The 228455-nt window shown below is 67.4% G+C and carries 207 protein-coding genes, 1 tRNA gene, 3 rRNA genes and 2 pseudogenes (1 of these 213 only partly in view); 54 read left to right on the top strand and 159 right to left on the bottom strand.

All coding sequences use genetic code 11. The features are described 5' to 3' along the window. Positions 1-60: 60 nt before the first annotated feature. Together hisD and LDO13_RS06910 are read right to left on the bottom strand one after the other, a co-directional pair. Positions 61-1428 (bottom strand): histidinol dehydrogenase, encoded by a 1368-nt coding sequence (gene hisD / locus LDO13_RS06915; RefSeq protein ID WP_224049710.1) that lies wholly within the window; start codon positions 1426-1428, stop codon positions 61-63. Positions 1429-1522: 94 nt separating this feature from the next. After that, positions 1523-2137 carry a hypothetical protein gene (locus tag LDO13_RS06910; protein WP_224049268.1) on the bottom strand — a complete coding sequence of 205 codons (615 nt, stop codon included), beginning with the start codon at positions 2135-2137 and terminating at the stop codon, positions 1523-1525. A gap of 208 nt (positions 2138-2345) precedes the next feature. Here LDO13_RS06910 and LDO13_RS06905 point away from each other — a divergent pair, with 208 nt between their 5' ends. Next, positions 2346-2804, top strand: a complete 459-nt coding sequence (locus LDO13_RS06905) for a flavin reductase family protein (RefSeq protein ID WP_224049709.1) — start codon at positions 2346-2348, stop codon at positions 2802-2804. A 90-nt stretch (positions 2805-2894) separates the two neighbouring features. Here the strand turns inward: LDO13_RS06905 and dnaE are convergent, their stop codons facing one another. The 23 genes and pseudogenes from dnaE to dinB form a co-directional block, all read right to left on the bottom strand. After that, the gene (dnaE, locus tag LDO13_RS06900) at positions 2895-6452 is read right to left on the bottom strand and encodes a DNA polymerase III subunit alpha (RefSeq protein ID WP_224049267.1); all 3558 of its coding nucleotides are present in this window, start codon (positions 6450-6452) and stop codon (positions 2895-2897) included. 95 nt (positions 6453-6547) lie between these two features. Continuing rightward, the gene (locus tag LDO13_RS06895) at positions 6548-7639 is read right to left on the bottom strand and encodes an RluA family pseudouridine synthase (RefSeq protein ID WP_224049266.1); all 1092 of its coding nucleotides are present in this window, start codon (positions 7637-7639) and stop codon (positions 6548-6550) included. Continuing rightward, entirely contained in the window at positions 7629-8213 is a 585-nt protein-coding gene (gene lspA, locus LDO13_RS06890) for a signal peptidase II (RefSeq protein ID WP_224049265.1), read from the bottom strand. The genes LDO13_RS06895 and lspA overlap by 11 nt, the downstream gene beginning before the upstream one ends. 140 nt (positions 8214-8353) lie before the next feature. Further along, a complete protein-coding gene (locus LDO13_RS06885; protein ID WP_224049264.1) occupies positions 8354-9040 on the bottom strand; it encodes a DivIVA domain-containing protein in 687 nt (228 codons plus the stop codon). A gap of 149 nt (positions 9041-9189) precedes the next feature. Further along, positions 9190-9498, bottom strand: coding sequence for a YggT family protein (locus LDO13_RS06880; protein ID WP_224049263.1), 309 nt, complete (start codon positions 9496-9498; stop codon positions 9190-9192). A 137-nt stretch (positions 9499-9635) separates the two neighbouring features. Next, positions 9636-10166, bottom strand: coding sequence for a cell division protein SepF (gene sepF / locus LDO13_RS06875; RefSeq protein ID WP_224049262.1), 531 nt, complete (start codon positions 10164-10166; stop codon positions 9636-9638). A gap of 87 nt (positions 10167-10253) precedes the next feature. Continuing rightward, positions 10254-10994 carry a YggS family pyridoxal phosphate-dependent enzyme gene (locus LDO13_RS06870; protein ID WP_224049261.1) on the bottom strand — a complete coding sequence of 247 codons (741 nt, stop codon included), beginning with the start codon at positions 10992-10994 and terminating at the stop codon, positions 10254-10256. Between the two features lie 8 nt (positions 10995-11002). Beyond that, the gene (locus LDO13_RS06865) at positions 11003-11746 is read right to left on the bottom strand and encodes a polyphenol oxidase family protein (protein ID WP_224049260.1); all 744 of its coding nucleotides are present in this window, start codon (positions 11744-11746) and stop codon (positions 11003-11005) included. A gap of 99 nt (positions 11747-11845) precedes the next feature. After that, entirely contained in the window at positions 11846-13066 is a 1221-nt protein-coding gene (ftsZ, locus tag LDO13_RS06860; RefSeq protein WP_224049259.1) for a cell division protein FtsZ, read from the bottom strand. Positions 13067-13330: 264 nt separating this feature from the next. Beyond that, the gene (locus LDO13_RS06855; protein ID WP_224049258.1) at positions 13331-14230 is read right to left on the bottom strand and encodes a cell division protein FtsQ/DivIB; all 900 of its coding nucleotides are present in this window, start codon (positions 14228-14230) and stop codon (positions 13331-13333) included. After that, positions 14223-15635, bottom strand: coding sequence for a UDP-N-acetylmuramate--L-alanine ligase (gene murC / locus LDO13_RS06850; RefSeq protein ID WP_224049257.1), 1413 nt, complete (start codon positions 15633-15635; stop codon positions 14223-14225). Before murC ends, LDO13_RS06855 begins: the two co-directional genes overlap by 8 nt. A gap of 4 nt (positions 15636-15639) precedes the next feature. After that, positions 15640-16788, bottom strand: coding sequence for an undecaprenyldiphospho-muramoylpentapeptide beta-N-acetylglucosaminyltransferase (gene murG / locus LDO13_RS06845; protein WP_224049256.1), 1149 nt, complete (start codon positions 16786-16788; stop codon positions 15640-15642). A 303-nt stretch (positions 16789-17091) separates the two neighbouring features. Further along, a pseudogene (gene ftsW / locus LDO13_RS06840) lies at positions 17092-18381 on the bottom strand (putative lipid II flippase FtsW); the annotation flags it as partial. A 2-nt stretch (positions 18382-18383) separates the two neighbouring features. Then, complete coding sequence (gene murD / locus LDO13_RS06835) at positions 18384-19985, bottom strand: UDP-N-acetylmuramoyl-L-alanine--D-glutamate ligase (RefSeq protein WP_224049255.1); 1602 nt, start codon at positions 19983-19985, stop codon at positions 18384-18386. Beyond that, positions 19967-21076 carry a phospho-N-acetylmuramoyl-pentapeptide-transferase gene (mraY, locus tag LDO13_RS06830; RefSeq protein WP_224049254.1) on the bottom strand — a complete coding sequence of 370 codons (1110 nt, stop codon included), beginning with the start codon at positions 21074-21076 and terminating at the stop codon, positions 19967-19969. The genes murD and mraY overlap by 19 nt, the downstream gene beginning before the upstream one ends. Then, positions 21073-22635, bottom strand: coding sequence for a UDP-N-acetylmuramoyl-tripeptide--D-alanyl-D-alanine ligase (gene murF, locus LDO13_RS06825; protein ID WP_224049253.1), 1563 nt, complete (start codon positions 22633-22635; stop codon positions 21073-21075). The genes mraY and murF overlap by 4 nt, the downstream gene beginning before the upstream one ends. 6 nt (positions 22636-22641) lie before the next feature. After that, positions 22642-24294, bottom strand: a complete 1653-nt coding sequence (locus LDO13_RS06820; RefSeq protein WP_224049252.1) for a UDP-N-acetylmuramoyl-L-alanyl-D-glutamate--2,6-diaminopimelate ligase — start codon at positions 24292-24294, stop codon at positions 22642-22644. Between the two features lie 111 nt (positions 24295-24405). Further along, positions 24406-26202 carry a penicillin-binding protein 2 gene (locus tag LDO13_RS06815; protein ID WP_224049251.1) on the bottom strand — a complete coding sequence of 599 codons (1797 nt, stop codon included), beginning with the start codon at positions 26200-26202 and terminating at the stop codon, positions 24406-24408. A gap of 41 nt (positions 26203-26243) precedes the next feature. Then, the gene (locus LDO13_RS06810) at positions 26244-26954 is read right to left on the bottom strand and encodes a hypothetical protein (RefSeq protein WP_224049250.1); all 711 of its coding nucleotides are present in this window, start codon (positions 26952-26954) and stop codon (positions 26244-26246) included. Further along, complete coding sequence (rsmH, locus tag LDO13_RS06805) at positions 26951-27949, bottom strand: 16S rRNA (cytosine(1402)-N(4))-methyltransferase RsmH (protein WP_224049249.1); 999 nt, start codon at positions 27947-27949, stop codon at positions 26951-26953. Before rsmH ends, LDO13_RS06810 begins: the two co-directional genes overlap by 4 nt. A gap of 197 nt (positions 27950-28146) precedes the next feature. Next, complete coding sequence (gene mraZ, locus LDO13_RS06800; RefSeq protein WP_056431195.1) at positions 28147-28575, bottom strand: division/cell wall cluster transcriptional repressor MraZ; 429 nt, start codon at positions 28573-28575, stop codon at positions 28147-28149. A gap of 388 nt (positions 28576-28963) precedes the next feature. Next, entirely contained in the window at positions 28964-29338 is a 375-nt protein-coding gene (locus LDO13_RS06795; RefSeq protein ID WP_224049248.1) for a DUF3040 domain-containing protein, read from the bottom strand. Between the two features lie 276 nt (positions 29339-29614). Further along, positions 29615-30775 carry a DNA polymerase IV gene (gene dinB, locus LDO13_RS06790; RefSeq protein ID WP_224049708.1) on the bottom strand — a complete coding sequence of 387 codons (1161 nt, stop codon included), beginning with the start codon at positions 30773-30775 and terminating at the stop codon, positions 29615-29617. A gap of 236 nt (positions 30776-31011) precedes the next feature. Here dinB and LDO13_RS06785 point away from each other — a divergent pair, with 236 nt between their 5' ends. Next, entirely contained in the window at positions 31012-31485 is a 474-nt protein-coding gene (locus LDO13_RS06785; RefSeq protein ID WP_224049707.1) for a hypothetical protein, read from the top strand. Beyond that, entirely contained in the window at positions 31482-32576 is a 1095-nt protein-coding gene (locus LDO13_RS06780; protein ID WP_224049247.1) for a polyprenyl synthetase family protein, read from the top strand. Before LDO13_RS06785 ends, LDO13_RS06780 begins: the two co-directional genes overlap by 4 nt. Positions 32577-32723: 147 nt before the next feature. Here the strand turns inward: LDO13_RS06780 and LDO13_RS06775 are convergent, their stop codons facing one another. After that, complete coding sequence (locus LDO13_RS06775) at positions 32724-33077, bottom strand: Rv2175c family DNA-binding protein (RefSeq protein ID WP_224049246.1); 354 nt, start codon at positions 33075-33077, stop codon at positions 32724-32726. Between the two features lie 296 nt (positions 33078-33373). Here LDO13_RS06775 and LDO13_RS06770 point away from each other — a divergent pair, with 296 nt between their 5' ends. Together LDO13_RS06770 and LDO13_RS06765 are read left to right on the top strand one after the other, a co-directional pair. Next, a complete protein-coding gene (locus LDO13_RS06770; RefSeq protein ID WP_224049245.1) occupies positions 33374-34777 on the top strand; it encodes a lytic transglycosylase domain-containing protein in 1404 nt (467 codons plus the stop codon). A gap of 118 nt (positions 34778-34895) precedes the next feature. Then, entirely contained in the window at positions 34896-37025 is a 2130-nt protein-coding gene (locus LDO13_RS06765) for a PASTA domain-containing protein (protein ID WP_224049706.1), read from the top strand. 102 nt (positions 37026-37127) lie between these two features. Here LDO13_RS06765 and LDO13_RS06760 read toward each other — a convergent pair whose 3' ends face one another. Both LDO13_RS06760 and LDO13_RS06755 read right to left on the bottom strand, forming a co-directional pair. Next, positions 37128-38501 (bottom strand): 3-deoxy-7-phosphoheptulonate synthase class II, encoded by a 1374-nt coding sequence (locus LDO13_RS06760; protein ID WP_224049705.1) that lies wholly within the window; start codon positions 38499-38501, stop codon positions 37128-37130. 154 nt (positions 38502-38655) lie between these two features. Continuing rightward, positions 38656-39399, bottom strand: a complete 744-nt coding sequence (locus tag LDO13_RS06755; RefSeq protein WP_224049244.1) for a lysophospholipid acyltransferase family protein — start codon at positions 39397-39399, stop codon at positions 38656-38658. A 111-nt stretch (positions 39400-39510) separates the two neighbouring features. Here LDO13_RS06755 and LDO13_RS06750 point away from each other — a divergent pair, with 111 nt between their 5' ends. The 3 genes from LDO13_RS06750 to LDO13_RS06740 are packed head-to-tail and all read left to right on the top strand — an operon-like array spanning position 39511 to position 41784. Next, on the top strand, positions 39511-40323 hold the full coding sequence (locus tag LDO13_RS06750; protein ID WP_224049243.1) for an alpha/beta fold hydrolase: 813 nt from the start codon (positions 39511-39513) through the stop codon (positions 40321-40323). Next, positions 40320-41123, top strand: coding sequence for an alpha/beta fold hydrolase (locus LDO13_RS06745; RefSeq protein WP_224049242.1), 804 nt, complete (start codon positions 40320-40322; stop codon positions 41121-41123). The genes LDO13_RS06750 and LDO13_RS06745 overlap by 4 nt, the downstream gene beginning before the upstream one ends. After that, entirely contained in the window at positions 41116-41784 is a 669-nt protein-coding gene (locus LDO13_RS06740) for a hypothetical protein (RefSeq protein ID WP_224049241.1), read from the top strand. Before LDO13_RS06745 ends, LDO13_RS06740 begins: the two co-directional genes overlap by 8 nt. A gap of 5 nt (positions 41785-41789) precedes the next feature. On the opposite strand, the gene LDO13_RS06735 is transcribed toward LDO13_RS06740, so the two are convergent. Further along, the gene (locus LDO13_RS06735; protein ID WP_224049240.1) at positions 41790-42905 is read right to left on the bottom strand and encodes an ROK family glucokinase; all 1116 of its coding nucleotides are present in this window, start codon (positions 42903-42905) and stop codon (positions 41790-41792) included. 214 nt (positions 42906-43119) lie between these two features. On the opposite strand from LDO13_RS06735, the gene LDO13_RS06730 reads away from it, so the two are divergent. Further along, complete coding sequence (locus LDO13_RS06730; RefSeq protein WP_224049239.1) at positions 43120-44940, top strand: AMP-dependent synthetase/ligase; 1821 nt, start codon at positions 43120-43122, stop codon at positions 44938-44940. A gap of 161 nt (positions 44941-45101) precedes the next feature. Here LDO13_RS06730 and LDO13_RS06725 read toward each other — a convergent pair whose 3' ends face one another. Continuing rightward, positions 45102-48497 carry a pyruvate carboxylase gene (locus LDO13_RS06725; protein WP_224049238.1) on the bottom strand — a complete coding sequence of 1132 codons (3396 nt, stop codon included), beginning with the start codon at positions 48495-48497 and terminating at the stop codon, positions 45102-45104. Between the two features lie 309 nt (positions 48498-48806). On the opposite strand from LDO13_RS06725, the gene LDO13_RS06720 reads away from it, so the two are divergent. Continuing rightward, positions 48807-49658 carry a ParA family protein gene (locus LDO13_RS06720; RefSeq protein WP_224049237.1) on the top strand — a complete coding sequence of 284 codons (852 nt, stop codon included), beginning with the start codon at positions 48807-48809 and terminating at the stop codon, positions 49656-49658. Between the two features lie 132 nt (positions 49659-49790). Here LDO13_RS06720 and LDO13_RS06715 read toward each other — a convergent pair whose 3' ends face one another. The 5 genes from LDO13_RS06715 to gcvH form a co-directional block, all read right to left on the bottom strand. Then, a complete protein-coding gene (locus LDO13_RS06715) occupies positions 49791-50387 on the bottom strand; it encodes a MerR family transcriptional regulator (protein ID WP_224049236.1) in 597 nt (198 codons plus the stop codon). A 271-nt stretch (positions 50388-50658) separates the two neighbouring features. Then, a complete protein-coding gene (locus LDO13_RS06710) occupies positions 50659-51162 on the bottom strand; it encodes a bifunctional nuclease family protein (RefSeq protein WP_224049235.1) in 504 nt (167 codons plus the stop codon). Beyond that, entirely contained in the window at positions 51162-51878 is a 717-nt protein-coding gene (locus tag LDO13_RS06705; RefSeq protein ID WP_224049234.1) for a MerR family transcriptional regulator, read from the bottom strand. The genes LDO13_RS06710 and LDO13_RS06705 overlap by 1 nt, the downstream gene beginning before the upstream one ends. Before the next feature lie 23 nt (positions 51879-51901). After that, positions 51902-52378 (bottom strand): FHA domain-containing protein, encoded by a 477-nt coding sequence (locus LDO13_RS06700; protein ID WP_224049233.1) that lies wholly within the window; start codon positions 52376-52378, stop codon positions 51902-51904. A 154-nt stretch (positions 52379-52532) separates the two neighbouring features. Continuing rightward, positions 52533-52919 (bottom strand): glycine cleavage system protein GcvH, encoded by a 387-nt coding sequence (gene gcvH / locus LDO13_RS06695; protein ID WP_224049232.1) that lies wholly within the window; start codon positions 52917-52919, stop codon positions 52533-52535. Between the two features lie 145 nt (positions 52920-53064). On the opposite strand from gcvH, the gene LDO13_RS06690 reads away from it, so the two are divergent. Together LDO13_RS06690 and LDO13_RS06685 are read left to right on the top strand one after the other, a co-directional pair. Beyond that, entirely contained in the window at positions 53065-53934 is an 870-nt protein-coding gene (locus LDO13_RS06690; RefSeq protein ID WP_224049231.1) for a DNA-formamidopyrimidine glycosylase family protein, read from the top strand. A gap of 170 nt (positions 53935-54104) precedes the next feature. Then, on the top strand, positions 54105-54701 hold the full coding sequence (locus LDO13_RS06685) for an adenylate kinase (RefSeq protein ID WP_224049704.1): 597 nt from the start codon (positions 54105-54107) through the stop codon (positions 54699-54701). Positions 54702-54757: 56 nt separating this feature from the next. On the opposite strand, the gene LDO13_RS06680 is transcribed toward LDO13_RS06685, so the two are convergent. The 10 genes from LDO13_RS06680 to LDO13_RS06635 all read right to left on the bottom strand — a co-directional run bounded on the left by LDO13_RS06680 (position 54758) and on the right by LDO13_RS06635 (position 64650). Further along, positions 54758-54834 (bottom strand) — tRNA-Pro (locus LDO13_RS06680). 149 nt (positions 54835-54983) lie between these two features. Continuing rightward, on the bottom strand, positions 54984-56534 hold the full coding sequence (gene der / locus LDO13_RS06675) for a ribosome biogenesis GTPase Der (RefSeq protein ID WP_224049230.1): 1551 nt from the start codon (positions 56532-56534) through the stop codon (positions 54984-54986). After that, the gene (locus tag LDO13_RS06670; RefSeq protein WP_224049703.1) at positions 56531-57211 is read right to left on the bottom strand and encodes a lysophospholipid acyltransferase family protein; all 681 of its coding nucleotides are present in this window, start codon (positions 57209-57211) and stop codon (positions 56531-56533) included. Before LDO13_RS06670 ends, der begins: the two co-directional genes overlap by 4 nt. Before the next feature lie 85 nt (positions 57212-57296). After that, positions 57297-58025, bottom strand: a complete 729-nt coding sequence (cmk, locus tag LDO13_RS06665) for a (d)CMP kinase (RefSeq protein WP_224049229.1) — start codon at positions 58023-58025, stop codon at positions 57297-57299. Beyond that, on the bottom strand, positions 58025-59134 hold the full coding sequence (locus LDO13_RS06660; protein ID WP_224049228.1) for a prephenate dehydrogenase: 1110 nt from the start codon (positions 59132-59134) through the stop codon (positions 58025-58027). The genes cmk and LDO13_RS06660 overlap by 1 nt, the downstream gene beginning before the upstream one ends. A gap of 2 nt (positions 59135-59136) precedes the next feature. After that, positions 59137-60417, bottom strand: a complete 1281-nt coding sequence (locus LDO13_RS06655) for a pseudouridine synthase (protein WP_224049227.1) — start codon at positions 60415-60417, stop codon at positions 59137-59139. A gap of 109 nt (positions 60418-60526) precedes the next feature. After that, positions 60527-61222: an SMC-Scp complex subunit ScpB gene (locus tag LDO13_RS06650; protein WP_224049226.1), complete on the bottom strand. Its 696-nt coding sequence runs from the start codon at positions 61220-61222 to the stop codon at positions 60527-60529. After that, positions 61219-62073: a ScpA family protein gene (locus LDO13_RS06645; RefSeq protein ID WP_224049225.1), complete on the bottom strand. Its 855-nt coding sequence runs from the start codon at positions 62071-62073 to the stop codon at positions 61219-61221. Before LDO13_RS06645 ends, LDO13_RS06650 begins: the two co-directional genes overlap by 4 nt. A gap of 8 nt (positions 62074-62081) precedes the next feature. Then, positions 62082-62981: an AAA family ATPase gene (locus LDO13_RS06640; protein ID WP_056431118.1), complete on the bottom strand. Its 900-nt coding sequence runs from the start codon at positions 62979-62981 to the stop codon at positions 62082-62084. 301 nt (positions 62982-63282) lie between these two features. Continuing rightward, entirely contained in the window at positions 63283-64650 is a 1368-nt protein-coding gene (locus LDO13_RS06635; protein WP_224049224.1) for a cation:dicarboxylase symporter family transporter, read from the bottom strand. 138 nt (positions 64651-64788) lie between these two features. On the opposite strand from LDO13_RS06635, the gene LDO13_RS06630 reads away from it, so the two are divergent. Both LDO13_RS06630 and LDO13_RS06625 read left to right on the top strand, forming a co-directional pair. After that, positions 64789-66543, top strand: a complete 1755-nt coding sequence (locus LDO13_RS06630; RefSeq protein WP_224049223.1) for a sensor histidine kinase — start codon at positions 64789-64791, stop codon at positions 66541-66543. Beyond that, positions 66540-67250, top strand: coding sequence for a response regulator (locus LDO13_RS06625; RefSeq protein ID WP_224049222.1), 711 nt, complete (start codon positions 66540-66542; stop codon positions 67248-67250). The genes LDO13_RS06630 and LDO13_RS06625 overlap by 4 nt, the downstream gene beginning before the upstream one ends. Before the next feature lie 182 nt (positions 67251-67432). Here the strand turns inward: LDO13_RS06625 and LDO13_RS06620 are convergent, their stop codons facing one another. Together LDO13_RS06620 and LDO13_RS06615 are read right to left on the bottom strand one after the other, a co-directional pair. Beyond that, positions 67433-68032, bottom strand: coding sequence for a recombinase family protein (locus LDO13_RS06620; RefSeq protein ID WP_224049702.1), 600 nt, complete (start codon positions 68030-68032; stop codon positions 67433-67435). Between the two features lie 157 nt (positions 68033-68189). Next, entirely contained in the window at positions 68190-68765 is a 576-nt protein-coding gene (locus LDO13_RS06615) for a GrpB family protein (protein WP_224049221.1), read from the bottom strand. 96 nt (positions 68766-68861) lie between these two features. On the opposite strand from LDO13_RS06615, the gene LDO13_RS06610 reads away from it, so the two are divergent. Continuing rightward, complete coding sequence (locus LDO13_RS06610) at positions 68862-69347, top strand: nucleoside 2-deoxyribosyltransferase (protein WP_224049220.1); 486 nt, start codon at positions 68862-68864, stop codon at positions 69345-69347. Positions 69348-69852: 505 nt separating this feature from the next. Beyond that, positions 69853-70647 (top strand): alpha/beta hydrolase, encoded by a 795-nt coding sequence (locus tag LDO13_RS06605; protein ID WP_224049219.1) that lies wholly within the window; start codon positions 69853-69855, stop codon positions 70645-70647. Positions 70648-71453: 806 nt separating this feature from the next. Here LDO13_RS06605 and LDO13_RS06600 read toward each other — a convergent pair. Next, positions 71454-73355 (bottom strand): AMP-binding protein, encoded by a 1902-nt coding sequence (locus tag LDO13_RS06600; protein WP_224049701.1) that lies wholly within the window; start codon positions 73353-73355, stop codon positions 71454-71456. 174 nt (positions 73356-73529) lie between these two features. Between LDO13_RS06600 and LDO13_RS06595 the strand changes: the two genes are divergently transcribed. The 4 genes from LDO13_RS06595 to LDO13_RS06580 all read left to right on the top strand — a co-directional run bounded on the left by LDO13_RS06595 (position 73530) and on the right by LDO13_RS06580 (position 77812). Then, complete coding sequence (locus tag LDO13_RS06595) at positions 73530-74171, top strand: GntR family transcriptional regulator (protein ID WP_224049218.1); 642 nt, start codon at positions 73530-73532, stop codon at positions 74169-74171. A gap of 12 nt (positions 74172-74183) precedes the next feature. Then, positions 74184-75704 (top strand): MmgE/PrpD family protein, encoded by a 1521-nt coding sequence (locus LDO13_RS06590; RefSeq protein WP_224049217.1) that lies wholly within the window; start codon positions 74184-74186, stop codon positions 75702-75704. Next, positions 75705-76607: a methylisocitrate lyase gene (prpB, locus tag LDO13_RS06585; protein ID WP_224049216.1), complete on the top strand. Its 903-nt coding sequence runs from the start codon at positions 75705-75707 to the stop codon at positions 76605-76607. It begins immediately after the preceding gene. Positions 76608-76672: 65 nt separating this feature from the next. Further along, entirely contained in the window at positions 76673-77812 is a 1140-nt protein-coding gene (locus LDO13_RS06580; RefSeq protein WP_224049215.1) for a bifunctional 2-methylcitrate synthase/citrate synthase, read from the top strand. A gap of 76 nt (positions 77813-77888) precedes the next feature. On the opposite strand, the gene LDO13_RS06575 is transcribed toward LDO13_RS06580, so the two are convergent. The 4 genes from LDO13_RS06575 to LDO13_RS06560 all read right to left on the bottom strand — a co-directional run bounded on the left by LDO13_RS06575 (position 77889) and on the right by LDO13_RS06560 (position 80696). Further along, positions 77889-78782: a hypothetical protein gene (locus tag LDO13_RS06575; RefSeq protein ID WP_224049214.1), complete on the bottom strand. Its 894-nt coding sequence runs from the start codon at positions 78780-78782 to the stop codon at positions 77889-77891. A 158-nt stretch (positions 78783-78940) separates the two neighbouring features. Next, on the bottom strand, positions 78941-79429 hold the full coding sequence (locus tag LDO13_RS06570) for an 8-oxo-dGTP diphosphatase (RefSeq protein ID WP_224049213.1): 489 nt from the start codon (positions 79427-79429) through the stop codon (positions 78941-78943). Between the two features lie 35 nt (positions 79430-79464). Continuing rightward, a complete protein-coding gene (locus tag LDO13_RS06565; protein WP_224049212.1) occupies positions 79465-80190 on the bottom strand; it encodes a hypothetical protein in 726 nt (241 codons plus the stop codon). Between the two features lie 2 nt (positions 80191-80192). Beyond that, positions 80193-80696 carry a sigma-70 family RNA polymerase sigma factor gene (locus LDO13_RS06560; RefSeq protein WP_224049211.1) on the bottom strand — a complete coding sequence of 168 codons (504 nt, stop codon included), beginning with the start codon at positions 80694-80696 and terminating at the stop codon, positions 80193-80195. 121 nt (positions 80697-80817) lie between these two features. On the opposite strand from LDO13_RS06560, the gene LDO13_RS06555 reads away from it, so the two are divergent. Further along, positions 80818-81312 carry a GNAT family N-acetyltransferase gene (locus LDO13_RS06555; protein ID WP_224049210.1) on the top strand — a complete coding sequence of 165 codons (495 nt, stop codon included), beginning with the start codon at positions 80818-80820 and terminating at the stop codon, positions 81310-81312. Between the two features lie 22 nt (positions 81313-81334). Here the strand turns inward: LDO13_RS06555 and LDO13_RS06550 are convergent, their stop codons facing one another. Next, complete coding sequence (locus LDO13_RS06550) at positions 81335-81787, bottom strand: DUF5956 family protein (RefSeq protein WP_224049209.1); 453 nt, start codon at positions 81785-81787, stop codon at positions 81335-81337. Between the two features lie 202 nt (positions 81788-81989). Continuing rightward, the gene (locus LDO13_RS06545; protein ID WP_346347034.1) at positions 81990-83513 is read right to left on the bottom strand and encodes a DUF222 domain-containing protein; all 1524 of its coding nucleotides are present in this window, start codon (positions 83511-83513) and stop codon (positions 81990-81992) included. Between the two features lie 391 nt (positions 83514-83904). Between LDO13_RS06545 and LDO13_RS06540 the strand changes: the two genes are divergently transcribed. After that, positions 83905-84297, top strand: coding sequence for a hypothetical protein (locus LDO13_RS06540; RefSeq protein WP_224049208.1), 393 nt, complete (start codon positions 83905-83907; stop codon positions 84295-84297). A gap of 75 nt (positions 84298-84372) precedes the next feature. Here LDO13_RS06540 and xerD read toward each other — a convergent pair whose 3' ends face one another. The 17 genes from xerD to LDO13_RS06455 form a co-directional block, all read right to left on the bottom strand. After that, entirely contained in the window at positions 84373-85434 is a 1062-nt protein-coding gene (xerD, locus tag LDO13_RS06535; protein ID WP_224049207.1) for a site-specific tyrosine recombinase XerD, read from the bottom strand. A gap of 32 nt (positions 85435-85466) precedes the next feature. After that, positions 85467-86129 carry an NUDIX hydrolase gene (locus LDO13_RS06530; RefSeq protein WP_224049206.1) on the bottom strand — a complete coding sequence of 221 codons (663 nt, stop codon included), beginning with the start codon at positions 86127-86129 and terminating at the stop codon, positions 85467-85469. A gap of 25 nt (positions 86130-86154) precedes the next feature. Further along, positions 86155-87915, bottom strand: a complete 1761-nt coding sequence (locus tag LDO13_RS06525) for a CTP synthase (RefSeq protein ID WP_224049205.1) — start codon at positions 87913-87915, stop codon at positions 86155-86157. 94 nt (positions 87916-88009) lie between these two features. Beyond that, positions 88010-89749 carry a DNA repair protein RecN gene (recN, locus tag LDO13_RS06520; RefSeq protein WP_224049204.1) on the bottom strand — a complete coding sequence of 580 codons (1740 nt, stop codon included), beginning with the start codon at positions 89747-89749 and terminating at the stop codon, positions 88010-88012. Between the two features lie 3 nt (positions 89750-89752). Beyond that, complete coding sequence (locus tag LDO13_RS06515) at positions 89753-90793, bottom strand: NAD kinase (protein WP_224049203.1); 1041 nt, start codon at positions 90791-90793, stop codon at positions 89753-89755. 22 nt (positions 90794-90815) lie between these two features. After that, the gene (locus LDO13_RS06510; RefSeq protein WP_224049202.1) at positions 90816-91628 is read right to left on the bottom strand and encodes a TlyA family RNA methyltransferase; all 813 of its coding nucleotides are present in this window, start codon (positions 91626-91628) and stop codon (positions 90816-90818) included. Beyond that, positions 91615-91902, bottom strand: a complete 288-nt coding sequence (locus tag LDO13_RS06505; protein ID WP_224049201.1) for a hypothetical protein — start codon at positions 91900-91902, stop codon at positions 91615-91617. The genes LDO13_RS06510 and LDO13_RS06505 overlap by 14 nt, the downstream gene beginning before the upstream one ends. Positions 91903-91929: 27 nt before the next feature. Beyond that, positions 91930-92919, bottom strand: a complete 990-nt coding sequence (locus LDO13_RS06500) for an HAD-IIA family hydrolase (RefSeq protein WP_224049200.1) — start codon at positions 92917-92919, stop codon at positions 91930-91932. A gap of 6 nt (positions 92920-92925) precedes the next feature. After that, entirely contained in the window at positions 92926-94920 is a 1995-nt protein-coding gene (locus LDO13_RS06495; protein ID WP_224049199.1) for a hypothetical protein, read from the bottom strand. 419 nt (positions 94921-95339) lie between these two features. Further along, positions 95340-95456, bottom strand: a 5S ribosomal RNA gene (rrf, locus tag LDO13_RS06490). 204 nt (positions 95457-95660) lie between these two features. Continuing rightward, positions 95661-98798 (bottom strand): 23S ribosomal RNA (locus tag LDO13_RS06485). A 491-nt stretch (positions 98799-99289) separates the two neighbouring features. Then, a 16S ribosomal RNA gene (locus tag LDO13_RS06480) occupies positions 99290-100813 on the bottom strand. The 16S, 23S and 5S rRNA genes sit together here, the layout of an rRNA operon. A gap of 525 nt (positions 100814-101338) precedes the next feature. Then, on the bottom strand, positions 101339-102652 hold the full coding sequence (gene tyrS / locus LDO13_RS06475) for a tyrosine--tRNA ligase (RefSeq protein ID WP_224049198.1): 1314 nt from the start codon (positions 102650-102652) through the stop codon (positions 101339-101341). Between the two features lie 156 nt (positions 102653-102808). Continuing rightward, positions 102809-105037 carry an AAA family ATPase gene (locus LDO13_RS06470; RefSeq protein WP_224049197.1) on the bottom strand — a complete coding sequence of 743 codons (2229 nt, stop codon included), beginning with the start codon at positions 105035-105037 and terminating at the stop codon, positions 102809-102811. Positions 105038-105199: 162 nt separating this feature from the next. Continuing rightward, complete coding sequence (locus tag LDO13_RS06465; protein ID WP_224049699.1) at positions 105200-105742, bottom strand: adenine phosphoribosyltransferase; 543 nt, start codon at positions 105740-105742, stop codon at positions 105200-105202. Between the two features lie 59 nt (positions 105743-105801). Continuing rightward, positions 105802-106407 carry a hypothetical protein gene (locus tag LDO13_RS06460; protein ID WP_224049196.1) on the bottom strand — a complete coding sequence of 202 codons (606 nt, stop codon included), beginning with the start codon at positions 106405-106407 and terminating at the stop codon, positions 105802-105804. Between the two features lie 64 nt (positions 106408-106471). Next, the gene (locus LDO13_RS06455; RefSeq protein ID WP_224049195.1) at positions 106472-107113 is read right to left on the bottom strand and encodes a DNA-3-methyladenine glycosylase; all 642 of its coding nucleotides are present in this window, start codon (positions 107111-107113) and stop codon (positions 106472-106474) included. Between the two features lie 89 nt (positions 107114-107202). On the opposite strand from LDO13_RS06455, the gene LDO13_RS06450 reads away from it, so the two are divergent. Both LDO13_RS06450 and LDO13_RS06445 read left to right on the top strand, forming a co-directional pair. Continuing rightward, positions 107203-108756 (top strand): AlkA N-terminal domain-containing protein, encoded by a 1554-nt coding sequence (locus LDO13_RS06450; RefSeq protein WP_224049194.1) that lies wholly within the window; start codon positions 107203-107205, stop codon positions 108754-108756. Continuing rightward, entirely contained in the window at positions 108753-109298 is a 546-nt protein-coding gene (locus LDO13_RS06445; protein WP_224049193.1) for a methylated-DNA--[protein]-cysteine S-methyltransferase, read from the top strand. The genes LDO13_RS06450 and LDO13_RS06445 overlap by 4 nt, the downstream gene beginning before the upstream one ends. A 38-nt stretch (positions 109299-109336) precedes the next feature. Here the strand turns inward: LDO13_RS06445 and LDO13_RS06440 are convergent, their stop codons facing one another. The 10 genes from LDO13_RS06440 to argC all read right to left on the bottom strand — a co-directional run bounded on the left by LDO13_RS06440 (position 109337) and on the right by argC (position 119583). Next, positions 109337-110077, bottom strand: coding sequence for a maleylpyruvate isomerase family mycothiol-dependent enzyme (locus LDO13_RS06440; protein ID WP_224049192.1), 741 nt, complete (start codon positions 110075-110077; stop codon positions 109337-109339). 38 nt (positions 110078-110115) lie between these two features. Continuing rightward, the gene (locus LDO13_RS06435; protein WP_224049191.1) at positions 110116-110646 is read right to left on the bottom strand and encodes a pyridoxamine 5'-phosphate oxidase family protein; all 531 of its coding nucleotides are present in this window, start codon (positions 110644-110646) and stop codon (positions 110116-110118) included. 138 nt (positions 110647-110784) lie between these two features. Then, positions 110785-112212 carry an argininosuccinate lyase gene (gene argH, locus LDO13_RS06430; RefSeq protein WP_224049190.1) on the bottom strand — a complete coding sequence of 476 codons (1428 nt, stop codon included), beginning with the start codon at positions 112210-112212 and terminating at the stop codon, positions 110785-110787. A 5-nt stretch (positions 112213-112217) separates the two neighbouring features. After that, positions 112218-113423 (bottom strand): argininosuccinate synthase, encoded by a 1206-nt coding sequence (locus LDO13_RS06425; RefSeq protein ID WP_224049189.1) that lies wholly within the window; start codon positions 113421-113423, stop codon positions 112218-112220. 101 nt (positions 113424-113524) lie between these two features. Then, a complete protein-coding gene (locus LDO13_RS06420) occupies positions 113525-114058 on the bottom strand; it encodes an arginine repressor (protein ID WP_224049188.1) in 534 nt (177 codons plus the stop codon). Next, positions 114058-115035 (bottom strand): ornithine carbamoyltransferase, encoded by a 978-nt coding sequence (gene argF, locus LDO13_RS06415; RefSeq protein WP_224049187.1) that lies wholly within the window; start codon positions 115033-115035, stop codon positions 114058-114060. The genes LDO13_RS06420 and argF overlap by 1 nt, the downstream gene beginning before the upstream one ends. A gap of 20 nt (positions 115036-115055) precedes the next feature. Beyond that, positions 115056-116312, bottom strand: coding sequence for an acetylornithine transaminase (locus LDO13_RS06410; RefSeq protein WP_224049698.1), 1257 nt, complete (start codon positions 116310-116312; stop codon positions 115056-115058). 89 nt (positions 116313-116401) lie between these two features. Continuing rightward, positions 116402-117364, bottom strand: a complete 963-nt coding sequence (argB, locus tag LDO13_RS06405) for an acetylglutamate kinase (protein ID WP_224049186.1) — start codon at positions 117362-117364, stop codon at positions 116402-116404. A gap of 24 nt (positions 117365-117388) precedes the next feature. Further along, positions 117389-118555, bottom strand: a complete 1167-nt coding sequence (argJ, locus tag LDO13_RS06400) for a bifunctional glutamate N-acetyltransferase/amino-acid acetyltransferase ArgJ (protein ID WP_224049185.1) — start codon at positions 118553-118555, stop codon at positions 117389-117391. Next, complete coding sequence (gene argC / locus LDO13_RS06395) at positions 118552-119583, bottom strand: N-acetyl-gamma-glutamyl-phosphate reductase (RefSeq protein WP_224049184.1); 1032 nt, start codon at positions 119581-119583, stop codon at positions 118552-118554. Before argC ends, argJ begins: the two co-directional genes overlap by 4 nt. Positions 119584-119791: 208 nt before the next feature. Between argC and LDO13_RS06390 the strand changes: the two genes are divergently transcribed. The 4 genes from LDO13_RS06390 to LDO13_RS06375 all read left to right on the top strand — a co-directional run bounded on the left by LDO13_RS06390 (position 119792) and on the right by LDO13_RS06375 (position 127560). Then, positions 119792-120883 carry an acyl-CoA desaturase gene (locus LDO13_RS06390; RefSeq protein WP_224049183.1) on the top strand — a complete coding sequence of 364 codons (1092 nt, stop codon included), beginning with the start codon at positions 119792-119794 and terminating at the stop codon, positions 120881-120883. Between the two features lie 188 nt (positions 120884-121071). Continuing rightward, a complete protein-coding gene (locus LDO13_RS06385) occupies positions 121072-122037 on the top strand; it encodes a quinone oxidoreductase (protein ID WP_224049182.1) in 966 nt (321 codons plus the stop codon). A gap of 228 nt (positions 122038-122265) precedes the next feature. Next, entirely contained in the window at positions 122266-126144 is a 3879-nt protein-coding gene (locus tag LDO13_RS06380) for a Pls/PosA family non-ribosomal peptide synthetase (RefSeq protein WP_224049697.1), read from the top strand. 30 nt (positions 126145-126174) lie between these two features. Then, positions 126175-127560, top strand: coding sequence for a M1 family metallopeptidase (locus tag LDO13_RS06375; protein WP_224049181.1), 1386 nt, complete (start codon positions 126175-126177; stop codon positions 127558-127560). A 60-nt stretch (positions 127561-127620) separates the two neighbouring features. Here the strand turns inward: LDO13_RS06375 and LDO13_RS06370 are convergent, their stop codons facing one another. The 3 genes from LDO13_RS06370 to LDO13_RS06360 form a co-directional block, all read right to left on the bottom strand. Then, positions 127621-128058 (bottom strand): VOC family protein, encoded by a 438-nt coding sequence (locus LDO13_RS06370; RefSeq protein WP_224049180.1) that lies wholly within the window; start codon positions 128056-128058, stop codon positions 127621-127623. A gap of 143 nt (positions 128059-128201) precedes the next feature. Beyond that, on the bottom strand, positions 128202-129257 hold the full coding sequence (locus LDO13_RS06365) for a DNA polymerase IV (protein ID WP_224049696.1): 1056 nt from the start codon (positions 129255-129257) through the stop codon (positions 128202-128204). Positions 129258-129333: 76 nt separating this feature from the next. After that, positions 129334-129657, bottom strand: coding sequence for a 4'-phosphopantetheinyl transferase superfamily protein (locus LDO13_RS06360; RefSeq protein ID WP_224049179.1), 324 nt, complete (start codon positions 129655-129657; stop codon positions 129334-129336). Between LDO13_RS06360 and LDO13_RS06355 the strand changes: the two genes are divergently transcribed. Continuing rightward, positions 129622-130044, top strand: a complete 423-nt coding sequence (locus LDO13_RS06355; RefSeq protein WP_224049178.1) for a hypothetical protein — start codon at positions 129622-129624, stop codon at positions 130042-130044. The two genes, LDO13_RS06360 and LDO13_RS06355, sit on opposite strands and share 36 nt — an antisense overlap. On the opposite strand, the gene pheT is transcribed toward LDO13_RS06355, so the two are convergent. Both pheT and pheS read right to left on the bottom strand, forming a co-directional pair. Then, entirely contained in the window at positions 130041-132584 is a 2544-nt protein-coding gene (pheT, locus tag LDO13_RS06350; RefSeq protein ID WP_224049177.1) for a phenylalanine--tRNA ligase subunit beta, read from the bottom strand. The two genes, LDO13_RS06355 and pheT, sit on opposite strands and share 4 nt — an antisense overlap. 2 nt (positions 132585-132586) lie before the next feature. After that, positions 132587-133648, bottom strand: coding sequence for a phenylalanine--tRNA ligase subunit alpha (gene pheS / locus LDO13_RS06345; RefSeq protein ID WP_224049176.1), 1062 nt, complete (start codon positions 133646-133648; stop codon positions 132587-132589). 280 nt (positions 133649-133928) lie between these two features. Between pheS and LDO13_RS06340 the strand changes: the two genes are divergently transcribed. Continuing rightward, on the top strand, positions 133929-134384 hold the full coding sequence (locus LDO13_RS06340; RefSeq protein ID WP_224049175.1) for a hypothetical protein: 456 nt from the start codon (positions 133929-133931) through the stop codon (positions 134382-134384). Beyond that, positions 134381-135019, top strand: a complete 639-nt coding sequence (locus LDO13_RS06335) for an SIMPL domain-containing protein (RefSeq protein WP_224049174.1) — start codon at positions 134381-134383, stop codon at positions 135017-135019. Before LDO13_RS06340 ends, LDO13_RS06335 begins: the two co-directional genes overlap by 4 nt. A gap of 16 nt (positions 135020-135035) precedes the next feature. Here the strand turns inward: LDO13_RS06335 and pcp are convergent, their stop codons facing one another. Further along, positions 135036-135677 (bottom strand): pyroglutamyl-peptidase I, encoded by a 642-nt coding sequence (gene pcp, locus LDO13_RS06330; protein ID WP_224049173.1) that lies wholly within the window; start codon positions 135675-135677, stop codon positions 135036-135038. Between the two features lie 122 nt (positions 135678-135799). Between pcp and LDO13_RS06325 the strand changes: the two genes are divergently transcribed. Next, positions 135800-137041: an Rv2578c family radical SAM protein gene (locus tag LDO13_RS06325; protein WP_224049172.1), complete on the top strand. Its 1242-nt coding sequence runs from the start codon at positions 135800-135802 to the stop codon at positions 137039-137041. A gap of 54 nt (positions 137042-137095) precedes the next feature. Here the strand turns inward: LDO13_RS06325 and LDO13_RS06320 are convergent, their stop codons facing one another. The 4 genes from LDO13_RS06320 to LDO13_RS06305 form a co-directional block, all read right to left on the bottom strand. Next, a complete protein-coding gene (locus tag LDO13_RS06320) occupies positions 137096-138469 on the bottom strand; it encodes an NAD(P)(+) transhydrogenase (Re/Si-specific) subunit beta (protein ID WP_224049171.1) in 1374 nt (457 codons plus the stop codon). Then, positions 138466-138783: an NAD(P) transhydrogenase subunit alpha gene (locus LDO13_RS06315; RefSeq protein ID WP_224049695.1), complete on the bottom strand. Its 318-nt coding sequence runs from the start codon at positions 138781-138783 to the stop codon at positions 138466-138468. Before LDO13_RS06315 ends, LDO13_RS06320 begins: the two co-directional genes overlap by 4 nt. After that, the gene (locus LDO13_RS06310) at positions 138783-139940 is read right to left on the bottom strand and encodes a Re/Si-specific NAD(P)(+) transhydrogenase subunit alpha (protein ID WP_224049170.1); all 1158 of its coding nucleotides are present in this window, start codon (positions 139938-139940) and stop codon (positions 138783-138785) included. The genes LDO13_RS06315 and LDO13_RS06310 overlap by 1 nt, the downstream gene beginning before the upstream one ends. A gap of 89 nt (positions 139941-140029) precedes the next feature. After that, on the bottom strand, positions 140030-140485 hold the full coding sequence (locus tag LDO13_RS06305) for a (deoxy)nucleoside triphosphate pyrophosphohydrolase (protein ID WP_224049169.1): 456 nt from the start codon (positions 140483-140485) through the stop codon (positions 140030-140032). Positions 140486-140657: 172 nt separating this feature from the next. On the opposite strand from LDO13_RS06305, the gene LDO13_RS06300 reads away from it, so the two are divergent. After that, entirely contained in the window at positions 140658-141866 is a 1209-nt protein-coding gene (locus LDO13_RS06300) for an MFS transporter (RefSeq protein WP_224049168.1), read from the top strand. 72 nt (positions 141867-141938) lie between these two features. Here the strand turns inward: LDO13_RS06300 and LDO13_RS06295 are convergent, their stop codons facing one another. Beyond that, a complete protein-coding gene (locus tag LDO13_RS06295) occupies positions 141939-142859 on the bottom strand; it encodes a cation diffusion facilitator family transporter (RefSeq protein WP_224049167.1) in 921 nt (306 codons plus the stop codon). Positions 142860-143149: 290 nt separating this feature from the next. Here LDO13_RS06295 and LDO13_RS06290 point away from each other — a divergent pair, with 290 nt between their 5' ends. Then, positions 143150-143419, top strand: coding sequence for a GlsB/YeaQ/YmgE family stress response membrane protein (locus LDO13_RS06290; protein WP_223985465.1), 270 nt, complete (start codon positions 143150-143152; stop codon positions 143417-143419). A 111-nt stretch (positions 143420-143530) separates the two neighbouring features. Here LDO13_RS06290 and LDO13_RS06285 read toward each other — a convergent pair whose 3' ends face one another. From LDO13_RS06285 to infC, 4 genes are all read right to left on the bottom strand, one after another. Further along, complete coding sequence (locus tag LDO13_RS06285; RefSeq protein WP_224049166.1) at positions 143531-144442, bottom strand: RNA methyltransferase; 912 nt, start codon at positions 144440-144442, stop codon at positions 143531-143533. Positions 144443-144506: 64 nt separating this feature from the next. Beyond that, positions 144507-144986 carry a 50S ribosomal protein L20 gene (gene rplT, locus LDO13_RS06280; RefSeq protein ID WP_224049165.1) on the bottom strand — a complete coding sequence of 160 codons (480 nt, stop codon included), beginning with the start codon at positions 144984-144986 and terminating at the stop codon, positions 144507-144509. Positions 144987-145105: 119 nt separating this feature from the next. Then, the gene (rpmI, locus tag LDO13_RS06275; protein ID WP_009358635.1) at positions 145106-145300 is read right to left on the bottom strand and encodes a 50S ribosomal protein L35; all 195 of its coding nucleotides are present in this window, start codon (positions 145298-145300) and stop codon (positions 145106-145108) included. Positions 145301-145415: 115 nt separating this feature from the next. Continuing rightward, on the bottom strand, positions 145416-146528 hold the full coding sequence (gene infC / locus LDO13_RS06270; protein WP_263422146.1) for a translation initiation factor IF-3: 1113 nt from the start codon (positions 146526-146528) through the stop codon (positions 145416-145418). A gap of 451 nt (positions 146529-146979) precedes the next feature. On the opposite strand from infC, the gene LDO13_RS06265 reads away from it, so the two are divergent. Further along, positions 146980-147366: a DUF1844 domain-containing protein gene (locus tag LDO13_RS06265; protein WP_224049163.1), complete on the top strand. Its 387-nt coding sequence runs from the start codon at positions 146980-146982 to the stop codon at positions 147364-147366. 110 nt (positions 147367-147476) lie between these two features. Here LDO13_RS06265 and LDO13_RS06260 read toward each other — a convergent pair whose 3' ends face one another. The 8 genes from LDO13_RS06260 to LDO13_RS06225 form a co-directional block, all read right to left on the bottom strand. Continuing rightward, positions 147477-148823: an MFS transporter gene (locus LDO13_RS06260; protein ID WP_224049162.1), complete on the bottom strand. Its 1347-nt coding sequence runs from the start codon at positions 148821-148823 to the stop codon at positions 147477-147479. Between the two features lie 63 nt (positions 148824-148886). Continuing rightward, positions 148887-149783, bottom strand: coding sequence for an SseB family protein (locus tag LDO13_RS06255; protein WP_224049161.1), 897 nt, complete (start codon positions 149781-149783; stop codon positions 148887-148889). A 13-nt stretch (positions 149784-149796) separates the two neighbouring features. Continuing rightward, positions 149797-150543 (bottom strand): bifunctional 1-(5-phosphoribosyl)-5-((5-phosphoribosylamino)methylideneamino)imidazole-4-carboxamide isomerase/phosphoribosylanthranilate isomerase PriA, encoded by a 747-nt coding sequence (priA, locus tag LDO13_RS06250; RefSeq protein WP_224049160.1) that lies wholly within the window; start codon positions 150541-150543, stop codon positions 149797-149799. Between the two features lie 51 nt (positions 150544-150594). After that, complete coding sequence (locus LDO13_RS06245) at positions 150595-150753, bottom strand: hypothetical protein (protein WP_224049159.1); 159 nt, start codon at positions 150751-150753, stop codon at positions 150595-150597. Then, positions 150754-151551 (bottom strand): imidazole glycerol phosphate synthase subunit HisH, encoded by a 798-nt coding sequence (gene hisH, locus LDO13_RS06240; RefSeq protein ID WP_224049158.1) that lies wholly within the window; start codon positions 151549-151551, stop codon positions 150754-150756. Continuing rightward, positions 151548-152174, bottom strand: coding sequence for an imidazoleglycerol-phosphate dehydratase HisB (gene hisB, locus LDO13_RS06235; protein WP_224049157.1), 627 nt, complete (start codon positions 152172-152174; stop codon positions 151548-151550). Before hisB ends, hisH begins: the two co-directional genes overlap by 4 nt. A gap of 65 nt (positions 152175-152239) precedes the next feature. Continuing rightward, a complete protein-coding gene (locus LDO13_RS06230; RefSeq protein WP_224049156.1) occupies positions 152240-153358 on the bottom strand; it encodes a histidinol-phosphate transaminase in 1119 nt (372 codons plus the stop codon). Between the two features lie 122 nt (positions 153359-153480). Then, on the bottom strand, positions 153481-153939 hold the full coding sequence (locus LDO13_RS06225; RefSeq protein WP_346347033.1) for a LysM peptidoglycan-binding domain-containing protein: 459 nt from the start codon (positions 153937-153939) through the stop codon (positions 153481-153483). A 341-nt stretch (positions 153940-154280) separates the two neighbouring features. On the opposite strand from LDO13_RS06225, the gene lexA reads away from it, so the two are divergent. Then, positions 154281-155030, top strand: coding sequence for a transcriptional repressor LexA (lexA, locus tag LDO13_RS06220; RefSeq protein WP_224049155.1), 750 nt, complete (start codon positions 154281-154283; stop codon positions 155028-155030). 125 nt (positions 155031-155155) lie between these two features. Here the strand turns inward: lexA and LDO13_RS06215 are convergent, their stop codons facing one another. Both LDO13_RS06215 and hflX read right to left on the bottom strand, forming a co-directional pair. Then, the gene (locus LDO13_RS06215) at positions 155156-157357 is read right to left on the bottom strand and encodes an ATP-dependent DNA helicase (RefSeq protein WP_275960585.1); all 2202 of its coding nucleotides are present in this window, start codon (positions 157355-157357) and stop codon (positions 155156-155158) included. After that, positions 157350-158918, bottom strand: coding sequence for a GTPase HflX (hflX, locus tag LDO13_RS06210; RefSeq protein WP_224049154.1), 1569 nt, complete (start codon positions 158916-158918; stop codon positions 157350-157352). Before hflX ends, LDO13_RS06215 begins: the two co-directional genes overlap by 8 nt. 486 nt (positions 158919-159404) lie before the next feature. Here hflX and LDO13_RS06205 point away from each other — a divergent pair, with 486 nt between their 5' ends. Further along, positions 159405-160019: a methyltransferase gene (locus LDO13_RS06205; protein ID WP_224049153.1), complete on the top strand. Its 615-nt coding sequence runs from the start codon at positions 159405-159407 to the stop codon at positions 160017-160019. Here the strand turns inward: LDO13_RS06205 and dapF are convergent. The 6 genes from dapF to LDO13_RS06175 form a co-directional block, all read right to left on the bottom strand. Further along, entirely contained in the window at positions 160000-160956 is a 957-nt protein-coding gene (gene dapF / locus LDO13_RS06200) for a diaminopimelate epimerase (RefSeq protein WP_224049152.1), read from the bottom strand. The two genes, LDO13_RS06205 and dapF, sit on opposite strands and share 20 nt — an antisense overlap. 121 nt (positions 160957-161077) lie before the next feature. After that, positions 161078-161980: a tRNA (adenosine(37)-N6)-dimethylallyltransferase MiaA gene (miaA, locus tag LDO13_RS06195; RefSeq protein WP_224049692.1), complete on the bottom strand. Its 903-nt coding sequence runs from the start codon at positions 161978-161980 to the stop codon at positions 161078-161080. A gap of 93 nt (positions 161981-162073) precedes the next feature. Beyond that, positions 162074-163648, bottom strand: coding sequence for a tRNA (N6-isopentenyl adenosine(37)-C2)-methylthiotransferase MiaB (gene miaB, locus LDO13_RS06190; protein ID WP_224049151.1), 1575 nt, complete (start codon positions 163646-163648; stop codon positions 162074-162076). Positions 163649-163686: 38 nt separating this feature from the next. After that, a complete protein-coding gene (locus tag LDO13_RS06185; protein ID WP_224049691.1) occupies positions 163687-164166 on the bottom strand; it encodes a regulatory protein RecX in 480 nt (159 codons plus the stop codon). A gap of 154 nt (positions 164167-164320) precedes the next feature. Further along, positions 164321-165373: a recombinase RecA gene (recA, locus tag LDO13_RS06180; protein ID WP_224049150.1), complete on the bottom strand. Its 1053-nt coding sequence runs from the start codon at positions 165371-165373 to the stop codon at positions 164321-164323. 303 nt (positions 165374-165676) lie between these two features. Continuing rightward, on the bottom strand, positions 165677-165895 hold the full coding sequence (locus LDO13_RS06175) for a DUF3046 domain-containing protein (protein ID WP_224049149.1): 219 nt from the start codon (positions 165893-165895) through the stop codon (positions 165677-165679). 44 nt (positions 165896-165939) lie between these two features. Between LDO13_RS06175 and LDO13_RS06170 the strand changes: the two genes are divergently transcribed. Next, positions 165940-166449 (top strand): MarR family transcriptional regulator, encoded by a 510-nt coding sequence (locus tag LDO13_RS06170; RefSeq protein ID WP_224049148.1) that lies wholly within the window; start codon positions 165940-165942, stop codon positions 166447-166449. An 80-nt stretch (positions 166450-166529) separates the two neighbouring features. On the opposite strand, the gene LDO13_RS06165 is transcribed toward LDO13_RS06170, so the two are convergent. The 8 genes from LDO13_RS06165 to LDO13_RS06130 all read right to left on the bottom strand — a co-directional run bounded on the left by LDO13_RS06165 (position 166530) and on the right by LDO13_RS06130 (position 175250). Then, entirely contained in the window at positions 166530-166982 is a 453-nt protein-coding gene (locus LDO13_RS06165; RefSeq protein WP_056432397.1) for a helix-turn-helix transcriptional regulator, read from the bottom strand. A 140-nt stretch (positions 166983-167122) separates the two neighbouring features. After that, entirely contained in the window at positions 167123-167635 is a 513-nt protein-coding gene (locus LDO13_RS06160) for a CinA family protein (protein ID WP_224049147.1), read from the bottom strand. After that, entirely contained in the window at positions 167632-168273 is a 642-nt protein-coding gene (gene pgsA / locus LDO13_RS06155) for a CDP-diacylglycerol--glycerol-3-phosphate 3-phosphatidyltransferase (protein ID WP_224049146.1), read from the bottom strand. Before pgsA ends, LDO13_RS06160 begins: the two co-directional genes overlap by 4 nt. A 25-nt stretch (positions 168274-168298) precedes the next feature. After that, complete coding sequence (locus LDO13_RS06150; RefSeq protein ID WP_224049145.1) at positions 168299-171244, bottom strand: DNA translocase FtsK; 2946 nt, start codon at positions 171242-171244, stop codon at positions 168299-168301. A gap of 160 nt (positions 171245-171404) precedes the next feature. Continuing rightward, positions 171405-173096, bottom strand: a complete 1692-nt coding sequence (locus LDO13_RS06145) for a ribonuclease J (RefSeq protein WP_224049144.1) — start codon at positions 173094-173096, stop codon at positions 171405-171407. 61 nt (positions 173097-173157) lie between these two features. Next, entirely contained in the window at positions 173158-174066 is a 909-nt protein-coding gene (gene dapA, locus LDO13_RS06140) for a 4-hydroxy-tetrahydrodipicolinate synthase (protein ID WP_224049143.1), read from the bottom strand. A 78-nt stretch (positions 174067-174144) separates the two neighbouring features. Beyond that, positions 174145-174945, bottom strand: coding sequence for a carbon-nitrogen hydrolase family protein (locus LDO13_RS06135; RefSeq protein WP_224049142.1), 801 nt, complete (start codon positions 174943-174945; stop codon positions 174145-174147). Positions 174946-174965: 20 nt separating this feature from the next. After that, positions 174966-175250, bottom strand: coding sequence for a hypothetical protein (locus LDO13_RS06130; RefSeq protein WP_224049141.1), 285 nt, complete (start codon positions 175248-175250; stop codon positions 174966-174968). A 295-nt stretch (positions 175251-175545) separates the two neighbouring features. On the opposite strand from LDO13_RS06130, the gene LDO13_RS06125 reads away from it, so the two are divergent. Continuing rightward, entirely contained in the window at positions 175546-176781 is a 1236-nt protein-coding gene (locus tag LDO13_RS06125; protein WP_224049140.1) for a heparan-alpha-glucosaminide N-acetyltransferase domain-containing protein, read from the top strand. A gap of 33 nt (positions 176782-176814) precedes the next feature. Here the strand turns inward: LDO13_RS06125 and LDO13_RS06120 are convergent, their stop codons facing one another. From LDO13_RS06120 to LDO13_RS06090, 7 genes are all read right to left on the bottom strand, one after another. Next, complete coding sequence (locus LDO13_RS06120) at positions 176815-177297, bottom strand: hypothetical protein (protein WP_224049139.1); 483 nt, start codon at positions 177295-177297, stop codon at positions 176815-176817. A 5-nt stretch (positions 177298-177302) separates the two neighbouring features. Further along, entirely contained in the window at positions 177303-178061 is a 759-nt protein-coding gene (gene dapB / locus LDO13_RS06115; protein ID WP_224049138.1) for a 4-hydroxy-tetrahydrodipicolinate reductase, read from the bottom strand. Between the two features lie 98 nt (positions 178062-178159). Further along, on the bottom strand, positions 178160-178693 hold the full coding sequence (locus LDO13_RS06110; RefSeq protein WP_224049137.1) for a molybdenum cofactor biosynthesis protein MoaE: 534 nt from the start codon (positions 178691-178693) through the stop codon (positions 178160-178162). Next, a complete protein-coding gene (locus LDO13_RS06105) occupies positions 178683-179195 on the bottom strand; it encodes a MogA/MoaB family molybdenum cofactor biosynthesis protein (RefSeq protein WP_224049136.1) in 513 nt (170 codons plus the stop codon). Before LDO13_RS06105 ends, LDO13_RS06110 begins: the two co-directional genes overlap by 11 nt. Further along, positions 179192-179704: a cyclic pyranopterin monophosphate synthase MoaC gene (moaC, locus tag LDO13_RS06100; RefSeq protein ID WP_224049135.1), complete on the bottom strand. Its 513-nt coding sequence runs from the start codon at positions 179702-179704 to the stop codon at positions 179192-179194. Before moaC ends, LDO13_RS06105 begins: the two co-directional genes overlap by 4 nt. Then, complete coding sequence (glp, locus tag LDO13_RS06095) at positions 179692-180915, bottom strand: gephyrin-like molybdotransferase Glp (RefSeq protein WP_224049134.1); 1224 nt, start codon at positions 180913-180915, stop codon at positions 179692-179694. The genes moaC and glp overlap by 13 nt, the downstream gene beginning before the upstream one ends. Before the next feature lie 92 nt (positions 180916-181007). Beyond that, positions 181008-182618, bottom strand: coding sequence for a molybdopterin-dependent oxidoreductase (locus LDO13_RS06090; protein WP_224049133.1), 1611 nt, complete (start codon positions 182616-182618; stop codon positions 181008-181010). A 144-nt stretch (positions 182619-182762) separates the two neighbouring features. On the opposite strand from LDO13_RS06090, the gene moaA reads away from it, so the two are divergent. The 3 genes from moaA (at position 182763) to LDO13_RS06075 (ending at position 184574) form a co-directional block, all read left to right on the top strand. Further along, positions 182763-183899 (top strand): GTP 3',8-cyclase MoaA, encoded by a 1137-nt coding sequence (gene moaA / locus LDO13_RS06085; protein ID WP_224049132.1) that lies wholly within the window; start codon positions 182763-182765, stop codon positions 183897-183899. A gap of 7 nt (positions 183900-183906) precedes the next feature. Continuing rightward, positions 183907-184173: a MoaD/ThiS family protein gene (locus LDO13_RS06080; RefSeq protein ID WP_224049131.1), complete on the top strand. Its 267-nt coding sequence runs from the start codon at positions 183907-183909 to the stop codon at positions 184171-184173. Positions 184174-184292: 119 nt separating this feature from the next. Further along, the gene (locus tag LDO13_RS06075; protein WP_224049130.1) at positions 184293-184574 is read left to right on the top strand and encodes a hypothetical protein; all 282 of its coding nucleotides are present in this window, start codon (positions 184293-184295) and stop codon (positions 184572-184574) included. A gap of 30 nt (positions 184575-184604) precedes the next feature. Here the strand turns inward: LDO13_RS06075 and LDO13_RS06070 are convergent, their stop codons facing one another. The 15 genes from LDO13_RS06070 to LDO13_RS06000 all read right to left on the bottom strand — a co-directional run bounded on the left by LDO13_RS06070 (position 184605) and on the right by LDO13_RS06000 (position 201446). Next, positions 184605-185555, bottom strand: a complete 951-nt coding sequence (locus LDO13_RS06070) for an alpha/beta hydrolase (protein ID WP_224049129.1) — start codon at positions 185553-185555, stop codon at positions 184605-184607. Next, on the bottom strand, positions 185552-186217 hold the full coding sequence (locus LDO13_RS06065) for a TetR/AcrR family transcriptional regulator (protein WP_224049128.1): 666 nt from the start codon (positions 186215-186217) through the stop codon (positions 185552-185554). The genes LDO13_RS06070 and LDO13_RS06065 overlap by 4 nt, the downstream gene beginning before the upstream one ends. Then, positions 186214-187848 carry an AMP-binding protein gene (locus LDO13_RS06060; protein WP_224049127.1) on the bottom strand — a complete coding sequence of 545 codons (1635 nt, stop codon included), beginning with the start codon at positions 187846-187848 and terminating at the stop codon, positions 186214-186216. The genes LDO13_RS06065 and LDO13_RS06060 overlap by 4 nt, the downstream gene beginning before the upstream one ends. Beyond that, positions 187845-188897 (bottom strand): branched-chain amino acid ABC transporter permease, encoded by a 1053-nt coding sequence (locus LDO13_RS06055; RefSeq protein WP_224049690.1) that lies wholly within the window; start codon positions 188895-188897, stop codon positions 187845-187847. Before LDO13_RS06055 ends, LDO13_RS06060 begins: the two co-directional genes overlap by 4 nt. A 209-nt stretch (positions 188898-189106) precedes the next feature. Next, complete coding sequence (locus LDO13_RS06050) at positions 189107-189982, bottom strand: branched-chain amino acid ABC transporter permease (RefSeq protein WP_224049126.1); 876 nt, start codon at positions 189980-189982, stop codon at positions 189107-189109. Beyond that, positions 189979-190761: an ABC transporter ATP-binding protein gene (locus tag LDO13_RS06045; RefSeq protein WP_224049125.1), complete on the bottom strand. Its 783-nt coding sequence runs from the start codon at positions 190759-190761 to the stop codon at positions 189979-189981. Before LDO13_RS06045 ends, LDO13_RS06050 begins: the two co-directional genes overlap by 4 nt. Continuing rightward, the gene (locus LDO13_RS06040) at positions 190758-191522 is read right to left on the bottom strand and encodes an ABC transporter ATP-binding protein (RefSeq protein ID WP_224049124.1); all 765 of its coding nucleotides are present in this window, start codon (positions 191520-191522) and stop codon (positions 190758-190760) included. Before LDO13_RS06040 ends, LDO13_RS06045 begins: the two co-directional genes overlap by 4 nt. 124 nt (positions 191523-191646) lie before the next feature. Then, on the bottom strand, positions 191647-192843 hold the full coding sequence (locus LDO13_RS06035; RefSeq protein WP_224049123.1) for a substrate-binding domain-containing protein: 1197 nt from the start codon (positions 192841-192843) through the stop codon (positions 191647-191649). Between the two features lie 262 nt (positions 192844-193105). Then, the gene (locus LDO13_RS06030; RefSeq protein ID WP_224049122.1) at positions 193106-193630 is read right to left on the bottom strand and encodes a DUF1579 domain-containing protein; all 525 of its coding nucleotides are present in this window, start codon (positions 193628-193630) and stop codon (positions 193106-193108) included. Positions 193631-193748: 118 nt separating this feature from the next. Continuing rightward, entirely contained in the window at positions 193749-195092 is a 1344-nt protein-coding gene (locus LDO13_RS06025) for a pitrilysin family protein (RefSeq protein ID WP_224049121.1), read from the bottom strand. Positions 195093-195215: 123 nt separating this feature from the next. Beyond that, positions 195216-197465, bottom strand: a complete 2250-nt coding sequence (locus LDO13_RS06020) for a polyribonucleotide nucleotidyltransferase (protein ID WP_224049120.1) — start codon at positions 197463-197465, stop codon at positions 195216-195218. 248 nt (positions 197466-197713) lie between these two features. After that, a complete protein-coding gene (rpsO, locus tag LDO13_RS06015) occupies positions 197714-197983 on the bottom strand; it encodes a 30S ribosomal protein S15 (RefSeq protein WP_224049119.1) in 270 nt (89 codons plus the stop codon). A gap of 183 nt (positions 197984-198166) precedes the next feature. Then, entirely contained in the window at positions 198167-199432 is a 1266-nt protein-coding gene (gene kynU / locus LDO13_RS06010; RefSeq protein ID WP_224049118.1) for a kynureninase, read from the bottom strand. Then, on the bottom strand, positions 199429-200283 hold the full coding sequence (kynA, locus tag LDO13_RS06005; RefSeq protein ID WP_224049117.1) for a tryptophan 2,3-dioxygenase: 855 nt from the start codon (positions 200281-200283) through the stop codon (positions 199429-199431). The genes kynU and kynA overlap by 4 nt, the downstream gene beginning before the upstream one ends. Before the next feature lie 167 nt (positions 200284-200450). Beyond that, positions 200451-201446, bottom strand: coding sequence for a bifunctional riboflavin kinase/FAD synthetase (locus LDO13_RS06000; RefSeq protein ID WP_224049116.1), 996 nt, complete (start codon positions 201444-201446; stop codon positions 200451-200453). A 234-nt stretch (positions 201447-201680) separates the two neighbouring features. On the opposite strand from LDO13_RS06000, the gene LDO13_RS05995 reads away from it, so the two are divergent. After that, on the top strand, positions 201681-202469 hold the full coding sequence (locus LDO13_RS05995) for a DUF937 domain-containing protein (protein WP_224049115.1): 789 nt from the start codon (positions 201681-201683) through the stop codon (positions 202467-202469). Between the two features lie 285 nt (positions 202470-202754). Continuing rightward, a complete protein-coding gene (locus LDO13_RS05990; protein WP_224049114.1) occupies positions 202755-203177 on the top strand; it encodes a hypothetical protein in 423 nt (140 codons plus the stop codon). Here the strand turns inward: LDO13_RS05990 and LDO13_RS05985 are convergent. Both LDO13_RS05985 and LDO13_RS05980 read right to left on the bottom strand, forming a co-directional pair. After that, positions 203174-203563 (bottom strand): hypothetical protein, encoded by a 390-nt coding sequence (locus tag LDO13_RS05985; RefSeq protein WP_224049113.1) that lies wholly within the window; start codon positions 203561-203563, stop codon positions 203174-203176. The genes LDO13_RS05990 and LDO13_RS05985 overlap by 4 nt on opposite strands. A gap of 109 nt (positions 203564-203672) precedes the next feature. Next, on the bottom strand, positions 203673-204761 hold the full coding sequence (locus tag LDO13_RS05980; RefSeq protein ID WP_224049112.1) for a GNAT family N-acetyltransferase: 1089 nt from the start codon (positions 204759-204761) through the stop codon (positions 203673-203675). Between the two features lie 114 nt (positions 204762-204875). Between LDO13_RS05980 and LDO13_RS05975 the strand changes: the two genes are divergently transcribed. Next, positions 204876-205301: a GNAT family N-acetyltransferase gene (locus LDO13_RS05975; RefSeq protein WP_224049111.1), complete on the top strand. Its 426-nt coding sequence runs from the start codon at positions 204876-204878 to the stop codon at positions 205299-205301. A 95-nt stretch (positions 205302-205396) separates the two neighbouring features. Next, the gene (locus LDO13_RS05970) at positions 205397-205864 is read left to right on the top strand and encodes a hypothetical protein (protein WP_224049110.1); all 468 of its coding nucleotides are present in this window, start codon (positions 205397-205399) and stop codon (positions 205862-205864) included. Positions 205865-205885: 21 nt separating this feature from the next. On the opposite strand, the gene LDO13_RS05965 is transcribed toward LDO13_RS05970, so the two are convergent. Beyond that, entirely contained in the window at positions 205886-207577 is a 1692-nt protein-coding gene (locus tag LDO13_RS05965) for an HNH endonuclease signature motif containing protein (RefSeq protein ID WP_224049109.1), read from the bottom strand. Between the two features lie 529 nt (positions 207578-208106). Here LDO13_RS05965 and LDO13_RS05960 point away from each other — a divergent pair. Together LDO13_RS05960 and LDO13_RS05955 are read left to right on the top strand one after the other, a co-directional pair. After that, complete coding sequence (locus tag LDO13_RS05960) at positions 208107-208592, top strand: NUDIX hydrolase (RefSeq protein WP_224049689.1); 486 nt, start codon at positions 208107-208109, stop codon at positions 208590-208592. Positions 208593-208664: 72 nt separating this feature from the next. Beyond that, on the top strand, positions 208665-209102 hold the full coding sequence (locus tag LDO13_RS05955; protein ID WP_224049108.1) for a VOC family protein: 438 nt from the start codon (positions 208665-208667) through the stop codon (positions 209100-209102). Here LDO13_RS05955 and LDO13_RS05950 read toward each other — a convergent pair. From LDO13_RS05950 to truB, 3 genes are read right to left on the bottom strand one after another with little or no spacing between them, the layout of a single operon-like run. After that, positions 209099-209653 carry a hypothetical protein gene (locus LDO13_RS05950; RefSeq protein WP_346347032.1) on the bottom strand — a complete coding sequence of 185 codons (555 nt, stop codon included), beginning with the start codon at positions 209651-209653 and terminating at the stop codon, positions 209099-209101. The genes LDO13_RS05955 and LDO13_RS05950 overlap by 4 nt on opposite strands. A gap of 1 nt (position 209654) precedes the next feature. Next, a complete protein-coding gene (locus LDO13_RS05945) occupies positions 209655-210008 on the bottom strand; it encodes a hypothetical protein (RefSeq protein ID WP_224049107.1) in 354 nt (117 codons plus the stop codon). Further along, entirely contained in the window at positions 210008-210976 is a 969-nt protein-coding gene (gene truB / locus LDO13_RS05940; protein ID WP_224049106.1) for a tRNA pseudouridine(55) synthase TruB, read from the bottom strand. Before truB ends, LDO13_RS05945 begins: the two co-directional genes overlap by 1 nt. A 95-nt stretch (positions 210977-211071) precedes the next feature. Between truB and LDO13_RS05935 the strand changes: the two genes are divergently transcribed. Further along, positions 211072-212229, top strand: coding sequence for a pyridoxal phosphate-dependent aminotransferase (locus LDO13_RS05935; protein WP_224049105.1), 1158 nt, complete (start codon positions 211072-211074; stop codon positions 212227-212229). Between the two features lie 157 nt (positions 212230-212386). Next, complete coding sequence (locus LDO13_RS05930; RefSeq protein WP_224049104.1) at positions 212387-212596, top strand: hypothetical protein; 210 nt, start codon at positions 212387-212389, stop codon at positions 212594-212596. Between the two features lie 89 nt (positions 212597-212685). On the opposite strand, the gene LDO13_RS05925 is transcribed toward LDO13_RS05930, so the two are convergent. The 3 genes from LDO13_RS05925 to LDO13_RS05915 all read right to left on the bottom strand — a co-directional run bounded on the left by LDO13_RS05925 (position 212686) and on the right by LDO13_RS05915 (position 214100). Then, positions 212686-213045 (bottom strand): CU044_2847 family protein, encoded by a 360-nt coding sequence (locus LDO13_RS05925; protein ID WP_224049103.1) that lies wholly within the window; start codon positions 213043-213045, stop codon positions 212686-212688. A 28-nt stretch (positions 213046-213073) separates the two neighbouring features. Beyond that, positions 213074-213511 (bottom strand): thioredoxin, encoded by a 438-nt coding sequence (gene trxA / locus LDO13_RS05920; protein ID WP_224049102.1) that lies wholly within the window; start codon positions 213509-213511, stop codon positions 213074-213076. Positions 213512-213614: 103 nt separating this feature from the next. Beyond that, on the bottom strand, positions 213615-214100 hold the full coding sequence (locus LDO13_RS05915; RefSeq protein WP_224049101.1) for a nucleoside deaminase: 486 nt from the start codon (positions 214098-214100) through the stop codon (positions 213615-213617). Between the two features lie 186 nt (positions 214101-214286). On the opposite strand from LDO13_RS05915, the gene LDO13_RS05910 reads away from it, so the two are divergent. Next, positions 214287-215414: a ScyD/ScyE family protein gene (locus LDO13_RS05910; protein WP_224049100.1), complete on the top strand. Its 1128-nt coding sequence runs from the start codon at positions 214287-214289 to the stop codon at positions 215412-215414. A 90-nt stretch (positions 215415-215504) separates the two neighbouring features. Here the strand turns inward: LDO13_RS05910 and rbfA are convergent, their stop codons facing one another. From rbfA to rimP, 5 genes are all read right to left on the bottom strand, one after another. Beyond that, positions 215505-216014 carry a 30S ribosome-binding factor RbfA gene (gene rbfA / locus LDO13_RS05905; RefSeq protein WP_056432514.1) on the bottom strand — a complete coding sequence of 170 codons (510 nt, stop codon included), beginning with the start codon at positions 216012-216014 and terminating at the stop codon, positions 215505-215507. Positions 216015-216289: 275 nt separating this feature from the next. Further along, a complete protein-coding gene (gene infB, locus LDO13_RS05900) occupies positions 216290-219187 on the bottom strand; it encodes a translation initiation factor IF-2 (RefSeq protein WP_224049099.1) in 2898 nt (965 codons plus the stop codon). 152 nt (positions 219188-219339) lie between these two features. Beyond that, positions 219340-219672: a YlxR family protein gene (locus tag LDO13_RS05895; protein WP_224049098.1), complete on the bottom strand. Its 333-nt coding sequence runs from the start codon at positions 219670-219672 to the stop codon at positions 219340-219342. Between the two features lie 276 nt (positions 219673-219948). Beyond that, entirely contained in the window at positions 219949-220929 is a 981-nt protein-coding gene (gene nusA, locus LDO13_RS05890) for a transcription termination factor NusA (RefSeq protein WP_224049097.1), read from the bottom strand. Further along, positions 220929-221546 carry a ribosome maturation factor RimP gene (gene rimP / locus LDO13_RS05885; protein ID WP_224049096.1) on the bottom strand — a complete coding sequence of 206 codons (618 nt, stop codon included), beginning with the start codon at positions 221544-221546 and terminating at the stop codon, positions 220929-220931. The genes nusA and rimP overlap by 1 nt, the downstream gene beginning before the upstream one ends. A gap of 114 nt (positions 221547-221660) precedes the next feature. Here rimP and LDO13_RS05880 point away from each other — a divergent pair, with 114 nt between their 5' ends. The 3 genes and pseudogenes from LDO13_RS05880 to LDO13_RS05870 all read left to right on the top strand — a co-directional run. Beyond that, positions 221661-222779: a DUF4439 domain-containing protein gene (locus LDO13_RS05880; RefSeq protein ID WP_224049095.1), complete on the top strand. Its 1119-nt coding sequence runs from the start codon at positions 221661-221663 to the stop codon at positions 222777-222779. A gap of 246 nt (positions 222780-223025) precedes the next feature. Further along, complete coding sequence (locus tag LDO13_RS05875) at positions 223026-223757, top strand: VIT family protein (RefSeq protein ID WP_224049094.1); 732 nt, start codon at positions 223026-223028, stop codon at positions 223755-223757. A gap of 27 nt (positions 223758-223784) precedes the next feature. Further along, a pseudogene (locus tag LDO13_RS05870) lies at positions 223785-224669 on the top strand (aminoglycoside phosphotransferase family protein); the annotation flags it as partial. Here the strand turns inward: LDO13_RS05870 and LDO13_RS05865 are convergent. The 3 genes in view from LDO13_RS05865 to LDO13_RS05855 are tightly spaced (at most 43 nt apart) and all read right to left on the bottom strand, a layout consistent with a single transcriptional unit that may run on beyond the window. After that, entirely contained in the window at positions 224647-226278 is a 1632-nt protein-coding gene (locus LDO13_RS05865; protein ID WP_346347031.1) for a pyridoxal-dependent decarboxylase, read from the bottom strand. The pseudogene LDO13_RS05870 and the gene LDO13_RS05865 sit on opposite strands and share 23 nt — an antisense overlap. Positions 226279-226321: 43 nt before the next feature. Beyond that, a complete protein-coding gene (locus LDO13_RS05860; RefSeq protein WP_224049092.1) occupies positions 226322-227116 on the bottom strand; it encodes a TSUP family transporter in 795 nt (264 codons plus the stop codon). An 18-nt stretch (positions 227117-227134) separates the two neighbouring features. Beyond that, positions 227135-228455: the 3' portion of a proline--tRNA ligase gene (locus LDO13_RS05855; RefSeq protein ID WP_224049091.1), read on the bottom strand. It continues 491 nt past the right edge of the window; the window shows 1321 of its 1812 coding nt (coding positions 492-1812); the start codon falls outside the window, past its right edge; its stop codon occupies positions 227135-227137.

Below are 228455 nucleotides of genomic sequence, written 5' to 3'. Positions count from 1 at the left end.
ATCTTCAGTTTACGACTAGATATAGCTGAATAACAAGCCTGTAATTACTACATGTTGTGGTTAGGCGCCCGCAGCGAACCGGGCTGTGACCGCCTCGCCGTGGGCCGGCAGGTCCTCCGCCCCCGACAGGCTGACGATGTGAGCGCTGACTTCCGCCAGGGCGGCACGGGTGTAGTTGACCACCTGGATGGCGCGCAGGAAAGTGGTCACGTTCAGCCCCGAGGAGAACGCCGCCGTGCCGCTGGTCGGCAGCACGTGGTTGGAGCCGGCGCAATAGTCGCCGAGGCTGACGGGGCTGTAGTCCCCCACGAAGATTGCTCCGGCACTGCGGATCCGGCCCGCGACGGCAGCCGCGTCCGCCGTCATGATTTCCAGGTGTTCGGCCGCGTAGGCGTTGCACGCCGCGATGCCCTGTTCGAGGTCGTCGACCATCACGACGCCGGACTGCGGACCTGAGAGCGCCTCGCGGACCCGGAGGCCGTGCTTGGTCGCTGACGCCTGGCGGGCCAGTTCCACGCGAACAGAGGCGGCGAGTGCCTCCGAGTCCGTGATCAGCACGGACGCCGCCTTGGGGTCGTGCTCGGCCTGGCTGATCAGGTCCGCGGCGACCAGTCCCGGCTGCGCGGTGTCGTCCGCCAGGATCGCAATCTCGGTGGTGCCAGCCTCGGAGTCGATGCCCACGACGCCCTTGACCAGGCGTTTTGCCGTGGCAACGAAGACGTTGCCCGGGCCGGTGACGACGTCGACCGGGTCCAGCCCGGCATTGTCCCCCTCGGCGGGGATGCCGTAGGCGAAGGCCGCGATGGCCTGGGCGCCGCCAATCGCGTAGACCTCGTCGATCCCGAGCAGGCACGCCGCGGCAAGGATCGTGGGGTGCGGAAGGCCGCCGAAGTCCTTCTGCGGAGGAGAGGCCAGGGCGATGGATTCGACGCCGGCGGCAAGGGCCGGGACGACGTTCATGATCACGGAGGACGGGTAGACCGCCAGGCCGCCGGGGACGTAGAGGCCCACCCGCGCCACGGGGACCCAGTTCTGGCTGACCACCGCGCCTTCGCCGAGTTCGACGTCGGTGTCCGCCGGGCGCTGGGCGTCGGCAAAGACCCGGGCACGCCGGATGGACTCTTCCAGTGCCGCCCGCACGGCGGGATCGAGCCCGGCAAGCGCGCCGGCCAGCGCTTCGGCGGGGACCCTCGGGTGGACCTGCTCGACGCCGTCGAAGGTCCGGGCCAGCTCGCTGAGTGCTTCGAAGCCGCGGTTTCGGACGGCGTCGATGATGTCCAGGACTTTGTGCTCAGCATCAGCCATGGTGCCGGCCTGCGCCCGGGGCACGGCGGCGCGGAGGCCGGCGAGGGTAAGCCGCTGGCCACGGAGATCGACGGTGCGGAAGTCGAGATCGCCGTTGCCCCGCCGCGCGGAAACGGAGGGCACGGTATCGGAGGGCACGGTATCGGAGGGTACGGTGCTGTCAGCTGAAGGGGTCACCCGTTCATTTTACGCACCGGCCGGGCGGGTCCCGTCCCCGTTACTCCGGGCTTTGCGTTGAGGGTTGTTCCGCCGCCCCGTGCCGGGCCCCGGGCGCCGGTGTTGCGAAGACGGTGTTCAGGAAGAGGGTCAGCGCGGCGGCTGCCGGCCAGATCGCCAGGACGGCGAACGACCGCAGGGAGAAGGCGATACTGGCATTGGCCGAGGTGTCCTCCGGCGCCGCCCACCACAGGCCGCACAGCACGCCGGTCCCCCAGGCCGCGAGGGCACCCACGGCCCCGGCACCCACCGCCAAGAGAACGTCCCGCCCCGACGGCCCGGAGTGCTTGGTGCCGGAGGCCACTGCGCCTGAAATGCAGCCGGCGAGCAGGAACAGTCCCGCCAGGACCAGGTCCCGCGGCAGCCAACCCTCGGTGTTGCCGCCGCTCCGCAACTCCGGATTGCCGGACAGCAGGTTCAGCCCCGAGGGGGCAAGGAGCCACCACAGCAGTCCCACCGGGATGCCCGCGGCGGCAATGATGGCCGCCTTCCGCCACGTGACGGCGCTGCCGGCCGCACCCGGCGCCGGAGTCCGGGCGGCGTCGAGCGGTGTTTGCTGCGGGGTTTGGTGTGGAGCGTCCTGCGGGAACCGGCCGTGCACTGCGGGCTGTGTCATGCAACAAACCTTAACAACCTTTACGCCTGCCGGGCACATAACACCGCGCGTCCCCGGACGACGGCCCACATGACGCCGTGGGTACCCCAGTTCCGCGGCCCACACCAGGCGGAATACGCTGGCAGGGTAGGAACACCACACACGTACAGCAGGGAGTTGGATAGCAGTGGCCACAGAGGACCAAGCCTTCGAGGGAACTTTCCGGGAAATGTTCCGCCGGCACGCCGCCGGCGTGGCCATCATCACCGCCAACTACAACGGCGTCCCCTTCGGCTTCACGGCCACGTCCGTGGCCTCCCTCTCGGCAAAGCCGCCCCGGTTTACCTTCAACATGGCCCGGACCTCCAGCTCCTGGCCGGCGGTGGCCAACACGACCTACATCGGGGTCCACATGCTGGGACTGGAGAACCAGGATCTTGCCGACCGCTTTGCGCGCACCAGCAACCGCTTCGAGGGCGACCACTGGGCACTGGGTCCCCACGACGTGCCGATCCTCAATGGCGTTGCCGGCTGGCTGATCGGCAAGGTCCAGATGCGGCTGTCTTTCGAAAACAACGCCGTGGTGGTGGTCGAGGTCGTGGAGGGTGAAGTGGGCGCGGACGGCGCGCCGCTGCTCTACCACTCCGGCGCTTACGGCCAGCCCGCGCCGCTCGATTACGAGATCTGAGCGGCCGTTTCGAGGCAACAGTTGATGCCCGTGTCCTTGAGCGGCAAGGGCATCAACTGCCACCTCGGCTGACGCGCTGCCTCTTGCGGATCAGTTGTCCAGGCACGTGGGGCCGAGGAGAACCTTCAGGTCCCCGAACAGGGACGGGCTGGGGTTGACCCGCAGATGCACAGGCAGGCCCATGACCTCCACCCTCGAGTCGCCCTGCAGGTGCAGCCGGACCTCGGACTTGCCGCGGTGGGTCCGCAGCACGTCCCCGAGCTCGGTCACGACGGCCTCGGTCGCCTTGTGCGTCGCCATGGTGATCACCAGGGGCCCGTTGAGTCCCTCGCTGAGGTCCGGGACGGAGAGTTCCATGCAGTTGAGGGCGACGGCGCCGTCATCGCGGCGCTGCAGCCGCCCCTTGACCACCACAATCAGGTCCTCGGCCAGCACGGACGCGATGGGGCCGTAGACCTGGCCGAAGAACATGACCTCGACGGAACCGCCGAGGTCCTCGATCTCCGCGCGGGCGTAGGCGTTGCCGCTCGCCTTCGCGATCCGCCGGCTGAGTGAGGTGATCATGCCGGCGATGGTGACGATGGCGCCGTCGTGCGGGCCGTCCTCTGCGATGAGCGAGGTGATGGACTGGTCGGCGTGCTGGCTCAGCAGCCCCTCCAGCCCCTGCAGCGGGTGGTCCGAGACATAGAGGCCGAGCATGTCCCGCTCGAAGGAGAGCTTGTCCTTCTTCTCCCATTCGGGAAGGTCGGGGATCTCTATGCTCAGGGACGCCTCGGATTCGGCCTCATCGAAACCGGCAAAGAGGTCGAACTGGCCAATCGCCTCGTTGCGCTTGAGCGTAATGACGGAGTCAATGGCTTCTTCGTGGATCATCGCCAGGGCGCGCCGGTGGTGGTTCAGGGAGTCGAAGGCACCGGCCTTGATCAGGGACTCGATGGTGCGCTTGTTGCAGACCACCGCGGGCACCTTCATGAGGTAGTCCTTGAAGGACGTGTAGGCGCCTTCCTTTTCGCGCGCGACCACCATGGCCTCGACGGCGTTCACGCCGACGTTGCGGATGGCGCCCATGCCAAAGCGGATGTCGTTGCCGACCGGGGTGAAGTTCAGCGCGGATTCATTGACGTCCGGCGGCAGCACCGTGATGCCCATGCGCCGGCATTCGTTGAGGTAGATGGCCGACTTGTCCTTGTCGTCGCCGACCGAAGTCAGCAGGGCCGCCATGTACTCCGGCGCATAGTGGGCTTTGAGGTAGGCGGTCCAGTAGGAGATTACGCCGTAGGCGGCCGAGTGCGCCTTGTTGAATGCGTAGTCGGAGAAGGGCAGCAGGATGTCCCAGAGGGTCTTGACCGCGGCCATCGAGTAGCCGTTGTCCTGCATGCCCTGGGAGAATCCGGCGAATTGCTTGTCCAGTTCGGACTTCTTCTTTTTGCCCATGGCGCGGCGCAGGATGTCGGCCTGGCCCAGGGTGTAGCCGGCGAGCTTCTGCGCCACGGCCATGACCTGCTCCTGGTAGACGATCAGGCCATAGGTGCCGCCCAGGATTTCGGCGAGCGGTTCCTCGAGTTCCGGGTGGATCGGAATGACTTCCTGGATCTTGTTCTTGCGCAGCGCGTAGTCGGTGTGGGCGTTGGCGCCCATGGGGCCGGGCCGGTACAGCGCCAGCACGGCAGAGATGTCTTCGAAGTTGTCAGGCTTCATCAGCTTGAGCAGGGAGCGCATGGGCCCGCCGTCGAGCTGGAACACGCCCAGGGTGTCGCCGCGGGCCAGCAGCTCGTAGGACGCCGCGTCGTCGAGCTCCAGGGACTCCAGGTCCAGGTCCACGCCCCGGTTCATCTTGATGTTCTCGAGGGCGTCGGAAATGATCGTGAGGTTCCGCAGGCCGAGGAAGTCCATCTTGATCAGGCCGAGGCCCTCGGACGTCGGGTAGTCGAACTGGGTGATGACCTGGCCGTCCTGGAAGCGGCGCATGATCGGGATGACGTCGATGATGGGGTCCGAGGACATGATGACACCGGCGGCGTGCACGCCCCATTGCCGCTTCAGGCCCTCGATGCCGAGCGCCGTTTCGAACACCTTGGCGGCTTCAGGGTCGGTGGCGATCAGTTGCCGGAAGTCAGCGGCCTCGCTGTAGCGCTTGGAGTCCTTGTTCTGGATATCCGCCAGCGGGATGTCCTTGGCCATCACGGCCGGCGGCAGCGCCTTGGTGAGCGTCTCGCCCATGCTGAACGGGTAGCCCAGCACGCGCGAGGAGTCTTTGAGGGCCTGCTTGGTCTTGATGGTGCCGTAGGTGACGATCATCGCGACACGCTCGTCGCCGTACTTGCGCGTGACGTAGTCGATTACCTCGGAGCGGCGCCGGTCATCGAAGTCGACGTCGAAGTCGGGCATGGAGACGCGGTCCGGGTTCAGGAACCGCTCGAAGATCAGGCCGTGGTGCAGCGGATCGAGGTCGGTGATGCGCATGGCGTAGGCCACCATGGACCCGGCGCCCGAGCCACGTCCGGGACCCACCCGGATGCCGTTGTTCTTGGCCCAGTTGATAAAGTCCGCCACCACCAGGAAGTAGCCGGGGAACCCCATGGAGTTGATGACGCCGAGTTCGTAGTCGGCCTGCGTGCGGACCTTGTCCGGGATGCCCTTCGGATAGCGGTAACGGAGGCCCTTGTCGACTTCCTTGACCAGCCAGGACGTTTCGTCCTCCCCTTCCGGGCAGGGGAAGCGGGGCATGTAGTTGGCGCCGGTGTTGAACGAGACTTCGCAGCGCTCGGCGATCAGCAGCGTGTTGTCGCAGGCGTCCGGGTGGTCGCGGAACAGCTCCCGCATTTCCTGCGGGGACTTGAGGTAGTAGCCACTGCCCGAGAAGGCGAACCGCGATCCGCCGTTGTCGTATGTCGGTTCCAGCAGGGTGGAACCGGACTGGATGGCCAGCAGGGCCTCATGCGCCTTCGCGTCGTGCTCATGCGTGTAGTGCAGGTCGTTGGTGGCCACCAGCGGCAGGTTCAGTTCCTTGGCCAGCCGCAGCAGGTCACCGGTGACGCGCCGCTCAATGTCCAGGCCGTGGTCCATGAGTTCGCAGAAGTAGTTTTCGGCGCCGAAGATGTCGCGGAACTCGGCGGCCGCCTCTACCGCCTCCCGGTACTGGCCGAGCCGGAGCCGCGTCTGCACCTCTCCCGACGGGCAGCCAGTGGTGGCAATCAAGCCTTCGGAGTAGGTGTTCAGCAGTTCCCGGTCCAGCCGGGGCCACTTGCCGAAGACCGAATCCAGCGAGGCGATCGAGGAAGCCCGGAAGAGGTTCCGCATGCCCACATTGTTGTAGCTGAGCAGCGTCATGTGGGTGTAGGAGCCGCCGCCGGAGATGTCATCCTTGCGCTGGTTTTCCTCGCCCCAGCGGACGCGGGTCTTGTCCCCGCGCGCCGTGCCGGGCGTGACGTAGGCTTCGACGCCGATGATGGGCTTGATGCCCTGGTCCGTGGCCCGCTTCCAGAAATCAAAGGCGCCGAAAAGGTAGCCGTGGTCCGTGGTGGCCAGGGCGGGCATGCCCAGCCGTTCGGTTTCGTCGAACAGCTCCCCGAGCCGGGCGGCACCGTCCAACATCGAGTATTCGGTGTGGTTGTGGAGATGAACGAACGAGTTGTTGCTGGAAGTCACCGAATCATTCTAGTGCCGCGCACGGACGTTGCGGCACGGCACGGCCGGGCCCGGCTGCGCAACGCCCCGAATGGGCAACCGGACCAGGGAGCCGCTCAGGCCCGTCCTGACTCCAGGACTTCGAGCGCGTACCGCAGGTCCTGCGGGTACTCGCTGGTGACGGTGACCTGCTCCCCCGTCCGGGGGTGGGCGAAGGACAGCTGCCGGGCGTGCAGCCACTGCCGGGTGAGCCCCAGCGTCGCGGCGAGCCGCGGGTCCGCACCATAGGTCAGGTCGCCGGCGCAGGGGTGGCGCAGGGCAGAGAAGTGGACGCGGATCTGGTGCGTGCGGCCGGTTTCGAGGTGGACTTCCACGAGCGACGCCTTCCCGAACGCCTCCAGGACCTCGTAGTGCGTGATGGAATCCCGGCCGTCCTCGATCACGGCGAAGCGCCAGTCGTGGCCCGGGTGGCGGCCGATCGGCGCGTCAATGGTGCCGGCCAGCGGGTCCGGAAGTCCCTGGACGACGGCGTGGTAGACCTTGTCTACGGTGCGTTCCTTGAAGGCGCGCTTGAGCGCCGTGTACGCCTCCTCCGTCTTGGCGACCACCATCACACCGGAGGTCCCGACGTCGAGCCGGTGGACGATGCCCGCGCGCTCCGGCGAACCGGAGGTGGAGATGCGGTAGCCGAGGCCGGCCAGTCCACCAACAACGGTGGGCCCCACCCAGCCGGGCGAGGGATGCGCGGCCACACCGACCGGTTTGTCGATGACAACGAACTCGTCATCGTCCAGCAGGATTTTCAGGCCTTCCACTACTTCCTCCACAACTTCCAGGGGGTCCCGGCGTGCCGGGACGACGACGTCGAGCACGGCACCGGGGGCGAGCTTGAGCGATTTTCCGACCGCTTTGTCCTTGCTGCTGACATTGCCCTCGGCAATCAGTACGGCGGCTTGTGAGCGGGAAATGTCCATGAGTTTGGCCAGCCCGGCATCCACCCGGGTGCCCGCAAGTTCATCCGGCACCACAAAGCGGTAGGACGACGCCGGCGACGCGGCCGTCCCGTCCCCGGCGTCGCCGTCGTCCCCGAGGTCGTCCAGGACGTCCTCCGGCAGGAGGTCCTCCGGCAGCGTCCCGGCCGGGGTCAGATCTTCCGGGGTCAGGTCTTCCGGCGCCGTGTGGCCAGGCACCCTGTCCTTAGGAGTCATGCTTCACTGTGTCCTTTGTAGGGTGGGAGCCGTCCAGGGTGATCCCGCGCAGCGTGAGCAGGCAGATGATCACCACTGAGGACACCACGGCCGAGTCGGCGATGTTGAAGATCGCAAAGTTGGGGAGCTGGATGAAGTCCACCACATGACCCATCGCGAAGGACGGTTCGCGGAACAGCCGGTCCGTGAGGTTGCCAAGGGCGCCTCCCAGCAGCAGCCCAAGCGCCAGAGCCCACCAGACCGATCCGAGCTTCCGCAGCTGCAGCAGGATGGCGATCGAGACGGCGGTCATGATGATGGTGAACACCCACGTGACGTTCTCGCCGATCGAGAAGGCGGCACCGGAGTTGCGGATGTAGTACCAGTGCAGCAGCGGCGGCAGCACCGGGATCCTCTCCCCCTCGGTCATGTTGGCGGTGACCCACAGCTTGGTCAGCTGGTCGAACACGTAGGCGAATACGGCCAGGCCAAAGAACACGGAGAGCAGCAGGGCCCGCCGCGGCCTCGGCTTGAGCGGACCTGCCAGGTCGGGCTCAGCGGGCTGCACGGCGTCAGGTGAGGGTGCGTCTGTCATAGGGCTTTCGTTCACGGGCCAGTGCGGGGACTGGGAGCTGGGTGCGGGGGCACGTCCGCCGGCGGAACCTGCGGTTAATGCCGAAAGCCGGCGGCCGAGGAATCCTCAGCCACCGGCTTTCAGAATACTTGCTTAATGCCCTAGCTGTTGGCTTCGACCTCAGGGGCTGCCACGGAGCCGCGGGCATCCAGGTCACGCAGCTGGCCCTCGATGTAGGCCTTCAGGCGTGAACGGTAGTCGCGTTCGAAGCCGCGGAGCTGCTCGACCTTGCGTTCCAGCACGGAGCGCTGCTGTTCGAGGGCGCCGAGGATCTTGCGGGACTTCTCCTGGGCGTCGTTGACAAGGCTGCTGGCTTCGATCTGCGCTTCCGCGATGATCTTGTCGCGCTGCTGCTCGCCGTCGGCGACGTGCTTGTCGTGCATCTGCTGCGCCATGGCGAGCAGTCCGGCGGCGGACTCGGCTGCCGGGGTAGCGCCGCCGCGGGCCGGGGCAGCTGCCTGCTCGGCTTCCTTCTTCTTGGCAAGCTCGGCAGCCTTGGCAACTTCAGCGGCCTTGGCCTCTGCTTCTGCCTTGGCGCGGTCTTCCTTCTCGGCCTTGACGGGCGCCGGGACCTTTTCCACGACAGGAGCCGCGGCGGTGGAGCTGGCAGGCGTGCCGGCGCCGGATTCGGCGAGCTTCTTGCGAAGCTCGTCGTTCTCCTGGTTCAGGCGTCGCAGTTCGACGACGATCTCGTCCAGGAAGTCATCAACTTCATCCTGGTCGTAGCCTTCGCGGAACTTGGTCGGCTGAAAGCGCTTGTTGACAACGTCTTCTGGCGTCAAAGCCATCTGGTCACCTCGTTGGTCTAGTTAGTCAGTAGGCCTTCCGGCCGTCAAAACTACGGTACCTAAATATGGTCTGGTTACTCTAATTCAACACCGCAGTGTCAAACCGGAGTTTTTAACTGTTTCGGCCGCGGACCGTGTCCGCCGCCCGGCTACGCCGCGATTGGCTGGGAGAACACCAGGAACTTGGCTACTGCCATGGCGATCGTGACCGCCACGAACAGGAGCAGGAAGCCCAGGTCCAGGGAGATCCCGCCCAGCCGCAGCGGCGGAATGAGCCGCCGGAGCAGTTTGACGGGCTTGTCTGTGACCGAATACACAGCATGGGCGGTGACGAGCGCCACGCCGCGCGGCCGCCAGCCCCGTGCGAACATCTGCACCCAGTCGAAGACAAGCCGGACGATGAGGGCAACAAAGAACAGCAGCAGGGCGATATAGACAAGTCCGAAAACAATTCCCATGAGCTAACTCATATCTCCATGTTCATTCCGGATACCGCAGTGTCCTCGGGATAGTTACGCCTCTATTGCAACACGGATAATTCAGCAAGGATGCCAGACAGGGCGTCCCTGCCTGGCATCCTTCGAAAAATCCCGGACTAGCTCTGGTTGAAGAAGGTCGCCTGCGTCTCGCTGACCTTCTTGTCATCGCCAATGACTTCAACATACGACGGCGACAGCAGGAAGACCTTGTTCGTCACGCGCTCAATGCTGCCGCGCAGTCCGAAGACCAGCCCGGCAGAGAAGTCGACGAGGCGCTTGGCGTCCGCCTCCCCCATGTCCGTGACGTTCATGATGACGGGGATGCCGTCACGGAAGCTTTCACCAATGAGTTTGGCATCGTTGTAGGACCGCGGGTGGATCGTGGTGATCTGGCGGAGTCCGGTGGGCTCTTCGCGGCTCGATGCCGCTCGCTTGATGGGTGTCACAGGTGCGCGATATTCCTCTTCAGCGGCGTAGGGCTCTTCCCTGGGGGCCTCGCGGACGGGCGCCGGGGCGCGGCGTTCCTCGCGGTCATGCTCCATGGAATCGTCCTCATCCTTGTGCGATGTTTGGTGCTCGGACTCGTAATGTTCGTCGCCATCGGCGAGCCCAAGATAGATCATTGTCTTGCGCAGAGCGCCGGCCATGGTCGACTCCTAATCGTGTCCGTAAGCGGGCCGATCAACGACTTAACAGCCTTGGAATCCCCGCCATTACCTTCCAATACGTTGAACCTACCGCAACGCCGGACGCGGACCGAGAATATCGGAGCCAACGCGAAGGTGTGTCGCCCCGAACCGGACGGCCTGTTCCAGGTCCTGGCTCATGCCCGCGGAAATGCCCGTGGCATGGGGAAATTGTTCGGTCAGCCGCCCGGAAATGCCTGCCAGCTTCTCGAAGGCGGCCGCCGGATCCGCTCCGAGCGGGGCCACGGCCATGACGCCGGCGAGCCTCAGGCCGGCAGCACCGGCCAGCTGTTCGGCCAGTGCAGGGACCTCGGCGGGGGCCGCGCCGCCGCGGTGGGCGCCGGCGTCGTCGTCGAGGCTGACCTGGATGAAGCAGTCCAGCGGCGCCCGCCCGGTGCGATCGCTTTCGGCTGCCATGGCTTTGGCCAGTGCGGACACCAGGGCCTCCCGGTCTACGGCGTGCACGGAAGCGGCGTACTTCACCACGGACTTGGCCTTCTTGCTTTGGAGCTGGCCAATGAAGTGCCAGCTCAGGCCGAGGTCCTGGAGCTGCGCCGCCTTCTGGGCGGCCTCCTGGTCCCGGTTCTCCCCGACGTCGGTGACGCCGAGTGCTGCGAGTCGCCGGACATCCTCGGCGGGGTGGAATTTGGTGACCACGATCAGCCGCGGCGGCCGCGCCGCAGGCCCGGCCGCGGCAACGGCGTTGTCGATCCGTTCCTGCACGGCGGCGAGCCGCCCGCGGAGCTGTTCCAGCCGGGGGTCGGGCGGCCCGGTCAACGGGTTGTTCACGTGCCCGTTCACCGCTGCGCCGTCCCGGTATCCGTCCATACGAGCCCGGCGAAGCGGCCGGTGTTCCGGTCGCGGCGGTACGAGAACAGGTTTTCGTCTTCCAGCGTGCAGTTGCCTGAGTATTCGACGCTGACGCCCGCTTCCTGCAGCTGGCTGCGGACGGCGGCCGGCAGGTCCAGCCCCGGCGTGCCGCGGGTGGTGGTGCACCAGGCGGCGGGCACTCGGGCGGCCACGTCGTCGCGCATGTCCCCCGGGACCTCGTAGCACCCTCCGCAAACGGACGGGCCGATCCAGGCGCTGAGCCCGGCCGTGCCGAGTCCGCGCATACGCGCCACGGCCGCGGGGACGACGCCGGACGCGACGCCGGGGCGCCCGGCATGGACGACGGCGAGGACCGGGGGTTCGCCCTCAGCCCTGTCCCCGACCAGGACGACGGGCACGCAGTCGGCCACCATCACGGCGAGGGGCTCTCCCAGGGAGACCATGGCGTCAGCGGTCGGGACGCCACCGGCCGGGGCGTCAACACCGCGGACGGGGGCGGCCGCGGCGCCGATGCCGGCGACCTCGTTGCCGTGGACCTGGTTCATGTACCGGAAGGGCCGGCTGCCGAGTCCCAGCGCCGCTTCGATGCCGGCCCGCCGGCGCCGGACCTCCAGCGGATCGTCGCCGACATGGAGCGCCAGGTTTCCTGCCTCGGCGTCGGTGAAGGCCACCCAGACGCCGGGCATGACTTCCGCCCGCCACGAGAACACTCAAAACCCCACATCGTTGCCAAACTTGTTTCCAGAACTTCGATCCTACGAGAAAGCACCATGGCACTGCCATCCGGCAGTGCCATGGTGCTTCAGGAGTTACTTGAGGAAGTCCGGGACATCCAGGTCGTCCGAGTGGCGGCCGGAGAGGTCCGGCTCCACAACGGAGGGCAGGTCGACGTCGAAGCCGGAGTCGGCCGGGACTGCGGACGGGCGCTGCTGGCCCCAGCCGCCGTAGCCGGAAGCTCCGACAGTGGCGTGCAGGGGCTGGACCTGGGCCGAGGACGGAGCCTGGACCGGGGCTGCCGCCGGCGTGGCAGGGCGCTGCGGTGCCGACTGCGGAAGGGACTGGTCCATAGACGGCGAGGTGGCTTTGACGTCGTCGAAACCGGCAGCGATGACCGTGACGCGTGCCTCGTCGCCGAGCGCGTCGTCAATGACCGCACCGAAGATGATGTTGGCCTCGGGGTGGGCCACCTCCTGGACCAGTCGGGCAGCCTCGTTGATTTCGAAGAGGCCGAGGTCCGAGCCGCCCTGGATGGACAGCAGGACGCCGTGGGCGCCGTCGATCGATGCTTCCAGCAACGGGGAGGCGATGGCGAGTTCCGCGGCCTTGACGGCGCGGTCTTCGCCGCGTGCCGAGCCAATGCCCATGAGCGCCGAGCCTGCGCCCTGCATCACGGACTTGACGTCGGCGAAGTCAAGGTTGATCAGGCCGGGGGTGGTGATCAGGTCGGTGATGCCCTGGACACCGGAGAGCAGGACCTGGTCGGCGGAACGGAACGCGTCCAGGACAGAGACGTTCCGGTCGCTGATGGACAACAGTCGGTCGTTCGGGATGACGATGAGCGTGTCGACTTCGTCGCGGAGGGCGTCGATGCCGGCCTCGGCGGAGCCGGCGCGGCGGCGGCCCTCGAAGGTGAAAGGTCGGGTGACGACGCCGATGGTCAGCGCGCCGAGCGAGCGGGCGATGCGGGCGACGACGGGCGCGCCGCCGGTGCCGGTGCCGCCGCCTTCGCCGGCGGTCACGAAGACCATGTCAGCGCCACGGATGACCTCTTCGATTTCCTCGGCGTGGTCCTCGGCAGCCTGCCTGCCAACCTCAGGGTTTGCTCCAGCTCCCAGGCCGCGCGTCAGCTCACGCCCGATGTCGAGCTTGACGTCTGCATCGCTCATCAACAATGCCTGCGCATCGGTGTTGACCGCGATGAATTCGACGCCGCGAAGACCGACCTCGATCATGCGGTTGACTGCGTTCACGCCACCGCCGCCGATGCCGACGACCTTGATGACGGCCAAGTAATTCTGCGGAGCTGCCACGTTACGTGTCCCTTGTTCGTGTTCTATTGCGAAAACTGATGGAGTCGGGCTTGAAGCTTTCAACCTTAACCTTCGACTTGAAGGTTATAGTTATGTCAAGTAACTCATGCAGTGACGCTATTTCCTTGCGTGATGACATTCAATAACCGGCGCCGCGTGTCGCGGTAATACCGCCGAAATAGCCTCATTTGATGCCGTCCCCGTGCCTGTGTTGCTCAGTGTGTTGCCGGCGTCCCTGCAGTTCGCGGCACAAGTGGCTGGCAGCTATCGGGTGACCGGGTGCCGCGGGACACTCACATCGTAGATCCGGACCGGGTTCTTCGGGTCAGCGGGTGCCTTCAGCAGGGCCTCGAGGACCTTTGCCTTGAGCTCCTTCTCCCCCGCGTTGCCCCAGACGATGGTCTGGCCGTCGACGAGCTTGAGTTCGACGGCATCCACGGACTTCGCCGAGGCGTTGGAGAGCCGCGCCAGCACGTCGGCGGGCAGTGCCCCCAGTACACCCGTGATGGCATGGAACAGGTCCTTGGGCAACGTGCCGCCGCCGCCGTCGATGACCGGAAGCAGCGTCGAGGCCGGGTCGGCTGAGTTGCTGAGCGTCACGCCGTCGGCGTCGACGAGCTGGTGCGCTTCACCCTGCTTGACGAGAGCCACCGGCACGCGTTCGGTCACCTTGACCTGCAGCGTCGACGGCGGGCGGGCCTGCGTGCTGACGCCCTTGACCTGGACCAGCGGCTGCAGGAGGGCCGTAACGTCGCCGTCGCTGATCTGCGGCAGCGGCTTGCCGTGCAACGGTTCAAGGGCGGCCTGGATCTGGTCCGCGGTCAGCAGTTTGGTGCCCTCCACGGTTACCGTCTGCAGCGCCAGGGCCGGCGAGTAGACGGCCGCTGCGATGATCCCCGCGACGAGGACTGCCACGGCACCGATCGTGCCCAGCAGGATGCGTTTGCGGCGCTTGGCCTTGGGTTCCGGAAAGGACAGCACATTGTCCCGGGCCACCAGGGCAGCCGGGGCGGCCCCGGCGCCGCCTGCGGTGCTGGCTGTGCTGGAGGTGCTGTCTGTGCTGTCCTTGGATGCCGAGATGACATCGGGCGACGCCGGCTCCCCGCGCGGCGACGGGGAGCGGCGCCCGCCTGCCTTATAGCTGGGACGGCGGGTGCTAGGCACCGGGAACACCGTCGTTCAGGGCCGCAACGATCAGCGGCCCGTAGGCCGTGACGTCGCCGGCTCCGACCGTGAGCACGATGTCTCCCGGCGCGGCGGCGGCCACGATGGACTGCACAGCCTCGGCGCCCGGCCCGACAAGCCGGCCGCCGGCGTCAAGGTGGACGGCGATAAGCTGGCTGCTCACGCCCGGAATCGGGTCTTCGCGGGCAGGATAGATGTCCAGGACCAGGGCCGTGTCAGCGGCGTTTAGCGCGGCGGCGAACTCTTCGGCGAATTCCCGGGTCCGGGAAAACAGGTGCGGCTGGAAGAGGACGTGCAGTTTGTGGCCGCCGGCCACCGACCGCGCAGCGGACAGGGCTGCCCGCACTTCGGTGGGGTGGTGGGCGTAGTCGTCATAGACCCGGACGCCGCGGCCCTCGCCCTTGAATTCGAAGCGCCGGGACGCCCCTGTGAAGTGCGCCAGGGCACCCGCGGCAAGTGCGGGGTCGACGCCGAGTTCCAGGGCGACGGCGAACGCCGCCGCCGCGTTGAGCGCGTTGTGCCGCCCGGGAACGTGCAGGTCGAGGGGGAAACGGCCGGCGGGGGTGGTGATCGAGACGTCCCCCGGGCCGCCGTCGTGCAGCACGAGCTGGGCGTCATCGCCGGTGCCGTAGAGCACCACGCGCGTGTTGCCGCGCTCGAGGGTCCGCAGGGCGAGGGCCCTGGCGCCGGGATCGTCGGCGCAGGCGACCAGCACACCGTCGGCCGGGAGCAGCGCGGTGAAGCGGTCGAAGGAGGCGTACACGGCCTCGGCGGTGCCGTAGTAGTCGAGGTGGTCCGGTTCGACGTTCGTAACGACGGCGATCTTCGGGCGGTAGTTCAGGAAGGAGCCGTCGGATTCGTCGGCTTCCGCGACGAAGACCGGCGAGCTGCCGCTGGCGGCGTTGACGCCCAGCGCCGGAACGTTCGCGCCGATGGCGAACGACGGGTCCAGCCCCGCGCCCTGCAGGAGGACGGCAATCATCGAGGTGGTGGTGGACTTGCCATGCGTTCCGGCCACCGTCACGGCCGTGTCCTGCGCCATCGCGGCAGCGAGTGCCTCCGAGCGGTGAAGCACGGGCAGCCCGGCTGCCCGCGCCGCAGCCAGCTCGGGATTGTCCGGGCGGATGGCGGAACCGGCGACCACACTCTGCGCGTCGCCCAGGTTGGCGGCGTCGTAGCCGACACAGATCCGGGCGCCGGCCGCGGCCAGGTCTGCCATGACCGGCAGGTCCTTGGCGTCGGAGCCGCTCACCGGCAGTCCCCTGGCCACCATGATGCGGGCAACGGCAGACATCCCCACGCCGCCGATGCCGATGAAATGCATCCGGCCGAGGGATTCCGCGGTGCGGAGAGCCGTGGTGTGCTCGTGTTCGGGCTGGGTCATTGCTCTACCGCTTCCTGCCGTGTTTTACGGGCTTTACCTGGACGGAGGCCGCCGCCTCAAGGACGAGGTCTGCCATGCTCCGGTCGGCGTCGCGGATGCCGAGCTTTTCGGCGCTGGCCGCCATCCGTGCAAGCTTGCCGGCGTCCTGCAACAGCGGAACGATGTGCTCGCTGACCCAGCCCGGGGAAAACGTGGTGTCCTCCACGAGGAGGGCTCCGCCGGCTTCGACGAGTCCGGCAGCGTTGAGCGCCTGTTCGCCGTTGCCGATCGGCAGCGGAACGAACACGGCGGGCACGCCGACGGCGGCAACCTCGCAGACAGTCGCGGCGCCGGAGCGGGCCAGCAGCAGGTCCGCCGCGGCGTACACCGTTTCCATACCGTCAACGTATTCGCGCTGCTGGTAGCCGGGGGCGGCGAGCGGCTTGCCGTCGGCGTCGTGGACTGCCTTGCCGCGGCCGGTGATGTGCAGGGTCTGGATGCCGGCCTCCGCGAGAAGTCCGACCGACGCTGCCATGGTGCGGTTGATGGTCTGGGCGCCCGAGGAGCCGCCGGTGACAATCAGGACCGGACGGTCAGCGTCCAGGCCGAGGGCCGACCGGGCCGCCGTCCTGGCGGCGGCCCGGTCGAGTCCGGAGATTTCCTTGCGCATCGGCATGCCCACGTGCCGGGAGGCGCCCAGCCTGGTTGCTGCGAAGGCCACGGCCACGTGTCCGCCCAGCAGGGCTCCCACGCGGTTCGCGAGTCCAGGCCGGGTGTTCGCCTCGTGGATGATGATGGGGATCTTCCGGCGCCGGGCGGCCAGGTACATCGGCGTGCAGACGTAGCCCCCGACTCCGACCAGGACGTCGGCCCTGGCCTCGTCGAGGATGACCCCGGCCTGCTTGACCGCGCCCACGAGGCGTCCGGGCAGCCGCAGCAGGTCCAGGGAGGGCCGTCGCGGGAAGGGAACCCGGCTGATCGTGACAAGGTCCACCCCGGCCGCCGGAACCAGGCGCGCTTCCATGCCGCCCGGTGTTCCCACGGCCAGCAGCCGTACATCAGGGCGGGCCTCCCGGACTGCGTCCGCGATGGCCAGGAGCGGGCTGATGTGCCCGGCTGTTCCGCCGCCGGCAAGGACGACGGATAAAGGGGATAAAGGGGACTCGGTGTTCATGGACGCCTATTTACGCTTTCGTGCTGGGTTGCTGGGGGCGGGAGTTCTGGTGGACGGCTTCCGGGGGGCCGGAGTCCTTGGGGAGTCCGTGGTGGCGGACGTCCTTGGCGCGGCGGACGCCCGGGGGGCGGTCCCTTTGGCCGCCAAGGGCATTTTGTCGGCGGTGTTGCCGGCTTTGGTCTTGGCGGTGTTTTTTGCTGCGTTCTTGGCTGGGTTTCCGGCTGCGCTCTTGGTTGCGCCGCGCGCGGCGTTCCGCTTCCGCAGGGACGCCGCCAGCCCGGCCGGGCCGAACCTGAACAACCCCTTGGGCTGGAGCCCCGGCGCCATCTGCGCCCGGGCCAGTGACAAGACTACGCCGATGGCGCACAGGGACATGAGCAGCGCCGAGCCGCCGTAGGAAATGAACGGGAGCGGGATTCCCACCACCGGGGCCAGGCCGGTCACCACGGCCATGTTGACCGTCGCCTGGCCCAGCAGCCAGACCATGATGGTGCCGGCCAGTACGCGGTGGAACATGTCCTTCTGGGCAACAACAACGCGGTAGATCGCGGTGCCGAGGATGGCGAAGAGCACCAGCACCACGAGCGTTCCGACCAGTCCGAGTTCCTCTCCGATGATGGCGAAGATGAAGTCGTTGTGGGCTTCGGGGATCCAACTGTACTTCTGCCGGCTTTGCCCCAGCCCCACCCCGAACCAGCCGCCGGAGGCCAGGCCGTACAGGCCGTTGGTCGACTGATAGTTCAGGTCCGAGCCGTCCGCGCAGGTCTGTCCGGACCAGGAGAGGATGCGGCACATCCGGTTGGGGCTCGTGATGGCCATGACGGCCGTGCCCACGGCGATGGCCACGCCGGCGATCCCGAACAGGTACAGCCGCACGCCGGCGAAGAACAGTGCGGCCGCCGTGATCATCATGACGATCATGGCGGTGCCGAGGTCGTTGCCCACCAGGATGAGGCCGATCACTCCGGCGGCGCCCGGCAGCACCACGGGGACCAGGGCGTGCTTTGCCTGGGACAGCAGCTTGGCTTTACGGTCGAGCACTGTGGCCATCCACAAAGCAAGCGCCAGTTTGGCCGCCTCGGAGGGCTGGAACGTAAAGGGCCCCACGTCGATCCAGTTCTTGTTGCCGAGGGCGCTGCGGCCCACCAGGAGCACCAGCACCAGCAGGACGAAGGCCGCGATAATGGCGAACCAGGCGCCGCGCTTGAGCCAGACGACGTTGACCCGGGAGAGCAGGAACATGCCGAACAGGCCGATCCCGGCGAACAGGCCCTGCTTCAGGGCGGCCGTGTAGGGCGACTCCCCCGCTGCGATGGCCTCCACGCTTGAGGCGGAGAGCACCATCAGGATGCCGATCGCCGTCAGCGCGAGCGTGGAGCCCAGGATCAGGTAGTACGTGGAGCCGTTGCGGGACTTGCCCGTTCCCTCGAGGGCGGACCAGAACCCCCGGTACCACCCCCGGACTTTGCGGCCGGCCGCCTGCAGGCCGGAGGGTGCCTGGCCTGCGGCGGGCCGGGTGGCGGACGACGATAGTGCGGACGGCTGTGATGCGGCCGGAGCGGCCGCGGCGGAACGTGTGGGCGTGCTGACCATAGTTACTCCTTGCTGGTCTGAGCCTGCCCTTCCACGAGCTCTCGGACAGCTTCGATGAAGGCGTCGCCACGGTGAGCGTAGGAAGAGAACTGGTCCATGGATGCAGCCGCCGGGGCCAGGAGCACTGTGTCCCCGGAGGCGGCGAGCTGCGCCGCCGAGGCAACAGCCCGTGCCATCACAGTCTCGCCGAAGATCGGTGAGGGTCCTGCTTCGGCGTCGGCCGTCCCGGCAGTCTGCACCTGTTCAGTTTCGCCCTTCCCCTCACCGATCACGGGGACATCCGGCGCGTGTCGCTGCAGTGCGGAGCGCAGATCGCTGGAGTCCGCCCCGATCAGGACCACGGCCTTCAGCCGGCGGGCGTGCTCCTGGACGAGCGCCTCGTAGTTCACGCCTTTGGAGAGCCCGCCCGCGATCCACACGACGTTCTCGAACGCGGAGAGCGACGCCGCGGCCGCATGCGGGTTGGTGGCTTTGGAGTCGTTGACCCAGAGGATGCCCTCGTGCCGGGCTACGAGCTGGATGCGGTGGTCCCCCGGCAGGTAGTTCAGCAGACCCTTGCGGACAGCGGCCGGCTCGACGCCGTAGGCCCGGACCAGCGCTGCCGCGGCCAGGGCATTGGCAACCATGTGGCGTGGAGCCACGGCGCCAAGGTCGGACATGGACGCAAGTTCGGCGGCGCTGTCCTTGCGCTCGGCGATGAAGGCACGGTCCACCAGCAGGCCCTCGACGACGCCGAGCATGCTGACCGCCGGCGTGAGGGTGGTGAAGGCCACCGCACGGCAGCCTTCCACGACGTCGGCATCCTCGACCATGCGCTCGGTTTCGATCTGCTCAGCGTTGTAGATGCACGCCTTTTGGGTGTTTTCGTAGACCTTGGCCTTGTCCGCCAGGTAGGACGCGTAGGAGCCGTGCCAGTCCACATGGTCCTCGGCGACGTTCAGGCAGACACTGGCCACGGGTGAGACGGAGTCGCTCCAGTGCAGCTGGAAGCTGGAGAGCTCGACGGCGAAGACGTCGTAGTCCACGGGATCGCGCAGTGCGTCAAGGATCGGTGTGCCGACGTTCCCGACGGCGATTGCCTTGAGCCCCGCGGCCTGCAGCATCGATTCGGTCAGCCCGACAGTGGTGGTCTTTCCGTTGGTGCCGGTGATGGTGAGCCAGTCCGCGGTCTTGCGTCCTTTGCGTTCCCGAACCCGCCATGCGAGTTCGACGTCGCCCCAGACGGGGATGTGGGCCCTGGCGGCTGCGGCGAGCAGGGCCTGGTCGGGCCGCCAGCCCGGGGAGGTGACGATCAGGTCCGGCTTTGCACCGTCGACCCTGGGGACGGTCTCCACGGCCTCCTCGCCCAGCAGGACCTCCGCGGCCCCGACGATCCGCAGGGTGTCGGCCTGTGCCTGCGCCGTCGTGCCCGTGGCGGCGTCCACGACGACCACGCGGGCGCCCAGTTCGATCAGCGTGTCCGCGGCTGCGAAGCCGGAGACTCCGATGCCGGTGACGACGACGCGCAGTCCGGCCCAGTTGGAGTCCCAGGTGACCAGGTCCTGGAGCCTGGGTGAGGTGGTCAGGGGGCCGGGAATCGGACCGGTCACAGCAGTACCACCCATTCGGCGTAGAAGATGCCCAGTCCGGCGGCGACAAAGAGACCACACAGGATCCAGAACCGGACGACGACCGTGACCTCCGCCCAGCCCTTGAGTTCAAAGTGGTGCTGCAGTGGGGCCATCTTGAAGAACCGTTTGCCCTTGGTGAGCTTGAAGTAGCCGACCTGGATGATCACCGACAGGGTGATGAGCACGAAGAGGCCGCCGATGAAGGCGAGCAGCAGTTCGGTCCGGGACAGGATCGCGAAGCCCGCGACGGCGCCGCCAATGGCCAGTGATCCGGTGTCGCCCATGAAGATTTTCGCCGGTGAGGTGTTCCACCACAGGAAGCCGACCAGCGCCGCGCTGAGGATGGCGGCGAGCAGGGCCAGGTCCAGCGGGTCGCGGACGATGTAGCAGCCTGAGCCGGCCTGCCGCGGCGAACCGCAGGACTGGTTGCTCTGCCAGATGCCCATCAGGGTGTAGGCGCCGAAGACCATGATGGAGGCGCCGGCGGCCAGGCCGTCCAGGCCGTCCGTCAGGTTCACGCCGTTGGTGGCGGCGGTGATGATCAGGTTGGACCACAGCACGAAGAGGATGGTGCCCAGGATGGTGCCGGCGAAGGCAAGATTCAGCCACGGGATGTCCCGGACCAGGGAGATCTGGTACGACGCGGGCGTCACTCCGTTCTCGTCCGGGAAATAGAGGGCGAGGATCGCGAAGATGATGCCCACGGCGGCCTGCAGGATCAGCTTGGCCTTGGCGTTCAGGCCCAGGCTTCGTTGCTTGGAGATCTTGATGAAGTCATCCAGGAAGCCAACCAGCCCCATGCCGACCATCAGGAACAGCAGCAGCAGGGCCGAGGCGGACGGGCCCGGCGATGCCGGGTTGATCATCCACATAACGAGGTGCGTGATGGCGTAGCTCGCAAGCACCGCCAGTACGACGACGGTGCCTCCCATCGTGGGGGTGCCGCGCTTGGTGTGGTGGGACGTGGGTCCGTCATCCCGGATAAATTGCCCGTAGCTCTTCCGGACCAGGAAACGGATGAAGAGCGGGGTGCCCAGGAAGGCAAACAGCAAGGCCAGTCCAGCGCCCATCAGCAGTGCAATCACAGCAGCGCACTCCCTTCAGTGGCGGTTCCGGCAGCAGGTGTTCCGGCTGCGGGTGTTCCGGCAGTATTGGTTCCGGCGGCGGGTGTTCCGGCAGCGTCTCCCCCAGCGGCCCGGGGGGCCTGTGGGGGTAATGCTATCCGATCGCCCAAATGGCGCAGCCCGATGCTGTTGGAAGACTTGAAGAGCACGAGGTCACCGGGCTCCAGCTCGGCCTGCAGCAGTTCGTAGGCCTCCTCCGGAGTCTCCGCGAAGACGCATTCGTTGCCCCAGGACCCCTCGTTGACGGCGGAGACATAGAGCGAGCGTGCCTCGCGCCCCACGACGACAAGCCGGGAGATATTGAGCCGCACCACCTGGGTGCCGACTGCCATGTGTTCCCGGATGGAGTCGGGGCCCAGCTCGAGCATTGCGCCCAGCACGGCCCACGTCCGCCGGCCCCTTCCGAGGTCGGCGAGCGTCCGCAGGGCGGCGCGCATGGATTCCGGGTTGGCGTTGTACGCATCGTTGATGATGGTGACGCCGTCGGCCCGCTCGGTGCGCTCCATCCGCCAGCGGCTGGCGGCCGTTTGGGCGCTGAGGGACGCTGCGATCCGGGCCGCGGGGACGCCGGCCGCGTGCGCGGCTGCCGCTGCCGCCAGCAGGTTGGCGGTGTGGTGCGCGCCGATCAGCCGGGCCGCGACGTGGTGCCCGGTGCCCTCACCGGGCAGGAAAAGCTCGAATTCGGGGCAGCCGCCGGCATTCAGCTCGACCCGCTCGGCGCGGACCAGCCCGGCACCTGCCGGGCGGGTGGCAGCCTGGGCGGTGTAGCCAAGGACGGTGGCCTGGGTGCGCCCGGCCATGGCGGCGACCCGCGCGTCGTCCAGGTTGAGGACGGCAGTACCGGCGGACGGCAGGGCCTCGACGAGTTCGCCCTTGGCCCGGGCAATGTTCTCCACTCCGCCGAATTCCCCGGCATGGGCGGTGCCGACGCCAAGGACAACTCCGATGTCGGGGCGGACCATCCCGGCGAGGTAGCTGATGTGGCCCACGCCCGTGGCACCCATCTCGATCACGAGGTAACGGGTGTCGGCGCCGGCCTTGAAAACGGTGAGCGGGACGCCGACTTCGCCGTTGTAGGAACCCTGCGGGGCAATCGTTGTGCCCTCCGCGGCGAGAATCCCCGCCAGCAGGTCCTTGGTGGTTGTTTTACCGGCGGAACCGGTAATGCCGATCACGGTCAGCGGCTCGCCGTCGGCGGCGCGGCTGGCCCGGATCCGTCGGACGGCTTCCGCGGCGAGGGCGCCCATCGCGAGGACCGAGTCCTCGACCACGACGGCGGGGTAGGTGGCCCCGGCGTCGTCGGCGACGTCGCGCTCGACGAGCGCCAGTACGGCGCCGCGGTCGAACGCCGCGCCGACGAAGTCGTGGCCGTCGGCCGTCTCCCCCGGCTTGGCCACATAGAGGGATCCCGTTGTGGCTTCCCGGGAGTCGGTGACCACGGAAGCGGGGGTGATCCCCGGTTCGGCAGCCAGCCGGCCATTGGTAATGTCGGCGATTTCCGCCGCGGTAAATGCAATCATGTCGGTTTAGGACTCTATCCGCTGGTCTTCGAGAACGGTGAATCCCCGAGCTGTCAAGGCGGAGCGGAGCTCCACCCTGTCGTCAAGGGCGAGGTTGACGCCCTTGACCTCCTGCCACACTTCGTGGCCCCGTCCCGCGACGAGGATGGTGTCTGCCGGGCCCGCGAGTTCGACGGCCTTCCGGATGGCGGCATCCCGGGGGAAAACCTCGAGGATGCTGCAGGCCAGGCCTTCGTGTTCCTTTGCCCCGACCGCGCCGGCCATCACGTCGGCACGGATCGCCGCCGCGTCCTCGTCGTGCGGGTCGTCGTCGCTGACGATCACGGTGTCGGCAAGCCGTGCGGCGATGGCACCCATGGCCGGGCGCTTGCCCTGGTCGCGTTGTCCGGTGGCGCCAAAGACGATGATCACGCGGGATCCCGGTTCCGGGGAGCGGACGGCCTCGAGTGCCCGGGCCAGGGCGTCCGGGTTGTGGGCGAAGTCGACCACCGCGGCGGGGGCGGTGGAGACGAGCTGCATGCGGCCGGGGACGGCGACGGTGAAGGGGTCGCCCGCGTCGAGGGCCGCCTGGACGGCGGCGGCATCGTGGCCTCCCGCGAGGACCATGGCCGTTGCCAGCGCGGCGTTGGCCACATTGAAGCTTCCGGGCAGCCCGGTGTGGACGCGCAACTCCGTGCCGTCGCGGTGGCGGAGGGTGAAGTCCGTGCCGAGTCCGCGCGGGACCGGGTTGATGACCGTCCAGTCCGCCGCTGCCGGCGTCCCGGAAGCCCCGCCGTGGGTGGCCAAGGTGGTGACCGGGATGCCTGCCGTGGCGGCCAGCGTCACGCCCCAGTCGTCGTCGACCGTCACGACGGCGCGGCGGGCCCGTTCCGGGGTGAAGAGCCGCGCCTTGGTCTGGAAGTACTCGTCCATGCTTCCGTGCAGGTCGAGGTGGTCCTGGGTCAGGTTGGTGAAGCCGGCGACGTCGAACACGACCCCGTCCACGCGGTGGAACGAGACGGCGTGCGAGGAGACCTCCATCGAGGCCGCGTCGAGGCCGCGTTCCCGCATCAGCGCCAGCAGGGCGTGGACGTCGGTGGATTCAGGGGTCGTGAGGAGGCTGGGAATCGGCGCGCCGCCGGCCAGGATCTCGATGGTGCCGATCAGTCCCGTCTTCTGCCCGAGGGCCTGCAGCAGGGCGTTGATGAAGTACGTGGTGGTGGTCTTGCCGTTGGTGCCCGTGACGCCGAAGAGGGCCGGGGCCCGCTCATCCCGGGGCCGGCTCTGGTAGATCAGGGCCGACAGTCCGCCCACGAGGCTGCGGGGTTCCTCGGCCAGGAGCACCGGCACGGCAATATCGTGCGAGAACGCCAGCAGCCGCGCCCCGGCGTCGTCCGTCAGCACCGCCGCCGCTCCGGCCTCCACCGCCTGGGAGACAAAGTCGGCCCCGTGCCGGCTCGCGCCGGGCAGTGCGACGTACAGGTCGCCGGGCAGCACAGCGCGGGAATTCAGGGAGATCCCGGTGACCGGGACGGAGCCGGAGGCCCCGGGGACAACGACGCCGATCGCCTCGCCGATGGTGGCCAGCGGCACGGCAGCCACCGCGGTGGGCCGGAAGCCCGAGGTGGATCCGGGACCGGACGGCGCGGCGGAAGCGCCGGGGGCATTCTGATCTGACAAGTGGATCTCCGTTGGTGTGCTGGCGGATCTGGCCCTGCGCGCGAAGGATTGCTCCGGCCCGCAGGCTCATTTTCCCGGTACTGGTTCGTGGTGGACGGGCTGGTGCTGGTGCTACTTGGCGTACTGCGGCAACCGGACGGGCTCTCCGGTGGACGGCGGGACGTTGTACGTCCGCAGCGCCTGGCTCAACACGGACCGGAAAACCGGTCCGTTCGAGATTCCGTAGATATCGCCCTTGGGCCGTTGCAGGACCACTTCAACAATAAACCGCGGATCGTCCATCGGCGCCATCCCCACCATCGACGCCGTGAAGCCGCAGAACCCGGCGGTGCCGTCGTCGCAGGGCGACTGCGATGTGCCGGTCTTGGCCCCGACCCGGTAGCCGTCCAGCCCGGCTTCCTTAATCTGGCCTTCTGTGACGGCGCTCTCGAGGATGTCCCGGACCTGCCGGGCGGTGTCCGGGGAGACGATTTGCCGCGGATCCTGCGCCGGCACTTTCTCTACTGTGCCGTCGGGGGCGATGTAGCTGTCAATCAGCCGCGGCTGGAGCATCACACCGTTGTTGCCGATGCTTTGGAAGGCCCGGACGGTCTGGAGCGTGGACTGCGAGACGCCCTGGCCGAACAGCACGGTGTACTCCTGGCGGCCATCCCATTGCTCGTGGGGCGTCAGGATGCCCTTGGCTTCGGCGGGAAGGCCAACGTCCGGCGCTTCCCCGATGCCGAACTTCTTCAGCCAGTTGTAGCGTTGCTCCTTGCTGAGCCGCTGGCCGGCCATGACGGTGCCGGTGTTCATGGACCAGCCAAGGATGCCGGCCAGGGTCCGGTCCTCAGTGCCGTGGGCGAAGGAGTCGTTGAACGTCTGCCCGTCCACCGTGTACGACGGCGGGATGGTGAACTTCTCCAGCGGGCTCGACTTGCCTTCCTCGATCAAGGCCGCGGCCGTGATCATTTTCTCGACCGAGCCGGGCTCGTAGGCGGCAGTGACGGCACGGATACCGCGGTCTTGCGCGTCGACCTTGCCCGGGTCGTTGGGGTCCGGGGAGTTGGTGTCCGCCATGGCGACGATGTCGCCGGTCTTGATGTCCTGGACGATGACGACGCCCCACTCGGCGCTGAGTTTGTCCCGCTGGCTTTGGATGGCCTGCTGGGCGAAGTACTGGAGGTCCGAATTCAGGGTGAGCTTGATGTCTTTGCCGTTAACGGCGGGGGTCAGCTGGTCCACTCCGACCGGGATGCGGAGCCCGTCGGCGCCGATTTCGAAGAGCCGCTTGCCGGGGACGCCTTTCAGGACCTCGTCCTGCGTCTGCTCGAGGCCGGCCTGGCCGGTGGTGCCGTCCCTGAGGAAGCCGACGATTCCGCCGGCCACCGAGCCGTTGGGGTACACCCGCTTGCTGGTGCCAACGGTGACGATACCCGGGATCTGCAGTTTGGAGATGCGGTCCTCGACGTCCGGCTTTATGTCCTTGGCCACGATGTAGTACGGCTGGGTTCCGGTGACGGCATCCTTGAGCGTTTTCTGGTCCATGCCCAGCAGTACGGCCAGTTCGGAGATGCCCTGGTCCCGGGACACCTTGACGTGTTTTTCAGTGACCTCGTCGAAGCGGCGGAAGGTCTCGGTCTTGGTGTTTACTCTCTGGTCCACCACCACGTTGTAACGGATCACGCTGCTGGCCAGCACCGTGCCGTTGGCATCCAGGATGCTGCCCCGCTCGGCCGGGAGCTCGACCGGTGTGAGCCTGTTCTGGAGGGCGGCCTCGGCCATGCCCCCGACGTCGATGCCCTGCACCAGGAAGAGCTTCCCTCCGACGACCAGCAGCAGCGTCAGCATAACGCCAAGGCCCAGGCGCAGCCGCCGGGTCGCGCTCGGCGCTTTCGCCTTGCGGGCCTTGCCGGTGTTTTGCGCCACGATGTTTCCTTGCTGCTTGCCTGGCTGGGGGTCCGTCCTGCTTACTGTCCGGGGACCTTCTGCGCGGGGGCGGGAACGGAGCCACCGTGGAGTTCGACTGCCGGCGCGGCGGGGGCGGGTGCGGCCGGGACCGGCACGGCGTCGGCCGCGGGTTCGGCGGCTGCCGGCGCCGCAGCCGCCGGCGCGGCGGCTGTGCCGGCGGCCGCGTCGGCATCTGCCGGTTTGCGGTTCGCGAGCGGCTCGTTGACGGTGGCGGGCGGAACAACGGTGAGCTGGCCGGCAACGGCCGGGGCGGCGATGACGGCCCCGGGGGCGTCGCCCTTCACCGCCGGTTTGGCCTTGCCCGTGACGGTCAGGGTGGAAAGGTCGATCTGGCCCTTGCCGGTGGAGGTGACCATGCCCAGCTCGGTGGCCTTGGCCGCCAGGTTCTGCGGGGCATCGAAGTTCTGCACCTGCTGCGTCAGGTCCTGGTTCTGTTTGGTCAGGGTGGACTGCTTGCCCCGCAGCTGCACCAACTCGTACTGCGCAGTCGAAACGGAGATGTTCAAGACCAGCACTGCCATGAGGGCGACCGCGAGGATGCCGAAGCAGAGCACAACAAACGGGGCACGCCGTTTCCGCGGGGCCGACTGGACCAGGGAGAGCGGCGTGCGTGCCTTCCGGGAGGGACCGGTACCGGGCGTGATCCCGGGGAGGGCGCGGGCCGTCGCGCCTGTGGCAACGGGAAATCTGCTGACAGCTGCGGTGCTCATACGGCCCTCCTGGCTTTGATGCGTTCCACGGCGCGGAGCCTGGCGGAGGCAGCGCGTGGATTCTCGGCGATTTCGGCGGCGGTGGGCACCTCGGTGCCCTTCGTCAGGGTTTTCAGCTCTGCCTTGTGCTCCTCCAGTTCCACGGGGAAGCCGAGGGGCGCGGAGGATTTGGACCCGGCCTGGAAGAAGCCCTTGACGATCTTGTCTTCCAGCGAGTGGTAGGACATAACGACGACGCGGCCGCCGACGGCGATTGCGTCGATGGCTGCGGGGATTGCGCGCTCCAGGACGTCGAGTTCCTCGTTGACCTCAATCCGGAGTGCCTGGAAGGTCCGCTTGGCGGGATGCCCGCCGGATTTTGCGGCACCGGCGGGAACCACACCACGGATCTGCTCGACGAGTTCCCCCGTCGTGGCGAAGGGCTTCGCGGCGCGTGCGGTGACAATCCGGTTGGCGATGCGGCCGGCGAACTTCTCTTCGCCCCACTTCCGGATGATCCGGACCAGGTCTTCTTCGCTGTAGTTGTTGACGACGTCGGCGGCGGTCTGGCCGCGGCTCGTGTCCATGCGCATGTCCAGCGGGGCGTCGAAGGAGTAAGCGAAGCCTCGTTCGCGTTCGTCCAACTGGAGCGAGGAGACCCCGAGATCCATCAGGACTCCGTGGACCTCCGCGAAGCCGAGATCCGCCAGGACTTCCGGGATCTCGTCGTATACGGCGTGCACCAGGTCGATCCGGTTGGCGAAGGGCTTAAGCCGCTCCCCCGCCAGCGCCAGTGCTTCCTCGTCACGGTCGATGCCGATCAGGTGCAGATCCGGGAAGCGCTGGAGCATTGCCTCGGAGTGGCCGCCCATACCCAGGGTTGCGTCGATGACCACGGGGGTCTCGCCCCGGCTGCGGGCCGCTTCGAATCCGGGCGCCAACAAATTGATGCACCGGTCCTTGAGGACCGGTACATGGCGTTCGGACGTAGGCTTCGCCTGGTCAGGGTCAGTCATGCCTGCGTCCTTTCGTTGTCCGGCCGGGTGGTTGGAGTGCTGTTGCGGGTTGTAGTGGCCGCTTCTTGGTCCAGATCCCCATCCGCGCCTATCCTGCGTCCGCCTGGCTCCGGGGAAGTGAGCCAGGAAATCAGCTGGATGGGCGGCTGGAGATCTCGATCAAGAATCGTGCGGTGCTGCTTGGTTGCTGTGGGGTTTCAGAGAATCCCCGGTATGGCGTCGTCCGTCTCCGAGAAGGCCGTTTCCTTTTCGGCGAGGTACTCGTTCCAGGCCTGGGCGTCCCAGATCTCCGCGCGGGTTCCTGCACCGATGACGGCGAGTTCCCGGCCGAGTCCTGCGTACTCCCGGAGCGCCGGCGGAATCGTCACGCGCCCCTGCTTGTCAGGCACCTCGTCGGAGGCTCCAGAGAGGAAAACCCGGATGTAGTCGCGAGCCTGCTTGTTGGAGATTGGAGCCTCCCGCATTTGCTCGTGAACCCGGCCGAATTCCGCCTCACTGAAGACGTAGATGCAGCGTTCCTGGCCCCTTGTGAGAACCAGTCCGCCGGCAAGCTCCTCGCGGAACTTCGCGGGAAGGATGATTCGACCTTTTTCGTCCAGACGCGGCGAATGTGTGCCGAGAAACACGGCCCACCGCCTGTCTGTTCGTAGGAAGCCCAACGTCCCCTGTGCTGCCACTACCCTCTTACGTCCTCCACATTACTCCACATCCCTCCACAGTCAACGACACGCCGAAGGTTTCTGCGCCATTTTGTGGGACTTCGTGCCTTCACGCGCCCTCTAATGGCAGGGATCTGGGCCTGTGGTGCGCAGTGGAGGGAATGTGGAGGGCTGTCGCAGCCCGTCGCCCGGCATGGCCCCGGAGGAAGGGCCGCGGGGGTCTTTGTGGGACTCCTGAGGCGCTGTACGGGGCAGGAACTCTCCGCTTAACGGCAAAAGACCCGCCGAAGCGGGTCTTTTAGGCCACCTGCGGTGTCCCGGTGGTGGGGAATGGAGGGACGCGCCGCTCCGGGGGTCAGGATTCCCCGCGGTGCCTCTCGTCCCAGCGTTCCTCAAGATTGCTCATGAACGAACTCCTGGGTTTTCCGGACTTCCGGGCCGTTCCCCCGGCTTTGGCCTTGCCGGCGGCCGAACCGCGCATGGTGGCGTAATAGACGCCTGCGCCCATTACCACAAAGCCCAGGACACCAACGAAGATGTTCTGGATTGTCACGCCGAAGAGCAGGAGCACGACTCCGGCCAAAGTGGCCAGGACGCCGATCACCAGATGGCGGGTTGACCATGAACGTCCCGCGTCCGACCCCATCGAACTGGCGAACTTGGGATCGTCTTCATGCAGCTGCTTCTCAAGTTGCTCCAGCAACTTCTGTTCGTGCTCCGAGAGCGGCATCACGACCTCCTTAAGTCGGCCAACGTCCAGACTGACGCGGCCAGTGTCCCTAAACCCACAACGTGCGGGATTCGCGCGTGGTTCCCATTCGCCGCCGTTGGTTGAACGGGGTTTTCCACGGCCCCTTTCGGGGTGTTCAGCTGGTCCTGCATTAGTCCGAACGCTCGATCCAGTCGTTCCAAACGTACGTATAAATAAGGATAGTTTGTTGCGCCCTGTTCTGAAAGATGCCAAACGTCCCCTTGACTTCGCCAGGTGTTCATTTGGCCGCCAAGGTCAGCCCGAATTGCTTCCGGGGTCCAGGAGCCGGGCCGGAAGCACCGACTTGGTGCCGAATTTCCGGGTCACCTGGTCCAGGACTTGCTCGGCCGCCCGCCAGTTGTCGTCCCTGCGGTCAAGGCTCAACTGCAAGGGCGCCTGCGCGGCCTCCTCGAGCTGTTCTGCCCGGATACCTACCAGCCGCACCGTCATGGGCCGGTCCCCGACCGATTCCAGCAGCTGGACGGCGACGGCGTACAGCAGCTGGGCGCTGTCGATCGGAGTGCCGACGGTGCGGCTGCGGGTGATAGTGGAGAAGTCCGCGTAGCGGAGCTTGAGGGCCACCGTCCGGGCGTGCATGCCGGCGCTGCGGAGCCGCTCGGCCGTCCGGTGCGAGAGCCGGAGCAGTTCCCGGTGCAGCAGTGCCTCATCGGCAGTGTCCACGGCGAAGGTCTCTTCGGCGCCGATGCTCTTCTCCAGCCGGACAGGGGTTACCGGGCGCGCATCGATCCCCCATGACAGGCGGTAGACGTGCTCGCCTGAAACGCCGAGGACCTTCCGCAGGGACGGCAGCGGGGACGCCGCGACGTCTGCGACGGTACGGATGCCCATCCGGGCCAGCACATCGACGGTTTTGGCTCCGACGCCCCAGAGGGCGCTGACCGGAAGGCTGTGCAGGTAGGGGACCGTCTCCTCGGGGCCAATGAGCAGCAGTCCGTTCGGCTTGCACCGCGTGGAAGCGATCTTCGCCACGAACTTGCTGGCGGCTATTCCCACGGACGCGGTGATGCCCAGCTCGCTGCGGACCTGGGTGCGGATAAGCTCACCGATCTCGCGGGGCGGGCCAAGGCGCCGGATCGCTCCCCCGACGTCGAGGAAAGCCTCGTCCACGCTGAGGGGCTCCACGAGCTCCGTGATCGAGCCGAAGATGTCCATGATCTGGCCGGAGACCTCGTAATACAGCTTGTGCCGGGGCTCAAAGACGACTGCTGAGGGACACATCCGCATGGCAACCACCATCGGCATGGCCGACCTGACGCCGAAGCTCCGGGCTTCGTACGAGGCGGACAGCACGACGGAACGGTCAGCGGGGTAGCCCACGATAACGGGTTTCCCGACGAGTTCCGGACGGCTGCGCAGCTCCACGGAGACGAAGAACGCATCCATGTCCACGTGCATGATGCTGCTCCGCCGGAACTCGCGCAGTTGCGCTTCGCTGAGCCGCCTGGCTGCGCCGTGGGGAGGCGTCTCCCGCTGCTGTTTATCCTGGTCCGGCCCCACAACTTCAATCCTATGCCCCGGGACTGACTAAACTGGAGGCTGAATCCGGCGTCAACACCAGGAGGAAAGTCCCTGTGAAGGTATTTGGACCGCGCAGCCGTGCTGCGGCAGCCGTTGTGGCGGCGGGCACGCTGATGGCTTTGGCCGCATGCACGCCCACCAACCCCGGGACGGCCTCCTCGGGTTCCTCGTCGGCCTCGCCTGCTCCCTCCTCGGCCCAGCCCTCGACCACGGCCCCGGCGAGCCCCTCGGCCGAACCCGGCACCTCGGCCACGGTCGGCGCCATGGTCCCCGGCTTCCCGGAGAAGCTCCTGCCGGTGATGCCCGGAGCGAAGGTCGTCTCCAGCAGCTTTGACAAGACCACCGTGCCCGCCACCGTGGCGCTCGTCGGCAGCATTTCCGCGCCGTCCGCCGACGTGCTCGCCTTCTACACGAAGGAACTTGAGGCACAAGGCTTCAAGGCTGTTCCGGGGGAAGCGGTCGGCGCCGTACCCTCCAAGGACTTCCTCCGCGGCGACAACGAAACGGTCAACATCTCGGTGATGGAAACCGCCGGGGTTTCCACCTTCACTATCGGCGCGAACGTCGCCGCCGAGTCCGTCAAGTGACCCTCGCGGAGCAGTTGCGCCTGGAGCAGGCCTCGTACGTTGCCGCCGTCGCCGGAAAGCTCACCGATTTCCTGACCACTCGCCAGGCGGTGATGTCCTCCATCTCCCCGGACATTGATCCGCTGATGGGGTCCATCTCGAATCTTGTCACCGGCGGAAAACGCCTGCGGGCGCTGATGTGCTACTGGGGCTGGCGCGGCGCCGGCGGTGAGGCCGGGGCCGGCGAAGTGGTGACAGCAGGCTCCGCACTCGAACTCTTCCAGGCCGCGGCCCTGATCCACGACGACATCATCGACCGCTCCGACACCCGCCGGGGCGGTCCCAGCGTGCACCGGCGCTTCAGTGAACTGCACGAGACGCAGGGGTGGGCGCTGGACAGCGAACGGTTCGGCCACGCGGCCGCCATCCTGACCGGCGACCTGTGCCTGTCCTTCAGCGAGGAGTCGTTTACCGAAATCGGGCAGAGCGCAGCGTCCGGAAGCCGGGCGCGGCTGATCTTCAACCTGATGCGGGCCGAGGTGATGGCGGGCCAGTACCTCGACATCCTCGAGGAAGTCGCGGGTCCCCGGCGCGACCGCGCGGGTGCCGTCAGCCGGGCCCAGTCCATCATCCGGTTCAAGTCGGCCAAGTACTCCACCGAACATCCGCTGGCTTTGGGGGGCGCCCTGGCCGGTGCCAACGACGAGCTGCTGCGGGGCTACTCGGCGTTTGCCCTCCCCCTCGGCGAGGCTTTCCAGCTCCGCGACGACGTCCTGGGAGTCTTCGGCGACCCTGTCGCCACGGGCAAGCCGGCCGGAGACGATCTCCGCGAAGGCAAGCGGACGGTCCTGATTGCCTTTGCACTGGACCTGGCCACCCCGGCCGACTCCGCGTTCATCGACGCGAAGCTTGGCAGCCCCGGGCTGGACGACGCCGACGTCGACGAAATCCGCCGCATCATCCTGGACTGCGGCGCACTCCAGGCCACGGAAACACTGATCGAGGAATTCGGGCACGCGGCTTTCTCTGCCTTGGACCTCCTGCCCTTGGATGATCTGCCCAAGACTGCGCTCCGGAAACTGGCCGAGGCCACGGTCAGCCGCGCGGCCTGAACCGTCCGCTTGTCGGCTGCACGCGCAAACGCAGCTTCCGGCACAACGCAGTTACAGGCAGAACGCGGCGGCACCGACAAATGGGGCCCTGCACCTCATATTCGAGGCAGGGCCCGCATTGGTTTAAACCGGGAAATTCAGTTTCGGCTACCAGGCCAGGGACTGGGCCCTGCGCCGGATTTCCGTTTTGCGTCCCTCGCGCAGGGCATCGATCGGCCGGCCGCGCAGGGAGTCATCCGGCGTAAACAGCCAGGTAATGAGTTCCTCGTCGGAATAGCCGGCGTCCGCGAGGACAACGATCGTTCCCTTAAGGCTCTCTACGGCGTGACCGTCCTGGATGAATTCGGCAGGAACGCAACGGATCCGGCGTTCACCGACCCGCAATGCAGCCAACGCACGTTCGTCAAGAAGCGCGTGGACCTTTGTAATCGAAACGTCCAGGAGCTGTGCGACATCGGGAAGGGGCAGCCATTCGCCCACGAGGCTTTCTACATTACTCACGGATCAAGATTGCCATGCCGGCGGGCTCTGCGCCTAGTCGACGCCCGGCTATTAAATGGCAGTTCTCCGGACGCGACACCGGCCGGAGTGCCGCCTGACCGGCCGACACTCCACATCCACGCATTTTCGGAATGTCAAACAGTTCTTGTGCTAATTGCCAATTCGTGAGACATTCACATGGATCACATTTGTAACAGTGATAACTTGAGTCACATCAGTAACACCAGTAACACCGGTAATTACGAGCAAGCCAGGCCAGACCCGCAGCGTTCGGCGCTGAGAAGAGGATCTTTCCCATGACGACGTCACGTTCGCCAAAGCCCAACCCGAGGCCCAGCCTGCCGATGATTGCGGCCACGACGGCGGCACTTCCCGCCGTCGTCCTTTCTTCTTTGGCGATCGCACAGCCGGCCGCGGCGGAATCCCGCCCCCGCGCCATCCCGGCGACACTGGCCGCGGCAATGCAGGCACAGGCCCAGGGCCAGTCCGTCAGGTCGCTGGCGTCGGCCCTCATTCCTGCCGGTTCCGTCCCCGCCACCGTTCCGTCCTCGTTCCGCCCTGCCCAGGTTTCCGCCCCGGCTGAGTACACGATCGCCCGCGGCGACACGATCAGCGGAATTGCCGGCCGGTTCGGCCTGGACACGTACGCGGTCCTGAAGCTGAACGGGCTGCAGGCCAACACCGTCATCCACCCGGGGCAGAAGATCAAGCTCGACGGTTCGGCTGCACCGGCCGCTCCGGCGCCGGCAGCTCCGGCACCGTCGGCCCCTGCTGGTGGCGGCGTCTACACCGTGAAGTCCGGCGACACACTCAGTGCGATCGCCGCCCGCCACGGCGTCAAGCTCTCCGAGGTCTTCGGCTGGAACGGGCTCAACATGCGCTCGATGATCCGCCCCGGCCAGCAGATCAAGATCGGCGGCGGAACGTCGGCACCTGCCCCCGCGGCCCCCGCCCCGGCGGCTCCGGCCCCGGCAGCGCCGGCGCCGAGCGCCCCTGCCCCGGCAGCTCCCGCATCGGGCTCCTACACCATCAAGTCCGGCGACACGCTCTCCGGCATTGCAGCCAGGAACGGCGTCAAGCTCGCCGATATCCTCTCCGCAAACCGCCTGACGATGAGCAGCATCATCTACCCCGGCCAGAAGCTCGCGCTGCCGGGGTCTTCCATCGCCCCGGCGTCGACCCCGTCAGCCCCGCCGGCCGCCACGGTGACGCCGCTGGTCCCGAACACCTTCCTCGGCTTCAGCTACCCGGCCGCCGTCGTCAGCTCCGCCAATGAGAACAAGGCCCTGCTGAACGCCTCGCCGGTGCCCAGCCGCGAACAGATGAAGACGATCGTGGCGGATACCGCCCGCCGCATGGGCGTTGATCCCTCGCTGGCTTTGGCCTTCGCCTTCCAGGAATCCAGCTTCGACCACCGCTCGGTCTCCCCCGCCAACGCGATCGGCACCATGCAGGTCATCCCGTCCTCGGGCCAGTGGGCATCGGACCTTGTGGGCCGCGGGCTGAACCTGCTGGACCCCTACGACAACGCCACGGCCGGCGTCGCCATCATCCGCCAGCTGACCCGCACCAGCCCGGACCTGGACACCGCCATCGCGGGCTACTACCAGGGCCAGTACTCGGTCAGCAAGTACGGCATGTACGACGACACCAAGCAGTACGTGGCCTCCATCAAGGCCCACCAGAAGAACTTCGCCTAGGAGTTCCGGCCAGCCACGCGGCGGCGCCCAGCCGCCCTGGCCAAGCCCCGACGGATAACGAAACGGGTCCGAATCGCAGGTGGATTCGGACCCGTTTCCGTGCAGCGATTAGGATCGTATAGTGCAGGATTACTCGTCGGACCCTCTTGTTGGCACCCTGGTGGATGGCCGGTACCTGATTCATTCCAGGCTCGCCAGCGGCGGAATGTCCACCGTCTACGTGGCAACCGACCGCCGGCTGGAGCGTGATGTGGCGCTGAAGGTGCTGCACCCCCACATGACCGGCGACCCCCAGTTCCTCGACCGGCTGGGCCGCGAGGCCAAGGCCGCCGCCCGGCTGTCGCACCCGCACGTCGTGGGAGTGCTGGACCAGGGCGAGGACGACCGGGTGGCCTACCTGGTGATGGAGTACATCAAAGGGCACACGCTGCGCGACGTCCTCAGGGACAAAGGCGCCCTGCCCCCGCGCCTCGCCCTTGCGCTGATCGACCCCGTCGTCGAGGGGCTGGGGGCGGCGCACGACGCCGGCCTCATCCACCGGGACATCAAGCCCGAGAACGTGCTGATTGCCGACGACGGGCGGATCAAGCTCGGCGACTTCGGGCTGGCCCGCGCCATTTCGACGTCCACCAGCACCGGTGCCCTGATCGGCACCGTGGCGTACCTTTCCCCTGAACTCGTGCTGGGCCGCCAGGCGGACGCCCGCAGTGACATCTACTCGGTCGGAATCATGCTTTACGAGATGATCACCGGCCGCCAGCCGTTCGACGGCGAAGTTCCCATCCAGGTCGCCTACCAGCACGTCAACTCGTCCGTCGGCGCCCCTTCGGAGCACGTTCCGGGCCTCGCCGACGAAATCGATGAACTCGTGCAGTGGTGCACCGCCAACGACCCGGACAAACGCCCCGTCGACGGCAACGCGCTTCTCTCCGAACTCCGTCACATCCGCCGGAACCTGAGCGACGCCGAACTGGACCTCCAGCCCCCGGCTGCGCGCCCTGCCCTCCCGCCGGTGCCGCCCCTCCCGCTTCCGCCGGCCGGACCCCCCGGCGGCGCCCGGGATCCGCTCGCCGCCAACGGCGCCACCGAGGTCATCGGCGGCAGGCAGCAGCCCACGGAATTCATCGCGCGCGGCAGCAACCCGACCACCGTCATGTCCGCGGCCCCCCGCCACCCCGGCTACGGCCCGCTGTCGGCCCCGGACGAGGCTCCGGACGCGGGCGGCTACTACGACGACGATGATGGAGCGGCTTCCCCCGGTCCGGCCAGCAAACGGGCGCAGCGCAAATTCGACCGAGACGAGGAGAAGGCCCGCCAGCGCGCCGCGGCCACGCCGGTCCGGAGCCTGCGCGAGGGCAACCCCCGGCGCCGCGGGCTGCTCTGGATCCTCGTACTGGTCATCGCTGCCCTGCTGGCCGGCGGTGCCGGGTGGTTCTTCGGGATGGGGCCGGGCTCCCCCGGCACGATCCCGGAACTCGCGAACAAGACCGTGGCCGAGGCGCAGGACCTGCTCCGCACGGCCGGGTTCCAGTCCACCACCAAAGACGTTTTCGACGACGACGTCGCCCCCGGACTAGTGGTGGTCTCTGAGCCAGCGGCCGGGGAGGTCATCCGCAAATTCCAGCCTGTGTCCCTCGCCGTCTCCAAGGGACCCGAACTGTTCCCCCTGCCGGAGCTGACCGGAAAGTCCCTGGACGAGGCCAAGACCGCCCTCAACGGCGCAGGCATGGCGCTGGGGAACATCTCCGAGACTTTTGATGAATCCGCGCCTGCCGGCACGGTCCTGGCGCAGGCGCCCCGCAGCGGCAATCCGGTCCGGCACGGCACCCCCGTGGACCTCACCGTGTCCAAGGGCCCGCAGCCGATTCCCGTGCCGGACGTGCGCGGCCAGGAACAAGGCGCGGCGGTCAAGGCCCTTGAAGCCGCAGGGCTGAAAGCCGTGGTTTCACCCGAGACGGTCAATGACCGGCGGGTGCCCAAGGGCGCCGTGGTGGCGCAGGATCCGGCCACCGGCAACCTGACCAAGGGCGGGTCGGTGACGCTCACCATTTCCAAGGGACCAAAGCTCGTTGAAGTGCCGAGCTTCATCGGGAAACAGGTCACCGAGGCCCGCAAGGCACTTGAGGACCTGGGGTTTGAAGTTCAGGTGGAGGAATTCCTGGGCGGGTTCTTCGGCACGGTCCGGGACCAGAACCCGGTGAATAAGCAGGTCCCGGAGGGCTCCGTCATCACTCTGACCGTAGTGTGACCACAGCGGCCGCTGCCTGACCCGCTTAGACAACTCCGCCCCGGCCTTGATCGGCCGGGGCGGAGTTGTAAGGATGCAGCGCAGCTACTGCGTCCGCGTGTATTAGCGCTTGGACAGGGCCCCGGCCACGAGGAAGGCCATCTCGAGGGACTGCATGTGGTTCAGGCGGGGATCGCAGACGGATTCGTAGCGGTCCAGGAAGGATTCCTGGTCCACCGGGTCGGCCCCGCCGAGGCACTCGGCCACATCGTCGCCGGTCATCTCGACGTGCAGGCCACCGGGGACTGTGCCGAGCGCATGATGGACCTCGAAGAACCCGCGCACCTCGTCAATGACGTCGTCGAAGTTCCTGGTCTTGTAGCCGTTCGGCGAGGTGACGGTGTTGCCGTGCATCGGGTCGGTGACCCAGAGGACCTGGGCGCCGGATGCCGTGACCCGTTCCACGATCGGGGGCAGCTTCTCGCGGATGTTGCCCGCGCCCATCCGGGTGATAAAGGTCAGGCGGCCGGGCTCGCGGTCCGGATCCAGTTTGTCGATAAGGCGCAGCGCGTCGTCGCCGCTGGTGCCCGGCCCCAGCTTCACACCGATCGGGTTGCGCACCCGCGAGAGGAAGTCGACGTGTGCATGGTCCAGTTCGCGGGTGCGCTCACCGATCCAGAGGAAGTGCGCGGAGGTGTCGTAGGGGAAGCCGGTGCGCGAGTCGATCCGGGTCAGCGCGCGTTCGTAGTCAAGCAGCAGCGCCTCGTGGCTGGCGTAGAACTCCACCCGCTTGAGCGCTTCGAAATCCGCACCGCAGGAGGCCATGAACTTGATGGCGCGGTCGATGTCCCGGGCCAGCGACTCGTAGCGTGCGTGGGCGGGGTTTTCGGTGAAGCCCTTGTTCCACTGGTGCACGAGCCGCAGGTCCGCGAATCCGCCCTGCGTGAAAGCGCGGATCAGGTTCAGCGTGGAGGCGGACGTGTGGTACGCCTTGAGCATCCGGCCGGCGTCATGCGCGCGGGATTCCGGCGTGAAGTCGTAGCCGTTGACAATGTCCCCGCGGTAGGCCGGCAGCGTGACGCCTTCGCGGGTCTCATCGTTGGAGGACCGCGGCTTGGCGAACTGCCCGGCCATGCGGCCCATCTTGATCACCGGCATCGCAGCGCCATAGGTGAGGACCACGGCCATCTGGAGTATGGTGCGGACGCGGGCGCTGATCTTGTCCGCCGTGGCGGCTTCGAAGGTTTCGGCGCAGTCGCCGCCCTGGAGCAGGAACGCCTTGCCCTGTGCGGCGGCGGCGAGCCGTTCGCGCAGGATGTCCACTTCGCCGGCGAAGACGAGCGGCGGGAGGACGGAAAGTTCCTTGACCGAGGCTTCGAAGACGGCCTTATCCGACCAGTCCGGCTGCTGGGAGGCAGGAAGCTCCCGCCAGTGGTCCAGGCCGGGATAGTTCGCCGCACCGCTCTGGGCGGTGCTGGTCAGTGCGGTGCTGGTCATTGCGGAGCCCGCCAGGGGCGTGCCGCTCAGGGAACTGTTCAGGGGGGAGGCCGAAGGCGCAGATAGCTCAGTCACCCTCTAAGGATAGTTGCCTCTGCTGCGATCGTCGGCCCCACGGCGTCATTGACTCCGCCGGCACCGTCACACGCTTGAGTCACACAGTTCCGGGCGCGGCCGGGCCGGAGCCGGCCGGGCCGTCCTCCGGGACCTCCGTGGCCTTCCCGGCGAGCCGGAGCTTGACGACGGCGGCGTACTCGTCGACGTATTCCTGGCCGGAAAGCCGCATCAGTTCATACATGATCTCGTCGGTCACGGACCGCTGGATCAGCCGGTCATCCTCCATGCCGTAGTACCGGCTGAAGTCCAGCGGCTCGCCGAAGATCATCCCGATGCGGCGGATGTTGGGCATCCGCTTGCCGATCGGCTGGACCTTGTCCGTGCCGATCATCGCGACCGGAATCACCGGGACGCGGGCCTGCAGTGCCAGCCGGGCCACCCCCACCTTGCCGCGGTACAGCCGGGAGTCCGGGCTGCGCGTGCCTTCGGGGTAGATGCCCAGGAGCGAGCCGTTTTTCAGCACGTCCATACCGGCATTCAGAGACAGGGCGGAAGCGGCCCCGCCGGAACGATCCATGGGCAGCTGGTTGGTGAGCCGGAAGAAGGTGGCCGTCAGCCTGCCCTTGATCCCCTTCCCGGTGAAGTATTCCGATTTCGCGAGGAACACGACCGGACGGGGCACCATGAGCGGCATAAAGATGGAGTCGGAGAAGGAGAGGTGGTTGGATGCCAGAATGGCGGCGCCCTCCGCGGGAACGTTGTCCAGGCCCTTGACCCACGGCCTGAAGAGCGTCTTCAGCACCGGCCCCAGGACGAACGTCTTCATGAACCAATAAAACACGTGGTGTACCTCTCCGGAAGGCGTCTGGCCGGCCCTGCATCGGACCCGGCCAGGACTTCAATGACACCCTACTCTAGTGAGTTTTATCGGGAACAGTGACACGATGGGCTCATGACCGGAAGCAGCACTCCCCTGGCGCCCGCAGCGTTCAGTTATCCCGGCCACGGCAGCAACGCGGGCATCGGTGTGGCAATCTGCCACGGTTTCACCGGCAGCCCCCTGAGTGTCCTTCCGTGGGCCGAGCACCTGGCCCGGCAGGGTTTCGCCGTGTCCGTGCCGCTGCTCCCCGGACACGGCACGGACTGGCGCGACCTGGCCCGCCACGGCTGGCAGGACTGGTACGGGGCCTTCGAGGACTCCTATCTGGAACTCGCCGCAAGGACCAGGCACTGCTACGTGGCGGGGCTCTCCATGGGCGGGACCATCGCCCTGCGCGCAGCGGCCCGCCACCCGGTCGCCGGCGTCGCCGTCGTCAACCTGGGACTGAGCTTCTACGACCGCCGGGTGCGCTACATCGGCCTGCTGAAGCACGTCCAGCGCACCACCGTTCCGGTCCAGGAACCGAACCCGACCGCCGCGGCCACCGAGGACGGCGACTACTCACTCACCCCGCTCGAAGCCGTGCACCAGCTGAGCCGGCTCTTCAAGGCGGCGCTGCGCGACCTGCCCGCCGTCGCCGCCCCGGCCCTCGTCTTCAAATCCGCGACCGACATCGTGGTTCCGCCGTCGTCGATGGAACTGCTGCGGAAGCGGCTCGGGTCGCGGGAGCTTGAAGTGGTCAGCTTGCCGGGCAGCGGCCATGTGGCCACGCTCGACGTCGACGCCGGCCTGATCTTCGAGCAGTCCGTCCAGTTTTTCCTGCAGCACGCAGGCTCCCCGGCCGCACCAGGCCGGCCCGCCACCACAACCACGGAGACCCCATGACCCTCCCCCCGGACCACACACCGTTCAGCAGCCCGTTCACCGGAACCGGGCCCAGCACCGGCGTCGTGGTCTCGCATGGCTTCACCGGCAGCCCGCACGGCGTCAGGGACTGGGCCACATCGCTGGCCGGCGCGGGCTACGCCGTGCGGATGCCGCTGCTGCCCGGGCACGGCACCAGCTGGCAGGATCTTGCCCGGACGCGCTGGCAGGCCTGGCACGCGGCGATTGACGCCGCCTATCTTGAGCTCGCCGCCGAATGCGACCAGGTGGTCGTGGCCGGCCTGTCCATGGGCGGGGCGCTGGCGCTGCGGGTCGCCGCCAACCGTCCGGTCGCCGGCGTTGTGCTGGTCAATCCCGGACTTGTCATCGACGATCCCCGGGCACCGCTGGCGGGCATCCTCAAATTCGTGGTCAAGAGCACCCCCGCGATCGCCAACGACATCCTGAAGGAGGGCATCGATGAGGGCGCCTACTCCCGTACGCCGGTCGCCGCCGCGCACGAGCTGAACAAGATGTTCAAGGACACCGTCCGGCTGCTCCCCAGGGTCACCGCACCGGTGCGGGTGTACCGGTCGGCGGTGGACCATGTGGTCTCCGACTCGAGCATGCGCGCCCTGCGCCGCGGCCTGACCCGCGCCCCGCTGGAGGTGATCCGGCTGGAAAACAGCTACCACGTGGCTACGATGGACAACGATGCGCCCGAAATCTTCCGTGGCTCGGCCGAATTCATCCGGTCGCTGGCTGCGGGAAGCACTCCGGACGCTGCCCACGCCAGCCAGAAGGACACGGCAGATGACTAGACCGGACTCCAACTCTCCTGACCCCGACTCTTCGGATTCCCACGCCAACCAGGACGACGCGGTCTGGCTCGACCTGGTCGCGAGGCTGGAAGGAAGGGATCCGGGCGCGGGCACCAGAACCCCTGAGGCCAGGACCGGCAAGGACGACGGAGAGCGCGGGGACGACGGGGTCGACGGCGAGCTTCCGGACGCATCCCTGGCGGACGTCCCCCGCGTCGACGGCCCGGCAACCCCCCGTCCCTTCCGCGACTTCGACCCGTTGGGCCTTTCCGTCGCGGCGCCGATTGAACTCTCCGCCGAGGAGCGGCTGGCGCAGAGCAAGGCCGCCGGGGCCGCCTCGGCCAACGCAGCCGCCGCGGATGGCCAGGAGGCTGCCAGCGGGCCGCGCGACTTTGAGGCTGAGAACGACGACCCGTTCATCCCCGGCGAGTTCGTGCCGGAGGAGCCGCCCAGCCTCGCCGGCGCCGACCCGATGACCGTGCTGGCCTGGCTGGGCGCGGTGGGCGGTCCCATCGCCCTCCTGATGTCCGCAATGTTCTGGCGCTCAGCCCCGCTGCTGGCCATCCTCGGCATGGTGGCGGCCTTTGCAGCCTCGGTGGTCTTCCTGATCATGAAGCTGCCGGGCGAAAAGGACGAGCACGACGACGGCGCGCGTATCTAGCGCTGTTAGCTGTGCATGCGGCTGCTGACCCGGGACAGGTCGGCAGCACCAATCAGGCCCGCGTTCGGGCCAAGGGCCGCCAACTCGATGTCCGCCGCTGGCCGGAAGCCGCGCCCGGTCAGGTTCCGGGCGAAGGCCTTCCGGGCCGGGCCGACCAGCAGTTCACCGGCGTCGCAGAGCCCGCCGCCGATCACGAACTTGCCCGGATCCAGCGCGGCGGCGAGGTTGGCGAGGCCCAGTCCGAGCCACTCACCGACGTCTTCGAGCAGTTCCCGGGAGGTCGGGTCCCCGGCCTTGGCCAGCTCGGTGACGATCACTCCGGTAATGCGCTCCACGTGGCCGTCCACTGCCTTGAGCAGTTCCTGGGCCACCGGGGAGTTGGCGGCGGCGAGCTCCCGGGCTTCTCTGCCAAGTGCGTTGCCGGACGCGTACTGCTCCCAGCAGCCACGGTTGCCGCACTCGCAGCGGTGGCCGCCGGGCATGATGATCTGGTGCCCGAACTCCCCTGCCACACCGAAGCGTCCGCGTTCCAGCCGGCCGTCCATCACCATGGCACCGCCGATGCCGGTTCCGAGCGTGATGCAGACCAGGCGGTTCTGGCCCTGCCCGGCGCCAAAGCGCCACTCCGCCCAGCCGGCCGCGTCGGCGTCGTTGGTCAGCAGCACTGGGCGGCGCAGCAGTCGCTGGAGGTTGTCCCGGAGGGGTTCGTTGCGCCACGCCAGGTGGGGACTGAACAGCACGGTGCCGCCGTCGAGGTCCATCCACCCGGCCGCGCCGATCCCGACCGACCAGATCCGGTGGCCTTCGCCCAGCTCCTCGACCAGCTCAACAATCACCTGTTCGACCGCGCGGGGGTCACTGCCCGGAGTGGACCGCTTGGCCTGGGCGAGGATCCTGCCCTCCGCGTCGACGACGCCGGCCGCGACCTTGGTGCCGCCGATGTCCACGCCGATGGCCAGGCCCTTCCGGCCCAGCCGCAGATGCTCCCGTAATCCCCCGCCAGCCGGTCCGGCAGCCTGGCCTGCGCCCGCTCCGGCGGCCCCTCCGCCAAGTGCCCGGCGACGCCACGCGGCAGTTCTGCGGTACGGGCCGGGCTGCTGTCCGGATGTTGGTGTTTGCATGGTTCCCCATCCTATTCGCCGGAGCGCCCCCACGGGCCGCACCACCGGGGCGTCCGGCCGGCGGGCTCCACGGGCAGGGCGGCTCCCGGCTGCGCTGGCGTCCGCCGAACTGTAATGTTACTCACCAGTAGGTGTGGTGGAACACACATGCCTTGGACCACATACTAGTGTTAGTCGTACCCCTCGCGGGTCTATGGATATCAAAGGAGCTAACGTGCGAGAAATCAGTGTCCCGCCCTTGGTCAACGTCCCCCCGGAATCGAACGTCACGGACCTGGTCCTGCGCCAGGCCGCCAAGGCCTCCAACCCGGCCCTGTTCTCCCGCCTTGACGCCGCCGGCCAGTGGCAGGACATCCGGGCCACCGAGTTCCTGGCCGATGTTTCGCTGCTCGCCAAAGGACTGATGGCCAGCGGCGTCGCTGCCGGCGACAGGGTGGGCATCATGTCCCGCACGCGGTACGAATGGGCGCTCATTGACTTCGCCGTCTGGTTCGCCGGAGCCGTCTCCGTGCCGATCTACGAGACCTCCTCCCCCTCGCAGGTCGCCTGGAACCTCGGCGACTCCGGCGCCGTCGCCGCTTTCGGCGAGTCCGCCCACCACGAGAACATCATCCGGCAGGCCGCCACCTCCGAAGGCCTCACCGACCTGGCCCACGTGTGGCAGCTCGAAGGGGCGGGCCTCGACGAGGTCCGGGCCGCCGGCGCGGCCGTCAGCGACGAGGAGCTGGAGTCACGGCGCAGCCTCGCATCACTCACGGACGTCGCAACGATCATCTACACCTCGGGCACCACCGGCCGGCCGAAGGGCTGCGAGCTGACGCACGGCAACTTCGTGGAACTCTCCGAAAACGCCCTGGCCACCTCGCTGAACAAGATCGTCCACGAGCAGGCCCGGACCATCATGTTCCTGCCGCTCGCCCACGTGTTCGCGCGCTTCATTTCGGTGCTCGCGGTCGCCGCCGGCGTCACGGTGGCACACACCCCGGATATCAAGAACCTCCTCCCGGACCTGCAGAGCTACAAGCCGACCTTCATCCTCGCGGTGCCGCGTGTCTTCGAGAAGGTCTACAACTCGGCGCTCACCAAGGCCGAGGACGGCGGCAAGGGTGTCATCTTCCACCGCGCCGCGGACACCGCGATCGAGTTCTCCCGCGCCCGCCAGGCCGGCAAGGTGGGCTTGGGCCTCAAGCTCAAGCACACCCTCTTCGACAAACTCGTCTACAGCAAGCTCCGTGCCGCCATGGGCGGCGAGGTGGCCCACGCTGTCTCCGGCGGCGGCCCGCTGGGCGAGCGGCTGGGCCACTTCTTCCAGGGCATCGGCATGCAGATCCTGGAAGGCTACGGGCTGACCGAGACCACGGCCCCTGTCACGGTGAACACGCCGGAGCTGATCAAGATCGGCACCGTCGGCGCCCCGATCCCCGGCAACGCCGTGAAAATCGCCGACGACGGCGAGATCCTCGCCAAGGGCATCTGCGTCATGCGCGGCTACTACAAGCGCGAGGACCTCTCCGGCGAGTCGTTTGTTGACGGCTGGTTCCGCACCGGCGACATCGGACAGCTCGATGACCAGGGCTTCCTGACCATCACGGGCCGCAAGAAGGAAATCATCGTCACGGCCAGCGGCAAGAACGTGGTGCCTGCCCTGCTGGAGGACCAGATCCGCGCCGACGCACTCGTCTCCCAGGTGCTCGTGGTGGGTGACAACCGCCCGTTCATCGGCGCCCTGGTCACCCTCGACGAGGAGGCCCTGCCGGGCTGGCTGCACCGCCACGGTCTGCCCGCCTCCACAACCCTTGCCGAAGCCACGGACAACGCGGTGGTCAAGGCAGCGGTGCAGGAACTCATCAACGGCGCCAACCAGTCCGTGTCCCAGGCCGAGGCGATCAAGTCCTTCCGGATCGTGCCGGCGGACTTCACGGAGGCCTCCGGGCACCTGACGCCATCGATGAAGGTCAAGCGCGCACAGGTGATGAAGGACTTCGAGAACGTCATCGAGGAAATGTACGGCGCCCCGCGTCCCACCCAGGTCTAAGCAGAGCTACAGCAACGCGGGGTCACTTACGGCCCATCCGGAGCGCTCGGATGGGCCGTATCTGACCCCGCGTTGCATTAAACGAAAGGGTCCTTCCAGCCTCGGCCGGAAGGACCCTTTCGTCGTTGGTGTTTTGTTTGTTCCGCGGTGTCGCTCCCGGGCTATTCGACGACCAGCAGCAGGTCCCCGCCCTGGACCTGTTCGATCGCGCCGACGGCGAGGCGCGAAACGGTGCCGGCGACCGGCGTCGTGATGGACGCTTCCATCTTCATGGCCTCGATCGTGGCCACGGTGTCGCCGGCCTTGACCGCTTCACCGGCCTTGACGGTCAGGGTGACAGCGCCGGCGAACGGGGCGGCCACCTGGCCCGGCTGGGAGGTGTCGGCGCGTTCGGCGGCCTTGACGTTGCTGACCACGGAACGGTCGCGGACCACCACCGGGCGGGACTGCCCGTTGAGTGTGCACATCACGGTGCGCATGCCCTTCTCGTCCGGCTCGGAGACCGCTTCGAGCGAGGCGATCAGGTTAACGCCCTTCTCCAGCTCGATCTCGTGTTCGGCGCCGCGCTGCAGCCCGAAGAGGTAGTCGCGGGTGTCCAGTACCGAGAGGTTGCCGTAGGTCTCCAGGCTCTTCTGGTAGTCCTTGGTGGGGCCGGCGAACAGCAGTCGGTTGAGGGTCCGCTGCACGGTCTTGGAATCGGATTTGAGGGCGGCGCTGTCCTCGGCGCTGAGCTCGACGTCGCGGACCTTGACCGTGCGGCCCTGCAGGGCCTTGGTGCGGAACGGTTCCGGCCAGCCCCCGGGAGGATCGCCGAGTTCACCGGACAGGAACCCGATCACCGAATCAGGGATGTCGTATTTCTGCGGATTCTCGTTGAAGTCCGCGGGATCGGCGTTGAGGCCGACCAGGTGCAGGGCGAGGTCCCCCACGACCTTGGAGGACGGGGTGACTTTCACAAGCCGGCCCAGGATTCGGTCCGCCGCGGTGTACATGTCCTCGATGGCCTCGAAGCGCTCACCGAGTCCCAGGGCGATTGCCTGCTGGCGCAGGTTGGAGAGCTGGCCGCCCGGGATCTCATGCTGGTACACGCGTCCGGTGGGGCCCGGGAGCCCGGATTCGAAAGGTGCATAGACCCGGCGCACGGCCTCCCAGTACGGCTCCAGGGCGCACACGTTGGCCAGGCTCAGGCCCGTGTCGCGGGGCGTGTGGGCCAGGGCCGCGACCAGGGCGGAGGCTGCGGGCTGGCTCGTAGTGCCGGCCAGTGACGCGGAGGCCACGTCCACGGCGTCCACGCCGGCGTCAACGGCGGCAAGCAGTGTTGCCAGCTGCCCGCCCGCCGTGTCGTGCGTGTGGAGGTGCACCGGGAGGTCGAAACGTTCACGCAGGGCCGTCACCAGCCGGGCTGCCGCGGCGGGACGCAGCAGGCCCGCCATGTCCTTGATCGCCAGGATGTGCGCGCCGGCGTCGACGATCTTCTGCGCCAGCTCCAGGTAGTAGTCAAGGGTGTAGAGCGTCTCGTCCGGGTCCAGCATGTCAGCGGTGTAGCAGAGGGCCACTTCCGCGACGGCCGTGCCGGTCTCGCGGACGGCGCGGATGGCCGGGGCCATCTGGTTGACGTCGTTGAGCGCATCGAAGATGCGGAAGATGTCGATGCCGGTGGCGGCGGCCTCGTTGACGAAGGCCACTGTCACTTCCTCCGGGTAGGGGGTGTAGCCGACCGTGTTGCGGCCGCGAAGGAGCATCTGCAGGCAGACGTTCGGCAGCGCGTTGCGGAGCGCAGCGAGGCGGTCCCAGGGATCCTCGCCGAGGAAACGGAGGGCGACGTCGTACGTGGCTCCGCCCCAGGCCTCGACGGAGAGCAGCTGCGGGAGGAGCTTGGAGACCGCCGGGCCCGCTGCCACCAGGTCGCGGGTGCGGACCCGCGTGGCGAGCAGTGACTGGTGGGCGTCGCGGAAAGTGGTGTCCGTGACGGCGACGGCACCCTGCGCGCGCAGGGCCGCAGCGAAGCCTTCAGGGCCCAGCTCCAGCAGCCGCTGGCGGGAGCCCGGACTGGCAGCCGCGTCATCCAGGGCGGGGAGCTTGGCGGCGGGATCCGTGTGGACAGTGAGCTCGCCGTTGGGCTTGTTCACGGTGACCTCGGCGAGCCAGGTCAGCAACTTGGTGCCGCGGTCCGCGGACACCCGGGCCTTGAGCAGCTGGGGGCGCTCGTCGATGAATGAGGTGGCCACGTTGCCGGCGATGAAGTCGGCGTCGTCCAGAACGGCCTGCAGGAAGGAGATGTTGGTGGAGACGCCGCGGATGCGGAACTCGGCGAGGGACCGGCGGGCCCGGGCCACGGCGGCCGGGTAGTCGCGGCCGCGGCAGGTCAGCTTGACCAGCATGGAGTCGAAGTGCGGGCTGATCTCGGCGCCGGAGTAGACGGTTCCGCCGTCGAGCCGGACGCCGGCGCCGCCGGCCGAACGGTACCCGGTGATCTTGCCGACGTCGGGCCGGAAGCCGTTGGCCGGGTCCTCCGTCGTGATGCGGCACTGCAGGGCTGCGCCCTTGAGCTGGACCGTCTCCTGGGACAGGCCCAGGTCCGCGAGGGTCTCGCCGGCGGCGATGCGCAGCTGGGCCTGGACCAGGTCGACGTCGGTGACTTCCTCGGTCACGGTGTGCTCGACCTGGATGCGCGGGTTCATTTCGATGAAGACGTGCTGGCCGGCCCGCTCCCCCACGGTGTCGACAAGGAATTCCACGGTGCCGGCGTTGACGTAGTTGAGGGCCTTGGCGAACTTCACGGCGTCGCGGTACAACGCCTGCCGGATGCCCTCGTCGAGGTTCGGGGCGGGGGCGATCTCGATGACCTTCTGGTGGCGGCGCTGGATGGAGCAGTCGCGCTCGAAGAGGTGCATCACGTTGCCCTCCGCGTCGGCCAGGATCTGGACTTCGATGTGGCGGGGGCGCAGGACGGCCTGCTCCAGGAACATGGTGGGGTCGCCGAAGGCTGCGTCGGCTTCGCGCATCGCGGCCTGCAGGGCCTCAGGCAGGGCTTCGCGGGTGTCGACGCGGCGCATGCCGCGCCCGCCGCCGCCGGCGACGGCCTTGGCGAAAATGGGGAAGCCGATCTCGTCGGCCGCCGCGATGAGCTCGTCGAGGTCCTTCGAGGGCTGGCTGGACTTCAGCACCGGGACGCCGGCCTTGCGGGCCGCCTCGAGGGCCGCGACCTTGTTGCCGGCAAGTTCGAGCACCTCGGCGGGCGGGCCCACGAAGGTGATGCCGGCAGCGGCGGCGGAACGGGCCAGGCGCGGGTTTTCGGAGAGGAAGCCGTAACCCGGGTAGATGGCATCGGCGCCGGCCTCCTTCGCGACGCGCACCACTTCGTCGACGTCGAGGTAGGCGCGGACCGGGTGGCCCTCGTCGCCGATCAAATAGGCCTCGTCGGCCTTCTGGCGGTGGATGGAGTTGCGGTCCTCATGCGGGAAGACGGCCACGGTCTTGGCGCCAAGTTCGTAGCCGGCGCGGAAGGCCCGGATCGCGATCTCGCCGCGGTTGGCCACCAGAATCTTCGAAAACATACTTCTCCTGCATCATCGCGGGTGTATCGGTAATTGGTCACAGTGTCCAAGAACGTAAAGGGCAAACACAAACTATTGTGGCGACCGTCACAGGGACAGGCGTCACGTATGCCGGATTAGCAACGGCCGGTCCGGGTCCTGCTTGAAGCTTAGCCATGATCTGCCGCCCCGGCACCCGATGAGACGGGTTTCTGCAGGGCGGCAACATATGATGAGGAGGTGGGTGGCGCATGCACGCCCCGGCTCCGGAGAACGCAGGAGCCGGCAGGACCCCGTCCCGGCAACCGGCGTTAGGTATTGGTTTTTCAAGTGCAAGTAGTCAGCATCAGCAGCCTCAAAGGCGGTGTCGGCAAGACATCGGTGACCACTGGTTTGGCGTCCGCGGCACTGGCCGCCGGCATCCCCACCCTCGTCGTCGACCTTGATCCCCACGCGGATGCGAGCACGGCCCTCGGAGTCAGGCCGGGTGACCAGCTGGATATCGGCCGGATGCTCAAGGCCCCCCGGCGGGCCCGGCTGGCCGACAACGTGGTTCCCAGCGGCTGGGTCGAACGGGCCTCCACGAACGGCGGTGCCCCCGCCGGCGCTGCGGCACCCGTCCTCGACGTGGCCGTCGGTTCCGCGTACACCGGCATTTACGACCGTCCGGACCTGGGCCGCCGCGACCTCCGCCGGCTCTCCGCGGTGCTGGCCGGCGCACAGAACTACGAGCTGATCCTCGTCGATTGCCCGCCTTCCCTTAACGGGCTCACCAGGATGGCCTGGTCCGCCAGCGACAAGGTCACCCTCGTCGCTGAGCCCGGGCTCTTCTCGGTCGCGGGCACGGAACGCACCATGCGTGCCATCCAGTTGTTCCGCCAGGAATTCGCCCCGAACCTCTCCCCGGCGGGCATTGTCGCCAACCGAGTGCGCACCGGTTCCGCGGAACACACCTTCCGGCTCTCGGAGATGGAGGCCATGTTTGGCGGGCTGCTGCTGGACCCGCACATCCCGGAACAGGCCAACTGGCAGCAGATCCAGGGTGCCGCCCACTCCATCCACCACTGGCCCGGCGATTCGGCGAAGAACGCCGCCGCGCTGTTCGATTCCCTGCTGGCGAACCTGCTGGCCGCGGGCGGCACGGAAACCGCGGCCCCGGTCCGGGAGCGTGTCCACCGCTGAGCGGAGGAGCCCACCCGGGAACGCCCACAACCAAGCAACGCGGGGTCACTTACCGCCCATCATCTATGCCGTGATGGACTGTAAGTGACCCCGCGTTGCTTTTTGGTGCAGGGGCATTAAGGTGGCTGCAGCCTAGCCGATCTTGCGGGCGGCCCGGCGCTTGCTGAGTTCGTCGTCAGGGAACGACTGGTCGGTGGCGTGTTCGCTGGGAAGGGCTGCGAGGCTGCCTTCCACTTCCCGCCAGACCCGGCCGACGGCGATGCCGAAGACACCCTGCCCGCCCTGGACAAGGTCGATGACTTCATCCGCCGAGGTGCATTCGTACACGCTGGCGCCGTCGCTCATGAGAGTGATCTGGGCGAGGTCCTCGACGCCGCGCTCCCGGAGGTGCTCGACGGCGGTGCGGATCTGCTGCAGTGAAACGCCCGTATCAAGGAGGCGCTTGACCACCTTGAGGACCAGGATGTCGCGGAATCCGTAGAGACGCTGGGAGCCTGAGCCCGCGGCGCCGCGGACGGCGGGCTCCACCAGCCCGGTGCGTGCCCAGTAGTCCAGCTGGCGGTACGTGATGCCGGCCGCCTTGCAGGCGGTGGGCCCGCGGTAGCCCGCATCCTCGTCCAGGACGGGGAGATCCTCGGTGAACAGCAGGCCCTGGGCACCGCTAGCGGGCACAGCTACACCAGCCGTCGCGGGCTGCTTGAGCTCGCCTGCTTCGCCTTTCGGACTCACGTGGATCCTCCTCATCTTGGCTCCCCTGCGGAAAATGCAGCAACAGCCGGTTATCCCTGGCTAAACCAGACCACGGGTGGATAAAATTCATCCGTGTAATTCTGCCGGGGCTCCACCTTCCAGTGTGACCTGAGCGGATGTTGCGTGCAATGGGAACTTGTACTTCTGACGTTAGGCCTGACGGGGCCCAAGGTCAAAGACGTTCGAGGTATTGCCGGGGCGTGTCGAAACTTTCATCCTCGACTTTAACGTTGGTGTGGCGTCAAACCGCTCAACCGGCGAAGTCTTCGGGCTCGACGTCGTCGAGGAACTCGCGGAAACGGCGCAGCTCCCCCTCTTCGTCGACGGCTGGACCCGGGTGGGTGTCTTCGCCCTCGTCGTGTTCGGTGATACGGACGCCGGCCTCTTCCATCACGGCGTCGGCGCACCAGATCCGGCACTTGGCGCGAAGGGCCAGCGCCAGGGCATCGGAAGCGCGGGAGCTGACGGTCGTCCCGTTGTCGAACTGGAGCTGGCCGTAGAAGATGTTGTCCTCCACAGCCACGATATTGACGCTGACGATCGTGTGGCCGAGGGACTCGACGACGTCGATCAGCAGGTCGTGCGTCATGGGGCGCGGCGGCACAACCCCCTGCTGGGCGAGGGCGATGGCGCTGGCCTCGGGCGTTCCGATCCAGATCGGCACGTGCCGCTCCCCGTGGATCTCCTTGAGCAGGACCAGCGGCTGGTTGGACGGAAGTTCGATCCGCACGCCTACGATCTCCACCTCAATCATCAGATGTCCATCCTCGAGATGCGGTCCTGGACCAGGGCACGGTGCAGCGTCAGGCACAGCTCGCTGATCTCCCGGGCGGCCTCGGCGGCCCGGGCGTGGGAGGCGGCATCCTTGCGGGAGGTCAGGGTGGACACCGCACGCTCCACCAGTCCGAATTCACGCTCGGCGGCAGCCTGGAAGGGCCGCAGGTGCCGCGGCTCCAGGCCGTGGTTCTCCAGCTGGACGCAGGCGCGCGCCACCTGGAGGGCGTTCTCGTCGAACTTGCCGTTGACGTGGCCGATCAGGCCGAAGCTCAGGAGCGATTCGACCAGGGGCACGCTCGCGCCGGACTCCGCCCGGAGCTGCTCCTCGCTGAGCCGGCGGACCCGGTTCTGCAGCTCGGAGGCCAGCTCCTCGGACACAATCCGCGGCGAGACCGTAACGCCGGGGGGCAGGTTGTCGGGACGTTCTCCGCGGTCGATCGCGTCAAGGTAGTCCTTGATGACTTTCAACGGCAGGTACTGGTCCCGCTGGAGGGACAGCACAAAGCGCAGCCGCTCGACGTCGCTCTCGGCGTACTGCCGGTACCCGGCAGGGGTCCGCTGGGGGTTGATCAGTCCCTTTTCCTCAAGGAACCGGATTTTTGACGCGGTCATGCTGGGGAAGTCATCGCTCAGCTGAGCCAAGACTTCCCCGATGTTCAGGACCTGGGGTCCGCGCCGTTCCGCGTGTGCCATGGCCACAGGCAGCTACCCCGGAATCAGACGTTGCCTGCTGCGCGGGCAGGGCTCAGGTAGAAGGTGAGGCGGAACTTTCCGATCTGCACTTCGTTGCCGGACTTCAGTTCCACGCTGTCGACGCGGTCGTGGTTGACGTAGGTGCCATTCAGGCTGCCCGTGTCCACAACTTCGAAGCTGCGCGCCGTGCGGCGGAACTCGACATGACGGCGCGAAACGGTGACGTCGTCGAGGAAGATGTCGGCATCCGGGTGCCGGCCCGCCGTCGTGACGTCCGAGTCCAGCAGGAAGCGTGCGCCCGTGTTGGGTCCGCTGTGCGCCACCAGCAGCGCGGAGCCGTACGGCAGCGCCTCGACGGCGCTCCGCTCCTCAGCGGAGAGCTTCGGGGTGATGGTGGGTTCATCGCGGACCGGGGTGAGGTTGATCGACGTGGTCTCCGAAGCCTTCACTCCACCCGTGCCAAAACCGTCACCGGTGTTGTTGCGTTCGTGCCCAAACATTGATTCCTCCATTCGCTGCAGGTGTCCCCCCTGCAAACAACGCATGCCGTCCGGAAATGCGTGGCAAATCCGGAATTCAGCCTTTTCGATGGGCGTCTTCTGCCGGGTCTTCCCACGGCGTGTTCCAACGGCCCGGCCCGAAAAGGCCTTTGCTTTAGCCTACCTGCTGTTCGTACTCCGATGCACTGAGGAGCGACTCGACCGCGTCGGCTTCCGCAAGCTTTATTTCCATCAGCCAGCCCTCGCCGTAGGGATCTGAGTTGATCAGGGCGGAATCGGTATCCAGGGCCTCGTTGCGGGACACTACTTCACCGGAAACCGGGGCGTAGATGTCGCTGACGCTCTTGGTGGACTCGACCTCACCGACGACGTCGTTTGCCTTGATCGTGGTACCGGCCTCCGGCATCTGGGCATAGACGACGTCCCCCAGTGCGTCCTGGGCGAAATCGGTGATGCCCACGCGCACCACACCGTCTGCATTGGGAGCGGAAACCCACTCGTGTTCGGCGGTGTAGGACAGCTCTTCGGGAATGATGCTCATGACGGGCCTTTCATCGGGTCAATCACCAATGTCTTCGGCGGCCAGGTGAACTGCCCGCCGGTGAAAGTATAGGCATATCCGGCCCTGCCCGGGGAGGATTCTGCCATGATGAAGCGATGACTGAACAAGCCGAAACAGGCCGGCAATGCCCGAGCTTCCGGAGGTAGCTGCGCTTACGGACTATCTGGCCGGGCGCCTGCTCGGGACAGTGGTCAGCAAGGTCCAGATCGTTTCCTTCGCGGTCCTCAAAACCGCCGATCCCCCTTTTTCCGGGCTGGAGGGCAGGACCGTGACCGGGGTGCGCCGCTTTGGGAAGTTCGTCAGCCTGGAGGCCGACGGGCTGTATTTTGTCTTCCATCTGGCCCGGGCCGGCTGGGTACGCTTCACCGACGCGCCCACCGGGACCCCTTTGAAGATGGGCAAGGGCTACCTGGCGGCTCGGCTGTCCTTCTCCAGCGACTCCGGCCCGCTGGGCCTCGACCTGACCGAGGCCGGCACCAAGAAGAGCCTCGCGGTGTACGTGGTCCGGGACCCCCCCGACGTCCCTGGAATCGCCGCGCTGGGTCCCGATCCGTTCAGCCCCGGGTTCGATGTCGATACCTTGGCGGGAATTCTCGGTGCCAGTTCCCAGCAGATCAAGGGTGTCCTGAGAAGCCAGAGCGTGATCGCCGGGATCGGAAACGCGTACAGTGACGAGATCCTGCACGCCGCACGGTTGTCGCCGTTTGCCATCGCCAAATCCCTGGACCCGGATGCGGTGCAGCTGCTCTACGACGCCATCCATGACATCCTGGGGACCGCTCTGGAGGAAGCCCGGGGGAAACCGCCCAGCGAGCTGAAGGACACGAAGCGCAGCCACATGCGGGTACACGGCCGCGCCGGCGAAGCGTGTCCGGTCTGCGGTGACACGGTGCGCGAGGTGTCCTTCGCGGACACTGCCCTGCAGTACTGTCCGGGCTGCCAGACCCACGGAAAGATCCTGGCCGACCGCCGGACGTCCCGGTTCCTGAAGTAGGCGCTGTCTGAAATAGGCGCTTTCTGAAATAGGCGCTTCCCGAAAAGGCGCGGGCTTGCAGGGTGCGGAGCCCGCCGTCGTTCCCAGCTCCCTTGCGCTGGCGCCTCCGGGTGGACACGATACAAGGACGCTTGTGTACGCCGCCATAGGGAGTTGCCTCAACGATGCGAATGCTGATTATGGGTCCCCCGGGGTGCGGCAAGGGCACCCAGGCCGAGCGACTGTCCCGGCGCCTCGGCATCACCGGGGTGTCCACCGGAGAGGTTTTCCGTGACCACGTGAAGAACCAGACGCCGCTGGGCCGGGAAGTCACGGGGCATCTGGACGCGGGCGACCTGGTGCCCGACACCCTGACGAACCGTGTGGTGCGTGAGCGCCTGAACCAGAGCGACGTCAAGGCCGGGTTCCTGCTGGACGGGTATCCCCGAAACACGGCACAGCTGGCCGAACTCGACGTCATCCTTGCCGCCAGCGGGCAGGAGCTGGACGTTGCCCTGCAATTGCGGGTTGACGACGACGAACTCGTCCGGCGGCTGCTCCACCGCGCCACCATGACCGGACGCAGCGACGATACCGAGGACGTCATCCGGCACCGTTTGGAGCTCTACCAGCAGGAGACAGCGCCGGTGGCCTCCGCCTACTTACAGCGCGGGATCCTCCTGAGCGTCGACGGCCTGGGAAGCGAGGATGACATCTTCGGCCGGCTGCTTGCGGCACTCCGTGAGTCCTTCCCCGAGGCCATGCCCGATGCCACCACGCCCGGTTAAACATCAAAGGCCGCCTCCGGATTTCTCCGGAAGCGGCCTTTGACCTGCATTTCTGTTGGTCGGGCTGACAGGATTTGAACCTGCGACCCCTTGACCCCCAGTCAAGTGCGCTACCAAGCTGCGCTACAGCCCGCTGGTTCCGCCGTTCTCCGCTCCCGATGCCGCCCACTGGTATCCAGTGGATTTCATCTGAGCAGTCCGGCCGAACCACCTTGAAAAGCTTACACGATTCCGGAGGGTGCCCGTGACACTTTCAGCATGTCACGGGCAACTGTGTCGGAATTAACGCTTCTTGCCGCGCTTTTCCCGGACACGCATGTTGACCTCGATCGGCGTGCCCTCGAAACCGAAGGTCTCACGGAGCCGGCGCGTGATGAAGCGGCGGTAGCCCGGGTCCAGGAACCCGGTGGTGAAGAGCACGAACTTCGGCGGGCGGCTGGACGCCTGGGTGCCGAAGAGGATGCGGGGCTGCTTGCCGCCGCGCACCGGGTGCGGGTGCGCCGCGACGAGCTCGCCAAGGAAGGCGTTGAGCCGGCCGGTGGCGATCCGCTTGTCCCAGCTTTCCAGGGCGGTGTCCAGGGCAGGGACAAGCCTGTCCTTGTGCCAGCCGGTCAGCGCCGAGATGTTGACGCGCGGGGCCCAGGCCACGTGGGCCAGGTCCTGCTCAATTTCACGTTCCAGGTAGGTGCGGCGTTCGTCGTCGAGCAGGTCCCACTTGTTGAACGCGAGAACCAGGGCACGGCCGGATTCGATGGCCAGCTGCAGGATGCGGACATCCTGCTCGCTGAGCACTTCGTCCACCGCCAGGAGAACGACGGCGACCTCCGCCTTTTCGAGGGCGCTCTGCGTACGCAGCGAGGCGTAGAAGTCGGCGCCCTGGGCCATGTGCTGGCGGCGGCGGATGCCGGCAGTATCCACGAATCGCCACGTGCGGCCGCCGAGTTCGATGAACTCATCGACCGGGTCACGCGTCGTGCCGGCGGTGTTGTCCACAACAACGCGCTCGGAGCCGGCCAGCTTGTTCAGCAGCGAGGACTTGCCGACGTTCGGGCGCCCGATCAGGGCGATGCGGCGCGGACCGCCGGAGCGCTCCAGGCCTTCGATCGTGGAGAACTCGGGCAGCGTGTCCATGACGTGGTCCAGGAGGTCGGCGACGCCGCGGCCGTGGAGCGCCGAAACCGGGTACGGCTCGCCGAAGCCGAGGCCCCAGAGCGTTGCCGAATCCGCTTCCTGCGCGAAGTCGTCCACCTTGTTGGCCACCATGATGACCGGCTTCTTGGACTTGCGGAGCATCTTCACGACGGCTTCGTCCGTGGCGGTGGCGCCAACGGCGGAGTCGACGACGAACAGCACGGCGTCGGCGAGTTCCACGGCCATCTCGGCCTGTTCGGCAACACGGGCGTGGATGCCGCGGGCATCGTGCTCCCAGCCGCCGGTGTCGACCACGGTGAAGTTCCGGCCGTTCCAGGTGGCCGAGTACATCACGCGGTCACGCGTGACGCCCGGGGTGTCTTCCACCACGGCTTCGCGGCGGCCGAGGATACGGTTCACCAGGGTCGACTTGCCCACGTTGGGCCGGCCGATGATGGCCAGGACCGGGTCGAGCTTGACCGGGCCGTCGAAGTCCTCGTCGTCGTACTCACCGCTCAGGAGGGCGGCGTCGTCTTCATCCAGCTCGTAGTCGTCCAGGCCGGCCCGGAGGGAGGCCGCGCGGAGCTCTGCTTCCTCGTCGTCCAGGGCGGCGAGGTGCTCAGCCACCTGGTCGGTGCCGGTGGGCGTGTATTCGTCTTCGCCGGCGCCAAGGGGGCCGGAAGTTTGAGTCGTATCGCTCATTGCACTTTCCTTATGGGGTGATCTGCCGGCGTCCCGGCTACTGCTTCATGACGTTCTTGCGGGGAATCCGCGTCGGGCAAGGGCTGCCCTGTTCTTTGGATCGAGTCCTGGACATGGCGGGCCAGCGCGGCGCGGATCTCGGTTCCGGCCCTGTCCATTGAAACACGCCCGGTCTCGCCGGGCCTGCGGCTGACGTTCAGGGCTCCACCGAAGCTGACATGCAGCCGGCGGCGCAGCCGTGGAACGGCGTCAAGGTGTTCGCTGCCGGTCCGGGTACCGAGGATGGCCACGGGAACGACGGTCGCACCGGAGTTCAGCGCGAGCCAGGCGACGCCCTTGTTGATGGCGGAGGCTTCGCCGCTCCCCCGCGTCCCTTCGGGAAGGATGCCGACGCACCGTCCGGCGTCGAGCACGCTCTTGGCCGTGAGGAGGGCCGCCCGGTCGCCCGTGCGGTCCACCGCCAGCTGGCCGGAGGCCTGGAGCACGCGGCCGAGGAAGCCGGTGAACATCTCCTTCTTGACCAGGATGTGCATGGCACGCGGGGATGCCCCGAACATCACCGGCCCGTCAAGGAAACTGATGTGGTTCCCGGCGAAAATGACCGGGCCGGCCGCCGGGACGTTCGACCGTCCGGTGACCGAGGTCCGGTAAAGGACATGGTTGAGGACCCAGCCCACGGGCCGGCTCCAGACTGTCGTCCACGGGGCCGGGACCGGAGTCCGTTCCGGAGACTGCGCCGGAGTCCGTTCCTGCTGCCTGGCGTCAGTCACGGTTGAGTCCCTCGTGGTTCACGATGCGGTTCACGATGCTGAGTGCCGCGTCGACGGTCTCATCAAAGTCGAGTTCCGAGGAGTCCAGCGTGACCACGCCGTCGGCGGCCCGGGTGAAGTTCACCACGGTCGAGTCCTTCGCGTCGCGCTGGGTGACCTGCGCCGCGAGCTGTTCGGCGTTCTGGCTGCCGCCCAGCTGGATGCCCCGGCGGCGCAGGCGCGCCTCCTCGCTCGCGGTGAGCAGCATCCGCACTTCGGCATGCGGCGCGACGACCGTGGTGATGTCCCGGCCTTCAACCACCATGCGGCGGTGGTGCAGTTCGATCAGCCCGCGCTGCCGGCGGATCAGTTCGGTGCGGGCGCCGAGGGTGGTGGCCACGGCGCTGACGGCGGCGGAGATCGACGGCTCGCGGATCGCGAGGGTGACGTCGGTGCCGCCGACGCGGACGTATTCCTCCAGCGGGCTCGTGCTGATTTCCAGCGGCAGGCTCTCGGCGGCGGTCTCGACGGCGGCGCCGTCCTCCAGGTCCGTTCCGCTGTCCAGGCAGTACCAGGTCAGGGCGCGGTACATGGCGCCGGTGTCGAGGTAGGCCAGCTTGAGCCGGCGTGCCACCTCTTTGCTGACGCTGGACTTGCCCGATCCGGACGGCCCGTCGATGGCGACGACGAGGCTTTTTCCGGGGCGGAGGATGTCCACGGTTTCAATAAGTTCCTGGGTCATTACTGGAGTACCCGCCATCCGCGGTCATTGAGCGCTTCGATTAACAGTTCGTGCTTGTTGGGCAGCACGGAGATCTCCACCATGCCCACGTTCTGTCCCGAGGAGTGGTCCAGCCGGAGATCCTCGAGGTTGACGCCGATCTCGCCGATCTCCGTGAGGAGTTTGGCGATCTGTCCCGGCGTGTCGTCCACCAGGACGGTCAGCCACGAGTAGGCCTGCGGGGGTCCGCCGTGCTTGCCCGGGATGCGGGACTGGCCGGCGTTGCCTTCGCTGATCAGCTGGGCAAGGTCGAGCCGGGCCCCTGGCGCCGTCGGGTTCTCGAGCGTCCCGATGAGCCGGTTGAGGTCCTCACGGACGCCATGCAGGATCTCCACGACCTTGTCAGCGTTGGCACCGAGGATCTGCACCCACAGGGTGGGGTCGCTCGCCGCGATCCGGGTGACGTCCCGCAGTCCGTTGCCGGCGAGGGACAGCGCGTGCAGGGGCGTGCCCTGCAACCTGCTGGCCACAAGGGAGGACACCACCTGCGGCACGTGCGAGACGAGCGCCACCGCCTCGTCATGTTCCTCGGCCCCGAATTCGGAGACGACGGCGCCGAGGTCACCGGCCAGCGCACGCGCCGCCTGCAGTGCCTGGGGCGCTGTCTCCTCCGAGGGGCACAGGACCCACGGCATGGAGGTGAAGAGTTCGCCGCGGGCGGCGACGGGACCCGACTTTTCGCGGCCCGCCATCGGGTGGGTGCCCACGTAGCGGCTGAGGTCGGCGCCGCGGGCGCGGAGCTCGGCCTGGATGCCGGCCTTGACGCTCGCGATGTCCACGACTGTCGCCCCGGGGTAGTCCGCGAGGGCCCGTTGAACGACATCCGCAGTGACGTCCGGCGGCGCGGCGACCACCACGAGTTCCGGCTGCTCGCCGTCAAGGCGCGCCAAAGGCAGGCCTGCGCCGATGTCGACGGCGACGGCCTGGTTGGTGGGCGAAGGGTCGGAGAGGAAGACTGCCACCCCGCGGCCCCGCAGCCCCAGCCCGATGCTGGTGCCAAGGAGCCCGGTCCCCACGACCACTACCGGACCGTTGAGGTGGCCGCGGCCGTGGGTGCGAAAGGCGGACATGCCTACAGCCCTACGGATGCCAGCAGGTGGCCGACTTCCTGCTTGCCGAGGTTGCGGATGCTGCCCTGGCGCTGGTCGCCGAGGCCGATGGGGCCGACCTTAACGCGGACCAGGCGAAGCACGGGGAAACCGACGGCGTCGAAGAGACGGCGGACGATCCGGTTCTTGCCCGAGTGCAGCACAACCTCGATCAGCACGTGGCCCGGCGTCGAGTCCACGAGCCGGAAGGAGTCCACCGAAGCGATGCCGTCTTCGAGTTCGACGCCGGCCTTCAGTTCGGCGCCGATGCCCTGCGGGAAGGGCCCGCGGACCTGCACGAGGTAAGTCTTGGGGACTTCGTAGGAGGGGTGCGTCAGGCGGTTGGCGAGTTCGCCGTCGTTCGTCAGCAGCAGCAGCCCCTCGGTGGCGACGTCGAGGCGTCCGACGTGGAACAGGCGTTCGCCGTGGTTGTTGCGGACGAAGTCGCTGACGCAGGGCCGGCCGTCCGGGTCTTCCATCGTGGAGACAACGCCCTTGGGCTTGTTGAACACCATGTAGACCATGTTCTCGTCGAGCTGGATGCGGAGGCCGTCAACGTGGATCACGGCGGTCTTCGGGTCGACGCGGACGCCGAGTTCGGTGACGACCTGGCCGTCGACCTCGACACGGCCCTCGGCGATCATTTCCTCGCAGACGCGCCGGGAGGCGACGCCGGCCGACGCCATGACCTTCTGGAGGCGGATGCCGTCCTGGTCGTGCAGTTCAGACTGGGGCACCTCGGCGCGGGGTCCGCGCTTGCGGGCCGGCTTGCGCACTGGCCCGAGGCTCTGGCCGAAGCGTTCGCTGCCGAAGGCGCGGGAACCGGTGGCCTTGGCCGCTCCGGCGCCGACGCGCGGTTTGGGCTTGAGGGCGCCGGGGGTGCCGGGGGCCTTGCCGAAGCCGGGCTTGCGCGCGGCAGCCTTGCGGGCCGCTTCCTTGCCGGAGGGTGCCTTGGACTTCCAGTCCCCGGAGGCGGGCCGGCCAGCCGGCGGTGCGCCGTCGGGCCCCTGCAGGTCCGGATCGATGAAGGCCTCTTCGCGCGGCTTGGCGTGCTTGAAGGGGCGGTCGCCGCCGCCCTTGTAGCCGGCTCCCCCGCTGCGGCTGCCGCCCTGAGCGCCGCGGCCCGAGCCGCCCTTGTAGTCGGCTCCGCCGGTGCGCCCGGAGCCTCCCTGTGCGCCGCGGCCTGAGCCCTGCGCTGAATTTTGTCCGGCGCTGTTGCGTCCCGAACTGTTACGTGGTGAACCCTGGCGTCCCGCCTGTGTCATGACCCGTCCTTCGATTGTTGGCCACGGCCGCTGTCTCCCGACAGCACCCGCCGGCTGGGGCAAAAGCTTCCGCCCCGGTGGATTCTCGTGTGCGGGCAGTTGTTCCTGCCTACATTCTTCCTGAGTCGTAGAACTCTTCGATGCCTTCGAGCCCCGGAAGATGGGGTGAAAGTTGCGGCAATTCCGCCACCGAGCCGATTCCCATTCGCTCCAGGAAATACGACGTCGTGCGGTACAGGATGGCCCCGGATTCAGGATCTGTTCCCGAGTCCTCGATCAGCCCGCGCTGCGTCAGCGTCCGCACGACAGAGTCAACATTAACTCCTCGAATTGCAGACACCCGCGCCCTTGATACGGGCTGGCGGTAAGCGATGACGGCGAGCGTTTCGAGCGCCGCCTGCGTCAGCCTGGCTGTCTGTCCTTCAAGCACGAACCCGCCGACGATGTCGGCGAACTCAGCGCGCGAATAGATCCGCCAGCCACCGGCGATACTCCGCAATTCAAAACCCCGGGCGTTGGCACTGAAGCCAGCAGTGTTGATAGCGAAACTGGCATCGTCCACATCCGGGGCATTAACAGTATAGCCGTTATACTCCCGCTGCAGTTCCGCGAGCAGCCCCTCGACGACGTCGACGGTCAAGTTCAGCCCGGCGGCGAGTTCGACCGCCGTCGCCGGCTGGTCGATCACCATCAGGACGGCTTCGAGTGCTCCCCGGGCGCCGCCGGGAAGGCTGTCGACGTCGGGAAGGCTGTCAACGCCGGGGTGGCCTGTTACGTCGGGACCGGTGTCGGATGCTTCGTTCACGGCTGCTCCTCATATTCTTCACTCAGGTTCTCGCTGCTCCAGGCTTCGCCGTCGGCGGTCCAGCGAACCGTCAGGTCCCCCAGCGGGAGCAGCTGTTCGAACGCCACGGCCCTGTCCCGGAACAGCTCCAAGAGCGCCAGGAAGCGCGCCACGACGACGAGCGTGGACTCTGCGTCGGCAATCAGCGCCCGGAAGGTAAGCCGGGTGCCAAGCTGCAGCCGGTGGCCCATCAGCTCCGCCTGTTCCTTGACGCTGACGGGGGTGCCGTGAAGGTGGGCGAGGCCGACCTCGGTGGGTGCGGCTTCCTTGGGCTTGAGCGCTGACTCGGCCAGGCCGGCGAACTGCTGGGGGGTGTGCCGCCAGAGGAGCTCCGGCAGCAGCGCCGCGAAGTGGCCCTCCAGAGCGACCTGTCGCGGGTACCGTCCGGCCTCCAGCTCGAGGGTGGATCCCATCAGTCCCGCTACCTGCTTGAAGGCCTTGTACTGGAGGAGCCGCGCGAACAGCAGGTCGCGGGCCTCGAGCAGCGCAATGTCCTCCTCGTCCTCCACCTCTCCGGCAGGCAAAAGCCGGGCAGCCTTGAGATCCAGCAAGGTGGCGGCGATGACGAGGAATTCGCTGGCCTCATCCAGAGCCCACTCCTCGCCCAGTTTCTGCAGACCCTTGATGTACTTGATGAATTCGTCGGTGACGGTGGCAAGCGCCACCTCTGTGATGTCCAGCTGGTGCTTGGAAATCAGGCCCAGCAGCAGATCGAACGGTCCGGTGAAGTTGGTTAGCCGGACCTCGAAGCCGGGCTTCTTCCCGGCGGGCGCGAGCTCCGGCTGCGCTGTGGGAAGGCCTGTTTGCGCCACGGTCCTGGCTAGGGCGCGCCGCCGCGCGAAATGAGCTCTTTGGCGAGGTTGCGGTAGGCGTCCGCGCCGATGTGGTTGCCGGCGTAGCTGGTGATGGGCTCGGCAGCGACCGTGGCGTCCGCAAACTTGATGGACCGCTTGATGACGGTCTCGAAGACCTTGTCGCCGAAGGCTTCCACGAGGCGGGAGATCACCTCGCGGCTGTGCAGGGTGCGGGCGTCGTACATCGTGGCCAGCACGCCGTCGACCTGCAGCCGGGGGTTCAGGCGGTCCTGGACCTTGTCGATGGTCTCCACGAGCAACGCGACGGCGCGCAGGGCGAAGAACTCGCAGATGAGCGGGATGATCACGCCGTGCGCGGCGGTCAGCGCGTTGACGGTGAGCAGGCCCAGGGAGGGCTGGCAGTCGATCAGGACGACGTCGTAATCGTCCTCGACCTTCTTGAGGGCCCGGTCCAGCACCTGTTCGCGGGCAACTTCGTTGACGAGCTGGACTTCGGCGGCGGAGAGGTCGATGTTGGCCGGGAGCAGGTCCACGTTCTCGACGCCGGTCTTGTGGATCGCGTCGCGGATGTCGACCTTGCGGTCCATCAGGACGTTGTAGACCGTGAGATCCAGTTCGTGGGGGTTGATGCCGAGGCCGGCGGAGAGGGCGCCCTGCGGGTCGAAATCGACGAGGAGCACGCGGCGGCCGTATTCGGCCAGCGCGGCAGCGAGGTTGATAGTGGAGGTGGTTTTACCCACTCCGCCCTTCTGGTTGACCATGGCGATGACCCGCGCGGGGCCGTGGGATGACAGCGGTGCGGGCTCCGGAAAGTCGCGTTGAGGGCGCCCGGTGGGGCCCATGACGGCGTCTTCCAGATCGAGTTCGGTGCCTTCCAGAGTTGCTGAACCCTGTTCGCTGCTCACGTATCTATCCACACTTTCGATGACGGTGATTGTCGTGCTTGATATTGCTGCCGGCCTGATCCCTGCGCCTGATCAAAGCCTTGGAGATCAAGCCGAGCTTATTCCTCCCAAGGTTACAGCGCCCGACACGGTATTCCATGGACCTTGACAGCGGGCAATATTTGAGCCTCAACCTTCTGGTAGAAGTCGAAGGTTGCCCGGCCGGCGCAAAAAACCGCCCGGACGCTTGGCGGCGTCCGGGCGGCTTTTTGGGTCGTGCAGCGTCAGCTTTGATTCGCTGCGCCCTCAGTGCTGCTGCGGATCAGGCGTTCGCCAGAACCGGGCGGGCGGGCTCAGCGGCAGCTTCCGGGGCAGCATCATCCGTACCGTGGCCGGCGATCATGGTCTGCTCGTCGAAGGGTGCGTTGCCGGCGAGAACCTGCTCGACCCGTCCGCCGTCGATCTCCTTGACCCAGGTGCCGATCAGCACGGTGGCTACAGCGTTGCCGGTGAAGTTGGTCAGCGCGCGGGCCTCGGACATAAAGCGGTCGATGCCGACGATCATGCCGACACCGCCGAGCAGTTCCGGCTTGTGGGCCTGGAGGCCTGCAGCCAGGGTGGCCAGGCCGGCGCCGGTGACACCGGCGGCACCCTTGGAGGCGATGATCATGAAGATCAGCAGGGACACCTGGGCGCCAAGGTCCAGCGGGGTGCCCATGGCGTTGGCGACGAACAGGGAGGCCATGGTCAGGTAGATGGCGGTGCCGTCGAGGTTGAAGGAGTAGCCGGTGGGGACCGTGACGCCGACGACCGGCTTTGACACACCCAGGTGTTCCATCTTCGCAATCAGGCGCGGCAGGGCGGCCTCGGAGGACGAGGTGGAGAAGATCAGAAGGTATTCGCGGCCAAGGTACTTCATCAGCCGGAAGATGTTGACGCCGGCGACGATCTTGAGCAGGCCGCCGAGGATCACCACGATGAACAAGGCGCAGGTGACATAGAACGCGCCCATCAGGGTTGCCATGCTGAGGATGGCCTGCATGCCGGTGGCACCGACGACGGCGGCGATCGCACCGAAGGCGCCGACCGGGGCCAGCCACATGATCATGACCAGGATGCGGAAGACGAGGGCCTGGCCGTAGCCGACGGCCTTGAGGATCGGAGCGCCCTGCTTGCCCATCTGCTGGAGGGCAAAGCCAACCAGCAGAGCGGCGAGCAGAGTCGGCAGGACCGGAATGTCGCCAGGGATGATGCCCAGCAGGAACTCGACAGTGCTGTCCGTGGCCGCCTTCTTGGTCGGATCGTACGGGGCCAGCTTGAGGCCCTCGCCCGGGTGGATCAGGTTGCCGACCACGAGGCCGATGGCCAGCGCGAAGGTGGACATCACCATGAAGTAGCCCAGCGCCAGCCCGCCGACCTTGCCGACGGTGGCCGCCTTGGCGATCGAACCGATGCCCAGCACGATGGTGCAGAAGATGACCGGGCCGATCATCATCTTGATGAGCTTGATGAACCCGTCACCGAGCGGCTTCAAGGACTTGGCGAACTCGGGGAAAAGCAGCCCGACCAGGGCGCCGAGGATGACGGCGGCGATGACCGCGATGTAGAGATAATGGGACTTGTCGAGCCCCTTGCGCTTCTTGACCGGCGCCGCGGCCAATGCCGCCGACTCTCCTCGTTGAGAGGCCATGGTGTTCTCCTTGGATAGGCTGGACGTCGGTGGGGCCCCGGCTGTGGGCCCATCGCGTCCGTTCTGCGTGTTCCACCATCATTGGGGATGGGGTGACGCGCATCACCCTTGCGTTCATATTGGTCATGGAAGGTGTTGATGATCCACCGCTGGAGCATCGCCCGACGGCTGTTTGTGGCCCATCTGCTCTTTATGCTGGCCCTGACGGCCGTCGTCGGCACGGCCACGTTCGTTGATGCCCGCGACCACGCCTACGACGAGGCCGGGCGGCGGATGGCCGCCGTCGCGACCACCATGGCGGACAACCCCCTCGTGCTGGACGCGGCGGGCGCCGCGGATCCCACAGCCCTCCTTCAGCCCTACGCCCTGAAGGTCATGGCGGACGCGGACGCGGACTTCATTACGATCATGGCGCCGGACCGCACCCGGTGGACCCATCCCCGGGAGGAAGAACTTGGCAAGCCCTATATCGGCTCCATCGATGCGGCCCTGAACGGCCAGGTCTTCACCGAGATCACGTCCGGCACCCTGGGCCCGTCGGTGCGCACCATCGCCCCGGTCAAGGACGCGGACGGCACGGTGCGGGCCCTCGTCGCGGCCGGCGTGACCGTCAGCACCGTGGATGTCGCCGTCTCCGGCCGGCTGCCGGCCCTGGCCGCCATCGGGCTGGCCCTGCTCGCGGGCGGGTCGGCCGCATCCTGGCTGCTGGGGCGGTACCTTCGGCAGGTCACCCGCGGCTGGGGTCCGGAGCAGCTCGCCCAGCTCTTTGCCTACTACGAATCGGTCCTCCACTCGGTCCGCGAAGGCGTCATCCTGATCGACCCCAAGGGCAAAGTGGTGATGTACAACGACCAGGCCGCCGAGCTGCTGGGGCTCGCACCCCGCACGTCCGACGGCGCAGGCGCCTCAGGCAGTTCTGCCCGCGCCGAGGGCGGGGCGGCCGACGGCGGGAGGCGGGAGGCGCCGTCGCTCGCGGAACTCCCCCTGGCCCCCAGCCTCAGGGAACTTTTCGAATCGGGCCGTACCGCGCTCGACGAGATCCACCTGACCGGCTCGCGGATCCTCGTCATCAACCAGGGACCCGCCGTCGGGCCCGGCTCCGGTTCCGGACGCAGCAGCGCGCCGGCCTACGGGACCGTGGCAACGATCCGGGACCGCACCGAAATCGAGTCGCTCGGCAGCGAGCTGGAAACCATGCGCACGCTGTCCGATGCCTTGCGCGCCCAGACGCATGAGCACGCCAACCGGCTGCACACGATCGTCTCCCTGATGGAGCTGGGACGCGGCGCCGAAGCCCTGGATTTCGCCACCCAGGACCTGGAGCTCAGCCAGCGGCTGACCGATGACCTTGTGAGCTCCATCGAGGAGCCCGTGCTCGGCGCCCTCATCATGGGCAAGGCCGCGGAGGCCCACGAACGGGGCGTCGAACTGACCCTGAACACCGGAGGGAACGGGCATGGGCCCGCCCCGGTGACCGGACTGGCGGTGCAGGACCTCGTGGCGATCCTGGGCAACCTCCTCGACAACGCCATCGACGCCGCGGCCGAGGCACCGGCGCCGAGGCTGGTGGAGCTCACTGTGGAGGCGTCCGGCGACGCCCTGGAGATCACCGTGGAGGACAGCGGCCCCGGGATCGACCCGCAGGCAGTGGACGACATCTTCCGGCACGGCTTCAGCACCAAGTCTCCGGGGCCGTTCGGGCGGGGCCTCGGCCTGGCGCTGGTCCGCCAGGCCGTGCAGCGGCTCGGCGGTAGCATGACCATCACGAGTCCGGCCGGGGCGCTGTTCCGCGTCACGCTGCCCACGGCTTCACCTACCGGGCAACCGACAGACCTGCCGACAGGGCTGCCGGCATCACCGGCGGCATCATTGACCACCGAGGGACAGCAATGAGCGACATCCGTGTACTCGTCGTCGAGGACGAGCCCATCGCCGCGGCAGCCCACGCCGCCTACGTCGGCCGGCTGGAGGGATTCACGCTGGCGGGTTCCGCCCCGGACGGGCAGTCCGCCCTCCGGCTGATGACGGACTTCGCGGCGGCGGGCACCCCGGTGGAGCTGGTGCTGCTGGACATGAACCTGCCGGACCTGCACGGCCTCGACATTGCGCGGCGCATGCGTGCCGCCGGGCTGTTCGCGGACATCATCGCCATCACGGCCGTCCGGGAGTTGAACATTGTGCGGAGCGCGGTGGCCACCGGCGTGGTCCAGTACCTGATCAAGCCGTTCACGTTCGCCACGTTCGCGGACAAGCTCACCAGCTACCGGCTGTTCCGGGACCAGCTGGCCTCCCCCGCCGGCCATACCGGTTCCGGGGCCTCGCAGAGCGACGTGGACCAGGCCTTCGCGAGCCTGCGGGCCCCCTCCGAGCTGCCGTTGCCCAAGGGGCTGGCAGCGTCCACGCTGGACTCGGTGCAGGACTTCATGAAGCAGCAGTCTGGAGCCGTGTCCGCCAGCGAGGTCATGGACGCACTGGGCATGTCCCGGGTGACCGCGCGGCGCTACCTGGAATACCTCGCCGACGCCGGCACCGTCTCCCGGACGGCCCGCTACGGGACGCCGGGCCGGCCGGAGAACGAATACCGCTGGAGGCAAAACTAAGCGGACGCACTTTCCTCAGTGTCGACGGATACCGCGACATTAACTGCCTGTCGTTTCAGGACTCCCCTGCACTGCGTCCCGCGTGTTTCCAAGGTTGTGCAGGCCAGTATTGAGCGTTGAACTTCAGTACTTCCCCGCACGTTCCGCACCTCTCGCTCGGTACTCCTATGAACACCTGATTCTCAGGGGCGCATTTGTTCGGCCGCCCTGCGCTGCCCGCGTTCAATTGCCCGGTACACAGTGGAGCGACCGACACCAAACAGCTCGGCCAGCTCTGCCTTGCTGTGTTCGCCCGCGGCGTGTAGTTCGAGGAGGTGGTTTTCCTGTTTGATGGTGAGTTTCGGCTGTTTCCCTCGTAGCCGGCCCTTGGCCTTGGCAACTTTCATTCCTTCACGGGTGCGCATGCGGATGAGGTCGGCTTCGAACTCGGAGATCATCGCCAACACGTTGAACAGCAGTTTCCCCATCGGGTCAACGGGGTCATGAACGGAGCCACCAACGCTGAGTTTGATTCCGCGGTTGGCGAGGTTATCTGCAATTTCGTGGGCATCCCGGACGGAACGGGCCAGGCGGTCAAGTTTCGTGACGACGAAGGTATCCCCCGCCCGGCACGCGGCCAGGGCTTCGCGGAGTCCGGCGCGGTTCTTGTTTGTGCCAGTAAAGCCGTGGTCAACATAGATTCGGTCAGGCTCAACGCCAAGGGCAGCCAAGGCATCACGCTGCGCAGTGAGGTCTTGGGCCTCGGTGGACACGCGCGCGTAGCCGACCAGTATCTGTGACATGGAAAATAGTGTGTCATACAGCGCCCCCGTGCCGGTCAATTCACCGGACGGGCCTTACGGGACGCTACTGGAAACCGGCTCGCAATGGCGCAGTTGAGCGGCGTGTGGGACCGGTTGAGGACCGGCTTACGGGACGCCAGGCGCAGATGGTGAATCTTTATGACGAAGGCTGTTGTTCGCGCCAGACCCTGGCGTGGTCGAGGATTCGCGAGATGACGCCCGTCTTTGCATCCGCGTAGTCGTTCACTGTGGCCCACCGCCGTTGGGCGAGCTTCTTCTTGGCATCGGCATATAGGGCACGGTCAGTTTCATCGACGCAGAGCCAATCGCGGAGATCTCTGTACTTGGCCACGGCAGCGTGTGCAGGGTGAAGGACGTGTAGGTTCACATCTCTTGTCGGCGTCTTCAGCATGCGGTGCCCGGCCTCGCGGATGTGAAGGACAAAGCCAACGTTCTCCAAAGCCGCAACGTATGATGCCTCGTCATCAACGTCCAGGACGGTCAGCAGGATGTCGATAATGGGCTTTGCCGCCAGACCCGGCACTGCAGTAGATCCGATGTGATCGACAGACAGAGCCTTCTCGCCGAGAGCGTCCCTGATGGTTTTGGCTAAAGTCTCGAAGCGTCGGGGCCACTCATGGTCGTACTCCAAAATGACAATGGTGACCATGGCTCGTTCTTCGCGGCCCCCGATCAAAACTTCGTCCAAGGGGGCATCCTTTTCCGACTTCATTGGCCAATCATCGCAGTGCCCCTTCCGTAAAACGGAACCTCAAAAGGGCATAGGTGCCGACTACGAGCCCGTAAGCCGATGCCTTAGGGGGTCTACGTGACGCACCGGGCCGGCTCAGTAAGGAACAATGATCGCAGTTCCAATCAGGAGGCAGAAGCTTTGAAAAGGTTCTATGTTGCGTCGAGCTTCAGGAATGTCGTCAACGTCCGGTACATCGCACAAACCTTGGAAGGCGAAGGCTACGTCAACACGTACGACTGGACCCAGAACGCGTCGGCGCGCGATGCGGGTACAGTCACCCTCGGTGATCTGCGCTCCATCGGGCAGCATGAGAGAGATGCAGTGATGGCTGCCGACGTCGTCGTAATCCTGCTTCCAGGCGGGAAGGGCACGCATGTTGAGCTTGGCATCGCAATCGCTCACGGCAGAAGGACAATCCTGCATTCGCCGGACGAAGTCTTCAACAACCTTGAGACCACCAGCACGTTCTACCACCTGCCTGAATTGGAGAAGTGCAAAGGAACTCTAGACGACCTCCTAGCGATGATCGTCGGCCGAGAAATGACCGGTGCCGCTGTCTGACTCGATTCGTGTCGCAGTGGGGGATCCCCAAACGAAACGGAGTCTACGGCGTCGGACACAGGAACCCTACTGCCGCTCTTTGGCCTCCATAGCCTGCAGGAGACCGTCTAGTTAGCCCCTGCGTAGGCGAATGACCCGGACGCTGTGAAAAATGATCAACCCCACTCCAACGCTGACGAATAGGGCGTCTGGCCAGCGAAGCGGGTCTGTGGCAAGCCTGTATACGGCTGGAACCATGATGCATATGGCGAGGCCGATACCGAGCCAGGCTGAGAGCCTGATTCGCTTTTGCTCTTCCCACGTTTTGGCAGCGGGCTCACTGCTGGTGGTGTGATCGTTGACTGGTCTGCTGTCATGCTCGGGTTCCATGCGGCTGCCCCCTCAGGCTTGGTGTCCCGAGCCTACCCGAGCCACCCATCCCCTTCAGGAGCGGCTGCTGGTCGGTGTCGGTCCCGTAGAGGGTTCGGCTCACGGACAAAGGTGATCGACTGCATAGGATCGTTGGGTGGACGAGTCTAGGCGGGTTGTGCGTGCGGACGATGGTGTTGAGATCAGCTACGTCGTCGTTCGCGGAGCCGAGCCTGCCGTCGTGATACTCCACGGTCTGGCCGGCAGTGGACGCGAGTTGCTGTCCACGGCCCACGCCCTCTCCGGCCGCAAGGTTGTGCTGGTCGACCAACGAGGTCACGGCCAGAGCACGAGGCTACCTTTCGATACCTCGCGGGAGGCGTTCGTTCGCGACGTCGTCGCTGTCATCGATCGCGAAGCCTCGGTTCCCGTCCACTTGGTCGGGCACTCGATGGGCGCCCACACCGCGATGCTCACAGCGGCGGCACGGCCGGACCTCGCCCGTACCCTGGTGCTCCTCGAAGGCGGCGAAGGAAGCGGCTCCTGCCAAGAGCACGCAGCGCTCGGCAAGTACTTCCGTTCCTGGCCCGTGCCGTTCGCTGACCGCACCGCGGCTGCCGCGTTCCTAGGGGACGGACCGCTGCAGCGTGCATGGATCGCGGACCTGGAAGAACGAGACGACGGGCTGCATCCCCGCTTTGACCCGGAAGTGATGATTGCATCGATCACCCCCGTGGCAATTCCTCGCTGGCAGGAATGGTCCCACGTCCAGGCACCGACTCTGGTCGTCTACGCCGACGGCGGGATGTTCACCGAGGAGCAGAAGGACCGGTTCGCAGCGCATGGAAGCGATGTCACACGGGTCGACCTTGCTAAGGGGTCGCATGACGCGCGCCTTGACGCTTTCGAACAATGGATCACTGCCCTCTCCGCGTTCTTGAACGCTCGGTAGAGGATCCTGAAACGACCAGTCCAACTTCGGCGTGCCCGCCCACTACCAAGGTGGGTTTCTGGGCAGACTGGGGCCATGTCGAACCCGGAATCAGAGAATTCAGCCGAATCAATTGAGCTAACGATGAGCGTCGGAGATTGGCAGATAGTTGACGCAACCGTGGATAACAGTGTTGATATTGCTGCAGAAGATGGCAACCATCGGGTGCTCGACCAGGGCCGACGAGTGCGTCATGCAGGCTGGGAGGCTGCTCGTCTTCATCCGCGAAGTGGGGAAGGGCTGGTTGGCTGGCCTCCCACAGACGATGAGCTCAGCGTAACGCTGCCAATAACCGCGTGGCGGTTCGTTCTAGACGAACTGCACCGATGGGACCGAGTTGAGGCCGAATTGGAGGGCAATGACCAGGAAAGGCCCGAGTCGAGGAGCCTGGCCATAGCCCGTTTCGTGGCGGAGCGCATTGCAGGCTCCTCCTAATCAGGAGACGTCGGATATTGATGCAGATGACTCACCCAGCAGCGGCATAGGAGAATGACCGTTGAAGGTTCGGCTACCGGACGCTCGGTCGACTAGGGTTCCCCCTACGGAACATTTAGTGGGTCGTGCGGACGAGTGTGGACATTCCGTGCAGAGACTTCGGAAACAGGCACTCCCCTACCGGGGAAAACTGCGACAGCCGGAATATAACCCGTCACGCAATGCAGACTTTCGCCGCTGACGCCCGGCCCCGGCAGCGGAATCATGCCGTCGGAGCCGACGGTGGATCCAAAAGCCTGCTCAGCGTGACACGTAACACCGCTACTCCGCAGCTACTCCCCCGTGGCGGCGGGTCGCAGGGTCCCGATCAGCTGGTCGATCACGCCGGCGTCCTCGATCGTCGAGGGCACCACGTAGTCTTCGCCGTCGGCGATCTGGCGCATGGTCTTGCGCAGGATCTTTCCGGAGCGGGTCTTGGGCAGGGCCTCCACCACGGTGACGTGCTTGAAGTCCGCGACGGCGCCGATGTCGCGCCGGACCAGGGCGACCAGGTCCTTGACCAGGATCTCCTCGGGCACATCGACCCCTGACTTCAGCACCACGTACCCGCTGGGACGCTGGCCCTTCAACGGGTCTGCGAGGCCGATCACGGCGCATTCGGCCACGGCCGGGTGCTGGCCGATCACCTGCTCCATGGCTCCGGTGGACAGCCGGTGGCCGGCGACGTTGATGATGTCGTCGGTGCGGCCCATCACGAAGAGGTAGCCGTCCTCGTCCCGGTAGCCGGAGTCGCCAGTGGCGTAGTACCCCTCGAACGCCTGGAGGTAGGAGGAGATGTAGCGCTCGTCGTTGCCCCAGAGCGTCGTCAGCGTGCCGGGCGGCAGCGGGAGCGCCAGCACGATGTTGCCCTCGGTCCCGGCCTCGACGTCCGCGCCCGCCCCGTCCACGATGTTCAGCTTGAAGCCGGGCATCGGCACGCTGGGCGAGCCCGCCTTGATCGGCAGCCCGTCCAGCCCCCGGGGGTTGGCGCAGATGGCCCAGCCGGTCTCGGTCTGCCACCAGTGGTCCACCACAGGGACGCCCAGGATCCGCGAGGCCCAGTGGAAGGTGTCGGTGTCCAGGCGTTCGCCGGCGGCAAATAGGGTGCGCAGGCTGGAAATGTCGTACTTTGCGAGCAGCTTCGCCTCGGGGTCCGTCTTCCGGATGGCGCGCAGGGCGGTAGGCGCGGTGAACAGCACGTTGACCTTGTGGTCCTGGATGACCCGCCAGAACGCCCCGGCGTCGGGCGTGCCCACGGGTTTGCCCTCGTAGAGGACGGTCGTGGCGCCGGCCAGCAAAGGCCCGTAGACGATGTAGGAATGCCCCACGACCCAGCCGACGTCGGAGGCAGTCCACATCACGTCGCCGGGTTCGATGTCGTAGATGTTCTCCAGGGTCCAGCTGAGCGCCACGGCGTGGCCGCCGTTGTCCCGCACAACGCCCTTGGGCGCCCCGGTGGTTCCCGAGGTGTAGAGGATGTACAGCGGATCGGTGGCCTCGACGTCAACCGGTGCGGCCGGCGCGGCGGCGGCCATCTCGGTGTCCCAGTCCCGCCAGCCGGAATGGTCGGCCACCGAGGAGGCGAAGCCGTCCCTGGCCTTCACGAGGACCGGGGTGTCGGGCGCTCCGGCCAGGCCGAGGGCCTCCTCGACGGCGGGGAGGTATTCGATCCGGCGCGAGGGCTCGATGCCGCCGGAGGCCGTGACCACGGCGGCGGGGGCGGCGTCCCGGATGCGGGCGGCAAGTTCCTTGGGCGCGAAGCCGCCGAAGACGACCGAATGCACAGCCCCGAGCCGGGCCGTGGCGAGCATGGCGATGGCCGCTTCCGGAATCATCGGCATGTAGATCACGACGCGGTCGCCCTTGCCGACACCCTGGCTGCGCAGGACTCCTGCGAACCGGGCGACAAGATCCGTCAGCTCCGCATAGCTGTACCGCCGCTGCGTGCCGAGCATCGCGGAGTCGTAGATCAGGGCGTCCTGCCCGCCCCGGCCCTCCGCGACGTGACGGTCCAGCGCGTTGTAGGAGGTGTTCAGGATCCCGTCGGGGAACCAGTCGTACAGCGGCGCCCTGCCGGAGTCGAGGGCGCGCTGCGGCGGCGTGGACCACGAGATCTTTCCTGCGGCTTCCAGCCAGAATGCTTCGGGCTTCTCCAGGCTGCGTGTGTAGCTGTCCCGGTAGTTCTTCGTAACCATGAAAGTGAGTCCCGTCCACGACGATGTGATGGAGCTCATGGTAGCCCCGCCCGGGCGGCCGGCACAAGGTCTGTGTATACATAGCCACGGCCCCCAGGGCACCAAAGGGCAAAATGCTGGGCAAATAGAACTTCCGTGTATACACTGGATCCGTCAGTCAACGAAGGAGTCGGGATGCGCGCCAGCGACAAGGCCTATGCGGCCCTGCGTGAGGACATCATTGAGTGGCGCTTGGCGCCCGGCACGGTCCTCGCCGAAGTGGAGCAATCTGAGCGGCTCGGCATCTCCCGCACCCCGCTGAGGGAGGCCCTCAGCCGGTTGACCGCGGAGGGCCTGACGATGACGGCGGGCGGCCGCGGCGTCGTCGTCACCGGTATTTCGCTGGAGGACATCGACGAACTCTTCGAACTGCGCGAAACCCTCGAGGGCAAGGCCGCGGCGCTGGCCGCCGAACGCGGCGATGCCGCCACCTTTGAACAGCTCCGCGACGAACTCCTCGAGGCCCCGGCGCTGATCAGCGGCGAGGATCCCGCCCGGCACGCCTACTACGGGCTGGTCGGCCGGCTGGACACAGCCATCGACGCCGCGATCCAGAACTCCTACCTTGCCCAGGCGATGCGCAGCCTGCGCGTCCACCTCGTCCGGGTCCGCCGGCTGGCGGCCGACGACGCCGAACGGCTCACTGCCGCCGCCGCCGAGCACGCCGCCATCGCCGAGGCGATCGCCGCCGGCAATCCCCGGCTGGCCGAGGCCGCCACCACGCTTCACCTGCACCGCAGTCTTTCCCACGTCAAAGCCACCCACGTACCTCACTAACTAAGGAGCATCATGGTCAAGGAACACCACGTCCGCGTCTACAAGAGCGAAGAAAACCTGCCCCGCGAGGACCAGCTCGCCTTCAAGATCGCGACCGTCGCCGCGGATCCCGTCGCCGTCTCGGACGAGGTCACCGACATGGTGATCAACCGGGTCATTGACAACGCCTCGGTGGCCATCGCCTCGCTGAACCGTGCGCCGATCGTCGCGGCCCGCGCCCAGGCGCTGACCCACGGCCCCACCACGGGCGGCAAAGGCTCGAAAGTCTTCGGCATCGAGGAGCGCGTGGCCCCCGAGTGGGCGGCCTGGGCCAACGGCGTCGCCGTCCGTGAACTCGACTACCACGACACCTTCCTCGCCGCGGACTACTCCCACCCGGGCGACAACATCCCGCCGATCCTCGCCGTCGCCCAGCACGTGGGCTCCAGCGGCCAGGACCTGATCCGCGGCATCGCCACCGGCTACGAGATCCAGGTCAACCTGGTCAAGGCCATCTGCCTGCACAAGCACAAGATCGACCATGTCGCGCACCTCGGCCCCTCCGCGGCCGCCGGCATCGGCACCCTGCTGGGGCTCGACGTCGAGACGATCTTCCAGTCCGTCGGCCAGGCCCTGCACACCACCACCGCCACGCGGCAGTCCCGCAAGGGCGAGATCTCCACCTGGAAGGCGCACGCCCCCGCGTTCGCCGGCAAGATGGCCGTCGAGTCCGCGGACCGTGCCATGCGCGGCCAGACCTCCCCCGTGCCGATCTACGAAGGCGAAGACGGCGTGATCGCCTGGATGCTGGACGGCCCCGACGCCTCCTACATGGTGCCGCTGCCGACGCCCGGCGAAGCCAAGCGCGCGATCATGGACACCTACACCAAGGAGCACTCGGCCGAATACCAGGCGCAGGCGTGGATCGACCTGGCCCGCAAGCTCCACGGCGAGCACCCCGAGGTCACCGACCCGGCCAACGTGGCGTCCGTGCTGATCAAGACCAGCCACCACACGCACTACGTGATCGGCTCCGGCGCCAACGATCCGCAGAAGTACAGCCCCACGGCCAGCCGCGAAACGCTGGACCACTCCATTCCGTACATCTTCACGGTCGCCCTGCAGGACGGCGCCTGGCACCACGTGGATTCCTACGCCCCGGAGCGCGCCGCGCGCCAGGACACCGTGGACCTCTGGCACAAGGTGACCACGGTCGAGGATCCGGAATGGACCCGCCGCTACCACTCCCTCGACATCGCGGAAAAGGCCTTCGGCGGCACGGTTGTCATCACGCTGACGGACGGCACGGTCATCACCGACGAGATCGCCGTCGCTGACGCCCACCCGCTGGGCGCCCGGCCGTTCGCACGCGAACAGTACGTCAACAAGTTCCGCACGCTCGCCGCAGGACTGGTCGCCGACGAGGAAATCGAACGCTTCCTGGCCGCCGCCGCCCGCCTGCCCGAACTGGCTGCCGGCGAGCTGGACCAGCTCAACATCAAGGCCGCCGACGGCGTGATCGACCTGGCCGCCGCACCGAAGGGGCTCTTCTAAATGCTGTACTCGAAGGTCACTCCGGAGCAGAAGCGGATCCGGTTCCGCGAGCTCCTGGCGTCCGGGACGATCCAGCAGTTCCCGGGCGCGTTCAACCCGCTCTCGGCCCGGCTGATCGAGGAGAAGGGTTTCGCCGGGGTCTACATTTCCGGCGCCGTCCTAGCCAATGACCTGGGCCTGCCGGACATCGGGCTGACCACACTCACCGAGGTAGCCACCCGCGCCGGGCAGATCGCCCGGATGACGGACCTGCCCAGCATCGTTGACGCGGACACCGGCTTTGGCGAGCCGATGAACGTGGCACGCTCGGTCCAGGAACTCGAGAACGCGGGCCTCGCCGGCCTGCACATCGAGGACCAGTTCAATCCGAAGCGCTGCGGCCACCTCGACGGCAAGAACGTTGTGGACCTGGACACTGCCACCAAGCGCATCCGGGCGGCGGCCGATGCCCGGCGCGACCCGAACTTCCTGATCATGGCGCGGACCGACATCCGTGCCACTGACGGGCTGAAGGCCACGCAGGACCGCGCCAAAGCGCTCGTCGAGGCCGGTGCGGACGCCATCTTCCCGGAGGCCATGAAGGACCTCGGCGAGTTCCAGGCCATCCGGGACGCCGTCGACGTGCCGATCCTGGCCAACATGACCGAGTTCGGCCAGAGCGCGCTGTTCACGGTGGAGCAGCTTGCCGGCGTCGGCGTCAACATGATCATTTACCCGGTGACGCTGCTCCGTAGTGCCATGGGCGCTGCGGAGCGTACGCTGGAATCGATTAGGGCTGACGGTACCCAGGAAGCCCAGGTCGGGAACATGCTGACCCGGGCGCGTTTGTATGACCTCGTGGACTACGAGGCCTACAACAGCTTCGATACCGGGGTTTTCAATTTCCAGATCCCGGGACAGTAAACCCCGCATCGGGCTTCCGGCTCCGGCCGGTCCAACACAGGCGACAGGAACAAAGGAGTTTCAGCATGGCTGAACAAGAGATCAAAAAGGGCCTCGCCGGCGTCGTGGTGGATTACACCGCGGTCTCCAAGGTGAACCCGGACACCAATTCGCTGCTTTACCGCGGATACCCCGTGCAGGAGCTGGCCGCCAACTGCAGCTTCGAGGAAGTCGCCTACCTGCTGTGGAACGGCGAGCTGCCCACCCCGGAGCAGCTGGCGGAGTTCACGGCGCGGGAACGCGCCGGGCGTCCGATCGATCCGGTGGTGAAGCAGGTGGTGGACGCCTTGCCCACCACGTCGCACCCGATGGACGTTTGCCGCACGGCGGCCTCCGTCATGGGCGCCCGGCACCCGCTCGCGGAGGACTCCTCGCGGGAGGCCAACATGGCCAAGGCTGTGGACCTGTTCGCGGCGATGCCGGCGATCGTGGCCTACGACCAGCGGCGCAGGCACGGCCAGGATGTCGTGGCGCCCCGCGATGACCTGGGTTACTCGGCGAACTTCCTTTGGATGGCCTTCGGCGAGGAGCCCGTCCAGGAAGTCGTTGAGGCCTTCAACGTCTCGATGATCCTGTACGCCGAGCACTCCTTCAACGCCTCCACCTTCACGGCCCGCGTGATCACGTCGACGCTCTCGGACCTGCATTCGGCTGTGACCGGGGCGATCGGGGCGCTCAAGGGTCCGCTGCACGGCGGCGCGAACGAGGCCGTCATGCACACCTTCGACGAGATCGGCATCCGGCCGGAGGAGTCGCTGGAGGAGGCCCACACCCGCGCGAAGGCGTGGATGGAGGACGCCCTGGCGCACAAGAAGAAGGTCATGGGCTTCGGACACCGCGTCTACAAGCACGGCGACTCCCGCGTGCCCACCATGAAGGCCGCCCTGGACAAAATGATCGCGCACTACGGCCGGCCGGAGCTGCTGGGGCTGTACAACGGCCTGGAAACGGCGATGGACGAGGCCAAGGCCATCAAGCCGAACCTCGACTACCCGGCCGGGCCCACGTACCACCTGATGGGCTTCGACACCCAGACCTTCACTCCCCTGTTCGTCGCCAGCCGCATCACCGGCTGGACCGCGCACATCATGGAGCAGTTGGACTCGAACTCCCTGATCCGCCCGCTGAGCGAATACAACGGCGTCGAGGAACGGCACCTGCCGTAGCCCCGGTTCCCGCAGCACAAACGACGGCGGGCCTGTCACCTTGGAAGGTGACCGGCCCGCCGTCGTTTGTTTGTTGTCAGCCCGCGCTGACCTTCAGCGAGCTGATCATGCGCTTGGCGTTCACGTACTCGGGGGTCTGCATGTAGGCCCGGGCTGCGTCCATCGAGGGAAATTTCTTGGCACCCTTGCGGTTTGGGACTTGCTCGAAGTCCCCGGCACGGACCTGGAAGGCATCGGCGAAGGTGTAGGTGGGTGTCCCGGCGGAGCCGTCCACCACGTTGTAGAACATGCAGGTGGTGCCGCCCTGCCCTGCCGGCATGCTCGTCAGTCCGTAGGACGCCGTAACACGGTCCGTTTCCTGGAGTGCCCGGAAGGCAAACCTCGGTGTCACAGACCCCTTTGAAGGCTGGTATGGCAGATCGACTTCGACCCAATCCAGCACCGTGTAGGGAACCGCGCCCTGGCAGGCGCCGCCGAGTCCGCCTGCCGGCCCCAGGTGCAGGGACGCCACCACCACAGCGGCCTCATCGGAAACGTCCACGTCAACATCCCCGGAACCGGCGGCCCCAGCGGGCGTGGAAACACTCCATGAACCCGGGTAGTCGAAGCTGACCTTCCCATCGGCACTGGTGTACGTCTGCCAGGCGCCGGGGACAGGTGGCGGTGTTGCCGCGTCGGACGTGGCGCGCGCCGCAGTCGCCGACGGTTGCACTGCTACAGACGTCGCAACGGTGGCCGACGGCGTCGACGTCATCGCCCCGGTCGCTGTCGGTGCCACAACGCCCGCCGTCGAGCTGGCCGGGTCCGCGGACCCCATGTTGCCGGCCACGGCAACGCCCCCGGCGACAGCCGCCACGGCGAGGGCAACGACGGCTGCCGCCCAGGGCCAGCGCCGGCGGGGTGCCGCGTCGTTCGCCGGCCCTTCGTCGTAAAAGTCCCCGTCCGGGATGCCGTGATCGCTTGAGCCCATGCCGTGTCCCCATATCGTCCGTGTGCCGTGTCCAGCTAAGCCACAGGAATGCGTGGACCGCTGCGGCGCGAAGTTCGAACCTCAGGCTACTGCCCGGGCTGACGCATTCAGCGCAACACGATTTCGAGTCGCGGAATGTTTCGCCGTGGAAGCCTGGCTCACCGTGGTGCGGAGGGGTACCGGACCGACGCGACCGTTTCGTTGTCCTCGTTGAGGACCACAACGACGTCGATCCTTTCACCTGCCAGGGCGGGAGGCAGCCAGTGCTCGGCATCCTGCCACATGCGGTGCAGCGGAAGCGCGTTGACGGCGAACCATTCGGGCGTGATTTCCGGGCTTTCCGCCGGTTCACCCTCCCAGCATCTGGCGGTGAACAGCCTGCACGACATGTTCCAGTCCGTCCGGGAGGGGAAGATGAACTCCACGACGCCGGCATGGGCCAGGTCCTCCTGGCGGACGACGACTCCGGCCTCTTCCCAGACTTCCCGGACCACGGCTTCGGCGGCGCTCTCCCCCGCCTCGACGTGGCCGCCCAGGCCCACGATCTTGCCCGTGCCGAAGCCGGTCCGCTTCAGGCCCAGCAGCACTTCGGTGCCGGTCTCCGCGTCACGGAGGAGAAAGCAAAGAGTGACCGGCGTGGATTTCATGTGCTCCACCCTATAACTGCCGCAGGGCACTCCGGCTATCCGGCTGCCGGGCCTTCGCCCACCAGCCGCGGCCTGAGTTCGACCGGGATGCCTTTGGTTGCGAATTCCTTGTCCATGGCCTGCTGCGGCGTGAGCCCCTGATTGTTCGTCGCCTGGAATTCCCAGTTGAAGACGGTGGCCCACTCCTGCCGGACATCCCAGAGGAAACGGCCGTCCTCGAGCCTGGCAAGACGGAACCAGGCGTTGCCGCCGTCGAGCCGGAGCGTCCTGGCCCCGTCATCGGAGATGGAGTAGGCGAGCCAACCGTCGGCGCAGCCCAGCACCGTGTAGTAGCCCTGTTCGGCGGGGGGAATTGGTGTGATCGTCCGCTGCTGGTCGTTGCGCAGCTGATCGATGTTGGCCGGGGTGCACGCGACGCCGCCGGTGCTTAGGGCACTCGTTTGAGTTGGTGTCGCCGTGGGAGCTGCAGCGGAGGGGCTGGGGGACGCCGGAGTCGGGCTGCCGGTCTGCGCAGGGCCCGGCGCCGGTTGCGGCATCAGGTTCCCGCCGAGAACCACCGCGCCAACAACAGCAGCAGCGGCAAGTGCGGTTGCGACAGCAGTCCGCGCTGCAGTGCGCCGCGCCGGGGTGCGCCCTGCCAGGCGGACAACGTTCGGGTCCGTGGAATAAACGATCGAGCGGGCGGCGCGGCTGCCTGGTGCTGAGCCCGGCACTCCGACCCGCGGCTTGGCATCCTTCATGAGCTGTTCGATGCGGTCCATGGCTAGTCCTTCCGTTCGGTCATGAGGTGGGCGGGGGCAGCTTTCGCGAACGCCCGGCGGGCCCGGTGCAGGCGGACCGCAGCAGCTGACGGAGAACATCCCAGCGTCTGGGCCATTTCAGCGGCGGTCAGCCCGTCCCAGTAGCTGAGCATAAGAACCTCGCGGTCGCCCTCCCTGAGCCGCACCAGCACATCCGCCACGGCCGCCCGTTGCTCATTATTTGGCCCCGGGACCTGGCTGAGGGCCTCCTCTTTGAGCCGTTCGACAAGTTCCTGGCGACGGCGCCGGCCCTTGTACTCATTGCCGAGCACGTTCCGGGCGGTAGCCAGCAGCCAGCCGATGCCGGGCGGTTCCGCCAGTTGCTTCTGCCAGGCAATTCTGAAGACGTCCGCCGCCAATTCCTCGGCGCGGTGGCGATCATTGATGCGGCAGGCAATGTAGCCGTAGACCCGCGCGGAATGCTGGGTGTGCAGGTCAATGAACGCTTGCTCTTTGGCGGCCAGCATGGTCTTTTCCCCCCGGACATCGGATGACTTCTTCCTGATGACTAAGTGTCCCGTGAAGGGTTCTTTCTTACATGGGACACCAAGAAAATCACAGAAGCGGGGATTCTGGCAGGATGTGGTCATGCCATTCACGCTGCGTGAGCCTGAACTCCCCGACGCACCACTCATCGCTGAACTGCACGTGGCCACCTGGCGGGAGGCATACTCCCAGCTGCTCCCTGAAGAATTCTTTACCGAGGAGCATGTCCAGGGCCGGCACCAGATGTGGAATCGCGTCCTCGGGAATCCACGCAAGCAATGGTGCATTCGAATCGCGGAGAGCAACGGGCGGATTATCGGCTTCGCCGTCGCCGGCCCCAGCTTCAACCCGGAAGGCCAGCCAGTCCCGCGCGAACGTCAGTTGTTCAGCCTTTATGTCGCGGCAGCGCACTATGGCACCGGGGCGGGACAGGCGTTACTGGATGCAACGGCGGGTGATGGCCCGGCCATGCTGTGGGTCGCCAAAGAAAATCCACGGGCGGTGGCGTTCTATCGCCGCAACGGGTTCGAATTCGATGGTGCGGAGCAGACCGACCCCGGGGCTGCCAGGATTGTCGACGCGCGCATGGTGAGATAGGGAACCCCCGGACTGGGGATGCTCAGCAGGCATACATTCGGGCCATTGCCTCTCGGACGGGGCCCTTCACCGTCAACGGGTGTACCGTCTCACCGGGCAGCTCTGCGATGGCAGCGGCCCACAGGGCGCCCCAGAAAGCATCCTCCCCAACGGGGATGTGCGCGGGGCGACGGATGAACCAGTCATAGCCCCGGGGCCGGGGAGGCAGTCCGGCATCCGCGAGGTAGGTGTCGATATCGTCGTCAATCGACGTCAGGTCGGCCTTGGTCAGCACGAAGAGCTCACGCCGTTCGCTGCCGTCCGCCCGCCGGTCGACGACGATGCCATGACGCTCGCGGTCAGCGATGAGGACGCGGACAAAATTGCCTGCCCCTGCCGCCCAGACGGCCAGGGCGCCCCAGCCGTTTTCTGTGGCGAGGATCCAGCCGGCCGGAGCCGCTGCGGGTTCCGGGCATGCCCACGGGTCTTTGCTCATACGGGACATTCTCTCCTGCACGGGCAAATTAAGAATCCGAACTCGAAAATCGGAAGCGGAGTCCAAAGAGGTTCTTTGGAATTGCTATGCAGTGACAGCGCAACTAACTCCATCATTTATGGACAGGTCCCGCTGTGTGCTGGGGAATATCCTGGCTGCGCGTGGGCCCGATGCCGGAGTTGATCTTGTTCCAAGTTGTCGATCAGGCACATGGCAGCAGGAGGTCTTCGAGGAAGCGGTCACGGAGGGCCGCCGGCCAAGCCTGATCGTCCGGGTCTGTGGCGATGAATTGGTGCCAGTCCGGGAAAGGGTCAGGGGGCAGGTCCGGCTCGGGGCCTTCGTCTGTGAGCGCGCCTGGGTCTGGGGGAATGCTTGGGTCCGGTCCGTCGTCTGTCGGCAGGACGTGCTCCGGCCAGTGGGGTGGTTCCCAGTCCTGGTGTTCGCTCGGGTAGTGCCGGCCTGAGGGTGAGACCCATCCCGGCGGGTCGTTCATGGTGGCGCCGGCTGGTGTCCAGGCGGACCCGTGTTTGAGGCGGTGGTGTTTGCGGCAGGGCTGGCCCAGGTTGGCGATCCCGGTGGTGCCGCCGTCGGCCCAGGCCAGGAGGTGGTCGGCTTCGTTGTCCAGGGAGTGGTTGTTGCAGCCGGGGAACGGGCATTTGCCGTCACGGAGGCGGAGCCACTGGCGCTGGACCTTCGTCGGGCGGTAGCTGGTCCGGCCGATCTCCAGCGGTGCGCCGTCGCGGGGGTCGGTCAGGACCCGGTGGAACGAGTCGGCGCCGCCGGCGATCAGGCGGCGGGCCATGGACGGCGGGATCGGCCCGTACCCGTCCAGCATGGCCGGTTCGTCACTGGCGCCCAGCAGGGACATCACCGGGACGGTCACCAGGACCTGAGCCCGCGGGACCGGCACATCCCCGACCAGGCCAACCATCCCGGTCCCACCGCCGGCCAACCCGCCAGCGATCCCGTCCGGAGTCCCCGGGCCGGCGCTTGCGGTCCCGTTGCCGGTGAGGAGCAGGGTCGCGGCGATGTCGGCGCGCAGCTGGGTCAGGGTCCGGGCCTCGTCCGGGCCCTGCAGGGCGCGGGCCACGGCGGTGGTCCGTTCCCAGATCCCGGCGGCGGTGTCGGCCGGGAGGTAGGCGTTGAGCCAGGCCATGCCGTCCCGGTCCGGGACGAACTCCACCCGCCGGTCCGCGGCACACCTGGCGTGGCGTTCTTCGATGCTGACCGGATGGTGGCGTTCCCGCCACGTGCGCGCCTTCGCGCGGAACCGGCCCGGCACCAACTCCCCCGCCGGGCACCCCCGCGCCGGGTTGGGGGCGTCGGGGTCCAGGAAGTGCGCCTCCAGCGCGGCCGCCGAGGCCGGGTCAAGGCTGGCGGTTTCATCGACCATGATCCGGGCGTGCTGCCAGGAGACCGTCCCGGCCTGCAAAGCATCCAGGGTCAGCGGCAACGCCGCCGTCAATACCTGGGAATCGGACAGGAGCGCACCGGCGGAACGTTCACTCACCGTCAGGACACACGCGACCTCGGCCACCACAGCCATCTCCTGGGCGGTGTGCTCCTGCGGGGACGCGGCGGGCGGCACCAACGCCCTGGACGCGCGCACATACTCCGCGGCAAGCCGCACCTTCAACGCCGCCGTCCGCGCCTCCAGTCCCGCGACCTCGGCCAGCCCGCCCAGGCAAGCATCCGCCAGATCCCGCAACGGATCAGCGCCATGCAAATTATCGGCGCCCCTTGGGTTGGCGGGTCGGATCGGTTCGGTGTCAGCAGTTTCAGAACGGTTACTGCCGGCGCCGGTCAAGGCCGCCAGCACAACAGCCGACGCCGCGACGGCTTCCGCCGCGTGCCGGCATTCAAAGCTCCATGCTGCGCTGCTTTCCACAGTGCAATCACATCATGAGGCAACGACAATAAGTCGGCCTCCGCCGCGAAGCCATGGGGCCCATACGGAGCCCGACGAATCGTTGGGCCACCCCACAAGTTGATACGACTGCGTTCGCCGGATCGGGTGCGCCGCTTTGCAGTGCGTTGCCCGGGACATCGGCTGGCGCGAAATGTAGCAGTCCGCACGCCTACGGGCTGTCCAGGAAAGAAAATGAGAGACTTCGACAATGGAAGCCGAGGAACTTGGCAAATACATCCGGTACCAGGCAACACACCCAAACGGCCGTGGTACCTATCCAGGCATCTTCGCCCTCGCAAACGGTCTTGCCAGCAGCGGCAGACTCAGCGCCGAAGACTGGGCAGACTGGCGACGCGCAAACGATCGAGCCGACGCTGCCTATCGGGACCCGGCAACCGTTGATCCATTTGTTTATGACCGTCGGATCAACCCGAGAGCTCAGTCTTGGTTCAAGAGCACAGCGAAGCACCTTCTCGAAGATCTGGACTTCTACACGGACCTCTTACGGCGCCACCACGTCGAATTCCAGAAGCTGTACTCCGCCGATCCGGGAACCGTCCTCTACGAAGACGACGTCCAGATCGTTGTCGCACCTCGCTAGCCTTAACCCGTATAGGCCAGTGATCAGGCAACAGGTAACGTTCACTCCGACCGTCGACGTGGCGGGGCGGTGCCTTTAGCCCAGTGCCCTCGGATGCGCGGCGGCGTAGATCTCCCGCAGGGTGTCTGCCGTGACCAGGGTGTAGACCTGCGTGGTGGTCACGGAGGCGTGGCCCAGCAGCTCCTGCACGACGCGGACGTCCGCCCCGCCCTCGAGCAGGTGCGTGGCAAAGGAGTGGCGCAGCGTATGCGGCGAGACGTCCTTGGTGATGCCGGCCTTCTCTGCCGCTGCCTTGAGGATGGTCCAGGCGCTCTGGCGGCTGATCCGTCCGCCGCGCGCGTTCAGGAACAGCGCAGGGGTCCCTTTGCCTTTGGCGGAGAGCAGCGGCCGGCCACGGACGAGGTAGGCGTCGAGGGCGCGGGCACCGAACGAACCCAGCGGGACCAGCCGTTCCTTTGAACCCTTGCCGAACAACCGGACAATCGCCGGGCCCGGTTCCTCCGCTGCCCCGGGAGTGTGCAGGGAGATGTCGTCAACGTCGAGGCCCACGGCCTCGCTGATGCGCGCGCCGGTGGAATAGAGGAACTCCAGCAGTGCCCGGTCGCGCAGCCCCGTGGCAGTGTCTGTTCCCGCCGCCTCCAGAATCCTCGTGACCTCGTCGACGCTGATGGCCTTGGGAAGCCGTTTGCCGGGCATGGGCGGGTGGACGTCGCTGGCCGGGTCCGTGGGAGTGACGCCTTCGAGTGCCCAGAACTTGTGGAGTCCGCGCACGGCCACCACCGTCCGGGCCGCCGACCGGATGCCCAGGGCCGATCCGCCGTCGGACCCGTCGGAGAGCGCCTGGACGAAACCGGTGACATCATGCCGGGTGATCTCGGCCGGGCGCTGACGGCCCGTCCGGTCGAGGTGCCGGGCGTAGCGGGCCAGGTCCCGCCGGTACGCGGAGAGTGTGTTCGCCGCGAGCCCGCGTTCCACCCCCATGTGCTGCAGGTAGTCGGTGATGGCGCGGTCAATGGCTGTCAGCGGCCGTGCCGGAAGTTGTGTCCGGGTGGTGGCCTGCGGCGTTGTGGCGGCCACGGTCGACGCCGTGACCTGGAGCCGCGCCGGAGCCGCCGGCTCCACAGTCAGCGGTTCCATCGTCCGAGGTTCCACAGTCAGCGGTTCAGCCATCAGCGCTGGCTGGGATGGGCGGGCCATGGCGCGTCGCCCGGGCGGAGGCCCTGGAAGTTGCCATCCCGGGCAGCAGCGGCGGCGAGGATCCCGACGACGGCGGACGGGTTGTGCAGGCGCCCCTCCAGCACGGCCGCCACGGCATCATCGAGCGGGATCCAGTGCAGCTCGATTTCGGCTTCCTCGTCGGTGCGGACGTGGAGTTCGTGGCCGGGCACGTCACTCAGGTCCCTGGCGAGATAGATGCGGATGGCTTCGCTGGAGGACCCCGGGGAATTGAAGAAATCGGCCAGCACGTTCCACTGGCCCGCGACGAGGTCGGCCTCCTCGGCGAGTTCGCGTGCCGCGCCGAGGACGAAATCCTCGCCTTCAACGTCGAGGAGCCCGGCCGGGATCTCCCACAGGTCCATGCCGACAGGGTGCCGGTACTGCTTGATCAGCAGCACTTCACCGTCGTTGTTCATCGGCAGGACTGCCACCGCGCCGGGGTGGTCGATGTAGTCGCGGACGAGCGGATCGCCGTCGTCGTTGAGCTGGAAACTGTCGCTGACCACATCCCAGATCCGGCCTTCATAGACCGTCCGGGAAGACAAAAGACGGCGCGGGCTCGGTTCGTCCGAAACCTGCCGTGCAGCATTGGGGGTCTCAGGGTTACCGGGCATCGCGCCGTCCTTTGATTCAGTTGGGTTACTTCGACACTGCCGCGGAAGGCTTGGTAGCGGCCGGTTTGGCAGCGGCCGGCTGGCCTGCGCCGTGCTGGTGCTCCAGTGCGGCCTTCACAAGTCCCGAGAACAGGGCGTGCGGCCTGGTCGGGCGTGAGCTGAGCTCCGGGTGTGCCTGCGTGGCCACGTAGTACGGGTGGACTTCGCGGGGAAGTTCGACGTACTCCACGAGCTTGCCGTCGGGCGACGTTCCGGAGAACACCAGTCCCTGGGCGGCAATCTGCTCGCGGTACTTGTTGTTGACCTCGTAGCGGTGGCGGTGCCGTTCGCTGACCTTGGTGGTGCCGTAGGTCTCGGCGACCACGGAACCCTCGTCCAGCTTGGCCTCATAGAGTCCCAGGCGCATGGTGCCGCCCAGGTCGCCCTTGCCGTCCACGAAGTCCAGCTGCTCTTCCATGGTGGCGATGACCGGGTACTTGGAGTCCGGTTCGAATTCGGACGAGGAGGCCCCCTCGAGGCCGACCACGTTGCGGGCGTACTCGATCACCATGCACTGCAGGCCGAGGCAGAGGCCCAGGACCGGAAGCTTGCTTTCACGGGCATACTTCAGCGCGCCGAGCTTGCCTTCGAGCCCGCGGATGCCGAAGCCGCCCGGAACACAGATCGCGTCGACCCCGTCCAGGGACTTGACGGCGCCTTCGTGGGTGTCGCATTCGTCCGAGGGGACCCAGCGGATCTTGACCTTGGTGTCATTGGCGAAGCCGCCGGCGCGCAGCGCCTCGGTCACGGACAGGTAGGCGTCCGGCAGGTCGATGTACTTGCCGACCAGGGCGATCTCAACCTCGTGCTTGGGGTTGTGGACCGCGTCCAGGAGCCTGTCCCAGCTGGTCCAGTCGACGTCCTTGAACGGAAGGTCAAGGGCGCGGACGATGTAGGAGTCCAGTCCCTGGGAGTGCAGGGTCTTCGGGATGTCGTAGATGCTCGGGGCGTCCGGGCAGCCGATGACGGCGTCGATGTCGACGTCGCACATGCGGCCGATCTTGTCGCGCATGGCCTGCGGGACTTCGCGGTCCGAACGGATCACGATCGCCTCGGGCTGGATGCCGATGGAGCGCAGCGCGGCAACGGAGTGCTGCGTCGGCTTGGTCTTCAGTTCCTGCGACGGGCCGATGTACGGCACGAGGGAGACATGGAGGAAGAACACGTTGCCGCGGCCGATGTCCTGGCGGACCTGGCGTGCGGATTCGAGGAACGGCTGGGACTCGATGTCGCCGACGGTGCCGCCGATTTCGGTGATGATCACGTCGGGGGCGTGCTTGCCCTCGGCGGGAAGCCGCATGCGCCGCTTGATTTCATCGGTGATGTGCGGGATGACCTGGACGGTGTCGCCGAGGTATTCGCCGCGACGTTCCTTTGCGATCACCGTGGAGTAGACCTGGCCGGTCGTGACGTTGGCTGAGCCTTCGAGGTTCTCATCGAGGAAACGCTCGTAGTGGCCAATGTCGAGGTCCGTTTCGGCGCCGTCGTCAGTGACGAAGACTTCGCCGTGCTGGAAGGGGTTCATCGTGCCCGGATCCACATTCAGATAGGGATCGAGCTTTTGCATTGTTACAGACAAGCCGCGTGCCCGCAGGAGGTGACCGAGGCTCGAAGCCGTCAGTCCCTTACCGAGCGAGGACGCCACACCACCGGTGACGAAGATGTGTTTGGTCGTCTTGGACGAGTCCGGAAACCGGGAATTTACACGGGAATTTGATCGCTGCACCACGGGGTTCGAGCCTATCATCAATTCGTCCTTCTAGGGGTCTGTTCGCGGCAAGCCGCTGTGATTGTCATCCCGGCAGCCTCCCGCCGGCGGTGGTGTGTTCAGCGCGGGGTGGTCAGGCCTGCTGCGGCAGGAGCCTGGCGTCGTCGAGCAGCTCCTGGGCGTGGGCCTGGGCGGATTCGGAATCCTCCTGGCCGGCGAGCATGCGGGCCAGCTCCCGGACGCGCTCCGCTGCGTCGAGGAGCTGGACGTCGCTGGAGGTGAAGCCGGTCGCCGTCGCCCCGTCAGCGCCGCGCACGGACGTCTTGGTGACCCTGATGTGCTGGTCGGCGAAGGCTGCCACCTGCGGCAGGTGGGTCACGACGAGGACCTGGACATGCCGGGCGAGCATCGCCAGCCTGCGGCCGATCTCGACGGCCGCGCGGCCGCCCACGCCGGCGTCGACCTCGTCGAAGACGAACGTGGGGACAGGGTCGACGGCGGCGAGCACCACCTCGATGGCGAGCATCACACGGGACAGTTCACCGCCGGACGCGCCCTTGCCCAGCGGGCGGGCCGGGGCCCCGGAGTGCGGCTGGAGCAGGAAGGAGATCTCGTCCGCGCCGTAAGGGCCGGGCGGGCCGCCGGACTCGACGTTGATCACCAGGGTGGCATCCGCCATCGCCAGGGCCTTGAGTTCCGCGCTGACGCGGGCGGAGAGGTCCTTGGCTGCCTTCTTCCGCAGCTTGCTGATGGCGGCGGCCTGTTTGTTCAGCTCCGCCTCGGCGCGGGTGACGTCGGCGTCCAGCGCCTCGATCCGGGTGGAGTCGTCCTGCAGCTCCAGGAAGCGTCTCCGGGCTTCCTCTGCCCATTCCAGCACTTCGTCGATGCTCGGAGCGTATTTGCGCACCAGCTTCGCCAGGGCAGCGCGCCGGTCCTCGATTTCGGCGAGCCGTTCCGGGCCCTCAGTGTCGAGGGCGGCCTGGTAGCTGGCGAGTTCGGTGGCGATGTCGTTGAGCAGGAAGCCCACCTCGGCCAGCCGGGCGGCCGCGGAGCCGAGCTCCTCGTCGTGTTCGGCAACGTGCTCCAGGGTGCGTTTGGCGGCGTCGACGAGAGCCGTGGCGTCGTTGCCGTCGCCGAAGTCCTCGGCAATGAGCGCCTGGTGTGCCGTGGTGGCCGCGATCCGGAGCTCCTCGACGTTGGCGAGCTTGACGGCCTCGGCCTTGAGCGTTTCGTCCTCCCCCGGCTGCGGATCGACAGCGTCGATTTCGGCCAGGGCCGCTTCGAGGGATTCGGCTTCGCGGAGGCGTTCCCGGGCCGCGCTGCGGAGCTCCTCCAGCTCGGCCTGGCTGGACTTCCAGTGCGCGTGCAGCTCCTGGTAGGAGCCGAGCGTGGCGGCGAAGCCCTCCCCCGCGAATTTGTCGAGGGCGCCGCGCTGAGCCACCGGGCTCTTGAGCCGGATCTGTTCGGACTGGCCGTGGACCACCACGAGGGTTTCGCCAATCTCGCCGAGCACGCCCACCGGGGCGGCACGTCCGCCGAGGTAGGCGCGGCTGCGTCCGTCCGCCCCCACACTGCGGGCCAGCAGGAGTTCGGCGCCGCCGTCGAACTCCTCGACCTCCGCCCCCGCTTCCCGGGCGCGCGCCACCGCGGGGTGCCCGGCGTCGAGCTTCACCGTGGCCTCCGCGGAGGCGCTCTTCGCGCCGCTGCGGACGGCGCCGGCATCGGACCGTGCGCCGAGCAGCAGCCCGACGGCGGTCACCACCATGGTCTTGCCGGCACCTGTTTCACCGGTCACGACGCTCAGGCCGGGGCCGAGGGGCAGCGTGGCGTCGGTAATGACGCCGAGGTCGCGGATTCTCAGTTCTTCAAGCATGGGTCACTTCGCAGTCGATGGATCGTTGGTCTCGCCTGGGCCCGCGGATGGCGGTCCGGCCTGCGGCGGAGACGGAAGCGGGGGCATCGGCCGGGGCGTGCGGATCACCGGCACGGGCCCGGTATGGATGGTGGCGGCCTGCGGCATGGGTCCGCGCCAGCCCTGGATGGGCAGTTCGAATTTGCGGACCAGCCGGCCGGAGAAGGGCGTCTGGTGCGTGCGGGCGAGCCGCACGGGCGTGGCGGAGCGGGTCACTTCCACGCGCGCTCCCGGCGGGAGGTCCACCGAGCGCCGGCCGTCGCACCACAGCACGCCCTGGGCGTTGGTCCGGTTCAGGATTTCCACTGCGAGCCGGGACCGGGGCGAGACCACCAGCGGTTTGGCGAAGAGCGCGTGGGCGCTGATCGGCACGATCAGCAGCGCCTCGACCTCGGGCCACACCACAGGGCCTCCGGCCGAAAACGCGTAGGCGGTGGAGCCGGTGGGGGTGGCCAGCACAACGCCGTCGCAGCCGAAGGAGGTGAGGGGGCGTTCGTCGACTTCGGTGACCACCTCGAGCATCCGTTCCCGGTTGCCCTTTTCGATCGCGGCCTCGTTGAGGGCCCAGGTGTGCCAGATTTTTTGCCCGCGGACCCAGACCTGGACGTCGATGGTCATCCGCTCTTCCACGGTGTATTCGCGGCTCGCGATCCATTCGACGGTCTGGGCGAGGTCGGCCCGCTCGCTCTCGGCGAGGAATCCGACGTGGCCGAGGTTGACGCCGAGCAGCGGCACGTCGACCTCGCGCACCAGTTCCGCCGCGCGGAGGATCGTTCCGTCACCGCCGAGCACCATCACGAGTTCGACGTCGGGCAGCATCACGTGGTCATGGAGAATCTCGACGGGCTGGTCGAGGCGTCCGAAGAAGCGGACCATGTCGCCGAGCTCGGCTTTGAGCATCACGGGAACGATGCCGGCGTCGTGGAGCCGGGCGCACGCTTCCCAGGCAGCCTTGAGGGACTCCTCGCGGCCTGTGTGGGCAAGGATGAGGACACGCCTGCTCATCGGGTTCCGCCTTCTGGTGCTTCTAGTACTTGGGCCAGATTGTTCCGAGTAACGCAGCAACGGCCGCGTCCCGCTCTTCGATCTTAGGCAGGTCTGTTCCAATCCCGCGTCTTATCCACAGGAAGTACTCGACGTTTCCGTCCTGGCCGGGCAGCGGGCTGCTGGCGAGGCCTTTCAGTTCCAGCCCGGCGTCCATGGCCGCCGCGGCGACTTTGCCCACGGCGAGGCGGCGCTCCCACTCGGAAGTGACGACGCCGGTGCGGCCCAGCCGGTCCTTGCCGATCTCGAACTGCGGCTTGACCATCAGGACCAGGTCGCCGCCCGGTTCCGTGCAGGCCGCAAGGGGTGCCAGCACGAGGGTCAGGGAGATGAAGGACAGGTCCGCCACGGTCAACGCCACCGGCCCCCCGATCTCTGCCGGGGCCATGTAGCGGACGTTGAGGCCTTCGTGGACGGAAACCCGCGGGTCGTTCCGGATCGCGGGGACCAGCTGGTCGTGTCCGACGTCGACGGCCACCACATGGTCCGCGCCGCGGCGCAGCAACACGTCGGTGAATCCTCCGGTGGACGCGCCGGCGTCAAGGCAGCGTTTGCCTGCGACCTCGACGGCGGGAAAAGCGTCCAGCGCACCGGCCAGCTTGTGCCCGGCACGGCTGACGTAGTTGTCCTCGACGGAGGCAGCTACGTCCAGGCTCGTGTCGTCGCCGACCTGGAGGGAAGCCTTCGCCAGCACTTCACCGTTGGTGCTGACTTTGCCTTCGGCGATGAGGCGTGCGGCATGGGTGCGGGACCTCGCCAGCCCGCGGCTGACGAGGGCCTGGTCAAGCCTGCTCATTCGCGGCGTCTCCCGGTGAAGTAGTGCTGACGGGTTCGTTCAGGGCGGCCAGCAGGTCGTCGTGCAGTCCGGCATAGACCTCCCCGTGCTGTTCTACCGGCAGGCCCTGCAGTCCATCGAGGCGGTCCAGCAGTGCGTCGACGGCGGAATCCCTTGGCGCGGCGTCCCCTGCGGCCCCGCCGGCCTCCGCCAGTGTCGCCGGAGTCGCCGGCCAGGTGACCCGGGCTTCTCCCCTGTCGGGATCCGGTTCGGTGTTGTGGTTCGGCTCGGTCATGGTCCCCAGTCTAGTGAAACAGGCAGTCTAGTGATCCAGCCATTCGAGGACCGGCGCCAGGGCGGTGGCCGTCTCGGGATTGGCTGTCCACCAGGCTGAACAAGCGGCCCGCCAGGCATCGAGGTCGCCCGGATCGCCGCTGACCCGGACCGTCTGCCCGTCGACGATGGCGGAGGCCTCGCCGCAGCGGTGCTGCCCGGCGTCGGACTCCATGACCGGGTAGGGGCGGTAGAGGTCCGTGAGGTCGTTGATGAGGTAGTCGGGCCGTTCCAGCGTGCGGGCGGCCAGGATCGACTCGCGCGTGTCGACGCCGGTCAGCACTGCGACCGTGGCGAATCCGGCGTTGTTGCCGCCGAGGATGTCGGTGTCCAGGCGGTCGCCGACGACGAGCGGCCGGTCGGCGGCGAGGCGTTTGGCGGCGGCGTGGAACAGGGGCGCTTCCGGCTTTCCGGCGACGAGCGGCCGCTGCCCGGTGGCCGCCGCCACGGCAGCCACCAGCGTCCCGTTGCCGGGGGCGATCCCCCGGGCCTGGGGAATCGACATGTCCGTGTTGGTGGCCACCCACAAGGCGCCGCCGGCAATGACGTAGGCGGCTTCCGCCAGGTCTTTCCACCCGAGATCCGGATGGAACCCCTGCACGACGGCGATGGGTTGCTCCGCTTCGCTCCGGACCGGCACCAGCCCCGCGAGTTCGATCTCCTGCGCTAGGGAGTCCCCGCCGGTGATCAGCACGCGGGCACCTGCCGGCAGCAGGGAAGCCAACAGCTCGCCCGCGGCCTGCGAGGAGCTGACCACTTGGTGGTCCTCCGCCGGGGCCCCCAGCTCGCGCAGGTGCTGGGCCACCTGCGCGGGTGTCCGGGAGGCGTTGTTCGTGACGTAGCCGAGGCCGACGCCGATCCCGGCGAGCCTGCGCAGGGATTCCACGGCGCCGGGTATGGCGTGCGGGCCCGCGTAGACGACGCCGTCGAGATCAGCGAGGAGGGCGTCGAAGGTCGAGATCAGCTCCGGTGCGGCCATTGCCGATCAGCCCTCGGTGCGTTCCGGATCGCGGGGGTCCGTGTCGGACTCGTGGGACTCGCCGGAGTCATCGCCGGTGAGGACCTCGGAGCGGTCCAGTGCGTCAGGTTCGACCGAGTCCTCATCGGACTCAGCGTCGTCGGACTCCCAGAAGTCGGATTCGGCGTCGTCGGATCCTTCGTCCCGGGCGTCCGCAGCAGCTTCAGTCGTTTCCGGGAGACCGGCAACTGCCTCGGCGCTGGCAGCACGCGGAGCTTGGTCCTGGTCAGCCGCGGTGGACCGCTGGGCAGACTGCTCTGAGAGGAGTCGGCGCTGCTGTGCCTCCTCGCGGGCTTCCTCTTCCTCGTCCCAGCCGAGGTCGATGATGTCGGGGTCCTCCGAGATGTCGAGGCCGAGGGCGTTCTCGGCTACGACGGCCTGGCGCTGCCATTTTTCGGCCTCGGCTGCGCGGCCAACTGCGGCGAGGGCGTCGGCGTAGGCGCGGAAGAGGCGCGGGCTGTAGGAGAAAGCCCGGTTGATGTCGAGCTGGACGATTTCCAGTTCGGAGACAGCAGCGTCGAGCTGGCCCAGGTCGGTGCGGGCACCGGCGGCCACGATGGCCAATTCCGCCTTGCCCGGCGCGTCGAGGTCCTTGGCTTCCTCGGAGCGGGCCATCTCAAGGGCGCGGTCGGGCCGGCCCAGTCCGCGTTCGCAGTCGGCCATAACGGGCAGGTGCATGTTGGAGCCGCTGATCCGCCGGTAGGTGCGGAACTCGCGGAGGGCTTCACCGTAGTGGCCGGCAGCGTAGGCGGTGAGGCCCACGGCTTCACGGACGGCGGCGAGGCGGCCACCGCGGCGGCTGGCCGCGAGGGCGTGCTGGAAGGCCAGCTCCGGTTCGTCGTCGATCAGGCGCCCGGCCATCACGAGGTGGCGGGCCACCCACTCGGCACTGTTGTCCTCGAGCGTCTTGATCTGGTGCTGCGTGGCGCGGTCCAGTTCCTTGCCCGTGACATCGTCGTCGATCTGCGGTGAACGCTCGCGGTCGGGACGGTTGGCGCTGCGCAGGTCCCTGGCGTTGGGGACGCGGACCGGGCGGTCTTCTGCCCGGTCGCGGCCGAACTGGCGGGGGCCGGAGTCGCCGCGGTCAAAGCCGCGGGCCGGACGGTCATCGCGGTCAAAGCTGCGGGCCGGACGGTCATCGCGGTCAAAGCTGCGGGCCGGACGGTCATCACGGCTGCCGAAAGGCTTGCGGTTGTCGCCACCGCTGAAGGGCTTGCGGTCACGGTCGCCGCCGAAGGACTTACGGTCGCCCTCACGCGGAGCGCGGTCACCATACGGCTTACGATCACGATCGCCGCCGCTGTACGGCTTACGATCACTCGTGCCGCCGGCACCAAAACTGCGACGTTCCCCGCCACCTTCACGCGGAGCGCGGTCACCATACGGCTTACGATCGCCGCCGCCGCTGTACGGCTTACGATCACTCGTGCCACCGGCACCAAAGCTACGACGCTCAGCGCCACCTTCACGCGGAGCGCGGTCACCATACGGCTTACGATCACGATCGCCGCCGCCGCTGTAGGGCTTACGATCACTCGTGCCACCGGCACCAAAGCTACGACGCTCAGCGCCACCTTCACGCGGAGCGCGGTCACCATACGGCTTACGATCGCCGCCGCCGCTGTACGGCTTACGATCACTCGTGCCACCGGCACCAAAGCTACGACGCTCCCCGCCACCCTCACGCGGACCACGGTCACCATACGGCTTACGATCACGATCGCCGCCGCTGTACGGCTTACGATCACCCTCACGAGCCGGGCGGTCGCCGTAGGGCTTACGGTCACGATCATTGGAGGAGCCCCGGGATCCCTCAGTGCCCCGGTCGTCGCGGGCACGGTACCCGCGGGGGTCGCCGCCGGAGTTGTTGGTGCCGCGGAAGCCGCCGCCGCCCGAATTGCGTCCGCCGCCAAAGTTGCCGCGGTCGTTTCCGCCGCGATTTCCGTCGTTGTGCTCAGCCATGCTGGATTCCTCCTGTTATGAGCTGACCACTGGCGCAATCGCAGCCGCTCTATTCCGTGTCTCGTTCCTACGCAACCCGAAATCAAGCGCTTCGAAGTCCGTACATCTCATCCAATTCTAGGCGAGTCCCCCGGCGCGCGACTAACGGCAGGGGCCCTTTCGGCCATGGCGGTGGCAAGTCTCACAGAGAGCAGCCGGGCGCAGGCGCGGCTCGGCTGGCGGGAGATCGCCGGTGCTTCCGGTGCCTGGGTGTAGTGGGTGGGCAGTTGGCGGCGCTGTTGGCGTGTGGCATTACCGTGAAGTGATGCCCCGGCGCGGCGCCGGCTGGCTGTGCCTTGGCGTGCCGCAAATTTGGTTTTGTGGGTTAAATGCGGGAGAGCCCCAACCTGGTGGTTGGGGCTCTCGACCGTGTAATGATGTTCCGGCGGTGACCTACTCTCCCACACCCTCCCGGGTGCAGTACCATCGGCGCTGTGGGTCTTAGCTTCCGGGTTCGGAATGGGACCGGGCGTTTCCCCCACGCTATGACCGCCGTAACCCTTGCTCCCGTACCGTTCCGCCCCTGGGGGTGGTGGTGGGAAATCTGTGGTTACAACTGTGGTGTTGTATTCAGTTGTTTTGGTTCTCAAGCAACGGGTTTGTTGGTTGGGAACCACATAGTGGACGCAAGCAGTCTTGTTTCTTTTTACCACCCTTGGCGGGTAAACCTCTTTTGAAGGATTGGTTTACCCAGGTGGTGTGTGGTGTAAGTTATCGGCCTATTAGTACCGGTCAGCTTCACGAGTCTTTAGTCCTCGCTTCCACATCCGGCCTATCAACCCAGTGGTCTGGCTGGGGGCCTCTCACACACAAGGTGTATGGAAATCTCATCTCGAAGCGAGCTTCCCGCTTAGATGCTTTCAGCGGTTATCCCATCCGAACGTAGCTAATCAGCGGTGCACTTGGCAGTACAACTGACACACCAGAGGTTCGTCCGTCCCGGTCCTCTCGTACTAAGGACAGCCCTTCTCAAATTTCCTGCGCGCGCAGCGGATAGGGACCGAACTGTCTCACGACGTTCTAAACCCAGCTCGCGTACCGCTTTAATGGGCGAACAGCCCAACCCTTGGGACCTACTCCAGCCCCAGGATGCGACGAGCCGACATCGAGGTGCCAAACCATGCCGTCGATATGGACTCTTGGGCAAGATCAGCCTGTTATCCCCGAGGTACCTTTTATCCGTTGAGCGACGGCCATTCCACAATGTACCGCCGGATCACTAGTCCCGACTTTCGTCCCTGCTCGAGATGTCTCTCTCACAGTCAAGCTCCCTTGTGCACTTACACTCGACACCTGATTGCCAACCAGGCTGAGGGAACCTTTGGGCGCCTCCGTTACTTTTTAGGAGGCAACCGCCCCAGTTAAACTACCCATCAGGCACTGTCCCTGACCCGGATTACGGGCCGAAGTTAGATGTCCAAAGTGACCAGAGTGGTATTTCAACGATGACTCCACCCGAACTGGCGTCCGGGCTTCAACGTCTCCCACCTATCCTACACAAGCCACTCCGAACACCAATACCAAACTATAGTAAAGGTCTCGGGGTCTTTCCGTCCTGCTGCGCGTAACGAGCATCTTTACTCGTACTGCAATTTCGCCGAGTTTATGGTTGAGACAGCGGGGAAGTCGTTACTCCATTCGTGCAGGTCGGAACTTACCCGACAAGGAATTTCGCTACCTTAGGATGGTTATAGTTACCACCGCCGTTTACTGGGGCTTAAATTCTCAGCTTCGCCTTGCGGCTAACCGGTCCTCTTAACCTTCCAGCACCGGGCAGGAGTCAGTCCGTATACATCGTCTTGCGACTTCGCACGGACCTGTGTTTTTAGTAAACAGTCGCTTCCCCCTGGTCTCTGCGGCCCCTGCACGCTCCGGACAGCAAGTGTCCATCACGATGGGGGCCCCCCTTCTCCCGAAGTTACGGGGGCATTTTGCCGAGTTCCTTAACCATAATTCTCTCGATCGCCTTAGTATTCTCTACCTGATCACCTGTGTCGGTTTGGGGTACGGGCGGCTAAAACCTCGCGTCGATGCTTTTCTCGGCAGCATAGGATCACCGAATCCCCCCCTACGGGGGTCCCATCGGGTCTCAGGCATCATGAACGGCGGATTTGCCTACCGTTCGCCCTACATCCTTAGACCGGGACAACCATCGCCCGGCTCGGCTACCTTCCTGCGTCACACCTGTTAATACGCTTGCCTCCCAGGATCAGGTCCCGCGCTCCACCAAAACCCGGGTCGCCACAAGGGCGATCGGGCAGGTTTCGGGCGGTTAGTATCCCCTGTTCAGCATGGGCGGTTTTTCGCCGGTACGGGAATATCAACCCGTTGTCCATCGACTACGCCTGTCGGCCTCGCCTTAGGTCCCGACTTACCCAGGGCAGATTAGCTTGACCCTGGAACCCTTGATCATTCGGCGGACGGGTTTCTCACCCGTCTTTCGCTACTCATGCCTGCATTCTCACTCGTGTAGGCTCCACCGCTGGTTTACACCGCGACTTCACTGCCCACACGACGCTCCCCTACCACTCCAGACGCCTGAACCAACCCCGCAAGGGGGCGGCTTAGCTAATATCTGAAATCCACAACTTCGGCGGTGTACTTGAGCCCCGCTACATTGTCGGCGCGGAATCACTTGACCAGTGAGCTATTACGCACTCTTTTAAGGATGGCTGCTTCTAAGCCAACCTCCTGGTTGTCTTCGCAACTCCACATCCTTTCCCACTTAGCACACGCTTAGGGGCCTTAGTTGGTGGTCTGGGCTGTTTCCCTCTCGACTATGAAGCTTATCCCCCACAGTCTCACTGCTGCGCTCTCACTTACCGGCATTCGGAGTTTGGCTGACGTCAGTAACCTTGTAGGGCCCATTAGCCATCCAGTAGCTCTACCTCCGGTAAGAAACACGCAACGCTGCACCTAAATGCATTTCGGGGAGAACCAGCTATCACGAAGTTTGATTGGCCTTTCACCCCTACCCACAGCTCATCCCCTCCATTTTCAACTGAAGTGGGTTCGGTCCTCCACGACGTCTTACCGTCGCTTCAACCTGGCCATGGGTAGATCACTTCGCTTCGGGTCTAGATCACGCCACTGCAACGCCCTATTCAGACTCGCTTTCGCTACGGCTTCCCCACACGGGTTAACCTCGCGACGTAACACTAACTCGCAGGCTCATTCTTCAAAAGGCACGCCGTCACAACTACAAGGTTGCTCCGACGGATTGTAAGCACACGGTTTCAGGTACTGTTTCACTCCCCTCCCGGGGTACTTTTCACCTTTCCCTCACGGTACTGGTCCGCTATCGGTCATTAGGGAGTATTTAGGCTTATCAGGTGGTCCTGACAGATTCGCACGGGATTTCTCGGGCCCCGTGCTACTTGGGATACTTCACCGGGCGGTACACAACATTTCGGTTACGGGGCTCACACCCTCTCTGGCCGGCCTTTCAAGACCGTTCACCTATGCCTGTACTACTCACCCCACTGCCCCGGCAGAGACAGAATGGGAAGTCCCACAACCCCGACCATGCAACGCCCGCCGGCTATCACACATGGAACGGTTTAGCCTGATCCGCGTTCGCTCGCCACTACTGACGGAATCACTATTGTTTTCTCTTCCTGCGGGTACTGAGATGTTTCACTTCCCCGCGTTCCCTCCACGCACCCTATGTGTTCAGATGCGGGTCACCAGGTAACTCGCGCCCCTGGCGGGGTTTCCCCATTCGGACACCCTGGGATCACAGTCCGGTTATCGACTCCCCCAGGCTTATCGCAGATTCCTACGTCCTTCTTCGGCTCCTAATGCCAAGGCATCCACCGTGTGCTCTTAAAAACTTGACCACAAAAGATCAAAAACGCTAATTTTCGAGAGAACCACGAAAACCAACCCACACACCCCAAAGGGCGCCCGGGCCAGATCCAGGTTCATATTCTTGGAAATTGCTTCTTATAAAAGATGCTCGCGTCCACTATGTAGTTCTCAAACAACAACCCCGTACCACACACCCCACACACTCACGTGCGCGCTCGGTGCAGCCAGGAAACCAGAAACACAAGTCCCGGGGTTACCCCCGGTCCTGTTGTCTCAGGACCCAACAGTGTGCCAAACACTACCCAGCGAATCATTCCGGCCGCGTTCCAGGACCACCGCACTCCCAAAGGAGGAAGCAGGGTCCGTACTTGCCGCCGGCATGTGCCGCCAGGCACCTATTTGTTGATATTCCACCCGTGAGCACCCGCCGCAGAACTAGCGTCTGCGCAACGGGCATATACTCCTGACAACCCCTCCACACCCAAATGCATGAGGCAAGGTGGTTGTAGGTGCTCCTTAGAAAGGAGGTGATCCAGCCGCACCTTCCGGTACGGCTACCTTGTTACGACTTAGTCCCAATCGCCAGTCCCACCTTCGACAGCTCCCTCCCACAAGGGGTTAGGCCACCGGCTTCGGGTGTTACCAACTTTCGTGACTTGACGGGCGGTGTGTACAAGGCCCGGGAACGTATTCACCGCAGCGTTGCTGATCTGCGATTACTAGCGACTCCGACTTCATGGGGTCGAGTTGCAGACCCCAATCCGAACTGAGACCGGCTTTTTGGGATTAGCTCCACCTCACAGTATCGCAACCCTTTGTACCGGCCATTGTAGCATGCGTGAAGCCCAAGACATAAGGGGCATGATGATTTGACGTCGTCCCCACCTTCCTCCGAGTTGACCCCGGCAGTCTCCTATGAGTCCCCGCCATAACGCGCTGGCAACATAGAACGAGGGTTGCGCTCGTTGCGGGACTTAACCCAACATCTCACGACACGAGCTGACGACAACCATGCACCACCTGTAAACCGACCGCAAGCGGGGCACCTGTTTCCAGGTGTTTCCGGTTCATGTCAAGCCTTGGTAAGGTTCTTCGCGTTGCATCGAATTAATCCGCATGCTCCGCCGCTTGTGCGGGCCCCCGTCAATTCCTTTGAGTTTTAGCCTTGCGGCCGTACTCCCCAGGCGGGGCACTTAATGCGTTAGCTACGGCGCGGAAAACGTGGAATGTCCCCCACACCTAGTGCCCAACGTTTACGGCATGGACTACCAGGGTATCTAATCCTGTTCGCTCCCCATGCTTTCGCTCCTCAGCGTCAGTTAATGCCCAGAGACCTGCCTTCGCCATCGGTGTTCCTCCTGATATCTGCGCATTTCACCGCTACACCAGGAATTCCAGTCTCCCCTACATCACTCTAGTCTGCCCGTACCCACCGCAGATCCGGAGTTGAGCCCCGGACTTTCACGGCAGACGCGACAAACCGCCTACGAGCTCTTTACGCCCAATAATTCCGGATAACGCTTGCGCCCTACGTATTACCGCGGCTGCTGGCACGTAGTTAGCCGGCGCTTCTTCTGCAGGTACCGTCACTTTCGCTTCTTCCCTACTGAAAGAGGTTTACAACCCGAAGGCCGTCATCCCTCACGCGGCGTCGCTGCATCAGGCTTTCGCCCATTGTGCAATATTCCCCACTGCTGCCTCCCGTAGGAGTCTGGGCCGTGTCTCAGTCCCAGTGTGGCCGGTCACCCTCTCAGGCCGGCTACCCGTCGTCGCCTTGGTGAGCCATTACCTCACCAACAAGCTGATAGGCCGCGAGTCCATCCAAAACCACAATAAAGCTTTCCACCCCCCACCATGCGATGAGGAGTCATATCCGGTATTAGACCCAGTTTCCCAGGCTTATCCCAGAGTTAAGGGCAGGTTACTCACGTGTTACTCACCCGTTCGCCACTAATCCCCCAGCAAGCTGGGATCATCGTTCGACTTGCATGTGTTAAGCACGCCGCCAGCGTTCATCCTGAGCCAGGATCAAACTCTCCGTTGAAGTAAAACAGACACACCATGCGCCCCCGGGAAAACGGGATGCACACAATGCACAAAATTTGAAACCAGCTGTAAAAACCAGACCATCCACGGGGTGGACAACCCGGTCAATTCAACCAATTCAATACAATAAATTGGTATCAACAAACTTGGCACACTATTGAGTTCTCAAACAACAGACACATTCGAATTACTACTCGAAACAATTCAATGTAATTGAATTCTTTTGTTTCGCTTTTCCTTCGCTGCGATATTTCAAGCTTATTTCATTCATATCCACTTTGCAAATCCGGATTTTCATCTGAATTTCACCCGGTGAAGCGAATCCGCCCAGCAGAATTGGAAGCAATCTTTCATTTCTGCACCGCCTGCTCCAGGGGAGCCGAAAGCACTAGAAGAATTGCTTCTCTATTTTTGTTGGGGTTGGCCACCACTCTTCGGTGGCGACTCAAAAAACAATACACGCTCCTCCCCGACCTTGCAACTGGATCGGGAAGGAGCGTGCAGATGACGAACAGGGGCTGGGCTACGCGGCCGTGACCTCCACCGTTGCCAGGTTCTTCTTGCCCCGGCGCAGCAGCAGGTAGCGTCCGTGCAGCAGCTGGCCGGGCTCAATGACTGCGTCCGGATCCGCTACCTTGGCGTTGTTGACGTAAGCTCCACCCTCCCCCACTGTGCGGCGGGCGGCGGACTTGCTTTCAGACAGGCCGGTTGCCACCAGCAGTTCGATGATGCCCAGGCCGCCGGCGTCCACGGTGGCTGACGGCAGCTCGGAGGTCGCAGCCTTGAGCGTGGCCTCGTCAAGGACGCTCAGGTCCCCGTTGCCGAACAGCGCAGCCGAGGCGGCGATGACCTTCTCGGTGGCTTCCACGCCGTGGACAAGGGAGGTCACTTCGTAAGCGAGCTTCCGCTGTCCTTCACGGGCGAAGGGCCGCTCGGCAACCGCGGCCTCCAAAGCCTCGATCTCGGCACGGCTCAGGAACGTGAACACCTTCAGACGTGCAGCAACATCGCTGTCCGCGGTGTTCAGCCAGAACTGGTAGAAGGCGTACGGGCTGCACATCTCCGGATCCAGCCAGATGGCGTTGCCCTCGCTCTTGCCGAACTTTGTGCCATCGGAGTTCGTGATGAGGGGCGTACCAAGCGCGTGGACGTGCTTGCCCTCGACCTTGCGGATGAGGTCGGTGCCACTGGTGAGGTTGCCCCACTGGTCCGAACCGCCAGTCTGCAGGACACAGCCGTAGTCGCGGAAAAGCTGCAGGTAGTCCATGCCCTGAAGGATCTGGTAGCTGAACTCCGTGTAGCTGATTCCCTCATCGGAGTTCAGGCGGTTGGCAACTATGTCTTTCTTGATCATGGTGCCGACCCGGAAGTGCTTGCCGATCCCGCGCAGGAAGTCTATGGCGCTCAGCGGCGCCGTCCAGTCCAGGTTGTTGACCATCCGGGCCGCGTTGTCGCCTTCGAAGCTGAGGAACCGCTGGACCTGCACCTGCAGTTTGCCGACCCATTCGGCCACAGTCTCGGGGGTGTTCAGCACGCGTTCGGCTGTCTGCCGGGGATCGCCGATCAGGCCGGTGGAGCCGCCAACCAGCCCGAGGGGTTTGTGGCCGGCCAGCTGGATCCGCCGCATCAGCAGCAACTGGACCAGGTTTCCCAGGTGCAGGCTCGCGGCGGTGGGATCGAAGCCGCAGTAATAGGTCACGGGATCGCCGGCGAGCAGCTTTTCTAGCTCCGCCTCATCCGTTGAGACGTGGACAAGGCCGCGCCATTTCAGCTCCTGCCAGACGTTGGCGAAGCTGGAATCATTCTGCAGGGAACGGAGATCATTTAGCTGGGACACGGAATCTAAGTTAGCAGGATCGGGCCACCATCAGCGCTTGTGACCCATCCGGCGGTCCGGCGCCGGCAGAGGCACGACGGCGGGACTGCCGCCGCCGTCGTCCGCTGTCCGGTGCCGGGACACCCCGGCACCGGCGGGCACGACTCAGTCGTCGATTCAGTCCTCGATGCCGGCCGGCACGCCGGCGGCGGCGATGAGCCGCAGCCGCTGGGTGGGCCGGGTCATGGCCACATACAGGTCGCCGACGCGTCCGTGCTCGTGGTTCAGCATCGCGGACGGCTCCAGCACCACGACGCCGTCGAACTCCAGTCCCTTGGCTTCGCGGGGGCTGATCACCACGATGTCCTGGACGTAGCTGCCGGCGTCCGTGCCGACACGGCGGCCGTAGACAGCGCGTAGCGCGGCGGTGGCCTCCGGGAGGAGCTCGCCGTCGGCAATGACGGCGAGCAGGCCGCCTTCCAACGACTCGAGCTCCTGCGGAAGCACCTCCACGAGCTTGTTGATGATCTGGCCGGGCTCGACCCGGTCGATGACCGGCGCCCAGCGGCCCTCGCGGACGGCCTTCGGCGCGGAAACGACAAGTCCTGCCGCGTTGGCCATCCGGGCGGCCGCTTCCGCAATCTGCGAGGGCGTGCGGTAGTTGACGGTGAGTTCCTCAAGCTGCCAACGGTCACCGAACATGGGAGCGAGGGCGCCGTGCCAGGAATTGGCCCCGGCCACCGAGCTCGTCTGCGCAATGTCGCCCACGATCGTGAAGGACTTGAGCGGGCAGCGGCGGACCAGCAGCCGCCACTGCATCGGCGAGAGTTCCTGGGCTTCGTCCACCACAATGTGCCCGAACGCCCAGCTGCGGTCCGTCGTGGCGCGCTCGGCGGCGGTGAGCCGGGCTTCGCGTTCCTGGTTCTGGTCCACGAGTTCCTCCGCGGAGATCAGGACGTCCACCCCGGCGGTTTCCATGTTGACCAGCGTCTGCTTGGCGTTCGCCAGATCGCGGGCGCGGTCGTGTTCCTGCTGGGCCAGCCCCCTGCCGGCGGCCGCGTCGAGTTCGCCGAGGAGTTCGGCGGCCTCGTCAAGCAGCGGCACGTCCGCTTCTGTCCACGGGGCATCGGCGGGCCGGAGCAGCAGTTGACGCTCGGCGGGGCTGAGCGCCGGAGTGCAGGCCTCCAGGATCGCCGGCTTGCTGAGGAGTTCACCGATGAGCTTCTCGGGTGTCATCGGCATCCAGCACAGGTTCAGGGCGATGCGGACGTCGCGGGCAGAGCGGACGTCCTCGGCGAGGTAGGAGCGGTCGGCGTTGTTGCCGATGCTGCCGGCTTCGACGAGTTCCGTCATCTGCTCGGTCAGCTCGCGCAGCAGGATCTTGACGAACGAGATGCGTGCCTCGTTGTGCGGTTTGTTGGTTGAGCGGGCCCGGTCCCTGGCGCGGCGGACCTGCCGGGGTGTCAGGACAAGTTTGCGCCCGTCCACTTCGAGGATGCGGTTTGCCGCCGGAATGCGCTGCCGGTTGGCGACCGCGTTCGCCACGACCTCGGCCATGTCCAGCCGGCCCTTGATCGCGGCGACCTCGGCTTCAGGCTCGGCAACCGCGTGGATGCCGGGCATCAGCCGCCCGACACTCGCCATCACGACGCCGGTTTCGCCCAGCGACGGCAGGACGCGCTCGATGTACTTCATGAACGACGACGACGGTCCCACCAGCAGGACGCCGGCGGTCTTGAGCCGGTCCCGGTGGGTGTAGAGCAGGTAGGCGGCGCGGTGCAGCGCCACTGCGGTCTTTCCGGTACCGGGACCGCCCTGGACCACGAGGGCGCCGGAGATCGAGGACCGGATGATCCGGTCCTGTTCGGACTGGATGGTCCCCACGATGTCGGACATCCGCCCGGTCCGCTTGGAATTGAGGGCCGCCAGCAAGGCTCCCTCGCCCTGGAGTGAGTCGTTGTCGGCCAGCAGGTCGGCGTCGAGGACGTCGTCTTCGATGGCCTTGACCTCGCGTCCCTGCAAGATGAGGTGGCGGCGGCGGCGCACGCCCTGCCGGTCGAAAGCGGTGGCCTGATAGAAGTGGCCGGCTTCCGGGGCGCGCCAGTCCAGCATGAGGCGCTGGAGGTCGTCGGTGGTCAGGCCGATGCGGCCGATGTACTGGGCCTCACCGGAGTCCAGGTCAAGGCGGCCGAACACCAGCCGGTCGTCGACGGCGTCGAGCTGCGCCAGGCGGTCCTCGTACAGCGCTGCGAAGGCGTCCCGCTCAGAGACGTTCTGCATGGTGCCCACTGCACCGGCACGCCGGACCTGGGCCAGCTGGGCGCGCTTTTCCGCCCGCAGCTCATCCAGCCGGGCATAAAGTCCGGCCACATAGTCGCGTTCATGGGCCAAATCAGCGTCGTGCATCGAACGTTCCCCTATCGAAAAAGACGGACCAACCATTCTACAACCATTTCGGCCTGCAAATCGGAACATGTCAGTTTTTTGCAGGCATTCTACCGGGGCGCTCGGAATCGTCCATTGTTTCGGGCGGGGACGTTTCGGCTGCCGGCCGCGGGCGGGAGGGAACTACAGGCGCAGCAGGGAGGTGACCCGGTGGCTGCCGAGGACCGAGCGGCCGCCGAGTCCGTCGAGTTCCATGACCACGCCCACACCGGCAACCTCCACACCGCAGCGTTCGAACAGGCGGACGGCGGCGCCGAGCGTGCCGCCCGTGGCGAGGACGTCGTCGAGGATCAGCACCCGGCTGCCGGGCGCCAGATCCGTGGTGTGCAGCTCCAGAGTGGCGTTGCCGTACTCGAGGGCGTAGTCCTCGGACACCACTTTCCGCGGCAGCTTGCCGGCTTTGCGGACGGTGATAACGCCGGTGTCCGTGGCATAGGCTGCGGCCGCAGCCAGCAGGAAGCCGCGGGCTTCCACCCCGGCGACGGCGTCGAACTGGCCCTTGAACGGCTCGACCAGCGCGTTCACGACGGCCTTCAGCGCGGCGCCGTCGGCGAAGACCGGGGTCAGGTCCTTGAAGACGATGCCGGGCTTGGGGTAATCGGGGATGGTGGCGCACAGGCTGCTGATCAGCTCGCCCACCGGTCCGGTGGTCTCAGTCGGGGTCATCGTGGTCTGGTGGCGCTCGCTTGGATTCACCCATCAACCTTACTGGCTGGCACCAAACCCTACAGATCGGGTTCTTCGGTTCCCGCAGCGTCGACCGGGGCGGCCGGGGAGCGCAAGAGCCCGTTGGCGAGGCCGTAGCTGACGACGTCGAGTGCCTTTCTGAGCGCGTGCTCGGAGTCGAACCTGCGGGCCGCCGCCGCACTGAGCCGCTGGTAGTCGTTCGCCCATTCGGAGCGGTGGAACCTGTCGGCGTCGCCGTGCAGGAGCCGTCCGTAGAGAACATCCTCAAACGTGTCGTCCCCGTCATCCGGGCCAGGTCCTGGAATGTCGTGCTGCCGGCCCTGCACCATCTCGGCCGTGAAGAGTGCGGCCACAGCGTCCGCCCCCTCCGCGAGCCCGGTGTCTGCCGCGTAGTTGCAGAGGCGGAGGGCCCGCACCACCAGTTTGAGCGACACGTGTTCATCCCGGACGATGAACTTGCGCAGCAGCGCCGCGCGGAAGAGCTCCACCCACTGCCTGCGTTGCCCCTCTATGGAGTCCGCCGGCACAGGCCCGCCCGCCGGCTCGAACAGCCCGACCATGCGGAAGTATTCGGCGGCCAGCTGCTCAAAGATCTCGAGCCGTTCAAGCTCGTTGCGCGGTTTCCCGCGCTTGCCCTCACCCATAAGACCCCATCTTGCCTCCGCCGTCGCTCCTTGGGTATCACCAGGGATCGCCGCGTCCGGGCGGCTAGGCCAGGCGAACTTTCGCGGCCTTGTACCGGGAGACGGTCGGGTCGCCGCTCAGCCAGAAACGCCAGGGGTAATTGTGGGTGCCACCGGCGCCGGAGACGCCGACGCGCGGCCCCGAGCTGACGTCCGCCGCCAGTGCGCCCGGAAGTTCCAGCCGGAACGGTGCCTGGAGGGCGTCGCGGCCGCTGTCCGCCGTCGTGATGCCCAGCGCCGTGGCGAGCCGGGCCGGGCCGCTCGCCAGGTCCTTGGAGGATTTCGACGTCGGCCGGCGGGCAAGTGCCAGATCCTCCCCGGCCACAATCTCGCCGGCCCGCAGCAGGACCGCGGACGCCACGCCGTCCGGCCCGCACACGATGTTGGCGCAGTGGTGCATGCCGTAGGTGAAGTAGACGTAGAGGTGGCCGGCCGGCCCGAACATCACTGCGTTGCGGGCGGTGGCGCCGCGGAACGTATGTGAGCCTGGGTCCGGGTGCAGCGAGTCGTGCGGGCCCAGGTAGGCCTCCACCTCCGTGATCCGCACAGACACCAGGCCGTCGCGCCCCGCATGGGTCAGCACGGCACCAAGCAGCCGCGGTGCCACGTCCCGGGCGTCCTGGGACAGGAGCTCCCGCAGTTCGTCGGCAGGCGGCGGCTCACTCATGCTCCGACTTTAACAAACGGCCCGCACTCCTTCACGGCCGTGTCCGATTTCCGCTAGCAGCAGGTCCGGGAAGCTGGCAGGATGAACCCATGGACTTCTGGCAGCGCTACCGGGCAATCGACGCCCGGGACACCCGGTTCGACGGGCAGTTCTACACCGCTGTCCGCACCACGGGCATCTATTGCCGGCCTTCCTGCCCGGCCCGGACCCCCAAAGCGGGGAACGTCACCTTCTACGAAACGTCCGCAGCCGCGCACGACGCCGGCTACCGGGCCTGCAAGCGCTGCCTGCCCGAGGCGGTCCCCGGCACTCCAGCCTGGAACCTGCGCTCGGACATCGCCGGACGTGCCATGCGGCTCATCAACGACGGCGTCATCAACCGCGACGGCGTGGAAGGTCTCGCTGCCCGGCTGGGCTACTCCTCACGGCAGCTCAACCGCATCCTGAGCCACGAACTCGGCGCGGGACCGCTGTCGCTGGCAAGGGCAAGCCGGGCCCAGACCGCCCGCACCCTGCTGGTGTCCACCACCATGAAGGTGGCCGACATCGCGTTCGCGGCCGGTTTCAGCAGCGTGCGCCAGTTCAACGAGACCATCGGCGAGGTCTTCGCGATGACGCCCTCGGCACTCCGGGCCACGGCCCGGCACCATCGGGCGCCGTCGCAGGCCGCCGTGACGTCAACGGCACTGACGCTCAACCTTCCCTACCGTGAGCCATTCGACCCGGGGATCTTCGACTTCCTCGCCGTCCGAGCCATCCCGGGCATCGAGGAGGGATCGTCCACGTCCTACGCCCGCACCCTGCGGCTGGCCCACGGCGATGCGCGCTTCCAGGTGGACTACGACGCCGGAGCCCCCGGCCGTCCGCTCGTGCTGACCATCGGCGCCGTCGACCTGCGGGACCTGCCCTCCCTGCTCAGCCGGGTCCGCCGGCTGCTGGACCTCGACGCCGATCCCGTCGCCATCGACGGCGCACTGGGGTCCGATCTTCGGCTGGCCGCCAGGGTCGCCGCCACCCCGGGCATCCGGATGCCGGGCGCTGTCGACCCGCAGGAGCTGCTTGTCCGCGCGATGATCGGGCAGCAGATCACCGTCGCCGCCGCCCGGACCGCCCTCATCCAGCTGTCCGCGGCCGGGAGCGAGTGCCTGGTTCCGGCCGACGGACTGCACCGGCTGTTCCCCACAGCAGCGCAGATCGCGGAGACCGGCTTCGAACTCCTCCGCGGCCCGCAGCGCCGCATCGACTCGGTCCGGGGTGCTGCCGCGGCGATGGCATCGGGCGAGCTGGATTTCGGCTACGGCGATGACCTGCCGGGGCTCGAATCAAAACTGCTGCCCCTCACCGGCGTCGGGCCGTGGACGGTGGGCTATGTGGCGATGCGCGTGATCGGCGCTCCCGATGTCTTCCTGGCCAACGACGCCGCCGTGCGCAACGGCATCCGGTCCCTCGCGGCCGCCAGCGCCGTCGCCGATCTGGCCGGTCGAACAGATGCCGCCCCGGCCCACGAACCGACGCTGAGCCCTGACTTCCGTGAGCTCAGTCCCTGGCGCTCGTATGCCACCATGCACCTCTGGCGCGCCGCGGCAGCAGCGCAGTCCGCCGCCCGGACCAAGCCACAAGCCCCGAAGAAAGCGACTCCATGAAAGCCCAACTGTTGACCATGTCCACCCCGGATGGCCCGTTCACCATCATTGCCCGGGACGGGGTTGTGCTTGCCTCCGGCTGGACCGCGCTTCCCGGCGAGCTGACCGGGCAGATCCACGCGGACCTGCTGCCGGGCGAGTTCGAGACCGTGACCGGTCTTGGCTCCATCTCTGAGGCCGTGGACGGGTTCTATGCCGGCGATCCGGGGCCGGCTATGGACGTGCCCGTGCTGCAGAAGTCCGGTCCGTTCAGGGGCCATGCCTGGGACATGCTCCGGACCGTTCCGCCGGGACACCCCGTGACCTACACCGAGTACGCCGCCTTGTCCGGAAACGTAAAAGCCGTCCGCGCGGCAGCCAGTGCCTGCGCCTTCAACGCGGCAGCACTGTTCGTGCCCTGCCACCGGGTGATCCGCACCGACGGAAGCCTGGGCGGCTTCCGCTGGGGACTCGCGATCAAGGAAAGCCTCCTGGCGCGGGAACGCGAGGAGGCGCTGCTGGAAACCGCGCCGACGTCGGGCTTGGCGCTCATACTGCACTAACAGCACCGGCGCGGAGGACACGACCCCGGGCGGACGTGTCAGCGGGTGACGGGCACTCCGGCGGGCCACGGCAGCAGCTCAGGGAGGTCAACGCCGTCGGCCGCCGCGGTTGCGCGCAGGCTGCCAAGGGTCGGAGTGCGTCCGGCGAGCCAGGCCGCGATATCGGTCAGCATCCCGTTGATGGCCGTCGACCGGCCGCCAGGGGTTCCGATGGCCACGCCCGGAAGGCCAAGCGGCTGGAGCACGAACCGCTGTCCCTCCGGCACGCGTGCGGCAAGGAAATCGAACAGATGCTCGCAGAACGGCCGGCTCCACGTTTCCGGTCCGCGGCCCGTCCCGAGGTCGGTGGCATGGATGACGAGCTCGCGCCAGAGCGCCAGGCCGCCGTCCTTGACGACTCCCCCGCGGTAGCTGATGGGCGCCCGCCAGGCGGCGTCGTCCAGCGTTTCGAAGGCGTGCAGGGCACGTGCCAGTGCGGCGTCCAGGTCGGCCCGGTGTTCGGCGAGGGTGTGCCCGGCGGCCATCTCGATGGCGCGGGTCCGGCCCTCGTAGCCTCCGTCGTAGAGCTCGATGCTTTCACCTTGGGCCGCGAATTCCAGCTGGCGGGCCATCGCGTTGGCGATGCCGCAGACGTGGGCCAGCACATGGCCGCGGGTCCAGCCCGGCAATTCCGAGGGTGCCCTGACGTCCTCTTCGCTCAGTTTGGCGGTGATTCCGGTCACGACGCCGGCAGCGCGGCGGAGTTCTTCCAGGAGGTTTTCCGGGGTGATTGCGGTCATGGCGATCATCCTAGCCGAGGGCACTGGATAAATCAGGATTAACTGAAGGACTCCTGGCCGTACCGGTGGCGGATGTGCCGGCGGTCGTGCCGGGCCTGCCAGAACTCGATTTCGCGGGGCCGGACGGCGTACAGCTGCCAACTGGGATTCCCGCTGCCGTCCGCACCGGGCCGGGCGTGCCAGTCGGCGGCCGATGCCTCCGGGGACAGCTCCACCACGTCGCCGGCGACGCGCACCTGGCGGCCCTGCTGCTGCCAGAAGAAGTTCAGCGCCGCGTGCGGATTGACCGCGAGTTCCTGGCCCTTGCGGGATTCCCGGGACGTTGCGAACTGCCAGCCGTCGGCGTCGATGTCCTTCAGGATCAGCATCCGCGACGACGGCCGGCCCTGCTCGTCGGCTGTGGCCAGGCTGCAGGCGTTGGGCTGCGGCACCCCGGCCGCCAGCGCCTCGTCGAGCCACAGCCGGAAGAGTTCGGCCGGATCAGCGGGGGCTTGGTCCGGGTCGAAGTCCGGCAGCTCGTCCGGGAAATCGGGCAGTGCACGCAGGAGTTGGCGGAAGGATTCGCTCATGCCGTAATGCTACCGAGCACTGTTCGGCGGCCAGCGCCCAACGCTCCCTCACCTTTTGCAGGAAATCCGCCGACGCTCCTGCAACGGGTGCAGGAGCGTCGGCGGAATCGGCGCCAGAACTGAGGGAGCGTCTGGGTGCTAGCCCGCGTACTCCCGGACGCCGGCGAGCTCGCCTTCTAGTGCCAGCAGCTGGCGTTCGACGGCGGCCGGCGCCGTGCCGCCCTGGGAGTTCCGGCTGTTGAGCGATCCCTCGGTGGACAGGACCGTGCGGACCTCCGGCGTCAGGTGCTCCGAGATGGCGGCGTATTCCTCGTCCGTCAGGTCCCAGAGCTCGACGCCGCGGCTTTCGGCCTGCTTGACGGCGGCGCCCGAGAGTTCATGCGCCTCGCGGAACGGCACGCCCTGGCGGACCAGCCATTCGGCGATGTCCGTGGCCAGCGCGAAGCCCTGTGGTGCCAGGGATTCCATCCGTTCGGTGTTGAACGTCAGCGTCGCAATCATGCCGGAGACTGCCGGAAGCAGGACTTCTAGGGTGTCGGCGGCGTCGAAGACCGGTTCCTTGTCCTCCTGCAGGTCGCGGTTGTACGCGAGCGGCAGGCCCTTCAGCGTGGCCAGGAGCCCGGTCAGGTTGCCGATCAGCCGGCCGGCTTTTCCGCGGGCCAATTCCGCCACGTCCGGGTTCTTCTTCTGCGGCATGATCGAGGAGCCGGTGGAGTAGGAATCGTGCAGGGTGACGAAGGAGAACTCCTTGGTGGCCCACAGGATGACTTCCTCCGACACGCGGGAGAGGTCCACTCCGATCATGGCGGTGATCCACGCGAACTCGGCGAAGACGTCGCGGGAGGCGGTGCCGTCGATCGAGTTGTGCGTGGCGGAGTAGAAGCCCAGGTCCGCGGCGACGGCCTCCGGGTCCAGGCCCAGCGAGGAGCCCGCGAGGGCGCCCGAGCCGTACGGCGAAACGCCCGCACGCTTGTCCCAGTCCGCCAGCCGCTGCACGTCGCGCAGCAGGGCCCAGGCGTGGGCCAGCAGGTGGTGGCTGAGCAGGACAGGCTGGGCGTGCTGGAGGTGGGTGCGGCCGGGCATGGCCACGCCCTGGTGCGCCTTGGCCTGGTCCACGAGGGCATCGATCGTGGCGAGCACACCGCGGGCGATGATCCGGGCATGGTCGCGCAGGAACATCCGTCCCAGCGTGGCCACCTGGTCGTTGCGGGACCGGCCGGCGCGGAGCTTGCCGCCGAGCTGGGTGCCGGCGCGCTCGATCAGGCCGCGTTCCAGCGAACCGTGCACGTCCTCGTCCGACTCCGCCGGCAGGTACGCGCCGGAGGCGACGTCCTCGTCCAGCCGGGTTAGGGCGGCAAGCATGCCCTCGAGCTCGTCGTCGTCCAGCAGCCCGGCCTTGTGCAGGACGCGGGCGTGCGCCTTTGATCCGGCGATGTCGTAGCGGGCCAGCCGCCAGTCGAAGTGCGTGGACTTGCTCAGCGCGGCGAGGGCGTCCGCGGGGCCGCCGGCGAACCGGCCGCCCCACAGCGCGCCCGTGTTTGTGGCCTCGGTCTTTTGCTCAGCCACAGGGGCTACTTTCCGGCGACGCGGATGTCACGGCCGGAGGCAACCTTGGCGGACATGCCCCACAGCTCGATGAAGCCGCGGGCCATCGACTGGTCGAAGGTGTCGCCGGTGTCGTAGGTGGCCAGGTCGAAGTCGTAGAGCGAGGTCTCGGAGCGGCGTCCGTTGACGATCGCCTGGCCGCCGTGCAGCACCATGCGGATGTCGCCGGTGACGTAGCGCTGGGTGTCCAGGATGAAGGCGTCCAGGGAGCGCTTGAGCGGGGAGAACCACTGTCCGTCGTAGACCAGCTCGGCCCAGCGCTGGCCGACGGTGGCCTTGAAGCGGGCCTGCTCGCGTTCGATCGTGATGTCCTCGAGGTGCTTGTGCGCGGTGATCAGCGCCATGGCACCGGGGGCCTCGTAGATTTCGCGGGACTTGATGCCGACGAGGCGGTCCTCGACGACGTCGATCCGGCCGACGCCCTGCGCGCCGGCGCGGCGGTTGAGTTCCTTGATGGCCTGCAGCGGGGTGACCTTGACGCCGTCGATCGCCACCGGGATGCCGGCTTCGAAGGAAATGGTGACCTCATCCGGGGCCGGCGGGAACTCCGGGGTGGCGGTGTAGTCGTAAATGTCCTTGGTGGGGGCGTTCCAGATGTCCTCGAGGTAACCGGTTTCGACTGCGCGGCCCCAGACGTTCTGGTCGATCGAGTAGGGGTTCTTTTTGGTGGTCTCGATCGGCAGTCCCTTTTCCTCGGCGAAGGCGATGGCCTTGTCGCGGGTCAGGGCGAGGTCGCGGACCGGGGCGATGCATTTCAGGTCCGGGCCGAGGGTCTGGATGCCGACCTCGAAGCGGACCTGGTCGTTGCCCTTGCCGGTGCAGCCGTGGGCGACGGTGGTGGCGCCGAACTCGCGGGCGGCCTTGACGAGGTGCTTGACGATCACCGGGCGGGAGATCGCGGAGACCAGCGGGTAGTGGCCCTGATAGAGGGCGTTGGCCTGCAGCGTGGGCATGCAGTATTCGTTGGCGAACTCGTCGGACGCGTCCGCCACGTAGGCTTCGACGGCGCCGCAGCCCAGGGCACGCTGGCGGATCGTCTCCAGGGACTCGCCGCCCTGTCCGACGTCGACCGCCACGGCGATAACTTCGGCGCCGGTTGCTTCGCCGATCCAGCCGATGGCTACGGAAGTATCCAGGCCACCGGAGTAGGCCAGCACAATACGCTCAGTCACTTCAAATGCTCCTTAGTTGTTTGGGGAAATGTCGGGGGAAAACTTGTCTGCTGAAAGCCTGTCACATCCCGGTGGCAGGCCCAATCCTCGGTCCGGGGCGGTCAGCCGGTGCCGGCTTCCTCGGCGAGCTGCAGGAACCGGGCGGCCAGGGCAGCGCCGCCGAGCGGATCGCGGGTGACCAGCAGCACCGTGTCGTCCCCCGCGATGGTGCCGAGGATGGACGGCATCACCGAATGGTCGATCGCCAGGGCCAGGAAATTGGCCGCGCCGGGAGGCGTCCGGAGCACCACGATGTTCGCGGACGCTTCGGCGGTGACCAGCAGTTCGCCGCAGAGCCGGGCCAGCCGCGCGTCGAGGATCTCCTGGGTGACGCCGCTTTTGGCCGCACGCTCCCCGCCCTCCCCCGGCACCGCGTAGACCAGGACGCCTTCCTTGCCCCGGACCCGGACTGCGCCGAGTTCCACGAGGTCCCGGGACAGCGTCGCCTGCGTGACCTGGACGCCGTCGTCCGCGAGCAGCGCCGCCAGTTCCGCCTGCGAGCGGACCGATTCGCCGGTGAGGATCGCGGTGATCCGCGCCTGCCGGGCCGTCTTCGTGGCGGGGCTTGCCCCTGGGGAGGCGGGCTGGACGGACACTAGCCCAGCCCGTCGACAACGGCGAGGCCGGAGCGGTGCATCAGCCAGGCCATCAGGGCCTTCTGGGCGTGCAGCCGGTTCTCGGCCTCGTCCCAGACGATGGACTGCGGGCCGTCGATCACTCCAGCGGAGATCTCGTAGCCGCGGTAGGCCGGCAGGCAGTGGAGTACGACGGCGTCCGGCGCCGCGAGCTTCATCGCCGCTTCGTCCACGGCGTAGTTGCGGAACAGCTGCAGCCGTGCTTCCTTCTCGTCCTCCTGGCCCATGGACACCCAGGTGTCGGTGGCAACGACGTCGGCTCCGAGCAGCGCCTCTGCGGCGTCCACCGTGACGAGCACCGAGCCGCCGGTCTCCGCCGCGCGGTCTTCGGCCGCGGCGATGATCTCCCGGGACGGCAGGTAGCCCTCGGGGCCGGCGATGCGGACGTGCATGCCTGCGGTGACGCCGGCCAGCAGGTAGGAGTTGGCCATGTTGTTGGCGGAGTCCCCAAGGTAGCTCATGGTGAGGCCCGCCAGGTCGCCCTTGTGTTCCTTGACGGTGAGCAGGTCGGCCAGGAGCTGGCAGGGGTGGTAATCGTCGCACAGGGCGTTGATCACCGGCACGCGGGAGTTCCTGGCCATGGCCACGAGCCCGGAATGGGCACCGGTTCGCCAGACGATGGTGGACACCATGCGCTCCAGGACCTTGGCGGTGTCCTCGACGGACTCCTTGTGGCCGATCTGCGCCTCGCCCGGGTTGATGATGAGCGCGTTGCCGCCCATGTCCGCCACGCCGGCGGCGAAGGAGACCCGGGTCCGGGTGGAGGTCTTGTCGAAGATCACGGCGACGGTCTGGCGTCCGCTGCCCTCGGCGGCGAACGGCTGTACGCTGTACGGCGCGGCCTTCATCCGGACGGCGAGATCCAGGACCTCAGCCTGCTCGGCCGGGGTGAGGTCCGTGTCCTTGAGGAAGTGGCGGGTCTGGCTCTTCGAAGTCATGGTCGAAATCCCTGTCGCGTTCACTTGGCGTCCTTTGCGGTCTGGAGGAGGGCGGGGAGTGCCGCAACGAAGAGGTCGGCTTGTTCTGTGGTGAGGATCAGCGGCGGCGCGAGGCGGATGGTGTGCGGGCCCGGGCTGTTGACGATGAAACCCGCCTCGAGGCCGGCTGTCACAACGGCAGGGGCGACGTCGGCATCGAGGTCGAAGCCGATGAGGAGCCCTTCGCCCCGGACCTCAGTGACGCCGTCGATCCTGGCGAGACCCGCACGCAGGTGCTCCCCCGTGTCGCGGACGTGGTCCAGGACGTGCTGGTTTTCCAGGACGTGCAAGGTGGCAAGGGCAGCGGCGGTGGCCACCGGGTTGCCGCCGAACGTGGTCCCGTGCTGGCCGGCGGAGAGCAGCGAGGACACCTCCGGGCCGAAGGTGACGAGGGCGCCGATCGGGAATCCGCCGCCGAGGCCCTTGGCGAGGGTGACCGCGTCGGGCACGATCCCGGCGTCCTCGCTCGCGAGCCACTTGCCGGTGCGGCCGATGCCGGTCTGGACCTCGTCCAGGATCAGCAGGGCACCGGCGGCGCTGGTGGCCTCCCGTGCGGCCTGCAGGTAGCCGGCAGGCAGGGGCCGGACGCCGGCTTCGCCCTGGATCGGTTCCAGGAAGACGGCGGCCGTGGTCTCGTCCACCGCGGCCCGGAGCGCGTCAATGTCGCCGAAGGGGATGTGCACGACGCCGCCGGGCAGCGGGGCGAACGGCTCCCGGTAGGCTTCCTTGGCGGTGAGCGCGAGGGCACCCATGGTCCGGCCGTGGAAGGCGCCCTCGAGCGCGATGATCTTGGTGCGGGGCTGCGCCGTGCTGTCTGCCTGGCTGACGCCGCCGTTCCGCCGCGCCAGCTTGAACGCGGCCTCGACTGCTTCGGTGCCGGAGTTGGCGAAAAACACCTTGGAGCCGGCCGGTGCCTTGCTGATGTCCAGCAGCTTCTCCGCCAGTGCGATCTGCGTGGGGCTCGTGAAGAAGTTGGAGACGTGGCCCAGGGTGGAGAGCTGGCTGGAGATCACCGACGTGACGAAGGGGTGGGCGTGGCCCAGGGCGTTGACCGCGATCCCGCCGAGCAGGTCCAGGTATTCCTTGCCGTCGGCGTCCCAGACGAGGCAGCCGGCGCCCCGGACCAGGACCCGTTGCGGCGTGCCGAAGACGCCCAGCAGCGACGACGAGTAGCGGGACAGCCACTGCGCGCCGGTGGTTTGACCAACGAGCGCGATTGCGGCGGCCTCCGCAGCGATGGGGGCCCCGCCCGTTTCGCGGTGCCCGACCACACCCGGGCCCCCATCGCTGCTGCGGCCTTCAGCGGAATGGCTCAGTTCAGTGCTGCTCACTTTGTGTTCACTTCCTCGTCCGGGACGACCTGCGTGCCGATGCCCGCCGTCGTGAAGGTTTCCAGCAGCATCGAGTGCGGCAGCCTGCCGTCCACGATGTGCGCGCGTTCGACGCCGCCCTCGACGGCTTTCAGGCACGCCTCCATCTTCGGGATCATCCCCGACTCCAGGCTCGGGAGCAGCTCGCGCAGTTCCGAGGCCGTCAGCGAGGAGATCAGCGAGGAGCGGTCCGGCCAGTTGGCGAAGAGTCCCTCGACGTCGGTGAGGATCACCAGTTTGGAGGCGCCCAGGGCTTCGGCGAGGGCGGCGGCGGCGGTGTCGGCGTTGACGTTGAGCACCTGCCCGGTGGTCTGCGCCTGCTTTGTCGCCGCGTCCAGGCTGCCGTCGTCGAAGATTTCGGGGGCAACAGTGGAGATCACCGGGATCCGGCCGGCTGCGATGATGTCCAGGATTCCCTCGGGGTTGACGCCGGTCACCTCGCCCACGAGGCCCAGGTCCACTTCCTCGCCGTCGACGACCGTGCCGGTGCGCACGGCACGGAGCAGCCCGCCGTCCTCACCGGACATGCCGACGGCGTACGGGCCATGGGAGTTGATCAGGCCAACGAGTTCGCGGCCGACCTGGCCAGTGAGGACCATGCGGACGACGTCCATGGCCTCGGGGGTGGTGACCCGCAGGCCGCCCTTGAATTCTGATTCGATGCCGAGCCTGCTGAGCATGGCGTTGATCTGCGGGCCGCCGCCGTGCACCACGACGGGGTGGATCCCTACATGGTGCAGGAAGACCACGTCCTCGGCGAACGCCCGGCGGAGCTCATCGTTGACCATGGCGTTGCCGCCGTATTTGATCACCATGGTGGTGCCGGCGAAGCGCTGGATCCAGGGCAGGGCCTCGATCAGGGTGCCGGCCTTGCTTTGGGCGTCGGACATGGAAGTGGTCTCGCGGGTCTGGGTGTTCATGCTGATCGTCCCTCCGGGAACTGCCTAGCTTGAGTAGGCGCTGTTTTCGTGGACGTAGTCGTGGGTTAGGTCGTTGGTCCAGATCGTGGCCTCCGCGGCGCCGGCCTGCAGGTCGATCTCGACCAGGACCTCGCGCGGCTCCAGGTCCACGAGATTCCGGTCCTCGCCGATGCTGCCGTTGCGGCAGATCTGCACGCCGTTCATGGACACGTTGAGCTGGTCAGGCTCGAAGGCTGCGTCGGTGGTGCCGACGGCGGAGAGTACGCGGCCCCAGTTGGGGTCCTTGCCGAAGATCGCGGCCTTGAAGAGGTTGGAGCGGGCGACGGCGCGGCTGACCACTTCGGCGTCCCGCTCATTCGCGGCGTTGAAGGTGCGGATCGCGATGTCGTGGCTGGCGCCCTCGGCGTCGCCGATCAGCTTGCGGGCCAGTTCCGCGCAGACCTGGGTCAGGCCCTTGCCGAATTCGACGGCGGACGGCGCGGCGCCGGAGGCGCCGGAGGCCAGCAGCACGACGGTGTCGTTGGTGGACATGCAGCCGTCCGAGTCCGCCCGGTCAAACGTGACCCTGGTGGCGTCGCGGAGCACGGCGTCGAGCAGGTCCGGCCGGACGTCCGCGTCCGTCGTGAGGACCACCAGCATCGTGGCGAGCCCCGGGGCGAGCATGCCGGCGCCCTTGGCCATGCCGCCGATGGTGAATTCGTTGCCGTTGGCGTCGGTGCCGGTGAACACTGCCTGCTTCGATACCGAGTCCGTGGTCATGATCGCGGTGGCGGCGTCGGGTCCGCCGTCGCTGCTGAGCGCCGACGTGGCGGCGCCGATCCCGGTGAGGATCTTCTCCATCGGAAGCTGCTCACCGATCAGCCCGGTGGAGCAGACAAAGATGTCCGTTGCCGAAACGCCCAGCGCCTCGGCGGTCTTCTCGGCGGTGGTGTGCGTGTTCTGGAAACCCTGCGGGCCGGTGCAGGCGTTGGCGCCGCCGGAGTTGAGGATGACGGCGTCGACGCGGCCGTCCTTGACCACTTCGCGGGACCAGTGCACGGGGGCCGCGGCCACCCGGTTGGACGTGAACACGGCCGCGGCGGCCTTGGACGGGCCGTCGTTGACCACGAGGGCGAGGTCCGGGTTGCCGGAGGCCTTGAGGCCGGCGGTGACTCCGGCGGCGCGGAACCCCTGGGGGGCGGTGATGCTCACGGTGCGACTCCCTGCAGGTCGAGGCCGGCGGTTTCCGCCAGGCCGAGGGCAATGTTCATGGACTGGACGGCGCCGCCGGCGGTCCCCTTGGTCAGGTTGTCGATGGCGCACGTGACGATCACCCGGCCGGTGTGGCTGTCCAGGGCCAGCTGCATGACGGCGTGGTTGGATCCCTGCACGGACTTGGTCGAGGGCCAGCGGCCCTCCGGCAGCAGATGAACGAACGGCTCGTCGTCGTAGGCCTCGGTCCAGGCGCGGCGCAGTTCCTCCGCGGTCACCCCGGGCCGCACCCTCGCCGTAGCGGTGGTGAGGATGCCCCGGCTCATCGGGGCCAGGGTGGGGGTGAAGGAGACGGTGACCGGAGCGTTCAGGGCCTTCGACAGTCCCTGTTCGATTTCCGGCGTGTGCCGGTGCCCGCCGCCCACGCCGTAGGGGCTCATGGAGCCCATGACCTCGGCGCCGATCAGGTTGACCTTGGCGGCCTTGCCGGCCCCGGAGGTGCCGGACGCGGAGACGATGACGACGTCGTCCGCCTGCAGCAGGTGGTTACTGAAGCCCGGGGTGAGGGCCAGCAGGGCAGACGTCGGGTAGCAGCCCGGGACGGCGATCCGCTTGGCGCCGCGCAGGGCCTCCCGCTGGCCGGGAAGCTCGGGCAGGCCGTAGGGCCAGGTCCCGGCGTGCGGCGAGCCGTAGAACTTCTCCCAGGCGGCCGCGTCCTGCAGCCGGTGGTCGGCGCCGGCGTCGATCACCACGGTGCCGGCCGGCAGCTGGGCTGCGATGTCGGCGGAAGCACCGTGCGGGAGGGCCAGGAACACAACGTCGTGGCCGGACAGGTTCTCCACCGTGGTGTCTTCGAGGATGCGGTTGGCCAGACCGTGGAGATGGGGCTGCAATTCCCCTAGTCTGGAACCGGCGTTGCTGTGCGCCGTGATGGCTCCGATGGTGACATCGGGATGGCCGGCGAGGAGCCGCAGCACCTCCCCGCCGGCATAACCGCTTGCGCCGGAGACGGCAACAGAAATAGTCATAGCTAGGACTATACAGCAAGAGTATGCATAGATGCCGATATTTATGCATAAACTGCCACGTGCCCCGAGTGTTCAGCCCTGGCCCGCCCGTCCGGATCGGGAGGGCCGGGTAACGGTGCGGGCGTATGCTTGGTAAAGGGTGATCCAGACCGTGCAGTCCGAGTGTCGGATGCAGCGTTGCCCGTAACAGCATCGAGGCACGCGTTACATGACCCTCACCACCGCCACTCCGGAGCGACCAAAATCGCGGATCCGGCAGCCGAACGCCGTTGTCCTGAGCTACTCGGAACTCCTCAAGACCGTCAAGGCCGCAGGCCTGCTTGAACGCCGCGTCGGCTTCTACGTCACAGTGTTTTCGGTCCTGGTGCTCCTCATGACCGCCACCTGGTTCGGCTTCGCGCTGATCGGTGACAGCTGGTTCCAGCTCCTCATCGCCGCCGCCCTAGGCATCCTCTGCACCCAGCTCAGCTTTCTGGCCCACGAGGCCGGGCACCGGCAGATCTTCGCCTCCCGCCGCGCCAATGACTGGGCCGCACGGCTGCTGGCCACCTCGGTTGCCGGGATCAGCTACTCCTGGTGGGAGCAGAAGCACGGCGCGCACCACAACCACCCCAACGTCATTTCCAAGGACCCGGACATCGCCACGGGTGCCATCGCGTTCTTCCCGGAAGCCGCGGCGACCCGGCAGGGCCGGTTCTCCTTCCTCACCCGCAAACAGGGCTGGCTCTTCTTCCCGCTGTTGTTCCTCGTTGGCCTGGGCCTGCAGATCGATTCGATCAAGTTCATCTTCCAGCGCGCCAAGGTCACGCACCGCTGGGTCGAAATCCCGATCCTCATTGCCCGCCTCAGCCTGCTGCCCGTGCTCGCTTTCACCTTCCTGCCGTGGGGCATGGCACTCGCGTTCATCGCGGTCCAGCTCGCCGTCTTCGGTTTCTACATGGGCGCGTCTTTCGCGCCGAACCACAAGGGCATGCCGGTCCTGCCGGCCGACAGCCGCGTGGACTTCTTCAGCCGCCAGGTCCTGACGTCCCGGAACATCTCCGGCGGCCGCTTCATGGACATCCTGCTCGGCGGCCTCAACCGCCAGGCTGAGCACCACCTCTTCCCGGACATGGCCCGCCCGCAGCTCGACAAGGCCGCCGTGATCGTCCGTGAGTTCTGCGCGAAGCACCAGGTCCCCTACACCGAGACCACGCTGCTGCAGTCCTACGGCATCATCGTCCGCTACCTCAACGACGTCGGGCTCTCCGCGGGACGCCACTTTGAGTGCCCGATGGCCACTGTCACCCGCCGCTACTAGGGGTCGGCGCTCCCGGACGGGAGGCTCCGCAGACGCGAAAGCGCCCTGGCCGCCCTCATGGTGCCCCTGTTTTCCTGTTTGACCCGAAGTGACGGCCGGATACCGGCCGTCACTTCGTCGTTGGCGCCAATGTCCCTAGGATGGGTCCAGGATCAGGTCCACGAACGTCAGCCCAGCCAAGGAGTTCCATGATGCATGCAATCGTCGCCCGCGAGGCCGGGGGCCCCGACGTCCTCACCCTGACCAAGGTGGAGCGCCCGGTTCCGGGGCCCGGCCAGCTCCTGGTCAAGGTCGCCGCCGTCGGCGTGAACTTCATCGACACCTACAAGCGCAGCGGAAGCTACAAAGTTCCGTACCCGTTCACCCCCGGGTCCGAGGCCTCGGGCACGGTGGAGGAACTCGGCGACGGCGTCACCGGCTTCTCCGCCGGTGACCGCGTAGCCACGGCGGAGGGCATCAACTGCTACGCCGGCTACGCCCTCATCGATGAGGACAAAGCGCTGCCCGTCCCCCACGGCGTGGACGACTTTACGGCCGCTGCCTTGCCGCTGCAGGGCATCACCGCGCATTACCTGATCAATTCCTCCTTCAAGGTCGAGCCGGGCCACACCGTCCTGCTGCACGCCGGAGCCGGCGGCGTCGGCCTGCTGCTGATCCAGCTGCTCAAGGCGCGGGGCGCGCGCGTCATCACCACCGTCTCCACCGATGACAAGGAGCAACTGGCCCGCGAAGCCGGCGCCGACCACGTGCTCCGCTATGACGGCTTCGCCGCCAGGGTCCGCGAACTGACTGACGGCACCGGCGCGGATGTCGTGTACGACGGCGTCGGCAAGGACACCTTCGACGGGTCCCTCGAGGCCCTGCGCATCCGCGGCACGCTGGTGCTGTTCGGTGCCGCTTCCGGTCCCGTTCCGCCCTTCGACCCGCAACGGCTCAACTCCGGAGGCTCCCTGTACCTCACCCGGCCGACGATCGGGCATTTCCTGCGCAACGCGCAGGAACGCCGCTGGCGCTCTGACGAGCTCTTCGCAGCTGTGGCCGACGGAAGCCTCAAAGTGCGGGTAGGCGCCCGCTACGATCTGGCGGAGGCCGCCCAGGCCCACGATGACCTCGAGCAGCGGCGCACTACCGGCAAGGTCATCCTGGTTCCCTAAAGACCCGTTCCCAGGTGCCCAGTACCCGGGTCTTGGAAACAGATGAGGGAAACAGCGTGCGATCGTCCGGACAGTGGCGGAGTATTAACACAAAGCGAACCCGGACACCTTCCGTTCACCTAGGCCGGAGACGATCCCCCTGTGACTGATCAGCAAGCGCAACACAGCGGCCCTCCGCAGGCCCTCGCCACCGTCAGCCCGGCGTTCCGGCCGCAGCTTCCGGGGTCCCTGGCCGCACCGCCGGAGCGGACCCTGGTCGACATCCTGGAAGACACCGCGGCGCGCTTTCCGGAGGCCTCTGCCCTCGACGACGGCCACGAATCGCTCAGTTACGCCCAGCTCCTGTCTGCCGTCCAGGCCACGGCGAAGGAGCTGCACCTGGCGGGCCTCGGCGCCGGGGACAAGATCGGCGTCCGGATCCCGTCGGGCACCAACCTGCTCTATGTCTCGATCCTGGCCATCCTGATGGTCGGGGCCGCCTATGTCCCGGTGGACGCGGACGACCCGGAAGAGCGGGCCAGGCTTGTGTTCGGCGAGGCCCGGGTTGCCGGGATATTACACGGCGCCGGGGAGATCGTGACGGAGGGGCAGCGGCCCCGCCCGTTCCCCGCTCCCCGGCTTCCCGGACTTGACGACGACGCCTGGGTCATCTTCACCTCAGGTTCCACCGGGACCCCCAAAGGCGTGGCGGTGCAGCACCGTTCTGCGGCGGCCTTCGTCGACGCTGAAGCCCGGCTCTTCCAGCAGGACGATCCGGTCGGGACGCAGGACCGTGTCCTGGCGGGGCTTTCGGTCGCCTTCGACGCCTCCTGCGAGGAAATGTGGCTCGCGTGGCGGCATGGCGCCTGCCTCGTCCCGGCGCCCCGCGCCCTGGTCCGGACCGGCATGGACCTTGGCCCGTGGCTGATCAGCCACGGCATCACGGTTGTTTCCACGGTGCCCACCCTCGCCGCGCTGTGGCCGGTGGAGTCCCTCGAGAGCGTCCGCCTGCTGATCTTCGGCGGCGAAGCGTGCCCGCCGGACCTCGCCGAGCGGCTCGCCGTCGAAGGCCGCGAGGTCTGGAACACGTACGGCCCCACCGAGGCCACCGTCGTCGCCTGCGCAGCACCGCTTGGCGGTCCCGGCCCGGTGCGGATCGGCCTGCCGCTGGACGGCTGGGACCTCGCCGTCGTGGATGCCCATTCCCTGCCGGTCGGGGAGGGTGAAATCGGCGAACTGATCATCGGCGGCGTGGGCCTGGCCCGGTACCTGGACCCGGCGAAGGACGCCGAGAAATATGCCCCCATGCCGTCATTGGGCTGGGAGCGGGCCTACCGCTCGGGAGATTTGGTCCGCTACGAGGCCGCGGGGCTGGTCTTCCAGGGCCGCGCCGACGAACAGGTCAAGCTCGGCGGGCGCCGGATCGAACTCGGCGAGATCGACGCCGCCCTTCAGTCGCTGCCGGATGTCGCCGGAGCGGCCGCCACGGTGCAAACGACGGCGGCCGGCAACCAGATCCTGGTCGGCTACCTGGCCCCGACCGAAGGCAGGAATCTCGATCTGGCCGCCGCACGGGAGCTGCTCGGCGAGAGCCTGCCGGCCCCGCTGATCCCGCTGCTGACCGTGGTCGATTCTCTGCCGACCAAGACCAGCGGCAAGGTGGACCGGCACGCGCTGCCGTGGCCCCTGGCAGGGGCCGGGGCCGCCGACACCGAAGCGGCCCCGCTGAACCTCCCGGACGACGCAACCTGGATCGTGGAGCAGTGGGGCGCGGTGCTGGGCGGCAATGCGGCCAGCCTCGACGCCGATTTCTTCGCCTACGGGGGCGGATCCCTGGCCGCCGCGCAACTCGTCTCCGCCCTTCGGGTCCACTACCCCACGATCACGGTGGCTGACATCTACGCCACTCCCCGGATCGGGGCGCTCATCGACGTCGCGCGCCAGTCCCTGCCCGACGGCGGGGCGGGCCCGGCCCCGGAACGCACGGTTCGGCGCACGGCCCGCAGGTCACAGGTCTTCCAGACCCTGATGGGCGTTCCCCTGCACATCCTCGTGGGCATGCGCTGGCTGACGTACCTGATGGCGGCGAACAATCTACTCGCTTCCTTCGCCGGCTTCACGGCGGCACCCACGGTGTCCTGGTGGTGGGTGGGCGCTTCCTGGCTCATCTTCGTGAGTCCTGCGGGCCGGATGCTGATCTCCATCGCCGCTGCCCGCCTCCTGCTCCGCAACGTGGTGCCGGGGACGTATCCCCGGTCCGGCCGGGTCCACCTGCGCCTCTGGCTCGCCGAACAGATCCAGGACCTGGCCAGCGCCATCAGCCTCGCCAGCGCGCCCTGGGTGCCGTACTACGCCCGGGCCCTCGGAGCGAAAATCGGCAACGACGTCCAGCTGCACTCGTTGCCGCCCGTCACCGGGCTGCTCTCGCTCGGCAACGGCTGCAACGTCGAGCCCGAGGTCGACCTGTCCGGCTGGTGGATCGACGGCGACGTCGTCCACATCGGGGCCATCCGCATCGGTCCCGGCGCCACGGTCGGGGCACGCAGCACGCTCATGCCGGGCGCCACGATCGGCGCCGGTGCGAAGGTGGAACCCGGCTCGGCTGTCCTGGGCAAGGTGAAGTCCGGCCAACTCGTCGCCGGGTCCCCGGCCGAGCGGCGCGGCAAAGCCAAATCCTCCTGGCCGGACGCTCCCCGGCACCACCCGCTGATCGGCAGGCTCTGGTTCGCCGGCTTCGCCACTGCCTCGGCCGTCCTGGCCCTGATCCCCTATGTCTCGGCGGCGGCCGCGGCGCTGGTGGTCTTCGGCTTCATCCGCGGCAGCGAGTCGCTCAGCGCGGCACTCCCGCAACTCCTGCTGTCCCTTCCGCCTGCGGCCCTGGTCTGGTTCCTGTCCAACCTGGTGCTGATACTCCTGACCACCCGGCTCCTGGGTGTGGGCCTGGCCGAAGGGTACTACCGGGTCCGGAGCAGAATCGGCTGGCAGGTCTGGGCCACGGAGCGCGTCCTGGATCTGGCCCGCGACCTGCTCTTCCCGATTTACGCCAGCCTCTTCACTCCTGCCTGGCTGCGCCTGCTCGGCGCCAGGATCGGCAAGAACGTGGAGGCCTCGACTGTCCTGCTGATCCCCAAGATGACCACGGTCGGCGAAGGCGCCTTCCTGGCCGACGACACGATGGTGGCGTCCTACGAGCTCGACGGCGGGTGGTTGCGGATCGCCCCGGCAAAAATCGGCAAACGCTCTTTCCTCGGCAATTCCGGCATGACTGCTCCCGGCCGCAACGTGCCGAAGAACTCCCTCGTCGCCGTGCTCTCGGCGACTCCGGCGAAGGCGAAATCCGGCACGTCCTGGTTGGGCAGCCCGCCGGTCCGGCTCCGGCGCACCGCCATCGCCTCCGACGACACAAGGACCTATCAGCCGCCCCTGAAGCTCAAGGTTGCCCGGGCACTGTGGGAGCTGTGCCGCTTTGTCCCCGTAGTGACAACGGTTGCCGTCGCGGCCGGGGTCTTCCTCGCCTTCGACTGGCTCGCCACAGTCTTCAACTACGGCGTGGCGGCCCTGCTGGGCGGCGTGGTGATTCTCCTCGCCGGCGCAGTGGCGGCGGGCAGCGCCGTCGTGGCTAAATGGCTGCTGGTCGGGCGCATCAAGCCCGGCGAGCATCCGCTGTGGAGCTCCTTCATCTGGCGCAACGAGGTGGTGGACACGTTCATCGAAATGGTCAGCGCCCCCTGGTTCGCCCGCTCCGCCAGCGGCACGCCGGCCCTGGTCTGGTGGCTCCGGGCCCTGGGCGCCAAGATCGGTGCCGGCACGTGGTGCGAAAGCTACTGGCTGCCCGAAGCAGACCTCGTCACGCTTGGCCGGAACTCCACCGTCAACCGCGGCTGCGTGGTCCAGACCCATCTCTTCCACGATCGGGTCATGAGCATCGACACTGTTACGCTCGATGACGGGGCAACGATGGGACCGCACGGAGTCATCCTCCCGCAGGCCCGGATTGGCACAGGCGGCACTGTGGGTCCTGCGTCCCTCGTGATGCGGGGCGAAACGGTGCCCGCCGGGACCTACTGGATGGGCAATCCGGTGAGCCCCTGGGGCGGCCCGGCCGCGCCCGTCCCCAAACTGAAGTAGCCCAGCCCCAGCAATCCCGAAAGACGGTTGATGAGTTCCACGACCCCGAGTTCCGCTGTCGCACCCGGCAGCGGAAGCGGCCTGCCCTCGGACGATGCTTCCGGCTCCCCCGATCCCTACCTGCCCGGCCACGGCACGGATGCCTACCGTGTCACCCGCTACGAACTTGAGCTGGACTACAAGCTCAGCAGCAACCGCTTGAACGGGCGGGCGGTGGTGCACGCGGTGACGCAGCGCCCGACGTCGGCCATCGTGCTGGACCTGACCGGGCTCCGGGCCACCAAGATCCAGCTCGGCGGGCGGAGGGTCCGGAGGTTCAGCCACCGCGCCGACCAGCTCGTCGTCGTCCCCGAAGCCGCCCTGTTGGCCGGTGAGGAATTCACCCTGGACATCCGCTACGAGGGGAACCCCTCCCCCCGCCGCGGCCTGTGGGGCGAAGTGGGCTGGGAGGAGCTCACCGACGGGGTCCTGGTGGCCGGCCAGCCGAACGGCGCACCGTCCTGGTTCCCCTGCAACGACCACCCCCGGGACAAGGCCAGCTACCGGATCTCGGTGACAACGGACGCGAACTACCGGGCTGTGTGCAACGGACTCCTGGTCTCGCGCACCACCCGGTCCAGCCGCGAGACTTGGGTCTACGAGCAGTCCGAGCCGATGGCCACATACCTCGCCACGGTCCAGATCGGCCGCTATGAGCTTCTGGCGCTCAACCCCGTCCGCCCGACAGCCCAGGTGCCCCAATATGCGGCTGTTCCGGCGGAGCTGGCCGAGACGGCCCGCGAGGGCCTGGCCCGGCAGCCCGAGATGATGCGCACCTTCATCGACTGTTTCGGCCCCTATCCTTTCGCCGAATACACCGTCGTGGTGGCCGGGGACGAACTGGAGATCCCGCTGGAGGCGCAAAGCCTGTCGATCTTCGGCCCCAACCATCTGGAGCACGACTGGGAGTCCCAGCGGCTCATCGCCCATGAGTTGTCCCACCAGTGGTTCGGGAACTCGCTGACGGCGGCCACGTGGAAAGACATCTGGCTCCATGAGGGATTCGCCTGCTATGCCGAGTGGATCTGGTCCGAAGAGTCGGGTGTCATGACGGTGGCCCGGCGGGCCGCCGCCGCCTGGCGGAAGCTCGACGCCGGCAAGCAGGACCTGCTCGTGGGCGACCCCGGCCCGGAGCTGATGTTCGACGACCGGGTCTACAAGCGTGGCGCCCTGGCCCTGCATGCCCTGCGCCTGCGCTGCGGAGACCTGGCCTTCTTCTCGCTCCTTCACGAGTGGGCGGGCCAGAACCGCCACGGATCCGTCTCAACACAGCAGTTCATCATCACCGCGGACCACGCGACCGGGCTCGATACCGAGTCCCTGCTGCACCCGTGGCTGTATCAGGAGGCCCTGCCGCCGTTGCCGGCCCCGCACTGAGATGCAGACGCTCGCCGCAGGCACTGCGAGGGATTCCTTCTAACTGGGCCGATCCGGGCGTCAGTTTTTCTTTAGTTCCTCGGCAAGCATCACGATGATTCCGCTGGGACCACGGACATAGGTGAGTTTGTAGACGTCTTTGTAGGTCGCCACGCCGCGCAGCGGAAAGCATCCGTGCTTCGCAGCTGCCTCGAGGGCTTGGTCTATGTTGTCGACCGAGAAGGCCACGCGATGCATGCCGATGTCGTTGGGGCGGGTTGGCTGCGACTCGATCGCTTTGGGGTGGATGTATTCGAAGAGCTCAAGCCGACCATGACCGTCCGGGGTCTGGAGCATCGCAATGTTGGCGTGGTTGCCATCAAGTCCGACCGCAGTGTCGGTCCACTCGCCGCTGACGGTGTCACGGCCCACGACGGTGAGCCCGAGGTCGGTGAAAAAGGCGATTGTGGCTTCGAGGTCCTCGACGGCGATACCGACGTTCTCAAGTTTGATGGCCATGTCTTGAAGCTACCAAGGCGGACCGGTTAGCTCCAGTGGGCTGACGGGTTGATTGCACATTGCCCGCCAACCTGTCCTTAGGTTTGCGGCCGAAGTTGGCTAAGTGTCGCGAGAACGTCCAGGGTTACGCAAAGGGGACGCCGTTACCAGCCGCCGCGCGTCGGAGTGTGTCCCTTGCGGGCGTCGTCGGGCATTGCCATTTCGGCCCGCAGGCCCAGGAGCCGGATGGGACGGCCCGCTTCGATTCCGGCCGCGAGGTCCAGGGCCCGCTCGAGGATTTCGCTCTTGTCGAATGTCTCGGGAATCTTCCTCGCGTGGGTCTTGGTGAGGAACGGCGCGTACCGAACCTTGAGGGTCAGCCCAATCACGGGCCGGCCTTCGGCCACAACATCCTCAAGGACATGCGCTGTCAGCTCCCTCACGGCGTCGTCCACCTGCGCGGGGTCGGTCAGGTCCTTCTGGAAGGTGGTCTCCCGGCTGTGCCCGCGCGCAACCCAGGGGGTGTCGTCCACAACGCTGGCGCCGTCCCCGCGTCCGAGCTCCGCGTACCAAGGTCCCATCCTGGGTCCGAACTCCGGGACCAGGTCCCGGGGGTCGGACGCAGCCAACTCGGCGACCGTGTTGATGCCGAGTTTGGCCAGCCGGCCGGACACTTTGGTTCCGACGCCCCACAGGTCCTTGGTGGGCCGGTTGCCCATGACGTCCAGCCAGTTCCCTGCAGTGAGACGGAAGACGCCGGCCGGCTTGCCGAATCCGGTGGCGACCTTGGCCCGGACCAAGGTGTCGCCGATGCCCACGCTGCAGTGCAGCTGCGTTTGCGCCAGGACGGCGGCCTGCACCTGCCGGGCGTAGGCTTCCGGATTCTCTGTCTCAATGCCAACAAAGGCTTCATCCCAACCCAGCACCTGCACGGTGGCGCCGGGCTGCTCGCGCAGGGTAGCCATCACCGTTTCAGACGCCGCGAGGTAAGCCTCGTGATCGACGGGCAGGATCACGGCGTCGGGCACTTTCCGGGCCGCAATGCGCAGCGGCATGCCCGACCCCACGCCGAACGCCCTGGCTTCGTAGGATGCCGTCGACACCACTGCCCGCTCCGTGGGGTCACCCCGGCCGCCGACAATGACCGGCTTGCCCGCAAGCTCCGGCCGCCGGAGCACCTCGACCGCCGCGATGAACTGGTCGAGATCGACGTGCAGCACCCACCGGAATCCGCTCACGCCACCAGTGTGCCTTAAACATCCCTGGCAGGCATCGGCTCTCCGCCGGGCTTGGCTGCTACGCCGTTCCCAGGATGGCCAGCGCGGCGGCAAAGCCGGCCGGCAGGCCCAAGGCAACCGTGTCCAGGTCAACGAGGACAGTGCCGTCGGCGGACTCCGCGAAGGCCTCAACCGAGGCCGGTTCGACCCGCAGCCCTGTGCCGCGGGCCTTCAGCAGTGCCTCCTTGCGCGCCCAGGCGGCTGCCCGCCAGGCCATCGCCTCCTCCGGCGCCACCGCCGCGAGCAGCCGCCGTTCCGCCGGGGTGAGGGCGACGTCGTCGAACCCCGGGAACCCGACCCCGGAGCTGTGCTCCAGGTCGACGCCGACCGCGGCACCGTCCATAACACCCGCCGCACCGGCGGGACCGCCGGCCAGCAGCGCCCAGCCGCGGCTGCGGGAAAGGCTCAGGAGAAGGCCGGCGGGCGCACCGTCCAGCAGGTAGCCGGGCCGGCCGTGGTCCAGCTCCGGCCCCGTCCCGCACTCCGGGCACGAATAGGCGGCCGTGAGCTGCCCGGGGCGCACGCCGAGGATTCCGGCGGCGAAATCCCGCAGCGCGATCCGGCCGGCCAGGAAGTCCCGCCGCTTCCCCGGATCCTTGATGCCTGCGGCGCGCGCGCGTTCGGCCGCTCCGAGGAAAGCCTCACCGTCCGGTCCGACGTCGGCAAGACGAACGGACCGGACGGTGATTCCGGCTACGGCGAGGGTGCCAGCGGTCCCCCTGTGCTCTAGCGTTGGACTGCTCCGAAGCGCTCGTGCGCCACAGCGACGGCGCCTTCGCGGGCCGCGGATGCCTCGTCCGCGGTCAGCGTGCGGTCCCCGGCGCGGAAGCGCAGGCTGAAGGCCAGCGACTTCTTGCCGTCCTCGATGCCCTTGCCCGCGTACACGTCGAAGAGGGCGACGTCCTCGAGCAGTTCGCCGGCGCCCTCGCGCAGGGCATCGAGCACCTCTTCCGCCGGGACTTCCTGCGGCACCACGAGGGCGACGTCCTGGGTGGCCACCGGGTACGTGGAGATGTGCCGGGCCACTATCACGTCTGCGGCGGCCTCAAAGAGGTCGTCCGCATTGAATTCGATCGCCACCGACCGCGCGGGCATGTCGTGGGCGGCCAGCAGCTTCGGGTGCAGCTCGCCGGCATAGCCCAGGACTTCGCCGGTGCGGAGCGCCAGCTGGGCAGCCCGTCCCGGGTGGAAGGCCTGGTGGTGTCCCTGGCTGATCACGATCTCGACGCCGAGCACGGCGCCGGCGGTCCTGGCGATGTCCAGCGCATCGGCCCAGTCCCACGCCCGGGGGGTGTGGCCTGCGGCGGCCGGCGAGTCATGGCCGGTGAGGACCGCGGCGACGTACAGCGGCTGGTCCGGGACGCCGTCGTAAAGTCCGTCCAGCACCTCATCGCCGGGTTTGATGCCAAGCGGCGGGATTGAGGAGGTGCCGAGTGTGTCGCCCGGCAGGAACACGAGGCCGGCCTCGAACAGGGCCAGGTCGCGGAAGCCGCGCGAGTGGTTTCGCTTGGCCACCTCGATCAGGCCCGGCAGGATCGACGTGCGCAGGTAGCCCTGCTCCTCGCTGATCGGGTTGGCCAGCTTGAGCGCCTTGCGCGGCGTTCCTTCCGTGGACACGCCGAACGTGTCGTTGGCGGCCTTGGAGACGAACGGGTACGCCAGGACTTCGGTGAGGCCGGAATCGGCCAGTGCCTGGACGAGGCGCCGGCGCTGCTGCTGCGTGCGGGTCAGTCCTCGGCCCGGAGGCGCCACGGGCAGGCTCGCGGGGATCTGGTCGTAGCCGACCAGCCGGGCGATCTCCTCGGAGAGGTCCTCCTTGGTTTCCAGGTCATTGCGCCAGCTCGGGGCAGTCACTGTGTAGCCGCCGTCGTTCTTGACCACGACGGCGCCGAGGTCCTCGAGCGAGGTGACGATCTGTTCCTCGGTGAAATCGATGCCGATCCGTTCCGCGGCGAAGGCTGCGGGAAGCTCGACGGTGACGGTATCCGGCGCGGTCCCGACGTCGGTGCCTGCCTCATCGGCGGTGCCGCCGGCAAGTTCGACCAGGAGGTCGACCACGCGCTGCGCGGCGATATTCGCGACGTGCCAATCCACGCCGCGTTCGAAGCGCTTGGACGCTTCGGACGGCAGCTTGTGGCGGCGGCGGGAGCGTCCGATGGACACCTCGTCGAAGTGCGCAGCCTCAACGAGGATGTTCGACGTCGCATCGGACACCTCGGTGGCGGCGCCGCCCATCACACCGGCGATGCCGATCGCGCCGGAGCCGTCGGTGATCAGCAGATCCTCGACGTCCAGCGCGCGGACCTTCTCGTCCAGGGTGGTGATCTTTTCGCCTGCCACGGCACGGCGGACCACGATGTCGCCCGAGAGCTTGTCCAGGTCGTAGCAGTGCGTGGGCTGCCCGAGTTCGAGCATGACGTAGTTGGAGATGTCCACCGGCAGCGAGATGGAGCGGATGCCGGCGAGCCGGAGCCGGGAGGACATCCACGGGGGTGTCGGTTTCGTGGCGTCGACGCCGCGGACGGCGCGGGCAACGAAGCGGTCGCAGCCGGGCTTGCCGTAGATCGGGGCGTCATCGTTGAGTTTGACGCCGTAGCCGCCAGCCAGGGCCGCGGGTGCCTGGACCTTCGACGCCGGGTCCGTGAACGGCGTGCCGGTGGCGTGGGCGTACTCCCGGGCCACGCCGCGGATCGAGAATGCGTAGCCGCGGTCCGGGGTGACGTTGATTTCAGCGGCCTGGTCGTAGAGGCCCAGGAGCTCCATGGCGTCGGCGCCGATTTCGGGGTCAAGCCCGATCCGGGACAGCACCAGGATGCCGTCGTGGTCCTCGCCGATGCCGAGCTCTCGCACGGACGCGATCATGCCGGCGGACAGGTGCCCGTAGGTCTTCCGCGCAGAAATGTGGAAGTCGCCGGGAAGCACGGCACCGGGGAGGGTGACCACCACCTTGTCGCCTTCCACGAAGTTGTGGGCGCCGCAGATGATGCCCTGGACACCGGAGGGGTCGATGCCGTCGCCAGTGAGGCTCTGCTGCTGGCCCTCGGGGACCACCCGGACCTGGCACCAGTTGATGGTCTTGCCGTTGGTCTGGGGTTCCTTGACGATGCTCAGGACCTGGCCCACCACGACGGGGCCCTGGAGGGCGTCCGTGGGCCGGTGGACGGCTTCTTCTTCAAAGCCGACCTTGACCAGGTCCGCCATCACGTCTTCGGCCGTTGCTCCGGCCGGTACCTGCGCGAATTCACGCAGCCAGGAAAGTGGGATACGCACTGTTAGATCTCCATCCCGAAGTGCTCGCTGAAACGTACGTCGCCTTCGATCATGTCGCGCATGTCGCCGACCTCGTTGCGGAACATCAGGGTCCGCTCGATGCCCATGCCGAAGGCAAAACCTGAATAGAGGTCCGGATCGATGCCGGCGGCCCGGAGCACGTTGGGGTTGACCATGCCGCAGCCGCCCCATTCGATCCAGCTGGGACCGCCTTTGGCGCCCGGGTGCCAGATATCCAGCTCGGCAGACGGTTCCGTGAACGGGAAGTAGTTCGGGCGCAGCCGGATCTGGGCCTCGTCGCCGAACATCTGGCGCGCGAGGTGCTCCAGGGTGCCGCGGAGGTCCGCCATGCTGAGCTTCTTGTCGATGGCCAGGCCCTCGAACTGGTGGAACACGGGGGTGTGCGTGGCGTCGAGCTCGTCGGTGCGGAACACCTTGCCGGGGCACAGCACGTAGATCGGCAGTTCGCGTTCCAGCATGGAGCGGACCTGAACGGGCGATGTGTGGGTGCGCATCAGCAGGTGGGCCTCGGGCGGCTCCACGAAGAACGTGTCCTGCATTTCGCGGGCCGGGTGGTCCGGCTTGAAGTTCAGCGCGTCGAAGTTGAACCATTCGGACTCGACCTCGGGGCCCTCGGCGATCTCCCAGCCCATGCCAACGAAGATGTCCGCGACGCGTTCCTGCAGGGTGGACAGCGGGTGGCGTGCACCGGCACGACGGCGGCGCGGGGCCGCGGTGACGTCGACAGTCTCCTCGACCAGGATGCGGGCGTCGTTCTCGGCTTCGAGCTCGGCCGTGCGGTCCGCGAGCGCTTTGTTGACGCGTCCGCGGGAGGAGCCCATGAGCTTGCCGGCGGCGGCCTTCTGGTCCTTCGGCAGCCCGCCGATTTCACGGTTGGCGAGGCTCAGCGCGGACTTCTCACCGGTGTGGGCGAGGCGCACGGCCTTGAGTTCATCGAGCGTGGAGGCGGCGGCAATGGCGGCAACGGCCTGGTCTACGGCGGCGGTGATGGCGGCTTCATCCAGGGGATTCGGGACGCCGGCGCCCGGCAAAGTTTCAGTCATCTACTGTTCTTAGCTACGAGTCGGTTCATGCCAACGGCACAGGACCTTCAGGGGTGCAGGGACCAGCGCGTCGGCAAAGGACAGGGCTCGCCTAAATCGCTCCGGCGGGCACTCCCCTTCAGTCTAGTTGAACGGGCTCAGGTGCCCGAACGTGACGGCGCCCGCGCTGCCGCTCCCCCCTCCCGCTCCCCTAGGCCTCGGCACTGCGGCCCTGCCCGCGCCGCCAGGCATCCCGCATGGTCCCATCCCGCATGGCGGGGCGCCCGGCTAGCATGGCCTCATGACGCCGGGACAACGGCTACGGCAGCTGGCCAATGTACTGAATGCAACAACTCCGCTGGGGCTGCTGCTGGCCGGCTGTGCCCGCACGTCCGTCCGCCGGGGGCCCCGGGGACTGCTGATTGCCGCCGGCTACCGCTGGCGGCTCCCCTTCGCCGCCGCGTTCACGGTGGGCAATGTGGTGCTCTTCCGCGCCGGGCCGGAGGAGGTCCTGGCCAACCCCGTCCTGCTGGGGCACGAAGAGCGCCACTGCACGCAGTACGCCTGGTGCCTGGGCCTTCCGTTCCTGCCGTTGTATTTCCTCGCGGCAGGCTGGTCCCTGCTCCGGACGGGCAACCCCGGCTCGCGCAATTTCTTCGAACGCCGGGCCGGGCTGCAGGCCGGCGGCTATCCGGAGCCGGACGCCCGATCCCGGCACACGATCCGAACATCCGAAACGGAACGAGGCATGACATGACCGACAGCCCCAGGACAATCTCCGTCACCGGGTCCGGCAGCGCGGAAGCCGCCCCGGACCTGCTGACCCTCTCCATCGGCGTCGAGTGCCGCAGGGAGGACGTCGGCGCCGCGTACGGAGAGGCGGGCCGGGTCTCGTCGGCGATCACAGCGGCACTCCGCGGGTACGGCGTCGCCAATCCGGACATCACGACGTCGGGCCTCAATGTGCGCGCAGAGGTGAACTGGCAGGAGGGTCGGGGGCAGGTGGTCTCGGGCTACCTGGCGTCGACGGTCCTGAGTGTCCGGATCCGGGAACTGGGGACATCGTCGGAGGTCATTGCCGCCGCGGTCGCGGCCGGCGGCAACGACGTCCGGCTCAACGGGCTGGAACTCGGCTTCGCCGACCCCGCCGCCGTCGCCGCCCGGGCCCGCGAGGCCGCCTGGCAGGACGCCCTCACCACGGCCGGGCACTTCGCGTCGCTCGCCGGGGCTTCATTGGGCAGAGTCGTTTCGCTCGAGCAGCAGTCCGGCCACCCGGCGCCCATCCCGGTCGCGAAGATGCAGCGGGCCGCCGCGGTGGAGTCGCTCACGGTGGAGGCCGGCGAGTCCAGCATCAGCGCCACGGTCGGCGTCGTGTGGGAACTGCTCGGCTGAGATGGCCCCTGGGCCCCTAGTGCGTGGCGCCGGCAGGGATTTTGAGGTCCACCGCGGTCGCCAGTGAACTGCGAACGACGACGGCGAGCGCCTCCGCCAGTTGATCCAACGGAAGGGATGGGTCCGTGCTCCCCGGCGGCAACTGGGCCGGCTCGTAAGGAACATGGACAAAGCCTCCCCGCGTTCGGGGCCGAAGCCGCAGGGCATGCATCAGCCCGTAGAAGACGTGGTTGCAGACGTAGGTGCCGGCGGTCTGGGAAACTTCGGCGGGGATTTCTGCCGCCTGCAGGGCTGCGAGCGCCGCTTTCACCGGAAGGGTGCTGAAGTAGGCAGCCGGTCCCCCGTCGACCACGGGCCGGTCCACGGGCGAGTTGCCCGCATTGTCCTGGATCCGGGCGTCGTCGCAGTTGATCGCGATCCGCTCCAGCGAGATCCGGGACCGTCCGCCGGCCTGGCCCGCGCAGACCACCAGTTCCGGGCGGTAGCGCTCCAGCGCTGCTTCCAGTACGCGGATCGCGTCCCCAAAGACGCAGGGCAGCTCCACAGCCTGCGCGTCGAGCCCCTCATTCCGGAGCCGCGCCGCGGCGTCCCGTGCGGCCGCCCACGACGGGTTGGTACTCCCGCCGCCGAACGGTTCGAACCCTGTCAGCAGAATCATCGCCCCAGCCTAGCAATGCCGCCCGCCCGGGAACCGGCCGGCAGAACCCAGCCCCAAAAGGTGTGCGGTCCGATGCGGCGCGGGCCCTTGACTTAGACTCGAACATATATTCGAATAGGGTCATGAGATGGGACGCGCAAGCACTGAAACCGGCGCCCGGAGACAGGGTCCTAAATTCAGGGGTCCTAAGTTCCGGGGAACCGCGTCATGGGGAACCTGGAGAAACGGGTGGGCGCAGCCAGTCCCCCGCCCCGGATGCCCTGCTGCCCCTGATCGGGCTGGTGCGCTCCGTGACCACCCCCGAGTTCGCCGGGGTCACTTTCCATGAGGTCACTGCCAAATCGGTGCTCAACAAAGTGGTCGCCGGTTCCCGGATGCCGTTCGAGTGGACCATCAACCCCTACCGCGGCTGCAGCCACGCCTGCGTCTACTGCTTCGCCCGGAAGAGCCACACCTACCTCGACTTCGACGCCGGGCTGGACTTTGACAGCCAGGTGGTGGTGAAGATCAACGCCGCCGAGGTCCTGCGCCGGGAACTGGCCAAACCCTCGTGGGGGCGGCAGCACGTGGCCCTGGGCACCAATACGGATCCGTACCAGCGGGCCGAGGGCCGCTACCAGCTGATGCCGGGCATCATCGGGGCGCTGGCCGATTCCGGCACTCCCCTGTCGATCCTGACGAAGGGCACGTTGCTGGCCCGGGACATTCCGCTGTTGAAGCATGCCGCAGCCCAGGTGCCCGTCGGCGTGGGCATCTCCCTGGCGATGACGGACGAGCGCCTCTCCGAAGCCGTCGAGCCCGGTACACCCGGCCCGCGTGCGCGCTTGAAGCTGATCACCCGGCTTCGGGATGCGGGGCTTCCCTGCGGCGTGATGGCCATGCCTATCCTGCCGTGGCTCTCCGACAGCGACGAGGCCCTCGATTCCCTGTTCGCCTCCCTTGCCGCGGCGGGCGCCACCGGCGTCACGGCGGGAGCCCTCTACCTCAAGCCCGGAACCCGCGAATGGTTTATGCAGTGGATCGCCAGGGAACACCCGCAGCTCGCCGGGAAGTACCGCCGGCTGTATGGGACGGGCTCCTACGCCTCCAAGGAGTACCGGGACTGGCTGTCCGGACGCGTCCGGTACTTCAAGGCGCGCCACGGCTTCTCCGGCTCGCACGGCTTCAGCCACCGCGACCTCAACGGCGACCCCGGCAACAGTGATCTGGGCAGCAGTGATCCCGGCAGCATTGATTCCGGCAGCATTGATCCCCGGGACGAGGAAGCGCAGTACCCGGCCGGCAGCATCCCCGGGCCGGCCGCACTCGCCGGCGCCCGGCACGGGAGCCCTGCCGCCGAGGCAGCGCAGCCCACCCTGTTCTAGAGGCCCTGTCCCAGAAGGGCTGGTCCAGCGGGCCCTGTCCAGAGAGGCCCTGGCCTAGAGAGCCTTGACGGCGCCCAGGACGCGGGTGAGTGAATCCTTGGCGTCACCAAACAGGAGTGTGGTCTTGGGATCGAACAGCAGCTCGTTCTCGATCCCGGCGAAGCCAGGCCGCATGGAGCGTTTGAGGAACACCACCTGACCGGCTTGCGCCACCTCCAGGATCGGCATCCCGTAGATGGGCGCCCCGGGCGTCGACTTGGCGGCAGGATTGACCACGTCGTTGGCGCCCACAATGAGCGCCACGTCGGTGTTCGGGAACTCCGGGTTGGCTTCCTCGAGCTCCTTCAGCGCCTCATAGGGAACGTTCGCCTCTGCGAGGAGCACGTTCATGTGGCCCGGCATCCGCCCGGCCACCGGGTGGATGGCAAAGACCACCTCAACGCCGCGGGCCGCCAGGGCAATAGCGAGCTCCGCGATCGTGTGCTGGCCCTGGGCCACGGCAAGCCCGTAACCGGGGACGATCACCACCCGCTGCGCATAGCCGAGCTGTACGGCCACGTCCTCGGGCGAGGAGGAGCGCACGGGCCGGTCGCTCTGCTCGGTTGATCCCGCCGTCGAGCCGCCCCGGAAGGCGCCAAACATGATGCCCGCGACGCCGCGGCCCATGGCGGACGCCATCACCTTGGTCAGGATGGTACCGCTGGCCCCGACCAGCGTGCCGGCGACGAGCAGCAGCACATTGCCCAGCACAATTCCCGAGGCCGCGACCGCGAGGCCGGTGAACGCGTTGAGCAGGGAGATCACGATCGGCACATCGGCCCCGCCGACGGGCAGCACCAGAAGGAGGCCTGCCGCGAGGCCAAGCACCATCAGCGCCACAGCCCAGCCCGTTGAACCCGTCGCCACGACGATGCCTCCGGCAGCCACCGCCCCCAGCACCACAACACCCATCACCACTGGCATCCCGGGGAACACCAGGGGCCGGGTGCTGATCAGCTCCTGCAGCTTGCCCACCGTCACAGCCGAGCCAGCGAAGGACACGGCGCCGACCAGCATCGTGAACACCACGGCCAGCCGCACCCAGGGGTCCTCGCTGTGGCCGAGTTCCAGCACCGCCACCAGCGCCGCGGCTCCGCCGCCGACCCCGTTGAAGAGCGCGACTAGTTGCGGCATCTGGGTCATCTGCACCCGCCTGGCCACCGGGACGGCCACCGCGGAACCAACCGCGATCGCGGCAACGATCAGCGGGATGTTCTCCAGTTTGGCCGAGAGGAACACGGTGACGACTGCGACGAGGGCGCCGGCCGCTCCGATGGCGTTGCCCCGCCGGGCTGTCCGGGGAGAACTCAGACCCTTCAGCGCGAGGATGAAGCAGACCGCAGCCACGAGGTAGAAGAGGGCGGTCCACCCGGGGCCGAGGACGCTCATTTGCCGTCCTTCCCCGCACCGGCTGCGGGCCGGGCGGGCTTCCGCCCGCCGAACATCTCCAGCATCCGGTCAGTGACGACGAATCCGCCGACCAGGTTGGCGGTCGCCAGGACCACAGCGATGAGGGCGATGGTCAACAACCACGGGTCGCCGGCCTGGCCGGCCACGATGATGGCGCCCACCAGGATGATGCCGTGGATGGCGTTGGCACCGGACATCAGCGGAGTGTGCAGCTTGCTTGTCACCTTCGAGACGACTTCGAAGCCCACGAAGACAGCGAGCACCACCACTGTCAGCAGCGTGATCGGATCCATCACTTGAGGGCCTCCAGTGCTTCGGCGGTGGCGGCATGCCGGACGCAGCCGCCGTGGGTGAGGCAGGCGCCCGCGACAACTTCGTCGTCGAAGTCCGGAACGACCTTGCCGTCGACTGTCATGAGGGCCAGCAGGTTCGCGACGTTCTTGGCGAACAGCCTGGACGCGTCGGAGGGCATCGCCGAGGCGGCGTCCTGCAGCCCCACAAGGGTCACTGACCCGCCTTCAACCGGGATCTGGAGGTCCCGGCCCGCGAGGACTCCTTCGACGTTTCCGCCCGACTCTGCCGCAAGGTCGACGACGACCGAACCGGCCCGCATTCCGGCCACCATCTCCGTCGTCACCAGTAGGGGCGCAGCGCGGCCGGGGATGGCTGCCGTGGTGATGAGGACATCCGCCGCCGCGACGTGCGGGGCCAGCAGGGCGCGCTGGCGTTGGGCCCGGTCCTGGCCGAGCTCGCGGGCGTAGCCGCCGCTGCCTTCCGCGGGAGTGTCCGCCGTTCGAGTGTCCAGATCCAGATGGATGAAGGTTCCCCCCATCGAGGCGACCTCATCGGCGGAGGCTGCCCGGATGTCATTGGCGGAGACCCTCGCCCCCAGGCGCTTCGCGGTGCCGATCGCCTGCAGCCCGGCAACGCCGGCACCCAGGACGAGTACACGGGCGGGCGGAATCGTTCCGGCAGCCGTCATGTAAAGCGGGAAGAACCTCGGATAGCGCAGGGCCGCTTCCAGAACGGCACGGTAGCCGGAGACCAGCGATTGGGAACTGAGCGCGTCCATCGACTGGGCCCGGGAGATGCGCGGGACCAGCTCGAGCGCGAACGAGGTCACACCCGCAGCGGCGAGGGCGTCCACGGTGGGCAGTTCCGACGCCGGCGAGGCGAACCCGATGGTGATGGTGCCGGGGCGAAGGCCCGCGGCGGTCTCCGGCTCGAGCGGGCGGACGTGGAGCAGGACATCCAGTGATTCGGCGGCCAATTCCGGCACGACCGACGCTCCGGCCGCGGCGAAGGCGGCGTCGCCGTAGCCGGCCCCGGTGCCCGCGTTGCTTTCCACGGCCACCATTAAGCCCAGGTTAGTCAGCTGCTGCACCGTTTCCGGCGTGGCCGCCACCCTGCGCTCCCCTGCACACTGTTCCCGCCTGACCCCAACCCGCACGGGCTGCTCCTCTCGGTTCGCTTCAGCGTAGTTCCATGCTTCACGCTTTGGCGAGAGGAGGGGCCGCGTCGGCACACACGCTCAGCGGTTCAGTGCGCGGGCGCTGCCGTGGTCTCGGCCGCGGAGAGCCTGTCCAGCAGCGCCTCGACGATCGGCAGGTCCGCCGGAATCCATGGCAGGTCCAGCACCTCGTCGCGGTTCCGGAGGTCGATCCAGCGCAGCTCATCGTGGTCCTGCAGCGGGCGCGGATCGCCGTCGACGAGTTCGGCGAACCACACGCGCATGGCGGCGCGATCGTTGAGCGGCCAGCCGTCGGCGGACCCGCTGCCGAGTTCGGAGCCAAGCCGGACGCTCACGCCAAGCTCTTCGAACAGCTCGCGGTGCAAAGCCTGTTCCGCCGTCTCTCCGGCTTCGACTTTGCCGCCGGGGAACTCCCACATGCCGGCAAAGTGAGGGGGTGCCGTCCGCCGCGCCACAAGCAGCCGGCCGGGTTCGGCCAGGGAGTCCAGTACTGCGCCGCCGACAACGCCAATGAGTCCAGTCACGCCTCCAAGTCTAGGGGCGGCCCAGGGTTAGGGGACAATGGAAAAGGCCGCCGTCGGCGAGTACCCGGAATATCGGGCGCGACCGCCCCGTTACACGAAACAACTCACACATCTGATTTAACTTGCCGCATTCTCCTGGCTTCCGCCGGGAACGTTCCCGAAAAGCAGACGAATGACAACCACCACCCAAGCCCCGGCGGCGCCCAAAGCAGGCACCCGCCATCTTGCCCTTGCCATCCTTGCCCTTGCCATGGGCGGATTCGGCATCGGCACTACGGAGTTCACCATGATGGGCCTGCTGAAGGAGGTGGAGCAGGGACTCAACATCAGCACCCCGGAAGCAGGACACCTGATCTCCGCCTACGCACTCGGCGTCGTGATCGGAGCCCCGCTGCTGGCCGCCGTCGGCGCCAAAATGCCGCGTAAATACCTTGCCTTGGGGCTCATGCTGTTCTTCAGCATCGCGAACCTGACGTCCTTCATCGCCCCGGACTACGGCACCATGCTGGTGTCCCGCTTCGCCGCGGGCCTGCCGCACGGGGCGTTCTTCGGCGTCGCGGCCGTGATCGCGGCGTCCCTCGTTGCTCCGACCAAGCGCGGCTGGGCCATTTCGATGGTCATGGCCGGGCTGACCGTCTCCAACGTCATCGGCGTCCCGTTCGGCACCTGGCTGGGCCAGACGTACGGCTGGCGGCTGCTCTTCCTGCTGGTGGGCCTGATCGGCATTCTGACCCTGGTGATGCTCTGGAAATTCGTCCCGTTCCAGAAGCCGCACGCCGACGCTAGCTTCCGCCGCGAACTGGGCGCCCTCAAGCGGCTCCAGGTCTGGCTGGCAATCCTGATCGGCATCGTCGGCTTCGGCGGTTTCTTCGCCACGTACACATACATTGCGCACACGATGACCTCCGTGGCGGGCATTCCCGCCGCCTGGCTACCGCTCGTCGTCGCGCTTTACGGGCTGGGCATGGTGGCCGGCAACATCGTCGGCGGCCGGATCGCGGACAAGTCCGTCATGGGCACCATCTACTGGGTGCTGCCCGGCATCGCCGTGGCACTCGTGGTCTACGCCGTCGCCGTGCACTGGCCGTGGTCCGCCTACGTTATGGTCTTCATCGTCGGCGGCGCCGGCTCCCTGCTGGTCCCGGCGCTGCAGACGCGCCTGCTGGATGCCTCCCCGGATGCCCCGTCGCTGGCTTCCTCGCTCAACCACGCCGCCCTCAACGTCGCCAACGCCCTGGGCGCCTTCCTCGGCGGCCTCGTGATCGCGTGGGGCTGGGGCTACGTGGCACCCGCCCTCGTCGGGGCCCTACTGGCCGTCCTCGGCCTCGGCGTCGCCGCCATCAGCGGACTCGTGGAACGCAAGAGGCCGCTGGTCCGGTAGCCGCATGGGGGCTGCCGGGCCGGCGGCCCCTCAGAACTCTTGTCGCCCTAACAGCGGGCCCGCTGGCTCCGGCTACGGGGTGCTGACGCGCTGAACATCCGGTTCCAGGTAGATGACCCGGGCGATCGGAACAGCGTCGCGGATCCGGATCTCGGCGTCGTCGATCGCTTTGGCGATTTCCTGGCCCGTCTCCGATCGGCCGATGCTGATCTTGGCCGCAACCAGGAGTTCCTCCGGGCCCAGGTGCAGGGTCTTCAGGTGGATGATCGAGGTGCCGTCGGACTCGATGGCCGCCCGGATCTTGACGACGTCGTCCTTTGTTGCCGACTCGCCGAGCAGCAGGGACTTGGTTTCAATGGCCAGCACCGCGGCGATGGCCACGAGCAGGAAGCCGATCATTGCCGTACCAAGGGCATCCCAGATGCCGTTTCCGGTGATGAGGGTCAGGCTCACGCCGAAGAGTGCGAAGACCAGACCCACGAGGGCGCCGAAATCTTCGAGAAGGATAACCGGCAGCTCCGGCTGCTTGGCGCTGCGGACGAACCTGACCCAGGTCTGCTCGCCGCGGATGTGGTTGGATTCGATGATCGCGGTCCGGAACGAGAAGGATTCGGCGATGATGGCGCCGATGAGGACGGCGAGCGGGACCCACCAGAACGCACCCTCGATGGGGTGCGGGTGCTGGAGTTTGCCCCACGCCTCATACAGGGCGAAGAGGCCGCCGACGCTGAACAGCACGATTGAGACGATGAAGGCGTAGATGTAACGCTCGCGTCCGTAGCCGAAGGGGTGCTCCGGACTCGCCGCCCGCTTCGCCCGCTTGCCGCCCACCAGCAGCAGGAGCTGGTTGCCGGAGTCCGCGAGCGAGTGGATCGCTTCGGCGAGCATGGATGATGAAAACGTCAGGAAATATGCGACGAATTTCAGGGCGGCGATGGTCAGGTTCGCGGCCAACGCCGCAACAATCGCCTTGGTACCGCCATTTGCAGCCAAGAGAGCTTCTCCTTAGGGGTGGTTCTACCGTGTGGTGGACTCCGGCCGGTGCCTCCACAAGGAATACCGTACCCGTCATCGCCCCGGCGGAGCACAGCAGGCTGTACGTCCGGCCCCGGCCGGCGCCCCGCCTGAACCCCGGGGGAAACCCCGGGCGAACCGCAACGACGCAGGTCACCGGGCAAGTAACGATTGGGTGTGATTCTGCTGACAAGCAAACCGGCCTATGTTAGCTTGAAGCCATAATCGGAATTCACTATTTGGATGCCGACGAATATGTAGGAGGAGCAATGGGCTTTCTAGGCTGGATCATTCTCGGACTCATAGTAGGTGCAATCGTAAAGGCAGTTATGCCTGGCAGGGTCGGAGGCGGCTGGGTGACCAGCCTCGTGCTCGGTGTTGTCGGCGCAGTTGTCGGCGGCTGGATCGGCGATCTGTTGTTCGGCGGCGGCAAGATGGAATTTTGGAACCTCGGTTCCTGGCTCCTGGCCATCGTCGGCGGCCTGGTGGTTGCCCTTGTCTACGGCGCCATCACAGGACGCAACAAGACCACGACCTAACCGCTGGGATACGACGGCGGGAGCCCACCTTTCGGTGGACCCCCGCCGTATTTTTTTGCGCGTTTTTCGTCTCTGGCTGTTTGCCGGGCCCTGCTGCGGGCCCGCGCGGACCTAGTCTTGCGGGGTTCCGCCGACCTGCTGCGAGCGGGCGCTGGCATAGAGGCAGACCGTCGCCGCGGTCCCCAGGTTGAGGCTTTCGGCTGCCCCGTAGACGGGGACGGCCACCCGGTGGTCCGCCAGGGCGAGCTCTTCTTCGGAGAGGCCCTGGGCCTCGTTGCCAAACAGCCACGCCGTGGGGCTCTCCAGCGCGAACTCCGAACCCGTCGAGGCTGCTCCGAGCCGGCGGGCCGCGTTCTGGTCCTGCAACGTATCGAGGTTTAGCGGGCCCTGGCCGTCCGCGGCGAGGACTCCGATGCCGCGTTCCTTGCACTGGGCCACCAGCTCCTCGATCTCGGCGCCGAGCACCACAGGGAGGTGGAAGAGGGATCCCGCCGTCGAACGCACGGCTTTGGGGTTGTAGATGTCGACGCTGGAGGCGGTCAGGATGACAGCATCTGCGCCGGCGGCGTCGGCTGCCCGGAGCACGGTGCCGGCGTTGCCGGGATCCCGGACCTGGCACAGCACGGCAACCAGGCGCGGGCCGGCGTCGAGCACCTGATCGAGACTCACGTCCAGGAAGCCGCAGACCGCGAGGATGCCCTGCGGGGTGACCGTATCCGCCATCGCGGCCAGCACTTCGTCGGTGGCCAGGTAGGCGGTGGTGCCCTCCGCGAGTGTCTCCAGGTCCGGGTGCCGGTCCAGGCAGGACTCGCTCGCGTAGACCTCATAGACGATGCCGGGCTCCCCCGCGGCAAGCCTCTTCTGGTGCAGGACAAGTGCTTCCCGGACCGCCTGAGGCCCCTCCGCCAGGAACTCCCGGCGCTTTAAACGGGCCGGGCGCCCGGCAAGCTGTGCCACCTTCCTCACCCGATCAGCTCGAGGATTGGAAAGTGCAGAGTCTTGCGGGCGCCCGGTTTCGTTCATATAAGAACCTTAGTGGCTTTCGCGGCCGGCTCTTGAACGAGGGAGGTCGGAAACTACCTCAGTGCTACTCGGCAGCCTTGTCAGCGGCAGGCTTCTTGGCAGCCGGCTTCTTGGCGGGAGCCTTCTTGGCAGCCGGCTTCTTGGCGGCCGGTGCAGCCTCAGCCTGGACGGCCGGAGCGGACGTGTCGGCGGGCAGCGAGTCCTTGGCGATCTTGACCAGCGCGGCGAAGGCGTTGGCGTCGGAGACGGCCAGTTCGGCCAGCATCCGGCGGTCAACCTCGACCTCAGCGGCCTTGAGGCCCTGGATCAGACGGTTGTAGGTCAGGCCGTTGGCGCGGGATGCAGCGTTGATGCGCTGGATCCACAGGCGGCGGAAGTCGCCCTTCTTCTTCTTGCGGTCGCCGTAGCTGTACACAAACGAGTGCAGCAGCTGCTCTTTGGCCTTGCGGTACAGGCGTGAACGCTGTCCACGGTAGCCCTTTGCGCGCTCAAGAATAACCCGGCGCTTCTTGTGGGCGTTTACCGCCCTCTTCACACGTGCCACGTGCGTACTCCTTCGAAAATCTGATCCCAAGCATCTACTGCCGGATCAACCGGCTGGCCTGAGAAGCCTTTTTGGTAGTTGACTGCTGCCAGGTGGCGAACAGTCAGAGAACTTGGAACTTAGATGCCGAGCATCTTCCGGATGACCTTGGCGTCGCCCTTGAAGACGATCTTGTCGCCGGCGAGGCGGCGGGTCAGCCTGGAGGACTTGTGCTCGAGGTAGTGGCGGCGGTTGGCCTGCTGGCGGCGCAGCTTGCCGCTGCCGGTCAGCTTGAAGCGCTTCTTAGCACCACTGTGGGTCTTCATCTTCGGCATGGGAACCGATCTCCTTACGTATCCGCAGACAAGGCCTGCAGTCTTTCGTGCAGCCGCCCCTGCGGGCGGCGTGCTGGTTGCTTGCTGCCGGACATTGCTGTCCGGCAGCCCTGAACTAGTTGGTCTTCTTGGTGCCCGGCTTGGCGGCGGCCTTCGGGGCAGCCGGCCGTGCAGCAGGCTTCGGCGCCGCGGGACGCGGGACCGGCTTCGGAGCAGCAACCGGCTTCGGTGCTGCCGCCGGAGCGGCCTTTTCAGCCTCGGGAGCCTTCGCGGCTTCCGGGGCCTTCGCGGCTTCCGGAGCCTTGGCGGCGGCCTTGGGCGCCGCGGGCGCCTTGGCTACTGCCGGCTTGGCGGCGGCCTTCGGGGCTTCACGCTTCGGGGCGGCCTTGGGGGCCTCCTGCTTCGGCGCGGCTTTGGGGGCCTCCTGCTTCGGCGCGGCTTTGGGGGCCTCCTGTGCCGGGGCTTCCTCTGCCTTGGCGGCCGGGGCCTCCAAGGCGTCAGCCTTGGCGGCCTCGACCTTTTCGGCCGGGGCCTCCACGACGGCGGCTTCCGCGGCGGGAGCTTCCGTTGCGGTCACCTCGGCCTCGGGTGCCTCAGTCCGGACCTGGTAGCCTTCCGGCAGCAGGTCGGCCAGCGACTGCGTCAGGGGCGCCTCGGGGCCGGACGTGTCAACGCGGCCTCCACCCGAAGCCTTGGCTTCGTTCTCGGCCTTGGCTTCCGCACGCTGCGATGCGCGGCGGGCCTCTGCCTTGGCTTCGGCCTTGTTCTTCAGGGGACCGACCACCATGACCATGTTGCGGCCATCGATCCGCGGGCTGGACTCCACAACGCCGACTTCGGCGACGTCGTCGGCGAAGCGCTGGAGCAAGCGGATGCCCATCTCGGGGCGCTGCTGCTCACGGCCGCGGAACTGGATCATGGCCTTGACCTTGTCACCGGCACCGAGGAAGCGGAGCGCGTGGCCGCGCTTCGTCTCGTAGTCATGGGTGTCGATCTTCAGGCGGAAGCGGATTTCCTTCAGGACCGTGTTGGTCTGGTTCTTCCGGGCTTCGCGTGCCTTGACCGCGGCTTCGTACTTGTACTTGCCGAAGTCCATCAGCTTGCACACCGGAGGCTTGGCCTGCGGTGCAACTTCAACGAGATCAAGATCGGACTCGGCAGCCAAACGCAGGGCATCCTCAATACGGACAACGCCTACTTGCTCGCCTGCAGGGCCGACCAGCCGCACCTCGGGGACGCGGATACGCTCATTGATTCTTGGCTCGCTAATGTTAAAGCTCCTGTGTTCGTGAGAGGTATTCCACCGGCAAAAAGAGAAGGCCCCCAATTGCCGGAGCAATCGAAGGCCTCGAAGATCGGAGCTGCCTGCCTCGCGTGAGGCGGCATGCATCCTGCCAGGGCTGGCGCCCGGGAAGAATGCCCGACCAGGTACCCGGCAACCTTGCTTCTTGCGAAGCTTCCCGAAGGAGAGCGGCTGACGCGGGTGGGAGAGAACTCCGCTTGCAAACTGAAAGTCGATTCTACAGAAGAAATCCCGTCCGGCGCACCTGCATGACGGGCATGTTGGTTGCGGACGGGTTCCGGCTGTTATGCCGCTCCGGTGAATCAGCACTGGATCTGGAACACTGAATCTGGAACGAAATAACGACAATCAGTCGGTCTGTGACAAGCTTACCAGCATGAGCACTTCAGACAGTAATTCACACGTTTACGAGCCCGCCAGCGCCAAGGGCGACGTCTCACAGCAGGTCCGGGACATCTCCGAGGTGCCCGCGATCGAGGTCATCACCACCGCCGCCGTGCACCTCATGAGCGCCGCCGCCGTGAAGCTTGGCCTCGCCGCCGAGGAGAACGCCGAAGAGCTCAAGGACCTGGACGAGGCCCGCAAGCTGATCACCGCCCTCGCCGGCCTGGTCACGGCCGCGGCTCCCGAGATCGGTTCCCAGCACGCCGGGCCGTTGCGCGACGGACTGCGGTCCCTCCAGCTGGCTTTCCGCGAGGCGTCCATCATTCCGGACGCTCCGGGCAAGGGCCCGGGCGAGAAGTACACGGGCCCGGTCAACTAGGCCCCACCACCAAGTTACAAACGCGGCGGCGGACGGACCCTTTCGGTCCGTCCGCCGCCGCCGTCGTTTAACGCCCTATCCTGTGCGGGCGCCGTTGCCGTCCGGTGCCCTCAGGCTGCAGCGAGACGCAACCTGCGGCGGCGCTGCAGCACGAGACCCACGAGGCACAACACGACGCCGCCGAGCCCCACGGCCACAAACCCGGCCGATGGGCCGATGCCGTCGATGAAGACGCCGGCGAGGGGTGCCCCGAGGGCCACCCCTCCGGTGAGGGCCGAGCCGTACCAGCCCATCGCTTCGCCCCGGCGCCGCTCGTCGACCAGTTCCGCGACCTTCTCCGAGGCTGCCGACAGCACCGGGGCGCACAGCAGGCCCGGCAGGAGCGAGAGCAGGCACAGGGTCCAGGTGTCCTGCGCGAACGCCATCGGAATGGTCAGCGCGGACATGCCCAGCAGCAGCAGGATCGGAGAGATCGGCCGGTGCATGGCGCCGTAGATGAGGCCGCCGACCACGGAGGCCGCGCACCAGAAGAGGAACACCAGCCCGATCTCGGCCTGGTGGCCGCCTGTTTCAAGCGCGGCAACGATTCCGACGTCCGTGCCGCTGAGGACCATGCCGGCCCCGGCTGCGACGGCGAACACGGCGGCCACGGCTGAGGTGAACCAGGCGAAGTTGTGGACGACCTTCTGCCGCAGGCCTGCCCGGTCCTGGCGCCTTTCCCCGGCGGCGGCCAGCGGGGCGAACTCGGCGGCGGCCTCCCGCAGGTGCGCCGGGGCCGCGGCGACGACGGCGACCTCCGCTCCCTCCTGCTGGCTTGCCTCGAACGCCGCGTCGGACTCGGCGCCGGACGATGGATTGGGCCCAGGGACAGGCTCGGCGCTGCGGGTCGGCGGGTTGAACCACATCAGGAACAGCCCGGACACCGAGGTGGCAATGCCGACGATGGTCAGCCCCAGGACCGAGAACCCTGCCGTGGCCACGAGGGCGCCGGCCGCCGGGCCGATCATAAAGACCAGTTCGGTGGAGATGGCATCGAGCGCGAACGCCGTGCGCCGCTGCTCCCCCGTGGCAAGGACGCCAAGGGACTGGCGCACAACACTGAAGATGGGCAGCGTCAGCAGGCCGCCGACGAAGACCAGGGGCAACAGGACCTCGTAGGACACGTGCGGCACAACGGACCAGATGACGGCTTCGGAAACGACGGACGGGATGAGCGCCCGCCGCAGGCCGACGGTGTCGACGCGCCGGCCGCGCCAGGGTGCGCCGACGGCGATGCCGATGGTCATCACGGCGGCGGCGGCGCCGGCGGCGGCGTAGCCCTGCCCGAGAGTCAGGACAATATGCAGGGTCAGGAGGACCCCGGCCGCCGAGTGCGGTATGCGGGCGACCATCCCGACCAGCAGGAGCCGCCTGATGGGCCGGACGGCCAGCAGTTCCCGGTAAAGCGCGAAGTTCACGAAACTATTTCCTTCTGGTACTGCCCCCGGCAGCACCCAGGATTTCCCCCGGCCGGCCGTCAGCTACTGTGCTGCGCGCTGCAATTTGACCTCGATTGAGTCAACCCGCTCAGCAAATGATTCATTCCGTGCCCAGGCGTTGTTGAGGCCGGACACGATGGACTGGACGCCGGCGGCGTCGAGTCCGTCTTCAAGGTAGAGCACCACGCGGAGCTCCGGGCCGGAGCCCCCGCCCGGGAGCTGTCTTCCATCGGCCGCAACCGCGGCAACTCCCCCGCCCCGATGAATTTCAACACGGCGGACCGCGGGAAAGCCAACCGCGGCCTCGCCGAGGTTCCGGGCGAGCTCCGGATCAGCGTACGACGGCGTCCAGTCCCGCTGCTGGGCCAGTGCCCACACCGCCGGCCGGCGCACGACGAACGTCACAGCAGACCCAGGGTCGAGCACGAGCAGTTCCGCGCCCTCAGCGACCGCTGAGAGTGCCGCGCGGGCAGCATAGACGGCCACCGGGCGCGCCTCGGGATGCCAGGCTGCAAGCGAAGCCGCGGAGGTGAACACGGGCATCGCGGTCCGGCCGTCGGGGGCTTTGAGCGTCACGAGGGCCATGTCCGCCTGCTTGTCGGCGTGGAGGCCCCCGGCGCCTTCGCCCTCTTCGGCGAGCGTGGCGAGGATCGGCACAAACACCCGGGCCGTGGCCAATGACGCCACCACTGCCGCCTCGTCGCCGTCGCCGGCAGCGAGGGCGGCCAGCGCCGCGACATAGCCGGCGTCGGCGGCGCCGTCGTCGTCCTCGAAGTTGTGGATCGTGGCGTCGTCGCCGGCCAGGCTGCGCCCCGCCCATGGTTGGCCCGCCGAGTCGGTCGCTCCGCCGGCGCCGGCCAGGGCCGCCGCGATATGTCCGGGCAACTGGCGGGAGGGGACTGGACTGTCAGCTGCGTGGCCGCCTTGGGGGTTCTCCATGCTGCGTGCTTCCCTAGCGGCGGCCGGCGACGTCGAGGGCCTCGGGCAGCGTGAAGTTGCCGTTGTAGAGCGCCTTGCCGACGATAGCCCCCTCGACACCGAGCGGCACGAGGGAACGGAGGACCTTGAGGTCGTCGAGGCTGGAGATGCCGCCGGAGGCCACGACGGGCTTCCCGGTCTTTTCCACCATCTGGCGCAGCAGTTCGACATTGGGCCCCTGGAGGGTGCCGTCCTTGGTGACGTCGGTGACGACGTAGCGGGAGCAGCCGGCCTCCTCGAGGCGTCCGAGGACTTCCCAGAGGTCGCCGCCTTCCCTGGTCCAGCCGCGGCCCGCCAGCGTGGTGCCGCGGACGTCCAGCCCAACGGCGATCTTGTCGCCGAAGCGCTCGATCACCCGGGCGGTCCACTCCGGGTTCTCCAGTGCCGCGGTGCCCAGGTTCACGCGGGCCACGCCCAGGTCCAGGGCCTTCTCGAGGGACTCGTCGTCGCGCAGGCCGCCGGAGAGCTCCACCTTGATGTCCAGCCGGCCGACCACTTCGCGGAGCAGTTCGGCGTTGGAGCCCCGGCCGAAGGCGGCGTCGAGGTCGACCAGATGGACCCATTCGGCCCCCTGCTGCTGCCAGTTGAGCGCGGCTTCCAGCGGCGTGCCGTAGCTCGTCTCGCTCCCGGCCTCGCCCTGGACGAGGCGTACGGCCTGGCCGTTGACGACGTCGACGGCGGGCAGCAGCTCAAGCACGGGCAACGGGGTTTCGGTGGTCATCGTGGATCCTCAGCTCTTCAGGGACGGCAGGTGGTCGGGGCGCTGCGGGAGTCAGGCGGCAGGCAGGGTCAGGAGATAGGCGGCCAGCAGCGCCATCGCGGCCAGGACGTAGAACACGGCCTGGACCCAGCGCGGGCTCTTTTGCTGGCGGAAGGACAGCGCCCCGCCGACCAGCAGGCCGGCAAGCCCCATCAGCACGATGGACCACATCTAGGCGGTCCCGGCTTCCGGGGCAGCGGCTGTCGGCGCGGTCTCTGCGCCCGCCGATTCCGGGGATGCGGAGCCGGCAGCCCGGGAACGGTCCCGCAGGCCCCCGACCCAGTTGCGCAGCAGGTGCGCCCCGGCGTCGCCGGACTTCTCGGGGTGGAACTGCGTGGCGCACAGCGGGCCGTTTTCCACGGCCGCGATGAACGGGGCACCGTGCTCTGACCAGGTCACCAGGGGCGCCGTCATCCTGGGCTGGATGACGTCGAAGTCCCACTTTTGAACCCCGTAGGAGTGCACAAAATAGAAGCGCTCGTCCTCAACGCCGGCGAACAGCTTGGAGCCCACGGGGACGGACACGGTGTTCCAGCCCATGTGCGGCACGACGTCAGCGGGAAGCAGTTCGACCTTGCCGGGCCACTCCCCCATGCCTTCGGCTTCGGTGCCGTGCTCGACGCCGGCCTCGAACAGGACCTGGAGGCCCACGCAGATGGCCAGCACGGGCCGGCCCCCGGCCACGCGGCGGCCGATCATGCGGATGCCGTCGACGGCCTTGAGCTCGCGCATCACCGTTTCGAACGCACCGACGCCGGGGACCACGAGGCCGTCGGCGTTGAGCACGTCCTGCGGCTTGGAACTGAGGATCACTTCGGCTCCGGCACGTTCGAGGGCGCGGACGGCGGAGCGGACGTTGCCGGAGCCGTAGTCGAGGACCGTCACGGTCGGCTTGCCCTCCGGCGACGCAGGCTTCGCGCCGGCGTCGGGGTCGATGATGGCCCCGTCCTTCAGCACTTTGCCGGTCACAGCGCACCCTTGGTGGACGGGATGCCCTCGACGCGGGGATCCCGTTCGACGGCGGCGCGCAGGGCGCGGGCGAAGGCCTTGAACTGGGCCTCGACAATGTGGTGCGGGTCCCGGCCGGCGGTGACGTTCATGTGCAGGCAGATTCCGGCGTGCAGGGTGATCGCTTCGAAGACGTGGCGGGTGAGGGAACCGGTGAAGTGTCCGCCGATCAGGTGGTACTCCTGGCCTGCCGGTTCTCCGCCGTGCACGAGGTACGGGCGGCCGGAGACATCGACGACGGCGTGCGCAAGGGCCTCGTCGAGGGGCACCGTGGCCTCGCCGAAGCGGCGGATCCCGGCCTTGTTCCCGAGCGCAGTGCGCAGGACCTCGCCGAACGTGATGGCAACGTCCTCGACCGTGTGGTGGACGTCGATGTGCGTGTCGCCGGTCGCCTTGACGGTCATGTCGATCAGGGAGTGCTTGCTCAACGCCGTCAGCATGTGGTCATAGAACGGGACCGAGGTGCTGATGTCCGAGACACCGGTGCCGTCCAGGTTGATCTCGACCAGCACCGACGACTCGCTGGTGGTCCGTTCCATGCGTGCGGTCCGGCCCTCGGCAGCGGTTGATCCGGTGGTGCTCATGTGGGTGTCCTTTGGATGACGACGGTGCCCGGCGAACAGGGCAGGGTGGATGTCCTGGGTTAAGTCTAGGCGGGCTGCACTGCGCGGCCGGCCAGGATCCGTTCGAGTGCTTCCAGGAAGGCTGTGGTTTCCGTCTCAGTCCCGGCGGTGACACGAAGGTGCCCGGGAATGCCGACGTCGCGGATGAGCACACCGGCGGCCAGCAGTTCCTGCCAGACCTCGTGCGGGTTATCCAGGCCGCCGAAGAAGACATAGTTCGAGTCGGAGGCGGCCGGTTTGAGGCCCATCCGCTGCAGTTCGGACACGATCCTGTCGCGCTGCCGCTTGATGTCCTCGACGTCGGCCATCAGTGCGACCCGGTGGTGCAGGGCGGCCAGCGCTGTCGCCTGGGTGATGGCCGAGAGGTGGTACGGGAGCCGGACCAGGCGCAGGGCGTCCGTTACCTCGGGGGCCGCCGCCATGTAGCCGACGCGGGCGCCGGCCAGGGCGAAGGCCTTGCTCATGGTGCGCGAGATGATCAGCCGTTCCCGGCCGGGCAGCAGCGTCAGCGCGCTGGGCGTCCCGTCGTGGGCGAACTCGTGGTACGCCTCGTCGACGATCACGATGGTCTGGCTGCCCTCCCCGGCCTCGTAGACCGCCTCGACGACGTCCAGGCCAAGCCCGGTCCCGGTGGGGTTGTTCGGGGAGCAGAGGAAAACGATGTTCGGCTGGAGTTCGCGGACCTGCCGGGCGGCCGATTCGGCACTCAGTCCGTAGTCATCCGCGCGAACCCCGGCGATGTACCCGGTGTCCGTGCCGGAAGCCAGCAGCGGGTACATGGAGTACGTGGGAGGGAAGCCAAGGGCGGTGCGGCCCGGGCCGCCGAAGGCCTGGAGGATCTGCTGGAGAACCTCGTTGGAACCGTTCGCGGCCCAGATGTTGTCCGCACCCAATCCGTGTCCGAGGTATTCGGCCAGGGCCTCGCGCAGCTCCGTGAATTCACGGTCCGGATAGCGGTTCAGCCCGGCGGCGGCAATCGTGACGGCCTCGGAGATGGCGGCGCGGACGTCGGCCGGGACGCCGTGGGTGTTCTCGTTGACGTTGAGCAGGATAGGGACGTCCAGCTGCGGTGCCCCGTAGGGGGTCAGGCCCCGCAGGTTCGTCCGGAGGGGAAGTCGGTTCAGGCGCTCTAGCTGGTCAGTCACCAGCCCAGTTTAAGTGAGATCGCCGCGTGCCCCGAAACTGTGACGCTTGCAGGGCGGCCCGGCGGCCTGCGGGGCGCCCGGCGACGGCCCGACGGGGCCCTGAGCTACTTGGACGGCAGGAACTAGTTGGACGGAATGAAGAGGGCCTGGCCCGGCACGACCCTGGCGGCCTCGAGGTTGTTCAGCTGGATGATGTCGGCGACGACATCGCGGGGGTCCCGCTCGGGCGCCACCGCTGCGGCGATGGCCCACAAGGACTCACCGGGCTGCACCGTCACCGTGACTGTGGGAGTCAGTGAGAGCTCGGCGGCAGAGTCCGCCGCCTTTGCCGGAGCATTGAGGAAGCCGCTGAGGGAAAGAACCAGGGCGGCCAGCAGGATCAGCGGCACTCCGATGAAGACGAAACGCCCCCGCCTGGTGAGCCTCAGCGGCGCCTGTTGTGCCTGCTTGGCACGCCCGCCGGAGCTGGGCTGGCCGGGCTGACCTGTGCCGGTGCCGGTGCCGGTGCCGGTGCCGGGCCGGCCGTAGTCGCCGAATGCGTCGCGGCCGAAAGTGTCGTGAAACGCGCTTGATGCTGACATGAACTGAGCCCTCCTGGACCATACTGTGCCGCCCGACGTACTCCACGTACCCGCCGCGAACCGGCCTGACCTTCGAACAAAGAACCGAACGATTCGTTCTACCCGAGCTTCGTAAAACTAGAACACATATTCGAACCCTGCTTGTTCTGTTTTAGCACCTATTGACGAACATTGTCGAGACTCGCTAGAACAAATGTTTGAAAAAGCTGTGTGGCTGGCCTACGTTTGAGTCAAAGAACAACCACTTCTGCAGTTGATCAGCAGGGTCTGACATTTCAGGCCGGAAGTTCCCGGCAGCTGCAGCCACAGCGGCCGGGCGGAACGGAAAGGCGTTGGCGAACATGGCAGCACAAGCCACTGGCGGCAGGGCCTCCGCGCGGAGCCCGCAGGCGGCCCGGCCTCCCAAAAGCCTCACCGTCCGGCAAAAGAAGATCCTGGAGACCATCCAGCGCTCCGTCACGGACAACGGCTACCCGCCGTCGATGCGCGAAATCGGCGATACCGTCGGCCTGGCGAGCCTCTCCAGCGTCACCCACCAGCTTTCGCAGCTTGAAAAGCTCGGCTACCTGAGGCGCGATCCCAAGCGCCCGCGCGCCATGGAAGTGCTGATGCCGTTGACCCTCGATGAGGGGACCACGAAGATTTCAGGGGTTGAGAAGCCAAGCGGCCTGCGCAGTGTGGGCGGCTTGTCTGTTTCTGAGCTGGCCAGTGCCACGGATACCGCCATGGTGCCGCTGGTCGGCCGGATCGCCGCCGGCGGACCGATCCTGGCCGACCAGGTCGTTGAAGACGTTATGCCCCTGCCCCGCCAGCTGGTGGGCCACGGCGAACTCTTTATGCTCAAGGTTGCCGGTGACTCGATGATTGACGCGGCCATCTGCGACGGTGACTGGGTGGTTGTGCGCCGCCAGGGCGATGCCGTCAACGGTGACATTGTGGCCGCCCTGCTGGACGACGAGGCAACCGTAAAGACCTTCCGCCAGCGTGACGGCCACACCTGGCTGCTGCCGCAGAACACCCAGTACGAGCCCATCCTCGGCGATCACGCCGTCATCATGGGGAAAGTCGTCTCGGTGCTGCGCTCCCTCTAGGACCAGGCCTCCCAGTCCGGGCCTCCCGTTGCCTGCGAACAGGGCCCCGCCGCCGATTCACGCCGGACGGGGCCTTTCGCGTTCCCTCCCGGACAACCGGGCAGGAACGCCACAGCCGCTGGGAGCTACGTCCCGGGCCGCCCTGATTCCTGCGCGAGCCTCTCCAGGGCCGCGAGGGCGATCGCGGGGTCCGTGGTGGGCCAGAACGGCGGCAGGGCGGCGCGGAGGAATCCCCCGTAACGTTCGGTGGACAGCCGCGAGTCCAGCACAGCCACCACGCCCTTGTCCGTCGTCGTGCGGATCAGCCGGCCGGCGCCCTGGGCAAGGCGGATGGCGGCGTGCGTCGCGGAAACACTCATAAAGCCGTTGCCACCGGCCTGGGCCACTGCCCGGGACCGCGCCGTCATCAGGGGATCATCGGGCCGCGGGAACGGAATCCTGTCGATCACCACGAGGCGGCAGGACGTCCCCGGCACGTCGACACCCTGCCACAGCGACATGGTGCCGAAGAGGCAGGTGTCCGGTTCGTCGGCGAACTGCTTCACCAGCGCCGTCATGGTCGAATCCCCCTGGCAGAGGATGCTCATGTCCAGCCGTGGCCGCAGGGCCTCGGCGGCGTCTTCGGCGGCGCGCCGTGAAGAGAACAGGCACAGTGCCCCGCCGCCGGAGGCCCTGATCAGCTTTTCGAGCTCGTCAAGCGCTTCCGGGGACGTGCCCCGGCCGGGCTTGGGCAGGTGCTTGGCAACGTACAGGATGCCCTGCTTGGGGTATTCGAACGGAGAGCCGACGTCAACGCCGGTCCAGCTGGGGGCGCCGGGCCCCACCAGGCCCAGGCCGCCGGCGGCCGGTTCGAAAGCGGACCCTATGGCCAGCGTGGCCGAGGTCAGGATGACGGTGTGGTCTGCGAACAGGCCCTCCCGGAGCCGTCCGGCGACGCTGAGCGGGGCGATATTGACCAGCGCCGGGGCCGACTCATCCGGCTGGGAGTAGCCCTGCTGCGGGTCAAAGGTGCTGTTGCGGGAAAACCAGACCACCTCGCGGTTCTCGCGGGCTGCCAGCAGCCGTTCGCAGAGTTCCAGGATCACCATGAGCCGGGAGCGCGCGAGCTGGCGCCCGCCGTCGGCCGTGTTGGCGCTGTCCCCCTTGGAATCCGAGAGCGCGGCGCGGCAGGCGTCCCGCAACTGGTCCACGCAGTCCAGTTGTTCGCTGTTGAGGCCGTTGGGCATGAGTCCGCTGGGGACACCTTCAATGGCAAGTTCGAGGTTGGATGCGGCGTTGTTCAGTGCGTCCACGGTGATGCCGGTGTGTTTCCGGGCCCCCGACGCGGCGGCGTGCACCATGGCCACGGAAAGCTGGCCGGATACGGCGCCGGTGACGCGGTCCTGGAGTTCGTGGGCCTCATCTACCACCACGACGTCGTATTCCGGCAGCACGGCGAGGCCCTCGAAGGCACTTACGGCCAGCATGGCGTGGTTGGTAACCACGACGTCGGCGTCCGCGGCGTTCTGCCGGGCCAGTTCGCTGAAGCATTCGGCCGCCAGGGGGCATTTCTGCGCCCCGAGGCACTCCATCGAGGTCACGGAGACCTGCCGCCAGGCGCGGTCGGTGACGCCAGGCAGGAGTTCGTCGCGGTCCCCCGTGACGGTGTCCTCGGCCCACTCGCGCAGCCGGACGACCTCTTTGCCGAGCTGGGAGGACGGGCCGCCCATCGCCGCGGCGAAGTGCGGCACGGAGGTGTCTTCGCCGAGCGAGAAGAGCTGACCCTCCGACGGTTCTTCGGACGGGAAGCCGCCTTCGAGCTTGTGGCGGCACACGTAGTTGGAACGGCCCTTGACGAGGGCGATCTTGACGGGCCGATCCAGTGCCGGGGTGATGGTCTTCAGCAGCCGGGGCAGGTCCCGGCCCACAATCTGGGTCTGCAGTGCCAGCGTGGCGGTGGAGACCAGAGTGGGCTTGTCGCTGACCAGCGAATGGGCGATCAGCGGGATCAGGTAGGCGAGAGACTTGCCGGTGCCGGTCCCGGCCTGGACCAGCAGGTGGTCGCCGCTGTCAATCGCCTGCGCCACCTGCCGGGCCATTTCGTGCTGGCCGTCGCGGCTCTGGCCGCCCATGCCGGACACGGCACGGTCGAGAAGCTCGATGACGAACTCCCCGCCGGCCTTGCCGCGCGAACGTGCCGGACGTTGTCCGGCGGATTCAGTCCCCGCTGTGTCTTCTGTTGCTGTGTCTCCTGTTGCCGGGTCCGACGTTGCCTCGTCCCCCGCTGCCGCATCCCCCGCCGGGTCGCCCGTACCTGTGTCCGCCCCGGTCACCGCTGCCTCAGTCATTGCTGATGAACGAATCCAGTTCAGCGGCGAATCCCTCGCGCACCATTACGACGGCGCGAGTGCCCGCTTCCTCGTGGTCGAGGCTGAGGATCTCGGCGTCGGCTTCGTGCAGCTTGCTGAGCAGGTCCCCGCGGTTGTAGGGGATCAAAAGTTCCAGCTTCACGCTGGGCCGCGGGATGCCTTCACTGATGGCCTTGAGCAGTTCCGGGATGCCTTCGCCGGTGCGTGCCGACACCACCACGTGGCGCGGTTCGCGCTGCTTGAGCCGTTCGATCACGAAGGGGTCGGCGGCGTCGGCCTTGTTCAGGACGATGATTTCGGGCACTTTGCGGGCGTCGACTTCGCTGAACACCTTGCGGACGGCGGCGATCTGGCCTTCCGGATCCGGGTGCGAGACGTCCACGACGTGCAGGATCAGGTCCGCGTCGGCGACCTCTTCCAGGGTGGAGCGGAACGCCTCCACGAGCTGGGTGGGCAGCGACCGGACGAAGCCCACGGTGTCGGCGAGGGTGTAGCCCAGCCCGTCCGAGGTCTCGGCCTTGCGGACCGTTGGATCCAGGGTCGCGAACAGGGCGTTCTCCACCAGGACACCGGCGTCGGTCAGCCGGTTCAGGAGCGAGGACTTGCCGGCGTTGGTGTACCCGGCGATCGCAACGGAGGGCACGGAATTACGACGGCGGTTGGCGCGTTTGGTCTCGCGGGCCGGCTTCATCGCGGCGATTTCACGCCGCAGCTTGGCCATCCGGGTACGGATCCGGCGGCGGTCCAGTTCGATCTTGGTTTCGCCGGGACCACGCGAACCCATGCCGGCACCGGCGCCGCCCACCTGGCCACCGGCCTGGCGGGACATCGAATCACCCCAGCCGCGCAGGCGCGGGAGGAGGTATTCGAGCTGGGCCAGTTCCACCTGGGCCTTGCCCTCGCGGCTCTTGGCGTGCTGGGCGAAGATGTCGAGGATCAGGGCCGTGCGGTCGATGACCTTGACCTTGACGATGTCCTCGAGGCTGCGGCGCTGGGACGGTGCCAGTTCGGCGTCGACGACGACGGTGTCAGCGCCGGTGGACATCACGATGTCCTTCAGTTCCTGGGCCTTGCCGGAGCCAAGGAAGGTGCCCGGATCGGGCTTCTGGCGGCGCTGGACAATCCCGTCGAGGACCTCCGAGCCGGCGGTCTCGGCCAGGGCTGCGAGTTCGCGGAGCGAGTTCTCGGCGTCGGCCAACGTGCCTTCAGTCCAAAGTCCGGCCAGCACGACGCGCTCAAGCCGCAACTGCCGGTACTCGACTTCCGTGACGTCTTCGAGTTCGGTGGACAGGCCGGCAGTGCGGCGCAGCGCGTGCCGTTCCTCGAGGTCCTGCTGGTCGCCGTCGTAGGTGCTGTGTTCCTCGTCCAGCCGGGATATCGCCTGCGCCTTGCCGAGCACCGAGGCGGGCTCACCGGCAGCCGGGGCTGCCTTCCGGGCGGGGGTGTCCTTAGCGAGGATCCGGTCGATGACAGCCTGGATTTCCGCAGGACTCATGTCCTGGGATGCTGAATCGGGTCCGGGGTTGGGCTGGCTGGTCATGGTCTCCTTTAGAGGTTCGGCAGTTTCAGAATAGTGCCGATCGGTGCTGTGCGGGGCGGTATTCGCGCTGGGCTGACGACTATTGGTCATTCATGGCCTCCTGGGATGCCTGCGGCAGCGGTGCCGGGGGCAGGTGGGCTCCGGGCCGGAGCGGTGGGAACGGAGAGGGAACAGGCACAGGTTCTGCCTTGAGGAGGGAGTTGTTCCGCCCGGCCGTGCTCCAGAGAGCGCTGCCAAACCCCAAGTGGTTCGGGCGCCAGCGGCGAATCCATAGCGGGATCATCACGGGTGGCGCACTGAGCGGAAGGTAACTACCTGCGTCGCTGCGGGGACGGGACTCCACTGAAGAATGACTCCGGTGAAAAGGCCCGTGCCGGCTACTTGAAGTTCAAGAACATGTCGTTAAGCCTAGCAGACGGCCATGCTGGCTCCGGCCGGTCTCCACGGTTTCCCATACGGGCCGGAGGCCCACTAATCTGGCCAGTTATGGAGTCTGCACACTATTTCAGCGCCCAGCCCGCCGGGCCGTTCACCCGCAAGCCACTGACGGTGGAGCTTGCGGGCGCGCCGCGGCAGCTGCAGACCTCCTCTGGCATCTTCAGCCCGGACGGCATCGACAAGGGCACGGCCGTGCTGCTGGCCGAGGCTCCTGCCCCGGCGCCGCAGGGGACGCTGCTGGACATCGGCTGCGGCTGGGGTCCGATCGCGCTGACCATGGCCCTGCGGGCGCCGCACTCGCGGGTCTACGCGGTGGATGTCAACGAGCGGTGCGTGACCCTGACCAACGAAAACGCCGCGTTGCTGGGTTTGGGCAATGTCACTGCCAGCACGCCCGACGCCGTCGACCCCGAGCTTCGTTTCGACACCATCTGGTCCAACCCGCCCATCCGGATCGGCAAGGACGAGCTGCACGCCCTGCTGCTCCTGTGGCTTCCACGGCTGGCGCCGGGCGGCTCCGCGTGGCTCGTGGTGCAGAAGAACCTGGGGTCGGATTCGCTGCAGCGCTGGCTCGCAGGGGAACTGGACAGCACCTTCACGGTGACGCGGGAGAGCACGTCGAAGTCGTTCCGCATCCTGCGGGTCAGGAAAGCGTCCCACTAGCCACGATCACCGCGGGGCCGCTGAGCTCGACGTGCTCGTGGCCGCCGGCGCCGAGGAAGAACTTCACGCCGACGACGCCGCCCGGGACATGGACGTTCCACACATCCGGGGCACCCTGGCCGGCCCAGTGGCGGATCGCGACGGCGGCTGCGCAGGCACCCGTGCCGCAGGACTGCGTTTCTCCGACTCCGCGCTCATGCACGCGCATGGTGATGGTCCCTACGCCTTCATGGACCATCGGCTCGGACGGCACAACGAACTCAACATTGGTGCCGTGCGGCGGAGCCGGGTCCACGTGTGGTGCCGTGAACAGCTGGGTGGCCTGCAGCTCGGCCAGTTCGGCCAGCGCCACGACGGTATGCGGGTTGCCCATACTGATGGACAAGGCCGGCCGTGCGACCTCCAGCCCCGCCGCGCTGACCAGCGAATCCATGGCCCGGGCGGTGGCCTCGCCCGGGAAGATAAATTCCCACGGGCCCATGTCGACGGCGTAGCCGGCTGCGGTGCGGACGATTGTCTTGGCGCCGCCCCGGGTTCCGATGGTCAGTGATTCGCCGGCGGGCAGTTCCACGAGGCCTTCGGCAATCAGGAAGTGCACAAAGACGCGGACGCCGTTGCCGCACATCTCGGAGAGTGAGCCGTCGCCGTTGCGGTAGTCCATGAACCATTCGGCGTCCGGGTGCTGCGTCAGCAGCTCCTGGCCCTCGGCGAGCAGCCGGGACGGGACGGCGCGGATCAGTCCGTCGCCGCCGATTCCGCGGTGCCGGTCGCAGAGTGCCGCCACCTGCTCCGGCGTGACCGCCAGCGTGCCGTTGGGATCGGCCAGGAGCACAAAGTCGTTGCCAGTCCCGTGGCCCTTTGAAAACGTGAGTCCGCTCAGGGCTGCCGGGTCGGCGGTGGAATTGCGGTCGGCGGCCGTGGCCAAGGGTTCGTCCATGCTCCAAGGTTACCGTTCCGGTCCGGGCCGCCGGTCATCCACCCCGGGTATCCCCCGACAACCCACCCTGGGTATCCACGCTGGGTATCCGCCCAGCCAATCCACCCGCTGGGACGAAACTTCAGCCGGGGATGCACAGAGCGGCGGCCTTGGCCACGAGTTCCGGGTCCTGCCAGTCGAGCCAGTGGATGCGGGGATCGGCGCGGAACCAGGTGAGCTGGCGGCGGGCGAACTGCCGGGTCGCGACGATGGTTTCCTCCGCGGCCTGCGCCGGGTCAGATTCGCCGTCGAGGACCTTGAGGAACTGCGCGTAGCCGAGGGCCCGGGGCGCGGTCCGGCCGAGCCTGAGCCCGGCGGCGTCGAGCTTCCGAACTTCGTCCAGGAGCCCGCTGTCCACCATGGCATGGACCCTGCGGGCGAGCCGTTCCCGGAGCTGTTCCCGGTCCACCTCGAGCCCGATTTGGACGGCGGGCTGGAAGTACTCGCGGGTGGGCATAAAGGAGCTGAAGGGCCGCCCGGTAAGTTCGAACACCTCAAGCGCGCGGATGATCCGGCGTGCGTCCCCGAGCCGGCCGGCCGAGACCGGATCCACAGCCTCCAGCCGCGCCCGCAGCGGCGCCGGTCCGGCGGTTTCCAGTTCCGCTTCGAGCCGGCGCCGGATGGCCGGGTCCGTGCCCGGGAATTCCAGCACGTCCAGGGCGGCACGGACATACAGCCCGGAGCCGCCGGCCAGGATGGCGCGTTTGCCGCGGGCGTGGATGCCGGCAATGAGCTCACGCGCCTGCTGCTGGAAGTCCGAGACGCTGGCTTCTTCGGTCACATCCAGGATGTCCAGGAGATGGTGCGGCACTCCCCTGCGTTCGGCCGCGGTGATCTTGGCGGTGCCGATGTCCATGCCGCGGTAGAACTGCATCGAATCGGCGTTGATGACTTCGCCGCCGAGCTCCAGTGCCAGCGACACGGCGAGATCGGATTTGCCTGAGCCGGTCGGCCCGACGACGGCGACGACCGGCGCAGCCCGTATAGCACCGTCTTGGACAGGACTGTCAGGTGTTGCGCCGTCAGGTGTTGCTGCCTGCGCCTCGCCGGCAGTGGGGCCCTGCTGAGCAGTCACAGACTAGCGGCCGCGGACGGGAAGCGTGGGCATGCCCAGGGACACCCCGGCGGTGCCGGAAGCGGATCCCGGTGCGGGTGCGCCGCAGGAGTCCGCTTGGGACCTGTCCCAGGCGTCGCCCGCACGGGAACGGCGGAGGGTGTAGTCGTCCGCTGTCGCCGGGTCGGCGACGAGGTGGAACGACGCGGCTTCGGTGATGGTCACGGTGACGAGGTCACCCGGGCGGGGCGTCTCGGCGCCGGCCGGCACGGAGAAGTGCACCAGGCGCTGGTCCTGGGACCGCCCCGAGAGCCGGTGGGTTTCCTCGGATTTGCGCCCGGACTGCGCCGTGACCATGACCTCCACGCGCCGGCCAAGCTGGCGGGCATTCTCCTCGGCGGCGATCCGGTCCTGCAGGGCCGTGAGGCGTTCGAAGCGCTCCTGCACGACGGCCTTGGGCAGCTGGTCCGGGAGCTCCGCGGCGGGTGTGCCCGGCCGCTTGGAGTACTGGAAGGTGAAGGCCGTGGCGAAGCGGGACTTCTCCACGACGTCGAGCGTGGCCTGGAAATCTTCCTCGGTCTCGCCGGGGAAGCCGACAATGATGTCCGTGGAAATGGCGGCGTGCGGGATCTTCTCGCGGACCTTGTCCAGGATGCCGAGGAACTTGGTCGAGCGGTAAGACCGCTTCATGTCCTTGAGAACCTTGTCCGAGCCGGACTGCAGCGGCATGTGCAGCTGCGGCATAACGTTTGGGGTCTCCGCCATGGCGTCGATGACGTCGTCGGTGAAGGCCGCAGGGTGCGGGCTCGTGAACCGGACGCGTTCGAGGCCGGGGATGTCTCCGCAGGCGCGCAGGAGCTTCGAGAATGCCTGCCGGTCGCCGAACTCGACGCCGTAGGAGTTCACGTTCTGCCCCAGTAGCGTTACTTCGATCGCGCCGTCGTCCACGAGTGCCTGGATCTCGGCCAGGATGTCGCCGGGGCGCCGGTCCTTTTCCTTGCCGCGCAGGGCAGGGACGATGCAGAACGTGCAGGTGTTGTTGCAGCCGACGGAGATCGACACCCAGCCGGAATAGACCGAATCCCGCTTTGTGGGCAGCGTGGAGGGAAACACGTCGAGGGACTCGAGGATTTCCAGCTGCGCTTCGTTGTTATGCCGGGCGCGTTCCAGCAGGGCCGGCAGGGCGCCGACGTTGTGGGTGCCGAAGACGGCGTCCACCCAGGGTGCCTTCTTCAGGATGGTTTCCCGGTCCTTCTGCGCGAGGCAGCCTCCGACGGCTATCTGCATTCCGGGGTTGGCGGCCTTGACCGGCGCCAGGATACCCAGGTTGCCGTAGAGCTTGTTGTCGGCGTTTTCGCGTACCGCGCAGGTGTTGAAGACCACGACGTCCGCCAGTTCACCGGCGGCGGGGACGTAGCCGGCAGCCTCCAGCATCCCGGACATACGCTCAGAGTCGTGCACGTTCATCTGGCAGCCGAAGGTACGCACCTGGTAGGTACGGGGCTGCGCCGCGCCGGGCACTGACTCGGTGCCTGGTGTTGACGAGGCGTCCGTGGAAGGAGTGGTGCCGGCTGCTGGGGAGGGAATGGTCAAACTCACCTGTTAAGGGTAACGGGTCGGCAGGCTTCCGGGCTTCCCTAGAAGTCCGGTTCGGACCCTGCGCCGGCACCTGACACGGCGTCATCGAGGACCTCGCCGACAATCCGGAACGCCTGCGAGGGCTGGTACCCCTTGCGGGCAAGCATGGACGCCAGCCGCCGCGTGGTCTTGTCCCGCTCCGCGCGGTCCTCAAACGCAGTGACGCCCCGCAGCTTGCGCTGGACCAGTTCGCGGGCCGCCGATTCCTCGTCCTCGTCGCTGAGCTGTTCCAGGGCACCGGCCGCGGTGTCCTCGTCGATGCCCTTCTCGGCGAGTTCCCGGCGGAGCGCACCCTTGGCGAGTTTGCGGCTCTGGGCCCGGGACCGAACCCACATGTCGGCAAAGTCCGCGTCGTCCACGAGCTTCACTTCTTCGAAGCGATCCAAGACGGCCTCTGCGACGTCGTCCGGGACGTTGCGCTCGGCCAGCTTGCGGGCGAGCTGCAGCCGGCTTTTGGGCGAGTTTGTCAACTGCCGCAGGACAATGGCACGGGCGACGGCTGCCGGATCCGCGTCACGGTCCTGTTCTTCAGGAGCATCCGCGCCCGGGGGTCCGTCCCCGGGCCGGTCCCGGCCGGCAAAGCCGGGGGCAGGATTCCGTGATGCGAATCCTGCCCCTTTGCGCCGCCGGCCGTTAGAAGCCGTCAACGGCCTTCAGCTTCGGTGAAGCTTCGGTCTCGGCGGGGGCCTTCACGCCGACGCCCAGCTTTTCCTTGATGAGCCGCTCCAGCTCGGCAGCCAGCTCAGGGTTGTCGCGCAGGAAGCGGCGGGAGTTCTCCATGCCCTGGCCCAGCTGGTCACCGTCGTACGTGAACCAGGAACCGGACTTCTTGATCAGGCCGTGCTCGACACCCATGTCGATGATGCCGCCTTCACGCGAAATGCCCTGGCCGTAAATGATGTCGAACTCGGCGATCTTGAAGGGCGGGGCCATCTTGTTCTTGACGATCTTGGCCTTGGTGCGGTTGCCGACCGAGTCCGCGCCCTCCTTGAGGGTCTGGATCCGGCGGACGTCGATGCGGATCGAGGCGTAGAACTTCAGTGCCTTGCCACCGGTGGTGGTTTCCGGGGAACCGAAGAAAACACCGATCTTTTCGCGCAACTGGTTGATGAAGATGGCAGTCGTCTTGGTCTGGCTGAGGCGGCCGGTGATCTTACGGAGGGCCTGGCTCATCAGGCGGGCCTGCAGGCCCACGTGGCTGTCGCCCATGTCGCCTTCGATTTCCGCGCGGGGAACGAGGGCTGCAACGGAGTCGATGACGATGACGTCGAGGGAGCCCGAGCCAATGAGCATGTCCATGATTTCCAGGGCCTGCTCGCCGGTGTCCGGCTGGGAAACCAGGAGCGCATCGGTGTCGACGCCAAGCTTGGCGGCATATTCCGGGTCGAGGGCGTGCTCGGCGTCGATGAAGGCTGCGATGCCGCCGAGGCGCTGGGCGTTGGCGACCGCGTGGAGCGCCACCGTGGTCTTACCGGAGGATTCCGGACCGTAGATTTCCACGACACGGCCGCGCGGCAGGCCGCCAATTCCCAGCGCGACATCCAGTGCGATGGAACCCGTCGGAATGACCTCGATGGGAGCGCGGACTTCGTCGCCAAGGCGCATGACCGAACCTTTGCCGAACTGCTTGTCAATCTGGGCCAGCGCTGCATCAAGCGCTTTCTGGCGATCCGGGGCTGCGGCCATGGTTCACACCTCTAATACTTTCTCGCTGTGGAGTGGCCGTTCCGGCCCTGTGTCGTGTTTGTGATCAGTGTTCGTTGATCAGTGTTCGTAATCAGTGTTCGTGATCAGTGTTTCGGTCATTACTGAAGCTACCGGCACCCACCGACAGAGTTGCCCGCCTGCCCCGCGTATGTGGAAAAGCTCTAAAAAAAGCATAGTCCTACCCGAACAGATATTCGAACAATCGGTGCGGCGTGTCAGGCGTGGGCTGCCGGCACGGCGCTGGAACGCCGCCCGCCGAAGCTGCCTGCCGAAGCCGGGCGGTCAGCGCGGTTTGACGTCGCGGCCCAGCCGCCGCTCGGGCGGGACGTCCTGGACCTCGCACACTGCCAGCCAGACCTGCCGGGGCGGGACGCCGGCGCCGAGGGCCTGGTCCGCGGTCCGGCCGCCGACTCCCGCCAGGACCAGCGAGTTGCCGAGGACGCGTGAGTACCCCGCCCCGAATTCGTCGTCCATAAGCCGCCAAAAGTCACTGATTCGCACCCTTCGAGTCTCTCACGCCGCGGGAGGACTCTAGAATGGGTGCCATGAGCAACCCCGCCGCAGGCCCTGGGATCCCCGGCGGCGCTGACGATTCCACCGAAGCGGCGCTGACCGCCGTCGAGCACCAGTTGAGCATGCTCTGGCGCCGCGCCCGCTCCATCTCCCATCACCTCTCCCGCCAGGTCCACCCGGACATGGAACCCGCGGCTTACGGCCTGCTGTCCGTGATCCGCCGCCAGGGTGCCATCCGGTTGACTGAACTGGCGTCCAGCATCGGCGTCGGGAAGCCCTCGGTGAGCCGGCAGATCGCCTTCCTGGAACGCCTCGGACTGGTGGCCAAGGAAGCCGACCCCCTGGACGGCCGTGCCCAGATGATCCGCCTGACACCGATGGGCGAGGAGAAGATGCATGAGGTGCAGGACGCCCGGCGGGAAGTGTTCCGCGAGCGGCTGGGTGAGTGGCCGACGGAGGAACTGCAGACCCTCGCCCGCTACATCGCCAAGCTCAACGCCACCTATGAGCGTGACGGTTTCCCCCGGGACGAACCGCAGTAACGGCGAACCCCGCACCGGCCAGAAACGCAAGAAACCCCGGCACACGGCCGGGGTTTCTTGTCGAGTAGTGGGTGCCGGGGCTAGCGCGCCCCGGAAAGAAGGCCCTTGGCCAACTCTTCGTTGAGGTCCGTGTTGAGTTCACGGTCCAGGTCACGGCCGTAGCGCTGTGCAAACTCCTGCGGGACGGTGTCCGGAACGGCAACACCCTCGGCGACGGCGACACGGTCGCTGACTTCGCGGAGCATGCTGGAGAGCGGAACATCGAGGGCCGAGCAGATCGAGGAGAGCAGCTCCGAGGAGGCTTCCTTCTGGCCGCGTTCCACTTCACTCAGGTAGCCCAGGGAAACGCGGGCACTGTGCGAGACTTCGCGGAGGGTACGGCCTTGGCGTTGGCGGACATCGCGCAGAACATCACCGATTTCGTGACGAAGTACAACCATCTTGCGCTCCTTCTGTTCGCTCTTAGCCTGATCGGCGAGGCCCACATCCTTCCAGCGGACAACGCCGTTAACGGATACGGGCTGCTTTACCATCTGTATCGCCTTGCTCCCTCTTTATGTTGAGCCCGCCGGTCAAAGCGGACACTGATGATGCTTTCATCCTAGGCGCCTCCCTTATTCGGAAGCGACACAATGTAACAACTATTAGGATTCAAGTTTTGTTCCCGGCAACTTTACGCCCGGTAGCCTTGGGCCGCCAAGGCTTCCAGCAGGCGTTCCAGGGCCGCGGCGCAGGCCTGGCCGCGGATTTCCGGCCGGTTTCCCTCGAAGCTGTAACCGAACGACGTCGCGCCCCCGGCCGTGGCGACGCCGATGTACACCGAGCCCACGTCCTTGCCGCCGTGTGGCTCGGGGCCGGCGACGCCGGTGGTGGAGACGCCGATGTCGGCGCCGCAGATCCGGCGGGCCCCCTCGGCCATGGCCTCGGCGACCTTCCCGTCGACGGCTCCGACGCTGTCCAGCAGGTCCCGGGGCACTCCCAGCACGTCGGCCTTGACGGAGTTCTGGTAGGACACGACGCCGCCCTGGAGCATCCCGGACGCACCGGGCGTGTCGGCCAGGACCGCGGTGACCATGCCGGCGGTCAGGGATTCTGCCGTCGCGACGGTCAGGCCGCGGCCGACCGCGCCGGTGACTGCCTCTTCGGCCAGGTGATGCAGGTTGATCGTGCGGTGGGGATTGGTCATGGCTTGCCCTCCTGGATCTTCTGTTGCTGTGCCCGGATGCCGGTGGCGCGCAGTTTGAGGGCCTCGATGACATATTCAACGCCGGTCCAGACGGTGATCGCGAGGGCCACCATCATGACGGCGAAGGCCACGAACCCGAGCCACGGCGCGATCGAGGACAGCGGGAGGATGTACAGGAAGATGGCCACCGTCTGGATGACTGTCTTGAGTTTCCCGCCGCGGGACGCCGGGATCACGCCGTAGCGGATGACGAAGAAGCGCAGGGCAGTGACGCCCCATTCGCGGACCAGGATCAGGATGGTGACCCACCACGGCAGCTCCCCCAGCAGCGAAAGCATCACCAGGGCCGAGCCGATCAGCAGCTTGTCGGCGATCGGGTCGGCGATCTTGCCGAAATCCGTGATGAGGCCGCGGCTGCGGGCGATGTCGCCGTCGAGCTTGTCCGTGTAGATGGCGACGGCGAACGTCGCCGCGGCAATCCAGCGCCAGATGCCGTTCTGGGCGACCAGCCCGGGTGCGTCGAGCAGGAGGAACCAGACAAAGAACGGCACCATCACAATCCGCAGCATCGTCAGGATGTTGGGCAGGTTCCAGATCCGCGGGGCGGGTCCGGCACTGTTTGCTTCTGTGCTATTCACCTTCCTAGGCTACCGTCTTCGCCTGCTACCGTCCGGTGAGCGACCAGGCGTCCTCGGAGCCGTCCTCGTCATCCCCGGAGCCGCCGTCTGCGCCGTCGTGATACTCGATCGCTTGGGTGCGGTTGTCCAGATCCGCCGCGACGAGGTCCTCCGCGTAGCCGCCCTGGGCGATGTTCGCGTTGGCGTTGTCGCTCAGCGCCGCGGTCTGCGAATCGGCGGTAGCGGGCGCGTCCATGCCCTTCATCGCGGCGAGGACCGCCGCGAGGTCGTCCGGCTTCACGAGGACGTCGCGGGCCTTCGAGCCTTCCGAGGGGCCCACCACTCCCCTGGACTCGAGCAGGTCCATGAGGCGGCCGGCCTTCGCGAAGCCGACGCGCAGCTTGCGCTGCAGCATGGACGTGGAGCCGAACTGGGTGGTGACCACCAGCTCGGTGGCCTGCAGCAGCACCTCGAGATCGTCCCCGATGTCGTCGTCGATCTGCTTCTTCTGCGCTTCGGGGGCGACGTCGTCGCGGTACACGGCCTTGAGCTGGCCCTTGACGTGTTCGACCACCTTGTGGATTTCGGATTCGGTGACCCAGGCGCCCTGGACGCGCATGGCCTTGGAGGCGCCCATCGGCAGGAACAGCGCGTCGCCCTGGCCGATCAGTTTCTCGGCACCGGGCTGGTCCAGGACCACGCGGGAGTCGGTGACCGAGGACGTCGCGAATGCCATCCGGGAGGGCACATTGGCCTTGATCAGGCCGGTGACGACGTCGACGGAGGGCCGCTGGGTGGCGAGCACGAGGTGGATGCCGGCGGCACGGGCCAGCTGGGTGATGCGGACGATCGAGTCTTCGACGTCGCGGGGGGCCACCATCATAAGGTCGGCGAGTTCGTCCACGATCACCAGCAGGTAGGGGTACGGCCGGATGACCCGCTTGGAACCCTCGGGCGGATGGACCTTCCCGGCGCGGACGGCCTTGTTGAAGTCGTCGATGTGCTTGAAGCCGTAGTTGGCGAGGTCGTCGTAGCGGGCGTCCATCTCGCGGACCACCCACTGCAGCGCCTCGGCAGCCTTCTTGGGGTTGGTGATGATCGGAGTGATGAGGTGCGGGACGCCCTCGTAGGCGGTGAGTTCCACGCGCTTGGGATCCACCATGACCATGCGGACCTCGTCCGGGGTGGCGCGCATCAGGATGGAGGTGATCATTGAGTTCACAAACGAGGACTTGCCCGCGCCGGTGGCTCCGGCGACGAGGAGGTGCGGCATTTTCGCGAGGTTGGCGACGACGTAGCCGCCCTCGACGTCCTTGCCGACGCCCATGACCATCGGGTGGTCGGTGCGGCGGGCGTTCTGGCTGCGGAGCACGTCTCCCAGGGACACCGTCTCGCGGTCCGTGTTGGGGATCTCGATGCCGATGGCGGACTTGCCCGGGATGGGGCTCAGGATGCGCACGTCCGAGCTGGCGACGGCGTACGAGATGTTCTTGGACAGCGCGGTGACGCGTTCCACCTTGGTGCCCGGGGACAGTTCGATCTCGTACCGGGTGACGGTGGGGCCGCGGCTGAAGCCGGTGACCTGCGCTTCCACGTTGAACTGGTTGAGGGTTTCGGTCAGCGACGCGACGATCGCGTCGTTGGCCTCGGTGCGTTCTTTCGGGATGGAGCCCGGGGTCAGGACGTCCGAGGCCGGCAGCGTGTACGTCACGTCGCCGGCGAGCGAGAGCTGCTCGGTGCGCTGCGGGATCGGCGTGGGCAGCGGCGCGGGGGCCACCGGGTTGGAGGGGACTTTCGCGGCGGCTGCGACGGCGGCTGCGCCGGGGGCGGGGGCGCCCGGGTTCAGTGAGCCGGCAGCGACCATCCCCGGGGTGACCAGCGGGATCGCCTCCGTAGCGTTGTCCCCCGCGGCAGCGCCAAGCCCCTGGGCGGCCTTGATCTTTTCGACGGCGATCTCGGCCTGGGTGGGACGGCGCACGCCGGGTGCGACGGACTTGGCGCCGGACTTGGCGGCTGATTTGGCGCCGTCTGCGAACTTCGCGGCCTCGGCTTCCTCGTCGGCAATGAGCGCCCGTTCAAATGCCTCGTCACCGACGTAGCCCTCGAGCCCGGCGTCGTCCTCGGGGTCCTTGCCGAAGAGGCGGCGGCGCTTCTTCTTCGCCGGAGCCGGGGCATCGTTTTCGTAGAGGTAGCTGCGGTCGTGGTCGTCGCCGTCGTTGGCGTAGTCCTGCAGGTCGATGCCCATGAGGTGTTCGTAGGCGCCGCGCAGCCGGGAGGGGATCGCGCCGAACGGCGTGGCGGTGACGATCAGCAGGGAGGTAAAGGCGAGCAGGCCGTAGACGGCCAGCGGGACAGCGGAGTGGATGGCGGCCAGCGGGGCGGCGGCAAGATAGCCAAGCATGCCCCCGGCCTGGCGCAGTCCGTCGAATCCTTCCGCGACGGTCGGTTCCCCGCCGATCACGTGGGCAAGGCCGGAACCGGCGAAGGTCATGATCAGGAAGCCGATCCCGATCCGGTTGTTGCCACGGCCGTCAACGGGCTGGCGGAACAATCGGAAGGCGCAGACAAAGAGCATCAGCGGCAGGAGCAGCGCCATCCAGCCGAAGGTCCCGTTGACGATCCCGTAGACAGTGTCGGGGAACCAGCCCTGGAAACCCCACCAGGCGAAGGTGGCAACGAAGACCCCGAGAGCGAGGTTGAACAGGGCTGCGCCGTCGCGGCGGTCCTCCGGCGCGAGATCGCTGACGTCATAGCCGATCCGGCGGATTCCCGCCCCGACCACGTGGGCAACGCCAAGCCAGGCACCGGCCACAATACGGACCAGCCAGGGCTGCCTGGGTTCGACGGCGGCCATCTGGCGGGTACGCGCAGCGCCGGTCGTTCGGCCGGTCCTGCTGGTTTTGGACGCAGCCGGGCCGGAGCCCCGGGTCGAAGAGCTGCCTGATTTACCGCTGGAGTTTCCTCTTGGCGCGGAGGAAGTACGTGTCGCCATACCCGCAACGGTACCCGACACGGGCTTGAAAACCGCGGATTTCCGGGCTTCCGCAGGGATCATGTTGCCGCCCGGACACACAAAAACGGCCCTCCCGGTCCGTCGCAAGCGGGAGCCTGCGGCAGGCCGGGAAGGCCGTCGTGGTGCTGTTCGTGCGTGCTTACGCCTCCAGGACCACGGGGATGATCAGCGGCTTGCGGCGGAGCTTGCGGTTTACCCAGGTGCCCACGACGCGGCGGACAACCTGCTGCAGCTGGTGCGTGGTGTGGTCCGAGCGGTTGAGCACGGCTTCTTCGAGGGCGGCGTTGATCTTGGGGATGATCTCGTCGAAGACGGAATCGTCCTCGGCCACGCCGCGGGCGTGGATCTCGGGGCCCGAGACGACCTTGCCGGTGGCGCGGTGGATCACGGTGATGATGGAGATGAAGCCCTCATCGCCGAGCGTCTGGCGGTCCTTGAGGTCAGCTTCCGTGACTTCGCCGACGCTGGAGCCGTCGACATAGACGAAGCCGACTTCGACCTGTCCGACGATGTCGGCCTGGTGGTCGCGGAGGTCGACGACGGTGCCGTTGTCCGCGAGGAGGATGCTCTCTTCGGGGACGCCGGAGTCCAGGGCGATCTTGCCGTTGGCGATCAGGTGGCGGGTTTCGCCGTGCACCGGCATCGCGTTGAGCGGCTCAAGGATGTTGTAGCAGTACAGCAGCTCGCCAGCGGCGGCGTGGCCGGAGACGTGCACCTTGGCGTTGCCCTTGTGGATGACGTCGGCGCCGAGCTTGAGCAGGCCGTTGATGATGCGGAAGACGGCGTTCTCGTTCCCCGGGATCAGGCTGGAGGCGAGGATGACCGTGTCGCCCTGGCCGACGACGACGCGGTGGTCACCGTTGGCCATGCGGGACAGGGCTGCCATCGGCTCGCCCTGGGAACCGGTGGACATCAGCACCACGCGGTTGTCCGGCAGGTTGTCGATGTTCTTGATGTCGACCAGGATGCCCGGGGGCACGTCGAGGTAGCCGAGCTTCTCCGCGATGGTCATGTTGCGGACCATCGAGCGGCCGACGAAGGCCACCTTGCGGTTGTGGTTGGCGGCGGCGTCGAGCACCTGCTGGACGCGGTGCATGTGCGAGGAGAAGGACGCGACGATCAGGCGCTTGGAGGCCTGGCCGAACAGCCGGTCCAGGACGGGTCCGATTTCCTTCTCGGCGGTGGTGAAGCCCGGCACGTCCGCGTTCGTGGAGTCGGACATGAACAGGTCCACGCCTTCTTCGCCGAGCTTGGCGAAGTGGCGGAGGTCCGTGATGCGGCCGTCGAGGGGCAGCTGGTCCATCTTGAAGTCGCCGGTGTGCAGCACGGTGCCGCCGGAGGTGCGGAGGAACACGGCGAGGGCGTCGGGGATCGAGTGGTTGACGGCCACGAATTCGCATTCGAACGGGCCGAACTTCTGGACCTGGCCCTCGGTGACCGTCTGGATGATCGGCTTGATCCGGTGTTCCTGCAGCTTCGCCTCGATGAGGGCCAGCGTCAGCCGGGAACCCACCAGGGGAATGTCTGCGCGCAAGCGCAGCAGGTACGGGACGGCGCCGATGTGGTCCTCGTGGCCGTGGGTCAGGACGACGGCGACGATGTCATCGAGGCGGTTCTCGATGTAGGAGAAGTCGGGCAGGATCAGGTCGACACCGGGCTGGGTTTCCTCCGGGAAGAGGACGCCGCAGTCGACGATGAGCAGCTTGCCGTCGATCTCGAAGACGGTCATGTTGCGGCCGATCTCCCCGAGTCCGCCGAGCGGAACGATCCGCAGGGTGTCCTTGAGGAGTTTCGGCGGCGTGACAAGGCCGGGAAGGGCAGTTTGGGTCATAATGCACTACTTTCCAGGCGGGTACCGGCCTGGTCTTTGCTCATCAGGATGAAGCCCCTGATCAGGAAAAGACCATACCGGCTTCCGCCAAGTCCTCGCGGATGGTTTCGATCTCAGCTTCGTCCGGCTCCACGAGGGGCAATCGGACAACCGAGTTGGGCAGGACTCCCTGCCACTTAAGAACTTGCTTCGCAGCAACAGCACCCTGGATATGGGTCATCACTGCACGGACCACGGGGTCCAGTTCGAAATGTATGGTGCGGGCGGTGGCGAAGTCGCCCGCAAGTGCGGCATCGATCATGGCGCGGAACTGCCGCGTCGCGACGTGCGCGGAGACGCTGACGAGTCCGGCGGCCCCGGCTGCCATCCACGGCAGGGTCAGGCCGTCGTCGCCTGAATAGACATCGAGGTCCGTGTTGGCGAGGACGCGGGTGGTGGCGGCGAAGTCGGCCTTGGCGTCCTTGAGCGCAACGATGTTGCGGTGGTCAGCGAGCCTGATCATGGTCTCCGGCAGGATCGGCACGCAGGCGCGGCCGGGGATGTCATAGACCATCACGGGAAGGTCGGCGGCGTCGGCGACGGCTTCGATGTGGGCTTGGATGCCGGCCTGGCTTGGCTTGTTGTAGTACGGGGTGACAATCAGCTGGCCGTGGGCGCCGGCTTTGGCTGCGCGCTTGGCCATCTCGATCGAGTGCGAGGTGTGGTTGGTTCCGGTTCCGGCGATCACCTTGGCGCGGTCTCCCACGGCTTCCACGATGACGCGGAACAGCTTTTCCTTTTCGTCGTCCTCCAGCGTGGAGGTCTCGCCGGTGGTACCGGAGATGACGAGGGCGTCGTGGCCGTCATCGACCAGCTTGTTGGCCAGCTCTGCGTTCTGCTGGTAATCGACCTCACCGTCGGAAGTGAAAGGCGTGACCATGGCGGTTACGAGGGATCCGAACGTGGAAGAGCGAGTGAGAGAGTCAGCCATATGAAAAACGTTACCCTGTCCCCGGCGTGATCGGACAATGACGGCGACGTGATGAAGATCAAATCCGGACCGGATGCCTCACCCGTTGTCCGTGCCGGGCGCCGGGACCTGGCGCCTGCCGGCTTCGCGTTCGTGGTCGTAGCGGTCCAGGACGCCGTGCTGCAGGGTGGCGGTCACCACCTCGGTCCCGGTCCCGGCGGCCTGCCGGATGACGAGCCCGTCCGGCCCCCAGAAACCGCTCCCGCCGGCCGAGGGGCCGAATTCGGTGGTGCCGCCGAGGTTGGCCAGCACGCTGAACATCCGGTGGTCCATGGCGCGCGCGCCGAGGTGCAGGGCCAGTCGGTGGGCCTCGCCTGCGGCATAGAGGGCCGAGACGGCATAGATGTCGGCGCCTGCCTCCGCGGCCTCGCCGGCATGAACCGGACGGGCCGTGTCGAGGCAGATGGCCAGGGCAATCCTCCAGCCGTCGAGGTCCAGGACAGCCGTGCGGTCCCCGGGCGTGAAGGACTGCCGCTCCGGGCCGTGGAGCCAGACCTTGAAGCCGGCGTCCAGTCCGCCGCCGGGCTGCAGGGCGAGGGAGGCCAGCCGGGGCGTGCCGTCCGATTCCCGGAATGGGGCGCCGACAACCGCGGTGATCCCGGTCCGCCGGCAGATTTCGCGCAGGCTGTCCAGTCTCGGGTCCGCAGCGGTCACCCACCGCTCCGGGTCCGCCAGCCCGTCCAGGTCATAGCCGGTCAGGGAGAGCTCGGGGAAGACCACCAGCCGGGCGCCGTGGTCGGCCGCGTCTTCGATGAGGCGGATGTGCTCCGGGACGTTGGCGGCGACGCCGCCGTCGAGGGCTGTGTACTGGATGGCGGAAAGCGTCAACGCGGTGGTCACAGTGCCATCCTAGGCGGCGCCTACCCGGCCGGGGCAGTCCCGCCCGGGGGTGTGGCGCAGTAGCGGCTGACGGCGTCCTCGCGCAGGCCCTCGGCCCACGCGGCGAGCCGCTGGGCGGCCCGAACGTAGTCGAAGAGTTCGCTGGGTGTGAGCGCGGCGAGCTCGGTCTCGGCAAGCCGGCGGGCAAGTTCGGCGCCGGGCGCCTGCGCCGACAGGATGGTCCCCTCTTTGTGCCACTGGACATCCTCCGATGGCCCGCCGGTGACTAGTTGCCGGAAGAGGAAGTCCACGACACCGGGACTCATCGCCTTCAGCACACCTCGCGTCGCGTCCGGCGGCAGTGCGCCAGTAGGCCGTGCACCCAATGGCTGTGCACCCAACGGCTGCATCTCCAAAGGCTCTGCACCCAACGGCTCTATCTCCAAAGGCTGTGCCCCCAAAGGCTGTGCCGCCAAAGGCTGGGCGGGTTCTGGTCGGTTCTTCATGACGACATACTATTCGAACATATATTCGAATACAAGAGCTGTGCAGCTCCTGTGAACATCCTCCGATCCACCCCCGGCCGAAGTTCACCGTCGCCGCCCGTGAGACGATCGAAAGATGACGTCGCGCGGAACTGCCTCCACTTCCCGGTCCGCTGGAGGCAAGATCCCGGGTGCGCGGCTGTCAGGCATCGACGCCGCCCGCGGACTGGCGCTCCTGGGGATGATGGCCACACATGTCTTCCCGACTTTCGAGTCCGACGCCCAGCTCACACCCACCTGGGTGGGGCTGGTGTTTTCCGGCCGCGCCTCCGCCCTGTTTGCCGTCCTCGCAGGAGTCGGGCTGGCCCTTTCAACCGGCAAAGAACAGCCGCTTTCCGGTCCCCAGCTGTGGGCGGCCCGCCGGGGAGTCGCCCTCCGGGCCCTGGTGATCGGCGCCGTCGGGCTCTCCCTCGGCGGGCTCGAAGTGAACATCGCCATCATCCTCGTCCACTACGCCGTGTTGTTTCTTTGTGTGCTGCCGTTCCTGGGCCTGGACGTCAAACACTTGCTGGTCCTGGCTGCCGGCTGGGTGCTGGTCAGCCCGGCCGTGGCGTTCCTGCTGCGGCCGTGGCTCCTCACCGCCGAACCTCCCCTGCAGCTGGGCCACAACCCCATGTGGGAGGACCTGTCCACGCCGTCCGTGCTGCTCGGGGACATTTTCCTGACAGGCTACTATCCGGTCTTCCAGTGGATTACGTACCTGCTGATCGGCCTTGCGATCGGGCGGCTGTCCCTTACCTCGGCCGCGGTCCCGGTCCTGCTGCTGGCGGTGGGATCCGCGGTGGCGGTCCTGGCCAAGTGGTTCAGCGTGGTGTTGATGGAGGACTGGGGCGGCCGGGCGGCGCTGCAGGCTTCCCTGCTGAATCCCTCGTATCCGCTGGAGAGCCTCCTGCAGGTCAACCTGGCCGGCGTGGACCAGACCGGTTCCGCCTGGTGGCTCGCCTCCAGCGCCCCACATTCGGGCACCACGCTGGATCTGCTGCACACCTCGGGAGTGGCGGCCGCCGTCGTTGGCCTCTTCCTGCTCCTGGGCCGGCTGGTCCAGGGGTCGGCTCTGGACGTGTTGCTCCCGCTGCGCGGTGCCGGTGCCATGACCCTGAGCTTCTACACGGCCCACCTGTGCGTGATGGCCTCGCTGTACGGCAATCCGTTGCCGTCCGGGTGGACAGTCGATGGCGTCTATTGGGTGCAGGCGGTGGCGATCCTGGCCCTTGGCGGAATCTTCGCGGCCCTGAAGTGGCGCGGGCCGCTGGAGTGGGTGGCGCATGCCGCCAACCAGCTCGGCCGGTACCAGCCGGCCCGAGTCCGGTAACTGTCGGCCGGCAAAGCCTTTCCCGGGACCGGCTCAGGCCTGGCGGGAACCCGTGCGGTACAGCCGGACGGCGTCGCGCATCGAGGCGCGCGCCCGCTTCCGGTCGCCCGCGGCGTCATAGGCGCAGCTGAGCCGGAACCAGGAGCGCCAGTCGTCCGGCGCGGCTTCCGTCTCGGCACGGTACTTTTCGAATTCGCGGTCCGCGGCCTCACGGATGATCCGCCCCGCGGGGGTGCGCGGCAGGTTGTCTTCCGGCAGCCCGCCCTCGGCCTCGAGGATTTTCGCGAGGCGTTCGGTCCGGGCGCCGAAGAGCAGCTCGCGGACCAGGGCCCACGCCCCGATCACAGGCAGGAGCAGATACGCCACGCCGATGGCCTTGGCCACCGGGTTGGGGTCCGTCATCAGCAGCACGGCGCGCTGGAAGGCCACCACGAGGTAGAAGACCAGCAGGAGGGTCACGGCCCCGACCCAGATCTTGGTGCGGTTGGCCTTGAATGCGGTCAGGACGTTGGCCACGGCGCTCAGAGCCCCAGGTCCAGGTAGCCGTCGAGGCCGACGGTGAGGCCCGGGTTGGCCGCAACATTGCGCACGCCGAGCAGCACGCCGGGCATAAACGAGGCGCGGTCGAAGGAGTCGTGCCGGAAGGTCAGCTGCTCCCCTGGCCCGCCCAGGAGGACTTCCTGGTGCGCCACCAGGCCGCGGAGCCGGACACTGTGGACCCGGACGCCGTCGACGTCGCAGCCGCGTGCCCCGGGGAGCCCGCTCGTGGTGGCGTCGGGGCTGGCGGGAAGGCCGGCAGCGGCGCGCCCGGCGGAGATCAGCTGCGCGGTCCGCACGGCAGTGCCGGACGGGGCGTCCACCTTGTCCGGGTGGTGGAGTTCGATGATTTCGACCGATTCGAAGTAGCGCGCGGCCTTGGCCGCGAACGCGGAGGCAAGGACCGATCCGAGGGCAAAGTTCGGCGCGATCAGGACTCCCACGCCGGGCTGGGCGGCGAGGAGCTCCTCGAGCCGGCCAAGTCTCTCCGCGTCCCAGCCTGTGGTGCCCACCACGGCGTGCATGCCGTGTTCGACGGCGAAGCGGACGTTCGCCTCGGTGCTCTCGGGGACCGTCAGGTCCACCACGATCCGGGCTCCGGCGTCGACGAGGGTGTCCAGGGAATCGTTCCGGCCGAGTGCGGCGACGAGCTTGAGGTCCGCGGCGGCCTCGACGGCCTGCACCGCCTCGGCGCCCATGCGCCCGTTCGCGCCCAGCACGGCAACTGCGAGTTGTTCGGTCATGCCATCAACCCTACCGCCGGGGCGGGTGCCGCCTTTAACCGGGAACCTCGCGTTACAGGCCCGCCGCGGCGCACGCATCCGGTGTGTAAGGGGCGGGCCTAAGCCCCCGCCCCCACCCACTCGACCGTGCCGTCGGTGAAGAACTGTTCCTTCCAGATCGGGACCTGGGCCTTGATCCGGTCCACCAGTTCCGAACAGACATCGAAGGCCTGGCCCCGGTGTGCGGCGGAGACGGCGCAGACCAGTGCCGGGTCGCCGATTTCCAGCATCCCGATCCGGTGCGCCACCCAGATCCGCACCGGCTGGGCTGTGACGCTGCCGGCCTCAGCGCCGGATTCTGCGCCTATCCCGGCAGGCTCTCCCGCGGCGGGCTCTCCCCCGGCCGCCTGTTCGGCGACCAGGCGCGCGACGACGTCGGCCATCACCTGGTGCGCGGTCGGGTGCGCGCTGTAGCTGAGCCGCTGGACGGGTTTGCCGCCGTCGTGGTTACGGACCACGCCGCTGAAGCTGACCACCGCGCCCGCGGTGTCCGATTCGACGGCGGCGATGGCCTGGTCGACGGAAATGGGCTCGGCGCTCAACACCGCGTGGACCACCTCAAAGGCTGCTTCGAATGCTGGTTCAGTGGCCATGGCTGCCTTCCAGCTGGTCGCAGAGGTGTCCGAGGATGGGGTCCAGCACGCTGAGGCCGTCCATGACGCCCTTCGGGGAGCCGGGGAGGTTGACGATGAACGTCTGGCCGGCCGCGCCGGCGTGGCCGCGGCTGAGCATCGCCAGCGGGGTCTTGGCGGTCCCCGCGCCGCGGATGCCTTCCATGATGCCGGGGATCTCGCGGTCCAGCAGGGGCAGGGTCTGCTCCGGAGTGGCGTCGGTGGGGCTGAGGCCGGTGCCGCCGCTGGTGATGATGACGGCCGGCGCCTGGGTCAGCAGCGCGCGCAGGGCTGCGCCCACGGCGTCGCCGTCCGGGACCACCATGGCCGGGTAGGTCTCGAAGCCGTGCTCGGTGAGCCAGTCGATGATGACGGGGCCGGTGAGGTCCTCATAGATTCCGGCGGCAGCCCGGGTGGAGGCGATCACGACGCCGGCCTTCCGGCCGGTGGCTTCACCGTGCCGGTGTGGTTCGGGCATGCTCATATTGTCCAGTCCCCGCTCTTGCCGCCGCTTTTGGCCAGCACTTTGATGTCGGTCAGTACCGCGTGTTTGTCCACGGCCTTGATCATGTCGTACACGCTGAGGGCGGCCACCGAGGCCGCGGTCAGCGCTTCCATCTCGACGCCGGTGATGCCGCGGGTCTTGACGGTGGCGAAGACGGTGACCGAGTCGGTGTCGAGTTCGAAGTCGACGGTGACCTTGGCGATCTGCAGCGGGTGGCACAGCGGGATCAGGTCCGCGGTCTTTTTGGCGGCCATGATCCCGGCCACGCGGGCGACGGCGAGGGCGTCGCCCTTCGGCAGCTCTCCGGCGCCGAGGAGGGCCAGGACCTCGGCGGTGCTGCGGACGGTGGCGGTGGCGGTGGCCTCGCGGGTGCTCTCCGCTTTATTGGACACGTCCACCATCTGGGCCGTGCCGTCCTGCCGGAGGTGGGTCAGGCCTGGGTTTCCCGTTACGGGGTTCTCTTCGTTCTCTTCGTTCACAGCATCCATACTTCCACCTCGGCGCCCTCGGCGAGGGCGGCAATTCCTTCCGGCACCTGGATCAGTGCGTTGGAGTGCGCCAGGGCACTGACCAGGTGCGAGCCGGCGCCGCCTTCCAGCCGGACGGTGCCGTCCGGGAGGACCGTGCCGCGCCGCACCTGGTGCTTGCCGGCCGGGGACGTCAGGGCTTCGGCCAGCCGTGCCCTGACTACGGGACGCGCTGCGGGCGAGCCGAAGAGGTCTCCGAGCGCGGGCCGGAGGAACATTTCGAAGGAGACGAGGCAACTCACGGGGTTCCCCGGGAAGCCGAGGACCGGGACGCCGTCGAAGGTTCCGATGCCCTGCGGCCCGCCGGGTTGCATCGCGACCCCGAAGAAGGTGACGTCGTGGCCCTCCATGGCCTGCCGGACCACCTCGTACGCGCCTTGGCTGACGCCGCCGGTGGTGACGATCAGGTCCACGTCCTCCACATGCCGGCGCAACAGCGCGGCGAGTTCCTCGGGACGGTCCGTGGAGATCCCGGTCCGGGTGACGTCGAGGCCGGCCTGGCGCATGGAGGATTCAAGCAGGGTGGCGTTGGAGTCATAGATCTTGCCCGGGCCCAGCGGGCTGCCCGGTTCCACAACCTCGTCCCCGGTGGTGACCAGCAGGATCCGCAACGCACGGTAGACGGGCACATCGGTGAATCCCAGGGCGGCCAGGAGTCCCAGCTGTCCGGGCCCGAGGAACGTTCCGGCGACGAGGGCCGGCTCGCCGGTTCGGATGTCGCTGCCGGCATCGCGCACGAAATTCCTTGCCGGGACGGCGGGCAGCCGGACCGTGGCGGGGACGCCGGGGGCTGGGAAGGACGCGGGAACGGCCTGTTCGATCGGGACGACGGCGTCCGCCCCGGGCGGCATCATGGCGCCGGTCATGATCGGGGCGGCGGTCCCGGCGGCTAGTCCGGGCGGCGCGCCACCGGCCGGAACGGGAGCGACAACGCGCAGCTCGGCGCCGCCGTCGGGCACGTCGGCACTGCGGATGGCGAAGCCGTCCATCTGCGAATTCGCGAAGGGCGGCAGGTCCAGCGGAGCCACGATGTCCACCGCGAGTCCCCGGCCCAGCGCCGCGAGGAGCGGGAGCCGTTCAATCCGGTCCGGGGTGCGGAGCGGGGACAGGAGTTGGCGGACCGAGTCGCGGTGCGCCTCCACGGTGACGTGCCGTGCCTGGGTGCGGTGCATGCGTTGGTGACCCCTCGTCTTGAGCCTGTGACTGGGTTCACCGGTCCGGCTCCCTGGCCCGGCTCCCCGGCCTGGCATGGTGGCCCGGCCCGTTAGGACTTCACGTACACTCTAACCGTGTGGAAGCCGGTGGCCCCGCTGGGCGCAACGGGCGCGCGGTCCTCCACTTGCGCGGCGCCGTTGAGGTCCGTGGCGCGGACCTGGACTTCGTACTGGCCGGGGGTGAGCGGCAGCGCCAGCTTCCACTGGTACCAGGTGTCCTTGGAGATCCCGGGGGCCAGCTCCGCCAACTGCCACGCGCCGCGGTTGACCCTGAGCTCCACCCGGCCGACCCCGGTGTGCTGGGCCCAGGCGACGCCGCCGAAGGCGACGGTTCCCGCGGTCACAGAGCGGCCGTCCCGGGGCACGTCGATCCGGGAGGAGGTCTTGATGGGTCCCCGCTCGCTCCACCCGCGGGGCGTCCAGTATCCGACGTCGTCCGCGAAGCGCGTCACCTTGAGCTCGGTGACCCACTTGGTGGCCGAAACGTAGCCGTAGAGACCGGGGACGATGAGCCGGGCCGGGAAGCCGTGCTCCAGCGGCAGCGGCTCGCCGTTCATCCCGACGGCCAGCAGCGCGTCCCGGTTGTCCGTCAGGACCTCCAGCGGCGTTCCGGCGGTCCAGCCGTCCGAGCTGCGGGACAGGACCATGTCCGCGCCGTCCTTCGGGCCGGCGAGGGCCAGCAGGTCCCGGACCGGCCAGCCCAGCCACAGGGCGTTGCCGATCAGGTCCCCGCCCACCTCATTGGAGACGCAAGCGATGGTGACATGCCGTTCGACCAGGGGTTTGGCCAGCAGCGTGGCGAAGTCCAGCGACACCTCCCGCTCCACAAGCCCGGTGACCTTCAGGGTCCACTGGCCCGGGTCCAGCACCGGGACGCGCAGCGCCGTGTCGATCCGGTAGAACTCCTTGTTGGGGGTCACCAGCGGGCCCACCCCGTCCAGCCGGACCTCGGCCCCGGCCGGGACCGGCGGGGCCGGTGACACCGGTGCGGGCAGCGCCAGTTTGCTGCGCAGTTCACTCACGACGGCGGCAGCCCCCCGGAACGTCGCGGCGAGCACCCCGGCGAGCACGGCCACGGCGGCCGTTCCGCCGAGCACCTGGAAGAAACGGCGGCGGGAAGGGGGCCGGGCCGCGGGGTCACTCTCTTCGGCGGCGGCTGCATCGGCTGGTGCTGCTGCGTCGGCGCGCGGATCCCCTGCTGCTGCTGCTGCGTCGGCTTGCCACTCCTCCAGCCGCCGGATCAGCCACCTCAGCAGGATCATGCCCACCACGGCGGCAAGCAGCGGGACGGGAACCGCGTTCGGTGTGAGTTCGCTCCGGCCCAGCACGGCCGCGAGCCCCGCCACACCGAAGACGGCGATGATGGCGACCCCGGCGAACCGTCGCCGCAGCTCCACGACTCCGGCCAGGGCGGCAAGCGCGGCAATGACGAGCCCCATTCCGCCGAGCAGGGCGGTCTTGTCCGCCGTGCCGAAGAGCGAAATGGCCCAGTCCTTGACGCCCGGCGGGACCACGTCGATCACGGCGCCGCCGACAGCGGTCACCGGGGACAGCGAGGGGCTTACGAGGCCGGCCGCGAGCTCGCCCAGGGCAAGCCCGGTGCCGACGGCCACGACTCCGGCCACAGCCGCCAGGGCAGTCGCTCGCTGGGAGGTGTTCACCCCTCCAGCATAGGTTCGTGCCGGCCCGGCGGTACCGGCCGCCGGGCGATGCACAATACGAAACGCAAGACCGAACGCAATACTGGGCGCAATATGCTGCTCAACAGGAGTGATGCCGGCGCCGAGGTGGCGTAGCCTGACTTTATGAGTGTTCAGCTTGGTATGCCCCAGCCACGCGCGGAGGACGGTTCCGGCGCGGGCACTTCCGGCGTGCAGCCGGCCGGACGCCCGGCGGGGATGCCTGCAGGCCTCGTGGACCGCTACGGCCGCCGCGCCACCGACATGCGGCTTTCGCTGACGGACAAATGCAACCTGCGCTGCACCTACTGCATGCCCGCGGAGGGCCTGGAGTGGCTGTCCAAGCAGGCCGTGATGTCCGCGGAGGAAATTGTCCGGATCGTGCGGATCGGCGTCGACATGCTGGGCGTGCGGGAACTGCGGCTCACCGGCGGCGAACCGCTGGTCCGGGCCGATCTGATGGACATCATTTCGGCGCTCCGCCACGCGCACCCTGACCTTCCGATCTCCATGACCACCAATGCCGTCGGCCTGGACAAGAAAGCCGCCGGGCTCAAGGCCGCCGGGCTGTCCCGGATCAACGTTTCCCTGGACTCACTCCATGAGGAAACGTTCACCCAGCTGACCCGCCGCCCCTTCCTGAACAAAGTCCTGGCCGGCGTCGACGCCGCCTGGGCCGCCGGGCTGGGCCCCGTAAAGCTCAACGCCGTGCTGATGCGCGGCATCAACGACGTCGAGTCCCCCGCCCTGCTGGCGTGGGCGCTGGACCGCGGCTACGAACTGCGCTTCATCGAGCAGATGCCGCTCGACGCCGACCATGGCTGGACCCGCCGGAACATGATCACCGCCGCGGAAATCCGTGAGCTGCTCTCCGTCGACTACGTGCTCAGCACCGATCCGCGGGACCGCGACGGCGCCCCGGCGGAACGCTTCGAGGTCCGGGCCCGCGTGCCCGGCACGGCCGAGGCCACCGGTCCGGTGCTCGGAACCGTGGGGATCATCGCCTCCGTGACCGAGCCGTTCTGCTCCGATTGCCGCCGAACCCGCATCACGGCCGAGGGCAAGATCATGAGCTGCCTGTTCTCCCGCGAGGAAGTCGACCTGCTGGGGCTGCTCCGCGAGGGCGCCAGCGATGAACAACTCGCCGAGCGCTGGCAGGATGCCATGTGGATCAAGCCCAAGGCCCACGGCATGGACCACGTCGGACTGGACGCCCCGGACTTCGTCCAGCCGGACCGCAGCATGAGCGCCATCGGAGGCTGAACCACCTGTGAACGTACGTTACTTCGCTGCCGCGCGCGCTGCCGCCGGCGTCGACGAGGAGCGCTTTGAGCTGCCCGCGGACGCCACCGTCGACTCGTTGCTGGACGCGATCCTCGCCGTCGAGCGCCCGGAACCTCCGGCGGGGACCCCTCCGCTGGCGCGGCTGCTGTCCCGGAGCAGTTTCCTGCTCAACGAAGTGGCAGTCCGGAACCGTGCAGCCACGCTGCGCCCGGACGACGTCGTCGACGTGCTGCCGCCGTTCGCCGGCGGCTAGGCTCCCTGCCTGTTTCCGGCCTGGTCCCGCCGGATTTGGGATACCGCACAAACCCAGCCGCGCGTAGCTTGGAAGCATCCCCATAATCCCGGGATCGGCAACCGGAAGGACAGGTAGCGATGTACACCTTGCAGATAGAACACGAAATCACGGATTTTGGCGTGTGGAAGGCGGCGTTCGACCGCGATCCGGTGAACCGTGCGGCGTCGGGGGTCACGGCACACCGGATCAGCCGCCCGGTGGAAGACGCGCACTCCGTGGTGGTCGAACTCGATTTTGAGCGTCGTGACCAGGCGGAGGCGCTCCTTGCCAAGCTGCACGCCAACGTCTGGAATTCCTCCGACGCTGCGCCCGCCCTCCTGGGTGCCCCGAAGACCCGGATCCTGGAGTCCGCCCTCTGACACGGCAGTGGCCAGCGTCAGCCCCGGGCCCTACGCCAGCGCCAGCGCCTCCCGGACGGTGTCCGCGACGGCCGCGGCGCCGGCCCCTCCCATGATGATCGTGTAGTGGTTGACGTCCGGGATCTCGCGGACGTGCAGGGGCGGCATTTTCTCCGCCCAGGCGTCCAGATAGCCGGGTGCGTACAGGCCGCCGGGTTCGTTGAGCAGGCCGCGCGGCGCCCGCAGCACCTGCGTCTCCACCGCGAGCTCATCGAGGGCCTTCAGGAGGGAGGCGCCGCGGTGCAGCTCGGCGGTGTCGTCGGCCATCGCCTGGTACCGTGTGGCCGGCCGGAGGACCGGTTCCTCCCCGGTGAGGTCGTAGTCCACGTACTCCTCTACGAGCGGGCTCCAGTCCGCGCTGAAGGCCGGATGCTGCTTCCAGAAGTTGCGGTAGACCTCACGGCTGGGGAAGGTGGCGTTCAGCCGCTCGGCCGCGGGGCCCAGCACGGCGGCCACAACCTGCTCGTCGCTGAGTTCGGCCGGGACCTGCAGCGGCAGGCCGCCGTCGACCAGCACGAGGGACCGCACCCGCTCCGGGAACAGGTTCGCGAGCACGACGGCGGCGAAGGCGCCCATCGAATGGCCGACGACGACCACCGGGCCGATGCTGAGCGCCGCCAGCACGGCCGCAAGGTCCTCGGCGTGGGAGGGCATGCCGTACGGCGCCGGCAGGTGGTTGCTGCGGCCCCGTCCCCGCAGGTCGGGGGCGATGATCCTGACGTCCGGCAGGGCTTCGGCCAGCCCCGGCCAGGCCTTGTGGGACGCGGTCACCCCGTGCACGGCCAGGATGGTCGGGGCGGCAGGGTCCTCGGGGCCCCAGATAGCGGTGTGCAGGGCGCCGCCGCGGACCTCGACCTCGGTGGTCCGGTAAGTGGGGGTATTGGTTGCCTGGTTCGTGGCTGGAGTTTGCGTTGCTGGGTGTTTTATTGCCGGATGGATCACTGTGCTGTCCCTTCCTGGGCCTGAGTGGTTGTGGAGGCGGCGCCGGGCGCGGGGGCGAGCGCGCGTTCGATGAACTGCATCATTTCCTCGAAGACGTCCTCCGGGACATCCGGGCGGGCGCCCTGGGCGGGTTCGGCGCCCTCTTCGTCCCACAGCACCCAGCGCATGCCGATCAGCTCGCCGATGCCCATCAGTGCCCAGGCCGCCACGGTGGGGTCCATCTCCCGGACTTCGCCGCTGAGCTGCGCGGCCTTGAGCCCTTCGATGTAGCCGTTGACGATCCGGGTGTAGTGCAGCCGCAGTGCCCCGGGTGAGACGAACTCGGCCTGCCGGATGATCCGGTACAGCGCGGGGTGTTCCGCCGTGAACTTGAAGAAGGCCCGGAATCCGGCGCGTTCGGCCGCGAGCCGGGTACCGGCGGATCGGGCGGCGTCCGTCATGGCGTGCCGGACCCGGCGGTTCAGGTCCTCGACCACCTCGTCGAAGATGGCCTGTTTGCCGTCGAAGTACAGGTAGAAGGTGCCGAGGCCCACTCCGGCTTCCTCCGTGATCTTCACAATCGAGGCCTCGTGGTAACCCACCGAGGCGAACACCGTCTCGGCGGCCTGCAGCAGCTTGGCCCGGGTGCGGGTGCCCCGTGCGGTGCGCGGCGCGGCGCTCACCGCCGGCCCCGGTCCGCGGAAACGGCGTCCGCTGTCACGGCGTCCGCCGGAATTTCCGTGCGTCCCCCCGGCACCCGCTCTTCCAGCTGCTGCCGCAGCCGTGCCCGCAGCACTTTGTTCAGCGCCGTGCGCGGCAGCGCCCCGACCGTCTCGATCCGGGCGGGAACCTTGAAGTGCGCCAGTTGCGCGGCGCAGTGGTCCAGGAGTTCCTGTTCGTCCGTGGCGAGGCCGGGACGGATCACCACAAAGGCGACTCCCGTTTCGCCCCAGCGGTCGTCGTCCACCCCGACGACGGCGGCCTGCGCCACCGCCGGATGGGCCAGCAGCGCCGCCTCGACCTCGGCCGGGGCCACGTTCTCGCCGCCGGAAATATAGATGTCCTTGAGCCGGTCCACCACTTTGATGTAGCCCGAGGCGTCGCGCTCCACGAGGTCCCCGGTGCGCAGCCAGCCGCCGGCCAGGACGGCCGCAGTCGCGGCGGGATCGCGGAAGTAGCCGGCGAAGACGCCCGGTCCGCCGACCAACAACTCCCCTGACGCGGCGCCGTCGAGGATCTCCCCGGTCACCGGATCGGCCACCGCGACGGCGACATGCGGGTACGGTTTGCCCGAGTATCCGACCATCCGGGCGGCATCCTCGTTGGCCAGGCAGAGCACGTTGGGCGATGCCTCGGTCAGCCCGTAGCCCTGGCTCAGTGCCACTCCTCTGCGGTGCCAGATCCTCAGCAGCGGCGCAGGCATGGGGGCCCCGCCGACGACGGCGTGCCGGAGGCTGCCGAGCTCGGCGGAGGCGAAGTCGGGGTGTTCGGCGAGCATCAGGTACTGGGTGGGGACGCCCATGAGCATGGTGACCCGGCGTTCGGCGATCAGCTGCAGGACGCGGCCGGGTTCGAAGCCCCGTTCCAGAACGACGGTGGCGCCCGTCCACCAGGCCAGCAGCGGCTGGATGTTCCAGCCGCCGACGTGGAACTGCGGCAGCACGGCCAGCACAACGTCGGCGCTCCCCAGATCGAGTGTCCGGGAGAGCGAGAGGTTGGTCCAGAAGCAGTTGGCGTGGGTCAGCACGGCGGCCTTGCTGGCCCCCTCGGTGCCGGACGTGAAGATCATCAGGAGGGGGTCGTCGTCGCGCACTTCGGTGCGGACTTCCTGCCGTCCACCGCTGAGCGTCCGGGACGGCGGCGGCACGGACTTTTCGACGCCGCCCGGGCCCAGCGCTGCGGTCCGGGGCCGGAGCGGCAGCAGCGCGCATGCTCCCGCGGCGAGCGAATCGAGTTCATCCTCGACGAGCAGGAGCTGGGGGTCGGCGAGTTCAAGCTGGGCGGCGAGTTCCCGGGGTGAAAGCCGCCAGGACAGCGGCACCAGGACCAGTCCGGCCTTGGCGCAGGCGAAGAACACCACCACGTGGTCCGAGCTGTTCCCGGTCAGGGTCGCGATCCGGTCCCCCGTGGCGTAGCCGGCACTTTTGAGTCCGGCGGCGAGGCCGGAGGCCCGGCGTTCCAGTTCGCCGTAGCTGAGGGTGCAGCCTCGGTCATCGACGGCGATCCGGTGCGGGGTGGCGAGGCTGCGGTCCGTGGTCCAGCGGCCCAGGGTGTGCAGTCCGTCCGCCCGGCCGGGACCAGTTGTGTTGCTCATGCCGATTCCTCCAGGATTTCGCGGGACGTGGCTGTCCTGTCCTTGCCCGCACTCTGATCCCGCCGGTTGCGCCGCTGCGCCAGCCGCTGCGCGGTGCCCGTCAGGCCGCCGGGCAGGAAGAGCACCACAAGGATGAACAGGGTGCCCAGGATGAACAAAGGTTCAGACAACGGTACCCGCAGGATGTCCGGCAGCGCATCGATGGCGTTCGAGTTCGCCAGGGTCGTGAGGCGCTGGTCCAGGATGGTGTAGAAGACGCCGCCGATCACCGCTCCCCAACGCGAGCCGACGCCGCCCAGGACCACCATCACCAGCAGCGTGATGGTGAGGTCGGCGGACATGGCGCGCGGGACGGCGCCGCTCTGCAGTAGCAGGAATACCATGCCGATGATGCTGACAAGGATGGCGGAGACCACGAAGATCAGCAGCTTCACGAGGTACGGCTGCAGGCCCAGCACGCGGACGCGGAGTTCGTTCTCGCGGACCGCGGCGGCGACGTGCCCGGCACGGGAGGACTGCACCCAGGTGACCACGATGAACACGGCCACGAGCACCGCCAGCGCCAGCCAGTAGAGGTTGCGTGTATTGACGACGCCCACGAGGAAATCGGGCAGGTTGTCGGTGCGCAGCGTCAGGCCCTCGTCGCCGCCGGTGGTGCCGTCCGGGTTGCGGCCCACAATCACCGAGCCGGCCTGGGCGAACGCGAGTGTGACCATGGCGAAGGGGATGCCGCTGACCCGCAGGCTGATGCTTCCCACCACGTGGGCCAGCACGATCACGACCAGCAGGGTCAGGCCCATCGCGGGCAGCAGCGGAATGTCCAGGTTCTGCAGGATGATCGCCAGCCCGTAGACGCCGGCGCCGAAGTACAGGGCATGGCCGAAGGAAAGCAGCCCGGCGACGCCGAGCAGCAGGTGGTAGGTCAGCGCGGCTGCGGCCATCAGCATGCACATGGCCAGCAGTTGCAAGGACCCGGGCGTATACGTCGGCCCGGGCAGCACACCGGGGAGGGACAGGTTGAGCAGCGGGAGGAGGACCAGGAGCACCATACCGGCGAGCCCGGCGGCCGTGCCGGCGATCTTGTGGCGGGTCAGGCGGGGACGGCCGGGCGGGGTGGGCCCGCCGGCGGTTTCCGTTCCGCGCGTATCCGCGGGGCTCCCGGCACTTACGCTCCCGTCAGTGCTGGTGGTGCTGGTGGTGCTGGTGGTGCTGGCATTGCTGGCATTGCTGGCATTGCTGGCGGCGTTGGTATCGGTGGTCATGAGGTTCTCCCGAGCAGGCCGGAGGGACGGAACAGCAGCACGAGCGCCAGGGCGAGCACCACAACGAAGTCGCCGGTGCCGCCAAGGTAGAAGTTGGCGAACTGCTGCAGGACGGCGACGGCGACGGCGGCGATGGCCGCGCCGGTCAGCGAGCCCAGCCCGCCGATCACCGTGACGATGAACGCGAAGATCAGCAGCGAGCCGCCCAGCATCGGCGAGACGTAGCCGAAATAGTGCGAGGCCAGCACCCCGCCCAGGCCCGCTGCGGCGCCGCCGATCGTGAAGACGAGGGTGAAGGCCTTCCGGACATCGATGCCGAGGGCCGTCACCATGGAGCGGTTCTCGACGCCGGCCCGGATGATCATGCCGTAGCGGGTGTTCTTCAGGAAGAACACCATGGCCAGCAGCACCAGGACGGCGGCGATGATGCACACAAACCGGTCGTTGGGGACGCGGGCGCCAAGGACCTCGGTGGTTTCTTTGAACCAGGCCGGCCCCTGGATGAACACCGGGTCGGTGCCCCAGATGCCGTCGAAGAGGGCCACTGCGGCAAGCGAGAGGCCCACCGTGATCAGGACCTGCTCGATGTGCCGCTGGTACAGCCGGCGGATCAGGACGAACTCGGTGAAGGCGGCAAAGGCGGCCCCGGCCGCTGCCCCGACCAGCAGGGAGAGCAGGAACGTCCACCAGTTGTCCGAGCCGGTCCGGCGGGCGATTTCCCAGCCGGTGAAGGCCCCGAGGGTCAGGAAGGCGCCGTGCGCGAAGTTGAGCACACCCATCAGCCCGTAGATCAGTGACAGCCCTGCGGCCACGAGGAAGTAGAGGGCGCCAAGGCCCAGGCCGGTGAAGATCAGGAGAACGACGGTGCTCACAGGGCGGCGCCTTTCGCAGCTGTGTTCGCTGGGTGCTCCCGTGCGGGGCTTTCCCCGGCGGGGTTCTCAGCGGCGACGCCCAGCAGGCGCTGGGTCAGCCCGGCGTCGTCGAGGAACTCCAGGGCGCTGCCCGTGTGGACAACCCGGCCGCCGGAGAGGACGACGGCGCCCTGGGCGAGCTGGCGGACGACGTGCAGGTTCTGCTCGACCAGGAGGATGGGTACGGTCTTCGCCGCTTCGGCGAGGGTCTCTGCGACCTCGGCGACGATTTTCGGGGCCAGGCCCTTGGTGGGTTCGTCGACGAGCAGGATCTTGTTGGTGTTCAGCAGGGCGCGGGCCAGTGACACCATCTGCTGCTGGCCGCCGGAGAGGGTGCCGGCCATTTGGGCGGACCGGGCCAGCAGGTCCGGGAACAGGTCCTCGACGAGCTGGCGCCGGGGTGCGGCGTCGCGTTCGGCGAGCCGGAGGTTTTCTGCCACGGTGAGTTTGGAGAACACTTCGCGGTCCTCGGGGACGTAGCCCACCCCGCTGCGGATGATCTTGAACGTCGGCTCCTTCTCGATCCGGACGCCGTCGAGCTCCACGGTTCCGGTCCGGTCGATGAGGCCGATGATGGCTTTGATGGTGCTGGTCTTTCCGACGCCGTTGCGGCCCAGCAGCGCGGTGATGCCGGTGGCCGGGACCGTGAAGGACACATCCTCCACGACTTGCTGTCCGGCAATGTGGGCGTTGAGTCCCGTCAGCCTGAGGATCGGGCGGGTTTCCGCTGCGGCGCTCATACGGGTTCTCCCAGGTAGGCACTTTGTACGGTCGGGTCCGACATCACGGCCTCCGGGGAGTCCAGGGCGAGCAGGCTGCCGTGGTGCATCACGGCCACCCGGTCCACAAGGCCTAAGACAACGTCCATGTGGTGCTCCACCATCATCACGGTGCAGCCGCGGTCCCGGTGCAGCCCCGCGATGATCGCGGTGAGGGACGGGACGTCCCCCGACGCCACCCCGGCCATCGGCTCGTCCAGGAGCACGACGGCGGGATCCGTCGCCAGCAGCACGGCGATCTCCACCTTGCGCTTCTCGCCGTGGGAGAGGTCCCCCGCCGCCGTCGAGAGCTGGGACGTGAGCCCGACCTCGCCGATGGTGCCGCGGGCGATCCGGGTGGCCTCGTCGGAGGCCGCGGGGAAACGCAGGAGGCTGAAGCTGCCCCCGAGTTTCGCCTGGGCGGCCAGCCGGACGTTTTCCAGCACGCTGAGCCGGGGAAACAGGTTGGAGGTCTGGAAGGTCCTGCCCAGCCCTGCCTTGGCCCTGCGGTGGACCGGCGCGGCCGTGATCTCCCTGCCGTTCAGCGTCACGCTGCCCGCGGTGGGGCGCATGACGCCGGAGATCAGGTTGAACAAGGTGGTCTTGCCGGCGCCGTTGGGGCCGATGACGCCGACCATTTCGCCGGTGCCGACCGAGAAGCTCACATCCTGGAGAATGCGGGCACCGCCGATCTGCAGACCAAGGCCATCCACCGCAAGGGCGGGCAGGGCTGGGGAATTCATTCGGATCCTTCGTTTCTCGCTGGGCCGTAGGGGTGGTGTGCGGCGCTGTGCGTCCTCACTGCAGTGACTATGGAATGACTGTGCAGTGTGGTCCGGCACAGCGCCGCGGGCAGCATCCGACGGGTTACTTCTTCTCCGGCGGGGCGACGGTATCGCCCGGAACCACCTTGATGAGCTCGGGCGCCCAGCTGCCGCCCGTCTGGACGAGTTTGACCTGGTACATGTCCTGGACCAGGGCGTGGTCCGAGGCGCGGACGGTTTCCTTGCCCTTGGGCCCGTCGAAGCTGAAGCCTTCGAGTGCCTTGACCATGGCGTCGGCGTCGGAGCCGCCCTCCTTGATGGCCTGGACAATCATTTGGCCGGCAACAAAGCCGTCGGGAGTGAAGAGGTCGGCCTTCTTGCCTGCCTTCTCAACCGCGGCGATCATCTTCTTCTCCACGTCGTTGCCCGAGGCGCCCGGGAAGTAGTGGTTCAGGAAGCTGATCTTGGACGTGGCCTCGCCGTAGGCGCCGAACGTGGCGGCGTCGCCGAGCCCGGTGACGATCGGTGCGGCGTCGAAGGCGCCCTGCTGGCTGAGTGTCTGCCACATGGTGCCCGACGTTGCCCCGGCCCAGGCTACGAAGACCATGTCCGGCTTCGCGTCGATGAGCTGGCGGGCGAAGGGGGTGAGCTCCTGTCCGTCCGGAACAAGGACGGCCTCCACGGTGGCACCCTTGGCGCCCAGGACGGCCTTGACGGCGGCGACATTGCCCTGGCCGAACGCATTGTCCTGCGCGAAGACGACGACCTTCTTGCCCTTGGTGTCAATGAAGGAACCGGCCGTGGCCACATCCTGCAGGCTCTGGCGGCCCGAGCGGAAGGTGTACTTGTTGATGCCCTGGATGGCATCGGTGGCGGCAGGTCCGGAGATGTAGAGGACCTTGTTCTGCGCGGCCTGTTCCGCCAGCTTGAGCGCGATGCCGGAGACGACCGTGCCGCCGATGATCTTGTAGCCCTTGCCGATCAGGTCCTTGGCGGCCGTCACCGCCTTGTCCGGGTCGCCGCCGTCGTCGGCGTAGGTCAGGTTGATCTTGGCGCCGTTGACGGCGCCGGTCCCGCCGGTGGCATAGTCAATGCCCGCCTGCAGGCCTTCGTAGTAGGTGGCGCCGTAGGCGGCCAGGGGTCCGGTCTTGGAGTAGATGATGCCGACGTTGACCGGCTCGGCGGCCTTGGTGCTGCCCGACTCGGCCGGCGCTGCGGTGCCGGCAGAGGGCGCACAGGCGCTGAGGGCGAGCCCGGTGGCCATAACGGCGGCCATCAGGAACTTCTTTGTATCCTTCACGGGATGCCTTTCGTTGAAACTCCCGCGGAAGCTGGGCAGGAGGTCTGAGCAGGAGATCTGACAGGAAATGCGCTGAACCTGAAAGGTGATTCAGATTACGGCAAATCTATGGCGCAGCTCAGGGCGTGTCAACGGATTTCAAGGGCGGCTTTGCAACGTTATGGCAACGGTTTGGGCAGGTGTGCGGCATCCAGAGGCCGGGACCAACCCCCAGATCAGGCGGGGAATCGTGACACCCACCTTCAGATCAGGAGAGGGAGCTTCAGGCGGGGACAGCTGCGTCCTCGGCCACTCGCCGGCAGGTTGAGGTCATGAAGGGCGTGAATTCGCTCGCGGGCTCCAGCCGGAGCCCGGCACTGTGGGTCAGCACGCCGTCGTCCACCCGGAAGGTGTGCCGGGACGTGCCGCGGTCGCTGCGCCGTTCCATGGTGAGGGTGCCCTCCTGCCAGCTGGCGCGCGCGGGCGCTTCCGGGGGCAGGCCCATGCTGTTGACGTGGTACCAGAGGGTGTCGGGGCGGTCGGGGTCCATGGTGAACACCCCGTGGCCTTCGGATCGGGTGCCGTCCGCCTCCGTGTGCCGGTAGCTGTGGGTGACGGCCAGGCCGGCGGCTGCACGCGCGAAAGTCACTTCGACGGCGGCAACCCGCGCCGGCCCCCAGGGCGTGGCCTCCCACTGTGTGGTTCCAGTCCAGTGCCCAAGGAACGCCTCGAGCGCCTCGTGTGCACTGCCTGGCAGCGGCCGGTCCATATCTTCCTTCCAGGGGTCCTTCCAGGTGGGGGTCCTCACGGGTGAGTCCGTCCCCATCATCACGCGGCGCCGCCTGCCGTGTCTAGGTGCGGGTCCACGACCACCGCGGGCGATGCAGGCCCAGCTCAGGGGCGTGCAGCGCCCTCGGGGCCGGATGTCAGAGGCCGAACGTCTCGGTTTCCTCGAAGGGGCCCACTACGGTGACGGTCCGCGGGGCGGCCGCGAGTTCGCGGGCGAGCTCCTGGACTTCGGCGGCAGTCACTGCCTTGATCTGACGCAGGGTCTCATCGATGTCCTGGTACTCGCCGGAGACCAGTTCGGCACGGCCCAGCCGGGACATCCGGGAGCCGGTGTCCTCCAGCGCCAGCACGATTCCGCCGCACAGCTGTCCGACGGCCTTGCGGAGTTCCTCGTCGGAGATGCCGCCGTCGGCCAGCTTGTCCAGCTCGGCGCCGAGCAGCTCGAGGACTTGCCGGACTTTCGTCGGGGTGCAGCCGGCGTACATGCCGAAGTAGCCGGCATCGGCGTAGGAGGAGGCGAAGGAGTAGGTCGAGTACACGAGGCCACGCTTCTCGCGGACCTCCTGGAACAGCCGGGAGGACATCCCGCCGCCGAGCACGGCGTTGAGCACGCTCATGACGAAGCGGCGGTCGTCGGTGGCGACGATCGTGGGGCAGCCCATGATGATGTTGGCCTGTTCCACCGGACGCTTGATCACATGCAGGCCTGCGGTGCCGGTGATCTCGGCCCGGTCAGTGGAGCGGCGCTGGACGGGGGCGGCGTCGGGCTCAAGGCTCCAGCCCGCGGAATGCAGCGCGTCCACAACAAGTCCGCAGACGACGTCGTGGTCCAGTCCCCCGGCGGCGGTGATGACGAGCTCGTCCGGGCGGTAGTAGCGGCGGTAGTGGTCCCAGACCGAGTCCCGCGCGACGGCGCGGATGGCGTCCGGGGTGCCCCCGATCGGACGGCCCAGCGGGTGCGTGCCCAGCACGGCAGCCACGAAGTGTTCGTGGGCGACGTCGGTGGGGTCGTCGCTGTCCATCGCGATCTCCTCGAGGATGACGTCGCGTTCCTGCTCCATCTCCTGCGGGTCCAGCACGGCGCCGGTGATCATGTCCGCGATGACGTCGATCGCCATGGGAAGGTCGGTGTCCAGCACGCGGGCGAAGTAGCAGGTGCTTTCCTTAGCCGTGGCGGCGTTGGATTCCCCGCCCACCTCGTCGAAGGCCGAGGCGATCTCGAGGGCCGTGCGCCGCTGCGTTCCCTTGAACAGGAGGTGTTCCAGGAAGTGGGTGGAGCCGTGCTGCCCAGGCGCCTCGTCGCGGGAGCCTACGGCCACCCAGAAGCCGATGGTGGCCGAGCGCTGACCGGGCATCGCCTCGGTCAGCACACGGACGCCGCCGGGCAGAACCGAGCGGCGAACCTCGGAACCGCCGTCGGCTCCGTGGATCAGGGTGTCAGCGTGCTGGTTCTGCTCAAGCGGCAGGGGGACGACAGTCATCAAGGCCTTTCAATAAAACCGTCACGGGAAACGTGCCAAATCTGCCTGCAATCCTACCTGCCTTTAACGGCAGCGGGGCCGGTGGACTAATCCACCGGCCCCGCTGCTTGAGTTCGAAAAAGACTACTCTGCGGACTCCAGGGAGACCTCAGCGTCGTCAGCGTTTTCCGAGCCCGCCTCGTCAGCCACAACGGGAGACAGGGAGAGCTTGCCGCGGTCGTCGATCTTGGTGATTTCCACCTGGATCTTCTGGCCAACGGAGACGACGTCGTCGACGTTGTCCACGCGCTTGCCGCCGGCGATCTTGCGCAGCTCGGAGATGTGCAGGAGGCCGTCCTTGCCCGGGGTCAGGGAAACGAAGGCGCCGAAGGTCGTGGTCTTGACGACCGTGCCCAGGTAGCGCTCGCCGATTTCCGGGATCTGCGGGTTGGCGATGGCGTTGATCGCGGACCGTGCTGCGTCGGCAGACGGGCCGTTCGTGGCGCCAATGTAGACAGTTCCGTCGTCCTCGATCGAGATGTCGGCTCCGGTGTCTTCCTGGATCTGGTTGATCATCTTGCCCTTCGGGCCGATGACCTCGCCGATCTTGTCAACCGGGATCTTGACCGCGATGACGCGCGGCGCGAACTCGGAGAGCTCGTCCGGGGTGTCGATCGCGGAGTTCAGGACGTCCAGGATGTGCAGGCGGGCTTCGCGGGCCTGCTTCAGGGCGGCTGCCAGGACGGAGGCCGGGATGCCGTCGAGCTTCGTGTCCAGCTGGATGGCCGTGACGAACTCGGAGGTACCGGCGACCTTGAAGTCCATGTCGCCGAAGGCATCTTCGGCGCCGAGGATATCGGTCAGGGCGGCGTAGCGGGTCTGGCCGTCAACCTGGTCGGAGACCAGGCCCATGGCGATACCGGCAACAGCGGCCTTCAGCGGCACACCTGCGTTCAGCAGGGACAGCGTGGAGGCGCAGACGGAACCCATCGACGTCGAACCGTTGGAGCTGAGAGCCTCAGACACCTGGCGGATGGCGTAGGGGAATTCCTCGCGGGACGGCAGCACCGGCATGATGGCGCGCTCTGCGAGGGCACCGTGGCCGATTTCGCGGCGCTTCGGGGAGCCGACGCGGCCGGTCTCGCCGGTGGAGTACGGCGGGAAGTTGTAGTTGTGCATGTAGCGCTTGCGCGTCACGGGAGACAGCGAGTCGATCTGCTGTTCCATCTTGAGCATGTTCAGCGTGGTGACACCCATGATCTGGGTCTCGCCGCGTTCGAAGATGGCCGAGCCGTGGACGCGGGGCAGAACCTCAACCTCGGCGGTGAGCTGGCGGATGTCCGTCAGGCCACGGCCGTCGATGCGGATCTGGTCCTTGAGGATGCGCTGGCGCACAACCTGCTTGGTGACGGAGCGGAAGGCTGCGGACAGCTCCTTCTCGCGGCCTTCGAACTGGCCGGCCAGGGAGGAGGTGACCTCGTCCTTGAGCTCGTCGGAGGCGGTGTCGCGCTCCTGCTTGTCGGCGATCTGGAAGACAGCGGCCAGCTTGTCGGCGGCAGCGGACTCAACAGCGGCGTAGACGTCGTCCTGGTAGTCCAGGAAGACCGGGAACTCGACGGTCGGCTTGGCTGCGCGGGCGGCCAGGTCGGACTGTGCTTCGCAGAGTGCCTTGATGAACGGCTTGGCGGCCTCGAGGCCCTCGGAGACAACCTCTTCGGTCGGGGCGGTGGCGCCCTGTTCCTTGATGAGGTTCCAGGAGTTGTCGGTGGCTTCGGCTTCAACCATCATGATGGCGACGTCATCGCCGGCGATGCGGCCGGCAACGACCATGTTGAAGACGGCGTTCTCGAGCTGGGAGTGCTTCGGGAACGCAACCCACTGCGAGCCGTTCTCGTCGGCGACGAGGGCAACGCGGACGCCGCCGATCGGGCCGGAGAAGGGCAGGCCGGAGAGCTGCGTGGACATGGAGGACGCGTTGATCGCGACCACGTCGTAGAGCTCGTCCGGGTTGATGGACAGCACGGTGACGACGATCTGGACCTCGTTGCGCAGGCCCTTGACGAAGGCGGGGCGCAGCGGGCGGTCCATGAGGCGGCAGGCCAGGATGGCTTCCGTGGAGGGACGGCCTTCGCGGCGGAAGAACGAGCCCGGGATGCGGCCGGCGGCGTACATGCGCTCTTCGACGTCGACGGTCAGCGGGAAGAAGTCGAAGCCTTCACGCGGGTGCTTGCCGGCGGTGGTGGCGGACAGCAGCGCGGTCTCTTCGTCGATGTAGACCATCGCTGCGCCGGCTGCCTGCTTGGCAAGACGGCCGGTTTCGAAGCGGATTACACGCTTGCCGAAGCGGCCATTGTCAATGACTGCTTCTGAGAACTGGATTTCGGGACCCTCCATAGAGAGTCACCTCCGTTTCATGGTTCACGGAGTCCAGCCGCATCAACCCAGTCCAGCATCTGTCTACTGGCCTGCACTGCACCCGGTCATCGATCGAGACCCACGGGCTAAGGCTTCGTTCCTTGAAGCCGTTCCCGGAGGTCACTACCGAGGACCGCGAATGCGTGATGCGGTTGATCCTCCTGTTGAGTTTTTGTTTGAAGAAGGCGGCCCTTTCCGGTCCGGAAGGGGCCGCCCCTTAAAGCTGACTAGCGGCGCAGGCCGAGGCGCTCGATGAGCTTACGGTAGCGGGTGATGTCAGTGTTCTTGAGGTAGGTCAGCATGCGCTTGCGACGACCAACCATGGCCAGCAAACCGCGCTGGGTGTGGTAATCGTGCTTGTGCACCTTCATGTGCTCAGTGAGATCCTTGATCCGCTGAGTCAGGACTGCAACCTGGACCTCCGGCGAACCGGTGTCGCCCTCGGACGTTGCGAAATCCTGGATGATGGACTGCTTTACAGCGGCTTCAAGTGCCACGATAACTCCTAGAGATGTGCCGTGAGGCCCGAATCAGTAATTCACTGCCGGGGGTGCCGCGCCGGGTCCGCCCTCTCCAAGAGAGGCTTTCCCGTGCACAACAAGAGCCAGCCGCCACGGACTGCAGCCGGATCCAACGTTTAGTTTACCGGCACGCCGTTGAACTTGTCGAAACGGCAGGCCCTACGGCTGCCCGGACGCGCCGCCCGCCAACTGTCCGCGGATGGCCGCCACGCCGCGGTACAGCTCGGTGAAGGACGTGCTGAGCGGCGACAGGCCGATCCGGATGCCCTGCGGCGCGCGGAAATCCGGAATGACATCCTGGTCCCAAAGTGCCGAGGTCATCTCGCGGAACGCCGGGTGGTCCACCGTGATGTGGCTGCCACGCAGCTCCGGATCCCGCGGGGTCGAGAGTTCAACGCCCGCCGGGGCGAGCCAGGCGTCATGGAGCTCGACGGCGAACGCGGTCAGCAGCCTGGATTTCTCCCGGACGGCGGCCATGCCCACCTCTTCCAGCAGGTCCAGCGTGCCGCGCATGGCGAGCATTCCGAAAATCGCCGGGGTCCCGCTGAGGAAGCCGCGGATGCCTGCAGCGGCCTCGTAGCCGGGCCCCATCTCGAAAGCGTCCTTGCGGCCCATCCAGCCCCAGATCGGCTGTTGAAGGCCCGGCAGGTGCCGGGCGTTGACGTAAGCGAACGCGGGCGAGCCCGGTCCCCCGTTGAGGTACTTGTAGGTGCAGCCGGCGGCGAAGTCGACGTCGGCGGCGTCCAGGCCAATCTCCACCGACCCGGCGGAATGGCACAGGTCCCACACCACCAGGGCGCCGGCGTCGTGGATGGCGGCGGTAATGGCGGGCAGGTCCGCGAGGAACCCGGAACGGTAGGCGATCTGACTCAGGACCACGACGGCGGTGGCCGGGCCGGTGGCGTCGCGCACCTGCTCGACGGTGACGCCGGAGGCGGGATCGGCGTCGATCCAGCGCAGCGTGAGGCCTTCCTCGCGGGCGATACCCTCGACGAGGTAGCGGTCAGTGGGGAAATTGTCCGTGTCCAGCACGATTTCGGTGCGGGCCGGGTCCGTGACGGCGGCCAGCGCGGCCCGGATCAGCTTGTACAACACCACGGTGGTGGAGTCGGCGATGATGGTCTGCCCCGGCGCGGCACCGAGGACGGCCCTGCCGAGCTGGTCACCGATGGCCTGCGGGAGTTCCAGCCATTCCTCGTCCCAGCCGCGGATCAGCCTCCCGCCCCAGCTGTCCTGGATGAAGGTGCTGATATCGGCAACGGTGCGCTTGAGCGGGCGGCCCAGGGAGTTTCCGTCGAGGTACGACAGTTCCGTGTCCGAGCCGATGAAGTGGTCCCGGTAGGCGGCCAGCGGGTCGGCGGCGTCGAGGTCCCGGGCCCGCTGCCACAGGATGTCGGTTGCTTCTGTGCTGGCGGAGATGCTCACTGGCCGATCTCCGTCCGGACGGCGAAAAGCTCGGGGAAGAACGTCAGTTCCAGGGCCTTCTGCAGGAAGGCGGCGCCGCTGGAGCCGCCGGTGCCGGTCTTCATGCCGATGGTGCGCTGCACCGTGCGCAGGTGCCGGAAGCGCCAGAGCTGGAAGTTGTCCTCGAGGTCCACGAGCTCCTCGCAGGCCTCGTAGGCGCCCCAGTTGTCCGCTGCGTTCTCGTAGATGTACTTGAACACCGGCACCAGCTCGGCGCAGAACTCGTGCGCCTGGGTGACGTCCCGCTCCAGCAGCGACGCGGGAACGTCAAAGCCCTGGCGCTTGAGGTAGGCGAGGAAGTCATCGTAGATGCTCGGGGATTCGAGGAGCTCCAGCAGCATAGCGTGGGCTTCGGGGTCGGATTCGAACACCGGCAGCATCTTGCGGTTCTTATTGCCGAGCAGGAATTCGACGGCGCGGTACTGGCTGGACTGGAATCCGGAGGAGTTGCCCAGGAAGCCGCGGAACTGCGAGTACTCCGTGGGCGTGAGGGTGGCCAGCACGGACCACTGCTCGGTCAGGGTCTTCTGGATGTGCTTGACCCGGGCGATCGCCTTCAGCGCCGAGCCGAGGTCGTCGGAGCGGAGCCAGGCGGCAGCGCTGCGGAGCTCGTGCAGGACCAGCTTGAGCCACAGTTCCGTGGTCTGGTGCTGGATGATAAACAGCATCTCGTCATGGTGCTCCGGAGTGCTGACCGGCTGCTGGGCGCTGAGCAGCGTCGGCAGCTGCAGGTAGGACGCGTAGCTCATCCGGGAACTGAAGTCCCGGACAATTTCCTTGTCCAGCTCCCTGGTGTTCTTCTCAATTGTCACAGTCTTGCCTTCCTTGCCAAATGGCTGTGAATCCCTGCGCGGAGCTACCCGCGAACTTGCAGGCCGCCCGGTGAATCATTCCAGTTTTTCAGCCCAGCGGTTCAGCCCCACGGGTCAGTCCCGGCGGTTTTGTACAGCGGTCGAGTTAAGCGGCCCAGCCCGGCGGTTTAGCGCGCGAACAGGATGTTGTGGGCCTGGACCACGTCCAGGCGCATCTGGTCCACCAACGCCTCAGGGCCACGGTACGCCACCATCCCCCGCAGCCGGGCGACGAATTCCACCACTACTGTCTGGCCGTACAGATCGAAGTCCTCGACGGCCTCTTCCGGGCGGTCGATCACGTGGGCTTCCACCTGCCGGCTGACGCCGTAGAACGTGGGGTTGGAGCCGACGGAGATGGCCGCTGGCCAGCGCGTGCCGGCCTGGTCCACGAGCCAGCCGGCGTAGATGCCGTCCGCCGGGATGTAGCCGCTGGCGTCGGGGGCGAGGTTGGCGGTCGGGAAGCCGAGGTCGCGGCCGCGCGCGGCGCCGTGGACCACCTCTCCGCGCATCCGGTGGGCCCGGCCCAGGACGGCGGCGGCGGTGGCGACGTCGCCCTCCCGCAGGGCCTCGCGCACCCAGGTGGAGGAACAGCGGCGGTCCTTGCCGCCGTCGTCGTGCAGTTCACCGTGTATCGGAAAGCCTTCGGAACCGAATTCGCTGATGACGAGGACTTCGAAGCCGAGCTTCTTGCCGAGTTCCTGCATGGTGTCCAGGTCGCCGGAATTTCCCCGGCCAAAGCGGGCGTCGTGGCCGATCACCACGTGGCTTGCCTTCAGGCTGCCGACCAGGACGTCGGCGACGAATTCTTCGGGAGTGAGGCTGGCCAGTTCAAGGGAGTACTTCATCACGAGCACGGCGTCGAGGCCCAGCTCGCCGAGCGCCACCAATTTGTCTTCCAGGCCCATGATCAGCTCGGGGGCGGATTCGGGACGGTGGACCTGCGCCGGATGCGGATCGAAAGTGATGGCAACGGCACGGGCGTGGTTCAGGCGGGCGACCCGGATGAGCTGCGAGAGCACCTGCTGGTGGCCGCGGTGCACTCCGTCGAAGTTGCCAAAGGTAACGACGGAGGGACCAAAGTCCGCCGGGACTTCGGACGGATCGTTCCAGATGTGGACCATCAACCTCGCCTTTTTTGCTTCCTGCCATGTGCTCTTCCGGCGAAACCAGTCGGCCCCGGAACTCTCCTAGATTACCCGCAAACGCGGGCTGCCTCCGACGGCGCTGCCAGGCCCCGGAAGCGTCCTTTCGCGTTGGGGACACCCCGACTACGATGCAAGGGCAACCGTCCGACGGCGTCTCTGCAGGCGCCGCTTCCAGCTAGGCCGCACTGAGCTGCGGCTGAAGGAGTACCCATGAGCGAGCTCCAAGGCATCCTGCGGCAGATACCGGTAGACCAGATTGCCGGCCTGCTCGGCACCGACCGGCAGACCGCCCAGACGGCGGTGGAGGCGGCGGTGCCCACGCTGCTGGCCGGCATGAAGAACAACGCGCAAGCCTCCGACGGCGCCGCCTCGCTGGAGTCGGCGCTCAGCCAGCACCAGGACGGGCTGTTGGATGGCGGGGTCGATGTCTCGCAGGTGGACACTGCGGATGGTGAGAAGATCGTGAGCCATGTCTTCGGCGGGCAGCAGGACCAGGTCGCCAGCCAACTCGCCGGGACGGCCCAGCTCGGCGGCGTGGGTGGGGACCTGGTCAGGAAGCTGCTGCCGATCCTTGCCCCGATCGTGATGTCCTATCTCGCGAACAAGATCCTCGTGGGCCGCGGACAGTCGTCCGAGGCTGGGTCCGGCGACGGCGGGTCGGCTGGTGCCGGCGGCATTGACCTCGGGGGAATTCTGGGCGGGATCCTGGGCGGCGGCGCTGCCGGCGGCGCCGGGGGGATGGGCGGTCTGGGCGATCTGCTGGGCGGGCTTTTCGGCGGGGGCCAGTCGTCCTCGCAGGCGGCCGTTCCGGACGCCAGGCAGGACTCGTCGCTGGAGCCTCAGGCCCACCCGCAGGGCCAGCCCGCGGGCGGCGCGCCGCGCCCCGGTGAGTTGATCGACGTCGACCTTCCCGAGAGCCAGCCGGCGGAGCGTAAGAGTGACGATGACGGGTCTGGCGGATTCGGCGGGATCCTGGGCGGTCTGTTCGGAAAGAAGTAGGCCGCGCTCGGGCCACGGATTGCCGGCGGTCGCGGCCCGGGTCGCGGCTGTCGGTCGCGGCGGTCGCCGGGCTGGGTCGCGGCGGTCGGTTGCGGCGGTCACTGGCCCGGGGTCGCGGTCGCGGCGGTCGGTTGCGGCGGTCACTGGCCCGAGTCGCGGTCACCGGCCGGTCCCTGACCCGGGTCTCGGTTTCCTGCGCAAGTTCCGTGAGGTGACGGGGCTGGTAGGGTCATCCCATCCGCGCCGGGGGTCTCCGGCCGCGAACAAATGTTGGGGGACATCATCTTGGGATACAAAGCTGAAGCACGGCGCCTGGCCGCCGTTTGTATGATTCTCGCGGCTGGGGTGTCGCTGAGCGCCTGCGGCGGCGAGGCGAAAGCAGCCGGAACTCCAGCGGCGCCCCTGACGGCGTCGGCGGAATCGTCAGTGAGCGGCTACGAAGGATGGTGGAACTCCACGCCCGCCGACGGCAAGACGGCGGGGCTCCCCCAGGAAGCAGTGGCAGTCAACACCCGGACGAATACGGTGGTGGACGCCTTCAGCCGGAGGATCAACGACGCCGGGAGGGCCACCCTGATCACGGACGTCCCGTACACCGTGGTTCCCGACCCTTCCTGGCCCGCGGACTCCGTGATCATCATCGACACGGCCACCAACAAGGTGATCGAGGACTTCCGCGTCGATCTCGACGGCAACCCGCTGCGCTAGTTGGACCGGGCCGCCTCCGGCGCAGCGTCGGGGATGAAGCGCGCAGCGCCGGGGCCGTTCCCCGCAGTGGTGCCGCCGGCCCGGTAGTTGCGCCAGTGCAGGAGCACAGCGGCCAGAATCAGTGGCACGTGGATGCCCGGGAGATTCTTTGCAAACCACCGCGGCAGATAGATGTCGGTGACAGAGCCGGTCTGGTCGCCCAGGTCCTTGGCCACGGCGGTCAGCGGGCAATGAAACCCGTTGGCGGCAAAGACCAGGGTTTCCGCCGTCACGACGCCGGCTGCCAGGCCCACTGTCCTGTCCGTCCGTCCGCGGGCACCGGCGTAGAGGACGTAGACCATGCAGGCTTCAATGGTGAACCATGCGAACGTATGGAAAGCTTTCACGGCCCTTAGCAGGGAAGCACGTTCAGCCTCCCGCAGGCCGCGCCCAGCTTTGAGTCCAGTCATGGATCCAGCCATGGTTCCAGCGTAGCCGCCGTCCGTCGTCGTGCGGTCAGAGGCTTTCGGCCTGCCCGGCGCTCGTGGACTTGGCGGGCAACTGCGCCGGCAGCTGCGCGAGCCACTCGTCGAGCTGCCGGGGATGGCGGAACAGGATCGTGGGCGGCATACTGGCATCGGTCTGGAGGCCCCGCATGACCTGCCGCTTCCTTGTGAACGACCGGAAATGCCAGCGGATAATCGAGTCGTCGACGAAGAGTCGGGCCAGCGTTTCGTGATTGCCGTTGCAGACGGGTTCGCGGGTCCAAGACCGCCGGAGCGAGCGGCGGACCAGCCTGGCCAGCGAGAGCCAGCGCGGATAGTCCAGTCCGACGACGAGCTCCGCCCGTGGCAGCACAACGTCCCGCCAGACCCCGTAGGCGCTGTCCAGCACCCAGCGGTCCTGGTCTGCAATTGTGGCGGCGATGTCCCGCTGCTCCTCGACAGTGCGCTGCTGCCACCCGGGCAGCCAGCCGATGTCATCGTCCGCCGAGAACTCGGGCAGCCCCGTGGCCTGCGCGTAGGCGCGGGCGGCGGACGACTTGCCGCTGCCTGTCACCCCGTAGAACAGGACCCGGGAGGGTCCCCCCTCGATTGGTGTGGGGGCAGTCGAAGCGTCAACGGCTGCATGGGCGGGAAGTTCTTTGCGGTACATGTGAGTCGTTTCCGTGGCAGTAGATGAGTTGCCGGCTGCATCAGGGAATCCGTACGAGTAAGTCGAGACGTCACCGGTGGTCCGGTAGCCAAGTTCTTCGTAGAGTTCCCTTGCTGCTGTGTTTCCGGGTTCAACACCGAGGATGATCCCGCTGTGGCCAGCCAGCCTGGCACGTTCCTCCAGCCAGAGGCAGAGCGCCCGGCCTATCCCCGCTCCCCTGCTTCCGGGATAAACGAAGAGATGCTTGAGCTCAGGGACGGGCCCGGCACGAAAATCCAGCACCGCCCCGCCGTGCGGGGTGACTCCGGTCCACGCCGTGGCATAGATCAGGTCCCCAGCAGTCTGACGGTCCAAGAGGCCTGCGGCGATCCCCGAGCCCGGAGGTTCGTGCAGGCCCAGCGCGGCAAGATCGCCCGCCGTGCACGGGCGGACGCTCACGGATATGTTCATGGTTAATTCCCCCTGGATTTGACGCCACACTGGCCCGGCCCGTTTGGCGCATCGGCGATACGCTAGCACTTCCCGCCCCAACTGTTGGGAACGCCTGTGTGCGACACTGTTCCGATGCCAGAGTTCACGGTCCTTGCCGGCGCACCTGATTGCGACTCCGAGGTGCTGGCGCTGTACGAGTCCGTGGGCTGGACCGCCTACACCCGGGAACCCGATGTCCTCGCCAGCGCCATCCGCGGCTCGTCCTTCGTTGTCACGGCCCGGGCTGCCGGCGGCGAGCTGGTTGGGCTGGCCCGCGCCGTCTCTGACGACGCGACCATCTGCTACGTACAGGACATCCTGGTGGATCCGGCCTTCCAGAAATCGGGTGCCGGCCGTGCGCTGCTCGAAGCCGTGCAGAAACGCTACGGGCATGTCCGGCAGATGGTCCTGATCACCGACAACGAACCGGGACAGCGCGCCTTCTATGAGGCCCTGGGCTTCACCGAAGGCTCCGACTTCCGTCCCGAACCTCTGAGGGTCTTTGCCCAGTTCCGCTAATCCGGGTTGAGGCCGCCGGCAGGCACTTTTCCCCTCCCGTGCACAAAACAGGTCTCCCCATAGACCGCGGTTTCCCCGGCGGATATGTTCTGAGCATGCGTAGACCTTTGCAGGCGGCGCTCGCGGGGCTCCTGGCGTGCGGATTGGCGAGTGGTTGCACCCTGCTGCCCCCTGCAACCTCCGACGTTTGTGTCGATTGGATCCGCTTCGAGACGCCCCAGGACCAGTTCGACCACGCGGTCCTCGTGCTGATCGGCAAGCCCGTCCGAGTGGATGACGAGACACTCATGTACGGCTACAAGGCGAAGGTCCATCTTGTAGAGATCGAGACTGTCCTAAAGGGCGATCCGGGCCCAGCACCGCTCCGCGTCGCGTCCACGCCGGCGACGTGCTCCGCCGGCGTCTCCTATCCGGACGGTGATCCGCTTGAGCAGAGCCAGCGAATGCTCATCTTTGCCAACAAGCAGGAAGGCGGTTGGTCCACCCAAACGCCCGCACAGGGTGCAGTTCCGTTCGAAACCGGCGCGCCGCTCCCCTTTGGGACCGCTGCTCCGAAGGGCTGATTGGGCTCCAGTCCGGCGGTCTCACTCAAGCCTGAAGTAGCGGTTTCGCCGCGGACGCTGGTTTGGGTCCAGATGCGGTGGCGGGATAAACCACGGAACACCGCTTCGCATCTGAATGCTCCACTGTTCCTTGTGTATCAAGTGATGGTGATGCGAACAGAGCAAGGCTCCGTTCCCGGTGCCGGTATTCCCGCCGCGGGACCAGTACCGGATGTGGTGGGCCTCGCACCAGGGCGCCGGAATAGTGCAATGGGGAAAGGCGCAGCCCCCGTCCCTGGCGGTGATGGCCTTGCGGATGTGTGGCGGGAAAACCCGCGAGGCTCGGCCGATGTCGAGGATCCGGCCTTGTCCACCCAGCACAATCGGGATGATATCGGCGTCGCAGGCGATTTTTCGAACGGTCGAGGCCGTGACTGGGCCGGTGAACATCAGCGTCCCCGCGTTGGAGCCAGGGCCGCGGGGTTTCGCGTCGGCGCCTTCGACCCGCTCCAGCAGGTCACGGTAGTCAACGGTGACCATGACCTGCGGGCGCAGCCCACCCGCAGCGGGCAGCCTCCCGGCGGCGAGTGCTGCCTTGCAGGCACCGACGAGGCCGTCGAGAAGCCGCTGCGGCCGCGTGCGCTGATCCAGCCGTTCCGTTGCGGCCGCCTCGTCTGCGTCACAGCCCTCCGAGTTACAGCCGTCCGCACCGCCGTCGCTGGCGGCACCGGGCACGGTAGCACCGGCAACGTCCGCGCCTGTGATCGCATCGGATGCGACGCCGGCCCGCGGGTTAGTGGCAGTATTCATGACCGTGATCAAGTGTTCGAACTGATCGCTCGTGGCGAAGATTTCCAGATGTTGCAGTCCGCGGTGGGCCCGCCGTATGAAAGCGCCCTGCCGCTGGCGCAATTCCTGCTCGCCGGGTTCCTCGCCGTCCTGCTCCAAGGCGTCCGCCCAGCGTTTGGCGATCCGGGTCAGGAAGTCCTGGTCGTTCTCTGCTGCTGTCCGGGCCAGGGCATGTTCCATCCGTGCGGCATCCTCGGGTGGGGACACGTGCCGGACCCGCTCGAGGGACAGGCAGATAATCGACGCCGCACGGGAGGCGATGTCTCCGGCGGCGACACCCGCGGCGAGCTCCTCCTTCGCGGCCGGCAGGGGCTGGCCCGACAGACCTGTGCGCGGCAGAACGTCCGCGGCGAGGGCAAGCCGGCGTCGAGCTTCCACCGCACTGATCCTCAGCCTGGCCCGCAGGAATTCTGCGGTGGTCCGGTACCCGTCGTCCACCCACTCCGGCGAACGATTTATGTCTCCCGGCTCGTTCCACGTCCGGTCCGGCGCGAATCCCGCAGGCCCACCCGGCCCGGTGTGCCAGCCCGTCAACCGGCCGGCGGGCGCGTCAGAACCAAACTTCGCAGCTGCGGTCCCCGCTCCGGATGATGACTGGCTCCGGGTCCGGTCGACCGCCCCCGCGGCAACAAGCTGCAAGTAGTCGACCACCCGCGAAAGCTCCTCCACGCGGCCTGCGAAGTCCGAGGCTCCCGTCATCCCGAACAGCGCTGCATCCGGCACGGCCGTCCCAGAACAGGAGCGCAGCAGGGCAAGCGCCGCCTCCACAGCACAGTGCGCGTCAACCGCCTCGCCTGGAACAGGTGACGGCCGGGGAATTGCCAGGAGCATCCCGCCGCCAGGCCGGGTGGCCTGTGGCTGGATGACATCTTCACTGGCTGTCATGGCCGAATCCTTCCTTGAAGCTAGCGTTCCGGGGGCCAGGACTTGCGGGATCTCCCATAGAAAATTCGCGTCTAGAGAGGCTGTCATCACCGGGCCCAAGTGAGTGATCCGCTCCCTGGCTGCTGGGCGCTACTCCCAATGATTCCCGATTCCGGCGTGGGCGGCTGGAGTTAACTCCCCTATGTGGATAACTGAACGGGTGGACCGGGAGTTTCCATTGGCGAACTCCAACTACAGCGGCAGCCGGGGTATCAACGGCGTTGGGCTGGCTTCAACGCCGACCATCGCACGACGAAGGCAAGAATCCGCCCGCTACTAGCGAACGGATCATGCCGCGCCCACACGGCGCGCGGCCCGTTTGACGGCCAGTCCCGCGGGGTCACACTTCTCCAAGGACGAGCAGTGCCCGTGGCAAACTGAGGGCATGGACAGCTCTGTTGCCCCGACTTCCAGCGCGGCGCTCCCCGACGACGCACGCCCCCAAACCTCTCGGCCCGGCGAGGCTCATTCCACCGAGCTTCCTTTCGAGCTGCGCCGTCCCCTCGGTCCCCGTGATCCCGGTGATGCCTGGGTTGAGGGCGACCGCGGACGGTTCTGGGGGCGCTTTGGCTCGGCAGGGCTGCTGGTTCACGACCCAAAGAAGGGCATCCTGTTGCAGCACCGCGCCCTGTGGAGCGATCAGGGCGGCACCTGGGGACTCCCCGGCGGTGCCCTGCACCAGGGCGAAGAAGCCGTCCACGGCGCCTTGCGGGAGGCGAAGGAAGAAGCTGCCGTCCCGCCGGAAAACGTCCAGGTCCTCTTCACCTCGGTGTTCGACGTCGGTTACTGGACCTACACGACTGTCGCCGTCGAGGTTGTGGAAGCGTTCGACCCGGAAATCAGCGACCCGGAAAGCCTGGAGCTGCGGTGGGTGCCGGTGGAACACGTCGGCGACAAGGAGCTGCATCCCGGGTTCGGGGCTGCCTGGCCGGGCCTTCGCCGCAGGCTCACTGGGCTCGACGCCGGGACGGACTGAGCCCCGCCGCGCGGCCGCCGGCAAGCAAAACCGGGCATTCCGCACCGGAACAATCAGGCCTAGGGTTCCGGTATGACTACCGACAACGAAACCCCGCCTCCCGTCCGGCAACTAAGACTCGTCGTCGAAACAGAGGACTACGACGCCGCAGCGACCTTCTACCGGGATGTCCTCGGACTCGTGGAGCGTGAGGTGGTCCCCAGCGAGGGGGACGCACGCATCACGATCCTGGAAGCGGGCCGGGCCACCCTGGAACTCTCCAACCCGGCGCAGGTCAGGTACATCGACCAGGTGGAAGCCGACGGCCAGCCGAGCGCCCGGATCCGGGTCGCCTTTGATGTTGGCGACGCGGAATCAGCGGCACGAGACCTCGCGGACGCAGGCGGGACACTCATCGCCGAACCACGGGAAACACCGTGGCGCTCGCTGAACGCACGGCTGAACGGCCCGGCCGGACTCCAAATCACGCTGTTCCAGGAACTGGACCAGCCCGCGGACGAGGACGCTTAGGCCTGCTTCGGCGCGGGACGGCGGCGGTACAGCCAGATCAGGCCCAGGATCGGCAGCAACAGCGGGATGAACGCATAGCCGCGGCCGAACAGGGACCAGACGGTCTCATGCGGGAAGTTCACGGAATCGAACACGCTCAGCGCCCCGACCACCAGGACGCCCACGAGTTCCACGAGCACAGCCGCGACGGACACCTTGAACCAGGTGCGTCCGGACTTCGCCAGGGACACTGTCGCCACGAGATAGACGACGGCGGCGAACGCCGACAGCAGGTAGGCCAGTGGGGCTTCCGAGAACTTGGTGAGGATCTGGTATCCCGCCCGGGCTGTCGCCGAAATCGCGAACACGGCGTAGACGGCGATCAGGAGCCGGCCGGGGCCGGTGTTGCGCGTGTCCGTTGCCGCCCGACTGGAACCGGCGGTGCCGGGACCCGGGCTGCCGGAGCCGGCAGCATTGGAGCCGGCCGGGGCAGCGTCCGCCGGGACCGCTCCCGGCGTCGTTCCGGTGTCCTCGTGCGAAGGTTTCGCCGTCACGTTCTTTGCCTCTTCCATGTCAATACCAAATCTGATTCATTCGGGCCGCCATCACCAGGGCGGTGACGCCGACGGCGGCCAGCACGAAGTTGCTCCACCGGGTGCGTTCCAGGATGGCCCAGTACACCGCCCCGACCGGCAGCAGGAGTGCCGTCAACAGGTAGCCCCAGAACTCCCACGGCTCGCCCGCGATCTGCTCCCCGGCCGCGACCCGGACAATCGAACCGACCAGGTACACCAGCAGGGACAGTTCGACGGCGGCCACCGAGAGGATTGTTGTGTCATTCGGGGCCTTCTTGAGGATGCCCGCGATGAGACAGATGACGGTGGAGACCAGCCCAACTACCAGGATGATGTAAAAATACGCGTCCACTACTGCCCGGCCTGCTGTTCCGCCGTCGGCTGTTTCGGAGCGCGCTTCTCGTTGTCCGGCGCGAAGACCAGCACCGGCTTGGCGTAGCTGCCCTTGTCAGCGAGCAGCGCCACGAGTGTGCCGTCAGGGGCGAAGGCCGCGGCGGGTTTCTCCGGAGTGGCTGCATCCGGCGTCCCCGCGGCCACGCCCGCGGCGATCCGGCGGCCGAAGGAAATCTCCGTGGTCTCTTCATCGCTGAGTTCACGGTTGGGCATCAGTGCCCGTGCGGCCTGGGACATCTCCAGCACGTCCAGCTCCTCGGCAAGCTGTTCGAGGGTGTGCGCCTGGTCCAGCGTGTAGGGGCCCACCTGGGTCCGGCGCAGCGCCGTCAGGTGGCCGCCGACGCCGAGCGCCTCGCCAAGGTCGCGGGCCAGCGCCCGGATGTACGTGCCCGAGGAGCACTCCACCGTGACATCAACATCGAGGACATCCACGTCCAGGGCCTCGCCGCCGCGCGCCGGACGGAGTCCGTGCACCTCGAAGCGGTGGATGGTGACCGGCCGGGCGGCCAGCTTGACCTCTTCGCCGGACCGGACGCGGGCGTAGGCGCGTTCGCCGTTGACCTTGATGGCGCTGACGCTGCTGGGAACCTGTTCGATCTCCCCGGTCAGGGCCGCGACGCCGGTGCGCACCGCTTCCTCGGTGACCGAGGCGGCGCTGCGGGTGGCTGTGACCTCGCCCTCGGCGTCGTCGGTGACAGTTGATTCGCCCAGGCGGATGGTGGCCGTGTAGGTCTTAGAGGTGCCGACGATGTAAGTGAGCAGCCGGGTGGCCTTGTTGATGCCGACCACCAGGACGCCCGTGGCCATGGGATCCAGAGTTCCGGCGTGGCCCACCTTTCGGGTACCGGCGAGCCGCCGCATCCGTCCAACCACATCGTGGCTGGTCCAGCCTTGCGGCTTGTCCACTATTACCAGTCCAGAAAGCACGCTTCCCAGTATATCTGCGCCGGAGCCGCCCCTTGCGCCGGGAGCAGCGCACGTCCCCCGGGGCACCGCTGACCGCGGCGGCTAGGATGGCAGACATGCCCGAGCTTGCCGCCCACGTCCGCGACGTCCCCATCAACCAGATCCGCGAGATCACCGAAGCCGCCTGGGGAACGCCCGGCGCCATCGTCCTGAGCATCGGGGAACCGGGCTTCGCGGTCCCCCGCCACATCCTCGAGGCCGGGATGGCCTGCCTGCACCGCGACGAAACGAACTACACCCCCAACGCCGGCATCCCGGCCCTGCGCGAGGCGTTCGCGGCAAGGTTCCGCGAACACAACGCGACGCCGGTCGGAGCGGACCGCGTGTACGTCGTCGACGGCGCCCAGCAGGGCCTGCACTTCGCGATGAGCCTCCTGCTCTCCCCGGGCGACGAAATCCTGATCCCCAATCCGGGCTATCCCACGTTCGCCATGACCAGCAGCCTGCTGCACGCCGTCCCCGTGCAGTACCCGCTGTACCCGGACCACGACTTCCAACCCCGGATCTCGGACATCGAGGAGCTCATCACGCCGCGGACCAAGGTGCTGATCCTCAACTCGCCGTCCAACCCGCTGGGTGCCGTGCTGGGTGAGGAGCTCACCCGCAGCCTCGTGGAACTGGCGGTCCGGCACGATCTGTGGATCATTTCCGACGAATGCTACGAGGCGTTCACGTACGACGTACCGCATGTGAGCCCGGCCCGCTTCGACAGCGACGTCCCGGGCGAGGCCCGCGTGTTCACCTCCCTGACCCTGTCCAAAACCTACGGCCTGACCGGCCTGCGCATCGGTGCCCTGATCTGCCCGCCCGGCCTGGAGCAGAAGATGAACAACGTGATGGAGGCGATTGTCTCCTGTGTCGCGTCGCCTTCGCAGTACGCGGCGCTGGCCGCACTCACCGGCCCGCAGGACTATGTCAGCCACGCCCACGGGCACTACCGGGCCAACCGGGACGCGGCCTCGGCGGTGTTGGAGTCCAAGGGGATCCCGTTCCTCACGGCGCAGGGTGCCTTTTACCTTTGGGCTGATGTGTCCCACGTCAGCGGCGGGGACGTCCGCTCCTGGGTCCGCCGCTTCCTCGCCGATTCCGGCGTGGCTTTCGCCCCCGGCACGGCCTTCGGCTCGATCGGCGAGGGCTGGATCCGGATTGCGTTGTGCAGCAGCCAGGCTGAGCTGGTGGAGGGCCTCGGCCGGCTCCCCGCCCGGGTGGGCTGAGACGCTGGGACCAGCGGGCCCCAGTCCCCTACCGCGGGGAGCCTGCAGCGCCTACCCTGAGCGCAACGCGTGCTCTTCGCGCGCCGTCCCGGAAAGTGCGGGGACGCGCAGGGACTTGCGGGGACTGGAGTTTCCGGGTTCGGTCAGGGAGGTCTACATGTGGTGGCAGGACTTGTTGTGGGGTATCTGGAACGGGCTTACGGCATGGATCGTGCTGATCGCCCACGTCTTCGGGCAGTGGAGCGAGTTCCCGTTCTACAACTCGGCCCGCGCGGGAAACTGGTATGACTTCGGCTTCCTGCTGGGGGTGGGCTCGCCCTTCCTGGGTGGCCTGGGCGCCCGGGGAGCGCGAAGCAAGAGCCGCTGACGGCACGGCCACCCGGCGTTCCGCGCGGCCGCCCAGTCCGGGTTCCCGCCCAGGCGGTGCAGCCGCCCAGTCGGCGCGGCGGGCATTGCTCACAGCATGATTTCTTCCTCCGGCGCCACATGCGCCACGTGTGCCGCCGCGGGCGCGTGCGAGAACGACATCGTCACGACGAAGTGGCCCTCGGAGCAGTTCTGCGCGATGATCGCCCCCGCCTCACCGGCCAACTTCACGCCGAACTGAAGTTCCAGGCGCTCCGCGCCGACTTCCTTCAGGACTTCCGCCGCCGCGTGCGCGGCCGGCCGGATGGCGGAGAGGGCATCTTCAAGCCGCCGCCCGGCGTCCGTGATCCCCTGTTCGTTCCGTGCGGGCCGTTCGACGCCGAAGCTGTTGTCCGCAGCCTCGACCAGCACGGTCCCGGAACCCACTTCGTAGCGCAGTATTTCCGTCATTGCTTCCTCCATCTCGCCGTTGGGACGGTCACGGGCGGCCCGGCGCCAGCGCGCCGTCGAGCCATTGGCGCAGGGCTGCCGCCGGCGGAGCACCCGTCTGGCGGGCCACAACTTTGCCGTCCCTGATCAGCAGCATGGTCGGAATGGCCTGGATGTCGAAGCGCTGTGAGAGCGACGGTGACTTGTCGACGTCGACCTTGACAAGCTTGACCCGGCCGGCGCGCTCCTGGGCGAGCTTGTCGAGAACGGGGCTGACCATGCGGCACGGCCCGCACCAGGCCGCCCAGAAGTCGATCAGGGCCGGCGTCGAGGACTGCTCGGCAACGACGGCAAAGTCGGCGTCGCCTGCCTCGACGATCCAGGGCAGGTCGTTGCGGCAGTTGCCGCAGCGCGGGTGGCCGGCTGCCGCCGCGGGAATCCGGTTGGTCTTCCCGCAATGGGGGCACTTCACCAGGCTGGAGCCCACGGCCCGCCGCCTTCCCGAGTCCCCGCAGTCATGGTTCCATGGGACGCCCCGGCGCGGAGCGGGCATAGAGTCCAAAGTCCCCCGGACCGCCCCCGACGCCGCCTCAGTACTCGGTGCGGTCCGGGTTGTCGCGCCACGCCTGGAACGGAACGTCCGACGCCGGGACAGCTGTTTGGAGCACCGGCATGAGTTCGGGCCGGGTCCCGCCGAAATACTCGTAGAAGAGCGCGTCGTCAAAGCCGGCGGCAGCGGCCGCGTGGCGGTCCGCGGCGAAATGGACGCTGCCCACACGGGCCCAGAGGGCAGCGGCGAGGCACAGCGGGCACGGTTCACAGCTGGCATAGAGCACTGCGCCGCTGAGATCGAAGTTGGCGGAGGCAGCGGCGGCCGTCCGGATGGCCACCACTTCGGCGTGCGCCGTGGGATCGTTGTCCCGCGTGACCCGGTTGACGCCCTCATGGACCCGCCCGTCGGCGGTGACCACCAGCGCCCCGAACGGCCCGCCGCCCGCAGCCACACTCCCGGCGGCGAGCCGGATCGCCTGATCCAGGAAGCGGCTGATGTCCCGAGCTGACGGTGGCGTGAGCATGCTCCGATCATAGCCAGCAACGCCGCCCGCTGCGGAGGTTCAGTGTTTGCCGCGAAGCATCGACTTTGCTGCTCCGACGGCCTAGTATCCGCTATGGAGGCCGCCGTGAAATCTCCGGCCGCCATGACACCGGTCTCATTGGTCTCAACGATGTGGATATTTCATCACTCTGCACGGGAGCCAACCATGAGAAAGAGATTGTCCTTGCTAGCCACGGCCGCCACGGCAGCTGTGCTTTTCACCACCGGGACGGCCGCCGGCGCGGCGCCCGGCAAGGTGGCTGGCGGTAACGCCGGCGAAAAGGAACCCGTTGTGCTCACCGGCAAGCTCGTGGGTCCGCTGCATCTGAGCGCCGGGCGCCACGGCTCCGTCACTGTGAGCGAGTCCTTCGCAGGCCGGCTGACCCGGGTCGACTCCGCGGGGAACCACGAAGTCCTCTACGAAACACCTGACTGGAGCGTTGCGGGCAACGCCCAGCGGGACGGGACGACGTATTTCCTGGAGAGCCAGGGCGCCGGACCGGACCCCGCCGAGCTGGCCGGCCACGTCCGCATCATCGACGAAGAAGGCAGCCAACGGACCCTGGGCGACTTTGCCGCTTTGGAGACAGAGGACAACGCCGACGGGACAATCGTCTACGGGTTCCGGGACCTGCCTGAAGGTTGCGCGGCGCAGCTGCCCGCCAATATGCCCGAGACCTACAACGGTGAAATTGATTCGCACCCGTACGGCATCGCCCTCACCGAGGAGACTCTCTACGTCGCGGATGCCGGGGCGAACAGCGTGGTGTCCGTTGACACCGGGAGCGGAAAGACCAGGACCGTCGCGGTGCTTCCGCCGCGGCCCTACAAGATCACCCCGGAAGCTGCCGCTTCCAACGGCCTGCCGGACTGCGTCGTGGGAACGACGTACGACTTCGAGCCCGTCCCGACCGATGTCGCCGTCGGCTCTGACGGCTGGCTCTACGTCACATTGCTCCCGGGCGGGCCTGAGGATCCGGCCCTCGGCGCCCGTGGGGCGATCTTCAAGGTGAGCCCGGACGGGGACGAGGTTGAACTCGTGGCCGAGGACATCATGTCGCCCACGGGACTCGCCCTGGACGACAACGGCGACCTGTATGTTGCCTCGCTTTTCGGCGACGGGGTTCTCAAGGTCGACCCGGATTCGGGCGAACAGACAGTGGTGCTCGCCTCCGGCTTCGCGGCCGACGTGGACCTCCGCGGCCACACGCTCTACGCCACGGTCAACGCACTGCCCGGACCCGGCGGACCGCCCGACGGCCAGGTCATGTACGTGGAGCTCAACGGCCACTGACGCATCCGTCCAGCCGTCAGACAGAAATGGCCGGTCCCCCCAACGGGGGCCGGCCATTTCCTGGTCGCAGAATCCTTCGATACTGCTGGACTACTTGTTGCTGTCCTCGTCGACGTCGTCTTCATCGATGAGGTCCAGGTCCTCTTCATCGAAGTCGTCCTCGTCGAGCTCCACGTCCTGCGGAGTGTCGCTCTTGTACGGGTCGGCGTCGCCGGCATGCTTGGCGCTGGCGGCGAGTGCGGCCACCTCGGCGTCGCGCTTCTTCGCGGCGCGGAGCAGTTCCTCGAGGTTCGAGGCGTTGACCGGGATCTGGTCCGCCACGAACTCCAGGGTCGGAGTCAGCCGCACGGTGATGTTCCGCCCGACTTCCTGACGCAGCACACCCTTGGCTTTCTCAAGCCCCTTGGCGGCCTCGGCCTGGACCAACTGGTCACCAAACACCGTGTAGTAGACCGTGGCGTGCTGAAGATCGTTGGTCACACGCGCATCGGTAACAGTGACGCCCTCAAGCCGCGGATCCTTAACCCTCCGGCCCAGCGCCTCAGCAACAACAACCTTAATCCGCTGCGCCAACTTGGCAGCCCGTGCGGGATCAGCCATTTCCACTCCTAAAAATTTGGATGTACGACGGCGCCTGTGAGGCGGGGTCGCTCGTTTCAGTTTTCTGCCACGCACTACGGCGAGTCAACGACGGACCCGTTGGGTTTTTTCCGGCGGCCAGGGAGTGGCATCGGGCCTGTCGGAGCCGGGCGGTTTGCGATCGAAGATCGAAAACCGTCCGGCGAAGGGGCGGGGCCGCCGGAAAAAATCCAACGGCCCCGCACCTTGGGGGGGCCGCCGGACAATTCCGACGGCCCCACCCGTGAAGCAACACCTTAGACGCGCGGCTTTTCGCGCATCTCGAAGGTCTCGATGATGTCACCTTCGTTGATGTCGTTGAACGAACCAAGACCGATACCACATTCGAAGTCCGTGCGGACCTCAGTGGCGTCGTCCTTGAAGCGCTTGAGCGTCTCAACGGAGAGGTTGTCACCGATGATCTTGCCGTCGCGGCTGATGCGGGCCTTGGCGTTGCGTCGGATAACACCCGAGCGCACGATCGAGCCTGCAATGTTACCGAACTTGGAGGAACGGAACACTTCGCGGACCTCGGCGGTGCCAAGCTGGTGCTCTTCGTACTCCGGCTTGAGCATGCCCTTGAGGGCTGCCTCAATGTCATCGATTGCTGCGTAGATGACGGAGTAGAAGCGCATGTCCACGCCTTCGCGGTCTGCCAGTTCGGCAACCCGCTCGGCGGGCTTGACGTTGAAGCCGATGATGACGGCACTGTCGACCGTTGCCAGGTTGACGTCGTTCTGCGTGATCGCACCGACACCGCGGTGGATAACGCGGAGCTGGACACCCTCGCCGACGTCGATCTTGAGCAGCGCGTCTTCGAGGGCTTCCACGGCACCGGACACGTCACCCTTGAGGATGAGGTTGAGGGTGTCGATCTTGCCATCGGCGACGGCCTGGTCGAAGTCTTCCAGGCTGATGCGCTTGCGGCGCTTGGCCAGGGCGGCGTTGCGGTCCGCAGCTTCACGCTTCTCGGCGATCTGGCGGGCGGTGCGCTCGTCAGCGGTCACGAAGAAGGTGTCGCCGGCGCGCGGGACGTTGGACAGACCCAGTACCTGCACGGGGCGGGACGGGCCGGCCTCGGTCAGGGCGCTGCCGTCGTCGTCGAACATCGCACGGACGCGGCCGTGGGCCGTGCCTGCCACGATGGTGTCGCCGACGTGCAGGGTGCCGGACTGAACCAGGACGGTGGCCACGGAACCGCGGCCCTTGTCCAGGTTGGCTTCAATCGCGATACCGCGGGCGTCCTTGTTCGGGTTGGCGCGCATGTCCAGGGCGGCGTCTGCGGTGAGCAGGACTGCCTCGAGCAGCTCGTCGATGTGCAGGTTCTGGCGGGCAGAGACCTCCACGAACATGGTGTCGCCACCGTACTCTTCCGGAACCAGTCCGTATTCGGTCAGCTGGCCGCGGACCTTCTCCGGGTTGGCGCCTTCCTTGTCGATCTTGTTCACGGCCACGACGATCGGCACGTTGGCCGCCTGGGCGTGGTTGAGGGCTTCAACGGTCTGCGGCATAACGCCGTCGTCCGCTGCGACCACGAGGATGGCGATGTCGGTGACCTTCGCACCACGGGCACGCATGGCGGTGAACGCCTCGTGGCCCGGAGTATCGATGAAGGTGATCTTGCGATCGGTGCCTTCGTGCTGGTGCGTGACCTGGTAAGCACCGATGTGCTGCGTGATGCCGCCGTGTTCGCCCGCCATAACGTCGGACTTGCGGATGGCATCGAGCAGGCGGGTCTTACCGTGGTCAACGTGACCCATGACGGTGACAACCGGAGGACGTGCTTCGAGATCCTCGTCGCCTTCGGCTTCCAGCTCGGCTTCGAAGTCGATGTCGAAGCCGGAGAGCAGCTCGCGCTCCTCATCCTCCGGGGACACGACCTGGAGCTTGTAACCAAGCTCCTCGCCGAGCAGGGCGAAGGTCTCTTCATCCAGCGACTGCGTGGCCGTAGCCATTTCGCCGAGGTGGAAGAGCACGGTCACCAGTGCGGCGGGGTTCGCCTCGATCTTGTCGGCAAAGTCCGTGATGGACGAGCCACGGCGAAGCCGAACTACGGTGTTGCCGTCGCCGCGGGGAACGCTGACGCCACCCAGCGACGGAGCACTCATCTGCTCGAGTTCCTGGCGCTTGGCACGCTTCGACTTGCGCTGCTTGCCACGGCCTGCGCCGCCCTTACCGAAAGCACCCTGGGTGCCACCGCGACCGCGGCCACCCTTGCCGAAGCCACCGCCGGCCGGAGCGCCGCCACCGGCACCGGGAGCACCGGTACCTGGAGCGCCACCCGGACGGCCCGGGCCGCGGGCTCCGCCGCCGGGACGGCCTGCACCAGCGGGTGCGGGACGTTCGGTGCGGTTAGGCATCATGCCGGGAGTCGGACGGTTTCCGCCGGCGCCTGCCGGACGGCCGGCACCAGCTGCGCCGGCCGGACGCGGAGCACCCGGGCGTGCACCCGGGGCGCCGCCGGTGCGGGGAGCACCCGGACGGGGACCGCCGGCGCCTGCTGCGGGACGCGGGCCGCCGGGGCGTTCGCCCTCGGTGCGGCTTCCGCCCGGACGCGGCATGCCCTGGGAAGGAGCGAACGGGTTGTTGCCCGGACGCGACGGACGTTCGTTGTCGCCGCCGCGGCCGCGGGGCATGCCCTGGGACGTGGCGAACGGGTTGTTGCCGGGACGGGGGCCGCCCGGGCGGGGTGCCGAGCCCTGGCGTGCCGGAGCAGCCGGGGTTTCAGCCTTGGGTGCCGGGCGTGCGCCGGGCTTGATGCCCGTCGACGGGGCCGCCGGAGCCTGGGCAGCGGGTGCTGCCGGGGCGGCGGAGGCTGCCGGGGCAGCAGCGGGTGCCGGAGCAGCTGCTGCCGGTGCCGGAGCTTCAGTCTTGGCTGCTGCAGCCGCCGGCGCTGTCGGGGCAGCCGGGGCCGGCGCGGGCGCCGGACGGGATGCCGAAGGGCTGGCGGGTGCCTTGGGGGCGGACGCGGGCGCTTCGGACTTCGAAGCTGCTGCTGCGTCGGGGTAGGCGTTGCGGAGTTTCCTCACAACGGGGGCCTCAATGGTGGAAGAGGCAGAGCGAACGAATTCGCCCAGTTCCTGCAGTTTGGTTACTGCATCTTTGGAAGTAATACCGAGCTCTTTAGCAAGCTCATGTACGCGGACCTTGGCCACATTTCTCCTGTCTCGGTCCGCACCGAGCCAGGCACGAACCGTCTACTTCTTACTGCGGACCTCCGCCGCGAGTGCAGCTGAAAGGTCCATTGCAGAGCGCAACAAAGTTGTCATCGTTGCGCACTCATCGCTGGGAACTCATCGGGTTTCCATCAGTTTTCTGACCCGCTTTCAGGTTGGACGGTTGTTGCTGCGGCCACCGGGGTGTCCACGGCTTGCGTGCCTGCCATGATCCGGCGCTCGACGTCGGCTGTTCCGGCAGCGCCGTTAAGGGCACGACCGAACGCTCGACGTTTGACCGCCAGTGCCAGGCACTTTTCGCTGGGGTGCAGCCATGCACCCCTGCCAGCCATCCGGCGTCGTTCATCCACTACGACGGCGGATGAACCGCTGCCGTCGGCGACGAGCCGGAGTAGCTCCGACCGCGACCCCTTTTTCCGGCATCCGATGCAGGTACGCTGCGGCTGATTCTCGAGGTGTTGCACGTGTGCCACTTACGAGTATCTTCCTGCCAGTACATATCTGCCGTCCCCGGGCTTCCGGGACTTGCCTGGCCAAGGCGTTGAGGACAACACCTTCGCCGGACTGGATCCCGGACGCGTTGAGGACACGCGGATACCGGCCGTTAGGCGCGGTCATGTCTATTCTAGCCCCTCAAGCGCCCGGCCCCCGAACTTTCGGGAACACGGACGCTGACGGGCGGGGGCCTGAACCGGGTCCCTGTTGCGGAGTCCCGGCCGTCAGGCCTGCTTCATTGGAGCCTATTTTTCGCGGGTGACCGCGGCGTCGGAGACGATGTCGATCCGCCAGCCGGTGAGCTTGGCGGCGAGGCGGGCGTTCTGGCCCTCTTTGCCGATCGCGAGCGAGAGCTGGTAGTCCGGGACCACGACGCGGGCCGAGCGGGTTGCCTCGTCGGTGATGGTGACCGAATTCACCCGGGACGGGGAGAGTGCGCTGGCGATGAACGTCGCCGGATCGTCGCTGTAGTCGACAATGTCGATCTTCTCGTCATTGAGTTCGTTCATGACAGCCCGGACGCGCGAGCCCATTTCGCCGATGCAGGCGCCCTTGGCGTTGATGCCGGGGTTGTTGGCCTTGACGGCCATCTTGGTGCGGTGGCCGGCCTCGCGGGCCAGTGCCACGATTTCCACCGAGCGGTCAGCGATTTCCGGAACTTCCATTTCGAAAAGCTTCCGCACGAGGCCCGGGTGGGACCGGGACAGCGTGATGGACGGACCCTTGGTGCCGCGGTGAACGTCGATGACGAAGGCGCGGAGCCGGTTGCCGTGGGTGTACTTCTCCCCCGGCACCTGCTCGGGCGGCGGCAGCAGTGCCTCCACCGTGCCCAGGTTGACCTGGATCATGTGCGGGTTGTTGCCCTGCTGGATGGTGCCGGCCACCAGTTCGCCCTCGCGGCCCTTGAACTGGCCCAAAACGTTGTCGTCTTCAGCGTCCCGGAGGCGCTGCAGGATGATCTGGCGTGCAGTGCTCGCCGCGATGCGCCCGAATCCCGCGGGCGTGTCTTCAAATTCGCCGATCGGGGCGCCGTCGTCGTCGATCTCGGTGGCCCAGATGGTCACGTGGCCGCTCTTGCGGTCCAGCTCGGCCCTGGCCTTCTCGAAGGCGCCGGGCGTCTTGTGGTATGCCACCAGCAGGGCCTGCTCGATGGTCGGAATCAGGAGATCCAGCGGGATTTCACGCTCACGCTCCAGGAGTCTCAGTGCGCTCATGTCAATATCCATTAGGCCTCCTCAGAAGGTCCATTGTTTGCGTTCTCCAGGCCGGCCTCTTCGAGGTGGCTGAACTCTATCTCGACTTTTCCACTGCGGATCCTGTCGAAAGGAAGCTTGATGGGCTCGCCCTGCTTGGGTTTCATACCCTTCTTCACGGTGATCTCCGGGACCAGCGTCACGCCGTCGTCGTCGACGGACTGGACCCGGCCGGTGACGTTCTCGCCCTGCAGGACATTGACCTTGACCATGCGGCCGCGGGCACGGTACCAGTGCCGCTCTTCTGTCAGTGGCCGGCCGACGCCGGGCGAGGAAACTTCCAGCTCGTAAGGGCGTGAGTCGGTGCTGGGATCGTTGTCCAGGGTGTCGGAGAGCGTCTTGGAGATCTCCGCGATGACGTCGAGGCCGACGCCGCCGGTCTCCTCCTGCGGCAGGTCCACCACAACGTGGACCACCCGGTTGGCACCGGCGACGTGAATGGAAACGTCCTCCAGATACAGACGGTTTGCCAGGACCTCGGGCTCCAGGAGGGCATGCAGCCGCTCGGCCTCGAAGTTGTGAGCGGGTGCGGCTTCAGCCTTCCCCGTCCCGGTCCGGTCTGTTGAAGTCGTGGCTTCTGCGTTGGTCATGATGCCGGCCGCCTCCCGCTAGATGATGTTGTGTGTACTAGCCTAGCGATTTTCCGGGCGCCGTGGTGCACCGGGTTCCCGGCCGGCATGCCAACCATGACAATATGGTCTGTTGTGAAAGACGACAGCAGGCAAAAGCGGAAGCGGGAGCTCATTCCCCGCATCGCACTTCTGGCCTGCCTCGCCCTGGTGGTCGTCAGCCTGGCCATGGCTTTCAGTCCCGGGAGCCCCAAAGCGCCCGCCGAACCGCCGTTTTCCGAACAGGCAAGGTCCGCCGCCCTGGCTGACACCATGCGGCTGCGGGCTGCCGGTGAGGAGCTGGAGCGGTCCACCGCGGGCGGCGGGCAGCCTGCCGTGGCGCGGACTGTGAGTTTGCTGACAAGCCAGGCCAGGGCCCTCCTGGTGCCGGGCCAGGACGGCCCGGACTCGCTTCCGGTACCGGGTTCGGCGTCAGGTGCGGCACCTTCCGAGGCTCCATCCACCCCCGCCCCGCTGCCCGCGACGGCCGCCGCGCTGTCTACCGAACTCGCGGCCAGCGCCTCACAACGGCTCGCCGATGCTGCCGTGGCCGACGGCGGCATGGCCCGGCTGCTGGCCGCCGTCGGGACCGCCCAGCTGCTCCAGGCGTCCTCGCTCGCCGCGGCCGCAGGCGCACCGGCCCCTGCCGTGCCCGACCCCGCCGCGCCCCAGCTTTCCGGCGCGTGCCCGGGACCACCGGCGTCGCCGTCGGATTCACCTTCCCCGGCTGCCGCCTCCGAGGGCCCGGACACTGGCGCGGCTACCCTGCCCGGGGCGCTGGCAGCCACGGTGCGGACCGAACTGGAAGCCGTCTACGGCTACCAGGTGGCGCTGACCAGGCTGGGTGGAGACGCGGCCGCCTCGGCGTCGGAGCAGCTCGCCCGGCATGAAGCCCTCGCCGCCGGCGCCGAAGCGCTCAGCAGGATGCACTGCGCCGCTGCCCCGGCCCGGGAAGCCGGCTACACCATGGCCCCGGCGTTCCTTGCCTCGCCCGCGGCCGGCCTCGGCGGCCTGGAAGCCTCGGCGCTGACGGTCTACGGCGACCTGGTGGCCCTGAGCGAGGGCCAGACCCGCCAGTGGGCGATCTCCGGACTCGTGGGGGCCGCCCGGCGGTCCGCACTCTGGGGCGCGGACACCGGTGCTCTCCCCGGCCTCGCCGCAGATCCGGAGGCGTTCCCGCCGCTGCCGGCTCCTTCGGTGACGCCCGGCCCGTAACCGGCTGTCTCCCACTTGCCGCGGCTCGTCCCCAGCCGCGCCCGCCCGAGGCCGCGTTGGGCAACTTTGAAGCCGGCAGGCCACTCATCCGGCCCCGGGCGCCGCGTGTCCGTGTCAATGTGCCCCGCTGGGCCGCATGCCCGGGCCTGAGGGGGTGGGGGAACCCCCGGGCCGGGGAAGCTGCGGCTTACCTTGCTTAGGCTCGTCATGCTGGCCAGCCGCAGGCACCGGTGCTTTGCTGTAGGCATGGACAGTCACGCCGCCCCCACCCAGCACGAGAACGAGCCGCACCACAACGACATTGCGCATCGCCTCAATTGGCTCCGCGCTGGCGTACTTGGCGCCAACGACGGCATCGTCTCCGTCGCCGCGATTGTGGTTGGCGTCGCCGGCGTCACCACGGACTCCGGCCCCATCCTCGTTGCCGGTGCCGCCGGCGTCGTCGGCGGGGCAATCTCGATGGCCCTGGGCGAATACGTCTCCGTGAGCAGCCAGAAGGACAGCCAGAAGGCCCTGATCGAGAAAGAACGCCGGGAACTGGCCGAACAGCCCGAGGAGGAGCTCGAGGAACTCGCCGCGATCTACCAGGGCAAGGGCCTCAGCGCCGATACGGCCCGCACCGTCGCCAAGGAGCTCACTGCCCACGATGCCCTCGGCGCCCACCTTTCCGCGGAACTGCACATTGACGAGACGGACATTGTCAGCCCGTGGCACGCCGCGTTTGCCTCAGCCGCGGCGTTCCTCATCGGCGCGATCCTCCCCATGCTTGCGATCCTGTTGCCGCCGGAGAACATCCGTGTGCCGCTGACGTTCGTCGCGGTGCTGGTCGCCCTCGCCCTGACCGGGGCCATCGGCGCCTGGATCGGCGGCGGCTCGAAGACGAAGGCGGCTGTCCGCGTGGTCATCGGCGGCGCGGCTGCGCTCATCGCGACGTTCCTCATCGGCAGCTGGCTCGGCGCCAGCGGCATCGCCGTCTGACGCGCGCCAGCCACTACGCTGGATCCGATGAGCCCGACCGCAGACGTCCCGATCCCGCCCGGCCTCAGCCGCCGCTACGGCGGCAGCGCCACCGGCCGCGACTGGCTGGCGTCGCTCCCCCGGCTGATCGAGCAGTCCCTCGACCGGTGGCAGCTCGAACCTGACCTCGCTCCCGGAGCGCTCCCCCGCAACGGCCACGGCGCCATCGTGGTCCCGGTCCGCCACAAATCCGATGCCGGCGCCGGTTCCGGCGGGGCTGCGCGCCACGCCGGGGTCCTGAAAATCGCCTATCCGCACGACGAAGCCCTGCTGGAACCGCATGCCCTGGCCCTTTGGAGCGGGCACGGGGCGGTCCGGCTGCTGGCCCACGACGCCGGGTCCGGAGCGCTGCTGCTGGAGCGCCTGGACGCCGCCCATTCCCTCCAGGACGTGCCGATGGACGTGGCCGTGCCGGTGTGGGGCGGGCTGGTCCGCCAGCTGGGCCTGGTCCCGGACGGGCGGCCGGAATGGCGCGAGTTCGTCCATGTGGCAGCCAGGGCCGAGCAGTGGAGTGATGAGCTGCCGGAGCACTGGGAACGGCTGGGCCGGCCGTTCCCGCGCTGGCTGCTGGAAGCCGCGCTGGAGGTCTGCCAGACCCGCGGGGCCGTCGGGCGCCGCTCCGGCAAGGATGTGCTGGTCCACACCGATCTGCACTACCTGAACATCCTGGCCCGGCTCCCCCGCAACGACCCCGGGGGCAGCCGTGAACCGGCCGGCGGCTGGGTGGCGATCGATCCGCAGCCCATGATCGGCGAGGCGGAGTTCGCGGTGGCGCCGTTGCTGTGGAACCGGATCCAAGAGCTGCCGCGGGCCGATCCCGCACGGGGCCTGCGGGAGCGCTGCGACGACTTCAGCAGTGCCGCCGGACTCGACGCCGAGGTCGCCCGGCAGTGGAGCCTGGCCCGCGAGGTGGAAAACGCCCTGTGGTACGCCGCGAAGCCACGCCACGAAGGCGACTTCGCCCGTTCGCTCTGGGTGGCCAGCACGCTGGCCGGCCGGACCCTGCCCGGGCTTCCCGCGCCGCACGAACTGCCGGCACCAGGGGAATCCCCCTGCTAACCCTTCTGCCGCGGACCGCTGCCAGGGCGTCGCGAACAGCATCGACGGCGACTGCAACGTCGGCGTCGTCGGTGCTCCAGTTGCTGACGGAGATCCGGAGGATGTCCCGGTCCTGCCAGCGGGAACCGGACATCCAGACCCGGCCGTCGCCGATGATCCGCGCCGTCACCGCGCGGGTGGTGGCGTCATCGCCGAAGGCCAGCGAAACCTGCGTGTAGTCGACGTCGTTGAGCACCTCGACGCCATCCAGCGCGGACAGCCGTTCCGCCAGTTGCCGGGCGCGCAGCACCAGCCCGCGGACCTGGCCCGTGACGCCGTCCCGGCCCAGCGACTTCAGCGCAGCCCACACCGGCACCCCACGGGCCCGGCGGGACAGCTCCGGCACCGACTCGAAAGGATCCGGCGCGCCGTCCGCGTCCTGGATCAGATAACTCGTGTGCAGGCCCATGGCGGCACGCAGGGCACGGGCATCGCGGACCACTGCGATCCCGCAGTCATACGGCACGTTGAGGGTCTTGTGCGCGTCGGTGCCCCACGAATCGGCCCCCTGCATCCCGGCGGTCAGGGCGGCGAGCTCCGGGACGGCCGCGGCCCAGAGTCCGAACGCGCCATCCACATGGACCCACGCGCCGCGCGCCTTTGCGACGGCGATTGCCTCGAGGAACGGATCGAAGGCGCCGGAATGCAGGTTTCCTGCCTGCAGGCAGACCAGCATCGGGGCGGGGCGTGATCCCGCGGCTGACGCTTGGTCAACGGCGCGGCCGAGGGCACGGTCCAGTTCCCACGGGTCGATGCGGCCCTGCCGGTCCGCGGGCACCACCGTGGGCCGCCCCAAACCCAGATACCGCAGGCCGACGTCAACCGAGTCGTGCCGTTCCTGTCCCACGAAGCACTGGATCCGCGGTGCCCCGGCGAGGCCGTCGCCGTCAAGGTCCCAGCCGGCGTCGGCCATCAGGCGCCAGCGCGCCGCCGCCAACCCGGCAAAGTTCGCCATCGTTGCACCGGTGGCAAACCCGACGTCCGACTCCCCGGGGAGTCCCAGCAGCTCAAGGAGCCAGCTGCCGGCGGCTTCTTCGATGGCCGCCGCGGCAGGAGACGCATAGCGGAGCACCGCGTTCTGGTCCCAGGCGCTGACAAGCCAGTCCGCGGCCAGCGCGGCCGGCAGGGTCCCGCCGATGACCCAGCCGAAGAACCGTCCCGAGGGCATGGCCATCAGCCCGGGTTCGGCCTTCGTGGCCAGGTAGTCCACCACCTCCGCCGCCGGCGTTCCGTTCCGGGGCATCGGACCGCCAAAGTCGGCCGCCAGGTCCGCAGCGCTCACGCGGGGGCCCACGTGCCGGGTTTCCTGGCTCTCCAGCCACTGCCGTGCGTGCCGGGCCGCAGCCTCCAGGGCACCGTTGTAGCGTTCTTCGGGTGCTGACATAGCTGCATGCTACGCCCGGGGACGGCGGAACAGGGAGTGGCTGCTACGCGAAGCTGTCCTGCCAGATGTCCGATCCTAGCTTGACGATGAGCGCCCCGACCACGGCCAGGAACACGATACGGATGAACTTGTTCCCCTGTTTGACGGCCGTCCGGGCGCCGAGGTAGCCGCCGGCCATGTTCGAGACGCCAAGGACCAGTCCGAGACCCCACAGCACGGCACCGTGCGGGACGAAGAACAGCAGGGCTCCGGCGTTGGTGGCCACGTTCACGATCTTGGCCTTGGCGCTGGCTTCGAGGAAGGCGTAGCCCATCGCCGAGACGAGCGCGATGATGAGGAAGGACCCGGTCCCGGGGCCGATCAGCCCGTCATAGAAGCCGATCACGCCTCCGATCAGGCACGCCACAACGTAGTGCCGGTGACCCTCGTGGCGCAGCTTGGTCAGCTGGCCGACGCTGGGCTGGAAGGCCGTGAACAGCGCGACGGCGATCAGCGCGGCCACGATGATGGGTTTGAACACACTCGCCGGCAGGTTCGCCGCGAGGACCGCCCCGCCGTAGCTGCCGGCCATGGCGATCACCGCCATGGGCAGCGCGGTGCGCAGATCCGGCCGCACCCGGCCGTAGTACGTGACCGCGCTGGTGGTGGTGCCGAAAATCGACCCCATCTTGTTGGTCGCCAGCGCCTGCACCGGGCTGATGCCCGGCACCAGCAGCATCGCCGGGAGCTGGATCAGTCCCCCGCCCCCGACGACGGCATCGACCCAGCCCGCGGCGAAGCCGGCGACCACGATCAGGATGAGGGTACTGAGCTCGATCGATTCGAGTCCGGAAACCACGCCCGCAGGTACAGCGGGCTAGTGGTTGCGGACGGCGTCGACCACATAGTCGACAGCCTTCTCAACAGGGATGTTCTCGGCGTCGCCGCTGCGGCGGTCCTTGATCTCGACGACCCCGTCCACCAGGCCGCGCCCGACGGCGAGGATGGTCGGCACGCCGACCAGCTCCGCGTCGCCGAACTTCACGCCCGGGGACACCTTGGGACGGTCGTCGTAGATCACGTCGAGGCCGGCAGCCTCGAGCTCGAGGGCCAGCTTCTCCGCGGCGGCGAAGATCTCCTCGCCGCGGCCGACGGCGACCACGTGGACGTCGGCCGGCGCGACGGCGCGCGGCCAGACGAGGCCCTTGTCGTCATGGTTGGACTCGGCCAGGGCCGCGACGGCGCGCGTGACGCCGACGCCGTAGGAACCCATGGTCACCACGACCTGCTTGCCGTTCTGGTCCAGGACCTTGAGCTCCAGGGCTTCGGCGTACTTGCGGCCGAGCTGGAAGATGTGGCCCATCTCGATGCCACGGGCGGTTTCCAGCGGGCCGGAGCCGTCGGGTGCTTCGTCGCCGGCGCGCACCTCGGTGCACTCGATGACGCCGTCCCAGCCGAAGTCGCGTCCGGCGACCAGCCCGAAGACGTGCTTGCCGGCCTCGTTGGCGCCCGTGACCCAGGCGGAGCCGCTGACGACCCGCGGGTCCACCAGGTAGAGCAGCTTGGCGGCACCCTCGGCGCCCAGCAGGGGCGCGTCCAGGGAGAGACCTGGTCCGAGGTAGCCCTTGACGATGAGGGGCTGCTTCTTGAGGTCCTCCTCACCGGCGGCCTCGAGGGTGATTTCGCCGGCGATCGGGAGGAAGGACCCGATGTTCGCTTCGACGCGCTTGAGATCCACGCCGCGGTCGCCCGGAACGCCAATGACAACAAGCTGGCGTTCGCCGGTGGGCAGGGTCACGGCAAGGACTACGTTCTTGAGCGTGTCGGCGGCCGTCCAGGCGCCGCCGTCGGCCTCGGAGCGGGGCACCAGGACGTTGGCGGCGTCCACGAGCGTCTCGATGGTGGGGGTGTCCGGGGTGTCCCGGACCTCGGCGGCAGGGGCGTTGCTGAAGTCGATGTCCGCGGGAACCACCGTGGTGACGGCCTCAACGTTGGCCGCGTAGCCGCCGGCGGAGCGGACGAAGGTGTCCTCGCCGATCTCCGTGGGGTGCAGGAATTCCTCGCTCTTGGAGCCGCCCATGGCTCCGGCGGTGGCAGACACCGGAACGACCTCGAGGCCCAGGCGTTCGAAGATCTTCAGGTACGCGCCGCGGTGCGCCTCGTAGCTGGCGTCCAGGCCGGCGTCGTCGACGTCGAAG

This window comes from Arthrobacter sp. NicSoilB4, assembly GCF_019977335.1.
Lineage (GTDB): Bacteria > Actinomycetota > Actinomycetes > Actinomycetales > Micrococcaceae > Arthrobacter.
The sequence above is the reverse complement of the archived record's forward strand: the minus strand, read 5'-3'. Positions and strand labels throughout refer to the sequence as shown.

Coding starts and splice junctions, on each gene's coding strand:
- LDO13_RS06910 (WP_224049268.1), bottom strand. CDS start 2,137: ATGACACAGCCCGCAGTGCACGGCCGGTTCCCGCAGGACGCTCCACAC.
- LDO13_RS06905 (WP_224049709.1), top strand. CDS start 2,346: ATGTTCCGCCGGCACGCCGCCGGCGTGGCCATCATCACCGCCAACTAC.
- LDO13_RS06895 (WP_224049266.1), bottom strand. CDS start 7,639: ATGACTCCTAAGGACAGGGTGCCTGGCCACACGGCGCCGGAAGACCTG.
- lspA (WP_224049265.1), bottom strand. CDS start 8,213: ATGACAGACGCACCCTCACCTGACGCCGTGCAGCCCGCTGAGCCCGAC.
- LDO13_RS06885 (WP_224049264.1), bottom strand. CDS start 9,040: ATGGCTTTGACGCCAGAAGACGTTGTCAACAAGCGCTTTCAGCCGACC.
- LDO13_RS06880 (WP_224049263.1), bottom strand. CDS start 9,498: ATGGGAATTGTTTTCGGACTTGTCTATATCGCCCTGCTGCTGTTCTTT.
- sepF (WP_224049262.1), bottom strand. CDS start 10,166: ATGGCCGGCGCTCTGCGCAAGACAATGATCTATCTTGGGCTCGCCGAT.
- murC (WP_224049257.1), bottom strand. CDS start 15,635: ATGACCCAGCCCGAACACGAGCACACCACGGCTCTCCGCACCGCGGAA.
- murG (WP_224049256.1), bottom strand. CDS start 16,788: ATGAACACCGAGTCCCCTTTATCCCCTTTATCCGTCGTCCTTGCCGGC.
- murD (WP_224049255.1), bottom strand. CDS start 19,985: ATGGGTGGTACTGCTGTGACCGGTCCGATTCCCGGCCCCCTGACCACC.
- murF (WP_224049253.1), bottom strand. CDS start 22,635: ATGATTGCATTTACCGCGGCGGAAATCGCCGACATTACCAATGGCCGG.
- LDO13_RS06810 (WP_224049250.1), bottom strand. CDS start 26,954: ATGAGCACCGCAGCTGTCAGCAGATTTCCCGTTGCCACAGGCGCGACG.
- rsmH (WP_224049249.1), bottom strand. CDS start 27,949: ATGACTGACCCTGACCAGGCGAAGCCTACGTCCGAACGCCATGTACCG.
- LDO13_RS06795 (WP_224049248.1), bottom strand. CDS start 29,338: ATGCCGCTCTCGGAGCACGAACAGAAGTTGCTGGAGCAACTTGAGAAG.
- dinB (WP_224049708.1), bottom strand. CDS start 30,775: ATGCACGTGGACATGGATGCGTTCTTCGTCTCCGTGGAGCTGCGCAGC.
- LDO13_RS06785 (WP_224049707.1), top strand. CDS start 31,012: ATGGCTTTGGCCGCATGCACGCCCACCAACCCCGGGACGGCCTCCTCG.
- LDO13_RS06770 (WP_224049245.1), top strand. CDS start 33,374: ATGACGACGTCACGTTCGCCAAAGCCCAACCCGAGGCCCAGCCTGCCG.
- LDO13_RS06760 (WP_224049705.1), bottom strand. CDS start 38,501: ATGACCAGCACCGCACTGACCAGCACCGCCCAGAGCGGTGCGGCGAAC.
- LDO13_RS06750 (WP_224049243.1), top strand. CDS start 39,511: ATGACCGGAAGCAGCACTCCCCTGGCGCCCGCAGCGTTCAGTTATCCC.
- LDO13_RS06745 (WP_224049242.1), top strand. CDS start 40,320: ATGACCCTCCCCCCGGACCACACACCGTTCAGCAGCCCGTTCACCGGA.
- LDO13_RS06740 (WP_224049241.1), top strand. CDS start 41,116: ATGACTAGACCGGACTCCAACTCTCCTGACCCCGACTCTTCGGATTCC.
- LDO13_RS06735 (WP_224049240.1), bottom strand. CDS start 42,905: ATGCAAACACCAACATCCGGACAGCAGCCCGGCCCGTACCGCAGAACT.
- LDO13_RS06725 (WP_224049238.1), bottom strand. CDS start 48,497: ATGTTTTCGAAGATTCTGGTGGCCAACCGCGGCGAGATCGCGATCCGG.
- LDO13_RS06710 (WP_224049235.1), bottom strand. CDS start 51,162: ATGATTGAGGTGGAGATCGTAGGCGTGCGGATCGAACTTCCGTCCAAC.
- LDO13_RS06705 (WP_224049234.1), bottom strand. CDS start 51,878: ATGGCACACGCGGAACGGCGCGGACCCCAGGTCCTGAACATCGGGGAA.
- LDO13_RS06700 (WP_224049233.1), bottom strand. CDS start 52,378: ATGTTTGGGCACGAACGCAACAACACCGGTGACGGTTTTGGCACGGGT.
- gcvH (WP_224049232.1), bottom strand. CDS start 52,919: ATGAGCATCATTCCCGAAGAGCTGTCCTACACCGCCGAACACGAGTGG.
- LDO13_RS06690 (WP_224049231.1), top strand. CDS start 53,065: ATGCCCGAGCTTCCGGAGGTAGCTGCGCTTACGGACTATCTGGCCGGG.
- LDO13_RS06685 (WP_224049704.1), top strand. CDS start 54,105: ATGCTGATTATGGGTCCCCCGGGGTGCGGCAAGGGCACCCAGGCCGAG.
- der (WP_224049230.1), bottom strand. CDS start 56,534: ATGAGCGATACGACTCAAACTTCCGGCCCCCTTGGCGCCGGCGAAGAC.
- cmk (WP_224049229.1), bottom strand. CDS start 58,025: ATGACCCAGGAACTTATTGAAACCGTGGACATCCTCCGCCCCGGAAAA.
- LDO13_RS06660 (WP_224049228.1), bottom strand. CDS start 59,134: ATGTCCGCCTTTCGCACCCACGGCCGCGGCCACCTCAACGGTCCGGTA.
- LDO13_RS06655 (WP_224049227.1), bottom strand. CDS start 60,417: ATGACACAGGCGGGACGCCAGGGTTCACCACGTAACAGTTCGGGACGC.
- LDO13_RS06635 (WP_224049224.1), bottom strand. CDS start 64,650: ATGGCCTCTCAACGAGGAGAGTCGGCGGCATTGGCCGCGGCGCCGGTC.
- LDO13_RS06630 (WP_224049223.1), top strand. CDS start 64,789: ATGATCCACCGCTGGAGCATCGCCCGACGGCTGTTTGTGGCCCATCTG.
- LDO13_RS06625 (WP_224049222.1), top strand. CDS start 66,540: ATGAGCGACATCCGTGTACTCGTCGTCGAGGACGAGCCCATCGCCGCG.
- LDO13_RS06620 (WP_224049702.1), bottom strand. CDS start 68,032: ATGTCACAGATACTGGTCGGCTACGCGCGCGTGTCCACCGAGGCCCAA.
- LDO13_RS06615 (WP_224049221.1), bottom strand. CDS start 68,765: ATGAAGTCGGAAAAGGATGCCCCCTTGGACGAAGTTTTGATCGGGGGC.
- LDO13_RS06600 (WP_224049701.1), bottom strand. CDS start 73,355: ATGGTTACGAAGAACTACCGGGACAGCTACACACGCAGCCTGGAGAAG.
- LDO13_RS06595 (WP_224049218.1), top strand. CDS start 73,530: ATGCGCGCCAGCGACAAGGCCTATGCGGCCCTGCGTGAGGACATCATT.
- LDO13_RS06590 (WP_224049217.1), top strand. CDS start 74,184: ATGGTCAAGGAACACCACGTCCGCGTCTACAAGAGCGAAGAAAACCTG.
- prpB (WP_224049216.1), top strand. CDS start 75,705: ATGCTGTACTCGAAGGTCACTCCGGAGCAGAAGCGGATCCGGTTCCGC.
- LDO13_RS06580 (WP_224049215.1), top strand. CDS start 76,673: ATGGCTGAACAAGAGATCAAAAAGGGCCTCGCCGGCGTCGTGGTGGAT.
- LDO13_RS06575 (WP_224049214.1), bottom strand. CDS start 78,782: ATGGGCTCAAGCGATCACGGCATCCCGGACGGGGACTTTTACGACGAA.
- LDO13_RS06570 (WP_224049213.1), bottom strand. CDS start 79,429: ATGAAATCCACGCCGGTCACTCTTTGCTTTCTCCTCCGTGACGCGGAG.
- LDO13_RS06565 (WP_224049212.1), bottom strand. CDS start 80,190: ATGGACCGCATCGAACAGCTCATGAAGGATGCCAAGCCGCGGGTCGGA.
- LDO13_RS06560 (WP_224049211.1), bottom strand. CDS start 80,696: ATGCTGGCCGCCAAAGAGCAAGCGTTCATTGACCTGCACACCCAGCAT.
- LDO13_RS06555 (WP_224049210.1), top strand. CDS start 80,818: ATGCCATTCACGCTGCGTGAGCCTGAACTCCCCGACGCACCACTCATC.
- LDO13_RS06550 (WP_224049209.1), bottom strand. CDS start 81,787: ATGAGCAAAGACCCGTGGGCATGCCCGGAACCCGCAGCGGCTCCGGCC.
- LDO13_RS06540 (WP_224049208.1), top strand. CDS start 83,905: ATGGAAGCCGAGGAACTTGGCAAATACATCCGGTACCAGGCAACACAC.
- xerD (WP_224049207.1), bottom strand. CDS start 85,434: ATGGAACCGCTGACTGTGGAGCCGGCGGCTCCGGCGCGGCTCCAGGTC.
- LDO13_RS06530 (WP_224049206.1), bottom strand. CDS start 86,129: ATGCCCGGTAACCCTGAGACCCCCAATGCTGCACGGCAGGTTTCGGAC.
- LDO13_RS06525 (WP_224049205.1), bottom strand. CDS start 87,915: ATGATAGGCTCGAACCCCGTGGTGCAGCGATCAAATTCCCGTGTAAAT.
- recN (WP_224049204.1), bottom strand. CDS start 89,749: ATGCTTGAAGAACTGAGAATCCGCGACCTCGGCGTCATTACCGACGCC.
- LDO13_RS06515 (WP_224049203.1), bottom strand. CDS start 90,793: ATGAGCAGGCGTGTCCTCATCCTTGCCCACACAGGCCGCGAGGAGTCC.
- LDO13_RS06510 (WP_224049202.1), bottom strand. CDS start 91,628: ATGAGCAGGCTTGACCAGGCCCTCGTCAGCCGCGGGCTGGCGAGGTCC.
- LDO13_RS06505 (WP_224049201.1), bottom strand. CDS start 91,902: ATGACCGAGCCGAACCACAACACCGAACCGGATCCCGACAGGGGAGAA.
- LDO13_RS06500 (WP_224049200.1), bottom strand. CDS start 92,919: ATGGCCGCACCGGAGCTGATCTCGACCTTCGACGCCCTCCTCGCTGAT.
- LDO13_RS06495 (WP_224049199.1), bottom strand. CDS start 94,920: ATGGCTGAGCACAACGACGGAAATCGCGGCGGAAACGACCGCGGCAAC.
- LDO13_RS06470 (WP_224049197.1), bottom strand. CDS start 105,037: ATGCACGACGCTGATTTGGCCCATGAACGCGACTATGTGGCCGGACTT.
- LDO13_RS06465 (WP_224049699.1), bottom strand. CDS start 105,742: ATGACCCCGACTGAGACCACCGGACCGGTGGGCGAGCTGATCAGCAGC.
- LDO13_RS06460 (WP_224049196.1), bottom strand. CDS start 106,407: ATGGGTGAGGGCAAGCGCGGGAAACCGCGCAACGAGCTTGAACGGCTC.
- LDO13_RS06455 (WP_224049195.1), bottom strand. CDS start 107,113: ATGAGTGAGCCGCCGCCTGCCGACGAACTGCGGGAGCTCCTGTCCCAG.
- LDO13_RS06450 (WP_224049194.1), top strand. CDS start 107,203: ATGGACTTCTGGCAGCGCTACCGGGCAATCGACGCCCGGGACACCCGG.
- LDO13_RS06445 (WP_224049193.1), top strand. CDS start 108,753: ATGAAAGCCCAACTGTTGACCATGTCCACCCCGGATGGCCCGTTCACC.
- LDO13_RS06440 (WP_224049192.1), bottom strand. CDS start 110,077: ATGACCGCAATCACCCCGGAAAACCTCCTGGAAGAACTCCGCCGCGCT.
- LDO13_RS06435 (WP_224049191.1), bottom strand. CDS start 110,646: ATGAGCGAATCCTTCCGCCAACTCCTGCGTGCACTGCCCGATTTCCCG.
- argF (WP_224049187.1), bottom strand. CDS start 115,035: ATGACTTCGAAGAGCCAGACCCGCCACTTCCTCAAGGACACGGACCTC.
- argB (WP_224049186.1), bottom strand. CDS start 117,364: ATGAACACCCAGACCCGCGAGACCACTTCCATGTCCGACGCCCAAAGC.
- argC (WP_224049184.1), bottom strand. CDS start 119,583: ATGACTATTTCTGTTGCCGTCTCCGGCGCAAGCGGTTATGCCGGCGGG.
- LDO13_RS06390 (WP_224049183.1), top strand. CDS start 119,792: ATGACCCTCACCACCGCCACTCCGGAGCGACCAAAATCGCGGATCCGG.
- LDO13_RS06385 (WP_224049182.1), top strand. CDS start 121,072: ATGATGCATGCAATCGTCGCCCGCGAGGCCGGGGGCCCCGACGTCCTC.
- LDO13_RS06375 (WP_224049181.1), top strand. CDS start 126,175: ATGAGTTCCACGACCCCGAGTTCCGCTGTCGCACCCGGCAGCGGAAGC.
- LDO13_RS06370 (WP_224049180.1), bottom strand. CDS start 128,058: ATGGCCATCAAACTTGAGAACGTCGGTATCGCCGTCGAGGACCTCGAA.
- LDO13_RS06360 (WP_224049179.1), bottom strand. CDS start 129,657: ATGGACGGTGCCGCGGTCGGCGTCGACCTGGAGCACAGCTCCGGGGTC.
- pheS (WP_224049176.1), bottom strand. CDS start 133,648: ATGACTGAAACTTTGCCGGGCGCCGGCGTCCCGAATCCCCTGGATGAA.
- LDO13_RS06340 (WP_224049175.1), top strand. CDS start 133,929: ATGACGCCGGGACAACGGCTACGGCAGCTGGCCAATGTACTGAATGCA.
- LDO13_RS06335 (WP_224049174.1), top strand. CDS start 134,381: ATGACCGACAGCCCCAGGACAATCTCCGTCACCGGGTCCGGCAGCGCG.
- pcp (WP_224049173.1), bottom strand. CDS start 135,677: ATGATTCTGCTGACAGGGTTCGAACCGTTCGGCGGCGGGAGTACCAAC.
- LDO13_RS06325 (WP_224049172.1), top strand. CDS start 135,800: ATGAGATGGGACGCGCAAGCACTGAAACCGGCGCCCGGAGACAGGGTC.
- LDO13_RS06320 (WP_224049171.1), bottom strand. CDS start 138,469: ATGAGCGTCCTCGGCCCCGGGTGGACCGCCCTCTTCTACCTCGTGGCT.
- LDO13_RS06315 (WP_224049695.1), bottom strand. CDS start 138,783: ATGGATCCGATCACGCTGCTGACAGTGGTGGTGCTCGCTGTCTTCGTG.
- LDO13_RS06300 (WP_224049168.1), top strand. CDS start 140,658: ATGACAACCACCACCCAAGCCCCGGCGGCGCCCAAAGCAGGCACCCGC.
- LDO13_RS06290 (WP_223985465.1), top strand. CDS start 143,150: ATGGGCTTTCTAGGCTGGATCATTCTCGGACTCATAGTAGGTGCAATC.
- LDO13_RS06285 (WP_224049166.1), bottom strand. CDS start 144,442: ATGAACGAAACCGGGCGCCCGCAAGACTCTGCACTTTCCAATCCTCGA.
- rpmI (WP_009358635.1), bottom strand. CDS start 145,300: ATGCCGAAGATGAAGACCCACAGTGGTGCTAAGAAGCGCTTCAAGCTG.
- LDO13_RS06265 (WP_224049163.1), top strand. CDS start 146,980: ATGAGCACTTCAGACAGTAATTCACACGTTTACGAGCCCGCCAGCGCC.
- LDO13_RS06255 (WP_224049161.1), bottom strand. CDS start 149,783: ATGGAGAACCCCCAAGGCGGCCACGCAGCTGACAGTCCAGTCCCCTCC.
- priA (WP_224049160.1), bottom strand. CDS start 150,543: ATGACCACCGAAACCCCGTTGCCCGTGCTTGAGCTGCTGCCCGCCGTC.
- LDO13_RS06245 (WP_224049159.1), bottom strand. CDS start 150,753: ATGTGGTCCATCGTGCTGATGGGGCTTGCCGGCCTGCTGGTCGGCGGG.
- hisB (WP_224049157.1), bottom strand. CDS start 152,174: ATGAGCACCACCGGATCAACCGCTGCCGAGGGCCGGACCGCACGCATG.
- LDO13_RS06225 (WP_346347033.1), bottom strand. CDS start 153,939: ATGTCAGCATCAAGCGCGTTTCACGACACTTTCGGCCGCGACGCATTC.
- lexA (WP_224049155.1), top strand. CDS start 154,281: ATGGCAGCACAAGCCACTGGCGGCAGGGCCTCCGCGCGGAGCCCGCAG.
- LDO13_RS06215 (WP_275960585.1), bottom strand. CDS start 157,357: ATGACTGAGGCAGCGGTGACCGGGGCGGACACAGGTACGGGCGACCCG.
- hflX (WP_224049154.1), bottom strand. CDS start 158,918: ATGACCAGCCAGCCCAACCCCGGACCCGATTCAGCATCCCAGGACATG.
- LDO13_RS06205 (WP_224049153.1), top strand. CDS start 159,405: ATGGAGTCTGCACACTATTTCAGCGCCCAGCCCGCCGGGCCGTTCACC.
- dapF (WP_224049152.1), bottom strand. CDS start 160,956: ATGGACGAACCCTTGGCCACGGCCGCCGACCGCAATTCCACCGCCGAC.
- recA (WP_224049150.1), bottom strand. CDS start 165,373: ATGGCCGCAGCCCCGGATCGCCAGAAAGCGCTTGATGCAGCGCTGGCC.
- LDO13_RS06170 (WP_224049148.1), top strand. CDS start 165,940: ATGAGCAACCCCGCCGCAGGCCCTGGGATCCCCGGCGGCGCTGACGAT.
- LDO13_RS06165 (WP_056432397.1), bottom strand. CDS start 166,982: ATGGTAAAGCAGCCCGTATCCGTTAACGGCGTTGTCCGCTGGAAGGAT.
- LDO13_RS06160 (WP_224049147.1), bottom strand. CDS start 167,635: ATGACCAATCCCCACCGCACGATCAACCTGCATCACCTGGCCGAAGAG.
- LDO13_RS06150 (WP_224049145.1), bottom strand. CDS start 171,244: ATGGCGACACGTACTTCCTCCGCGCCAAGAGGAAACTCCAGCGGTAAA.
- LDO13_RS06145 (WP_224049144.1), bottom strand. CDS start 173,096: ATGACCCAAACTGCCCTTCCCGGCCTTGTCACGCCGCCGAAACTCCTC.
- dapA (WP_224049143.1), bottom strand. CDS start 174,066: ATGGCTGACTCTCTCACTCGCTCTTCCACGTTCGGATCCCTCGTAACC.
- LDO13_RS06130 (WP_224049141.1), bottom strand. CDS start 175,250: ATGAGTCCCGGTGTCGTGGACTTCCTCTTCCGGCAACTAGTCACCGGC.
- LDO13_RS06125 (WP_224049140.1), top strand. CDS start 175,546: ATGACGTCGCGCGGAACTGCCTCCACTTCCCGGTCCGCTGGAGGCAAG.
- dapB (WP_224049138.1), bottom strand. CDS start 178,061: ATGACCGAACAACTCGCAGTTGCCGTGCTGGGCGCGAACGGGCGCATG.
- LDO13_RS06110 (WP_224049137.1), bottom strand. CDS start 178,693: ATGGCCACTGAACCAGCATTCGAAGCAGCCTTTGAGGTGGTCCACGCG.
- LDO13_RS06105 (WP_224049136.1), bottom strand. CDS start 179,195: ATGAGCATGCCCGAACCACACCGGCACGGTGAAGCCACCGGCCGGAAG.
- moaC (WP_224049135.1), bottom strand. CDS start 179,704: ATGGATGCTGTGAACGAAGAGAACGAAGAGAACCCCGTAACGGGAAAC.
- glp (WP_224049134.1), bottom strand. CDS start 180,915: ATGCACCGCACCCAGGCACGGCACGTCACCGTGGAGGCGCACCGCGAC.
- moaA (WP_224049132.1), top strand. CDS start 182,763: ATGAGTGTTCAGCTTGGTATGCCCCAGCCACGCGCGGAGGACGGTTCC.
- LDO13_RS06075 (WP_224049130.1), top strand. CDS start 184,293: ATGTACACCTTGCAGATAGAACACGAAATCACGGATTTTGGCGTGTGG.
- LDO13_RS06060 (WP_224049127.1), bottom strand. CDS start 187,848: ATGAGCAACACAACTGGTCCCGGCCGGGCGGACGGACTGCACACCCTG.
- LDO13_RS06055 (WP_224049690.1), bottom strand. CDS start 188,897: ATGGTGCTCCTGGTCCTCCTCCCGCTGCTCAACCTGTCCCTCCCCGGT.
- LDO13_RS06045 (WP_224049125.1), bottom strand. CDS start 190,761: ATGAGCGCCGCAGCGGAAACCCGCCCGATCCTCAGGCTGACGGGACTC.
- LDO13_RS06040 (WP_224049124.1), bottom strand. CDS start 191,522: ATGAATTCCCCAGCCCTGCCCGCCCTTGCGGTGGATGGCCTTGGTCTG.
- LDO13_RS06025 (WP_224049121.1), bottom strand. CDS start 195,092: ATGACTGTCGTCCCCCTGCCGCTTGAGCAGAACCAGCACGCTGACACC.
- LDO13_RS06020 (WP_224049120.1), bottom strand. CDS start 197,465: ATGGAGGGTCCCGAAATCCAGTTCTCAGAAGCAGTCATTGACAATGGC.
- LDO13_RS06000 (WP_224049116.1), bottom strand. CDS start 201,446: ATGGTCCACATCTGGAACGATCCGTCCGAAGTCCCGGCGGACTTTGGT.
- LDO13_RS05995 (WP_224049115.1), top strand. CDS start 201,681: ATGAGCGAGCTCCAAGGCATCCTGCGGCAGATACCGGTAGACCAGATT.
- LDO13_RS05980 (WP_224049112.1), bottom strand. CDS start 204,761: ATGAACATATCCGTGAGCGTCCGCCCGTGCACGGCGGGCGATCTTGCC.
- LDO13_RS05975 (WP_224049111.1), top strand. CDS start 204,876: ATGCCAGAGTTCACGGTCCTTGCCGGCGCACCTGATTGCGACTCCGAG.
- LDO13_RS05970 (WP_224049110.1), top strand. CDS start 205,397: ATGCGTAGACCTTTGCAGGCGGCGCTCGCGGGGCTCCTGGCGTGCGGA.
- LDO13_RS05965 (WP_224049109.1), bottom strand. CDS start 207,577: ATGACAGCCAGTGAAGATGTCATCCAGCCACAGGCCACCCGGCCTGGC.
- LDO13_RS05955 (WP_224049108.1), top strand. CDS start 208,665: ATGACTACCGACAACGAAACCCCGCCTCCCGTCCGGCAACTAAGACTC.
- LDO13_RS05950 (WP_346347032.1), bottom strand. CDS start 209,653: ATGGAAGAGGCAAAGAACGTGACGGCGAAACCTTCGCACGAGGACACC.
- LDO13_RS05935 (WP_224049105.1), top strand. CDS start 211,072: ATGCCCGAGCTTGCCGCCCACGTCCGCGACGTCCCCATCAACCAGATC.
- LDO13_RS05930 (WP_224049104.1), top strand. CDS start 212,387: ATGTGGTGGCAGGACTTGTTGTGGGGTATCTGGAACGGGCTTACGGCA.
- LDO13_RS05925 (WP_224049103.1), bottom strand. CDS start 213,045: ATGACGGAAATACTGCGCTACGAAGTGGGTTCCGGGACCGTGCTGGTC.
- LDO13_RS05915 (WP_224049101.1), bottom strand. CDS start 214,100: ATGCTCACGCCACCGTCAGCTCGGGACATCAGCCGCTTCCTGGATCAG.
- LDO13_RS05910 (WP_224049100.1), top strand. CDS start 214,287: ATGAGAAAGAGATTGTCCTTGCTAGCCACGGCCGCCACGGCAGCTGTG.
- rbfA (WP_056432514.1), bottom strand. CDS start 216,014: ATGGCTGATCCCGCACGGGCTGCCAAGTTGGCGCAGCGGATTAAGGTT.
- nusA (WP_224049097.1), bottom strand. CDS start 220,929: ATGGATATTGACATGAGCGCACTGAGACTCCTGGAGCGTGAGCGTGAA.
- rimP (WP_224049096.1), bottom strand. CDS start 221,546: ATGACCAACGCAGAAGCCACGACTTCAACAGACCGGACCGGGACGGGG.
- LDO13_RS05875 (WP_224049094.1), top strand. CDS start 223,026: ATGGACAGTCACGCCGCCCCCACCCAGCACGAGAACGAGCCGCACCAC.
- LDO13_RS05865 (WP_346347031.1), bottom strand. CDS start 226,278: ATGTCAGCACCCGAAGAACGCTACAACGGTGCCCTGGAGGCTGCGGCC.